The organism is Nocardioides sp. NBC_00850 (genome assembly GCF_045207335.1).
Taxonomy (GTDB): domain Bacteria; phylum Actinomycetota; class Actinomycetes; order Propionibacteriales; family Nocardioidaceae; genus Nocardioides.
Genome location: NZ_CP108845.1, coordinates 170,064 through 397,009 on the forward strand (window position 1 = coordinate 170,064; position 226,946 = coordinate 397,009).

Consider the following 226,946-nt stretch of genomic DNA (forward strand, 5'->3'; position numbering starts at 1 on the left):
TCGGCTGGAACTTCGGCGACGGCCACCTCCATGACGACCAGCTCATCGAGGCGATCCAGAAGCGGATCGGCTTCGAGCCGGGCGAGTTCGTGGTTGTCTGGGTCGAGTCGCAGCCGATCCACAAGAAGACCCAGGAGTACTACGTGATGGACGCTGCTCTGGGAGTTGTCGAGCGGGGCACCTGGAACGTCGCCGACGCGGTCGCCGAACAGCCTTGGCTGCCCAACGGCCCGATCCCGCTGAACGTCACCTCGCGAAGCTTCACCCACCCCCCTCGTCTGCAGTCCGGTCGGGAGGTGACGTCGTGACCACCGCGGTCGTGGTCGGCAGCGGACCCAACGGTCTCGCGGCCGCCGTTGAGCTCGCGGCCGCGGGTGTGGACGTCACCGTGCTCGAAGGACGTGAAGAGATCGGCGGCGGCACCCGGAGCGGTGAGGGCATCCTGCCCGGCCTGCTGCACGACCACTGCGCTGCCTTCCACCCGATGGGCCCGACGTCCACCTTCGGACGGCAGCACGACCTGGAGCGGTACGGCCTGCGCTGGCGGACCGCCGAGATCGACTGCGCGCACCCGCTCGACGGCGGTTCGGCCGGCGTGCTGCGCCGGTCGGTGGCCGAGACCGCGGAAGGTCTCGGCCCCGACGGCAAGGCCTGGAGCCGGCTGTTCGAGCGGAACTCCGAGCGCTTCGACCGACTGGCCGAGGACATCATGCAGCCGCTGGTGCGGGTGCCCCGGCACCCGCTGGGCATGGCCCGTTTCGGACTGCCCACGACGCTGCCGGCCACGGTGCTGGCCAAGGTCCTCCGCACCGAGCAGGGCCGGGCGCTGTTCGGCGGGGTCGCCGCGCACGCCTTCCAGCCGCTCGACCGGCCGCTCAGCTCGGCGATCGGGGTCGGGATCATCACGGCCGGCCATCACAACGGCTGGGTGGTCGCCGAGGGCGGGTCCCGGGCGATCACCGACGCGATGGCGGCACTCCTGACCGACCTCGGCGGCAAGATCGAGACGGGCGTACGCATCGAGACGGCCAGCCAGCTCCCCCGCACCGACATCACGATGTTCGACCTCACCCCCGAGTCGATCGCACGGATCCTCGGGGACCGGCTGCCCCCGCGGGTCGCGCGTGCGTTCAGCCGGTTCCGCCGCAGCCCCGGAGCGTTCAAGGTCGACTTCGCCGTCGAGGGCGGCGTCCCCTGGACCAGCTCGGAGGCGCGTCGTGCGGGCAGCCTGCATCTGAGCGGCACCTTCGCCGAGACGGTCGCGACCGAGAAGCAGATCGCGGCCGGACAGATGCCGGAGCGACCCTTCGTGCTGGTCGGGCAGCAGTATCTCGCCGACTCGCAGCGGTCGGTGGGCGACGTACACCCCGTCTACAGCTACGCGCACGTGCCGTACGGCTACACCGGCGATGCCACCGACGCGATCATGGCCCAGCTCGAGCGCTTTGCCCCCGGCTTCCGCGAGCGGGTGGTTGGCGTGGCGGTCCGTTCGACGACCGAGATGGCGGTCTACAACCCGAACTTCGTCGGCGGCGACATCATCACCGGCGCGAAGGACATCCGCCAGCTCGTCTTCGGGCCACGCCTCACCACCTCGCCCTACAGCCTCGGGAAGCCTGGCCTGTACCAGTGTTCAGCGGCCACGCCGCCGGGGCCGGGCGCTCACGGGATGTGCGGCTACAACGCCGCCCGGAAGGCGCTCGCCGAGCTGCGGTGAACCTAGTCCCGCGACAGGACGGCCTGCCCCAGCCAGTGGCAGGCCGTCAGCGCGAGCTCGAGTGCCTGACGGTCGTCGCCGATCGGACGGCCGAGGATCTTCTCGGCACTCGTCACCCGATACTTCACCGAGTTCTTGTGCATCACCATCGCTTCGGCCGTCGCGGTGTAGCTGCTGTCGTGCCGGAAGAAGAGCAGGAGCGTCTCCCGCAGGCGAACGTGCTGCTCGTCATCGCGGGCGAGGTCGCCCAGCGTCTCCTGAACCCACCACCGGGTCTGCTCCACGTCCTGCGCGAGGAGCGCGGCCACGTTGAGACCGGGCTCGTTGAACGCGGTCACCGGGTGGCTCGGATCCTCCCGGATCATGGCGACGCGCTGGGCCTGGACAGCCTCGAGATGGGTCTGCCGAAAGCCTGCGAGCCCGGCATGCGGCCGACCGAACGCAATCATCGGCAACGGCGGACCGGCCGCATGATCCAGCAGCGGACGTATGACGACCGGGTCCGGGCTGAATCCGTCCGGAACCGGGATCCAAGCCCATGCGCTTGCCCGATCGCGTGAGACGACCAAGGGACTGCCCGAGCCGAACTCCTCAGCAACCGCCGACACGGCCCGGTTGAACCGGGTCAGCTGGTCCTGTTGCGCGCCGGTCTCGTGCACCCACAGGACCACACCCAGATGTCGGACTCGCAGCCGATGACCGATGATCGACTCGGAAGCGTCGACGTCGTCGGTCGCGCCGCTGATCAGGTCCTGGATCCGGCCGAACCTGGCGGTGTTCCGCTCGGTCAGCCAGCGCTCGTGCTCGGTCTCGTACACAGTGACCACACGCTGAGAGATCCAGTCGATGTAGTCGAAGGTGACCGTGACGATGCGCTGATACACGGCGGCCTGCACGTCGGGCGCGGAATGCCGACGCAGGCACTCGGCGTACGCCTCCTTCAGCAGATGCTGTTGGCCCAAGCGGTACGCGCGAACCAGGGCATTGACCGGGACGCCACGTTGAGCGAGTCGCCGGGCGTACTCGAACGCTGCGGACGGCGGCTCGATCTTCTCGACCGGGATCCAGTGTCGGAGCGAGTGCAGGATGTTCTCGACGTTGCCGGCCACGCTCGACTCCAGGAGGTCGATGATCGCCGCGTCACCCTGGAGCTCGACGATCCTGCTGGCAAGCACGTCACGGATCAGGCACGTGAGCTCCCCTAAGCGGTCGTTCAACGCCGATGCGACCGTCGCCACCTGCCCGCGCAGCTCCTCGTCCTCCATATCCGTAGTCTCGCAGCACGATGTGACGCCACTCACTGTTCCCGGGGGACGAACGAGCCGTGAAGGTCTGGCGCCGTGCACCAGTGCCGCACCCCTAGGCGCGGATCTAGCGTCCCGGACATGAGCGTTTCGACCCTTCCCAGCGAGCTGACGCAAATCCCCTTTCTCCGCGCGGCGAGCGATCCCGACGGACCTTGCATCCAAGACGGCGACCGTGTCCTCGACAACGCCACCTTCGCCCAGGCGGTACGGCGCCTCGCGGATCGGTTCGCCTCGCTCGGGGTCTCCTCCGGCGACACGGTCGCGGTCCTGCTCCACAACCGGGTCGAGATCGTCACCACCATGTTCGCGGCGTGGCTCCAAGGCGCCGCGATGTCACCGGTGAACCCCGCACTGACCGACGAGGAGATCCACTACCAGGTGCAGGACTCCACGTCTGCGGTGATCGTTGGCGACGAGCACGCCGGCGACGTGGCCGACGCGGTCGGCGTCGCATGGGTGGACGTGCAGACGATCCACCAGCCGACGCAGGCTCCCGTCCCTGAACGCGCACCTGCATCAGCTGCCTCGGACTTCGCCCTGGTCATCTACACCAGCGGCACCACCGGCAAGCCGAAGGGCGTCCTGCTCGATCACGCCAACCTGGCGGCCATGAGCACCTCGATCATCGAGCACTTCTCCCTCACCGACACCGACACCAGCCTCCTCGTACTGCCTCTCTTCCACGTCAACGGACTGGTGGCCAGCGTGCTCTCCGTCCTCCGCGCCGGAGGCAACGTCGTGGTGGGACCACGGTTCTCGCCGGACACCTTCTGGGACGTGGTCGAGGCCCATCGACCGACATACTTCTCTGCCGTGCCGACGATCTACGCCATCCTCGACGCTCGCACCCACCGTGCGGTCGACACCTCGTCGCTACGGTTCGTGATCTGTGGCGCGGCACCCATGCCGGCCGAGCTCATCACCCGTTTCGAGGAGCGCTTCCAGGTCCCCGTCATCGAGGGATACGGGCTCTCCGAGGGCACCGTGGTGTCCGCCATCAACCCGGTCGACGGCCCCCGCAAACCCGGCACCGTCGGCGTCGCGCTGCCGGGCCAGGAGGTAGTGGTCGTCTCGGTCGACGGGGATCCCCAGCCCCGCGGACAGCGCGGCGAGGTGGTCATCCGCGGCGCCAACGTGATGCGCGGCTATCTCGGCCGGCCTGAGGAGACCGCGAAGGTCGTCCGCGACGGCTGGCTGCACACCGGCGATGTGGGAATCATCGACGAGGACGGCTACCTGCGCATCGTCGACCGGCTCAAGGACATGATCATCCGAGGCGGCGAGAACATCTACCCCAAGGAGATCGAGGAGTGCCTCTACGGTCATCCGGCCGTCCTCGAAGCCGCCGTGGTCGGTAAGCCCGACGACGTCTTCGGTGAGGTCCCCGTCGCGTACGTCGCGACCAAGCCCGGCCTCGCCGCCACCCCGGACGAACTGCTCGCACACTGCTCCACGGCCCTGGCCCGCTACAAGGTGCCCACCCAGATCCACGTCCGCACCGAGCTGCCGAAGAACTCCGTCGGCAAGCTCGTCAAGGGCCTCCTCCGTGATCAGACGGCGCAGTGACCGAACCGCTCCTCCGGAAGGAAACAACAATGGGTGACCTCAACGGACGGACGATGGTGATGTCCGGCGGAAGCCGCGGAATCGGACTCGAGACCGCGCTGGCCTTCGCACGGAGGGGCGGCAACGTGGCGCTCCTGGCGAAGACCGACCAGCCACATCCGCATCTTCCCGGCACGATCCACACCGCCGTCGACGCGATCCGCGAAGCCGGCGGCAACGCGATCGGAGTGCTCGGTGACGTACGTTCCGAGGAGGACGTCGCCCGTCTCGTCAAGACCGCGGTCACCGAGTTCGGCGGCATCGACATCGTCGTCAACAACGCCAGCGCGATCCACACCGCGGGCACCCTGGACACACCGACGAAGAAGTTCACCCTCATGCACGAGGTGAACATCCGCGGCACCTGGCTGCTGACCAGCACCGCCCTCCCCCGGCTGCGCGAGTCGCGAGGCTCGATCATGACCCTTTCGCCGCCTCCGAACCTCGCACCGCACTGGCTCGGCATCCACCCCGCCTACACGACGTCGAAGTACGGCATGACGCTGCTGACCCCCGGCTGGGCCGCCGAGTTCGCCACCGACGGGATCTCGTCGTACTGCCTCTGGCCCGAGACGCTCATCGACACCGCCGCGGTCCGCAACGTCGTCGGCGGCGCGGACCAGGCCCGGTCGCCGCAGATCATGGCCGACGCGGCCATGGTCGTGCTCGACCTGCCGCCCGAGCACAAGAACGGCCGTGCGTTCATCGACGCCGACATCCTCCGTAACGCCGGCGTCACCGACCTGAGCCAGTACGGCGGCGACGCACCCGCCAAGGACATCTTCGTCGACTGACGACCTAGACGTATGACAAGTGAGTCACTAGTGTGACAAGTGCCACAATCCCCCGCGCGGTGGCGACGGCCGCCGTCGTAGCTCTCGAGGAGCATGCATGCGTCACATTCGGAAGCGCGCGACCCCCGTCCTGCTCGCCCTCGGTCTGGTCGGCTCACTGACCGCGACCACACCAGCCCTCGCGGACCAGAAGACGGACCGGGTCGAGCGTGGCCCGGATGCTGCCGCGATCGCGAAGATCGTCGACCGCATCGAGGAGCCCTCGATCCCCGACCGCGACTACGAGATCACCGACTTCGGTGCCGTCGGAGACGGCAAGACGGATGCCCTTCCGGCGATCAGGGCCGCGATCGAGAAGGCGTCGGCCGACGGCGGCGGCCGCGTCGTACTCCCTGAGGGCATCTGGCTCTCCGAGGGTCCTGTGCACCTGGCGAGCAACATCGACCTCCACGTCGCCGAAGGGGCGACGCTGCTGTTCGGGACCGACACGGACGACTACCTGCCCGTGGTGCGTACGCGCTGGGAGGGCACCGAGCTGGACGGCTACTCGCCACTGATCTACGCCAACGACGTGCACGACGTCGCCATCACCGGGTCGGGCACTATCGACGGCAACGAGGACTCCGAGTTCCACGCCTGGAAGGAGCAGGAGAAGCCGGACCAGCTGCGGCTGCGCCAGATGGGCTTCGACGGCGTACCGGTCGAGGAGCGCGTCTTCGGGAAGGGTACGTTCCTGCGGCCCAGCGCCATCCAGTTCTTCAACGCCGAGCGGGTGCTGCTGGAGGACTACCGGGTCACCAACTCACCGTTCTGGATCAACCACCTCGTCTACACCGACCAGGCGACCGTGCGCGGGCTCGACGTCGACAGCCACCGGGCCAACAACGACGGCATCGACGTCGACTCCAGCACCAACGTCCTGATCGAGAAGAACCGCTTCCGGACCGGCGACGACTCCGTGGTCGTGAAGTCCGGCCGCGACCTCGACGGACGCACCATCGCCCGCCCCAGCGAGAACGTCGTGATCCGCCGCAACGACATGGGCGGCGAGGACGGCATCGCCCTGGGCAGCGAGATGTCCGGCGGCATCAAGGGCGTCTACTTCACCGACAACGTGCTGCGCGACGGCGCCTCGGCGATCCGGTTCAAGGGCAACCTCGACCGCGGCGGCACGGTCGAGCACATCCGGGTGAGCAACATGGAGATCGGCAACTTCGAGACCTTCATCTGGTTCCAGCTCGACTACCCCGGCGAGCTCGGCGGCAACTACCCGCCGGTCTACCGCGACATCGTCTTCTCCGACATCACCGTCGCCTCGGCCAAGACCGGGCTCGACATCCACGGGCCTGCCGACGCACCGCTGAGCGACGTCACGCTGCGTGATGTCACGGTCGAGGAGGTCGAGACGCCGATGGTCCTGGAGAACGTCGAGGACCTGCGCTTCGACAACGTCAGGTTCGGCGACCAGTACGTCGACGGCGAGCTCGACTGGCTCTCCTGAACCCGGTCCCCCACCTCGCCCGCATTCTCGGAAGGAAGAGCATGAACACAGTCCGACACGTCAGCGCCTTCGTGGGGCGTTGGTTCGCCCTGATCGTCCTGGTCGCCGGCGCCATCGCACTGGCCACCCCCAGCACCTTCGACGGATGGGCGGCCCAGGTTCCGCTGCTCCTCCAGATCATCATGCTCGGGATGGGCATGACCCTCAGGCCCGTCGACTTCGCGATCATCGGCCGGCGGCCGTGGGCTCTGCTGCTGGGTGTCGCCACCCAGTTCACCGTGATGCCGTTGCTCGGCTGGGGTATCGCGAACGCGCTCAGCCTCTCCGCAGTGCTCACCGCGGGCATGGTCCTGGTCGGTTGCGCGCCCGGCGGCACCGCCTCCAACGTCATGGTGTTCCTGGCCCGTGGCGACACCGCGCTGTCGGTGGCGATGACCTCCGTGTCGACACTGCTCGCGCCCGTACTGACGCCCCTGCTGGTCCTCTTGCTGATCGGCGAGGACCTGCCGGTCTCCGCGAGCGACCTGTTCGTCTCGATCGTGGAGATCGTGCTCGTTCCGGTTCTGCTCGGTCTGGTGCTCCGGCTGCTGCTGCCGCGTCTCATCGAGAAGGTGATCGATGTGCTTCCGCTGATCTCGGTCGCCGGCATCACCGGAGTCGTGCTCGCCGTCGTCGCCGGAAGTGCCGACACGCTGCTCTCGGTCGGCCTCCTGGTCGTGCTCGCCGTGGTCCTGCACAACGTCGCCGGCCTGGCCCTGGGGTACGCGGTCGGGCGAGTCTGCGGCATGCCGATCTCGAGCCGGCGAGCCATCAGCATCGAGGTGGGCATGCAGAACTCGGGGCTGGCCGCCGCGCTCGCCACCGTCCACTTCTCACCGGCCGCAGCACTGCCTGCCGCGATCTTCTCGGTCTGGCACAACGTCTCCGGCTCGATCCTGGCGAGCTACTGGTCGCGGCGCCCCATCCAAGGCGACGAGGTCATTTCGCGGCCGGAGGCCGCACCAGCCGATCGTCGGCGATGACGGCGACGCCGAGGATCTCGATCATCGCCTCCGGCTGCCACAGCCCTGTGGTCCCGATGCCCGCCATCGCCGGGTAGACCGGACCGGCCAGCTCGCGCCAGACCGCGCCGATCTCCTTGCCGTGCGCCTGGTAGTCGGGGATGTCGGTCAGGTAGATCGTGATCGACACCAGATCCTCGGCGACGCCGCCCACCTCCCGCAGCGTGGTCAGTACGTTGCCGAACGCCTGCCGGAACTGCTCGACGATGTCTCCGGGGACGATCTGCATGTTCTCGTCCAGCGCGGTCTGGCCGCCGAGATGGAGGGTGTTGCCACTGAGCGTGCCGTGCGAGTAGCCGCGCGGCGCGGGCAGAGCCGCGGGGTTCACCGGTACGGGCGTGAGGTCCGTGTTCATGATTCGACCGTAGGGCATCTATTGACATGCCTACAACGTTCGTGCAGAAAATGAAACACATCCTGAATCGAACGGACAGGACCTCACATGGACCCCACCTCCGACACCTCTGGTCTCGTCGTCCCGGTCGTAACCCGCGCCGGCTTCGAGCCCGACCTGACCGGGCAGAGCGAGGGCGCCACCCGGATCAGCGGCGTCAGCATCCAGCACACGCCCGCGACCAAGCTCTGGTTCGGCAAGGTGCACAACCTCGCCGGCTATCGCTCCGTCCCCCATCACCACGGCGAGGCCGAGACCGGCGGCTATGTGCTGTCTGGACGGGCCCGGATCTACTTCGGCGAGAAGTTCGAGGACTACCTCGACATGTCCGAGGGCGACTGGGTCTTCGTGCCCCCGTTCCTGCCGCACGTCGAGTGCAACCTCGACCGCAACCACCCGCTGACCTGGATGACCACCCGCACCCCGGACAACATCGTGGTCAACCTCCCCCAGGTCGACGACGCCGACCTCCGCGACTGGGCCGATCGGCCATGACCGCCGGCTCACAGACGTTCACGGACGCCGTCACCCTCAAGGAGTGCGAGCCGGAGGTCTTCGACCTCGCCTTCACCGCCACCACCCAGCCGTGCCCGTGGCCGAAGGCGTACGGGGGCGACATGGTGGCCCAGGCGCTCGTCGCCGCGTCCCGGAGCGTGACCGACGACAAGTCGATGCACTCGATGCACTCCTACTTCATGCGGCCCGTCGACATCGGCGCCGAGGTCCGCTACGAGGTCGAGGTGCTGCGCGACGGCCGTGGCTACAGCACCCGCCAGGTGCGCGGCTTCCAGAACGGCAAGCCCGTCTACGTGTGCATGGCGAGCTTCGCGGCCGGGGAGCCGAGCGGCAGCTTCCAAGCCACGATGCCGGCCGGCATCCCCGGTCCCGAGACGTTGCCGACGTCCGCGGCCTACCTCGCGGACCGCACCGGCGGCACCATGACCGAGACCTCCAAGGCGTACTGGTCCGGCGGGCGCAGCTTCGACATGCGACACGTGCCGGGGCCGGTCTATCTGATCGTCGAGGGCGAGCGGTCGCCGCACCAGGCCATCTGGGTCAAGCCGTACGACACCCTCCGCCCGGTCGACGGGCTGACCGACCGACAGCGCGACACTGCGGCCCTCGCCTACGTCTGCGACTACACGATCCTGGAGCCCGCTCTGCGGGTGCTCGGCCTGGCGTGGGCCGACGAGGGTCTGGTGACCGCCAGCCTCGATCACGCGATGTGGTTCCACCGGCCGGTCGCGATGGACAACTGGCTGCTCTACGCGCAGGAGGCCGTCTCCGTCGAGGACGGCCGCGGCACCGGCCTGGGCCGCTTCTTCACCACCGACGGCGTGCTGGTCGCGACCGTCGTCCAAGAAGGCATGATCCGAGCCGCGGGAGCGGCGTCATGACCGCGCTCAGCCGGTCCGGGTACGCCGACTCGTTCGCCCGCGACCACCTGCCGCCCGCCGAGCAGTGGCCGACGCTGGAGTTCACCACGGACGAGCTCCACTACCCCGAGCGGCTCAACGCCGGTTCCGAGCTCATCGACGTCCCGACCGCGCTGCACGGTCCGGACCGTCCCGCCCTCCGCACCCCCGACGGCACGGTGTGGACCTACGGCGAGCTGCTCACCCGCGCCAACCAGATCGCCCACATGCTGGTCGACGACCTCGGTCTCGTCAGCGGCAACCGGGTGCTGCTGCGCTCCCCGAACAACCCGTGGACAGTCGCGGCCTGGCTCGGCGTACTCAAGGCCGGGGGCATCGTCGTGACGACCATGGCTGCGCTCCGGGCGACCGAGCTCGGGCCGATCGTCGCGAAGACCCGGCCCGCGGTCGCCCTCGTCGACCATCGGTTCGTCGAAGACGTCCACGCGGTCCGGGACACCGTCGCGCCCGACCTGACCGTGGTCGCCTACGGCGGAGACGCCGAGGACGACCTGACCCGCCGGATCCTGGCCAAGCCCACCGACTTCGCCGCGGTCGACACCGCGGCCGACGACGTCGCACTCTTCGGGCCGACCTCGGGGACGACCGGGGTCCCGAAGATCACCACCCACTTCCACCGCGACATCCTCTCGATCGACAACACCTTCGGCCGGGCGACGCTGCGGCTGGAGCCGAGCGACGTCGTGGCGTGCACGGCGCCGTTCGCGTTCACCTTCGGCCTCGGCATGCTGGTCGTCTTCACGCTGCGGGCCGGGGCCTGTGCTCTGCTCACCGAGGCCGCCTCGCCGGCCCAGATCGCCGACCTGATCGCGACCCACGGCGTCACCGCGCTCGCGACCGCGCCGACGGCGTACAAGCAGATCCTCAAGTCCGGTGCGATCGAGCAGCTCAAGGGGTTGCGCGTCGCCGTCACCGCGGGCGAGCACATGCCCCGGGAGACCTGGGAGGAGCTCGAGCGCGAGCTGGAGCTGCGGGTCATCGACGGCATCGGCGCCACCGAGATGCTGCACATCTTCATCTCCGCGGCCGGTGACGACATCCGCCCCGGGGCGACCGGCAAGCCGGTGCCCGGCTATCGCGCCGCCATCCTGGACGCCGAGGGCAACGAGGTCGGACCGGACGTCGAGGGGCGGCTCGCGGTGATCGGCCCGGTCGGCTGTCGCTACCTGGACGACGCCCGCCAGCGCAGCTATATCGTCAACGGCTGGAACGTCACCGGTGACACCTTCGTCCGCGACGAGGACGGCTACTACTGGTACCGCTCGCGCACCGACAACATGATCGTGTCCTCGGGCTACAACATCGCCGGCCCCGAGGTCGAGGAGGCACTGGGCACCCACCCGGACGTCGTCGAGGCGGGCGTGGTCGGCGGCCCCGATCCCGACCGAGGTGCCGTCGTCTGCGCCTTCGTCGTGCTCCGCGAGGGTGTGGACAGCGACGCTGCGAAGGCCGAGGAGATCCAGCAGTACGTCAAGGGCCGGCTGGCCCCCTACAAGTACCCGCGCGACGTGCGTTTCGTCGCGTCCCTGCCTCGCAACACCAGCGGCAAGCTGCAGCACTTCAAGCTGCGTCAGATGATTGCGGCGGAGGGCGGGACATGAGGATCGCGATCGTCGGAGGGGGTCCCGGCGGGCTCTACTTCGCCACGCTGATGAAGACCCTCGACCCGAGCCACGAGATCACCGTCTGGGAGCGCAACGCCCCCGACGACACCTTCGGCTTCGGCGTCGTCTTCTCCGACGAGACCCTCGGCAGCATCGAGGGCGCCGACCAGGTCGTGCACGACCGGATGGAGGAGCTGTTCGCCCGCTGGACCGACATCGATGTCGCGATGACCGACCGGCAGGGTCAGCGCCATGCGTTCACCGTCGGAGGCCAGGGTTTCGCCGCGATGTCACGCAAGGACCTGCTGCAGATCCTGCAGGAACGCGTCGCCGAGCTGGGGGTGACCGTCCACTTCCGGACCGCGGCTCCCGACCCCGACGAGCTGCGCGCTTCGTACGACCTGGTGCTGGCCGCGGACGGCGTCAACTCGGCCGTCCGGACCAAGTACGCCGACCGGTTCGGGCCCAGCCTTGACCGCCGTCGGAACAAGTACATCTGGTTCGGCACCGACCTGGTCTTCGAGGCGTTCCAGTTCTTCGTCAAGCAGACGGAGTGGGGCACGATGCAGATCCACGGCTACCCCTTCTCCGACCGCGGCTCCACGTTCATCGTGGAGATGCACGAGGACGTGTGGCGCCGCGCCGGCCTGCACAGCACCGAGCACCAGGTCCTCGCGCCCGGTGCCTCCGACGAGCACGCCGTCGCCCGGGTCGCCGAGATCTTCGCCGACGAGCTCCGCGGGCACACGATCCTGACCAACAACTCCAGGTGGATCAGCTTCCAGACCGTCCGCAACGAGCGCTGGTACGACGGCAACGTCGTGCTCCTCGGAGACGCCGCCCACACCGCTCACTTCTCGATCGGCTCGGGCACCAAGCTGGCGATGGAGGACGCCCTCGCCCTCGCGGCCTGCCTCCACGAGCACGCCTCCCTCGACGAGGCGCTCGAGGCGTACCAGACCGAGCGGAAGCCGGTGGTGGAGTCGACCCAGCGCGCGGCCCAGGCCTCGCTGGAGTGGTTCGAGAACATCGAGATGTACGCCGACCAGGACCCCGCGCAGTTCGTCTTCAACCTGCTGACCCGCTCGCGCCGGATCACCTTCGAGAACCTGAAGGAACGCGACGCCGACTTCGCGCGTCTGATGGAGGCGGAGTTCGCGCGCCACCAAGGATCCCAGGAGGTGGCGCCGGCGATGTTCCAGCCCGTCCGGATCGGCGAGCTGGAGCTGAAGAACCGGATCATGCTCTCCCCGATGGACATGTACTCCGCGACCGACGGCGTCCCCGACGAGTTCCACCTGGTCCACCTCGGCTCCAAGGCGCTCGGCGGCGCCGGGCTGGTGATGACCGAGATGACCTGTGTCGCCCCCGAGGCCCGGATCACGCTCGGCTGCCCGGGCATCTGGACCGACGAGCAGCGCGACCGCTGGCGCCGGGTGGTCGACTTCGTGCACGACCACTCCACCGCCAAGATCGGCGTGCAGCTGGGCCATTCGGGCCGCAAGGGATCGACGAAACTGATGTGGGACGGCATGGACGAGCCTCTCGACGCCGGCAACTGGGAGGTCATCGGCCCCTCCGCGCTCCCTTACGGCGAGGGCTGCCACGTCCCGCGCGAGGCCGGCCGCGTCGACCTGGACAAGGTGGTCGCAGACTTCGTGTCGGCGGCTCAGCGCGCCGTCGACGCCGGCTTCGACCTGGTCGAGATCCACGCCGCGCACGGCTACCTGCTCAGCTCCTTCCTCTCCCCCGTCGCCAACCATCGCGACGACGAGTACGGCGGACCGCTGGCCAACCGGCTCCGCTTCCCCCTGGAGGTCTTCGACGCGGTCCGTTCCACGGTGCCGGCTCCGATCCCGGTGACCGTACGGATCTCGGCCACCGACTGGATGCCCGACGGCAACACCGACGACGACGCCGTCGAGATCGCCCGCGCGTTCGTCGAGCACGGCGCCGCCGCGATCGACGTCTCCTCCGGCCAGGTGAGCAAGGACGAGAAGCCCGCCTTCGGCCGCTCGTACCAGACCCCGTTCGCCGACAAGATCCGACACCTTGTCGCCGAGCCGGCTGGAGTGAAGGTGATCGCCGTGGGCGCCATCTCCTCGTACGACGACGTCAACTCGATCCTGCTCGCGGGCCGTGCCGACATCTGTGCGCTCGGCCGCACCCATCTGTTCGACCCGAACTGGACGCTGCACGCCGCTGCCGAGCAGGACTACGACGGGGAGGCAGCCGGTTGGCCGGTCCAGTGGGCGGCCGGGCGGCGCAAGCCACCGACTTCGCGCAGCGACAAGATCCCGCCTCGGCTGCAGCTGCTCAGGACCGGCGAGACCGACCAGGTCCACGTGCGGTGGGTACGCGGGAAGCCGACGGAGGATCCGGCAGAATGCCGCAGGTGACGAAGGCGGGGTCTGCACCGGCAACACAGGTCAACCGACGATCGCGCACCACCGTGGTGACGTTCCTCGGCGCCGTCGTGCGACCGCTCGGCGACTGGATGCCGATCGCCGGCGCGATCGACCTGCTCGCCCAGGTCGGCCTCGACGCGCCGTCCGTACGCACCGCCGTACACCGTCTCAAGCGGAACGACTGGCTCGACTCGGAGACCCGCGATGGCACCCGCGGATACGGGCTCACGTCAATTGCCCGCTCCACACTCGCCGCCGGCGACGAGGTGATCTGGCACGCGCGCAAACCCGCGGACCTGGCCGACGGCTGGTGCATCGTGCACTTCGGCGTACCCGAGTCGATGCGCGCCAAGCGCCACCAGCTGCGCGCCCACCTCTCCCACCTTGGCTTCGGCAACGTCGGCACCGCGCTGTGGATCGCGCCCGCCCGGATGCGAGACGCGGCCGAGCGGGCGGTGACCGAGCTCGGGCTCGAGTCCTATGCCGCGATCTTCGTCGGCGGCTACCACGGCCCCCAGGACCTCACCGAGCTGCTCTACAGCAGCTGGGACCTCGACGCGATCGACCAGAGCTACCGCGACTTCATCACAGCCCACAGCGCGCTCGCCGCCCGACTGGAGGACGCCACGCCATCGGGCCAGGACGCCTTCGTGACCTATCTCGACGTCGTCGGCCAGTGGCGCAAGCTCCCCTTCCGCGACCCGGGCCTGCCCCACGACGTCCTCGCTCCGAACTGGAGCGCGCCGGCCGCGGTAGCCCTGTTCGAGAAGCTGGTGGCAGAGCTGGAGAAGCGGGCGCTCGCGCACGCGAGCGCCCACTGGCCATCGGGCTGAATCACGCCGGGTCATCAGGAGCCCGGAACGTCGAAAGTCAGGGTGGCGACGGGGGTTCTCGAACTGGCTCCGTCGCATGCCGATCTGGACCTTCACGCGGCCGGCGGTCGGGATCACGACATCGGCCGTGCATGTGCCGGCGCCTGCTCTGGCGACCGGCACCGTCCCTAGGTCCAGGCCATTGGCCCGGATGCTCACGGTGTGCAGTCTGGCCAGCGGCACGGGCGCTCCGGCGGAGTCCTGGATCCGGAACCGGATCGTGTTCTTACCCCTTGCTCCGGGAGTCATCGAAGCACGCACCTCGAGCCAAGCCAGACGTCATCTACTTCGTGGACCACCCCGGCCAGTCCTACGAGGAGAAGGTCAAGGTCCTCAAGGCCAACCCGGCCTCCCGCGACCTGCCCGCGGTCAAGGAGAACAGGTTCGTGAACCCGCCCTACGCGACGTGGGTCTCCGGGCCACTCAACATCGACGCCGCCGAGTGGTACGCCGCTCGCTGGAGCACTTCGGGCTCGCGCCCGAGTCCGGTATCGATCCGACCATCCAGAGTGCCGCCGCGCTCGGAGCGCGGCGGCACTCGGCGGTGCAGTGCATCAGACGGTGTTGAAGAAGTTCTTCAGTGGTCCGACCCTGCGCAGGATGATCTGGTCGAGGACGAAGATGGCGACCAGGGAGGCTCCGAACAGCGGCAGGGCCACCCCCAACAGGACGAGGCCGACCACTGCCATGGGTCCGGTCTTGAGGTCGAGGCGTCCTCGGGGAGCGGCCACAGTGCGAGAGCCCTTGGGGCGCCGGCGCCACCACATGATCGGGCCGGCGATACACATGAAGATCACCGCGACGCAGAAGGCCCCGGAGACGATCATGTTGAGCACGCCGAACCGGCGCCCTTCGTGCAGGGCGATGCCCTGGCCCACGACCTTGGCCAGCGCGCCATAGTCCTCGTAACCGAACTCGGTGATCGGCTTCCCGGTGAACTGGTCGATGTGGAGAGCAGACTCATGCCCAGGTGAGTTGAACGCGTAGGACAGCACCGAGTACACACCCTTGTCATCGGCCGGCGGCACGACGGTCATCGGGTGTCGAAATCCGGCCTCGTCGGCGGTGGCGATAGCGGCATCCAGCCCGACCGGTTCCATGCCGGTGGACGTCGACGTGGGGACCTTCGACTTACCTTCGCCCCAGGGGACGTTGTGGCTGTGCGGCACCGATGCGTCGAGCGTGGGAGCCGAGGACTGCGCGCCGGGGTCTTCGGACCAGAACGAGGTGCCCTGTGAGGTTGCGAACTCCTGGGCCTTCGCGCCCCACCAGACCGTCCAGGGAAGCCCGGAGACCACCAGCGCCAAAAGGCCCACGCCGACGAAGAGGCCGACCGTGGCGTGCTTGTGTCGCAGCGCGGCGCCCGCCGCCCTGGCGACCTTGCGGCGCGCGCGGGCAACGCGTCCTCGCCAGTACATGTAGTAGCCGGTGATGGCCATCACGATCGCCCAGCAGGCCCCGAGCTCGATGACGTATTCGCCGGTCGTGCCCAGCATCATGTTGCCGTGGGTGGTCTTCGCCCACCCGGAGAGGGTCTTGTTCGGGTCGAGCTCGCCCAGCACCTCACCGGTGTAGGGATCCACGTACACCTCGCGGATCGTGTCGTCCTCCCAGGACGGAGTCCCGGGAGCCGCGGTGGACAGCGAGAAGTCGGTCGACCGGTTGGACGCCGAGGGTTCCAGGACTGCGGCGATCCGCCCGTCCGGATACTCCTCGAGCAGGGACGCTGCCTGCTCGTCGTACGACAGTCGCTGTGCCCCGGTCGGCACGTCGACCTTCATCAGATCGGCGTGCAGGATCGGCTCGATCTGGAAGCGGAGCAGGTAGATCAGCCCGGTGCTGGCCAGCACGAGCAGCACCGGGATCACCAGGAAGCTGGCGTAGAAGTGCCAGCGCCAGAAGGCCCGGAACAGGCCCCCGGACGGCCTGGCCGGCCCACTTCTTGGCCTTGATGGTTTGGCGGGATCGTTCTCGTCGATCGACCCGGGGTCGATCGTAAGATTGGAAGTCAAGGTTCTCCTCGAGGCATGTCGCAGTGCGCGACGACCACCACCGGGTCGCGCGTCTGAATGGCTTCTGGGTCTGAGTGCGCCCCGTCAAAGGGCGCAGAAGACCACCGGAGGACCGCGACGAACGTGGGTATCGCACAAGAAGACCTGGCAAAGCGGGGCGGCGACGAGGAAGGACGCTGCAGGCGGGTGAGAACCCGAGAGACGAACCCCGCACACGTGCGGGACTTCCAGCGACAAGACGGCCCGACGAGTCGCGTGGGCGGCCAGGCCGATCAGGTCCCACAAGGCCCGCTCGCCATGCGCAAGCCACAGGCCGGTGAGCGCCGCGGCGGCAAGGTGCGCAAGCGTCATCGGCGCATGAGCGGGCGTCAGCTCCTCGAAGAGATGCTGGAGGGTGGTCACCACGGTGCCGCTGAATGTCGAGTGCTCTGTGCCGTTGTCACCGGCATTCCCGGCAGTGACCGTCATCGCCCCGTGCAACAGGGTCTGCCCTCCGATGAGGAGCAAGAAGATCTGGCGCCTGGACGCCTCCCGGCCGAGCCACACACTGCTGCCGAGCGCGCAGAATCCGAGCAGGACCACGATCGTCCACGCGTCCGGGTGCACGCCACCGGCCGACACGTGCGCCACGACCGCGAGGCCGAGGGCAACGGCCGACAGGACCAGGGCGCGCACGGCGCGGAGCACCCATCCAGCCCTCAGATCCACGCAGCCATGAACGATCGTTCCCGCCGCACGACGCGGTGCGGGACCCGCAACGAATCCCCGGCGGGCCGAGTTCGAGTCGGTCACGTGGTTGCGCATTGTCGGCTACCTAGATCTTCGCCATCGTGTTGGTGACGGTGCACAGCGGGGTGTGCGCACCCGCCGCGGTCTCGGTCGGGGTGACGGACACGTGGGCGCCGGCCGGATCGGCGAGGGCGGGAAGGGCGATCCCGAGCGTGGCCGGGGCCGCGAAGAGCCGCGCGGCAGTACGTCGAGCAGTCATGTCAGGTCCGTGGGTTCGGTTCGGATTCAGCTAGCGCGGGCACGGGCTGCGGTCGCGAGGCCATCAGCAGTAGGCAGAACATGACGACTGCGACGGAGGCCTCGCCATGAGCGCGACCGGCACCGGAGCCTGGGCCGCAGGCGGCGCGACGACCTCTGTCGCCTGGTCCGGCTCGGGGGCTGCCGGGGCCGAGGGGGCCACCGCCACGGCGGCATCACGACGATCGACTGTTCCCGAGAAACCCACGGTGGCGTCCCTTTCGTGGTGCTGGCTGATGCGAGGGATCGCGCCGTTGCGACCGAAGGGCGGTGTCTTCTGGTTCAGGGCCCCAGAGAGCCCTGCATTGCCTCCGGTGAGTTCGGCAATGCAGGGCTCTCAGCCCGTTGCTCATCCATATTGGCGAGATTGATCGACCTGACGACCACAGCAGCGTTAACTTGCGGCGTTCCTAGGTCTCACAACCTCACAGCCAACGCGAGGCCAATCGGAGCGACGTCCGGGATAGGCCCGCGGGGAGGCAACTATACGGAAACCGGGGGTGGTATCGCCACAGCCTCGCGCCGTCATCTCACCCCAGCCGGGATGGACCGGTCATCGACATGCATGGGAATTCAGCCCACCGCGAACCGGTTGAGCCGGTACGCCTGGAAGGTCAAGGCGGCGACAGGGTTCTCGAACTGGCTCCGTCGCATGCCGACCTGGACCTCCACGCGACCGGCGGCCGGGATCACCACATCGGCCGTACAGGTGCCGGCACCTGCTCTGGTGACCGGCACCGTCCCGAGGTTCAGGTAATCGGAGCGGATGCTGACCGCGGGCAGTCGGGCAAGCGCCACCAGCACGCCGGCGGCGGCCATGGAGAACCTGGAGAACGCGCGGGTGTGGCCGGTGAGCGCGCGGGCGACGACGTGGAACTCGCCGACGAGCACTTCGATGGCACGCCCCGAACGATTCTGAAGACGTACGCGTAAAGGTCATCCATTTTCACCTTGCCGAGGGTGTAGAGGCTCCTCGACCGCCCGAGGCGCATTGGCAAAAAGTGTTCCTTCGATAAGTCGATACCCCAGCCCGTATGGGCATTCGGGCATCACAACCCACTCACCCCAACGGCGGAAAAGGCTGAAAGACAGCAAGGTGTTACGGGGGTGTTGCAGCCACCCCAATTCCCTGAACACCAGCGTTAAGAGCACTTCACTTAACGCTTTTCTTAGTTACAGGCGACATGCGCATACGTAACTGCTCCGCAACTGGTCTGAGTTCAACTATAAGTGCCAACTTTCGGAGCCAACCAATGCACATCGTCGTGCGCGTTCACGAACACAAAATGGGTAGGTGGGTATTCGCCATGCAGAAGGTTATCGCCCGCAGCATTGCCGCCATCCCCATCCCATTCGTCGTCGTCGCCACCGGAACCGCGGTGATTGAAGCCGCTCCCGCGTCGGCGCCGACACGGACGGCGGGAAGAACTCCGAGCCGGATCACGGGCACCGAGCCATAGAAGGCACGCAACACGTGGTGCTGCGCTCTCCTGCGCGGGGCCCGGTGCCGACTGAGCCATGGATCACCCCTAGTTCAATGACCCTCGAAACTCGCTTAGGTGGAAGCAATGTCGAATGCTTCAACACGCGGATCGCAGCGCCTCGCCACGGCGTTCGCAGCGACGATCTTCGCGCTCTCGTTCTTGATCCCCATACTATTCACAGCGGCGCCAGCGTCCGCGCACGCCCACTTGGTCAATAGCCTTCCGCGCGCCGGCGCCGTGCTCGCCGCCGGCCCGTCGGAGGTGGTGCTCACCTTCGACCAGCCGATCCAGGCGTTTCCCGGCGCTAACGGCATGGTGGTGACCGGACCACAGGGCAGCCACTGGGCGTGTGGTCGTGCTCGCATCAACGGGAACACCCTGACCGCCTCGATGGGTGAGGTGGGACCTCCGGGCCGCTACCAGGTCCACTACCGGGTGCTCGGAGCGGACGGTCACCCGATCACCGGGTCAGTGCCAATCAACATCCAGCGGTCGGCGTCCACCGCGTCCACCGCGTCCACCGCGTCCGCTGCCAACGCGATGACGGCGTTCGACGTAGATCGGCCGCGTGGTTTGGCAGCGATGCCCACGTGGGTGTGGATCGCACTGCTGGCCGCGATCGCAGCGTGCGTCGGAGTTGTCGGTCGCCAGACCGTACGCCGAACGGATGCGACATGAACGACCGTATCCGGCTCCTGCAGGTCTCGGTGCTTGTCGGCGCGAGCCTCGTCGTGCTTGCCTTCGGGATCCTGGTCACGCTGCCCCAGCCAGTCGTCGGCATTCCGGAGCCGTCGGTGGTGGTGCGCACCGGGATTCCGCTGCTCCGCTGGATCGCCAATGTGTGCGCGTTCGGAGCTGTGGGCTCCGTGCTGGTGCTGGTGCTTCTGGGTGAGGCTGGTCGTGACCGTGCCCCTGCCCTGGCCAGACGTACTTCAACGGCGGCGGTGTGGGCCGCAGCAGTGTGGGCGGTCGCGGCGCTGCTGGGTCTCTGGTTCAACGCGGCGGAGATCTCTCTCCGCCAGCTACGGCTGCCGGTCAGCGGCGTGCTCGGCTACGGCGGAAACGTCAGCCTAGGTGTCGCACTGCTGATCAGCGCCGGGTCGGCGGGAGCGTTGACCGCCTATTCGGCTGCCCGCCTGCGGCGGCCGTCGCTGCCACCGGACGCGGGCTTCCTGATCGCGCTGGCGGGCCTGGTGGCCGTGTCGATGAGCGGGCACGCTTCGCAGGCTGAGCCGCCGTTGCTGCTGATGACGGCCAGCGCCCTCCATGTGGCCGGAGCGGCACTCTGGGTGGGCGGACTGGCAATCACCTCTCTGATCATCAGCGCCGACCGGCAGGCGCTGGCCGTCGTTCTTCCCCGGTTCTCGCGGGTCGCCGAGGTGAGTTTCGCGCTGGTGGCGGTCAGCGGCCTGTTGTTGGCCGCGCCCCGGCTGACCGGCGACGTGACGCCGTCCCTCGGAGAGGCAGTCGACGCATTGACACAGACCGGTGCCGGCTGGCTGGTCATGGGCAAGCTCGCCTGCATGGTCGTGCTGGGCTGCTCGGGGGCGTACATCCGTACTGCCATCGTCGACCGCGTGGCACGCCAGCAGCCCACTCCAATCATCGCGTGGGCCGGGCTCGAGCTCGCCGTGATGGCGGTCGCGGTCTCGCTGGCCACGGCGCTCGGGCGTCCCCTCTGATATGTAACGGCCTCTTGCCAAGGGCAGGGTGACGCGCCGCCGAGGCTTCGGCGGCGCCTCTGGCGTCGAGGACGACGAATGCGACCTGATGCCGAGCAGACCGACCGCCAGCCAGAGAGACCCGGGACCCCGTGCCAGGACCGGTTGCGTGCTCGTCCCTTCGCGGTGAAGGACGGAACCAGCACGGTCCGCAGGGATCGGCCACGGGCGCGTTTGCTGAGCCACAGCACCAGGCCGCCAAGCACGATGAAGGGCAGCCAGCTGGCAACGAACTCGGAATAGAGCCGACCGAGGTCGCCCAGGTGCAGGTTGCCATGGAGCTCGCGCAGCCACACCTGCGCGGGTGGCCGGTTGTCCACGGTGACCAGTTCGCCGTTGACGCCACCGGTGTACGGATCGACGTACACGGTCAGCGACTCCGAGGAGAAGTGGCTCCCGGTCTGTTTCAGGCCTTCGATGCCCCCGAGCACGACCTGGGCGGTTCGGTCGGGGTCCTCCGCCGGAATGACCGAGGTGACGTCTGCCTCCGGATGGACGGCGAGTGCGGCCTCGACCTGCTCCGACAGCGGTCACGGGCTTCCTGTCTGCGCCTCGACATACAGTTTGTCGCCATACAGAACATCGTTGATCTGGGGAGTGAAGGCGCATGCCGCGCCGGCGCCGATCACCCGGACCGTCCTTCTGGAGCCGTCCTCGCAAACGTAGGTAAGACTGGGCATGACGTCTCCTTCTTTACGTTTCCCCTCCTCATACCCAATTGGTTTTGGATGTTTCAGAGGTTTGTTTTGGATGTTTCAGGTCTTCGTAGAAAAGCCATTTCGGGCCAGATAGCCAGTAGGCCGACCAGGCATGTCTGATTCGTCGCCGTAATGTAACGCGACAGTAAAATGGGCCCGCCAGTGTCCAACTCTGCCTTTTCGATGGCTTTTTCCAGGCGCCCATTAGGGGTCCCGCATAAACACCCGGGGGTATTATCGAGGCGAAACCACCCGGGGTATTATCGAGAACAACATCCGCCCGCTTGTTGCCTCATCTCGTCCCAGTTTTTAATGCCCTCGTGAGGTTGTGAGGTCCCATTAACCATTAGATTTCACCTAGGGCTCTGGGCCCTTAATGAGCGCGGGATTGAGTGGATCGCACTCCTCGGATTCCCCAAATTTTCACCTTGGAGCTCGAAATCAATGCGCGAAAAGGAAAGGCATTCTTCATGTCTGAATTAGCTCCCCAAGGCTTCTTGGGGCCCCGGAAGCGACGACGCAGACTCGGCGCAGTGGCCGTGGCGGCGGCCTCGGCGATCACAGCGGCGAGTCTGGCCACGATGCCGGCGGTAGGCCAGCAGCCGGTCGGGGTGGGCCCGCTCCCCATCACCTTCGACATCACCGACGAGAACGGAGGATGGTTCGACTCCGGTCTCAACCTATTCGGCAGCAAGTCCCTCGCGATCGCCGAGCTCCCCCGGGTCGCCGTACCTGCTGGCGGACTGCCCTCTATCGGTGGCCCGGTGCTGCCGAATGACGCGTCGTTGGTGGAGAACCTCCTCGGCGGGCTCGGCACCGCCGGCGGGGCGGGCGCCGCGACCGACCCGCTGGCACTCAACTCGACCCTGGCCACCGTGCAGGGCATCGCGAAGTCCTCGCCGGAGGCGGCTCCCAAGGCCGCCGAGGCCAAGGATCTGATCGGCGAGCTCAAGGCGACCGTCGCCGACATGCCGGCGGGCGAGCCGGTCGACCTGGCCTCGCTGCCGGTCGGCGTGGATCTGATGGGTGTCCTGGACTCCCTCCAGGAGTTCGCGGTCGAGGGGCCTCCGGTCACCGTCACGTTCAACGTGGACCCGGCCAAGTCGCAGGGAATCCGCAACCCGATCGGGCTGATCGCCCCGGAGGGGGCGGACAAGTTCCCGTACATGGACTCCAAGGGCGCCTTCTACGGCGAGAAGACGATCCAGCTCACCGAGCCGGGGTTGTACGCCTTTACCGACTCGGTCGCGCCCTACATGCTCGGCGCAGTCGTGGTCGACGACCCGCTGACGTTGGGTCTCGACTTCGGCGAGAAGCTGGTGGTCAACGGCAAGCCCGAGGCTGTTCCGTCGAACGCCGACATCATCCAGCGGCTGGTGAACACCTTCTTCACGGCCACCAACCCGAACAACTGGCAGCAGCACAGCAGCACCAAGGAGGTGTCCTGGAACCCGGTCCAGCCGCCCGCCCCGATCCTGCAATACAACGCAGACGGCAAGCCGGTGCTGATCCCGAACCTGGACGCGTACTTCGACCAGAAGTTCGGGTACCCGAGGAAGCTGCCCGCGTTGAAGGCGCCGACCACCCCTGGTGTGGGTGAGACCTGGATCGCCACTCAGATGGAGGACTACGCAGGCAAGGAGAAGCACGGCTCCATCACGAAGATCAACGTCGAGGACTGGACGATCGATCGGAAGATCGCAGCCCCCGAGATCAACATGAACAACGTCCACAACATGTGGACGGACAAGAACTACAAGTACCTCTACGGGAACGAGTGGTTCGACAGCGAGACCGACGTGTTCGACCGGGAGACCGGCAAGTTCGTACGGAGCCTCGAGGTCGGGCCCAACCCGGCGCACGTGATGACCCGTCCGGGCAACGACAACCTCACGATCGGCATCAACGCGGGGACGGACATCGTCGAGGCGGCGCCGGGCGCCACGAAGGTCATTCAGCGCATCCACGCCGACCCGGAGAGCGGCATGACCCCCCACCCGCACGCGCACTGGACCAGCCATGACGGCAAGACGGTCGTCGCGCCGAACACGATGACCGAGGAAGCCGTCATCGCCGACTTGGACTCGGGGACCGTCAGGCACGAGCCCGTCGGGGCGTTCCCGATCGCCACGTCGATGACGCCGGACTCGAAGAAGGCGTACCTGTCCAACTTCCTGGGCATGAGCGTGTCGTGCGTGTCCCTGAAGGAGGACGCGTGTGCGACCCCCGACGGCGGTGTGGCCAAGAACTCCACGATCGACCTGTGGGAGAACTACAACTCGCAGACCGGTCCCGAGGCGGGCAAGCCGTGGGGCGGACTGACCATCCAGCTCCCGGTGAGCCCCGACGGTAAGGCGTTGCTGGCGGTGAACACCCTGTCCCAGACGGTCAACGTGATCGACCCGAAGACAAACAAGATGGTCAAGGATCTGCCATGCAACCCCGGTTGCCACGGCGCCAACTTCGGCGCCAAGAAGGGCGGCGGCTACTACGCCTACGTCTCCAACAAGTTCTCCAACGCCGTGCAGGTCATCGACGTCGACCCGAACAACGACGGCGACATCTCGGATGCCGCCGTCGCCGGCCAGCTGCCGCTGGGGCCGACGCCGGACACCAAGATGGACGACGAGCTCGTCGCCCACCCCGGTGTGGGTGGACAGGGCGTCGTGGCCATCCCGCTGGTCTACAACGGCTGGTCACAGGAGATCCCGGAGGCCTGGCGAAAGGGTCTGACCTGCGAGCAGATCAACCCGATCGACGAGTCGGCCTGCTGATCACCATCTGACACCACCGACGGTCCGGGGCTGTGCAGCGCAGCACAGCCCCGGACCGTCCCCACTGGGCCCAGCGCCCCGAGTGGCTCGGCGCAGCGGAGGTCGTCACCTCCGTGCTGGCGCGTGCCCCGGGTGTAGCCGGGCCCGAAACTTCCCCCAGAGTTCCCCATCAAGAAGGAGGCTCGCCGATGACGGCGCAGGAGATTCGCCCACGGACTGTCACAACCCCACGCCGCCCCAGGTTGCGTCGGCGCGTGATCGGGCTGATTGTGTTGGTCGCAGTCTGCTGGGGAGTGTTGCTCACGGTGCTGCCGTCGCCATCCGGCGACCCGGAAATGGTCTCGTTGAGCCCGAAGGACGGCCAGACGGTCAAGTCCCCCGACGAGGTCCGGATCACATTCGACCGGCCCGTCCCGGCGGAGCTCGCGACGGTCCAGATGACTGATCCCGCAGGCGAGCGCATCGTGTCGACCCGGCCGTACAACCCGCCTGGGGCCGACGACGCGATTGCCGTGCCGATGCCGAAGACCCGCTACGAGGGGATCTACTCGGTCGTCTGGTCGGTGCCGTCCAGCACCCTCGAACCGATGGTCGGGTCGTCGACCTTCTCGGTGTTCTCCTCGGCGAGGCTCACTGCGGTCCCCGGTCTCGTCGTCGACCGCGACCCGGTCGTCGTCACTGTGTACACGGTGGCGGGAACCCTCGCGACGGCCGCCATGGTGCTCGGTGTCGGGACCGTGTTCGTGCTCGGGGTCGCGTGGCCTGGGGGCGCCCGCCGCACGGGATCGCGCCGTCTGCTCCGGTACACGTGGGCGACCATGGTGCTGGCGACGCTCGTGTCCCTGCTCTCGTTCGGCGGTTACGCCGCTCGGACCTCGCTCGGTGAGGCGTTCGACCCGGCGCTCCTCGCTGGGACGGTCAAGTCGGACATCGGGGCGGCGCTCATGGCCAGGCTGCTCATCCTGCTGCCGCTCACGCTGGGCTTCTGGCAGCTCCTCCGGAGCGCGCCCGCCCGGACCTCGGTCGAGCGCTGGACGGCCGCGGCGACTGTGCTCGGTGCCGCCTCGGCGTTGGCGGCCACCTGGGTCTTCGCCCGCCCGCACGCACCGGCCGGACCGAGGCCGCTCAGCGTGGCCGCGGACACCGCGCTCCTACTCGCGGCTGCGGTCGGCGTCGGCGCCGCGGTGATGCAGTGGACGGTCCTGCGTCGAGCCGGTGGACAGGTGGCGCCCGCCACGCGGCTGCTTGCCCGGATCATGCCGGTGGTCGGGGCGGCGCTGCTGCTCGCGGCGACCACGACCGACGGCTGGCAGCTGGCAGCGTACGGCGCGCTGGCGGTAGTGATCTTCGGCACGGGCGTGGCGCTCCTGTACCGGGAGCGGCGGCGCAGATCCGACCTCGAGGAAGGCGACGGCCGGCGGGGCAAGCCCGCTCGCCGGCGGCTGCAGGAGTTGGCCGCGGTGTCAGCCTCGGCCATCGTCGTGGCACTCGCAGGGCTACCCGGTTCGAACCTCCCCGGTTAGGACCCGCCCATGCCTACGCGCCACCGCCCTCTCGCGCGATTCAGCACCACCATCGCTGCGACGTTCACACTCGTCCTCGCGCCCGCCGCGTGCGGAGGCGTCGACGAGGACACTGCCCCACCGCCCGAGCCGACCAACGCAACGTCCTCCGTGACCCCCTCGGTTGCCACATCGCCAGCAGCTTCGGTCAGCCCCACGACCGAGTCAACCGATCTCGGTCCGCTTCTCACGGTCACGATCGACGGAGACGAGGTGTCGCCCAACGCGGAGGAGATCGACCTCGGCACCGGAGAGAAGCTTCTCGTGGAGATCGACTCCGATCGAGCCGGCGAGCTGCACGTCCACTCCGCCTCTGAGCAGTTCATCGAGTTCTCCCGGGGGACCACGAACAGCGAGATCGTCGTGAACACGCCTGGCACCGTCGAGGTCGAGGACCACGACACCAGCGCCGTCGTCGCCCTCATCGAGGTGCGCTGACTTGTTCCCCCTGATCCTGCCCATGCATGGCTTGGGCGGCGGCGCCGACCTGCCCATTCCTGCCCTCTTCGCGATCGCGGGCGGCACCGCCGCCCTCGCGCTGTCCTTCGTCGTGCTGCTCCTGGCCTGGCGTACGCCTCGGTTCTCGACCGCCGGCGGCGAGCGAGCCGTCCCCTCCGGGCTCGCCGCGTTCCTGGACAGTCCTGGCTGGACCATGAGCATCCGTGCGCTCGGGATGACGTTCTTCTGCTTCATGCTCTGGCCCGCCCTGTTCGGGCCGGACCTGCTGAACAACCCCACCTTTGGCGTGGTCTACGTCTGGCTCTGGGTCGGCATCGTCCCGGCTTCGCTGCTGTTCGGCCGCTTCTACCGTGCTGTCAGCCCGGCCCGCACCATTCACCTGATCCTCGCCAAGGTCGCTGGACGACCACCTGGCGAAGGCATACGCCGATATCCGGCCCACCTGGGGTACTGGCCCGCAGCAATCGGTCTGTTCGCCTTCGTCTGGCTCGAGCTCGTCTCACCCCAAGCGACCTACCTGGGCTCGGTTCGCGCGTGGTTCGCGTGCTACCTGGCAGCGATGTTGCTCGGCGGCTCGATCTTCGGCGAACGCTGGCTCGAGCGCGCCGACCCTTTCGAGGTCTACTCCACCCTTCTGGCCCACCTCTCACCCTGGGGACGCAACGACGAAAGCGACCTCGTCTGGATCAGTCCGCTACGCCACCTTGCCCGGGTGCCGGGCGAAGCAGGACTGGTGGCCACCGTCGCCGTCCTCCTCGCGAGCACCGCATACGACAGCTGGCGCGAGAGCGTGACCTGGATCCGGTTCGTCCAGTCCAGCGGCATCGATCCGGCCGTGTTGGGAACGGCCGGGCTCCTGACGGCGGTCACCGTCGTCGGAGTCGTCTTCATGGCGGCGTCGATGGCAACAGGGGTCGATGAGAGCGTCGATCGCTGGCAGATCCCACGTCAGCTCGCTCACTCCATCGTCCCGATCGTCGTCGGCTACATGGTGGCGCACTACCTGAGCTTCTTCGTGCAGGTCGGCTCACAGACTCTGATCCAGATCAGCGACCCCATCGGAACCGGGGCGAATCTGTTCGGGACCGGGGGCTGGGAGGTCAACTACTGGTTCTCCCAGCATGCGACCCTCCTGGCCACAACCAAGGTCGTCTCCATCGTGACCGGGCACGTCTTGGGCGTCATCGCAGCTCACGACCGTGCCCTGGAGATCCTCCCACGGCGTCACCAGGTCGCCGGTCAGCTGCCGCTACTCATCGCGATGGTGCTCTACACCTACATGGGCCTCTACCTGCTGTTCGGAGCCTGACACGGTGGCCGACAGCTCACCGTGCTGGCGAGTGTCGATCAGCCAGTCCTTGTAGTCGAGGTGCGCCTTCCGCAGCGCGGCACCTGGCCAGTCCTCGGGAAGCAGCTCGTCGGGCAGGACGGGATCCGCGAGCAGGTGACGTACGGAGGTGGCGCAGGCGGTGAACCGCAGCACGGGGTCGTCGGTGTCGGTGGCCGCCAGCAGCTCGCGCGCCCGGTCGGCCCAGCCGGCCAGGTCCCACAGTCTCCCGGCGAGTTCCGCGGGATCGGTCGTGGGCCGCATCGTCAGCCGCTCGCACAGACCGGCGAGGTCATCGGACCACTCGAGGTCGAGGTTCGCGGGGCGTACCCACACACCCTCACGCAGCTCGGCCAGACGGAGCTCCGTGAGCGTCGCCCGGAGGCTCGCCCGGTCGGCGGCGGAGCGGCCGGTAGCGGTCACCACGACCATGTCCCAGTCACCGTCCCAGGCGCCGGTCTGCACGTGGATCGCCGACTCCTGGCGGCGCTGGCGGTGGCTCAACCTCTCGGAGAGCTGGTATCTCCCGTCCGCGGTTCGGACCAGGTCGTCGGCGGCGACCATGCGGGAGAGCGCGACCCGGACCGTCGTCTCCGAGAAGCCGACCAGACGGCCTCCCGCGACGAGCTCGCGGGCGGACAACGTCGGCACCTCGGCGCTCATGAGCAGACCCAGGAGCGCCGATCGGGCGGACACAGGGCGAAGGGCGCTCGCATCGGGATGAGTCGGTGACATCCCTCCGGACCTTACATGAATCCCGCATCCGCAGACGATGTGTTACTTACATCATTGCCACAGCCGCATGAGATCTGTAACGTCCCCAGGCATGAGCCTTAATGGACGCACCATCATCATGTCGGGCGGCAGTCGCGGCATCGGCCTGGCCGTGGGCATCGCCGCGGCAAGGCTGGGAGCCAACGTCACGCTGCTGGCGAAGACGGACGAGCCCGACCCACGCCTCCCCGGCACCGTTCACACCGCCGCCGCCGAGATCGAGGAAGCGGGCGGTCAGGCGCTGGCAGTGGTGGGCGATGTCCGCGACGAGGCCTCGGTGGAGAACGCCGTCGCACAGACCGTCGAGCGGTTCGGCGGCATAGACATCGTGCTCAACAACGCCTCCGCGATCGCGCTCGACGGCACCGAAGACCTGCCGATGAAGCGCTTCGACCTGATGACCCAGATCCAGCTGCGCGGGACGTACCTGCTCACGAGCAAGTCGCTTCCCCACCTGCGCGCATCGGCCAACCCGCACATCCTGTCGCTGTCGCCGCCGATCAACCTGTCGCCGCAGTGGCTCGGCGCGCACCCGGCGTACACCCTGGCGAAGTACGGAATGAGTCTGCTGACGCTCAGCTGGGCGGCGGAGTACGCCGAGCACGGCATCGCCGCCAACTGCCTGTGGCCGGAGACCCTCATCGCCACGGCCGCGGTTCAGAACCTCCTCGGCGGAGATGCAGCGGTGGAGAGGTCGCGTACGCCCGAGATCGTCGCGGACGCCGCGGTGGAGATCCTGGGGCGCCCCTCGCGCGAGTGCACCGGCAACTCGTTCCTGGATGTCGACGTGCTTCGGGATGCCGGAGTCACGGACTTCTCGAAGTACGGCGGGACCGGCGATCTGGAGTACGACATCTTCGTGGATCGGCCATGACCAGCCTCGTGCGGGAGCGGCGCGGAGACGTCGAGGTCCTCCGGCTCAACCGTCCCGAGAAGCGGAACGCCCTCGACACCCCGACGCTCCGCCTGCTCAACGAGGCGTTGAGGGAGCTGTCCGATGACGGCGAGATCCGCGCGGTGGTGCTCTCGACGACATCTTCCGGCGCCTTCTGCGCAGGCGCGGACGTCACCGAACCCCTCGACGCGGCAGGCGGAGTCGCCCGGATGGAGGCGTTCGCGGAGCTCTATCGGCTCGTCGATCAGGTGCCCGTGCCGACGATCGCTGTCTGCGTCGGCAACTGCGTGGGCGCCGGCGCCGAGATCGTCGCCGGCTGCGACCTGCGCGTGGCCGGGGACAATCTGAAGCTCGCGTGGGCGGGCGCGCGGCTCGGCGTTCCGGTCGGCCCGGCCCGGCTGACCCAGCTCGTCGGCCTCTCGCGCGCCAAGGAGCTGATCTACACCGGGCGCCCGGTCGGGGCGGACGAGGCTGCGGCGACAGGCCTGGCCCAGCGTACGGCTCCTGCCGGCGAGGCCGAGGCGGTCGCGCTCGAGCTGGCAGGACTCATCGCGCGTCAGTCGTCCGCCGGGATTCGCAACCTGAAGGAGATGTTCAGCGAGCTCGAGGGCACTGCCCGCCGGATCGCCTACGAGAACGAACGGCTGATCGACTTCCAGAGGAACAGCGTCGGCTTGCCGCAGGGCTAGCGGTCTGGGTCGATCTGGTCGTCCTGGATCAGGAGCGGCACAGGCCAAGCGCTGCGCCATCTCGCGGAACGCCATGAGGTCCGGCACCGGCAGCTCGCCCGCCACTTCGCGAACAACTAGAAGGCGGTACGGGTCGTGAGCCCTCGGGGCCGTGCCGTTCTCGCAGGGGGCCGAGACCGGTGGCGTGGCGACGTACCGCCTCGCTGTCGGCGACGAGCACGAGCGGCACCTCGTCGCCCATGGAGCTCCACACGCGCTCGACGCGGCCGTCGTGAGGATCGAGCCGCACCTCGCGGATGTAGACCGCGAGGATCCGCCCAGGATGGCGGCGGACGGCGTCGGCGTAGATCTCCGGATCGTGCTCACCGGAGTCGCCCAAGAGGACGAACGGAAGGCTGGGATGGAGCGCGAGGACCTCGTCGATGCGCCCGCTCTTCGGCTCCCGGCCGGCGGCGCTGCCGAGCAGATCGCGCAGCAGCAGCGGCCCGCGCGGGAAGTCACGGTGACGCATGAAGGCGTCCAGGAACGCATGCAGGTTCCACGGACTGGAGGAGATGTAGAAGACCGGGTTCGCGCGGGCGGCAAGGTCGCGGTAGAGCTCGGGCGCGCCAGGGAACGGCGTACGGGTGAGCGCCGACCCGGTGAGGGTCTGACGCACCATCCGCCCGACGCGCTGCACCCCGGTCTCGAGGATCGTGTCATCGATGTCGGAGATCACGCCGAACTGCGCCTCACCGACGGGCACGCGGACCTCCACCGTGGCCCGGTAGTCGCCGGCCAGACCGCGGTACTCGCCGGCCAGCTCGACGGCGCCGCGCGTCAACGGAGTCTCCAGCGTTTCCGGGTCGGGCCGCAGCCGTGCCACGAAGTAGCCCTCGTCATCGGTGACCGCGTCCACCGCGGCATCACCCACGGTGACCCGAAGCGGCACACCCGGCAGCTCGTCGGTCACGAAGTGGCGGATCATGCGGCGTACGGCGGCCCCCGCACCCTCGCCCTCCACGGCCTCTGAGGGCGGCGGATCGTCGACGACCCGACCGCGTACCACGACCCCCTCGGCACTCCCGTGCCCGCCATAGCACTCGATCCGGAAGTCCGCCGGCACCCGCGACCCTGCCCGACGGAATCTCGCTGCATCCCACGCTCGCTCCAACCCGAGCATCCATTGACGTGCCGACATGGCCACAGCCTAGGGTCCGCCCCGTCTGGACGGCTCGGGTGGCAGCGGTGATCGCATCGTCGTGGCACCCAGCGGTCACGCCAGCGGCAGGGCCAGCAGCGCGTTCTCGACGAGTTCGGGCATCGCCGGATGGATCCAGTACTGGTCGCGTGCCATCGTCCGGGCATCGAGGCCGAACTGCATCGCCTGGATCAGCGGCTGGATCAACGTCGGCGCTTCAGGCCCCATGATGTGCGCACCCAAGAGCGTGCCCGTGTTCGGGTCGGCCAGCAGCTTCGCGAACCCCGTGGTGTCCTCCATCGCCCAGCCGTAGGCGATGCCGGCGTACTCCTGGGTCGCGGTCACGTACTCGATGCCGCTGGCTCGGGCCTCCTGCTCGGTCAGCCCGACCGACGCGATCCGCGGTTCGGTGAACACGGCGTGCGGCACGTAGCGGTGATCGGTGCGGATCAGGTCCTCTGCGTGGAGCAGGTTGTGCGCAACGGTGCGAGCCTCGCGGTTGGCCACGTGCTTGAGCTGGTACGGCGAGCTGACATCGCCCAGGGCCCACACGCCCGGAACCATCGTGGCTTGGGTCTCATCGACCACGATCCGACCATCGGCGGTGAGCTCGAGCCCTCCGACCTCGGCCGCGATCAGGTCGCTGTTGGGCACCCGGCCGGTCGCGACCAAGAGCACGTCGGCCTCGAGGCGCTCCTCACCGTGGGGACCATCGAGGAACACCCGGACCCCGTCACCGCCTCCGTCCACTCGCTGGATCGCGCGGTTCAGACGCACATCCCAACGCTCACCGGTGATCTCGGTGAACCGGCGCGCGACATCGCGGTCCTGCTGACGCAGCAGCTGTCCGGAGCGGGCCACGACAGTGACCTTCACACCGAGGGAGGCGAAGATGTGGGCCATCTCCGCGGCGATGAAGCCACCGCCCATGATCACCATGCTCGCCGGCAGCCGCTCCAGCCGCATCACCGAATCGCTGGTGTGGAACCCGCTCTCGGCCAGCCCCGGGACATCGGGAACGGCCGGGCGGCTGCCCGCGGCGATCACGATCTGGTCGGCGCTGAGCGCCGTGGCATCGCCGGTCTCGGTGTCGACGACAGTCAGCTGCTTCGGTCCAGTGAATCGCGCGGTGCCGGTCAGCAGACTCGTGTTGGGTCGGCCGGTCTGCCGGTACTTCCGGCCGCCATCGGCGATCGGATCGATCCGCCCGAAGACCCGGTCGCGGATCCGCGGCCAGTCCGCGTCGTTCAGGGAGAGGTCGACGCCGAGTCGCCGCGCTTCACCCGGGGCTCCGGCCATATCGGCGGTGTGCACCAGCATCTTGGTCGGGATGCAGCCGACGTTGAGGCAGGTGCCACCGTACGAGCCTCGGGACCCAACCCCCTTCTCGATGTACACCACCTCCCAGTCGTCGAACCGCTCATCGACGATGGCGTTGCCCGAGCCGGAACCGATGATCACCAAGTCGACGTGCCGCATGTCCCCCATCATCGCCGGACGAACGCTCGGCGCATGGGTTTCTGGGCGCGAGCCGTGGACGATCGCGACTGGCTCGCAAAGGGCGTCCCCGCCACGATGGTGCAGGCCTGGATGGGGCACGCGTCGATCGCCACGACGAACATCTACCTGCACCATCTCGGAACGGTCGCTGACGAGGCTGGATTGGCCCGTCTGAACGGCTCGGGGGGAATCCGGGGGGAATCTTCACCGGAACGGCAGCACTAGCAACAAAGAACCCCGCCTGACCTTGTGCGTTTCCGCAGTTCAGGCGGGGTTCTTTGTTGGTGGAGCTAAGGGAATTCGAACCCCTGGCATTCTCATTGCGAAGGCTTGTCGACCCTCGTTCATGCGCTGAGCAAGGGCCCCGAGCGTTGCATCCGTTGCGCATCATTGCCCCCTCGGGGGGAATCAGGGGGAACGTACCGCTGACCGGGCAGACCGCCATCGTTCAGCGCGCAAAAATGAAAAAAGCGCCCGCGCCGGCAAGCGCCCGCCCCGGCAAGCGCCCGCGCCGGCAAGTGCACGTCGGTGGGCCAAGCGGGTGCGGAGAGTCCGAGCTGCGACGGGCGCCCCAAAGGAGTGCGTCGCCCATGACGTCAGACCGCCTGTTCCGGTGGCGTGGACAGCGGGGCGGTGGCTTTGGGGGCGGTGACCCACAGCATCCAGATGCCGTGCACTACGAAGGCCGAAACCGGGAACGCGGGGGTGATCTCCCTCGCCAGGTCTATCTGGTCCAGCAGCCACTCGCCCAACTTGTAGGTGGCTGCACCGAACAACCAGGAGGTGACATTGGCCAACAGCCACCAGGCCCAGCGCGTCGTGTCGTCGCGGAGTGCTGTTGCTTGGGAGAGGCCGATCAGGGGCCCGAAGACGAGTGCCTGGATGAAGCCGTTCTTGAATATCTCAAGGATGTCTCCTCCAGCCACCACGATGTCGACGGCTCCAGGCGCCAGAACGAACAGCCATACGATCAGCGATGGAACTGTCGTAGCGACCACCCACCGGCGGCGCCGGAGGCCCGGCATCCGCCGTCTGAGGACGTTCCACTGCCATCTCCCGAGCACGAGCCCCTGCACCGTTCCACCGATCAGAGCAACGAGCAGGATTGCGAGAACGCGGCTACTTCCGGCCAGCTTCTCCGTGGTGTCCGCTGCAAACAGCTCCAGAGCAACGCCGCCGAAGAGGATCGCAACGAAGGCCGACACGTTGACCACAAGCCAGCGTCCAAGTACGGGCCAACTCCACCACGAACTCGGCGTAGCCGCTGGTACGGCAGCCGCCGAAGAAGGTGTGACCATGCTGGACCACCCTCCGTTCACTGGCATCAACCAACATCCCTCAAGACACCACGAATCGGGGGGCGTCACCTCACCCAGGGCAGATGAACCGCAAAGTCCTCGCCAGCGTGGCCCTCTGACCGGGGCTTTGACCGCCGCGCCAGGACCTCGAACGCCGCGGTCGAGACCCCGACCGGAGGCATGTCCGGTCTTGTCAGGTTTGGCGCTCTTCATCGCGCCGGGCGACACCACGCCGTGCGGCGGAGGTGACCAGTCGGATCACCAGCCCCAGCACCACCAGGTTCAGGATCATCTGAAGCGTCACCAGGAGCCTCATGCTGTTGGTCTCCGCGAAGATGTCCCCGAACCCGACGGTGGCAAAGACTGTGACTGTGAAGTACAAAGCGGTCGTGTCGTCCAGGGGTTCGGTGAAGGCCGACGGGTCTTGAAGAGAGTTCCACAAATAGACCCGAGCGAAGATGAGCAAGTACAGCGGAACCAGAACAGCCATCGCCTCGACGGCACGCAGGATGGGAAACTTCGCCTGCACGATGGCCAGTATCTGGAGGCCCACGATCGCGGCGAACGCACACAGGCAAATGACCAGCCACACCACCTCGGAGATCCCGCCCGAGGTCCTGGTCGGGATCAGGTAGTACGCCGCGAACAACGCCCCGACCGAAAGCGTCACCCTGAGCATCAAGAGCAGACCGAGCTTCCAAGTCTGCCGGCGGGAAGCGGCCATCCCCGGCCCCAACTGAGCCATAACTCTCCACTCTTCCGCGATCGCCGGTCGGGCACCACTTTGTGGAAGCCGTCCGGCTCGCATCTGTTCACATGCAGGGTCGCCCAGACGAAGGGTGGACCCTTCGGGCGCGAGTCGCTGTCTCGATTGTAAGAGTCCCCCGGACTGGTGGGGTTGACGTAGGACGGCGGAGATCCGGGGGAATCTTCACCGGAACGGCAGCACCAACCACAAAGAACCCCGCCTGACCTTGAGCGTTTCCGCAGGTCAGGCGGGGTTCTTATTGGTGGAGCTGAGGGGATTCGAACCCCTGGCCTTCTCATTGCGAACGAGACGCGCTACCAACTGCGCCACAGCCCCAAGCGATGAGAAACGTTAGCACCTCGTCGCGGGTGTTACCCAATCAGTATGGCCTCAGGAGCCCGTGGCGCGGCCGCGGGCAGCCTCGGCGGCTTCGGCCGCGGCACGCTCGGCCTCTTCGGCCTGGCGGACGAGCTCGGAGTCGGCGGCGTTGCGACCCGAGCTCCACACGCCGGTGGCGTCCAGGTCGATGGTGCGGACCGTGCGGCGCGGCGCGGCCTCCTTGGAGACGTACGTCGGCAGAGGTGTCTCCACCGGCTTCCAGGAACCCGCGGGGAGGTGCTCGCCGGTGTCGTCGTGCTCGACGACGGCGACCAGGTCGCCGGTGTCCTGGTCGATGTCGAAGGTGACCCGGGGCGGGGCGACCGGCTCGGACTCGGGGAGGTCCTCGGGGAACGGGATCCGCGCCCAGACCTCACGCTGGTGGCGCACGCTGACCCGGCACGTGACGAGCCAGGCGACGACCAGCACGCTCGGGATCGCGATCCACACCGGCCCGAAGACACCGAAGCCGACGAGCGCGCCGACCACGGCGAGACCGAGGACGAGCACACCGAGCACGATGCTGCGGCGCTTGGCCGCGGCGTGAGCCGCGCGGCGGCGTACGGCCATCGGGACGGGTCGCGGAGCACGCCCTTGATCGGGCTCCGGGATCGCCTCGGCCTCCGCCTCCGGCTTCTTCGGCGACTTCTCCGTCACCAGATCGGTGGAGTCCTTGCCGGTGGCTTCTCGCCGTGCGAGGATCCGGCGGGACTTGGAGATGGCGGCGCTGGCCCGGCTCTTGGTCCCGTCCTCGGCCGTCGCTGTCTGTTCGAGCGCTTTGGGCACCAAGTACACCGCCCACGCCACGGCGAGGGCGACGAAGATGAGTGCGCTCGGGTCCACGTTAAGAAGCGTAGGAGCCATTACCAGCCCGTAGGCGGACGTGCAGTGGTGTGTCGCGTGTGACTTGTGTGATTTCAGGAGGACACGCCGAGTCAATGCCTCATTCAGGTGACAAACCGAGCCTGGCCAGCATTCCTTGGTGACATTCTTCAACCGTTATCGCGAAGATACGGTGATCTCTCCAGGCACCGTCGATATGCAGAAATCGGGGCGCATATCCGATCTCGTTGATGCCCAGTTTCTCCACGACACGGAGCGAGTTGGAGTTCTCCGGGCGGATGCAGATCTCGATCCGATGCAGCCGCGCGGCGGTGAAACAGTGGTCGATGACCAGCGCCACCGCCAGCGGCATCACGCCGCGTCCGGCGAAGCGCTGGTCGATCCAGTAGCCGATCGAGGCGAACTGCGCGGAGCCGCGCACGATGTTGTTGACCGTGACCTGACCAGCGAAAACACCGTCGACATCGATCGCGAACGGATAGGTCACGCCACGCTTGGCCTGACGCCTAAGACGACGTACGAGGCTCGCGAACGTCGTGGGCCGCGCGCTCGATCCCGGGGGAACGGTCGCGTCCCACTGGTGCAGCCAGGCCGCCGAACGGCGGCGCGCATCGGTCCATGCCTTGGCGTCGGTGCGGTCGAGCGGGCGTAGGGTCACCGCGCCGTGAGAGAGGACGGCGGGCCAGCCGGGATCGGTCACTGATGGTCGCTTCCTACACTCTGCTCCACGGCGTGGGGCAGCACCGGACGAAGGACCTCGATCGCATCCTTCACGCCACCCCGGGACCCGGGAAGGTTCACCACCACGCACGCTCCGATCTGACCGGCCAGACCGCGGGACAGTAGCGCCGTCGGGATCCCCTTGGCCACTCCGGCCGCCCTGATGCCCTCGGCGATGCCGGGGATCTCGCGATCGAGCAGCGGGCGGGTGACCTCGGGAGTGCGATCGGTGGGGGTCAGTCCCGTGCCGCCGGTGGTCAGGACGACCCGCGCCCCCTCCTCGGCCGCGCGGGCGATCGCCTCGCCGACCGGGTCTCCGTCGCGTACGACCTCGGGAGGACCGACCACGAAACCGAGATCTTCCAGAAAGGTGACCAGGAGGGGGCCGGTGGTGTCCTCGTAGACACCGGCCGAGGCGCGGTTGGAGGCCACGACGACGGTCGCTTTGAGGCTCATCGCTGGCTCTGCCCGACTTCCCAGGTACCCGACTTTCCGCCGGTCTTCGTCTCGACCCGGATATCGGTGATGACCGCCCGCTTGTCGACGGCCTTGATCATGTCCACGACGGTGAGTCCGGCGACCGCGACCGCGGTCAGTGCCTCCATCTCGACACCGGTGCGGTCGGTGGTCTTCACGGTCGCGGTGATCTCGACGGCGTCGTCAGCGACGCCCAGTTCGACCTTGACGCCCGAGACCGCCAGCGGGTGGCACAGCGGGATCAGGTCGGGGGTCTTCTTGGCGCCCATGATCCCCGCGATGCGGGCGACGGCGAGCGCGTCGCCCTTGGGTACGCCCTCTCCGCGGAGCAGCTCGATGACCTCAGGTGCGACCAGCACCCGCCCGGATGCGGTCGCCGTACGAGCCGTGACCGCCTTCTCGGAGACGTCGACCATCCGGGCCGCGCCGGTCTCGTCGACGTGGGTGAGTCGATCAGCCATCAGAACTCCACATCCAGCTCGATCACGTCCACCTCGGCGTTCTTGTCCAGCGAGGTCGTCTCCGGCGGGATGACGATCAGGCAGTTGGCGCCGGCGAGGTCCCCGATCAGGTGGGATCCCGGCCCACCGATGGGCGACACGCCGGCACGGGATCCGTCGTACCAACCGCGGAGGTACTGCTCCTTGCCCTTCGGGGAGCGCACCGCGTGGGTCAGGGCGGCGCGGCGTACGGGTCTGGCCTCGGGGGTCATGCCCATCAGCCGACGCAGCGCCGGGAGCACGAAGAGCTCGAAGGAGACGAACGAGGAGACCGGGTTGCCGGGGAGGCAGAGGACCGGAACCCGCTCCTCGCCGATCCGGCCGAACCCCTGCGGTTTGCCCGGCTGCATGCTCACCGGGCCGAACCAGACACCCTCCGGGGTCAGCGCCTCCTTGACCACGTCGTAGTCGCCCATCGAGACGCCGCCGGAGGTCACCACCAGGTCGGCGCGGACGAGCTGGTCGGAGAGCGCGGTCATGAACGCCCGCGGCTCGTCAGGGACGATCCCGACGCGGTAGGCGATCGCGCCGGCCCGGCGAGCGGCGGCGGCCAGCAGGAAGGAGTTGCCGTCGTAGATCGAGTCGTGGCCAAGAGTCTCGCCGGGCTCGCGCAGCTCGGTGCCGGTCGAGAGCACCACGACCCGGGGGCGCGGGCGCACCGCCACCTGCGCGCGGCCGACGGAGGCGATCAGGCCCAGATGGCGCGGGCCGAGCACCGTGCCCGCGGGGATGAGCAGGTCACCCTTGGCGACGTCCTCGCCCGCGTAGCGGACGTGCTGGGCCTCCTCCGGCGTCTGCCGGATCTCGACCTCGGCGACGCCCCGGTCGGTCCACTCGTACGGCACGACCGTGTCGGCACCCGTCGGCAGCGGAGCGCCCGTCATGATCTTCGCCGCCGCACCCGGCGGGAGCGCCAGCAGCGAGGCCTGCCCGGCACCGATCTCACCGAGCACCGGCAACCGCACCGGAGCCTCTGCCGAGGCGGTAGCGACATCGGCGTAGCGGACCGCGTAGCCGTCCATCGAGGAGTTGTCGAAGCCCGGCAGCGCGACCTCGGCATGGATGTCCTCCGCCACCGCCAGCCCGAGGCAGTCCATCAAGGGCTGCGGGTAGGCCGGCATCGGCTCGAGGTCGGCCAGGATTCGCTCGCGGTACTCGGCGGGGGTCACCCCGCCAACACTAGTCGGAGAGAACTGTCGCGGGCGCGACGCGTTCGGCGTCGGCGCCGTCGAGCGAGACCGCGCCGATGACCTGGACGCCCTTGCCGAAGGTCCAGTCGCCATTGACGGTGAGCGAGGACGCCTTGCGCAGTGACGGAGCGCCCTCAGGGAAGCGCTCGTCGAAGTTCGCGACGTACTTGTAGTAGTCGCCGTCCAGGTCGATGAACGGCACCACGTCGGCGACCTGGTCGAGCACGAAGTTGTCGCCGATGTCGTAGACGTCGGAGCGGAGGACGAGGAGGTCGTTGGTCGTCTTGACCGGCACGAACCGGTCGCGACCGACCTCGATCAGCTGCGAGCCCTGGAAGACCTCGATCGCGGCGCCCATGGCGGTCTCGATCTGGACGACCTTGGGGGTCTTCGGGTCGGCGGGGTCGACGGTCTTCTCGTTGCGGATCAGCGGCAGGCCGAGGATGCCGTCGCGCTCGGAGAGGACCTTCTTGAGCGCCTTGAGGTCGAACCAGATGTTGTTGGTCGAGCAGTACTTGTGGCGGTTGAGGTCCTGCAGCGCCACCTTGTCCTCGTCCAGGGTCTGCGCGGTCTCACGCAGGATGAGGCGGCCGTCGGACTTGCGGCGCGCGAAGTGACCGCCCTTGCGGTCGCTCGGGGTGCGGCGTACGGCCTCGATGGCGAAGGGGGCACCGGACTTGGCGAACCAGCCGGCGACCTTCTCGTCGGGGACGGCGCCGAGGTTGTCGGAGTTGGAGACGAAGACCCGCTCGTAGCCCTGTTCGATGAGCAGGTCGAGGAGCCCGGTGTCGAGCAGGGCGGTGTAGATGTCGCCGTGGCCCGGCGGGCACCACTCGAGCTCGGGGTCCTTGGGCCACTCGACCGGGGTCAGGTTGTCGACGAGCAGGCGCGGCTCGCGGTTCTGCAGAAACTCCAACGGCAGACCCTCGACCGGCAGGTCCTGGTAGCGCTCGAGCGCGGCCAGGCTGTCCTCGGATGTGCGGAAGGAGTTCATCAGCAGCAGCGGGAGACGTACGTCGTACTTCTCCCGCATGTGCAGGATCTGGCGGGCGATCACGTCCAGGAAGCTCAGACCCTTGCGCACGCACAGCAGCGACTTCGCGCGGTCCATGCCCATCGAGGTGCCGAGGCCGCCGTTGAGCTTGATCACCGCGGTGGTCGAGATGGCGGCGTGCGCCTCCTCATCGGTGACCACGGCGTCGCTGATCGACGGGATGTCGACCGGCTCGATGGTCTCCTCCGGGATCATCCCGGTCTCACCGTGCTCGAGCTGGCGGTAGTAATGTGCGAATGTCTGCACCGCGACGTCATCTACGCCGGCATCGCGCATCTTCGCCATTGCCTTGGCCAAACCTGGGCTACCCATAGAGGAAAGCCTAGGCTGTCGTTGTGTCGGGTTCACACACCCCTCCGGGTTCTGATAGTCCAGCCCCCGCTGACTTCGTGGGGCGCAAGACTGCCTTACGCGACCAGTTGCTGACCAGCCGAGGGCGCATCGGGCTCCCTCGGTTGGGTTCGCTCGCGCGTTCCCTGTCGCAGGTGGTCACTGATATTCCAGACGTACGCAGCGCCGGAACGGTTGCGCTCTACGTCTCGATTGGCACCGAACCGGGCACCGGACCTCTTATCGACGAGCTGGACGCGGCCGGGAAACGCATCCTCCTGCCCTGTCTTCTGCCGGACAACGACCTGGACTGGGCCGCCTACGACGGAGAGTTGGTCCGGGCGCCTCGGGGGCTGCTGGAGCCCGGCGGGGAGCGGTTGGGCGTCTCCGCGATCGCCGGCGCTGACGTCGTTCTCGTCCCCGGCCTGGCCGTCGACTCACGTGGGCATCGAATGGGGCGTGGCGGCGGATCCTACGACCGCGTCCTGGCTCGGGTGCCGGCCGGAACCTTTACCTGCGTCCTTCTCTATCCGTGGGAGATCGGCGTCTCGGTGCCGGTCGAGGCGCACGACCGGGCGGTCGGAGCGGCCGCGAGCGCGGAGGGAATGCAGCGCTTCTCCTAGGCGTTCGCTAATATTGGCAGTCGCGCCCGTCGAGTGCCAGATTCTGTTCTAGGAGAAACGTGCCCACCTATCAGTACGCCTGCACCGAGTGCGGCCACGCCTTCGACCAGTTCCAGAGCTTCAGCGACGCCTCGCTGACCGAGTGCCCTGAGTGCGGCGGCAAGCTGCGCAAGGTCTTCAGCGCCGCCGGCGTCGTCTTCAAGGGCTCCGGCTTCTACCGCACCGACTCCCGGTCCGGGTCCTCCTCGACGACGTCCTCCACGTCCTCCACGTCCTCGACGACGTCGTCCTCGAGCACCTCCTCCCCGACGCCGGCCGCCTCCAGCTCCTCGGACTGAGACCCACCCGCGGCGGCGGGTTATCCACAGGGTCATCCACAATCTGACCTGGGCTGTGGATAGCGAGATGCGGGAATCGCGAGCGCGACTTAGCGTGCCCGCATGTTCACACGAATCACGTCCCTGTCCCGCCGCGTACGCCGCGGAGTCCTCGCCCATCGACGCCTGCTGGCGTTCCTGCTGACCGCCTCCGCGGTCGCGATCGGGTTCTCGGCCACCCGGCCGGACCCACCCGACACCTCGACGATGGCGGTCGCCTCCCGAGATCTGCCGGTCGGCACGGTCCTCACCGCTGCCGACCTCACCGCCGTCTCGACCGACCCCGCCAACGTGCCCGCTGACCTCGCCGATGCGCCGCTCGGTGAGCGCCTGGCAGCGCCCCTTCGGCGCGGCGAGCCCGTCACCGACGTACGTCTCGTGGGTCCCGAGCTGACCGAGGGACACCCCGACCTGGTGGCCGTCCCGGTCCGGCTCCCAGACGCCGAGATGGCCGGGCTGCTCCATGTCGGCGACACCGTCGACCTCTACGCCACCGACCCGGCCACCGCCGAGACCGCCCGGGTCACCACCGACACGCTGATCCTCAGCCTCCCTCAAGGCGCGGAACCGAGCCGCGATGATTCCATGGCACAAGGAAAGACCGAGGGGTTTGGCGTCACGAACACTTCGGCGGGGCGTCTGGTCATCGTCGGAGTCGCCGAGAACAGCGTCGAGGACGTCACATCAGCAGGGGTGGGTGGCTACCTCACCTTCGCGTACTGACGGCCAACGCACGCCATATCCGGGGTCTCCTTCACCTCACACAATGAGCAACAGGAGAAAGCAAGAAATGAGCGGTTTCAAGAAGTTCCTACTTCAGGGCGACCTGATCAAACTAGCGGTCGCCTTCATCATGGGCGCCGCGTTCGCTTCGGTGGTGACAGCCACCGTCACGGTGATCATGGACCTGATCGGCAAGCTCGGCGGCACGCCTGACTTCTCCGGTTGGACGCCCGGCGGGGTCCACCTCGGCGACTGGTTCACCGCGGTGATCGCCTTCGTCATCATGGCCGCGGTCGTCTACTTCATGATCGTGAAGCCCTACACCCACGCCAAGGAGCGCTTCTTCCCGGAACCCGACCCGGGCGAGACCGAGATCGACATCCTCAAGCAGATCCGCGACAGCATCGCCGTTCGCTGACGCATTCGCGCCCAGGTGCCGTCTCACCCACCGTGGTGAGGCGGCACCTGCGATTTCAGCCAACGATCCGACGCCGACTCCTCCGACTCCGCCGACGACTCCCGCTCGTCGCTGGTCGTCTCGGGAAGTACGTCACCGAAGATCCGCGCCAGCCTCTGCTTGCGCTTCCACTCCGGCTCCTCCGGTTCGTCCGGCTCTGGCGCTTCAGGTGAGGTGTCCTCAGCCATCAGCACAGTCCCGCACGCTCGCGTGCTGCCTTCGCCTCTTCGGCGATCTGGGCAAGCTCTTCCTCGGATGCGCTGGCACTGCCCGAGGCGGTGTCCGCCGACTCGCCGGAACCGGCCTCGTCAGTGGGTGACGACTCCGCCGTCTCGCCGTCGGTCGCGGTGTCGTCTGGAGCTGCGTCGCCGTCGCCCGAGCTCTTGCTCTTCTTGCCCGAGGCCTCTCCGGCGTCCAAGGCTCCAGCGGCGATCTTCTTGGTCAACGGCTTGTCGTTCGCGATCGCCCTGAAGACGTTCTTCGCCTTCTCCTCATCGAGAACGACGGTCGCTTCAGGGTTCTGAGGATCGGCGACCGTGGGGATGGTGAGGAACTTGATGTTCTCCATCCCGATGCTCTGGAACCCGGAGCCGATCTTCGCCATCGTGTCGAGGTTGTCCTTGAGGCCCTCGTCCATGGTCAAGCCCTTGGTCGCAGCGTTCAGGAAGCTGAGCACCTTCGTGGGGCTGGACAGGGTGTCGCCGGAGAGCAGCTTGGCCGCCATCGCGCCGATGAAAGCCTGCTGGCGTTTGGACCGGTCAAGGTCACCACCGTCACCGAGGCCATGCCGCAAGCGCACGTAGTTGAGCGCCTGCTTGCCGGTCAGCTTCTGCTCACCAGCGTCGAAGTGAGCGCCGGTGTACTTGTCGTCGACCTCCTTAGGAAGGCAGACGTCGACCCCATCGATGGCATCGACCATGCCCTTGAAGCTCGCGAAGTCGACCACGACGAGATGGTTGACGGTGATGTCGCACTTCTCACCGCACAATTCGCCGGCCACGGACTCCAGCTGCTCGACCGTGCAGGTCGGACCGGCCGCCGCGTACGCAGCATTCCACCGCACGTACTCAGCCGGGGCGGTCTTTCCGTCCTCGGTCTTGCACGAGGGCCGGTTCACCATCGTGTCGCGCGGGATCGAGACGCCGTAGGCAAATTTTCGGTTGGCAGACAGGTGCAGCAGGATGTTGGTGTCCGAACCACCACCGCTCGCACCGTCGACGCCACATCCCTTGCAGTCACGGCTGTCCGAACCCATCACGAGGATGTTGATCGGTTCCTTCGGGCCGACGTCAGCAGCCTTCTCGCCGAGACTGACGGTGCTGATGTTCGACCGCAGGCTGCGGTAGGTGTAGACGGTGAACAGCCCGACGAGCAGAGCCAGAACGAGCAAGGTCGAGCTGAGCACCTGCCACACACTGACCCGCGGCTTGTCACGATCCTCGCGCTCGTCCTCCGGGTAGGGGGCGTACGGCTCCTGGTAGCCACCCTCGGGCGGATAGCCGTCGTAGGACTCGTCGTCATAGCCCGAGGCGTACGCAGCACCCCGGCGGCCCGGGGCGGGATAGGCCTCGTGGCGGGCCTCGTGCAGCTCATCGCGTGAGGACGTACGCCCTCGGGGCCGGTCGGCCGGGTCAGGCCGGGGCGCGACAGTGGTCGCGCCGGGGTCGTTCCAGTCGAACTCGCGGGCGGCCGGCGGCGCGAGCTGCTGGTCAGGGACCTCGGGCGCGGGAGGAGCTGGGTGCGGATCCTGGCGATACCACTCCGGCGCAGGCGCGACCGCGGTCTCCTCAGCGGAGGGAGCAGGGGCGGGCGGCGGAGGTATTCGGCGCGCTGGGCGCGGCGTCTCACGCAGCGGAGGGGCTACGGCCGTCGCGTCCGGGGCGTTCCACTCCTGAGGGGCGGGAGGGACAGGCGCCGGCGACGGCCCGGGAGTCCCCCGGCCCAAAGCCTGATAGCGCTCCGCCCGGGTCGGCTCCCGCCGCACCGGTTCCGCACGCGGTGCTTCGACGGCGGGCGGCTCGGGCTGAGCCGGCTCCTGGCGGGCCGGACGCGCAGCCCGGCGGCCACCGCCCGATGAACCAGGCCCGGGAGGCGGCGGCGACACGAACTCGGACTGCGGACGCGCAGCTCGCCGGCCACCGCCCGGCTCCACCGACGGCTGGTCGGTCGGTACGTCGGCGACCCGAGCACCACGGCCGGAATGAGTCCCCCCAGACTCGTTGCTCTCAGGCTCGTCGGCGCCGTACATCCACTCGAATCCGGACACGCCGGAGCCTGAATCCGCACCCCCACGTCGGGGAGGCATGGAGGCGTCAGGCATAGATCACCGTCACTCGTCGCTGGTCATTGGGGGGATTCGGGTTGAGTCGACGGTGACTCAACCTACGCGAGGGCCCCAAGTTTGACCCCTCACCGCACCGAACCCCAAACCGTAGTATCACCCGTCACCATGGCAAGATATTCGCGAATGCCCCAGTAGCTCAGTGGATAGAGCAGCCGCCTCCTAAGCGAAAGGTCGCAAGTTCGACTCTTGCCTGGGGCACCAGACAAGCAGAGCAGCCGTCCGGCAGTTCCCCATTTGCACCAGCGGCCGTGGCCGAAGCCGGCCCAGCAGCGGACCCTGCTGACGACCCAGGGCTCGCGCCCTGACGCAATTGGCATCTCGCGTCTCTACCCGCACCTGCGACGCGTGGTTCGACCACAAGACACCGGGTCGACGGCTTCCTCGTGCCCACCCCCGAGTCGAAGGTCGAGGGCTGCCCCCCACCTTTCGGCTCCGTAGGCGCACGCCCAAAGCAAAGTTCTCAGCGGCCCCTTGACTCTATGAGGTCCGTCACACACCATGGATGGGAACGTTCCCGCTAACGTTCCCATCCGATTCAGACACGAGGAGCCCAGCTCATGAACCTCGACCTTCGCGGCCTCACTCCCGCGCCCGTCACACCATTCACTCGCGACCTCGAGGTCGACTACGACGCACTCGCCTCACTCACTCGGTGGTACGCCTCGATCCCCGGCATCACCGGCCTCGTCTACCTGGGCCACGCCGGAGAGGGCACCTACCTCACTCCGGAGGAGCAGGTGCGGGTGATCGAGGTCGCTGTGGAGAACGCCGGCGACGTACCCGTGATCGCCGGGATCACCGGAGAGGGCGACAAGGTCGCCGGACTCGAGGCCAAGCGAGCAGCCGAGGCCGGCGCACGTGCCGGTCTTCTCTACCCCTCGCACGGCTGGCTGCGCTTCGGCTACCAGAAAGGCGCTCCGCAGGAGCGCTACCGCATCGTGCACGAGGAATCCGGCCTCCCGCTGATCCTGTTCCAGTACCCCGACGCCACCAAGGCCAGCTACGACCTCGCGACTCAGCTCGAGATCGGGGCCCAGCCCGGCGTCTTCGCAACGAAGAACGGGGTGCGCAACATGCGCCGCTGGGACACCGAGATCCCTGTCCTTCGCCAGGAGCTCCCGGACCTGCAGATCCTGAGCTGCCACGACGAGTACCTGCTGCACACCATCTTCGATGTCGACGGTCTGCTGGTCGGATACGGAGGCATCGCGCCGGAGCTGCTCGTCGAGTTCATCGCGGTCGGCAAGGCGAAGGACTACCCCGAGGCTCGCCGCATCCACGACACCCTGCTCCCGGTCACCAAGAATGTCTATCACCGCGGGTCACACATGGAAGGAACCGTCGCACTCAAGCTGGCCCTCGTCGAGCGCGGCAAGCTCGAGCACGCCGCCGTACGCCCGCCGCTGCTGCCACTGGCGCCCGAGGCCCAGGGCGAGATCTCGCTCGCGCTCAAGCACGCCGGCATCATCTGAGCCCGACCTCAGGCACCCGAGCTGTCCCAACACGGTGCCGGCCCCGCCGCAACCCGCGTGGGCCGGCACCCACCCCGCACCACACGACCGGCGACACCCCCAGTTCGCCGCCCAGCGCTCCGCATCCCGTCATCACCGACAGAGGCTTCTCGCGGAGTAGCCATCGACGGCATCATGGCGACTGTCACGGTCGGCTGCCGTCCCGCCCGACGCCAGTTGCGTCGTGAGCGTTCTTTCGCACATCTCCGCTGGTTTCGGGGACGTGCCGAGATGAGAGGACCTTTCAATGTCCCGCCCCACTGATGTACCAGCCACCGTGTCATCCGACGCCCTCAGCGCCTCGCGCCACCCCGTCTCCTCGCCTCGCAGGCGTGGAGTCCTCCAGATGCTGAAGCTGATGGGCCCCGCCTTCATCGTCGGCGCATGGCAGTTCGGGCCGGGCAATCTCGTCTCTGCCGTCCAGGCAGGAAGTCTGTACGCCTACGACTTGATCTGGGTCATCGTGCTCTCCACCGTGCTGATGCTCGTCTTCGCGGACATGAGCATCCGCATCGGCATCTCTTCACGCGGTTCCGTCGTGGCGACCATCAAGGAGACCCTCGGTAAGCCCACCGGCGTCGCGGCCGGACTCGGAGTCTTCGGCATCACGCTGTGCTTCTCCGTCGGGAACGCCGTGGGCACCGGCCTCGGCCTCTCGCTGGTGCTCGGCGGCAACCCGGTGATCTGGACGATCGCATGCAGCGTCCTCGTCGTCGCGATTCTCTTCACGCGCAGTGCCTACAAGGTGATCGAGAAGCTGGTACTCGCCATCGTCGCTCTCATGGCGGCCGCCTTCATCGTCACGGCCATCGTCACGAAGCCGGACTGGATGGGAGTAGCCGAGGGCGCAGTCGTGCCCACCGTGCCGGACGGCGTCGGACTCCTCATCGTTGCCCTGGTGGGCACCAACTTCTCCCTCAACGCCGCCTTCTACGGCGGCTACGCCAGCCGCGAGCGTGGCCTCCGGGCCGAGGACTACCGCGACACGACGCTCGCCGACACGATCCCCGGAATCCTCGCCCCCGGCATCATGACCGCACTCGTGATCGCCGCGGCCGCGGCAACGCTCGCCGGCGAGGGCGGACCCGCAGGGGCCACGATCGAGCAGTTCTCTGCCGTCCTCGAGCCCGTGGCCGGCGAGGTCGGCCGGACGATCTTCGCCCTCGGATTCTTCGGCGCCGCCCTCTCCGCGATGATCGCGAACGCCACCGCGGGCGGAACGCTTCTTGCCGACGGTCTGGGGCTCGGGAACCAGATCGCGTCCAGCCGAGTGCGGATGGGCATCATCGGCGTACTCACCTTCGGCGCGAGCGTCACCATCCTCGCCGCGGGCACTTCGCCTGTGCAGCTGATCATTGCCGCACAGGCGATGACCGTCCTGATCGCCCCGCTACTGGGTGTCCTGCTCGTGATCCTCGCGAACAACCGGCGCCTGATGGGCGGCCTGCGCAACCACTGGTGGCAGAACGTGCTCGCGTCGGTCGGGCTCATCACCATCATCGCCATGTGCTATCAGCTCATCGACACCGTCACCACCATGCTCTCCACCTTGTGACCCGGTAGCGGACGTACGGCCCGACCGGCACCACCTGCCGGCCGGGCCGTCCTGCTCCGCAGTCTCGTGCTTCCGGAGCGGTTATGCTCACGCCGACGGGGAGGAGGCGACACATGACGGATACAGCAGGCCAGGCACGATCCGCGCGTGCAACGATCCGCGACGTCGCCCGAGAGGCCGGGGTCAGCACCTCGACCGTCTCCCGAGTGCTGGACGAACGGCTGCCGCCTTCCCGCAACGAGACCGCCGAGCGCGTACGCGAGGTCGCTGCCCGTCTGGGCTATCGCAAGGACTCCCGTGCATCCGCCCTGCGTCGCCAGCAGAGCGGGACCATCGGCGTGCTCGTGCCACGACTCACCGACACGGTGATGGCCATCCTCTTCGAGAACATCGCCGCCGCTGCCGCCGAGCGACAGCTGTTCGCGATCGTGGCCACAACAGCCGACGACCCCAACTCCGAACGGTCGGCGGTGGAGAGCCTTCTTAACCAACACGTCGACGGCCTGGTCCTCACCACCGCACGACCAGACGACGCGGTGATTCCCGACCTCCGCGAGCGCGGGGTCCCGCTGGTCCTCGCGCTACGACACGACGGAGTGACACCAGCAGTCGTCGGCGACGACGAGCTCGGCGGCTACCTCGCGACTCGCCACCTCCTGGATCTGGGTCACCGCGAGATCGCGCTGGTCGCCGGACCGGCATACGCGACGAGCGCCGCCGGACGTGTCGCTGGGTTCAGGCGGGCGATGACAGAAGCCGGCATCGACGACATCGACCGCCACATCCACCCCTCGACCTTCGGGATGGAGTCCGGCGAGGAAGTCGGCCGCCGCATCCTCTCGACGTCACCACGCCCCACCGCCGTGTTCGCCGTCAACGACAACACAGCCGTCGGCGTCCTGGCAGCCGCGCGAGCAGCCGGGCTGAGCGTTCCGGACCAGCTCTCCGTCGTGGGCTACAACGACATCCCCTTGGCCGCGCGACTGCCGGTACCTCTCACAACGGTCCACGTGCCGTTCGACCAGATCGCCGCGCGCGCCGTCGCTGCGCTCGCCCGCCTGCTCACCTCGCCCGACGAGGTTCGACCCGGCACCACCACGACGCTGATGCCCTCCCTGATCCCACGCGCCTCAACTGCGCCTCCGCGGGGCGCACGCGACCCGCGTTAGGACGCGTCGATGACCTCGAACCGGATCCCCGCAGCCTGCAGGCGGTCCAGGAGCGCATCGCCCATCGCGACCGCGGTGGTCACCGAACCGGACGTCTCGGGCAGCGTGTCGAAGGCCAGGCACAGGGCCGACTCGGCGAGCATCTTCGCCGTCTCCGTGTAGCCAGGGTCGCCCCCGGACACCTTGGTGTGGATCTTCCGGCCACCGGACTCGGCGACGAAGTCGACCGTGAACCACGACTTCTCGCGGCGGCCCTCGGAGGGCCCGGTGCCCTGCTTGACCCGCTCGCCCAGCTTGGCCCGCAGCGGCGGCACCTGCATCGCGAGGGCGAGGGCGCCGACGCCGACCACGCCACCGACGGCGTACCTCAGTGTCTTGGTCCCGGCGAAGTGCGAGTAGGTGAAGGCGGGGCCGTAGGCCTCCAGGGTCCGCCCGGAGCGGGCGACGATGAACGGGTCGATGGTCGGCAGCGGCAGCAGCCAGTAGCCCAGCTCGCTGTCACGGCCGAGCGATCGCCAAGAAAATGGGGCTAGCGCCGGTCGAGACGTACGCCCCTTCGGCCGCTCCTCGAGCGCACGGCGCTCGCGCGACGCGGCCGCCATCTCCCGAGGCCGCGACATCTGCCCCAGCGCCGAGTGGAAGGTGCCGCCGGAGAAGGTGGCGTTGGAGCGGACGACGCCCTTCATCGTCAGCGGCCCGGTGATCTCCCCGCCGGCGGCGAGCTCGCGCACCGTGAAGAAGGCCCCGAGGTCGTGCGGGATCGAGTCGAACCCGCAGGCGTGCACGATCCGGGCACCATTGGCACGGGCGGTGGCGTCGTACATCACGAACATCCGGTCGACGAACTCAGGCTCCCCGGTCAGATCGACGTAGTCGGTGCCGGCCTCTGCGCACGCCTTGACGAGCGGCTCGCCGTACTCCAGGTAGGGCCCGACGGTGGTGATCACGACGCGCGCACGAGCCGCCAGCGCGGCCAGCGACGCGGAATCGTGCACGTCGGCCTGGAGGAGCTCGACGCCAGGAGAGTCGAGCCCGTCACGCACGGCCTCGAGCCGCGACAGGGAACGGCCGGCGAGCGCCCATCGCAGTCCCTCGGGCGCGTGCTCGGCGAGATATCCAGCCACCAGACCGCCTGTGAATCCGGTCGCGCCGAACAGGACGATGTCGAGATCGCGAGGAGACGTCATAACCGCTACCTTTCCAGAAGCAACGAAATCCGAGACGGCACGGGTCTCTCAGTGATCAAATGTTGCATCAATAGGGATACTCTTGAGCGGTTTCTTTCGGTGAATCAGCATTTGAATGAACGACCAGGCACCATCCCCAACCACGAGATGAGTGAGACGAGCCTGTGGGCGACGCGGTGATCAGCGTTCTGCTGGCCGACGGTCACGACGTTGTGCGTGTCGGCGTGCGTACGGTCCTGCTGCCCGAACCAGACATCGAGGTCGTGGGTGAGGCCCGCACCGCCGCCGAGGCACGACCGCTGATCGCGACGCTCCGTCCTGACGTACTCATCCTCGACGCCCACCTGCCCGACGCCTCCGGCGTCGCGCTGTGCCGCGAGGCGCTCGCGATGAAGAGCGACATCCGCTGCATGATCCTGGCCACCGACGCCGACGACGAGGTGATGAGCCAGGCGATCATGGCCGGCGCGGCCGGTTACGTGCTCAAGCAGATCGAGGCGACGAGCCTGGTCTCCGGCGTACGCCTGGTGGCCAGCGGTCACACCCTCTTCGACCCCGAGGCGGCCGCCAAGGTAGTCCACAACGTCGAGGAGCGCCGCCGGATGCACGAGGTGGTCGCCGACCTGACTCCGCAGCAGCGCCGGATCCTGGTCCTGCTCGCCGAGGGCATCTCCAACCGGCAGATCGCCGACCGTCTGGTGCTGGCGGAGAAGACCGTGAAGAACCACATCACCGGTCTGCTCGCCAAGCTCGGCGTCAGCCACCGCACCCAGGCCGCCCTGATGGCGAGCCAGCTGCTCGAGGACGGCGTCGTGCCGCGGCCGGCTCCCCCGGCCGACGACGTGAGGCAGGCCAAGGGCGCCACGCCCAACGGCGGGCCGATGCCCCCGCATCCGCGCGGCCAGGCCCCTTCCCACACCCCCGGCCGATCGCGCTGACCGTCGCCTCGATCCAGGTACCGTGGATGGCATGTGCCGCAACATCCGCCCGCTCCACAACTTCGAGCCGCCCGCCACCAACGACGAGGTCGCCGCTGCCGCCCTGCAGTTCGTACGCAAGGTGAGCGGCACGACCAAGCCTTCTGCTGCCAACCAGGAGGCCTTCGACCAGGCCGTCGCCGAGATCGCCCACATCACCCGGCATCTCCTCGACGATCTGGTCACCAACGCTCCCAAGAAGAACCGTGAGGTCGAGGCCGCGAAGCGCAAGGCTCGCGCCGAGGGCAGGTACGCCTCGTGACCCCGGGGTCGCAAGCCGAAAGTCCGTGTCGCGAGGCGTGCGATGCGTGCGTGCATCGCAAGGCGGCATCGCGACGGTATACCGGGTGTCTTCCGAGCGGTGCCAACGCAGCGAGGTGCGTGCGCAGTGGGCGGCTCGCGGTGCGGAATTGAGGCGCGCGACCCCGGCCCCGGAGGCGAGCAACACCGACTCGTACGCAGCTGCCCTGGCCCTCCTGCAGGACCGGCGCCTCGTGGTGCTGACCGGGGCCGGCGTCTCGACCGACTCGGGCATCCCCGACTACCGCAGCCCGGGCAGCCCGTCACGGCAGCCGATGACCTTCCAGCAGTTCATCTCGGGCCCGCAGGAGCGGCAGCGCTACTGGGCGCGCAGCCACCTCGGCTGGCGACGGATGGGCAGCGCGGTGCCGAACGCCGGCCATCGCGCCCTGGCCGCGATCGATCCCGAGCTGCTGATCACCCAGAACGTCGACGGTCTGCACGAGCAGGCGGCACCCGAGCTCGCCAGCAGCGGCCGGATCGTGACGCTGCACGGCCGGGTGGCCGATGTGATCTGCCTGTCCTGCCGCACGCTGAGCCCGCGCCGCGACCTCCAGGAGCGGATGGAGGCGCTCAACGCGGGATGGGCCGAGGCGCACGCGGACGTCGAGACCCGGCCGGACGGCGATGTCGCGCTCGAGGAGACGCAGGACTTCGTCGTGCCCGACTGCAAGATCTGCGGTGGCATCCTCAAGCCGGACGTCGTCTTCTTCGGCGAGAACGTCCCCAAGGACCGGGTCGCCCGGTGCATGGCGGCGGTCGACGCGCTAGCGGAACCCGGAGGCCTCGAGATCCGCGACGAGCCGCACGAGGGGAAGGGCGTGCTGCTCGTCGCGGGCTCGAGTCTGGCGGTGATGAGTGGCTATCGGTTCGTGCGCCGGGCGGCGAAGGCCGGGATCCCGGTCGTCATCGTCAACCGCGGCGCGACCAGGGGCGATGGGGAGGCTACGTACAAGCTGGAGGTCGGGACCAGCGAGTTCCTCACCACCTTGGCACAGAACAGGTTCAGAGGCTCAGGCAGAGCGTGACTGGAATGGCAGGTCGGCCATGCGGCCGGCGGCCTCGTCGACGGAGAGTCTGGCACCGATGAAGAAGTGGTAGACCGGGCCTTCGTCGATCAGCAGCACCTTGGCGCTGTGGTAGTCACCGCCGAGGTCGGTGAGCACGATCTCCTCGCCGCGCTCGAGGTGACGGGTCAGGCCGGTGTCGGTGTGGTGGACGGCGACTGGGCGGAACGTCTCATCCAGCTCGCGACCGCGAGCGGGCAGATGAACGACCTCCATAGAGCTCTCCCCTCCGGAGACCCCCGCAAGTCTCGACATGACAACTGCTGAACGTCTCCCTCCAGCAGGCCTTGCACGTCAAACATAAGCATCTATGACGTAATCGGTCCAGAGTGATGTGCCAGATTCTGCCGACGTCGAGAGAATTTCACCCACGGTTACAAAAGTGGGCCCGAAGTAGACACAGCGTTGCCACATCGAAGACGACTCGTGGAGCCGACTAGCGACGAATCTGCGGGTCAGAGGGCCTTTACGAAGATATGGTCCGCGGCCTCGGGGATGATCTCGGCGGTCTCCCCACCGGAGCCGAGCATGACCCCGTCGGGGGTCGCCTTGATCGCGACGGTCTGGTCCGGGGTCGCGCCGACCCGGCGCAGGGCGCTCATCAGCGACTCGTCCTTCTGCATCTCCTCGGAGATGCGGCGCACCAGGACGGTGGCGCGCTCGGAGCTCGCCGCAGCCGTGAGCGACTGGACGCCGGCCATGAAGTCCTCGTCGGCGGGCTTGCCGCCGAGCTCGTCGAGACCGGGGATCGGGTTGCCGTAGGGCGACTCGGTCGGGTCGCCGAGCAGGTCGAGCAGTCGCTTCTCAACGGTGTCCGACATGACGTGCTCCCAGCGGCACGCCTCCTCGTGGACGAGCTCCCAGTCGAGGCCGATGACGTCGGTCAGCAGCCGCTCGGCGAGGCGGTGCTTGCGCATCACCCGGGTGGCCAGGCGAAGGCCCTCGTCGGTGAGCTGCAGGTGGCGGTCACCCTCGACGGTGAGCAGCCCGTCGCGCTCCATCCGGGCGACAGTCTGGGAGACCGTGGGGCCGGACTGGTGCAGGCGCTCGGCGATGCGGGCGCGCAGCGGAACGATTCCCTCTTCGACCAGCTCGTAGATCGTGCGGAGGTACATCTCGGTGGTATCGATGAGATCGCTCACAGGCTAATCCTACATCCTTGAATCAGTCAGAAAAACCGAACCCAGCAGGGTGTGTCCCGAACGACGTCGGCCTGCAGGAGAGATCATCGCGACGCGATCCCCTAGGAGCCCTGGCGTTCTAGGGCTTCGTTGTATCTGGAAAGCATAGCGCTGAGCCGGTCGATGTCGTCGGGACTCCAGTCGGCCAGCCGGTCGTTGAAACGTACGCGACGCTCCCGGGCCACCCGCTCGAGCCCCTCGCGGGCCTCGGAGGTCACCGAGACCAGGCTGGCCCGCCCGTCCTCGGGATCGGGATGGCGCTCGAGCAACCCCAGGTCGATCATGGCCTGCACCATCCGGCTGACCGCTCCCTTGTCGATCCCGAGTCCGTCGACCAGCGCGGAGGCGCGCACCGGGCCACGCTCGGCGATCCAGGTCAGCATCATGTAACCGCCGGGCGGCAGATCCGGGTGAAGCATCCGGCCGCGTGCCTTCATCGCTCGCTTGGCCCTCCACACGAGCACGCCGACCTCGGACTCGAGCCGGCTGAGCGACTCACCGCGAGGACCTTCCTCGAACTGCTCGCCCTGGGCTGCGTTGTCCATGGCTGTCATACCTGTCATCTCCGGCCCGCTCCCCCCGCCTCGAGCTCCGCGGCGACCTCAGGAGCGATCTCATCGTCAGCGAGGTCCTCGATCGTAGTCTTGAGCGGAACCTCCTTGATACCCAGGATCGCAACCAGTGCGATGACCGCGCACGGGATGGCCACCAGGAAGAGATCGGCCGTGGCGACGGCGAAGGCGTGCTCGTAGAGCGCCTGCACCGCGCTCGGCATGCTCGCCGGGTCGGCGAGCCCGCCGCCCTGCAGGCTCTGGAGCTGCTCGGGGGTGACCTTTCCGCTGGCCACCAGCTCGGGGATGCCATCGGTGATGACGTCCTCGACCCGGTGGGAGAGCACGGCGCCGAGCGCGGCGATGCCCATCGAGCCGCCCATCGACCGGAAGAACGCGACGACCGAGGAGCCAGCACCCATGTCCTTGTTGTCGAGGTTGTTCTGCACCGCGAGGACGAGGTTCTGGTTGGTGGCACCGACACCGAGACCGAGGATGGCCATGAAGGCGCCGACCAGGGCCAGGTTGGTGTGCTCGTCGATCGTGCTGAGCAGGTAGAGCCCGATCGGCAGCATGATGCCGCCGAAGATCAGGTAGCGCTTCCAGCGTCCGGTGGAGCTGATCAGGCGTCCGGTGACCATTCCGGCACCGGAGAGTCCGAGCACCATGCAGATCGACATCAGCCCGGCGTGGGTCGGCGTCATCCCGCGAGCGGTCTGGAAGTACTGCTGCAGGTAGACCGTCGCACCGAACATCCCGGCACCGACGAAGAACGAGGCGAGGGTGGAGAGGACCATCGTGCGGTCGCGGAAGAGCCGCAGCGGGATGATCGGCTCCTTGGCGAACCTGCCCTCGACCAGGATCGCGAGGGCCAGCACGACGACGCTGCCGGCGACCAGGGCGTACGACCTCAACGAGGTCCACGCGAAGGAGTCGCCGCCCAGGGTGACCCAGATCAGCAGCGTGGAGACGCCGGCGACCAGCAGGAACGCGCCGAGGTAGTCGATGCTGACCTCGCGGCGTACGTGCGGGAGGTGCAGGGTCTTCTGGAGCAGGATGAAGGCGACCACCGCGAACGGCACGCCGACGTAGAAGACGCCGGGCCAGCCCAGCGGGGAGTCGACGATCACGCCGCCGACGAGCGGCCCGATGACCGTGGCCAGGGCGAAGACCGCGCCGATGTAACCCGAGTAGCGGCCGCGCTCACGCGGGGAGACGATCGTCGCGATGATCACCTGGATCAATGCGATGATGCCGCCCATGCCGAGGCCGGCGATGACCCGGCCGGTGATGATCACCGGCATCGACGGCGCCAGACCACAGATCGCCGATCCGACGATGAAGAGGCCGAGCGCGGCCTGGACCAGGACCTTCTTGTTGTAGAGGTCGGCGAGCTTGCCCCAGATCGGCATCGTCGCGGTCATCGCCAGCATGCTCGAGACGACGATCCAGGTGTAGCCACCCTGGGTGCCGCCGAGGTCGGTGACGATCCGCGGCAGGGCGTTGGCGACCGACGTACCGGACAGCATGGCGACGAAGAGTGCCATCAGAAGGCCGGAGAGGACCTCCATGATCTGGCGGTGGGTCATCTGCGGCGCCGCGATGGCCTGCGGGGACTGCTGGGACTCTGACAAGTGTGGACTCGGCTCTCACGCGAATTGGTTGAACATTGACAACCAATGTACGTCGGATTAGTTGCTAAACGCAACTTGTCGCCGGTCTCTAAAACGGGGCGACCCGCAGGCGGGCCAAGGGGCCAACCCGGTGGATGAGTCCGGTACGCCTGCGGGTCGGGTGGCTGCTGTTGGATTGCCAGCCCCATCCCTTATCGGGGGCGCTGCTAGCGAGCAGCCACCTCACGCATCCAATCGTTCTTCATCTGATCGGATCACCTCCTTTCCCGTGTGGCTCAACGGTAGGCGCCGGGCCACATCCGGATCAAAGGGTTATTTCTCAGGCAGGCTCCTCGACGAGGGCGTGGCTGAACTGCGACTGGTAGAGCTCGGCGTACGCACCCTTCGCCTCGAGCAGCTCGGCATGGTTGCCCTGCTCGACGATCGCGCCGTCCCGCATGACCAGGATCAGGTCGGCGTCGCGGATCGTGGAGAGCCGGTGGGCGATCACGAACGACGTACGGTCCGAGCGCAGCGCCGCCATGGCGTGCTGCAGGAGCAGCTCGGTGCGGGTGTCGACCGAGGAGGTCGCCTCGTCGAGGATCAGCAGCGACGGCTCGGCGAGGAAGGCCCTCGCGATGGTGATCAGCTGCCGCTCGCCCGCCGAGAGGTTGCCGCCCTCGTCGGTGATCAGGGTGTCGTAGCCGTCCGGCAGCGAGTGCACGAACCTGTCGACGTACGTCGCCCGGGCCGCCTCGAGGAGCTCCCCCTCGGTCGCGTCCGGCCGCCCGTAGCGGATGTTGTCGCGGATCGTGCCTTCGAAGAGCCAGGTGTCCTGGAGCACCATGCCGGTGCGTTCACGCAGGTCGGAACGGGGAATCGAGGCGATGTCGACGCCGTCGAGGGTGATCTGGCCGGCGTCGAGCTCGTAGAACCTCATGATCAGGTTGACCAGGGTGGTCTTGCCGGCACCGGTGGGGCCGACGATCGCGACGGTCTGCCCGGGACGGGCGACCAGGGACAGGTCCTCGATGAGTGGCCTGTCCTTGTCGTAGGAGAAGCTCACGTGCTCGAACCGGACCTCGCCGGCACCGGCGCCGTTGCGGGGAGTGCCGACATCGGGCGTCTGCTCCTCGGCGTCGAGCAGCTCGAAGACCCGCTCGGCCGAGGCGACGCCCGACTGGAGCAGGTTCATCATCGAGGCGAGGGTGGTGATGGGCTGGGTGAACTGGCGCGAGTACTGGATGAAGGCCTGCAGCTCACCGAGACTCAGTGCGCCGCTGGCGACGCGGAGGGACCCGACCACGCAGACCACCACGAACATCAGGTTGCCGACGAACATCATCAGCGGCATCAGGATCCCGCTGATGAACTGTGCCTTGAAGGACGCGGCGAAGAGCTTGTCGTTCTCCTCGGCGAAGGTCTTCTCGACCTCCTCCTGACGCCCGAAGACCTTGACCAGGTCGTGGCCCGAGAAGGTCTCCTCGATGTGGCCGTTGAGCTTGCCCGTGTGGCGCCACTGGGCCACGAACTGGCCCTGCGACCGCTTCATCACCGCGCTGGTCACCACCAGCGAGACCGGCACCGCGAGCAGCGCGATCAGGGCCAGCACCGGGCTGATCCAGAACATCATGAACAGCACCGTGACCAGCGTGAACAGAGCGGTCAGCACCTGGCTGAAGGTCTGCTGCAGAGTCTGGCTGATGTTGTCGATGTCGTTGGTGACCCGGCTGAGCAGCTCGCCTCGCGGCTGCTTGTCGAAGTAGGACAGCGGGACGCTGTGGACCTTCTTCTCGACGTCCTCACGCAGGCCCTTCACGGTGCCCTGGACGACCGAGTTGAGGATCCAGCCCTGCACGAAGGAGAGCAAGGACGCGACGAGGTAGACGGCGAGCACCACCAGCAGCGCGCTGCGCAGCGCGTCGAAGTCGACGCCTTGGCCCGGGGTGACGTACTCCATCCCGGAGAGCATGTCGGCGAGCTTGTCGTCGCCCTGGGCACGCAGACCCTCGACCGCCTCCTCCTGGGTGACCCCCGCCGGCAGCTCCCTGGAGAAGACGCCGCCGAAGATGATGTTGGTCGCCCTGCCCAGCAGCCACGGTCCGAGCGACATCAGGGTGACGCTGATCGCCGCCAGACCGATGGTGGCGGAGGCGTGGATCTTGTAGGGCGACATCCGGCGCAGCAGCCGTTTGGCCGAGGGGACGAAGTTCATCGCCTTGTCCCCCACCGCGCCGCCCGCGCCCATCGGGCCGGGGCCGCCCTGGGGACGTACGATCCGCTCGGTCTTCTTCATCTGGCCATTTGTCTGGCCGTTCGTCTGGTCGCTCATGCTGCCGCCTCCTCTGCGCTGAGCTGGGAGGAGACGATCTCCTGGTAGGTGGCGTTGCCGGCGAGAAGCTCCTCGTGGGTGCCCTCGCCGACGATGGCGCCGTCCTCGAGGACGAGGATCTTGTCGGCGTCGCGGATGGTGGAGACCCGCTGGGCGACCACGATGACCGTGGAGTTGCGGGTCTCGGGGGCGAGCGCCGCGCGGAGCCGGGCATCGGTGGCGACGTCGAGCGCGGAGAACGAGTCGTCGAAGAGATAGATGTCGGGCCTCCTCACCAGCGCCCGGGCGATGGCCAGACGTTGCCGCTGACCACCGGAGACGTTGGTGCCGCCCTGGTCGATCTCGGCGTCGAGGCCGGTGCCGTCCTCGGGGGCCATCCGCTCCACGAAGTCACGCGCCTGGGCGACCTCGAGGGCGTGCCAGAGCTCCTCGTCGGTGGCGTCCGGCTTGCCGTGGAGCAGGTTGGAGCGGACGGTGCCGGTGAAGAGGAACGCCTTCTGCGGCACCAGCCCGAGGGAGCTGCGCAGAGTGGCCGGGTCGAGGTCGCGTACGTCGATCCCACCCACGCGGACGACACCGGCCGTCGCGTCGAAGAGCCGCGGGATGAGGCCGAGGAGGGTCGTCTTGCCGGCGCCGGTGGAGCCGATGATCGCGACGGTCTGCCCCGGGCGAGCCTCGAAGGTGAGGTCGTGGAGGACGGGGTGGTCCGCGCCGGGGTAGGTGAAGCCGGCTCCGGTCAGGTCGACGTGCCCGTGCCGGGAGATCTCGGTGACCCCCGCCGTCGGCGGGGTCACGCTGGTCTCGGTGTCGAGGACCTCGGCGATCCGGTCGGCGCAGACGGCGGCGCGCGGGACCTGCATGAGCATGAAGGTGCCCATCATGATCGACATCAGGATCTGCATCAGGTACTGCAGGAAGGCGGTCAGCGGGCCGATCTGCATCAACCCGTTGTCGACCCGGATGCCGCCGAACCAGATCACTGCGACGCTGGCGACGTTGATGACCAGCATCATCAGCGGAAACATCGTCGACATCCAGCGTCCGGCCCGCAGCGCGACGTCGGTGAGCTCGTCGTTGGCCTTCGCGAAGCGCTCGGTCTCCTGACGCTCGCGTACGAACGCGCGGATCACCCGGATGCCGGTGATCTGCTCGCGCAGGATGCGGTTGACCGCGTCGATGCGCTCCTGCACCTTGCGGAAGTTGGGGACCATGCCGCGTACGACCACGGTCATGGAGATGAGCAGCACGGGGATGACGATCGCGAGCAGCCAGGAGAGTCCGGCGTCCACGCGGATCGCCATCGCGACGCCGCCGACCATCATCATCGGCACCATCACCGCGAGCGTGCAGGTGAGCACGGCGAGCATCTGGACCTGCTGGACGTCGTTCGTGGTCCGGGTGATCAGCGACGGGGCGCCGAAGCGGCCGACCTCGCGTGCGCTGAAGGAGCCGACCTTCGCGAAGATCGCCGCCCGCAGGTCGCGGCCGAAGCTCATCGAGCTGCGTGCGGCGAAGTAGACGCTGACGATCGACGCGAGGATCTGCACCAGCGCGACGCCGAGCATGATCGCGCCGATCTCGAGGATGTAACGGGTGTCGCCCTCGGCCACGCCCTTGTCGATGATGTCGGCGTTCAGGCTGGGCAGCAGCATGAAGGCCGAGGTCGACAAGAGCTGCAGGATCGCGATGACGACCAGGAATCTCTTGTACGGGAGCAGGTAGTCCCGCAGGAGTCGGAGAAGCATTCAGGAGGTCTCTCTGGTCAGGCTGTGCTCGATAAGAATTCCACCGAGCAGCACGTCGATGACGTCCTCGCTGCTCAACGGCTGGTTCGTTCGGTTCAGACCGGGGAGCCAGGCCCCGATCGTGAGGCTGCGCAGCACCAGCGCGGCCTTTCGCGGCGGCAGCCGCAGCTCGTTCACGTGCGGCTCGAAGACGAGCGTGGTCAGGTTGTCGATGAGGGCCTTGTTGGCCTCGATGAGGAACTTCGGAGGGCCGGGCGGATGACGTACGCCCTCGGGATCGGGCTCCTCCATCACGGCCGAGCGCACGGCCATCATGACGAGGAGGCCACGCTGCGACGTGGCGGCGAGCAGATCGATGACGGCACGGAGCTTGTCCTCGATGTCGGCCTTGCCCTCCACCACCTCCGCCATCGACTGACCACCCCGGGTCGGGTCGAAGACGTTCTCGGCGACCGCCCGGTAGAGCTCCCGCTTGTCGCGGAAGTGCCGGAAGATCGTGCCTTCGGCGACTCCGGCCGCCTCAGCGATGAGCCTGGTCGTTGTCGCCGTGCCGTGCTCGATCAGCAGCGTCTCGGTCGCCGCGATGATCGCGGCGCGCCGGTCGGCCGCGGGAATCGGCTTGGCCCGCGTACGTCGTTCGTCCACGTGGACCAGGGTAAGTGAGTGAGTACTCACTCACAAACCTAATTATGGGTGGATGCTCCTCCCAAACCCTGTTCGACCCGATGCGGACTAGGGCATGCTGGGCCCACTGTCGGGCCGACAAGGGCCATGACAGCGGTGGTCCCGACAATCTCGACCACCGAATCCAGGAATGGAGACAGCATGCGTAGGTTGTTGACAGGCGCGGCCGCAGTCGCGCTGGGGGTCACCGGCACCCTCGTCATGGCGAACTCGGGCAACGCCACCTCTGACCAGGAGGTCCGCTATGTCGTGGCATATGCCGAGGGATCCTCGGCCGCCAGCGCCCGTGCCGCGGTGAAGGCCGCGGGGGGCGAGATCATCTCGGAGAACAGTGCCATCGGAGTCGCGACGGTGACCGCCGGTGAGGGATTCGCCGAGGCGGCCAACGCCTCGAAGGCCCTCGTCGGCGCGGCCCAGGACAGGATCGTGGGCGCCACGACCCCTGACGCGGCCAGCAAGGCCCGCAAGCAGGAGGTGTCGAAGGTCGAGACCGAGTTCCGCAGCGGCACCAAGGGCACCGGGCCCAAGGCGCCGAAGCCCAAGGGCAAGACCGAGCCGCTCTCCGGTCTGCAGTGGGACATGAAGCAGATCGACGCCCCGGCGGCCAACAAGACCGAGCGCGGCAAGGGTGTCCGCGTCGGAATCCTGGACACCGGTGTCGACGGGTCGCACCCCGACATCGCGCCCAACTTCGACGCGAGGCTCAGCCGCAACTTCACCACCGACATCCCGGTCGACGCCAACGGCGCCGTGGTCGACGGTCCGTGTGAGGACGAGCCCGACGCGTCCTGCAGCGACGCGGCCGACGTCGACGAGAACGGCCACGGCACCCACGTCGCCTCGACCATCGCCTCGCCGGTCAACGGCATCGGCATCTCCGGCGTCGCCCCGCAGGCCGACATCGTCAACCTGCGCGCCGGCCAGGACTCCGGCTACTTCTTCCTGCAGCCGTCGGTCGACGCGCTGACCTACGCCGGCCGCAACGGCATCGACGTGGTCAACATGAGCTACTACGTCGACCCGTGGCTGTTCAACTGCACCAACCACCCGGCCGACTCGGCCGCGGACCAGGCCGAGCAGGTCACGATCATCACCGCGATGCAGCGTGCCCTCGACTACGCCCACGCCCGTGGCGTCACCCTCGTCGCCGCCGCCGGCAACCAGGCGATCGACTACACCAAGCCGCAGACCGACGCGAGCAGCCCCGACTACGCCAGCGAGCCCGGCGAGGCCGCCTACGTCCGTGACCTGCTCGACCCGGAGTCGTGCGTCTCGATGCCCACCGAGGGCAACGGGGTCATCGCGGTCAGCTCCACCGGTCCGTCCGAGCGCAAGTCCTACTACTCCAGCTACGGCGACGGCTTCGTCGACGTCGCGGCGCCTGGTGGGGATGCGTACGACACCGCCGACGGGACGCGCGACTACGCCGCCACCATCCTGGCCGCCTACCCGTATGACCTGGGTGTGGCCGAGGGCGCGATCGACCCGGCGACCGGCGAGGTCCTGGTGCCGTGGGCGGTCTCGGACTGCTCCAGCGGTGAGTGCTCCTACTACCAGTACCTGCAGGGCACCTCGATGGCCTCCCCGCACGCTGCTGGTGTGGCCGCGCTGATCGTCGGCGAGTACGGCAGCCGGGACTTCTCCGGCAAGACCCTCTCGCCCAAGAAGGTCGAGAAGATCCTGCTCAAGTCGGCCACCGACAAGGCCTGCCCCGTCCCGGCGGACTTCACCTACGTACGCCACCTGCCCAACGGCACGACGGCGACCTCGACCCACACCTGTGAGGGTGGCGAGGCCCCGAACGGCTTCTACGGCGCTGGCATCGTGAACGCGAAGGCTGCGGTCAGCCACTGAGGTGCGCAGGGATACCCGGTTAACCGGCCCTACTAATTTCTGGGGCCCTGCACTTCTCTGGCATTGCAACACCTGAGAAGTGCAGGCTTCACCGGTTAACCGGGGATTCCTACCGCCCCGAAGGGCCCGGATGCTCAACCCGAGCATCCGGGCCCTTCGCGTCCCATAGGGTTCGGCCATGCAGAGTTGGTTGGTGGCGCACTGGGTCGAGATCGCGGGGGTCGTCACCGGGGCGGCGTGCGTGATCCTGGCGGCGCGGCGGAGCATGTGGACGTATCCGATCGGGATCGCGAACACCGCGCTCTATCTGGTCGTCTTCGCCGAGAGCGCGCTCTACGCCGACGCGGCGCTGCAGATCATGTTCATGGTGCTCTCGGTGACCGGCTGGGTCGACTGGGCCATGGCCCGGCGACGGGAGTCGGAGGCGCACCTGCGCCGTGACGAGGCGTTCGTCGGGGTCGCCTCGGCGCGCACGCTGCTGCTCCTCGCGCTGGGGTTCGTGGTGGCGCTGGCGGCGATCGCGTACGTCCTGTTCGCCTTCACCGACTCGACGACCGAGGTTCCCGACGCCACGGTGACCGCGGGCAGCGTGATCGCGCAGATCATGCTCAACCGCCGCTGGTGGCAGTGCTGGCTGGTCTGGCTGGCCGTCGACGTCGTCTCCGTCGGTCTGTACGCCTACAAGGGACTGTGGCCGACCGCCGTGCTCTACCTCGGCTTCTGCGTGATCGTCCTGGTCGCGCTGCGGGACTGGCGCCGGGTGCTGGTCGGCCAGCGCGAGCCGGAGGTCGCGGGTGTCTGAGCCGTTCCTATCTGAGAAGGCATACGGCCACGGTCTGGTCCTCGGGAAATTCTACCCGTTCCACGCCGGCCACCAGGCCCTCATCCGCGCGGCCCTGCGGGCATGTGACCGAGTCACCGTCGAGCTCCTCGGCTCGCAGGTGGAGACCATCCCGCTCGAGGTGCGCGCGGAGTGGCTGCGCGAGGAGCACCCGACCGCCCACGTGGTCGCCGCGATGGACGAGGCCCGGGTCGACTTCGACGACCCGGCTGCCTGGGACGAGCACATGGTCGTCATCTCCGAGCTGCTCCCGGCCCCGGTCGACGCGGTCTTCTCCTCCGACGCCTACGGCGAGGAGCTCGCCCGGCGCCTGGACGCGACGTGGGTCCAGGTCGATCCCGGCCGGGTGTTCAACCCCGTCTCCGGCACCGCCGTACGCCCCGACCTGACCGAGCACTGGGCCGAGCTGCCGGCTCCGGTCCGTGCCTGGCTCACCGAGCGGGTCGTGGTGCTCGGCGCGGAGTCGACCGGGACCACGACGCTGGCCGAGAGACTCGCCGCCGACCTGGGCACCCACTGCGTCCCGGAGTACGGCCGGCTCTGGTCCGAGATCCGCCCCGGCGGCCTGTTCACCCCCTGGCGCAGCGACGAGTTCGACCTCATCGTCGACCGGCAGATCGGCTGGGAGGACGCTGCCCGCAGACGGGTGCCGAAGCCGGTCCTGGTCTGCGACACCGACGTACTGGCGACGACGCTGTGGCACGAGCGCTACGTCGGCCCGACCCCCGACCACCTCCTCGAGCGCGCCGCCGCGCACCGGCCGGTCGCGTACGTCCTGACCGGGGACGAGATCCCGTTCGTGCAGGATGGGATGCGCGACGGCGAGCACGTCCGGCACGGGATGCAGGAGCGGTTCCGAGAGGTGCTGGCCGAGCAGCCGGTGCCTTGGATCGAGGTCAGCGGAAGCGTGGAGGATCGTCTCGCTGCCACCAAAGAGTTCCTCGAGCCCTTGCTCGGGCGAAGCAACCGGATCGGTCCGTCATTGGAGGAGCTGGGTAGATGAGCGAGCGTCAGCGAGCGACCAACAAGTCCTTCATCGGGCCGCGTCCGTATTCTGGCGCTTGCGCTACGGAGGTGGCCCGATGAGTGACCGCTGGCAGAAGACTTCGGCGTCGCCGACCGTGCCGCACGTCCAGCACGGAGGACCGCGCGACGGGCTCACCGCCGCCGACCTCTTCAGGTCCCCGGACGAGACCGTCGAGCTGGACGAGAAGCTGCGGCGTACGTATTTCTGGCTGGTCAACAAGGCGGTGATCTCGCCGTTCTACGACGTCGAGTTCGACGCCGCGAAGGCCAATCGCTTCCCGTTGGGCGATGCGGGCGCGGAGATCACGCTGCCGACCCAGCCGGCCTACTCCTCGAACGTGCTGCTGCCGCTGCTCACCTTCGCGGTGGGCGGGAAGTGTCTGATGATCGGCGGGCCCGGCCGCGGCAAGACGACGCTCGCGGTGCTGATGGGTGTGCTGTCCGGGGCGACCCCGGAGGACGTGCGCCGCCACCTGCAGCAGGGACAGCCGCAGCTGACCGTGTCGGACCTGGTCGGGTTGCCGCTGCCGCGCGACCTCGTCGCCGCGGGGTCGCTGGCGGAGATCACGATCGCCTGGAAGTCGTGGCTGACCCAACGCGTCAAGATCGTCGACGAGTACAACCGCATCCCCACCAAGACCCAGTCGGCGCTGCTCACGATGGTCGCCGAGGGTTATGTGGAGAGCCACGACCAGCTGCGCCGTACGGCGCCGGACGAGGGCGTCGAGAGCTGGTTCTTCACCGCCAACGACGACTCCGGCGGCGGCACCTTCCAGGTCATCCAGGCACTCAAGGACCGGCTCGACGTCACCGTGCAGGCGTTCGGCTTCAACGGCCGCTTCTTCGACGAGCTGGTCACCCGGGTCGAGGCCGGTGAGCGGCCGGAGGAGCACGTGCCGTCCTCCCTCGTCTTCTCCTCCGACGAGCAGTCGACGATGCTGGCGGCCATCCGGGCGGTGCCGCTGCCCGCGGACGTACGCCGGAAGCTGGAGTACTTCACCGGGCAGTTCGAGTTCGTGCAGCACGGCGGGCGGCGGTTCGAGTACCGCACCAAGGACGTCGTCGCGACCGCCGGCGGGGACGTGAGCGCGGTCATCGACGCCAACTCCGGCGCCGACCTGGTCGTCGACCTCGGCGCGCAGACCCTGAACGGCCTCTCCGTGCGGGCGCTGCAGACCCTGATCCTGTACGCCAAGGCGTCGGCCTGGTTCCGCGGCGCCTCGTCCGTCGGGCTCGACGACGTGCGCGCCATGGTGCCGTTCGTGCTCCGCGGGAAGCTGCTGCCCAACCCGCAGCACCCGCGCTTCGAGGCCGGCGACAAGGAGCTCGCCCACGACCCGGCCTCCTGGCTCGTCGACCTCTTCGACACCGCGATGAAGCAGTTCGTCGCACTCGGCCTCGACGCTGCCGATCCCGTCGGGGACCTGCTCGCCGAGCTCGGGGGCGGGCTGGACGGGCTCGACCGGCTGACGGTTTCGCAGCGGCTGACCCGGATCGAGTCCGAGGTCGGCCGGATCTCCAAGGTCGGCAAGATCTACGGCCGCGACTACGACGACCTGGTCGCGCTGAAGTACCTCCACCAGCGCTACTCCAACTACCTCCACTGGCTGGAGGGTTCATGATCCGGCGTCCTGGGCACTCGGTGAACGCCTCGGTGGCTCGGCAGTCGGGCGGGTTGCCTGCGGTCACCGGGCTCGACCTGGAGCTGGCCGTCGCCAACGTTGCCCGCTGGGGCGGGGACACCGGGCTCTTCGGCGCCTCCCTGGCGGCCGGGCTGGCCGCGGGTTCGCGCGTGCGCGAGACCGCAGCGGTCCAGGAGCTGGCCGCCGTCGCCGCCTGGCGCGCGGGAGTCATCGGCCTGCGCAAGGACGCCCTCAGAGCGGCGTCGTCCTGTCTCGACGCCGGGCTCGCGGACGCGGTCGGCGCGACGCTCGGGATGCCGGGTGCCGACGTGGCCGGATTCGTCGAGGGGCAGCGTACGGACCGGTTCTTCTGGCCCGCCTGGCAGCGCCTCGGCCGCGCCTATCTGATCGCGAGGATCGGCGGTTTCGCCGGGCTCGGCGGACCCTGGCTGGCGCACCCGGGCGACGTCATCGCGGCTGGTGAGGGACGGTGGCTGGTGGAGGTCGGCGAGGAGCTGTGGGAGGTGGACGCCGACCTGTTCGGCCACTCGGTCTCGCAGGCCGCCGACGACCCGGCCAGCACCGGCGACCCTGTCGGCACCGCCGGCGTCCGGGTGGTCAGCGTGCCCACGTCCTACCTGCTCGAGGTCGTGCGGGAGGCCGCGTGAGGGCACCGACCGCGGCCGAGCGCGAGGCCTGGGAGGCGGCCCTCGACCTGTGGGGCGTGGACCTCCATGACCCGGTCGTGCACGTCCGTTCCGACGAGGGCAGCTTCGCCTGGTTCGGGTTTCCACCGGAAGTCAACGTCGACCCCGGCGAGCTCGCCCGACACGGCGGAGAAGGCCATCTGACCAGCGTCTTCGCGCACGAGATCGGCCACCACGTGCTCTCCCCGAGCACCCGGGTCGACTCGCTGAAGATACGTCAGCAGATGGCGCGGGTGATCGATCTCTACGACCGGCAGCACCGCCTCGATCTGGTCGCCGCGAGCGGGTTCTGCGCCAACCTGTGGTCCGACATGCTGATCAACGACCGGGTGATGCAGCTGCAGCGCGCTCGGCTCGCCCCGGACGAGACCCCCGACATGGTGCAGCTCACCCGGGCCCTCGCCGCGCCTTCGCTGGCCAAGGGTCGGCGCGGCGCGGAGGACAACGAGCTGTGGTGGGTGGTGCAGCGGGCGTACGAGCTCCTCTGGCGGCTCCCCGAAGGCTCCCTGGCTTGGCCCGAGCCGCCGACACGGTGGAAGACGGACTACGAGCAACAGCTCCGCAACGCCCGGCGCCGCCTGCACGGCTCGAAGTCGAAGCAGCGGAACGAGGCCTACCAGGCCAAACGGGAGGTCACCGAGCTCGAGTACGACCCGCGAGCGGGCCTCGACCCGGCTCACGACGCGACGACGGTGGCCGACGTGGTGCGTACGCTCGCCGCCGACCCGGTCAGCGGGGCCGTGCCCTGGGCGATGGTGATGGCGCCCTACCTGCTGCTGGGCTTCAAGAGCAGCGGGTGCCACGAGGACTCGCCGGGTGCGCCCAGCGCGGCCGAGCTCGCCGGTGCGATCGGCGACCTACGGCTGCAGAAGCCGTTGGTGCACCCAGACGACACCGAGGTCGTCCTCGCGGACGGCGACGCCGCGGCCGCCTCCGACGGCAGCGGGCAGGCGCTCGGGCTGGCCCGGACGCTGGAGCTCATGGCCGGCGCCGACCCCAACGCGGTGATGGCTGCCTGGTACGAGGCCGAGGCCCGCCCGCACGTCGCACCCCTGGTGCAGCGCGGGCTCGCTCCCGCCGGGCCCGCGATCCCCGGTCCTCTGGAGGAGTGGGAGCTCGGCGACGATCTGGCCGAGCTGGACTGGCCGGCGACGCTGACCACGGGCGCGGTCTTCGTGCCGGGGGTGACCACGCGGCGGCGTACGTTCATCGCGGACGAGCCCGAGCCGACGTACGAGCCGGTCCTGCTCGATCTCTACCTCGACTCCTCGGGGTCGATGACGAACCCGCAGCGCGGTTCGGCCGCGATCGTCGCCGGGACGATCCTGTCGCTCTCGGTGCTGCGCGGCGGCGGGCGGGTGCGGGTCACCTCGTGGAGCTCCGCCGGGCAGGTCGCCGGCGACAGCGCCTACACGCGCGACCGGGTCGAGATCATGCGCCAGCTGACCACCTACTTCGGCGGCGGCACGACCTTCCCGCTCGATCTGCTCCGTGTCCGCTATCCCGAGAACCAACGGCCGACCGAGGGACAGCGCCACCTCGTGGTGCTCTCCGATGCCGGGCTCGACACGTTCCTGGGCCGCGGCCAGGAGGAGTACGCCGACGTGGCCCCCGCTGTGCGGCGCGTGATCGACACCGGGTCACTGATGATCATCGGACACTGGCGCGGGCAGGCCCGCGAGCAGGCCGAGCGGCTCGGCTACGACGTCGCCGAGATCCCGGACGTGATGCAGGCGCCTGCGGCATGCGCGGCGCTCGCCGCCCGGATCGCCGGCTACAACCCAGAAGGAGCAGCCCATGGCTGACGAGGAGCTGTTCGAGGCCTGGCTCGACGAGGAGCTCGATCTCGACGCCGCCTGGAACGGGCTGGCGCCGGGACCGTCGGTCGACGAGGTGATGGCCCGGATCTCGACCACGCCGTCGTGGTTCCTCGACGACGCCGTCGACATCGTGGCGCTGACCGGGGACGTGCTCGACACTTCCGACGGGCGGTTCATCGCGGCTGCCCGGAGGGTGGCCGCGACCGGGAAGGCAGTCGCGCGCCAGGGAGCCGGGGTCGTCCTGTGGCTGGTCGCCTCGCAGGAGCTGGCGGGGCCGTTCTCGGCCGAGCTGCGCGAGGACCGGTTCGACCGGGCACTGGTGACGCTGTCGCTGCGCCTGGCCGCGGTCGTCGAACCGCAACGCTGGGTCGAGGAGGCCGAGCGCCGCGAGGAGGCGGCGCGGACCTTCCTGCTCTGGAACGGGCAACTGCCGGCTCGCGAGGACGAGCGCAACGCTCGCGCGCTGTTGTCACGCCTCGACTCCGCCGCCCGCGCCGAGGCGCTAGAACGGGCCCGGCGCGACCGGGAGCACCGCTCCGAGATCCGGCGGCGCCTGGAGGACGCGCGAGCGCGTGAGGCCGCCAGCCGCTACAGCCCGGAGTGACCGTGAGCGAGACACAGGACCCGCTTGACCTGGCCGAATACACCCCGATGGCCTCGGCCGCCCTCACCGACGCCGAGCGCTGGCCGGGTCTCTCGGCTGCCGGCGAAGCTCGCCTGGCCGCGGCGGACGGCCATCCCGCGGCGCCCGTCTGGCGACACCGGGTCGGCCACCGGCTCACTCCGGCCGAGCAGGAGGCGGCCCGGTCACAGCTTCCGCTCGCGGGCTGGCTGGAGCAGCACCTGGCGGTGGCGCGGTCCCTGCCTGCGTACCGTCGGCATCGGGGGACGCTCGACACCCTCAGCGAGTTTCCGCTGATCAACCGGCAGAACCTGGTCGAGGACATCGGCGGGTTCGTGCCGCTGGACGCCGACTACGGACGGATGCTGCACGGCACCTCCTCGGGGAGCACCGGGGCCGCGCTGGTCATGCCGGACGATCCCGACGAGCTGGCCCGCGGGTTCCACTGGCTGCGCGATCTGGTCGCCGGCCTGACCGGCGGCTGGGCGCCGGACCCGGCTCGTTTCGCCGTGGTGCAGGTCGTGTGGCAGCGCCAGGCGTTCACGTACGTCTCGGTCGCTCCCGGCTTCGGCGAGAGCCTGGTCGCGCGGGTGAACCTGCACCCCGGCGAGTGGCCTCTCGAGAGCCAGCGGGCGTTCCTGCGCGACGCCGACCCGCAGGTGGTCTCCGGCCACCCCACGTCGCTTGAGCATCTCCTCGACCTCCGCGACGTCGTACGCCCGATCGCGATCATCTCCTCCGCGATGGCGTTGAGCGCGACGCTGCGCGCCGACCTGGAGCGGACCTTCGAGTGCCCCGTGATCGACGTCTACGGGCTGCACGAGACCCGGCCGGTGGCGGTCAGCACCGCCGGCGGCCCGTTCGTCGTCGCCGACCGCCGAGTGCACGTCGAGATCCTCGGTCCCGACGGCTCCGCGCTCCCCGAGGGCGAGATCGGCGAGATCGTCGTCACCGCAGGTGAGAACGCCTTTCTCCCCCTGGCCCGCTACCGCACCGGCGACACCGGCCGCCTGGTTCGCGTCGACGGCAGGCTCGCGATCGATGCCCTCGAAGGGCGCGAGGCCACCGTCTTCACCACCCCGGCCGGCACCCTCGTCCCCTGCGTCGACCTCACCCAGCATCTCCAGGACGCGGGCGCCCGTGGCTGGTCGGTGGAGCAGGCCGCCGACGGCACCGTCGTCGCAACCATCGCAGGCGGCGACGCCGCCGCGGTCGCCGCGCGCCTCGGCACCATGCTCGCCCGCGACGTCACCGTCCGCCGCGTCGACACCCTCGCCGACCTGGGCGAAGGCAAGCCCCGCCGCTACCGGTCGGCTGTCCCTCGAGGTGTCGTCACCTCTCCCTGATGACCGCCACCTGACCCGCACGGACCAGGTGCGGTCCGCCCTCGTTGCCGGAGAGCAGGTCGGTCCCACGGACGGGGACGATGACCGCTTCGTGGGTGTGGTTGATGACGAAGACGTACGTCCCCTGCTCACCGACCCGCCGGATCGCCTCGACGCCCTCGGGCAGGCCCCCGACGACCGGCTTGGTCGAGGTGAAGATCTGGGTGGCCAGGGTGTCGAGGGCGTCGGGGGTGAGCTCGGTGCCGACGTACCAGGCCGTGCCCTTGCCGACGCGTCTGCGCGTGACGGCCGGATCGCCGGCGCAGTCGCCGGTGGCGTACGCAGCCACGACATCGGCCCCGACGGCGCGGCCGCGCTCGCTCCAGATCGCACCGGAGCCGTAGGCGGTCAGCGGGATCTCGTCGCCCTCGGGAAGCGGGCAGAACTCCTCGATCCGCACGCCGAGAAGATCGGACAGCGCGCCCGGGTAGCCGCCCAGCCGGATGTGGTCGTGCTCGTCGACGATCCCGGTGAAGTAGGTGGCGACCAGGGTGCCGCCCGCCTCGATGAAGGCGCTGAGCCGGTCGACGGTCTCGTCGGCGAGCAGGTACTGGACGGGCAGCACCACCACGTCGTAGCCCTCGAGCGGGTCGGTCACCCCCACGATGTCGACGCCGAGGTTGCGTGCCCAGCAGGCCTTGTGCCAGGCCCGGGCGGTCGCCATCGGATCGACGTCGACCGACGGGTGCGAGTCGAAGGTCGCCGCCCACCACGAGTCCCAGTCGAAGACGATCGCGACGCTCGCCTGCTCCACCCGGGTGCCGGCGACCTCCGCGATCGCGGAGAGATCCGCCCCGAGGCGTACGACATCTCGCCAGAGCCGGCTCTCGGTGCCGGCGTGCGGGACCATCGCGGAGTGGAACTTCTCCGCGCCACCGCGCGAGGCACGCCACTGGAAGAACAGGGCACCGTCCGCGCCACGCGCGACGTGCTGGAAGGAGTTGCGGCGCATCTCGCCGGCGGTCTTGGCGAGGTTGCGCGGCTGCCAGTTGACCGCGGAGGTGGAGTGTTCCATCAGCAGCCACGGTTCACCGTGGGCCAGCGAGCGGGTCAGGTCGGCGGTCATGGCGAGCTGCGGGGTGCGGTCCTCGTCGGCGGCGGCGAGGTAGTGGTCGTTGGAGACGAGGTCCCCGACGTCGACCCAGCTGCGGTAGTCGAGCGACTTGCGGAAGCCCATGAAGTTGGTGGTCAGGGGCTTGTCGGAGTGCGCCTGCACCGCCGCCGCCTCGACCCGGTAGATGTCGCGGATCTCGTCGGAGCAGAACCGCCACCAGTCCAGCTGCTGCCCGGGGTTGGCGAAGTTGCCGTAGGAGACCTGTCGCGGCGGCCCGATCTGCTCCCAGCTGGTGTAGCGCTGGCTCCAGAAGGCCGTCGCCCACGCGTCGTTGAGCTTCTCGACCGACCCGTGACGCTCCTGCAGCCAGCGCCGGAAAGCCACCGCGCTGGCATCGCAGAAGCAGTGGTCGTTGTGGCAGCCGTACTCGTTGTTGACGTGCCACATCACCACCGCCGGGTGGTCGTCGTAGCGCTTGACCAGCTCGGTGATGAGGGTCGTGGCGGCGTCGCGGTAGGCGGTCGACGAGGGACAGTACGCCTGACGCGCGCCGAACGCGCGCGGGTTGCCGATCTGGTCGACGAGCGTCGCCTCCGGGTGGCGCTCGAGGAACCACGGCGGCGGGCTCGCGGTCGCGGTCGCCAGGTCAACGGCGATCCCGCCGGCATGCAGCTTGTCGAGCACCCGGTCGAGCCAGTCGAAGTCGTACGTCCCGGGCTCGGGCTCGAGCAGGGCCCAGGAGAAGATCCCCACGCTGACCAGGTTGACCCCGGCCTCCCGCATGAGGCGTACGTCCTCGTCCCAGACCTCCTCCCGCCACTGCTCCGGGTTGTAGTCGGCGCCGTAGGCGAACCGTCCGCCCAGGGCCTGGGTGACCCGCTCCATCCCGGTCGGACCCGTCACGGGGCCAGCCGCTCGGTGCGCCACTTGTCGCCATCGCGCAGGTAGACGAGCCGGTCGTGCATCCGCCCCGGCCGCCCCTGCCAGAACTCCACCCGCTCCGGCTCGACCCTGTAGCCGCCCCACTCCTCGGGCACCGGGACCGGCTGGCCCTCGAACTGCGCCTCGATCCGAACGTATGCCGCCTCCAGCTCCTCGCGCCCGGCGACGACCCGGCTCTGGTGGGAGGCGTGCGCACCGAGCTGGGAGCCGCGCGGGCGCTGGGAGAAGTAGGCCCCGACGTCTTCTGGGGAGAGCTCGTGGGCGAGCCCGTCGATGCGTACCTGCCTCTCCAGCGGGTGCCACGGGAAGAGCACCGCGCAGCGCGGGTTGTGCGCGAGGTCGGAACCTTTGCGGGAGGCGGTGTTGGTGAAGAACGTGAAGCCCTCGGTCGAGAAGCCCTTCAGCAGCACGGTCCGCGACGAGGGCGCGCCGTCCGCCGAGACGGTCGAGACCACCATCGCGTTGGGCTCGACGATGCCGGCGTCCCGAGCCTCGGCGTACCACCTCTCGAACATCAGGAACGGGTCGCTCGCGAGGTCGTCCTCGTGCAGCCCGCTGCGGGTGTAGTTCTCTCGTGCTGCCGCCAGCTCAGCCGCCAGATCCATGCCGTCGAGCCTATCTTCTGGGCGGGTGGGGCAGAATGCGGAACGACACTAGGAGAATGGGAGACGGCAGTGAGCCAGGTACAGCACGGTCTCGAGGGCGTCGTGGCCTTCGAGACCCAGATCGCGGAGCCCGACAAAGAGGGATCGGCACTTCGCTACCGCGGGGTCGACATCGAGGACATCGTCGGCCGAGTGCCGTTCGAGAACGTCTGGGGCCTGCTGATCGACGGCTCCTACGGCCCCGGCCTGCCGCCCGCGGAGGCCTACAACCTGCCGGTGCACACCGGTGACGTGCGCGTCGACGTCCAGGCCGCCATCCCCATGCTCGCGCCCGCCTTCGGGTTCGGGCAGACCTACGACATCTCCGACGAGCAGGCCCGCGAAGACCTCGCCCGCGTGGCCGTCATGGTCCTCTCGTACGCCGGCCAGTCGGCCCGCGACATCCACCTGCCGATCGTGCCGCAGCGCGAGGTCGACAAGGGCAAGACCCTCGCCGAGCGCTTCCTGATCCGCTGGCGAGGCGAGGCCGACCCCGCCCACGCCCACGCGATCGACGCCTACTGGTCCTCGGCCGCCGAGCACGGCATGAACGCCTCCACCTTCACCGCTCGGGTGATCACCTCCACCGGCGCAGACGTGGCCGCGGCCTTCTCCGGCGCGATCGGCGCGATGAGCGGGCCCCTGCACGGTGGCGCGCCCTCACGCGTGCTCGGCATGATCGAGGACGTCGAGAAGTCGGGCGACGCCTCCGGTTATGTGAAGGGGCTGCTCGACTCCGGCGAGCGGCTGATGGGCTTCGGCCACCGTGTCTACCGCGCCGAGGACCCGCGTGCGCGCGTCCTGCGCCGCACCGCCCGCGAGCTCAACGCGCCCCGCTTCGAGGTCGCCGAGGCTCTGGAGAAGGCCGCGCTCGAGGAGCTTCGCGCCCGGCGCCCCGACCGCGTCCTGGAGACCAACGTCGAGTTCTGGGCGGCCATCGTCCTCGACTTCGCCCAGATCCCGGCCAACATGTTCACCTCGATGTTCACCTGCGCCCGCACCGGTGGCTGGTCCGCCCACATCCTGGAGCAGAAGAAGACCGGGCGCCTGATTCGCCCGAGCGCCATCTACACCGGCCCCTCCCCCCGCCCCGCCGACGCGGTCGAGGGCTGGAACGCCGACTGGGCGAAGTAGACACCTCTCACTCACGGAACCGACCGGCTTCAGCCGGTCGGTTCCTGCGTTGTGGGGGTCGGCAGAGGGTCAGCCGTCGAGGCGCTTGGCCATGCAGACCACGAGGTCGTCGTCCTTGTAGAAGCCGAAGGGCTCGACGTCGACATAGCCCTTGGCAGCGTAGAGACCGATGGCCTCGTGCTGGAGGCCGCCGGTGGTGAGGACCATGGCCTCGAAGCCGGCGCTGAGGGCCGAGGCCTCGACGTGGGCGAGCATCCGCTTGGCTAGCCCTTGGCCCTGGGCCTCCGGCACGACGTACATCCGCTTGATCTCGGCGGTCACCACGGTCCCTAGGGCGGGCTCGCCGGAGCGTCGCCAGGCGCCGGAGGCGACCGGGACGTCGTCGAGGTAGCCCAGGAAGTATGCGCCCACGGGCAGCTCGAACATCTCCGGCACGGTCGGGTCGTAGTCGGGTTCGCCGTAGCGTTCGACGTAGAACTCCTGGACCCGGTCGACCAGCTTCTGAGCATCAGGGTGGTCGTACGCGACCCGGCGAATCTCAACAGACACGTCGGTATTCTGGCCGATGCCCGCAACTTGCGAGAATGGGTTTATGACGCTGCAGATCCCCGCCGACCTCCTGCCCGCCGACGGACGTTTCGGGTCCGGGCCGTCCAAGGTGCCCGCCGGCCGCCTGGAGGCGCTCGCCGCGACCGGGGTGTCGGTGATGGGGACCTCTCACCGGCAGCAGCCGGTGAAGGATCTCGTCCGCCGCGTGCAGACCGGGCTGGCCGACCTGTTCTCGCTGCCGGAGGGCTACGAGGTCGTCATCGGCAACGGTGGCTCAGTGGCGTTCTTCGACCTGGTGACGTACGCCCTGGTGCGCGAGCGCAGCCAGCACGCCGTCTTCGGAGCGTTCGGCAAGAAGTTCCTCTCCGCGGCCAAGGCGGCCCCATGGCTGGCCGACCCGTCGGTGATCTCGGCCGACCCGGGGTCGCTGGCCGCGCCGGCGTACGAGTACGACGTCGATGTCTACGCCTGGACACATAACGAGACCTCGACGGGTGTGATGGCACCGGTCGTACGTCCGGCCGGCGCGGGCCCGGACCAGCTCACCATCGTCGACGCGACCTCGGCCGCCGGCGGGCTGCCGCTCGAGGTGACCCAGAGCGACGTCTACTACTTCGCGCCGCAGAAGTCGTTCGCCTCCGACGGCGGTCTGTGGCTGACCCTGCTCTCCCCCGCCGCGATCGCGCGGGCCGAGGAGATCGCGGCGAGCGGCCGGCACATCCCGTCGTTCTTCTCGCTGACCGAGGCGATCAAACAGTCCCGCAGCGCGCAGACCGTCAACACCCCGGCCGTCGCGACGCTCTTCCTGATGGCCGAGCAGCTCGACTGGATGAACTCCTCCGGCGGGCTGGACGCGATGGTCGCCCGCACCACCGCTTCCTCCGACGCTCTCTACGCGTGGGCCGAGAAGGCGCCGTACGTCCGTCCGTTCGTCGAGGACCCCACCCACCGCTCCCTCGTGGTCGGCACCGTCGAGCTCGACGCCGGCATCGACAAGGACGAACTGCGCCGCGTGCTCGCCGAGAACGGCGTCGTCGACCTCGACGCCTACCGCGGCGTCGGCACCAACCAGCTCCGGATCGCGATGTACCCCTCCGTCGACGCCGCCGACATCGAGGCCCTCACCGCCTGCATCGACTGGGTCGTCGACCGCCTCTGATTCGCCGAGTCGGCTCGTCATGACGAGCCGACTCGGCGTCAGCTGCGCTTGCGGAAGATGAAGTACGCAGCGACGGCGAGCGCCACCAGGGCGATCGGGCCGGCGGAACCACCGTCGTCGCCACCCTTGTCTCCGCCGCCATCCTCAGCCGTCGGCTCGTCTGCGTCCGGGGTCGGGTCGGCGGTCGGGGACGGCTTGTCGCCGAGCACCTCACCGACCAGCTCGGGGTCGACCCTGATCACCTCGGCGCGGATGCCTTCGCTGGTCACGACCACCTCGCCCTGCGAGGTGACGCCGATGGCCTCACCCTGCTCCTGGTCAGGGGTCCGGAAGGAGCCCACTCGGTCCATCGAGGGCCAGGCGTAGATGGTGGCGGAGTAGTAGCCGCGTACGACCAGGTGCTTGCCGTCGGGGAAGAAGGCGCCGTCGGTGGCCATCGGGATGACCGGGGCGACCTCCTTCAATCGGTTGGGGCTGTCGGGGTCGAGCTGCTTCGGCACGGCGTAGAGCCGCCCGCCTCCCCAGTCCTTCGTGGCGACGAAGACGCGGCCGTCGGGGTGGGCCAGCAGGGACTCGGCGTTGTGCGGCCCGTCGGGGTAGACCAGCTCGTAGACGGTCGGCGAGACCGTGCGCTCGCCTCGCCCGACACGTACCTTCGCGATCCTGATCGAGTCCCAGACGCTGTTGTTGTCGCCGATGTCGCCGACCCAGACGTGGTTGTCGCCGGCAGGAGCGAGACCTTCGACGTCGACCGGGTCGGCAGCCCAGTGGGTCACCCCGATCGTGTCACCGCTCGAGTCGACGGTGAAGACGCGGCCGCTGTCCCCGGAGTCGTTGGTGGTGGCGTACAGACCCTTGCCGAGCGGCGTCAGCGCGCTGGCCTCGCTGATCGTCGGGTCGGAGAAGGCGAAGAGCACGTCGTCACCCGCGGCGCTCGCGGGCACGGCCGAGATCAGCACCAGCCCGAGTGCGCCCGCGGCGACGACCGCCTTCATCGCTCGGATCTCATCGCTCCGCGAGCAGCTCGCCGAGCTTCGGACGTACGCCCCACTCGGCCACGAGCTCGTCGTACTCCTTCTTCACCGAACCGCCCTTGACCGGCGAGCCGGTGCGGATCGCGCGGAGCATGGTGTTGCGCGGGGTGTGCTGGCTCTCCACGAACTGCACGACCTCGACGCGGTAGCCGGACAGGCGCAGCAGGCTGGCGCGCAGGGCGTCGGTCAGCGTGTCGGCGAAGCGCTCGCGGAGGATGCCGTGACGGGTGAGCATGGAGTAGGGCGCCGGAGTCGGGGCCTTGCGCAGCTGGGCGGCGATGTCGTGGTGGCAGCACGGCGCGGCCAGCACCAGCGGCGCCTCCCACTCGATCGCCCGGGCGAGGGCGTCGTCGGTGGCGGTGTCGCAGGCGTGCAGAGCGAGCACCACGTCGGGCTTCTCGTCGAGCTGTACGCCCTCGATCGTCCCGGCCACGAACTCGGCGTGCACTCCCAGTTCGTCAGCGATCTTCGAGTTGTGCTCGCGCGACTGCTCCTTGACGTCGACGCCAGTGACGACGACGGGCAGCTCGCGGACCTCGGTGAGGTAGCGCTGGGCGGCGAAGGTCAGGTAGCCGTTGCCGGCACCCAGGTCGATGATCCGCAGCGGTTCCTCGGCGGTGGGCGTGCGGACCTTGCCGGACTTCATCGCGTCGGTCAGGGCGGCGTCGAGCTGGCGCAGAAACTCCTCGACCTGGCGGTACTTCGCCTGGCGCGACGGCTTCAGCTTTCCGTCCTTGTCCGAGAGACCGAGCACTCGGAAGACCGGGTCGGACTCCGGCAGCAGTCGCTCTTTTGCCTGGTCATGACCGCGTTCGGCCTCGACCGGAGCCGTGAGCTCCGTGGTCGAGACGAGTGCCGTCGTCGGCGACTTAGCCTGGATCTGGGTCTGCTCGGTCGCGGTCGTCACGACCCAGTTCGCGAACGGTACGTCGAGCAGATCGTCCAGCGCGGTCGGGTCACCCACCGGGTGGTTCGCGGTGAACGCCTGGGTCGCGTCGTACGTCGTGATCTGCAGGTGTCGTCCGGCCTTCAGGTCGACGTAGCGGATCTCGGCGCGACGCCACTTCGGCGCGCTGCCACGCTGCTTGCCGGACGCGACCGCCTTGACCAGCTGGTCGGGATCGAGGATCACCGAACGCATCCGGTTCAGCGCCCGCAACAGCGGTTCGGACTCCCTGCTCAACTCAGCACCCCAGCAATGACGACCACCAGCAGAAGGGCGACCAGCGCGCCGGGAATGATCATTCGGCGGTAACGCGGGTTCACCGCTTCAGTCTAGGCGCGGCCCGGGCGCCAACACCCATCGCCGCAGCCGTCTCACGCGGCAAGCAGGCCGATGATCCGGGCCGCCGCAGCAAAGATCTAGCAGCGCTAGACGTAACTGGCTCCGTGATCTAGCATTGCTAGAAAATCTTGCACAGATAATCAGAGGAGCAGAGATGCTGTACACCATCGGAATGGTCCTGATCTGGATCGTCGCCCTGGGGATCATCTACGTCGGCGTGATGTACCTACTGAGGAACGAGGCCAACGCGGCCGGCTTCGGCCTGCCGGTCCTGCCCGCCGCCGAGGCCCGCGCCTGGTGGCAGCTCAAGGGCGTACGCGACATCGCCAGCGGCCTCGTCCTGATCCCGCTGATCTTCGTGGAACCCGACGCCGTGCCCTGGGTGGTCCTCGTCGAGGCCATGATCCCGGTCGGCGACATGCTCGTGATTCTCGGCAACCGAGGGAGCAAGGCGCGCGCCTTCGGGGTCCACGGACTCACCGCGGCCGTGATGCTCGTCGCCGTGGCGCTGCTCTGGCTGGGTTGATCCAGCCCGCCCTCAGACGCGTGACGCGAAGAGCTCGGCGAGGTGCATGGTCGGCACCGAGGCGAGGTCGTCGAGCTGGACGCGGCACGACATCCCGTCGGCCAGGATGACAGCGTCGGGGTGGGACCGGACAGCCGGGAGCAGGTGGGTCTCCGCGACCGCGACCGACACCTCGTAGTGCCCCTCCTCGACCCCGAAGTTGCCGGCCAAGCCGCAGCAGCCGGAGACCCGGGTGACCTTCGCCCCGGCCTGCGTCAGCAGCGCCTCGTCGTCGACCCAGCCCAGGACGGCGTGCTGGTGGCAGTGCGGCTGAGCGACGACCTCGACGCCGGTCAGGTCGGGCAGCGTCGCCCGCCCCTCGCCCACCAGCCGCTTCACCAGCTCGGCGAAGGTGAGCATCCCGTCACGTACGACCTCGGCCTCGGGCAGCGCCGAGAGCTCCACCGAGTCCGACCGCAGCGTCGCGGTGCACGACGGCTCCAGGCCGACGACGGGGACGCCGGAGGCGACATAGGGGGCGAGCGTACGCACGGTCTTCTCCATGATCTTCCGCGCGTCATCGAGCTGGCCGGTCGTGATCCAGGTGAGCCCGCAGCAGGCCTTCTCGCCGATCACGCGGACGGTCAGGCCCTGCGACTCGAGCCAGGCGATCGCGCCGTGGCCGGACTGGGCGAAGAAGTGGTCGGTGAAGGAGTCGGCCCAGATCCACACGTCCGGGGTCTCGGGGAGCTTCGCGGTCGGCGCCGACCGCTTCAGCGTCTTCGGTGCGAAGGCGGGGATCGAGCGCCGCTGGTCGATGCCGGCGGTCTTCTTGGCGATCTTGGCGAGCGGCGAGATCTTCAGCGACGCGTTGGCTATCTGAGTGAACGGCGCCGCGAGCCGTGCCCACTTCGGGAGCTGCCCGAGAAGAGCGTGCGACCGCGGCCGCCGCTCGCCGAGGACGTCGTGCTTCTGGTAGAGCGCCTCGGACTTGTACGTCGCCATGTCGATGCCCGTAGGGCAGTCGGAGGCACACCCCTTGCAGGCCAGGCACAGGTCGAGCGCCTCGCTCACCGCGGGGTCGCCGAGCCCACCGACGAGCGACCCGTCGAGCGCCTCCTGCAGCACCCGCGCACGCCCACGAGTGGCGTCCTTCTCCTCGCGGGTCGCGAGGTAGGAGGGGCACATCACTCCGGCGGTCTTCGGGGCCACGCACTTGCCGACGCCGGTGCAGCGGTGCACGGCAGCACCCAGGTCACCGGAGTCGTGGATCAGCCGCAGGCCGGTCCGAGGAAGGGTACGGGGTCGCACCGGACGCAGGTCGTCGGTGATCGACGCGGGCCGCACGATGTTGCCCGGGTTGAGCAGCTCCGAGGGGTCACAGATGCCCTTGACCTGCTCGAAGAGATCGATGGAGGTGGAGTCGTACATGATGGGCAACAGCTCCGAGCGCACCCGCCCGTCACCGTGCTCGCCCGACAGCGAGCCGCCGTAGGTCACCAGCTGCGTCGCGCACGCGGTCATGAACTCCCGGAACACCTGGGCCGACTCCGGCGCGTCCGGCGCGAACGGAAAGTCGATGCGGCAGTGGATGCAGCCGTCGCCGAAGTGGCCGTAGGGATAGCCGTGCAGCCCGAAGTCCGAAAGGATCCCCTCGAAGTCGCGCAGCCAGGCACCGAGGTGCTCCGGCGGGACCGCGGCATCCTCCCAGCCGGAGTGGGCCGGCGTGGGCAGCGAGACCCCGGCCAGCCCGGCACCGTCCTCGCGGATCCGCCACAGCGCGGCCGCCTCGAGGGGATCGACGACCACCCGCGACTCGAGCGCGCCCGACTCCGCCGCGATACGTTTCACCAGGTCAGGAGCGTCCTGTCCGGCGACCTCGACCATCAGCCAGCCGGCCCCCTTGGGCAGGTCCGGCACCGAGCGGCCCTTGGCCCGCACCAGGTCGGCGATCCGGGCGTCCATCCCCTCGCACGCGATCAGCCGCCCCGGCGCCACCTGCAGGAGCGCAGGCACCGCGTCGGCGGCCTCCGCCATCGTCGGGTAGCCGAGCACCAGCAGCAGCCGCCCGGGCGAGTCCTCGACGAGCCGCACGGTCGTCTCCAGGACGGTCGCCAGGGTGCCCTCGGTGCCGGCCAGGAACCGGTCGACCCGACCGCCCTTCTCGGGCAGCAGGTGCTCGAGCGAGTAGCCCGAGACCTGGCGCCCGAACCGGCCGAACTCGGTCCGTACGTGCCCGAGGTTGGCACCGACGAGCGCCTGGAGCCGCTCCGCGGTCTCCCCGGAAGAGACACCATCGGCGTACGTCGCCTGCTCGCCGTTGCCGAAGAGGACGGTCAGCGCCTCGATGTTGTCGACCGTGCGGCCGTAGCCCAGCGCACGGTTTCCGCATGCGTTGTTGCCGATCATCCCGCCGATGGTGCAGCGGGTGTGGGTGGACGGGTCGGGCCCGAACCGCAGCCCGTGCGGGGCCGCCGCCCGCTGCAGGTCGGCGTGCACGACGCCCGGGTCGATCCGCGCGGTGCGCGCCTCCGGGTCGATCTCGTAGATGGTCCGCAGGTCGCGCGTGTCCACGATGATCCCGGACCCGACGGCGTTGCCGGCGATCGAGGTGCCCGCACCTCGCATCGTCACCGGCGCCCCGGCCGAGCGGGACACCGCGTGCACCGCGAGCAGCTCGTCGCGGGACTGCGGCCGTACGACGACGGAGGGCACGACCCGGTAGAGGCTCGCGTCGCTGGAGTAGAGCGCCCGGGCCAGCGGCGAGTCGTCGACCCGGCTGATCCCCTGGTTGCGCAGCTCATTCGCCAGATCCGAGGCAGTCGCATTCACCCGCTCATTGTCACAGACCGTCACGTCATCACCGTCCAGCGCCCACCACCGGTGACCACAACCCGAACCCGTCTCAGTGAGCGATATTCGACTCTCATATAATGGGACGGCCCGCGAGAGCGCGGGAACTTCCAGACCTCGGAGAGAGACCATGTCCGCCACCCCCGCACCGGCCAACCCGCGCTCGCGCGTGCTCGTCGCCAGTCTCATCGGGACGACGATCGAGTTCTACGACTTCTACGCGTACGCAACCGCGGCCGTCCTCGTCTTCCCCGCCCTCTTCTTCCCGGCCGGCGACCCGACCACCGCGCTCCTGGCGAGCTTCGCGGTCTTCGGCGCCGCGATGGTCGCCCGCCCCATCGGCGCGATCTTCTTCGGCCACCTCGGCGACCGGCTCGGCCGCAAGACGACCCTGGTCATCTCGCTGCTCACCATGGGCATCGCGACCTTCCTGATCGGTGCGCTCCCGACGTACGAGACCGTCGGCTGGGTCGCGACCGCGCTGCTCGTGCTGATGCGCCTGGCCCAGGGCTTCGCGCTCGGCGGCGAGTGGAGCGGTGCCGCGCTGGTCGCGACCGAGAACGCCCCCGAGGGCAAGCGCGCGATCTTCGGTACGTTCCCGCAACTCGGCGCGCCGCTGGGCTTCATCCTCTCCAACGGTCTGTTCCTGGCGATCGCGGCGCTGCTCTCCGCCGAGGGCGCCGACCCGACCAAGCCCTCCGACGCCTTCCTGGCGTGGGGCTGGCGGGTGCCGTTCCTCTTCTCCGCGGTCATGGTCATCGTCGGTCTCTGGGTCCGGCTGCGCCTGGTCGAGAGCGACGTGTTCACCAAGAGCCAGGACGCCGGCCTGGTCCGCAAGGTCCCGCTCGCCTCGGTCGTGCGCAACCAGGGCAAGCAGCTGGTCCTCGGCACCTTCTTCATGCTGGCGACGTACGTGCTCTTCTACCTGATGACCGCGTTCTCGCTGTCGTTCGGCACCGCCGCCAAGGACCTCCCCGTGCCTGGCCTGGGCTACGGCTACACGACCTTCGTGCTGATGCTGATCTTCGGCGTGATCTTCTTCGGCATCTTCACCATGGTCTCCGGGCCGCTGGCCGAGCGCTACGGCCGCCGTCGTCTGCTGATCGCGGTCACCCTCGGGATCATCGTCTTCGGCCTGGCCTGGGTGCCGCTGGTCAACGCCGGAACCGTCGGCGTGCTCCTCTGGCTGGTCCTCGGCTTCTCCCTGATGGGCCTCACCTTCGGGCCGATGGGCGCGCTGCTGCCGGAGCTGTTCCCGACCAGCGTGCGCTACACCGGCTCCGGCATCTCCTACAACGTCGCCTCGATCCTCGGCGCCGCGGTCGCGCCGTTCATCGCGGTCGCGCTGTGGAAGCAGGCCGACGGCTCGCCGGTCCTGGTCGGCGTCTACCTCTCCGTGATGGCCGTGATCACCCTGATCTCGCTGGTCATCGGCAAGGAGACCAAGGACGTGGCGCTCGAGGAGACCTCGGAGAAGGCCACCGCCTGAGGGACTAGCGTGGCGGGGTGACCGTCAGGATCCTCTCCGCCACAGACGTACGCAGCATCTTCACACCCAGTCTCGCGCTGGAGTCCCAGCGCGAGGCGTTCACCCGGCTGGGAGCCGGGGAGGCCGTCCAGCCTCCCCGGCTCCTCGTGCCTGGACCGGACGAGTCGGTCTCGTTCTGCTACTCCTCCCGGATCGCCCCCGACGCTCCCGCGGTGAGCAAGTTCGGCAGCGTCAACCCGGCCAACGCCGCCCGTGGGCTGGGTGCCGTGCACTCGGTCATCACGGTCCTCGACGCCGAGACCGGCGCACCGCGCGCGATCATCAACGGCGACAGCGTCACCGGCCTGCGCACCTCTGCCGCGACCACCCTCGCCATGCAGCAGGTCGCTTCCGACGCCCGGAACGTGCTCGTCGTCGGCACCGGCGCCCAGGCCCGAGCCCACCTCGACGCCTTCGCCGTCACGCATCCCAACGCCGAGTTCTGGATCTTCGGCCGCAACACCGCCGCGGCCGAGGAGATCGCCCTCCATAACGGCGCTCGCGCCGCCCACGACCTTCCCCAAGCGGTACGCCGGGCCGACATCGTCGTCCTCTGCACCTCGTCCCTCACCCCGGTGATCGAGGACGCCTGGGTCACCGACGGCACCACCGTGGCTAGCGTCGGCTCCTTCGCCCCCGACCGCGTCGAGATGCCGCCGTCGCTGCTGTCACGCTCCACGGTCGTCGTCGACTACCGCCCCTCGGCGCTGACCGACTCCGGCCCCCTCGTCGAGGCGGTGGCCTCGGGTTCGGTCGACCCGGACCAGATCACCGACCTGGGCTCGCTCCTGACCGGCAACGCCGCCCTCGACCGCAGCCCGGCGGACGTCCTCACCTACCTCTCGGTAGGCGTAGGCGTCCAAGACGCAGCCGCCGCCGAGGTAATCCTGACCACAGCCGAAAAGCAGAACGTAGGCACCCGGACCGCCCTGGACTGACCCGCGAGACGTCAGTTCTTGGCATCGACAAGTCGATTTTCGACGTCGACAAGTCGATTTTCCGTACGCCACATCGGCGACGAGAACTGACCTCTCACCGTCAGAAATCGACGCCTCGGCGTCAGATTTCGACTACTCGGCGCCAGATTTCGACGCTTCGGCGGCTAGGGCTGCCTGCACCACGTCCAGGAGGGGGAGGGTCTCCAGGTCGGCGCGGGTGACCCAGCGTACGGCGTCCGTCGTGCCGTTCTGCTCGACCACCCGCGGATCCTCGCCGTCGGCGACGGTCGCGGCGAAGATCAGGTGGACGCCGTGGAACTCCTCGTGACGGCCGCTCGGGGCCGTGCCGGTGATGTTCACGTCGTGCACATCGAGCACGGCGCCGACCTCACAGGTGAGGCCGCACTCCTCGGCCACCTCGCGCACCAGCGCCTCGCGCGGCTGCTCGCCGAAGTCGACCCCACCACCAGGCAGTGTCCAGGTGCCCGAGTGGTAGCCGAGCGGCGAGATCCGGGTGAGCAGGATCGCGTCGTCGGAGGGGCGGGTGATGAACGCGTACGCGGCGAGCCGCTGCATCCGTGCCGGCTTGTGCACCTCGAGGGCATCGGTGACCAGCGGAGACGTCGGGATCTCGCCGCTCGTCACCGCGGCCAGGGGCAGCCAGGCCGCCTCCGCGGTGGACCCGTCGACCTCCATCGTCTGCGGCTCGGGAGCGTCGTGGGGCACCCAGCCGTCGTAGACGATCCGGATCGCGTGGGAGTTCACCCGCCGGCCCAGCCGCCAGGCCTTGGCCTGATGGACGGAGTAGACCCGCGCCTCGACGCCGACCTCGACCGGCACCCCGGCCTCCTCGTAGACCTCGCGCACGACCGCGTCGCGCGGGTCCTCGCCGTGGTCGATCCCGCCACCGGGCAGCGTCCACCGTTCCTCCGGTGTGACCTTCTCCGAGAGCCGGCTGAGCAGGATCTCCGGCTCGGCCGCCGCGCCCGCCCGGATGATGACGGCGTACGCCCCCACCCGCTGCACCTTCGGAAGCTTGCGTCGCCGCCCACTGCGGCCCCGATTCCGCGTCGCCATCAGCTGAACGGGGGTCGGGAGTCGAGAGCCAACGAGCGGCGACCGGCCCAGCGCCACACCTTGGCGGCCCGGTCGCGGTCGTCGTCGGTGACCAGGTTGCCCATCCACCGCAGGGCCAGCGTCATCAGCCAGTCAGACCGCATTCCCGCAGGTCCGAGGGTGGATACCAGGCGCGGACGGGTCGCGATCCCGGCCAGACGACGGGCGACGGAGAACGCCTCTCCATAGTGCTCACGCAGGGTCGCCGGCCACGCGGTGGCCAGATCCTCGCCCGCGATCAGCGCGTCGGCGACGATCCGTCCGGTCTCCAGGCCGTAGTCGATCCCTTCACCGTTGAGGGGGTTCACGCACCCGGCGGCATCGCCGATCAGCGCCCAGTTGGCGCCGGCGACACCGGAGACCGCACCACCCATCGGCAGCAGCGCGGACTTCTCCGCCCGCAGCTCGCCGGTGAGCCCGAACTGCTCGCGGCACTGCTCGGTGTAGTGCCTCATCAATGGCTTGATCGCGACGTCCGCGGGCCTCTTCGAGGTGGCCAGCGCACCCGCGCCGATGTTCACCTCGCCCGATCCGAGCGGGAAGATCCAGCCGTATCCCGGCAGCGCCTCACCGGACTCGTCACGCAGCTCGAGGTGGGAGGAGATCCATTCGTCGTCGGCCTGGTCGGAGGCGATGTAGGCCCGTCCCGCGACGCCGTAGACGGTGTCGCGGTGCCACTCCCGGCCCAGCACCTTGCCGAGCGGCGAGCGCACGCCGTCGGCGACCACGACCGACCGGCAGGCGACCTCCTGCCCGCCGTCGAAAAGCACGGCGGCGATCCGCTCGCCGTCCCATCGCACGTCCACCGCGCGGACGCCGTCGACAGCGGTCGCGCCGGACTTGATGGCCACCGTGCGCAGGTGGTCGTCGAGCTCGGTCCGCGGCACCGCCGAACCCCACGACGGCAAGGTTCCGCCCGGCCACGGCAGGTGCAGCGTCTGCCCGAAGCCGTGTGCCCGAAGGCCCTTCGAGACCGGGTGCGCACGCAGCCAGTCCTCCAGCCCGAGCCGGACCAGCTCGTGGGTCGCGCGCGGAGTCAGCCCGTCACCGCAGGTCTTGTCACGCGGGAAGACGGCCGCGTCGGTCAACAGGACATCGACCCCGGCGCGCGCCAGCCAGGCCGCCGCGGCCGAGCCCGCGGGCCCTGCCCCCACGACGAGCACGTCAGCTGACTGCGGAAGGGACGAGGTCATGCGCATATCTTCCCAGAACCGGCCAACGGCCCGCGAAAGAACCCTCACCTCTGGCCGAAGCGAGCCTCTGCTAACTTATTGCAAGTTCTTCGCATTAGTCCCGAAGCAGTCTCGGAAGGCCCCCACGTGCACGACCCTCTCGGCGTACCTCGCCGCCGTCGGCGCGCCGTCATCTGGCTCCTGGGCCTCCTCGCAGCCGCCGCCTTGACGGTCGTCGTGGCGGTCGGACTGGGTGCTGCGTACGTCACTCCGGGGACCGTCGCCCAGATCCTCGGCCACCACCTCCTCGGCCTGCCCGAGGCCGGTTGGAAGGCCACCGAGGAGGCGATCGTGTGGAAGGTACGCCTCCCCCGCGTGCTCCTCGGTGCCCTGGTCGGAGCGGGCCTGGCCGTCACCGGCATGGCGCTGCAGGCGATGGTCCGCAACATGCTCGCCGACCCCTATCTGCTCGGGATCAACTCCGGCGCCTCCAGCGGAGCCGCGGCGGCGATCCTCTTCGGCGCGGGCACCGGCCTGGGGGCGTACGCCCTGCCCGGCTCGGCCTTCCTCGGCGCCCTTGCGGCCTCGTTCCTGGTGTTCGCGCTCGCCCGCAGCGGCGGACGGGTCACCTCGCTGCGGCTGCTCCTCTCCGGCGTCGCCGTCGGCTACCTCCTCTACGGCCTGACCAGCTTCCTGATCTTCGCCTCGGGCTCGGCCGAGGGTGCGCGGTCGGTGATGTTCTGGCTGCTCGGCTCGCTCGGCCTTGCCCAGTGGAACGGCCTGATGGCCGTCGTGGCCGTCGCCGTGCTCGCCACCATCGCCCTGCTGACCCTGTCCGGTCGTGGTCTCGACGCCCTCGCGATCGGCGACGAGACCGCCCACACCCTCGGCATCTCCCCCGACCGCTTCCGCACTCTGCTGCTGGTCCTCGTGGCGCTGACCGTGGGCGTGGTCGTCTCGGCCGCCGGCAGCATCGGCTTCGTCGGCCTGGTCGTGCCGCACCTGGCGCGGCGTTCCGTCGGCTCCGCCCACTCCGTGGCGATCCCGGCCGCCGCTCTCATGGGCGCGATCCTGCTGATCTGGGCCGACGTGCTCGCCCGTGTGCTCCTCCAGCCCCAGGAGATCCCGATCGGGATCGTCACCGCTCTCCTGGGCGCCCCGTTCCTCATCGTCCTCATCCGGCGCTTCTCGGCGCGCGACGCCTGACCATCAAGGAGCCGAAATGATCCGCCCCATGCTCGCCACCGCCGCTCTCGTGCTGGCCACGACCACCGCGTGCGGCGCCGACGCCGCCAGCGACGCGCCCGCGACCGCCGGCTTCCCAGTCACCATCGAGAACTGCGGCGCCGAGGTCACCTTCGACGCTCCGCCGGAACGCGTCGTGATGCTGAAGAGCTCGGCGGTGCCCTACCTGCACGCGCTCGGCGTGATGGACCAGGTCGTGGCCAGGGCCGGCGAGTACCCCGCCGACTATTACGACACCGAGACCCAGGCCGAGCTCGACGACATCCCGCTGCTCACCGACGAGATGGACACCAGCGGCCACCTGCAGATCTCCAAGGAGATCGTGATCGCCGAGGAGCCCGACCTGGTCCTCGGCGAGGTCGACAACCTCTCGCGCGACACCCTCGACGCCGTCGACATCGACCTCCTCGAGGAGCCGGCGATGTGCCCCGAGGGCGTCGACGACCCCGGCTTCGACGACGTCTACAGCCAGCTGGAGACCTACGGGAAGGTCTTCGACCGCGAGGACGAAGCCGCCAAGGCCGTCGCTGACCTGCGCAGACGCGTGATGGAGCTGGAGAAGCAGAAGGTCGGCGAGGGACGTACCGCGGCCGTGCTCTACCCCACCGTCGGCGGCGGCGTGACCTATGCCTACGGCACCAGGTCGATGGCCCACCCGCAACTGGAGGCGGCCGGGTTCGAGGACGTCTTCGCCGACGTCGACGAGCGCGTCTTCGAGGTCTCGACCGAGGATCTCCTCGAGCGCGACCCCGACGTGATCATCCTGCTCCACAACTCCGGCGACCCGAAGCAGGTCGAGGAGTCGATCACTCAGCTCGCCGGCGCCGAGGACCTCACCGCGGTCAAGAACGGCGATGTGATGGCGCAGCTGTTCAACTTCACCGAGCCGCCCTCTGCCCTCTCCGTCGACGGCCTGGAGCGGATCATCGACAGGTTCGGCCGGTGATCGAGGCAGCAGGCCTGTCCTGGACGTACGGCACCACGACGATCCTCGAGCACGTCGATGTCGCCTCCCACGAGGGCCGGGTGCTGGGTCTGATCGGCCCGAACGGAAGCGGCAAGACGACGCTGCTCCGGCTGCTCTACGGCGCCCTCCAAGGCACGGGCACCGTCGAGATCGACGGCGACGACCTCGCCGGGCTCCCCGCCAAGCAGGTCGCCCGGCGCCTGGCCGTGGTCGTCCAGGAGTCCGGCACTGACACAACTCTGACCGCCGGCGAGATGGTCCTGCTGGGACGTACGCCGCACCTGTCCGCCTTCGCCAGGGCCGGCGAGCACGACCTGGCGATCGCGGCGGAGTGCCTGGAGCGGGTCGGCGGGACCCACCTCGGCCCGCGCTCCTTCGCCGCCCTCTCCGGGGGCGAGCGGCAGCGGGTGCTCATCGCGCGGGCGCTGGCGCAGGAGGCGACCCACCTGCTCCTCGACGAGCCGACCAACCACCTCGACATCCGCTACCAGCACGAGATCCTGTCCCTGGTGCGGAAGCTTGGGACGACGGCCATCGTCGTGCTCCACGACCTCAACCTGGCGGCCCGCTACTGCGACGACCTGGTGCTGCTCGACCAGCGCCGCGTCGCCGCTCGCGGCACCGTCGACGAGGTGCTCCGGCCCGAGACCCTGGAGCCGGTCTACGACATCGGCATCGAGCGGCTCGAGCTGCGCGAGGAGATCCACCTCCTCTTCCGCCCCACGACCTGACCCCGCCTCAGACCTCCGGGGCTGCCTCGACCCTGGTCTCGGGCACGGACTCGTCATCAGGATCGACGCCCGGAAGGTGAGCCTCCCAGAGCTCTACGTCCATCACGTAGAGCCGAAGCGATGCGTCGCCGCGCAACTGCTCGGGCTTGAACGCCCGAGCCGTCCCGACCAGCCGGTGGAACGCCACCGCGCAGCGCTTCTCGAGCTCGAAGTCGGGCACCTGGCGCGCCATTCCGGTGACGTACGCAGCGCTCGCCCCGTACCCCGGCAGCACCGAGGAGTCGAAGATGACCCCGGCCACGCGCGGGTCGCGAATGAGGTTGCGGGAGTGCTGCGCATCGGGCGCCGAGACCCAGTAGAGGTCTCGGTAGCCGTCGTGGGAGAAGTAGACCGGCGACGTACGCGGCCGGCCATCGGGATCCGAGGTCGCCAGCACCAGGTAGGCGACGCCATCGACGATCCCGCGGACGTGTCTGTCCAGATCAGCTGCCATACCCCAGAGGGTAAACGACTTTCTTAGCGGTGACCTCGGTATATGCGTGGCAGCTTGTAGCCGTGCTCGGCCAGCACCTGCCGCAGCACGTCCGGCCTGTCGGTGATCAGTCCGTCGACGCCGAGCCAGATCAGATGCTCCATCGTGGCGACGTCGTCCACCGTCCACGGCACGACCGCGATGCCGCGCGAATGCGCCGCGTCGACCAGCTCCTGGTTCGTGAACGGCACATAGCCCGGATCCAACACCGATCCGCCCTGCGGGTCGCCGTGGACCGGCGAGACCGCATCCGCCCCGAACGAGTCCGCGGCCGCGACGTACCGCTCCTGCAGCGACCCTTCGAAGTCGTCGATGTCGATCCCGCCCAACCACGGCGAGGCGCCCGGCTGTCCCTGCTGGAGGAACTGCTGCCCGTTGGTCAGCGCGACGATCGGCAGCCGCGGCTCGACCTCGCGGAACCGCTTCAGCGCACCCCAGTCGAAGCTCTGGATCGTGACCTGGTTGCGGATGTGCGCCCACCTGATCTCGGCCAGGACGACGCGGACGAACTGCTCGCGCGGCGCGGTCTGCTCCGGCGCCCCAGCCTCGACCTTCGTCTCCACGTTCAGCTGGACCTGGCCGGCGTGATAGCTGTTGACCAGGGCAAACACCTCCGAGAGCAGCGGCATCCGCTCGCCCGGCGAGAGCACCTGGTCGGGGAACTGAGGCTGCCGCAGCGACCCGCAGTCGATCGTGCGCACCTGCGCGAGCGTCAGGTCCTTGATGTAGGTCCGGTTCGGCACGTACGGGAACTCGGGGTCGCCCGGGAACGCCGGCGCGGTGTCGACGCACTTGGCCGGGTTCGGGTCCCGGTCGTGCGTCACGACCGCATGGCCGTCCTCGGTGATCTGCACATCGAGCTCGAGAGTGCTCACGCCCAGCTGGAGCGCCCGCTCGAAGGCCGGCAGCGTGTTCTCGACCGTCAGCGCGATGCCGCCGCGGTGCGCCTGGAGGTCGAAGGTACGCGGATCGTTCTCGGCGTACGCCGGGGTGATGGCGGAGCTCGCCAGGAGCGCTGCGGCCACGAGGAGGCCTGCTCGGACACGTCTCATGCCCGACAGGATCCCGCAGCCGGATGGCCGCTAGTGGAACGCGTGATGAGACAGGAGCGACACGTTCTTGTCCGCACACCCGGTGGTCTCGTGGCGAACGAACTGGGAGTCGTAGGAGTCCGGCACGTAGACCCGGAACCCGTCCACCTCGGTCGGCTTGCAGGCCGAGGCCGGGTAGTTCTCGGCCATCGACTCGGAGACCTCGCTCACGGCCACCTGACCGGGCTTCATGATCACCGTGCGCCACTTGCCCTCACGCGCCGCGGGCGCGCCGACCTGGGTGCCGTCGCCACCCCCGACGTAGGACAGTCCGCCGAAGCCGCCGAGGGCACACGCACGGTCGGAGACGTTGGTCAGCGTGATCTCGCCGAACCGCGATCCGGCGCCGGAGTCGGTCGCGCGGTAGCCGGCCTTCAGGTCGGCGTCGGTGCACTTCGGTGTCTTCCGATCCGCCGGCGCAGGGTCAGAGGGAGCAGAGGACTCAGTCCTCACCGGCGAACCCCCCGTGGCCGCCGGTGAGGACTGAGTCGGGGACGATGGTGTGCTGCTCGCTTGGGCGGGATCCGCGGTCCCGGAGGCAGATGGTGACGAGTCGACCGCCCCGTCCTTCGTCGACCCACAACCTCCCACCGCGAGCACGCCGAGGACCCCGATTCCGACCACCATCAGTCGTAGGTGCCGCATCTTCGCTCCTCGAGTAGCAGATGCCAGCCAGATAGATCCAGCCAGTTAACTCATCGTCCCAATCCTGAGACGCGCGGACCGCACGCTTCGTTGCGTCGGATCTCGAGAAAATCTCAGACCCTGCTGTCGTACGCCGTCCGAGCCGCGTCGACCTCCGGCATGTGCTCCTCGGCCCAGGCCTTGAGGTGGCCGATGACCGGCAGCAGCGTCTGCCCGAGCGGGGTGAGCTCGTAGTCGGTCCGGACCGGCACCGACGGGGTCACCGTGCGGATCAGCAGACCGTCGCGCTCCATCCTCCGCAGCGACTGGGTCAGCATCTTCTGGCTCACCCCCTCGATCTGCGAGGCCAGCTCCGAGTACCTCAGCGGGCCGCGGAGCCCCAGCGCCACGATCGCCAGGCTCACCCACTTGTCACCGATCGTGTCCAGCAGCCGCCGGCTCGGACACAGCGCCGAGAACGCGTCGAATCCGCTCGGCCGCTCGGCCGTCGTCGTCCCCATGGCAGACCTCCAGGTGCGTACGCCACTTCAAAGTGCCTTCTTCCCAAAGGAGAGTAGGGCACCGAAAGTAGTACGTGCAACCAGTCGACCACAGCAAAGGACGAACACCATGTACGCACTCATCTCCCGCGCCGGCGACCCGACGCCGCGCCTCGAGGAGCTCCCGGCCCAGGCGCTCGGCCCCGACGACATCCGGGTCGAGGTCGCTGCCGCCGCCTTCACGCTCTTCGACGCCTTCGTCGCCGGCGACCACGCGGCCATCGGCCTTCCCGACGTGATCGGCCTCGGCTTCGACTTCAGTGGCGTGGTCACCGAGGTCGGCGAGGCGGTCTCCGGATTCGCCGTCGGCGACCGCGTCGCCGGCCTCCACGGCGACCCGGCCGCAGGCGCCCGCGCCCACGCGACCGAGGTCGTGCTCCCCGCCTCCGCCGCAGCGGCCGTACCCGACGGGCTCACCCTCGAGGCCTCCGCCGCAGCTCCGCTCAACGCGCTCACCGCCCGCCAGGCGCTCGACCTGCTCGGCACCGAACGCGGCAGCCTCCTCGTCACCGGTGCCGCCGGCGGCGTCGGCCTGTGGGCACTGGCGCTGGCCAAAGGCGACGGTTGGACGGTCGACGCCCTGGTACGCCCCGGCACCGAGCACCTCGCCACCGGCGCCGACCGCGCCGTCACCGAGATCGAGCCGCACGCGCACGACGCGGTCCTCGATCTGGCGGCGCTCAACGAACCGGCCCTGGCAGGCGTACGCGACGGCGGCCGCTACGTCAGCGTCAAGCCCGGCCGGGCACCGGCGTCCGAGCGCGGCATCGAGGTCTCGACCGCGCTGAACCAGCCCGACGGGGCGGTGCTCGCCGACCTCCTCCGGTTGGCGGCAGACGGCACGGTGCCGACCCGGATCGCCGCGACCCGCCCACTGAGCAAGGCCGCCGAGGCCTACCAGGAGGCGGAGGCGGCGCCGGGATCCGACGGACGCTGGCTCCTCGTGCCCTGAAAAGGACGGAAGGCCCCGCCTCCCGAAGGAGGCGGGGCCTTCTAGACCACTCGATCAGCTCTGGTACGAACCAAAGTCGAAGTCGTCCAGCGCGACGGCCTGGCCGCCGGTGTTGCCGAACTCGTAGTCGTAGTTGTCGTAACCGGTCACGGAGTACGCCGCGGCACGAGCCTCATCGGTCGGCTCGACCTTGATGTTGCGGTAGCGCTCCAGGCCGGTGCCGGCCGGGATGAGCTTACCGATGATGACGTTCTCCTTCAGACCGCGCAGCGAGTCCGAGCGGCCGTTGATGGCAGCGTCGGTGAGGACGCGTGTGGTCTCCTGGAAGGAGGCCGCCGACAGCCAGGACTCGGTGGCCAGCGAGGCCTTGGTGATGCCCATCAGCTCCGGACGACCCGAGGCCGGCTTGCCGCCCTCGGAGACCACGCGCCGGTTCTCCGACTCGAAGTCGATGCGGTCGGCCAGGTCGGACGGAAGCAGGTTGGTGTCACCGGACTCGAGCACCGTGATCCGGCGCAGCATCTGCCGCACGATGATCTCGATGTGCTTGTCGTGGATGGACACACCCTGCGACCGGTAGACCTGCTGGACCTCGTCGACGAGGTGCTGCTGCGTCTTGCGGACACCGAGGATACGGAGGACCTCCTTGGGGTCCGGCGTACCGATGGTCAGCGGAGCGCCGACCTCGATGTGGTCGCCGTCGGCAACCCGCAGACGCGAGCGGCGCGACACGACGTACTCCTTGACCTCGGAGCCGTCGTCCGGGGTGACCAGGACCTTGCGGGCCTTGTCGGTCTCCTCGATCTCGACGCGACCGGCGACCTCGGAGATCGGCGTGACACCCTTCGGCGTACGCGCCTCGAAGAGCTCGACGACACGCGGCAGACCCTGCGTGATGTCGTCGGCCGAGGCCACACCACCGGTGTGGAACGTACGCATGGTCAGCTGGGTGCCGGGCTCACCGATGGACTGGGCGGCGATGATGCCGACCGCCTCACCGATGTCGACGAGCTTGCCGGTGGCCAGCGAGCGGCCGTAGCACTTGGCACACGTACCCGTGCGGGCCTCACAGGTGAGGACCGAACGGACCTTGACCTCGGTGATGCCGGCGCGAACCAGCTCCTCGATCTTGACGTCGCCCAGGTCCTCGCCGGCGACCGCGAGAACCTCGCCGGTCGACGGGTGCTCGATGTCGACGGCAGCCGTGCGAGCGTACGCAGCGGTCTCGGCGTTGTCGTCCTTGACGACGACGCCGCCCTGGTCGACACCGATGACCTTGGGCAGACCGCGCTCGGTGCCGCAGTCGTCCTCACGGATGATGACGTCCTGCGAGACGTCCACCAGACGACGGGTCAGGTAACCCGAGTCGGCGGTACGCAGCGCGGTGTCGGCCAGACCCTTACGAGCACCGTGGGTGGAGATGAAGTACTCCAGGACGGAGAGACCCTCGCGGAAGTTCGACTTGATCGGCCGCGGGATGATCTCGCCCTTCGGGTTGGCCACCAGGCCTCGCATGGCGCCGACCTGGCGGATCTGGTTGAAGTTACCCGAAGCACCCGAGGTGACCTGCATGAAGATCGGGTTCTTCTTGTCGAACGCCGCCTCCATGGCAGCACCGACGACCTTGGCGGCCTCGGTCCAGATCTCGACGAGCTCCTGACGGCGCTCCTCGTCGGTGACCAGACCACGCTCGAACTGCTTCTGCACCTTGGCAGCCTGCGTCTCGAACGTCTCCAGGATCTCGGCCTTGTTCGGCGGCGTGGTGACGTCGTCGATGGAGACCGTGACACCCGAACGGGTGGCCCAGTGGAAGCCGTTGTCCTTGAGCGCGTCCAGCGACGCCGCGACCTCGACCTTGGTGTAACGCTCGGCCAGGTCGTTGATGATCGCGCCGAGCTGCTTCTTACCGACCTCGTAGTTCACGAAGGGGTAGTCGGCGGGGAGGGTGTCGTTGAAGATCACCCGGCCCAGCGTGGTCTCGAGCACGAGCGGGTTGCCTTCGGTCCAGCCCTCCGGCACGTCGTAGCCGATCGGCGGGACGATGTCGTCGAGGCGGATCTTGACCTTCGACTGCAGCGTGATCTCGAGGTGGTCGAAGGCCATGATGGCCTCGGCCGGGGACGAGAAGGCACGACCCTCGCCGACCTCACCCTCGCGGTCGGAGGTGATGAAGTAGAGACCGATGATCATGTCCTGGGTCGGCATGGTGACCGGACGACCGTCGGACGGCTTGAGGATGTTGTTGGTCGAGAGCATCAGGATGCGAGCCTCGGCCTGGGCCTCCGCGGACAGCGGCAGGTGGACAGCCATCTGGTCACCGTCGAAGTCCGCGTTGAACGCGGTGCAGACGAGCGGGTGCAGCTGGATGGCCTTACCCTCGATCAGCTGCGGCTCGAAGGCCTGGATGCCGAGGCGGTGCAGGGTGGGCGCACGGTTCAGCAGAACCGGGTGCTCGGTGATGACCTCTTCGAGGACGTCCCACACGACCGGGCGAGCACGCTCGACCATCCGCTTGGCGGACTTGATGTTCTGAGCGTGGCTCAGGTCCACCAGGCGCTTCATCACGAACGGCTTGAACAGCTCCAGGGCCATCTGCTTCGGCAGACCGCACTGGTGCAGCTTGAGCTGCGGACCCGACACGATGACCGAACGGCCGGAGTAGTCGACGCGCTTACCGAGCAGGTTCTGACGGAAGCGGCCCTGCTTGCCCTTGAGCATGTCGGAGAGCGACTTCAGCGGACGGTTGCCCGGCCCGGTGACCGGGCGGCCACGACGACCGTTGTCGAACAGCGAGTCGACGGCCTCCTGCAGCATCCGCTTCTCGTTGTTCACGATGATCTCGGGGGCACCGAGGTCGAGGAGACGCTTGAGGCGGTTGTTGCGGTTGATCACACGACGGTAGAGGTCGTTGAGGTCGGAGGTCGCGAAGCGGCCACCGTCGAGCTGCACCATCGGGCGCAGGTCCGGCGGGATGACCGGGACGGCGTCGAGCACCATGCCGGTCGGCTGGTTGCCGGTCTTGCGGAAGGCGTCGACGACCTTGAGGCGCTTGAGCGCGCGGACCTTGCGCTGACCCTTGCCGGTGGCGATGGTCTCGCGCAGGTTCTCGACCTCGGCCTCGATGTCGAAGTTCTCGAGGCGCTTCTGGATCGCCGTGGCGCCCATGTGGCCCTCGAAGTACTTCCCGAACCAGGTCTTCATCTCGCGGTAGAGCAGCTCGTCGCCCATGAGGTCCTGGACCTTCAGGTTCTTGAAGGTGTCCCAGACCTCGTCGAGACGGTTGACCTCACGCTCGGTGCGGTCACGCAGCTGCTTCATCTCGCGCTCGGCGCCGTCCTTGACCTTGCGCTTGGCGTCGGACTTGGCGCCCTCGGCCTCGAGCGCGGCCAGGTCGGTCTCGAGCTTCTTGGCGCGGTCGTTGATCGCCACGTCGAGCCGGCCGGTCAGCATCTTGCGCTGCTGGTCGACCTTGGCCTCGAGCGAGGACAGGTCGCGGTGACGCGCGTCCTCGTCGACCGAGGTGATCATGTACGCAGCGAAGTAGATGACCTTCTCCAGGTCCTTCGGAGCGAGGTCGAGCAGGTAGCCCAGCCGCGACGGAACGCCCTTGAAGTACCAGATGTGGGTCACCGGGGCAGCGAGCTCGATGTGGCCCATCCGCTCGCGGCGTACCTTGGAGCGGGTGACCTCGACGCCACAGCGCTCACAGATGATGCCCTTGAAGCGCACGCGCTTGTACTTGCCGCAGTAGCACTCCCAGTCCCGGGTGGGACCGAAGATCTTCTCGCAGAAGAGGCCGTCACGCTCGGGCTTGAGCGTGCGGTAGTTGATGGTCTCAGGCTTCTTGACCTCGCCGTGGCTCCACGCGCGGATCTCGTCCGCGGTGGCCAGGCCGATCTTGAGCTGATCGAAGAAGTTGACGTCGAGCACGGTGGCTTCCAGTTCCTTCGTTAGTTCTTGGAAAATTCAAAGGGGACTGAGGGAGGGGAGGTACGCCCGGGGGCGTACCTCCCGCTCGTCAGACTTCCTCTACGGAAGAGGGCTCGCGACGGGAGAGGTCGATGCCGAGCTCCTCGGCGGCGCGGAAGACGTCTTCCTCCGCGTCACGAAGCTCGATCGCCGAACCGTCCTGGCTCAGCACCTCGACGTTCAGGCACAGCGACTGCATCTCCTTGACGAGAACCTTGAACGACTCCGGGATACCCGAGTCGGGGATGTTCTCGCCCTTGACGATCGCCTCGTACACCTTCACACGGCCGGGCACGTCGTCCGACTTGATGGTGAGGAGCTCCTGCAGGGCGTAGGCGGCGCCGTACGCCTCCATCGCCCAGACCTCCATCTCACCGAAGCGCTGGCCACCGAACTGGGCCTTACCGCCGAGCGGCTGCTGGGTGATCATCGAGTACGGACCGGTCGAACGCGCGTGGATCTTGTCGTCGACCAGGTGGTGCAGCTTCAGGATGTACATGTAGCCCACGGCCACCGGCTCCGGGAACGGCTCGCCGGAGCGACCGTCGAAGAGGCGGGCCTTGCCGTCGGTGCCGACCACACGCCGACCGTCCCGGTTGGGGAGGGTCGCGCTGAGCAGACCGGTGATCTCGTCCTCACGCGCACCGTCGAAGACCGGGGTGGCCACCTTGGTGCCCGGGTCGGCCTTGTCGGCGTGGATCTTGATGAGGCGCTGCTTCCAGGCGCTGTCCTCGGGGTCCTCGGAGAGGTTGAGGTCCCAGCCCTGCTTGGCGAGCCAGCCGAGGTGGAGCTCCAGGACCTGTCCGATGTTCATACGACGCGGAACACCGAGCGGGTTGAGCAGGACGTCGACCGGGGTGCCGTCCTCCATGAACGGCATGTCCTCGACCGGCAGGATCTTCGCGATGACGCCCTTGTTGCCGTGACGGCCGGCGAGCTTGTCACCCACGGAGATCTTGCGCTTCTGCGCCACGTAGACCCGAACCAGCTGGTTCACGCCAGGGGGCAGCTCGTCGCCCTCCTCACGGTCGAAGACGCGGACACCGATGACGGTGCCCTCCTCGCCGTGCGGAACCTTCATCGAGGTGTCGCGGACCTCGCGCGCCTTCTCACCGAAGATCGCGCGGAGCAGGCGCTCCTCCGGGGTCAGCTCGGTCTCGCCCTTCGGGGTGACCTTGCCGACCAGGATGTCACCGGTGGTGACCTCGGCGCCGATGCGGATGATGCCGCGCTCGTCGAGGTCGGCCAGCATCTCCTCGGAGACGTTCGGGATGTCCCGGGTGATCTCCTCCGGGCCCAGCTTGGTGTCGCGGGCGTCGACCTCGTGCTCCTCGATGTGGATCGAGGTGAGGTAGTCCTGCTGCACCAGACGCTGGGAGAGGATGATCGCGTCCTCGTAGTTGTGGCCCTGCCACGACTGGAAGGCGACCAGGAGGTTGGCACCCAGCGCCATCTCGGCACCCTGGGTCGCCGGACCGTCGGCCAGCGGGGAGCCGACCTCGACCCGGGCGCCCTCGTCGACCAGCGGCTGCTGGTTGACGCAGTTGCCCTGGTTGGAGCGCTCGAACTTCGCGAGCTTGTACGAGGTGTAGGTGCCGTCGTCGTTGAGGGTCTCGATCAGGTCGGAGGAGACCTCCTTGACCACACCGGCCTTCTTCGCGACGAGCACGTCACCGGCGTCGACAGCCGCGCGGTACTCGATGCCCGTGCCGACCAGCGGCGAGTCGCTGCGGACCAGCGGCACCGCCTGACGCTGCATGTTGGCGCCCATGAGCGCGCGGTTGGCGTCGTCGTGCTCGAGGAACGGGATCAGCGCGGTCGCGACCGACACCATCTGGCGCGGCGAGACGTCGATGTAGTCGACCTCGTCGGCCAGGAGCTCGGAGACCTCACCGTCGCGCTGGCGAACCAGCACGCGCTCGGTCGCGAACTTCATGTTCTCGTCGACAGCCGCGTTGGCCTGCGCGATGACGTAGCGGTCCTCGTCGTCGGCGGTCAGGTAGTCGATCTTGTCGGTGACGACACCGTTCTCGACCTTGCGGTAGGGCGTCTCGACGAAGCCGAACGGGTTGATCCGGCCGAAGGAGGCCAGCGAACCGATCAGACCGATGTTGGGACCTTCAGGGGTCTCGATCGGACACATCCGGCCGTAGTGCGACGGGTGGACGTCTCGGACCTCCATGCCGGCGCGGTCACGGGAGAGACCACCCGGGCCGAGAGCCGACAGACGCCGCTTGTGCGTCAGGCCCGCGAGCGGGTTGTTCTGGTCCATGAACTGCGACAGCTGCGAGGTGCCGAAGAACTCCTTCAGCGCAGCGACCACGGGACGGATGTTGATCAGGGACTGCGGCGTGATCGCCTCGACGTCCTGGGTCGTCATCCGCTCGCGCACCACGCGCTCCATACGAGCAAGGCCCGTACGCAGCTGGTTCTGGATCAGCTCGCCGACCGTACGCATGCGGCGGTTGCCGAAGTGGTCGATGTCGTCAGCAGCGATGTCGATCGTGCCCTGCGGCATGTCGAGCTGCGCACGCCCGTCGTGGAGCGCCACGACGTACTTGATCGTCGCGACGATGTCGTCGACGGTCAGGGTCTGCTGGTCGAAGGCCTCGGTCAGACCGAGCTTCTTGTTGACCTTGTAGCGACCGACCTTGGCGGTGTCGTAGCGCTTCGGGTTGAAGTAGTAGTTGTTCAGCAGCGTCTGCGCGGCCTCACGCGTCGGGGGCTCGCCCGGGCGCAGCTTGCGGTAGATGTCGAGCAGCGCGTCGTCCTGAGCGGTGGTGCTGTCCTTCTCGAGGGTCAGCATCATCGACTCGTACTCGCCGAACTCCTCGCGGATCTGCTCGTTGGTCCAGCCGAGGGCCTTGAGCAGCACCGTGACGTTCTGCTTGCGCTTGCGGTCGAGACGGACGCCGACCAGGTCGCGCTTGTCGATCTCGAACTCGAGCCAGGCGCCGCGGCTGGGGATCAGCTTGGCGGTGTAGATGTCCTTGTCGGACGTCTTGTCGGCGGTGCGCTCGAAGTAGACGCCCGGGGACCGGACGAGCTGCGAGACGACAACACGCTCGGTGCCGTTGATGACGAAGGTGCCCTGTTCGGTCATGAGCGGGAAGTCGCCCATGAAGACCGTCTGGCCCTTGATCTCACCGGTGTCGTTGTTGGTGAACTCCGCCGAGACATAGAGAGGCGCGGAGTAGGTGAAGTCCTTCTCCTTGCACTCCTCGACGGTGTACTTGGGGTCGTAGAAGACAGGGCTCTCGAACGAGAGGGACATCGTCTCCGAGAAGTCCTCGATCGGGGAGATCTCCTCGAAGATCTCCTGTAGACCGGACTTGTGAGACACGTCCTCCCCCGCTGCTTCGCGGGCGGCGACCTGCTCCTGCCAGCGCTCGTTACCGATCAGCCAGTCGAAGCTGTCGGTCTGGAGGGCGAGGAGCTTGGGAAGCTCGAGAGGCTCTGAGATCTTAGCGAAAGAGATGCGGCGAGGGGTGGAGTCACCCGACGAGGTGCGCGCGGCCAAGAGGAATCCTTCGACAAGGTTCGCAGGTGGATTCGCGCTGCCGACCACCGAACAGCCACCGGGCAGGCTGAGGGGCATATGAAGGCATGCGCAAAGCGCCATAGTACGGCACAAAAGCGCACTTCACAACACCGGGCCCAATTATAAGTCCGGCGTACCTTCATTCACACCTGCGGCGCTCGACCGTCGGCGTTGTCGGTGCAGTGCCATTGTCGAGCATCGCGGATGATCATGCGCCCCATCGGCACCCCGGGTCAAGCATCCGCGCCAATCGGTCCGACCCACGGAAAAGTTATTCCAATCACTTGACAGGTAGCGCAAAGGCCTGGAAGCCGGGCTTGGCCCGGGAACTAGTCCTGGCTGGGCTGGGTCTCCACCTTGTCCACGAGCCACTCGTCGCCGACCTTGGCCATCGTGAGCATCGCGTACTCCTGGTAGCCGATCGGGGTGCTCCGCTGGGCGTTGGTGACCTGACGGTCGACCAGCACGAGGATCTGCACGGTGTCCTCGGAGACCCGGATGACGCCGGCGTCGACCGGGGCGAGCGTCTTCACCACGGTCTTCGTCTCGGGGACGTTGTCGACGAGAACCGCGAAGAGCCGGTCGTAGTCCTCGCGGTAGTCCTTCGTCATCACGTCGTGAGCCTTGCTCTTCGACTCGCCCATCTTGCTGTAGTCGTAGGAGAGCAACGGGACGACGGCCTTCTTCGCCGCCTCGAGCGCCTCGCCGCCCTGCTCCTCGACGAGGAGCTTGTGGTTGCGGGTGATCTGCTTGCCCACCGCACCCTCGACGGTGCTGGTCGTGACGTTGTTGTTGGCGACGGTGCTGACCTTCTCCTGCCCGAAGAAGACCACGCCGGCAGCGACGACCGCGGCCAGGGCGAGAGCGCCGGCGGCGACCAGCCCCCACGTCGGGAGCAGCGGCAGCGTACGCCCGGTGGCCGCACTCTCCTCGGCGTCGGGCTCCTCGTCGGCCGGCTCGTCGTCGTCAGCTGCGTCGGCTGCCACCTCGGCGTCGGCGCGCTCCTCGTCGGCCTCGCGGTCCTCGTCCTCGACCGCAGCCTCCTCGAGAGCCGCCAGCTCCGCGTCGTAGGCAGCCCGCTTCTTCTCGTCCAGCAGGACCGCGGCGGCATCGTTGAGGGTGCGGAAGCGACGGTCGGTGGGGTCCAGGTCGGCGATCGCGGACTTCCACGCCGCGCGGATGTCGTCGGTGGCGGCATCGGGCTCGACGTCGAGCAGGTCGTACCAGGTCGGACTAGTCATCGTGGAACTCATGGTGTCACCCCTTCGCTGCTTTCCGAAGTAGGAGCTTCCTCGGCGGGGTACCAGTCGTCGACCAGCCACTTCCCGTTCTGCTTCACCAGCTCCACCTCCGTCCGGGCGAGCTGACGCGCCGCCTCGACGCGCTCCTCGGAGCCCTCGGACTTCGGGTAGCTGATCGCGAGCTCGGCGACGACGAGCACGGTCGCGCTGTCCTCGTCGAGGCCGGCGACGCCCGTGCTGTGCACGCTCGTGGTGCGACCGACGCCCTGCTGTACGACGGTGGCCTCGGCGAAGGCGACGTTGCCGAGGAAGCTCTTCTCGAACTTCGGGGTCAGCAGCTCACCCACCCGCTCGCGATACTTCGGCATCGTCTTCTTGTCGCTGCCGACGTCATCGGGACCGTAGGTGTTGACCCGGCCGACGAACTTGTCGGCCGCCGCCATCACCTGCTCGCGCTGGCTCACCACCGACTCGTCGGCGCCGCGGGTCAGCTGCCAGCCGACGTAGCCGACGGCAGCCAGGATCACGGCGATCAGCAGGGCCAGGACGCCCCAGCGGAGCAGTGCGCCCCGGTTCGCGGTCGCCTGTTCGGTCTCTGCGCCGGTCTCCGTGTCGGGTCCGGGGTCGGTCGTGGTGCTCAAGACGGATCACTCTCTGTGGTCAGCGGCTCCAGGAGCCATTTCCAAGCATCAACACCGTACGCCGCGGGCGAGTCGGTCGATGCGGCAGCACTTCGGGCCCCGACCCCGGTCGGCTGCGTGGTGGTCAGGGTTCCGGCTACTCGGTCTCCATCGGCTGCAGGTAGAGCCACTTCCAGGCGTCCTCGCCGTAGGAGGCGGGAGCCGCGGTCGACACCGTGGTCTCCTCGGCCTCGCCCCAGGTGAGCTCGCCGGTGTCCGGGTCGAAGCTGGCGATCGAGTCAGTGCCACCGACGGCCGCACGCGGCACCTGGCTGGAGCCACGAGGGTTCGACTTGCTCGGGTCTTCGGTGCAGGAGACCTCCGTGTTGAACGGACGGCTCTGCAGGTCCAGCGGGCTGCGCTTCTTCGTGCTCTCGTAGCCCTTCTTGCACGGCGCCTGGGTGGTCAGCGCCAACCCGAAGTGAGCCTGCGCCAGGCCGGGATGGCCGACGTCGACGACCGCGAAGCTGCCCTCGACGACGACCGGGAAGATCGAGAGCAGGTGCCTGACGCCGGGCAGGTTCTTCCGGACGACCTTGCCGGTCACCAGCACCTCGTTGAGGAGCTCGCTGATCTCCACGTCGTTCTGCTCCAGGAACTGCCGCAGCTCGATCGAGCTGGCCGATCCGCTCTCGATCAGCCTGATCAGGTCCTTGTTGGAGCCGGCCAGGGTGCCGGTGAACAGCTCCAGGTCGTTGGCGAACGACTTGATCGCCGAGCTGCTGTCCAGCTGGCCCTGGAGGACCGTGTTGCTGTCCCGGATCAGCTGGGTGGTGAGGGCGAAGTTCTGGTCGGCGGTCTCCACGAAGGCGGTGCCGGTGTCGATGATGGTCTGTAGGTCCTGACCGGTGCCGGCGAAACCCTTGCCGAGCTCGTCGATGGTCGTGGTGAGCGCCTTCTGGTCGACCGAGTTCACCGTCGTGGTGACGTCCTCGAGGAGCTTCTCGGTCGGCAGCGGCGTGGTCGTCGCGGCGCGGGCGATCTCGGAGCCGTCCTCGAGGTAGGGCCCGCCCTTCGACTGCGGCTGCAGCTCGACGTACTGCTCGCCGACGGCGGAGCGGTTGCCGACCACGGCGAGGCTGTCGGCAGGGATCTTGTCCTTCCACCCCTTGTCGATCTTCAGGGTCACGTCGACGCCGCTGCGGTTGAGCACCAGCTCACCGACCTGGCCGATCTTGACGCCTCGATAGTCGACCTCGGCGTCCTCGTAGATGCCGCCGGACTGCTCGAAGTGGGCCATCACGACGTAGTGGTCCTTGACGAACAGGGACCCCAGGCGGGCGTAGCGCGCCCCGACGAAGCTGACCCCGACGAGGGTGATCAGCAAGAAGATCATCAGCTGCATCTTCGTACGGCGGGTGATCATGAGACGCCCTCCTGATGAGTGTTGCTCGAGGTGCTCAGCGCGGGGATCATCAGCGAGGTCAGCCCCGGGTCGAGCTCCTTGCTCAGCTCGTCGTACGTCACCGCATGCGTCCCTGGGGTCGCACCGGCACGGCAGAACAGGAGCAGTACGCACCCGGAGCCGTCGTCGGTGGTGCTCCCGCCGTTGGACGAGGGAGCCCCGATGCCGAGCAGACCGTCGAGGGTCTTCCCGATCGAACCCAGCACGCCCGTCACGCACGCCTGGGGCGCCGAGGAGGACTGTCCGGTCAGCACCTCCTGGCAGGTGTCGATGGCGCTGGCGAGCCCGCCGTCCTTGCAGACGTTCGTGAGGTTGTTGAGCCAGTCGAGAGCCGTCTCCTCGTCCGGATAGGTCTTGAGCTTCCGGTTGATCTCCTCGAGACCCCAGCAGACGGTGCTGCCGACCCGAGGCGCGTTCTGGAGCAGCGTGTCGAGGTTGAGGTCGACCGTGACGTCGAGGTTGACGAAGTCACCCATGTGCAGGTTGCGCGCGGCCTGCGGCGAACCACCGACCGCCGCGTCGACGAACGGATAGGTGAGGATCGTGTTCATCGCCCGGACGAAGTCGTCGCCGGAGTCGGCCAGGTTCGACAGGACCGGCCTGAGGTCCTTGATGATGCCGATGGTGTTGTCCTTGGACGCCCGGATGACGCGTACGCCGGTGTCGCCGAGCCGCTCCAGCGCCTTGAGCATCTTCACCAGGTCGGCGCGCTGCTTGTCGATGCTGGAGATCGCCGAGGGCAGCTCGTCGAGGGCGGCGTCGATGGAGCCCATCTGCGCGTTGGTGGCCTTCGCCAGCGCATCGAGCGCCTCGATGGCCGCGACGATCTTCTCCTTGTTGTTGTCGAGGTCGCGCGCCAGCTTCTCCACCTGGTGGAGTACGGAGCGGGCGGAGTCCTCGCGGCCGGCGAGCGCCTTGTTGAGCTCGGTCGAGATCGTCTTCAGCTGGGCGACGCCGCCACCGTTGAGCAGCAGGCTCAGCGCACTGAAGACCTCTTCGATCTCCGGGTTGCGGCCGGTCTGCGACAGCGGGATGGTCGAGCCGTCGGCGAGCTTGGTCGAATCGGGCTCGGCCGGCCGCTCCAGCGAGACGAACTTCTCGCCCAGCAGGGAGGTCTGCTGGATCGACGCCCGGGCGTTGCTCGGCAGGCTGACGTCCTTCTTCAGCAGCATCTCGACGGTGGCGACGCCGTCGTCGAGCCAGATCTTGTTGATCTTGCCGACGTCGATGTCCTCGAGCTTGACGGTCGACTGGGGCACCAGGTCGAGGGTGTCCTCGAACTGCGCGGTGACCGAGATCGCGTCGTCACCGGCGTCCACGCCGCCCGGGAGCGGCAGGTCGTAGACGGAGAAGGTGCCGCAGCCGGTCAGCATCAGGGCGCCGGCGATCACGCCGACGAACGCCTGGACGGCGCGCTTCATCGTGGTCATCGTGTCACCTCCACCAGGCCGCCGAGCGACATGTCATAGGGCACTCCGTAGGACGAACCCGTGCCGAGCCCGATCGCCGCGGAGCGGTTCAGCCCAGGCATCTGCCGGATCTGCGAGCAGATCTCGGCGCTGCTGCCGTTGGTCGCCTGGTCCACGAGGCTGCACAGGAACGAGGCCGGGTTCTCGATGATCTCGTCGAGAACCATGGTGATGTTGGCGTTGGTGTCGAGCGTGGCGGTCTCCGGGTTGTAGGCCAGGCCCAGGTTGTTGAGCGCCAGCGGAGCGGTCCGGAGGCTCTCGTCGAGAGCCTTGCGCTGCTTCACGAGGACCTTGCCTATCCGGTTGAGGCTCTGGATGTCCTCGCGCAGGATCGCCTTGTTGTCCCGGACGAACTGGGTCACCTTGTTCAGCGCCACCGAGAGGTTCTTCATCGACGCGGCGAGCTCTTCGCGCTCACCCTCCAGCATCGAGGAGACCTCGGCGAGCGCCTGGGCGAAGTCGCGTACGGTCTTGTCGTTCTCGGCGAGCGTGCCGATGAAGCCTTCGAGCTGCTCGGCGGAGTCGAAGAACTGCTCGTCGCGGTTGTCGAGCACCTTGGTCAGCTTGCCGAGGTCGCCGACGGTCGAGTTGATCTTCTCGCCCTGGCCGCCGAGGTTCTTCGCGGTCTGCTGCAGCAGGTCGGTGAGGGCGCCGTTCTTGTTGGCTCCGTCGGGACCGATCGCGACCACGAGGTCGTCGACGCTGGAGTAGATCTGGTCGAGCTCGACCGGGACCGAGGTCTTGTCGGTGCTCAGCACCGCACCGTCGGCCAGCTTCTTGCCGCCGTCGTAGGCCGGCGTGACCTGGACGTAGCGGTCGCCGACGATCGACGGCGAGATGATCACGGCCTTGGCGTCCGCGGGCAGGTCGACGTCGCCCTTGTATTCCAGGGTGACCTTGACGTCGGTGCCGTTCGGCTCGACCGAGGTCACCTTGCCGACGGCGACACCGAGCACGCGCAGGTCGCTGCCCTCGTAGAGCGAGACCGTGCGCGGGAAGTGCGCCACGAGCGTCTTCTCACCGGTGTCGCGGACCAGCGCCCACGCACCGACCCCGAGGACGAGAGCACCGATGATGATCGGAACGATGAACCTGTTCACGGGGTCCTCCCAGTGAGAGCGGGGACCGGAGGCATGTTCTGGATGTAGGTGTCCCACCAGGGGCCGTTGCCCAGGGTGTTGTTGAAGACCTTGTAGAACGGAGCCATCAGCCGCAGGGACTTCTCGAGGTTCTCCTCGTTCTTCGTGAAGACGTCGAGGATCACGTCGAGGCTCTCCAGCGCCGGCTTGAGGTCGGCGCGGCTGTCGTCGACCAGCTGGGAGAGCTCCTTCGAGAGCTGTTGGGTCGAGATCAGCAGGTTGTGGACCGCCTCGCGCCGCTCGACCAACGCAGCGAAGAGCTGGTTGGCGTCGTTCATCAGCGTGATCAGGTCCTCGTCTCGCTCGTCGAGCACCTTCGTCACCCGGTCGAGCTGGGAGAGCAGCGACTCGATGCGCTCGTCCTTGGCGGCCAGGTTGCGGGAGAGGTCGGAGACGCCGGTGAGAGCGGCTTGGAACTCCTCCGGCGTCGACCGGGTCAGGTCGGCGAGCGTGGTGAGCGCCGCGGCGAGCTGGTCCTTGTCGATGTTGGCGGAGGTGTCGGCCAGGCCCTCGAAGGCCTCGACCACGTCGTAGGGAGACTCCGTGCGGTCCACCGGGATGGTGGCTCCTGCCTTCAACTGGCCCTCTCCGGCCGGCTGCAGCTCGAGGAACATGTCGCCGAGCAGCGTCTTCACGCGTACGCCGGCTCCGGAGTTCTCACCGAAGTTGACCTTCTCGCGGATCTTGAAGCCGACCTTGACCTGGTTGCCGTCCAACTCGATCGAGTCGACCTTGCCGACCCGGACGCCGGCCACCCGGACCTCGTCACCGGTCTTGAGGCCACCGGCCTCGGAGAAGTTGGCGTAGTAGGTGGTGCCACCACCGATCAGCGGCAGGCTGTCGGCCTTGAACGCCATCACCATCAGCATGGCGAGGACGGCGATCGAGACGGCGCCGATCTTGACTGGGTTACGTTCGCGGAAGGGAATCATCCGAGGTTGCACCTCGCTTGACCGGGCTCGTAGAGCGGAATCTCGAGGTCCTTGCCCTCAGGGTCTCGGATCGTGCCCCGCAGACCGCACAGGTAGAAGTTGAACCAACCGCCGTAGCTGGCCGTCGCGCCGATCTTGTCCAGCTTGATCGGCTGGAGCTCGAGGGCGTCGTCGAGCTGGCGCTTGTCCTTGGCCACCTCGTCGGAGAACCTCCGGGCCTGCCGCAGGTCCTCCAGCAGCGGGTCCTTCGCCTCGTGCACCAGGTCAGCGGTCTCCACGGAGAGCGCCGAGATCTGGTCCAGGGAGCCGAGGATCGCCTCGCGGTCGTTGTTGAGACCGCCGACGAAATCGCGGAAGGTCACGATCAGGCTGGAGAGCTCCTTCTCGCGGTCGCCCACGTGCTCGAGCACCTCGGTGAGGTTGTCGATCAGGGCGTTGATCACCTGGTCCTTCTCGGCCAGCGTCGAGGTCAGCGAAGCCGTGTGGGAGAGCAGGCTCTCCAGCGTGCCGCCCTCGCCCTGGAAGACCTGGACGATCTCGTAGGACAGGGTGTTGACGTCGTTGGGCGACAGCGCCTGGAAGAGGGGCTTGAACCCGTTGAAGAGCACGGTCAGGTCGAGCGCCGGGTGGGTCTGCCCGACCGGGATCGTCTGGCCCTCCTGCAGAGCGGAGGCGTCGCCCACCAGCTGCTTGGTCAGCGCGAGGTAGCGCTGGCCGATCAGGTTGCGGTACTTGATCGTCGCCTCGGTCGTGGTCGCGATCTGCTGCGCGCTGTCGACCGTGAAGGTGACCACCGCGCTGCGGGCATCGTCGGAGATCTCGATGTCCTTGACCGAGCCGACCTTGACCCCGGAGATGCGTACGTCGTCGCCCTTGTTCACACCGGTGACGTCGGTGAAGACCGCCTTGTACTCATCGGTCTGCCCGAAGGTCACGTTGCCGATCGTGATCGCGAGCAGGCCGGTGGCCAGCGTCGTGACGATCACGAAGATCACCAGCTTCCAGAAGTCCTGGAAGGTCTTGGCGTCGAAGAGCTTCACTGCGCTCATTCGTACGTCACCTCAGCTCCACGTGCGGCCGGGCCGAGCAGCAGCCCGCCGAGGTCCGGGACCTCGCTGGCGGTCATGCCCATGCCGGGGGCGAACAGCTCGTTGATGACTTCGGTCTCGGCCGACGTACCGACGTAGGACAGGGCCGAGTAGCCGGTCGTCCCGGTGGCGGAGCGCATGACACCCTTTCCGGTGGGCTCGTCGACGCCGTCGTTCTTGTTGGGGAACGGCGCGAACGGCTTCTTCTGGCTCCAGGACGCGTTCGGCATCTCACCGCAGTAGGGCCCGCTGTCCTCGCCGTAGCGCGGCTTGTCCTTGGTCGAGTAGGGACGCGCCTGGTGCGGCAGCGTCTCCAGCGTGATGTGGACGGTGTTGTTGCGGAACACTTCGGTGAACTCGTCGGTCAGGATGTCCATGCCACCGATGAGGCACGGGAACATCGGGGCGTAACGGGCCAGCGTCTGGGTGACCGGCCGACCGACCTCGCCGACCTGGATCAGCGTGTCGCCGTTGTCGTCGAGGAACTTGTCGGCGGTGTTGGAGAACGCGGTGACGTCGGTCAGCATCTTCTTGAGCTCCACCTCGCGGTCCTCGAGCGTGGTCGCGGTGACGATCGTGTTGCGCAGGATCTGACCGATCTCCGGAAGCACGGCCTGGTAGGTGCCGGAGACCTCGGTGGCGAGCTCGAGGTCCTCGATCAGCGCCGGAATCTCGGGGTTCAGCCGCTTCAGGTAGGAGTCGAGGGTGTCGAGCGACTCACCGAGCTTGTCGCCGCGACCCTCGAGCGCGGTGGCGAGCGCGTTGAGCGTGTTGTTGAGGTCGGCCGGCTGGATCGTCCGCAGCAACGGGTAGAGGTCACGCAGCACGGCCTGCACCTCAGTGGCCATCTTGGTCTTCTCGATGACGGCACCGGCCTTGATCGGCTCGGTGAAGTCGGTGTCGGGCGGGACCAGCGAGACGTACTTCTGGCCGAAGAGGGTCTTGGGGAGGATCGCTCCGGTCACGTCCGGGTGGACCTTGCTGATCTCATCGGGGAACAGCCCCAGGGTCAGCTCGGCACCCTCGTCGGTTGGCTTCATCTCGAGGACCTCACCCACGATCAGGCCACGGACCTTCACGTCGGCACGATCGGGGAGCTGCAGACCGATGCGGTCGGCCTTGAGGGTGATCTCCTCGTACTGTCCGAACCGGTTGGTGAACTGCGCCCAGGTCAGGACGAGCGCGGCCAGGAGCAGCGCGAGGAAGAGGATCCCGAGGATCTTGCCCTTCTGCCGGCCCCAGGCGAGCGCCACGGCGCTTCTCTTGTGCGGCGTGGGCAGGTCGTGATGGACCTCGTCACGAGCGAGTGTCTGAGTCATCCCGCCAACCTCACTGTCGTCGTGCTGCCCCAGATCGCCATCGAGAGCATCAGGTCGAGCACGGAGACGGCGACGATGCTCGTACGCACCGCCTTACCGACCGCGACACCGACACCTGCGGGGCCGCCGGAGGCGTTGTAGCCGTGGTAGCAGTGGATCAGGATCACCACGACGGCGAAGATCAGCACCTTGCCGAAGGACCACAGCACGTCGATGGGCGGCAGGAACGTGTTGAAGTAGTGGTCGTACGTGCCCGCGCTCTGGCCGTAGAAGAGGATCACCGTGAACCGGGTGGCGACGTAGGAGGAGAGCAGGCCGACCACGTAGAGCGGCACGATCGCGATCAGGCCGCCGATCATCCGGGTGGTCACCAGGAACGGCAGCGACGGGATCGCCATGACCTCAAGGGCATCCACCTCTTCAGAGATGCGCATCGCGCCCAGCTGGGCGGTGAAGCCGCAGCCGACCGTCGCCGCGAGCGCGATGCCGGCGACCAGTGGCGCGATCTCGCGGGTGTTGAAGTAGGCCGACACGAAGCCGGAGAACGCCGAGGTGCCGAGCTGGTCGAGGGCGGTGTAACCCGAGAGGCCGACCTGGGCTCCGGTGAAGAAGGTCATCGCCAAGATCACGCCGACGGTGCCGCCGATGACGGCCAGCGCCCCCGATCCGAGGGTGACCTCGGCGAGGATCCGGAGGATCTCCTTCTTGTAGCGCCTCAGTGTGCGCGGAAACCACGAGATCGCGCGCAGGTAGAAGCCGAGCTCGTCACCGAGGTGGTCGAGGCTCTTGGCGGGCTTCTCGTAGATCGCTTTGAGGTTTGCCATCCGTCTCGCCTCCTATCCGGACTTGCTCGGGATGATCTGCAGGAAGATCGCAGACATCACGAAGTTCACGATGAACAGCAGCAGGAACGTGATGACGACCGACTGGTTCACGGCGTCACCGACGCCCTTGGGGCCGCCGCCGGCGTTCATGCCCATGTACGAAGCCACGATCGCCGCGATCAGACCGAACACGAGCGCCTTCGCCAGGCCCTGCCACAGGTCGGCCATCTGCGCGAGGGCGGTGAAGCTGGCCAGGTAGGCACCCGGGGTGCCGCCCTGGATGATGACGTTGAAGACGTACCCGCCCATGACGCCGACGATCGAGACCAGGCCGTTGAGGAAGACCGCGATCATCATGCAGGCGAGAACGCGCGGGACCACCAGCCGCTGGATCGGGTCGATGCCCAGAACCATCATGGCGTCGAGCTCTTCACGGATCTTCCGAGCACCGAGGTCGGCGGCGATCGCCGAGCCACCGGCGCCCGCGACCAGCAGCGCGGTCGCGATCGGGGCAGCCTGCTGGACGACCGCGAGGACCGCGGCCGACCCGACGAACGACTGCGCACCGAACTGGGCCACGAGGCCACCGACCTGCAGCGCGATGACCGCGCCGAAGGGGATCGCGACCAGCGCGGTCGGGACGATCGTCACCGACGCGATGAACCACGCCTGCTGGATGAACTCTCGGAACTGGAAGGGGCGCCGGAACACGGCGCGTCCCACGTCCAGACCGAACGCGAAGAGCGAGCCAGCGGTCCCGATCGGTTTCAGGACCCTGGCGGCGGTCAGAGATGACATCAGTAAGGAGCCTCTGTGGGGTCTGCTGCTTTCACGCCGCCGGGGGCCATGGCCGCGTCTGCTCGGAACGATCCCGGCGGCGGGGTGACGCCGTTCTCTCGGCACCAGGCGCCCGGCGGACGCTGGTACTTGCGCGGAATGCCGTTGGACGGCTCGAGCTGCATCGGGATCGGCGGCAGCGGCGGCAGGCCCATGTCCTTCTCCGCAGCCAGCTCGTCGGCGTCCTTCTCCTCGGACATGCCGATCGGGCCGATCGTCTGGGCGTTGAGGAACTGCCGTACCACCGGCTCCTCGGAGCTCAGCAGCATCTCGCGGGGCCCGTACATGGCCAGGTGCTTGTGGTAAAGCAGGCCGATGTTGTCCGGGACCGTACGCGTCGAGTTGATGTCGTGGGTGACGATCAAGAAGGTCGCGTCGATCTGCGCGTTCAGGTCGATGAAGAGCTGGTTGATGAACGCCGTACGCACCGGGTCGAGACCCGAGTCGGGCTCGTCGATCAGCAGGATCTCGGGGTCGAGGACCAGAGCACGCGCCAGACCGGCGCGCTTGCGCATACCACCGGAGATCTCGCCGGGAAGCTTGTTCTCCGCGCCGATGAGACCGACCAGGTCCATCTTCTCCATGACGATGTTGCGGATCTCGGACTCGCTCTTCTTCGTGTGCTCACGAAGCGGGAACGCGACGTTGTCGAAGAGGTCCATGGAACCGAACATGGCGCCGTCCTGGAACAGCACGCCGAACAGCTTGCGAACCTCGTAGAGGTCTCGCTCCGAACAGCTGGCGATGTCGACACCCTCGATGACCACAGAGCCCGTGTCGGGCTTGATCAGACCGATCAGGGTCTTGAGGAGCACCGACTTGCCCGTGCCGGACGGACCCAGCATCACGCTGATCTCGCCCGCAGGCAGGGTCAGCGAGACATCTTTCCAGATGAGCTGCTTACCAAAGCTCTTGGTCAGCCCTTCGATCTTTACGTCTACACCCATCCGGGCCGGCTCCCTTCCTGTTCGCGCGGGGATCTCCCTCAAGTCCCCACTGCCCGACTAACGGCAGAGTGTGACGGGGGTTACGCACTTTCCGCGACACGCGTCACACTTTTGTAAACCATAGTGGCCTGCGAACGATGACGGTGATCACCACCCGAGACGGACTCCCCCAGCCAAAACGTCGACGGTCGGATTGCGACCCTTCACGCCCGGTGTGTGTTCAAGATAACGAAACAAACCGCGAGTGGCTACTCAGGAGTAGCAACCCGCGGTTTGAACGATCGCAGCGCTGCGCTGCAGCTTGCCCGATCTGTTGCGGAACTGTTTCCGCAATGTAGAGAAAGCCCGGGCCCGGCGGAATCCGCCGAACCCGGGCTCAAGGGCCGAAGCCCTCAGATCACTTGACGGTGACCGTGGCGCCGGCGGCCTCGAGGGCCTCCTTCGCCTTGTCAGCGGTCTCCTTGTTGGCGGCCTCGAGGACAGCCTTGGGGGCACCCTCGACGAGCTCCTTGGCCTCCTTCAGACCGAGGGAGGTCAGAGCGCGCACCTCCTTGATGACGTTGATCTTCTTGTCACCAGCGGCCTCGAGGATGACGTCGAACTCGTCCTTGGCCTCCTCAGCGGCGGCGGCCGGGGCGCCCGGGGCGCCGGCAGCGGCAACGGCGACCGGAGCGGCAGCGGTGACACCGAAGGTGTCCTCGAAGGCCTTGACGAACTCGGAGAGCTCGATGAGGGTGAGCTCCTTGAAAGCGTCGAGCAGCTCGTCGGTGGAGAGCTTCGCCATGATGGCATTTCCTTTCGTGGTGGCCCTGTGCGTTTTTCTGTGAGTACGCAGCGGGGCCGGGTTACAGGTGGTGGTTAGTTACGACCGGGGCCATCAGGCCTCGGCCGGAGCCTCCTCGGCGGCAGCCGGCTCAGCGGCACCACCTGCGAGGATCGAGGGGTCCTCCGCGGCCTTGGCCTCGAGAGCGGCAGCGAGCTGCGCGGTCTTCGAGGGCAGAGCGTTGAAGGCGTACAGAGCCTGCGACAGCGACGCGGTGAACGCGCCCGCAAGCTTGGCGAGCAGGACCTCGCGCGACTCGAGGTCGGCAAGCTTGCCAACCTCAGCAGCGTCGATGGCCTTGCCGTCGAGGTACCCGCCCTTGATGACAAGGTTGGGGTTGGCCTTGGCAAAGTCACGCAGACCCTTGGCCGCCTCGACGACGTCACCCTTGATGAAGGCGATCGCGGTCGGGCCGGTCAGCAGGTCATCGAAGCCTTCGATGCCGCTCTGAGAGGCGGCGATCTTGGCCAGCGTGTTCTTGACCACGGCGTAGTTTGCGTGCTCACCGAGCGAGCGACGAAGAGTCTTCAGCTCGCCCACGGTGAGACCGCGGTACTCGGTCAGCACGGCACCGGTCGAGGCGCTGAACTCGTCAGCGATCTCGGCAACGGCAGCCTGCTTGTCAGCCCGCGCCATGGGTCTCCTTCTTCCGGGAATCGATTCCGTCGGTGAGGGCCCATGAATGACAAACGCCCCGAGCGCAGGCTCAGGGCGTGACGTACGATCTCGTCTTGCTCTTCACCTACGCTGGCCGTCCGCATCCTGCGGAACCTTCGATCGAGTGCATGCGCACCTGACAACCGGCGGTCTCTGGTTTCAGACAACAATTATGCGTACGCCGCGGGGTGCCGCCAAATCGGCGGGCAGTACCTTGGCGGCATGGAGAGCCACACCTTCGGAAGGATCGGTCGCTCGGCGTCGGTCATCGGTCTCGGCACCTGGCAGCTCGGCGCCGACTGGGGCGAGGTCAGCGAGTCGGATGCGTTGGCGGTGCTCGAGGCCGCGGTGGGTGACGGGGTGACCTTCCTAGACACCGCCGACGTCTATGGGGACGGCCGGAGCGAGCAGGTGATCGGGCGGTTCCTCCGGTCGCACGACGGGATCTTCGTGGCCACGAAGATGGGGCGTCGGGTGGACCAGGTGCCCTCGAACTACACGCTCGCCGCGTTCCGCGAGTGGCTGGACCGCTCGCGCACCAACCTCGGGGTCGACACGATCGACCTGGTGCAGCTGCACTGCCCGCCGACGGAGACGATCGAGTCCTCGGCCACCTATGACGCGCTGGACACCTTGGTCTCGGAAGGGGTGATCGCTGCGTACGGCGTCAGCGTGGAGACCTGCGACCAGGCCCTGGCCGCGATCGCGAGGCCCAACGTGGCCTCCATCCAGATCATCCTGAACGCGTTCCGGCTCAAGCCGCTGGATCTGGTGCTTCCGGCGGCTGCGGAGGCCGGAGTCGGGATCATCGCGCGGGTGCCGCTGGCCTCCGGGTTGCTGTCCGGTCGCTACTCGGAGTCGACCACCTTCGCCGCCGACGACCACCGCACCTACAACCGCCACGGCGAGGCCTTCGACGTCGGCGAGACGTTCTCCGGTGTCGACTACGCCACCGGGGTCAAGGCCGCCCAGGAGTTCGCCGCCCTGGTCTCCGAGCACGGCCCCGAGGGCGCGACTCCCGCGCAGGTCGCCCTCGCCTGGGTCGCTCAGCAGCCCGGCGTCACCACCGTCATCCCCGGCGCCCGTAACACGTCCCAGGCCCACGCCAACTCCGCCGCCGGCTCGCTGCCTGCGCTCGCCGACGAGCTGCTCTCCGGCGTACGCCAGATCTACGACACCCACTTCCGCGAGGCCATCCACTCCCGCTGGTGACGATCCGCCGCCGAGGCGTCACTCGCGTCGGCCGAGTGGGCACCACGTTGCCGTCTCGATCGACCTAGGTGACGTCTCGACCGACCTGAGTGACGCCTCGCTCCGTCTCGGCCGGCGTACAAATAGTGAGCCTCGGTAACGAATCGGGCAGAGTAAAGGGGTGACGACGGAGACGACGACGGAGTTCCGGTTCCGAGACATCGCGCTGGTGGCGTACGCGCCCTCGATCGTCAGCTCCATGGGACATGGTGCGGTGATGCCGGTGCTGGCGCTTCGGGCCTCCGACCTGGGGGCGGACGCGTCGACGGCCGCGTTCGTGGTCGCGCTGCTCGGGATCGGGTCACTGGCCACCTCGCTGCCCGCCGGGTCGTTGGTGGCGCGGATCGGCGAGCGGCGGACGCTGATGGGCGCCGGGGCTCTCGACGCGGTCGCGATGACGGTGGCGTTCCTCAGCAGCTCGGTCGCCGTGCTCGCCATCGCCGTGTTCGTGAGCGGGATGAGCTGGACGGCGTTCCTGATCGCACGGCAGGGCTTCCTCATCGACGCGACCCCGCTCTCCCACCGGGCTCGGGCGATGTCGCTGCTGGGCGGTTCGTTCCGGCTTGGCGTCTTCGTCGGACCGCTGCTCGGCGCCGGGCTCATCCACGCCTTCGGCCTCCCCGTGGTCTTCCTGTTCGCGGCCGCGATGTCGCTGTGCTCGGCGGTGATCGGCGGCTGGATGCCCGAACTCGGCCGTACTCGCTCGCGCGAGCAGGGGCATCTGAGCGTACGCAGCGTGCTGTGGACCCACCGCCGGACCTTCGCCACGCTCGGAATGGCGGTGGTGATCATCGGGATCTCCCGTTCCGTACGCACCGGCCTGCTCCCCCTCTGGGCCGACCACATCCACCTGGAGGCGTCGGTGGTCTCGCTGCTCTTCGCCGGAGCAGCCCTGGTCGACATCGCTCTCACCCTCCCCGGCGGCTGGCTGCTCGACCACCGCGGGCGTCAGGTCGTGGCGATCCCGGTCGTGCTCGCCGTCGGCCTCGGCTGCCTGCTGCTCCCCCTCACCCACGACGCGCTCAGTCTGGGCGCGGTGATGGCGCTGATCGCCGTCGGCAACGGCCTCGGCTCGGGGATCGTGATGACGCTCGGCGCCGATGCCGCACCGGAGGACGGACGCGCCCAGTTCCTCGGCGGCTGGCGGCTGTGCGGTGACCTCGGCGGCACCGGCGGGCCGCTCCTGGTCTCCGGTCTGGCCGCGGTCTTCTCGATCGCCGCCGCTCCGGTCGCGCTCGGGCTCTTCTCGCTCGCCGGAGCGGTCTGGGTCGGCTACTGGACCGGCCACGCCGACCGTGCCCGACTACAAACCCCGGCTAGGGAACGAGCGCGCGTGAGAGTGCCTCGGCCAGGGCGGCCTCGTCACCGGTGACGGTCAGCTCGGCGGACCGCGGCGTCGTACGACCCCAGAGCAGCAGCGCCAGGTCACAAGCGGATCCGGTGACGGACACCTTCTGCACCGCGTTCGGCGCCCCGATCGCCCAGGTCTGGTCGATGTCGGTCGCGGTCAGCTCGATGCGGGTGACGACCTTCCGCGTGCGCTTCAAAGCGATCTGCCGCGGGTACATCACCGTCAGCACCTCGTCGACCGTGTCGGCCCAGAGCTCCGGGGCCGCCTCCGGTGCGTCGAGCCCGAGCGCAGAGCGGATGTCCCAGAGGTGGACCAGGGTCTCGTGCACCTGGCGCCGGAACCAGAACGAGACCGGCCCACGGCCGTCCTCGGTCAGCCCGTTGAGGATCCGGCCCGTCGCCTCCGGCCCCAGCGCCGAGAGCGTCTCGCGCAGCTCGGCCGCCTGCTCCTCATAGGCCGCGACCAGGTCCAACGGCACCGGCAGCGGCTCCTCGTCCTGGTCGCGCGCCATCGCCGCCGCCCAGTGGTGCACCCCGGCCAGGTGATCGGCCAGATCGCCGACCGACCAGTCATCGCAGGACGGAACCGGCACATCCGGGTCGGCCTGCTTCAGCGCGGCCGCGAACTCGGCCTGCAGCTCACCGAGGGTCACGAAGTAGTCGTCAGGCGTTGGCACGTCGCAGACCATACCGACCGCGAAGGTCCGTCTGAGCTGTATCTCGTCACAGCTCGGACTACTTCTGGCGGGCGCGGTGGGCGGCCGCCTTCACCCGGCTCTGGCAGCGGGTGGAGCAGAAGCGGCGGCCGGCGTTCTTGGAGGTGTCGACGAAGACGCGGTCGCACGGGTCGGCCTGGCAGACGCCGAGGCGGCCGGCCAGGTCGGAGCCGATCGCCAGCGCGAGGCCGGCGGCGATTCCCGCGCCCCAGCCGATGACGAGGCCGGGGTCGCGGCCGTGGAAGTGCAGCGCCCAGCCTCCCCCACGGGCCCGGTCTAGCTGCGGGACCGAGCCCATCTCGCGCATGAGCGCGTTGACCGCGGTGGCGGCGGTGTCGAGGTCGCCACCGGCCGCTGCCTCGAAAACGACGCGCAGGGACTCGGCGAGCGCGACCATCCCGTCGGCATCGGCTTCCTCGACCCGGGGTTCGTAGTCGGGGCGGGCCAGCAGGTCGCTGACGACCCGCGCCCGCCGGCCGGAGGGAGGCGGCTGCACCGGGTGGGTGCCGTCATGCCCCGGGGTCAAAGCGTTGACGAGCTTGCAGGCCTGCTCGGTCACCGTATGCACGTGACTGTCGAAATGTATTTGACCAGTCACGAGTTCGGGTCCTACCGTCTCAGCCATGACCGTCATTCAACCATTGACCAGTCACCGAGGTACACGGTGGCCGCGGTCCCTCGTCGTGCTGGTCACCGCCCGGGCGGTGAACCGGCTGGGTTCGTTCGCCATGGCCTTCATGGCGGTCGCCCTGGTCGAGGTGCATGGGGCCTCCCTCGCCACGGCCGGTGCGATCGTCACGGCCTTCGGTGTCGCCACCATCCCGTCGAGGCTGCTCGGCGGGTGGATGGCCGACACAGTGGGCCGCCGGCCGACCACCGTCGCCGGCCTCGTCGCCTGCGCGGTGGCCCAGCTGGTCATCGCCGCGTCCCCCGGCATCGCGGGCGCGCTGATCGGCGCGACGCTGCTCGGGCTGGCGTACGAGATCTACGAGCCCGCCTCCCAGGCACTGATCGCAGAGTCGGTGGAGGCCGAGAGACGGCCACAGGCGTACGGACTCTATGGCGCCGCGATGGCCGTCGCCGGTGTGGCGGCAGGAGCAGTGGCCGCCCTCGTGGGCGGCGTCGACCTGCGCCTGCTCTTCGTCGCCGACGCGCTCACCTGTCTGTGCGCCGCGGTTCTCGTCCTCGCACTCGTGCGGGACACCACGGCTCGCGGCGTGCGCCGGCAGCGGTCCGGGCCGAGTCCCTGGCGTGATCGCCAGCTCCTGACGATGCTCGCGCTCGGCACCGGGTTCGCCACCGCATGGATCCTGAGCACGATCGCTCTTCCCCTCACCGTCTCCGCCCGCGGGCACGACGCCGCAGCCACCGGCTGGCTGCTCGTGGTCGCCGCGCTGACCACGATCGCCGGCCAGCGCCTGCTCCGTGGCGCCGCTGCCCGGCCCTTCACGCTCATCCGCGCAGGCCTGGTCCTGATGGCCGTCGGCTTCGCCGTGATCGCGTACGCAGCACCGCTGCCGCTCCTCGCACTCGGCTCCGCGATAGTCGCGCTCGGTGAGGTGCTGCTCCTGGGTCCGCCGATCGCGCTCGTGGCCGGCCTGGCGGCCACCGACGGCTCACGGGCGGGCTATCTGGCGGCGTACGGGACCTGTTGGGGGATCGCGCAGACGATCGGGCCGATGCTTGCGACCGGTCTGTTGTCGCATGGGGTTCCGACGGTCTGGCTCGTCGGCGCGGGGCTCTGCCTCGGCCTCGCGGCCGTCACCGCGCCAGTTGCGGCCGTCTGCTCACCGAGGTAACTCGGCCAGTGCCTGCTTCTTTCGCGGAATTCCACGAAGGAAGCGCTGGCTGACCGAGGTACCTCGGTGAGCATCCGCGCCTCAGAGCACCCGGGCGAGGAAAGCTTGGGTGCGTTCGTGCTGGGGGTTGCCGAGGACGTCGGCCGGCAGGCCCTCCTCGACGATCACGCCGCCGTCCATGAAGACGACCTTGTCGGCGACCTCGCGGGCGAAGCTCATCTCGTGGGTCACCACCATCATGGTCATGCCCTCGGCAGCCAGGTCCTTCATGACCGCCAGAACGTCCCCGACGAGCTCGGGGTCCAGCGCGGAGGTCGGCTCGTCGAAGAGCATCATGTCGGGGTTCATCGACAGCGCCCGGGCGATGGCGACGCGCTGCTGCTGGCCACCGGAGAGGTGGGCCGGGTAGGCGTCGGCCTTGTCCGAGAGCCCGACCTTCTCCAGGTTGGCCCGTGCGATCTCCAGCGACTCGGCCTTACCGCGCTTGAGCACCTTCTGTTGCGAGACCGTCAGGTTGCGCAGCACGGTCATGTGCGGGAACAGGTTGAACTGCTGGAAGACCATCCCGATCCGGGCGCGCAGCCCGTCCACGTCGGCGTCCGGATCGGTGATCTCCTCGCCGTCCACCAGGATCGTGCCGCTGGTCGGCTCCTCGAGGAGGTTCACGCAGCGCAACAGTGTCGACTTCCCGGAGCCCGAGGGCCCGATCACGCAGACGACCTCTCCCCGCGCGATGTGGAAGTCGATGCCCTTGAGCACCTCGTTGTCACCGAAGTACTTGTGCAGGTTCTGTACGTCGATCACCGCCTCGCCGCGGTCGGCGGATGGCGTCGTCTCGGTCTGAGTCATCAACGGGCCTTCCCGGACTTGGCTTCCATGCGGCGTACGACGATCGAGAGCGGCACCGTGATCAGCAGGTAGCACAGCGCGATCGTGAACATCGGGGTCAGGTTGGAGAAGGCGTTCATGTTCTCCCGGCCGAAAGCGGTCAGCTCGTACTCGTCCAGCGACATCCCGAGAATGTAGACCAGCGAGGAGTCCTTGGTGAGCAGGATCAGCTCGTTGGTCAACGGCGGCAGGATGATGCGGAACGCCTGCGGGATCACAATGGTGACCATCGCCCGAGTGTGGGTCATACCCAGGGTGCGTGCCGCTTCGTACTGCCCCTTCGGCACCGCCTGGATGCCTGCCCGGATCGTCTCGGCCATGTAAGCGCCGCCGACCAGACCGAGCGCCAGCGTCACTGTGACGACGTTGCCGAGGTTCACGCCGAAGGCCAGCGGCAAGCCGAGTCCGAGCACCAAGAAGACCACTAGCGCCGGCAGCCCCCGGAAGAGCTCGATGATGCCGGTCGAGATCCACCGGTAGGGACCAACGCTCGATAGCCGCATCAGCGCCAGCACCAGACCAAGCGCCAGCCCGAAGGCGAAGCCGCAGGCGGTGTAGAAGATCGTGTTCTTGAGGGCGATCACGATGACATCGGGAACCATCTGAGCGGCGACGTCCAAGTCGAGGAACGCCCGCCTGATCTCACCCCAGTCGGCGATCAGGGCAACGACGACGACCAGCAGCACCAAGATGGCGTACTGGATGTAGCGGACGAGCGCCGCGCGCTTGCGCGGCGACATCCGCTTTTTGGGAACTACGGCCGCGCTACTCACTGCGCGGCAGCCTCCCCGAACCACTTGTTGTAGACCTTGTCATAGGCAGCCTTGTCGTTGATGCCCTTGTTGAGCACCTCGAGCAGCTTGTCGTTGCCGCCCTTCTTGACCGTGAAGCCGTACGCCTCACCGGTCTGGAACTCGCTGGTGATCTCCATGTCCGAGTTGGACTTCACGAAGTCGTAGAGCAGACCGTTGTCGTTGACGCCCGCGTCGGCCTTGCCGGACTTGACCGCCTGCATCATCAGCGCGGAGTCCTCGAGCGTGATGATCTTGGTGTCCTCGGGGGCGTTCTCCTTGACGTAGTCGGCGCCGGTGGTCGCCTCCTGGACCGCGATGGTCTTGCCGCCGAGGTCGTCGAGCGACGCGTAGCCCGCACCCTTCTTGGTCATCAGGGCCTGGGTCGCCTCGAAGTAGGGCTCGGTGAAGTCCATGACCTTCTCGCGCTCCTCGGTGATCGTCATCGCGCCAGCAGCGACGTCACACTTGCCGGAGTTGAGGGCCTCACCGGAGACGATGGTCTCCCAGCCGATGTTGACGACCTCGGTCTCGAGCTTCTCGGCGTCGGCCGCGATCTTGAGCACGTCGATGTCGAAGCCGACGACCTCGCCGCCCTCGTTGAACTCGAACGGCTTGTAGGGAAGGTGCGTGCAGATGGTCAGGGTGTCGGCCTTGACCAGCTTCGCACCCGACGGGGAGGTGCCACCCTCGTCGCCGCCACCGCAGGCGGCGAGCGCCAGGCCGAGGACGGGAACGGTCAGGGCAGCAGCGAGCTTCCGCAGATTCATGCGTGGCACTCTACGTGTCTTTGGACACCGACGGCCCGCTACCCCTTGAGGTGGCGGGCCATCGTAGTGAGATCGTGCATCAACCGAGAACGTCGGCCCAGAACCCACAGTGGCTCGTCGCGGACGTGTCCACGGGGTGAACCCCACCCTCACCAGGAGCCAACTGAAGTACGTCGGCGGAGTCCCGGAACGTCGGCCAGCGAGGCGCACCGGGTGCGACCGGGCGGCCGTGATGGGCGAACGAGGTCCAGTAGGCGACCATCGTGTCGGACAACTTCTGTTGTCCTTCGTCGAGCTCGCCGAGGAGCCCCGGGAACAGGAACGTCAGCTCGGTGGCGTGCTCCGCGCCCTCCTCGTAGCCGGGCAGGTCGATCAGCGGCGGTGCGTCCCGGTCGGCGAACTGGTAGGCGAAGACCGACACCCCGGCGGCCTCGAGCTTCGCGAACGCCTCCTGATGGGCGCAGGTGGACAGTGCACCGGCCGAGTCGGTACGGATCGCCGCCAGGGCGTGCCGCGGGTCGTCGTAGGCGCTCGCCGGGTAGAGCCCGAGGACGGCATCGGCGGCGGGGCCGTAGGTGCTGCGTACGATCTGCTCGTACTTCTCCGCCGTGATCGGCCGCGGATACTCGAGCCCGACGTAGAGCCGCATCTCGTCCAGGGTCGAGCCGTGCATCACCGGCACCCGGTTGAACCTTCCGGAGTCGATGGCATCGGGGTAGGTCCGCGGCAGCACCCGCGGGTCGCCGACGACCGGTCCGGCGTTGAGCCCGGCCGCGCCGAAGGCCTCGATCAGCGCCTTGACGGGGGTGGCCCGCAGGCAGGCGGCCACGTCAGCCGCGTCGCCGCAGCCCACCGCGGCGGCCAGCCGCTGGCCCTCGGCCTCGGAACCCGCGTCGCTGCGCGCGCCGGCCGCACAGCTCCCGCTCTGCGGGATCGCCTTGTGGAACAGTCCGGCGGCGGCCGGCGAGGCGATCTGGGCGCAGGTGTCGATCGACCCGGCCGACTCACCGAAGATCGTCACGTTGCCCCGGTTGCCACCGAAGGCGGCGATGTTGCGACGCACCCAGCGCAGCGCAGCCTGCTGGTCGAGCAGCCCGTAGTTGCCGGACTCGTACGCCCCGTCCAACCCGGAATGCGCCAGCCAGCCGATCGCGCCGAGGCGGTAGTTGACCGTCACGACCACCACGTCACCCTCGACGGCGAACTTGCTCGCGTCGTAGCCGGAGCTGGAGCCGGTGGTGTTCCCGCCGCCGTGGAACCACACCATCACCGGCAGCTTCCGCTTCGCCGGCCGGTCGGGGGCGAACACGTTGAGGAACAGACAGTCCTCCTCGTAGGTCGTCGCACCTCCGTACGCCGGGGCCTGCTGCGCACACTGGCTGCCCGGTTCGGTGGCGTCGCGCACCCCTGTCCACGAATCGGCCGGCGCCGGGGCGCGCCAGCGGAGCCGGCCGACCGGCGGGGCGGCGTACGGGATCCCCTGGAAGGTTCGGAAACCGTCATGGGCAACGCCCCGGACCGCTCCCTTGTCGGTCCGGACCACCGGTTCGGGCGGGTCGGCCGCGGCGGCGGTGACGCCCGCCGTCGCGACCAGGGCTACGGCGAGGACCGGGACGAGAGCACGAAGTCTGAGCACCGATGTTCCTTTCGTCGACCGTCCGAACCTAGGGCCCCGACGCGGTCCACGGGCAGTGACGGAAGGACCGAAACAGGCCGTACGCAGCGCCCAAATGCGACGAGCGCCGCCGCCCGAAACCGGGCAGCGGCGCTCGTGTGGTCTGTCGAGGCTCAGGCCTCGTCCTCACCCGCCACGTTCTTGACGCGGTTGGGGTCGACCTGGACACCGGGGCCCATGGTGGTCGAGAGGGTGACCTTCTTCAGGTAGCGGCCCTTGGAGGAGGACGGCTTCAGACGAAGCACCTCCTCGAGAGCAGCGGCGTAGTTCTCAGCGAGCTGGGCCTCGGAGAAGGAGGCCTTGCCGATGATGAAGTGAAGGTTGGCGTGACGGTCGACCCGGAAGTCGATCTTGCCGCCCTTGATGTCGGACACGGCCTTGCCGGGGTCCGGGGTGACGGTGCCGGTCTTCGGGTTCGGCATGAGGCCACGGGGGCCGAGCACGCGGCCGAGGCGGCCGACCTTGCCCATCATGTCGGGGGTCGCGACGACGGCGTCGAAGTCGAGCCAGCCACCGGAGACCTTCTCGATGAGGTCGTCGCCACCGACGACGTCCGCGCCGGCCTCGCGGGCGGCCTCGGCCTTGTCCGGAGCAGCGGCGAAGACGATGACGCGCATCGTCTTACCGGTGCCGTGGGGCAGGCTGACGGTGCCGCGCACCATCTGGTCGGCCTTGCGGGGGTCGACGCCGAGACGCATGACGACGTCAACGGTCTCGTCGAACTTCTTCTTGCTGGAGGACTTGGCGATCTTGATCGCGGCCAGCGGGGCGTAGAGCTCGTTCTTGTCGAACGTCTCTTCCGCCGCGCGGTAGGTCTTGCTGCGCTGCATGGTGAATTCCTTAAGGGTTAAGAGGAGATGTGGTTAGCGAGCCAGCGCGGCTCTCCCACGGTCAGTCGGTGGTGACGCCCATGGAGCGGGCGGTGCCCTCGACGATCTTCATCGCGGCGTCGATGTCCTCCGCGTTGAGGTCGGGCAGCTTGGTGGTCGCGATCTCGCGCACCTGGTCCTTGGTCAGCTTGCCGACCTTGTCCTTGTGCGGGACGGACGAGCCCTTCTTGAGACCGGCGGCCTTCTTGATCAGCTCAGCGGCCGGCGGGGTCTTGGTGATGAAGGTGAAGCTGCGGTCCTCGTAGATGGTGATCTCGACGGGGATCACGTTGCCGCGCATGGCTTCGGTCTGGGCGTTGTACGCCTTGCAGAACTCCATGATGTTGACGCCGTGCGGACCGAGCGCGGTACCGACCGGCGGGGCCGGGGTCGCGGCACCGGCCTGCAGCTGCACCTTGACGAGCGCTGCGATCTTCTTCTTCGGAGGCATTCTTGAGATCTCTTCCTTCTCGTGGTCATGACGAAGCCGCTTGTACGTTGCGGCCTCTGCCACCTGCTGTGTTGCTCTCGCAACTGGTCAATTGTCCGTGATCCGTCCGGGTTCACGAAATCAGCGGAGGCGGCCCACTGAGTGGGACCCCCCGAGTGACGGCCACCACTCCCCTTGGCATACTCCCCCGGGGATTTACAAAGGGAGCTGAATTGTTCAACCGACGTCTGTCCATGTTCGCCGCGCTCGTGCCGCTGGCCGCGCTCTCGGCGGGGTGGACCGCCGCCGCCACCGGCACCGGGTTCGATCCGATCGAACCCGTGACGCTGCCCGGAGGCGAGACCTTGGTGACGTCGGCGATCGACCAACCCGCGAGCGTCACCGAGCCCGCGCCGGCGCAAGGAGCTCGCAAGGGCGCCCGAACCGGCACGATCGCCGTCGCGATGGCGCAGGGAAGCGACATCCCGATGCCGGCACTGGCCGCGTACCAGCGTGCGGCCGCCGTCGTCACCACCGCCGACCGGGCCTGCGCTCTCGACTGGACGCTGCTCGCCGCCGTCGGGATGGTCGAGTCCGACCACGGGCGCCTGAAGAACAGCCGGCTCGACGACTCGGGCAAGGCCTCTCCTGCCATCTACGGCCCGACGCTGACCACCGGCTCCGGCAGCCCCTCGCCCGACACCGATGCCGGCGCCGTCGACAAGCTCACCAGCGGCGACCGGGCCGTCGGGCCGATGCAGTTCATCCCCTCGACCTGGCCGTTGGTGGCCGTCGACGGGGACGGCGACGGCGTACGCGACCCCCAGGACATCGACGACGCCGCCCTCGCCGCTGCCGTCTACCTCTGCTCCGGTGACGAGGACGTCTCCACCGATGCGGGGAAGCAGGCCTCGCTCACCCGCTACAACCGCAGCGAGGCGTACGTCTCCACCGTCCTGAAGATCGCCAAGGGCTACGCCGACAGCCCCTACGGCGGCGACGACATCGAGCTCGCCGCCGCGCCCGCGCACGCCGAGCCGAAACCTGGCCGCCCGGGGCAGAATGGGGCGAAGAAGGCCGACAAGAAGCCCGGGAAGAAGAAGCCCCACGCCGTCACACCGAAGCCGAGCTCAGGCGCCCGGCCCTCGAACGAACCGAGCCCGACCCCCTCGACGGCCCCGAGCCCCAGCCCCACCCCGACCGACGACGGCAGCTGGGCCTCGATCTCCGAGCGCCGCGGGATCTGTGCCGCCGAGCTCTCCTCCCGCTTCCCCGACCTCGCCGACGGCTGGGACACCAACCGCGCCGTCGACTCCTGCAGCATCCGGCTGCTCGGCAAGACCGTCACCCAGGCCAACGCCGCCGTTCCCGGAGTCGTCACCGACATCACCGGGTACGTCGAGTGGCTGATCAAGACGCTGCCATAAGGCTTCCTTCCGACCCCCGAATGCCCACTTGGCATTCGGATAGGCTCGAAGCAGGGCCACAGTCGTCCAGGTCATTCTCGACACTGGCATGGTGGCAAACCCGAGGCGGTGGCACATGGCCGCACCCGGCGCGTCTCGGTCGGCCTCGGGCAACGAGGCGTGGTGGAAGTCGGCGGTGGTCTACCAGATCTACGTCCGCAGCTTCGCCGATACCGACGGCGACGGCATCGGTGACCTTCCCGGAATCGTGGAACACCTGGACTATCTCCAGGAACTCGGGATCGATGTGATCTGGCTGTCCCCGGTCTACCGTTCGCCGCAGGAGGACAACGGCTACGACGTCAGCGACTACCGGGACGTCGATCCGCTCTTCGGCACCCTGGAGGACCTCGACCGGCTGCTCGCGGCGGTCCATCTGCGGGGCATGAGGCTGATCATGGACCTCGTCGTCAACCACACCTCGGACCAGCACCCCTGGTTCCTCGCCTCGCGCGGCTCGCGTGAGAGTGCCACCTCCGAGTGGTACTTCTGGCGGGATGCCCGGCCGGGGACGGTGCCCGGCGAGCCCGGGTCGGAGCCGAACAACTGGGGTGCGTCCTTCGGCGGATCCGCATGGGAGTGGGTGCCTGAGCGCGGCCAGTACTACCTGCACCTGTTCGCTCGGTCCCAGCCGGACCTGAACTGGGACAACCCGGAGACCCGCGAGGCGGTCTACACCATGATGAACTGGTGGCTCGACCGCGGGATCGACGGCTTCCGGATGGACGTCATCAACTTCATCTCCAAGGATCCCCGGCTCCCCGACGCGCCGCTCAACCGCGACGGGTACGGCGACGGAATGCCGTATTTCAGCCACGGTCCCCGGATCCGCGACTATCTGGCCGAGATGAAGCACCGGGTCTTCGACTCGCGGCCGGGCAGCTACCTCACCGTTGGTGAGATGCCAGGGGTCACGCCCGAGCAGGCCCGGCAGTTCACCGACCAGGTGCACGGCCAGCTGGCCATGGTGTTTCAGTACGAGCACGTCACCCTCGATGCGGACGGCGACAAGTGGACCCAGCGACGGATGAGTGTGAACGACCTGCGGGACACGCTCGCGAAGTGGCAGACCGCCCTCGGCGAGAGCGGATGGAACAGCCTCTACTGGAACAACCACGACCAGCCCAGGGTCGTCTCCCGCTACGGCAACGACACGACGTACTGGCGCGAGTCGGCGACCGCCCTGGCCACCGTGCTGCACCTGCACCGGGGCACGCCGTACGTCTTCCAGGGCGAGGAGATCGGGATGACCAACACCCGGTTCGACGACATCGACGACTTCCGGGACATCGAGTCGCTCGACCACTACGCCAGAGCGGTCGGCACGCACGGCGAGGATGCCAGCGTCGTGCTGGACACCCTGCGACGCCGGAGCCGGGACAACGCGCGTACGCCGATGCAGTGGAGCGCCGCGTCCGGCGCCGGCTTCACGACCGGCAGTCCCTGGATCGGGGTCAATCCCAACCACAGCTGGCTGAACGTCGCAGCGCAGCGCGGCGCGCCGGGCTCGGTCTATGAGTACTACCGCGCCCTGATCGCGCTGCGGCACCGGCTGCCGGTGGTGGTGGACGGGCACTTCGCCGCCATCGACACGGGCCGTGACCAGATCTACGCCTTTCGGCGCCAACTGGGTGACGTCACCCTCACCGTCCACGCGAATCTGTCCGACCTGCCGGTCTCCGTCGACCGCGACCGGAGGCCTCGCGACCTGGTGCTGGCCAACTACCCCAGGAGCAGGATCGATCCCGATCGGCTGGAGCCCTGGGAAGTCCGCGTCTACGTGACGTGAGGGCCCGGCGGCTAGGCTGGGGCCAAGACTGCAGGACACCTGCCGCTCGACGCGGACACCGCGGGGGCACACGGCAGCGGTGTCGGCAGCAACCCGCAGACAGTGGGCAGATGGCTTCGTATCTCGACAATCGTCCGAAGACAGTCGGAAACATCTACTTCGTCTGGAACCCGCACCAGCCGCTGCCGGCAGGCACCGGGGGCACCGAGAACTACACGATCGGCCACGTCCGCGAGCTCAATCGCCGCGGCATCAACGCCCACGTCGTCACCATCGGAGTCGGGATGACGGACGGACGCGACGAGTTCGCGGACATCCCCTTCCTCTCCGTGGCTGGCGTCGCGGACGTCGGCGAGCTCGACGGTGTGGTGATCTTCGTCGCCGAGTTCCCCGTCGTGATGACCAGGCGACCGGCGTACCAGATGCTGCACGTGCCACCACCGGGAGACGCCGTCGACCGGGCCCGCATCGCGGCCACCATGCAGGACCGATCGCTGATCGCGACCAGCCGGTTCTCGGCGCAACTGTGGGCCGAGTTCCTCGACGTCGACATCGACACCATCAGCATCGTCTACCCGTACGCCGAGGCGTGCTTCAGCACCGAGGTACGCCCGCCCGCCGAGGAGGCCGGGATTCGCATCCTCTACGCGGGCCGGCTGAGCCCGGAGAAGGGGATCTACACACTGCTGGCGATGCTCGACCTGGACCCGGCCGGCCAGGAGCGGGCCTTCACCTGCACGGCCACGACCGCCGGCTCCGACAAGCCGCAGGGCCGCAACATCGAGCGGGTCCTCGAAGCGCATCCCAGCGTTCGGCTCGTGCCCCGGCGGACCACCTCGCGCGCGATGGCCACGCTGATGGCCCAGCACGACATCATCGTCATGCCCTCCAACAGCCAGTACTGGCACGAGACCTTCGGCATCGTCTCGATCGAGGCCCAGCACTCCGGCTGCCGCGTCGTCGCCTCCGACGACGGAGGTCTTCCCGAGACCGACTGTGGCTCGATCACCCTGGTCGCCCCTGACGACCCCGCCGCGCTTGCACGAGGCGTCCGTGCGGCCGCCGCTCAGGGCGCGGTCGACGAGCTCGTCAGGATCAACGCTGCCGCCAGGTTCACCGTCGACAACTCGGTCGACGGCCTCATCGACGTGCTGCTGATGCCGTCACCTCTCACGCCTGCCGCCGTCGTACGGGACCTGGAGACTCTCGCCCGGTTGCCGGCCGCCGACGATCCGCAGGAGCTCTCGGCCTTGCAGACGCCTGCCTGACCTACGCTCGGTGACGAAAACGGCATCAGGCCCCTTGCTCGCGAATGCGGACAGGGGGCCTGATTGCTACGGGAAAGTGGGTCTCGACCCGCTCAGACCTTCTCGATCTGGTTGAAGCTGAGCTCGACCGGGGTCTCGCGGCCGAAGATCTCGACGAGCGCCTTGACGCGCTGGGACTCGGCGTTGAGCTCGGTGATGGTGGCGTGCAGGGTGGCGAAGGGGCCGTCGACGACGGTGACCGAGTCGCCCTCGGCGAAGTCGACGACCTCGACGGGCTTCTTGGCGGTGCCGGTGGAGCCGGAGGTGGCGGTCGCGGCCTCACCGGCGGCGGCAGCCTCGGCCTCGGCCTGGGCGACGACGGCGGGGGCGAGCATGTTCTCGACCTCGGTCATCGACAGCGGCACCGGCTGGTGGCTGTGGCCGACGAAGCCGGTGACCGACGGGGTGTGGCGTACGGCGGCCCAGGACTCGTCGGTGAGGTCCATCCGAACCAGCACGTAACCCGGGAGAACGGTGCGCTTGACCATCTTGCGCTGGCCGTTCTTGATCTCCGGGACCTCCTCGGTGGGGACCACGATCTCGTGGATGTAGTCCTCCATGTTGAGGGAGACGATGCGGTTCTCCAGGTTGGACTTCACCCGGTTCTCCATGCCGGAGTAGGTGTGGATCACGAACCAGTCGCCCGGCTTGGCCCACAGCTCGCGGCGGAACGCCTCGAGCGGGTCGTCGTCAGCGGCCTCAGGGGCCTCGCCCTCGACGATCTCGTCGAAGGAGTCCTCGGACTCGACAGCGTCACCGGACTCGTCGGCCTCGTCGAGCTCAGCCTCTGCAGGCACGTCGGAGGCGGCCTCGGCCGTCTCGAGGACCTCGGTCTCCTCGGTGTAGTCCTGCTCAGACACGTCCTGCTCCAAACCGTTGATTGTGTGTATCGGGTGTGTTCCGCGGGCCGGGGCCCACGCGATCACGCGTCGCGGCCGCCGAACACCCAGAACATCAACTTGCCGAACCCGAGGTCAAGGCCCGCGGTGATCGCCATCATGACCAGGACGAAGACCAGAACCACGATGAAGTACGTCGTGAGCTGCTGCTGCGTCGGCCAGACGACCTTGCGGAGCTCGGCCACGACCTGGCGGTAGAACGTCGGGAGACTGGTGCGCTTCTCCGTCTTCTTGTCGTTCGGAGTCGGGACTGCCTTGCTGTCCGTCACGCCGCCACCTTCTCTCGAAAACGTTTCCATCGCTGGTCCGGCTTTGCAGGGCACGAGGGACTTGAACCCCCAACCTTCGGTTTTGGAGACCGATGCTCTGCCAGTTGAGCTAGTGCCCTACGGAGGTCTGCATCAGAGGCGCGGTTGAGGGCGCAACTGACCATGTGGGAAGACCACCAACGGTGAGTCTACGCACGCGGCTCAACGCGTTCCAAACCGGGACCCCTCGACCCATAGGATTGCTGACATGACCTCAGATCCCCGTCCCCTCGCCGAGCTCTCGCGCGAGGAACTCGAAGCGTTCGCAACGGAGCAGCGCACGGCGTACGACAACTTGGTGGCCAAGGGCCTGAAGCTGGACCTGACCCGGGGCAAGCCCTCCGCGGACCAGCTCAACCTCTCCGACGGCCTGCTCCATCTCCCCAAGACGACGACCGCCCCGGACGGCACCGACACGCGCAACTACGGCGGTCTGGCGGGCGGCATCGAGATCCGCGACATCTACGCCGAGCTGCTCGGCCTGGACACCGACCAACTCATCGCCGGCGGCAACTCGAGCCTCACGATGATGCGCGACACGCTGATGTACCTGTGGCTTCACGGTGCCGTCGACAGCGAGCGCCCGTGGGGGCAGGAGGAGACGGTCAAGTTCGTCTGCCCGGTGCCGGGCTACGACCGTCACTTCACGCTCCTGGAGTGGTTCGGGATCGAGATGGTGACCGTGCCGATGCACGCCGACGGACCCGATGCCGACGCCGTCGCCGCGCTGGTCAAGGACGACCCCACGATCAAGGGCATGTGGCTGGTCCCGACCTACGCCAACCCGACCGGTGACACCACCTCGCAGGAGATCGCCGAGCGGCTCACCTCGATGCCGACCGCGGCTCCCGACTTCAAGATCTTCTGGGACAACGCCTACGCGCTGCACCACCTGACCCCGGCCGAGACCAAGACCGCCGACGTCGTCTCGCTGGCCAACGCGGCCGGCAACCCCCACCGTCCGCTGGTCTTCGCCTCGACCTCCAAGGTCACCTACGCCGGCGCCGGCGTCGGCTTCTTCGGCGGCTCGAAGGAGAACGTCGCCTGGTGGCTGGACCACCTCAGCCACGGCGCGATCGGCCCCGACAAGGTCAACCACCTGCGGCACGCGGAGTTCTTCGGCTCGGCCACCGGCGTACGCGAGCACATGGCCAAGCACCGCGAGCTCCTCGCGCCGCGGTTCGCGGCCGTCGAGGACGCCCTCACCGCCGAGCTCGGCGCGCTCGGCGTGGCGACCTGGACCAAGCCCGCCGGCGGCTACTTCGTCAGCCTCGACGTGCTCCCGGGCACCGCGACCCGGGTGATCGAGCTGGCCAAGGGTGCCGGCGTCGCGCTGACCCCGGCCGGTTCGGCGTTCCCCGGCAAGGTCGACCCGGAGGACACCAACATCCGGCTGGCGCCGTCCTTCCCGCCGTTGGAGCAGGTCAGCGGGGCCATGGAGGTCGTCACGGTGTGCGTGAAGCTGGCCGCTGCGGAGAAGCTGCTCGCGTGAGAGAGCGTCAGCGAACGAACCAAGAGATCACGCGACCGCGTCCGTATTCTGGCGCTTGCGCTACGGAGGTGGTCGCGTGACTGCGGACCGACGCGACCTACGTACGCTGCCGAAGGCGCATCTGCACCTGCACTTCACGGGTGCGATGCGCCACCAGACCCTGCTCGAGCTGGCCGAGCGCGACGGGATCCGGCTGCCCGAGCAGCTGGTCGCGGACTGGCCGCCGACGCTGAGCGCGGCCGACGAGAAGGGCTGGTTCAGGTTCCAGCGTCTCTATGACGTGGCGCGCTCGGTGCTGCGCACCGAGGCGGACATCCGGCGGCTGGTCATGGAGGTCGCCGAGGACGACGTACGCGACGGCGGCAGGTGGCTCGAGATCCAGGTCGACCCGTCGGGCTATGCGGCGAAGTTCGGCGGGATCACGGCCTTCACCGACCTGGTGCTCTCGGCCGTCGGCGACGCGGAGCGGGCGACCGGGCTCGGGATCGCGGTGATCATCGCCTCCAACCGCACCCGGCACCCGATGGACGCGCGCACGCTGGCGCGCCTGGCCGCGCAGTACGTCGACCATGGCGTGGTCGGCTTCGGGCTCTCCAACGACGAACGGCGCGGGCGGACCGAGGAGTTCGACCACGCCTTCCAGATCGCCGAGCGGGCCGGTCTGCGGCTGATGCCGCACGGCGGTGAGCTGCGCGGGCCCGAGCACATCCGCACGGTGCTGCGGTCGCTGCACGCGACCCGGCTGGGTCATGGCGTACGCGCTGCCGAGGATCCGGCGCTGCTCGACGAGATCGTGCGCGCCGGCGTCGCGTTGGAGGTCTGCCCGACATCCAACGTGTCGCTCGGCGTCTACTCCGACCTGACCTCGGTGCCGCTGCCGCAGCTGCTCGACGCGGGTGCGACGGTGGCGCTGGGGGCCGATGACCCGCTGCTGTTCGGGTCCCGGCTGGCGGCGCAGTACGCCACCATGCGGGCCGCTCACGAGCTCACCGACGAGACCCTCGCCGACCTGGCGCGGATGTCGATCACCGCCTCGACCGCGCCCGAGTCGACCAAGAAAGGTCTGCTCGCCGAGATCGACGACTGGCTCAGCGCGCCCTCGCAACCCACGGACCCGGCAAGTTAAGACAGAATGTCGGCCATGACGAACCCGTCCGACGATCAGCCCGATCCCAACAAGCCGGCCGACGCCTCCACCCCGCCTCCGCCGACCCCGTCCGAGCCGACCCAGGCCGACGAGACCCAGGTGGCGACGCCGCCTGCGTCGACGCCGCCTGCGCCGACCCAGCCGATGTACGGCCAGACCTACGGTGAGCAGCCGCCCAACCCCTATGGCGGCGCGACGTTCGACCAGAAGCCGCCGGTCCCGCCGACGGCCGGCTACGGACAGACGCCTCCGCCGCCGGCCTACGGCGGTCAGCCGAACTACGGTGGTCAGCCGGGCTACGGCCAGGCGCCCTACGGTGCTCCAGCTGCGTACGCCGGTCCGGTCGGCACCCCGGACTCGGGGGCGACCACGGCGATGGTCCTCGGCATCGTCGGGCTCGTGGGGTCGTTCCTCTGCGGTCTCCCCATCGTCCTCTCGCCGTTCGCCCTGTTCATGGGTCTCTCCGCCAAGAAGCGGATCGACGCGTCGGCCGGTGCCCTGACCGGCCGCGGCAACGCGCAGGCGGGCTTCATCCTCGGCATCATCGGGACCGTCCTGTTGGTCCTGAGCATCCTTCTGATCGCCGTCGTCATCATCATCGGCGTCAGCGGTGGGTTCGACGACCCGGGCTACGACAGCGGCTACGAGACCTACGACAGCGAGTTCTGAGATGACGGACACGCCGCCGCCGGGCTACCAGCCCGCACCAGCGCCCTACGGCTTCCCACAGCCCCCTCCGCATCCTGAGGCCAACTCGGCGATGGTCCTCGGGATCGTCGGGCTGTGCCTGTCGGTCATGTGCGGCGGGATCGGCGTCTTCGTCGCACCGTTCGGATGGGTCAAGGGCAAGCGGGTGATGGCCGAGATCGACGCCAACCCGGCTGCCTACAGCGGGCGCGGCAACGCTCAGGCCGGTTTCATCACCGGCCTCATCGGGACGATCTTCGGGGCGCTCTACATGCTCTTCTGGATCGCCTACATCATCTTCATCATCGTGATGATCGTCGTCGCCTCCAACGAGACCGACAGCACGACGTTCGACAGCATCAACGCGATGCTGAGCAGCCGAATCTGACGGATGGACTGCGGCTACTTCACCTCCGGCGCCTGCCGCTCCTGCCGCTGGCTGGAGATGGCGTACGCAGATCAGCTCGCGCAGAAACAGCGGCGGGTCGCCGAGGCTCTCGGCGACGTACGTTGGGAGGAACCGGTCTCCAGCCCGGAGGCCGGTTTCCGCAACAAGGCGAAGATGGTCGTCGCCGGCTCGGTGGAGGCGCCGACGCTGGGGATCCTGTCGCACGACGGACTCGGGGTGGACCTGCTCGCGTGCGGGCTGCACACCCCGGGCCTGCAGGCCGCGCTGCCGGTCCTGTCCCGGTTCGTCACGACCGCACGGCTGACCCCTTACTCCGTGCCGGAGCGGCGCGGCGAGCTCAAGCACGTGATCGTCACCGAGGCGCCTGGCGGGGAGCTGATGGTGCGCTGGGTGCTGCGGTCCACCGAGGCGCTGGCCCGGCTGCGCAAGCACCTTCCGGCTCTGCTGGACGAACTCCCGATCGGCGTCGCCTCGGTGAACATCCAGCCGGAGCACAAGGCCGTCATCGAGGGGCCCGAGGAGATCTTCCTGACCGCCCGCGAGGCGCTCACGATGGAGGTCAACGGGATCGGCCTGCGCCTGCGCCCCCACTCGTTCTTCCAGACCAACACCGATGTCGCGGCCGCGCTCTACCGCCATGCCCGCGACCTGGTCTCCTCGGCCGCGCCGACCTCTGTCTGGGACCTCTACTGCGGCGTCGGCGGCTTCGGGCTGCACATGGCCGCTCCCGGGCGGGAGGTGCTCGGTGTCGAGTCCAGCGAGCAGGCCATCGAAGCCGCCGCCTCGACCGCCGCGGAGCTGGGACTGCCGGGCACCAGCTGGGTGGCCGGGGATGCGGCTGCGTACGCCCTCTCGGCCGGCTCCGCGCCCGACCTGGTCATCGTCAACCCGCCGCGGCGCGGGATCGGCTCCTCGCTCGCTGGTTGGCTGGAGCAGTCGGGGGTCGAGCACGTCGTCTACTCCTCGTGCAACGTCGACACCCTCGCCCGCGACCTGCGCGACATGCCCTCGTTGCGACCGGTGTCGGCGCGGCTGCTCGACATGTTCCCGAACACCGATCACCACGAGGTCCTTCTCCTCCTCGAGCGGGGCTAGACGGCTTCACGCGCCCGCCTGAGTGCGAGAGCGCCGAGGACGAGGCCGGCGAGGCCGAGGACGATCGCCATCCCGCCGCCGACCACGCCGTTGCCGGTGCCGGGTCCGCCGTCGGCCACGATCAGGTTGACGACGCCGACGACCAGGGCGATCGTGCCGCAGCCGAGCGCGACGACGGCGCCGTTGCGGCCACGGTTGCCGACGCCGCGTACGGCACGGGCCAGCGCTACCGCGCCGGCCACTGCGCCGGCCAGGCCGACGAACGCGGCGAGCGTCGCCCACAGCCGGGCGGTGGTCAGTGTGTAGGCGCCGACGTCAGGGTCGGCGGCGCTGATGAGTACTTCGTTCAGGGACATGGAGGACTCCTTCATCGAGTTCGATCGGATGACTCGATCGTCCCGCCGGCGCACGCCGGAGTCGTCCTGCCCGCGTGGACTCTTCGGAGCCGTCGCTACTGCGTACGTGGTAGCCGGATCTCCTGCGTCAGAGGGACTCGCGGGCAGGAGGCGCGGGCATATCCTGCTCGCATGGCCAGGCAGCGGATCACGGTCGGAGACTGGGTCATCGCCGCTGGTGTGGCCGTGGCCCAGCTGGCCGCTGCGCTGAGTGGCGGTCAGCCCGACTCCGGCAACGAGCTTCTCGGCTACGCCGCGCTGGTCGCGAGCGGTCTCGTCCTGGTCTTCCGGCGCCGAGCGCCGGTCGCCGTGCTGGTCGCCAGCGGCGCCTGCGGGCTGGCCTTCCAAGCACTCGGGTTCGACGTCGCGGTGATCGCGTTCCTGGTCGCGGTCTACGCAGCCGTGCGGGAAGGGCACCGGCTGGTCACGGTGCTGGCCGCGGTGGTGATGCAGAGCGGGCTGTTCCTGGTGGCGTACGCCTCCGTGGGCGACCTCGGCGCCGCCTCCGAGCAGGCGCGCGGGGCCCTGGAGATCGCCTGGCTGATCGCGGCAGGCGCCGCCGGTGAGGCGCTCCGGCAGGCCGAGCGACGGGCCGACGAGGCCGAGCGCACCCGGGAGGCCGCGGCCCAGCGCCGGGCCGACGACGAGCGCCTGCACATCGCCCGCGAGCTGCACGACTCCCTCACCCACCAGATCTCGGTGATCAAGATCCAGTCCGAGGCCGCCGTCCACGTGGCCCAGCGGCGCGGTGAGGAGGTCCCCGAGTCGCTGCTGGCGATCCGGGAGGCCGGGCGCGAGGCTGCCCGCGAGCTGCGGGCCACGCTGACGGCGCTGCGCGACGACGATCCGAACCCGCCGCGGGGGCTCGAGGACGTACGCGACCTGGTGGGATCCGCCGGGTCCACCGGGCTGGACGTCACGCTCACCGTCGAAGGCCAGCCCGGCACGGTTCCGGTCGCGGTGGGCCGGACGGCCTACCGAATCGTCCAGGAGGCGCTGACCAACGTGACCCGCCACGCCGCGGCCACCACCGCGTCGGTCCACATCGACCACGGGCCCGACTCGCTCGGGATCCGTGTCGAGGACAACGGCACCGGCGCCCCGGCCACGACCGTGCCAGGCATCGGGCTGCTCGGGATGCGGGAGCGGGTCTCCGCCCTCGGAGGTCAGCTGCGGGCACAGCCCGGCGAGGAGGGCGGTTTCATGGTCGAGGCACGGCTGCCGGTGGAGCGTACGTCGTGATCCGGGTGCTCCTGGTCGACGACCAGCCGCTCATCCGCAGCGGTTTCCGGGCCCTCCTCGACATCGAGGACGACATCGAGGTGGTCGCCGAGGCCGCCGACGGCGTCGAGGCGGTGGCGCTCGCCCGCGAGCACCTGCCCGACGTGGCGATGGTCGACATCCAGATGCCCGTGGCCGACGGTCTCGAGGCCACCCGGCGGATCGCCGTCGACCCGACGCTGGCTGACGTGCACGTGGTGATCCTGACCAACTACGGCATGGACGAGTACGTCCTCGAGGCCCTGCGCGCCGGCGCTGCCGGGTTCCTCGTCAAGGACGTCCAGCCGGAGGACTTCGTGCACGCGGTGCGCGTCGCCGCACGTGGCGACGCCATGCTCGCGCCGTCGGTCACCCGCGCGCTGATCGACCACTACGTCAGCCAGCCCTCCCCGGCCGACGCTCCCCTCGGGCTCGCCGAGCTCACCAACCGGGAGCGCGAGGCCGTTGCCCTGGTCGCCCGCGGCATGACCAACGACCAGGTCGCCGAGGCCATGGTGATCAGCGTGCTGACCGCCAAGACCCACATCAACCGGGCGATGACCAAGCTGCACGCGCGCGACCGCGCTCAGCTCGTCGTGTTCGCCTACGAGTCCGGGCTGGTCGCTCCTAGAGCTCCACGCCGAGCATGACGGGCTCGTTGACGAGCACGATCCCGTACGCCGCCTCGACCCCGTCGCGTACCTCTCTCGCCAGGGCGAGCAGGTCCTCGGTCGTGCCCTGACCGCGGTTGGTGAGGGCGAGAGTGTGCTTCGTGGAGAGCGACACCCTCTGATTGCCGTGGCCCTTCTTGAAACCGGCGTGGTCGATGAGCCAGGCGGCGGAGGTCTTCACCGTGCCGTCGGGCTGGGGGTACGCCGGAGCGCCCTCCGGCACGTCCTCGGGGGCGACCACGGGGTTGGTGAAGAACGAGCCCGCCGACCAGGTGTCGTGGTCGGCCTCGTCGATGACCATGCCCTTGCCGCGGCGCAGGGACAACACAGCCTCGCGGATCTGCTTGGACGGCACCCGCGTGCCCTGCTCGACGCCGAGGGCGCCGGCGAGCTGGGCGTACGCGATCGGGGAGCCGGTCTCGCCGTCGGTGCCGAGCCGGAAGGTGGCCTCGAGGACCACGTATCGGCCCGGTCGCTCCTTGAACCGCGACCAGCGGTAGCCGAACGCGCACTCCCCGGCGGTGAAGCTCCGCACCTCGCGGAGCTCGCGGTCGAACACCTTGACCGAGGTGATGGTCTGGGAGACGTCCTGGCCGTACGCCCCGACGTTCTGGATCGGGGTCGCGCCCACGCTGCCGGGGATGCCGGAGAGCGCCTCGACGCCGCTCCAGCCCTTGTCGACGGCGGTCGTCACGAAGTCGTCCCAGGTCTCACCGGCAGCCACGGTGACGCGTACGCCACCCTCGACCGGCTCCGCCGCCACGCCCGTGGTCGCCAGCTTGATGACGGTGCCCGGGAAGCCGGCGTCGGCGACGACCAGGTTGCTGCCGCCGCCGAGGACGAGCACGTCCTTCCCGGCCGCGTCGGCCGCGGTCACGGCCTCGATGATCTCCGCGTCGGTGGTCGCGGTGATGAACTCCGCCGCCGGGCCGCCGAGATGGAAGGTGGTGTGGCGAGAGAGAGATTCTGTCGAAGCGGAGCCCGAGACGATCAGCTCAGACACGTACGGAGACCTTCGGCATGCCGAGGACCTTCTGGTCGCCGGAGAGGACGGTCAGGGCGATCGTCGCCAGCCCGTCCTCGACCGACTTCACGGTGCCGCTGACCGTCACCGAGGTGCCCTCGTCGTCATCGGGCACGACGACCGGGTTGGTGAACTTGGCGCCGAAGTCGACGACCTCGGCTCCGTCGGTCCACTCCGAGACAGCTCGGGCGACCAGGGCCATGGTGAACATGCCGTGGGCGATCACGCCGGGGAGACCGACGGCGGTGGCGATCCGGTCCGACCAGTGGATCGGGTTGAAGTCGCCGCTCGCACCGGCGTAGCGCACCAGCGACGCCCGGGTGATCGGGTAGGTCTTCGGGGCCAGCTCGGCGCCTGCTTCGAGTGCCATCACGCGACCTCCGCCGCTCGGTGGACCAGGGTGGCCGAGGTGGTGCAGACGACCGCCCCGGATTCGTCGGTGATCTCGGAGACCGTGCCGATGATGTCGTTGCCGCCGATCTGCCGCAGCGATGCGACGCTCAGGGTCGCGACCAGCACGTCCCCCGGCGCGATCGGCCGGGCGTACGAGAACTTCTGCTCGCCGTGCACGATCCGTGACAGCTCGACCTGGACGTCGTCCAGGAAGGCGTTCATCGCGTCGAAGGCGAGCACGATCGGGAACGTCGCCGGAACCGGGTCCCCGCTCTCCCAGCCCACACCGGTGGCGGCAGCGAACTCCCGCACCTTCTCATCGGTGACCCGATAGGGCCTGGTCGGAGGAAACGCGCGCCCTACGAGCGACCCATCAACTGCCATGCGGACAACTCTAGTGGCCAGCCGAGAAGTCACCCACGTCGGCCGAAGCGTCACCTCGGTCGGCCGAGGCGTCACCGGCCTGCCAACTCGGTCGACCGGACTGACGTCTCGGCCGACCGGGGTGACGTCTCGGGAAATGACGAACGCCCCGCCTCCCGGAACTCGGGGCGGGGCGTTCGGAGCGCCGATCAGCGTCGCGCTCTACTGAGAGGATTCAGCGGGTCTCGCGGTGCGGGGTGTGCTTGCGGCAACGCGGGCAGTACTTGTTGAGCTCGATACGGTCGGGGTCGTTCCGACGGTTCTTCTTGGAGATGTAGTTCCGCTCCTTGCACTCGGTGCAAGCGAGGGTGATCTTCGGGCGAACGTCGCTGCTCTTGCTGGCCACAGGAGTTTCCTTACGGTGCTGATCGAGGTGATGCGGTCTTTGGCGGTAGCGGGGGCGGGGATCGAACCCGCGACCTCACGATTATGAGTCGTGCGCTCTAACCGCCTGAGCTACCCCGCCTCAACAGGAATCAGGCCCGCAGTATTCCTACTGCGGGACCTCAACCCAAGAATCCTAATGGACTCAGAGCCCCTTTACGGAATCGAACCGTAGACCTTCTCCTTACCATGGAGACGCTCTGCCGACTGAGCTAAAGGGGCGTTGCGAAAGAGAACATTACGGTAGGGGCGGCGTGCTCAACAAATCGACACGGACCTTCCCTCCGCCGACCGCATCATCGCAGGTCAGCGGGGTCCTCGGCGCCTCGATCGGGCTCCCAGATGCGGGCGAAACCCATCGCCTCCTCGAGCTCGTAGGACAGCTCGAGGAGCATTCGCTCGCGCCCCGGTGCCGCCCCGAACATCATCCCCTGGGGAAGCCCGGCGAGGGTCTGCTGAACCGGCAGTGACACCGCCGGCCCACCGGTGACGTTCTGCCACGGCGTGAACGCGACCCAGTCCATCAGTCCCTTCATGACCAGATCGTAGATCTGGCTCGGCGCCAGCCGGCCGATCTCCGGTGTCTCGTGCGCGACGGTGGGCGTCAGGACGACGTCGTACGCCGCGTGGAACCCCTCCGCGATCGCCTGCGCCTTGCGCAGCCGGACGATGGCGGCGGGGACGTACTTGGCGTTCTTGATCGTGTGCTGAGCGAGGCCGACCGTGAGGTTGTCGAGTCGGCTGCGGTCCCAGGTCTTGCCGCGGAGCGGGCCGGCGTTGACCAGGGCTACCGCCAACGTCCCCCAGTAGAGGACGAAGTCGTCGGCGAAGGTCTCGGGCACCGGCGGCGGCACCGTCTCGACGGTGTGCCCGAGCTCCTCGAGCACCGCCGCGGTCTTCAGCGTCAGCTCGGCGACCTCGGGGCTGGCCTCGCGCCCGAGCGCGCCGGTGAAGACGGCACAGCGCAGCCGCTTCGACCCGGGGCCGGTGACGTCCCCGATCGGCCGCAGCGAGGTGTGGTGCGCCTTCTCGGCCTCCCGGAAGAAGGCGGCGGTGTCGCGCACCGAGCGGGTCAGCACGCCGTCGGTGACGATCTTGAGCGGCAGCAGGCCGTAGATCGGGTCCTGGGGCAGCCGGTCGCGGGTCGGCTTGAGCCCGACCAACCCGCAGGCTCCGGCCGGGATCCGGATCGAGCCACCGCCGTCGTTGCCGTGGGCGATCGGTACGGCCCCGGCGGCCACCAGCGCACCCGAACCCGCCGACGAAGCACCGGCCACGCGGCCGGTGTCCCATGGGTTGCGCACCGCGCCGAGACGCGCGTGCTCGGCCGTGCCCGAGAACCCGAACTCCGAGAGCTGGGTCTTCCCCAGCGACAGCAGCCCGAGCTTGAAGAGCAGCTTGGTCATCTCGCCGTTGCGCGAGGCCGGCGGCATGACGTACGAATCCGTGCCGTTCCTGGTGGGCACACCGGCGACGTCGGTGTTGTCCTTGATCAGGGTGGGGACGCCGGCGAAGAAGCCGGCCCGGGGAGCGCGCGCCTGGATCCGGGCCCGGTCGAAGGTGCGGTAGGCCATCGCTCCGAGCGCGGGGTCGACAGCCTCGATCCGGGCGATGGACGCCTCGACCGCCTCGAGCGTGCTGAAGTCACCGCGTCGCAGGGCCTCGGCGACCCCGACCGCGTCGAGAGTGCCGAGTACGTCGTCGGTGAAGGCGTGCACACGGGCCATGGGACCAACGTTAGGCCGCGGGGAGCCTCAGAGGAGGAAGTACGCCACCAGCGGAACCAGGAGACATGTCACAACCGCGGTGAGTCCCATCGCCAGTCCGGAGAAGGCGCCCTCGACCCGGCTCTCCTCCAGCATCCGGGCGGTGCCGATGCCGTGGGAGACCGCGCCGACGGCGATGCCGCGGGCACGCGGGTCGCGGATGCGGAGCAGGGTCAGGACCCGCGGTGCGATCATCGCGGCGAAGGTGCCGATCACGATCGCGAAGCACGCCGACAGCTCCGGGTAGCCGCCCAACCGCTCGGCCAGCGCGATCGTCACCGGAGCCGTGACGGCCTTCGTGGCCATCGTCCGCTCCAGCACGTCCCCGCCACCGAGCCAGCGGACCAGCAGGATGCCGCTGACCATCGACACGACCGCGCCGGCGGTCAGCGCGACCAGAACGGGCACCACCATCCCCTTCAGCCGCGCGACCTGGTGGTAGAGCGGGATCGCCAGCGCGACCGTCGCCGGGCCGAGCAGAAAGCTGATCAGCGTGGTGGCGTCGGCGTAGTCGTCGTAGGACGTGCCGCTGACGGCCAGCAGGGTGCCGACGATCACGATCGCCACCGCCACCGGCTGGGCCAGCGGCGAATGGGTCCGCTTGCGAAGCCACCGCCCGAACTCGTACGCCGCAACCGTCACGAACAGCCACAGGATGACGCTCACTCGATCTCCTCCCCCGGCGCGCCTTCGGTGCCGGTGACCTCGGGCACCCGGCGCAGGAACAGGGTGAGCACCCAGCCGACGACGGCCAGCCCGAGGAACCAGGAGCCGAGCAGTGCGACGACGATCGGCAGCGCCGCGTCGCGGATGACCGCGAGGTAGGCGATCACGCCGACTCCGGCCGGGATGAAGAAGAGCTGCAGGTGGGAGAGGAAGTAGTCGCCGACCTGGATGACCGGGTCGTCCTCGCCGTCACGGCGCCGCAGGACGAGGACGACGAAGAGCAGCAGCATCCCCACGACGGGACCCGGCAGCGGGATCCCGGTCAGCTCGACGATCGCGGTTCCGGCCAGCTGGCACCCGAGCAGCCAGAGCAGGCCGACGATCACTGCGGGTCGGAGAGGGACTCGATCGCCATCGCGGCGCAGCCCACCAGGCCCGAGGAGTCGCCATGGAGCTGAGCCATGAAGGTGAGCTCGCGGGTGGCGATCGGGTTGGAGCGGGCGTAGACGCTCTCGCGCACCCCGGCGGTGTAGAGGTCGAACGCACCGGCCATGTCGCCGCCGATGACGACGACCTCCGGGTTGAGCAGGTTGACGGCCGTGGCCACCACCTCGCCGAGCTGTCGTCCGCCCTCGCGCAGCAGCCCGCGCGCGACGGCGTCACCGGCGAGCGCGGCGGCCACCAGGTCGCGTACGTGGCCTGCGGGGACCCCGGAGTCGGTCAGCCGCTGGGCGAGCGCCCAGCCGGACGCAACGGTCTCCAGGCAGCCGGTCGAGCCACAGCGGCAGGGCCGGTCTCCGGCCGCGTCGATGCGGGTGTGGCCGATCTCGCCGGCCGCCCCGAGCGCGCCGGTGACCAGCTTGCCGTCGACGATGATGCCCATGCCGAGACCGGTCGAGGCCTTGACGACCAGGGCGTTGCGTACGGGATGGTCGGAGTTGAAGAGCTCCGACCGCGCCAGCGCGTGGGCGTCGTGGGCGAGGATCAGCGGCGCGTCGGTCAGCGCGGTGAAGTAGGGGGCCAGCTGGACGCCGTCCCAGCCGCCCATCGCCGGGGTGTCGATGCTCATCCCGAGATCGGGATTGACCACGCCGGGCAGGCTCATCCCTATCGCCAGCACGGGCAGGTCGATCGAGGTCACCATCTTGGTCATCCGCTCGACGACCTCGGGCATCAGCACCTCGGCGGAGATGCCGACCTCGTGGTCACGGGTGTCACCGGCCAGCTCCCGCCCGGCGAGGTCGAAGACCGCCGCCTGGCTACGGCTGCGGCCCACCGCCACGGCCAGCACGACCCCTGGGTCTGAGGATTCGTCACTCACGACTGCAGTCTAAGCACGAACTGAGCACGGGCACTGACGCGACCTAAGACCGCGAGCGGAGCCGGGCGTTGGGAAGCGGGGGTGCCGGGATCGGCCGCTGGTGGTTGCCCTCGACCACGCCGAAACGGCCCTCGGTCAGGTCCTGGGAGTCCTCGACCAGCTCGCCGCCACCGCGGGTGACCTGGCTCTGCCACTCCTCGCGGTAGCCGACGACCTCCTCGTGGGTGCGCCCGACGAAGTTCCACCACATGATGATCGACTCGCCGAACGGCGTACCGCCGAGGAGGAGCAGCCGGGTCCACGCCTCACCGGCCTGCAGGATCAGCGTCGTGGCGCCCGGAGGGGCGTAGGCGAGGGAGTCCTTCTCCACCTCGGCCGAGGCCGGGCCGGACGCGCCCAGGCCGGTCATCGACACCTCACCGGTGTCCACGAGTACGCCGTGCTCGAACCGCTCGTCGACCGGGATCTCGAGCCGGGTGCCGGGCTCGAGCAGGATCTCGGCGCCGAGGATCTCGGAGTGGGTCCGCACCGGCGAGGTGACGCCGAGAAGCGACCCCATGAAGACCCGCACGGTCGCCCCGTCACGCTCGATCGGCGTGGGCGCGTGGTTCTGGAACCCCGGCTCGACGTCGCGGAACTCGTTCGGCAGCGCGACCCACAGCTGCGCCCCGTGCAGCACGGTGGTCTCGGGCGTGGAGTTCTCCGAGTGGGAGATCCCGCGTCCGGCGGTCATCAGGTTGACCTCGCCCGGGCGCACCATCGCGACCGTGCCGACCGAGTCGCGGTGCTCGATCTCCCCGGTGAACAGCCAGGAGACCGTCGCCAGCCCGGTGTGCGGGTGGGGCGGCACCTCCATCCCTCCGGAGACGACGACGTCATCGGGACCGTAGTGGTCCAGGAAGCACCACGCGCCGATCAGCGAGCGGGCGCGGGCGGGCAGGGTGCGGCGTACGTTCATCGCTCGCGGACCGCCCAGCGGGACGTCGCGCGGGGTGATGATCTGGATCTCGACGCCTTCGTCCCCGTTTCCACCGACGCACTCGACGGGGGTGGGGTGCGCGTCCAGGTTGGTCATATCTTCAACGATATCTCGTACGTTGCTTCGCCATGCCGACGTCACATCGAGGTCGCCGAAGGGCTACCTCGATGCCACACGATGTGGCCGTGCTCATCGCTCAGCTCGCGAACTTCGTCGGCCCCACCTCCGGCGGCATGAAGACGGCTCTGGAGGCTCTCGCCCGTGGCTATCTCGAGGCGGGCCACGACCGGCTTCTGGTCGTCCCCGGCCCGTACGACTCGGTCACCTCGACCGACCTCGGCGAGGTGGTGCAGCTGAGAGCGCCGCGCGTGGGTGGCGGCTACCGGCTGATCATCGAGCCGTGGCGGGTGACCGACGTGCTGACCCGTTTCAACCCGACGAGCCTCGAGGTCAGCGACAAGTTCACGATGCTGCCGGTCTCGCGCTGGGCCCGGCGCCAGGGCATCGGGACGGTGCTCTTCTCCCACGAGCGGCTCGACGAGTACATGCCCACCTACACCGGCATGGACACCACCTCGAAGGTCTCCACCGCGCTGCTCAACCGGATGCTGGTGCGCTCCTTCGACCAGGTGCTGGTGACCTCCGACTACGCCCGGCACGAGTTCGAGCCGCTGGCCGCGACCGTCGGCTGTCCGATCGCGCAGGTGCCGCTGGGCGTCGACCTCGACTTCTTCCAGCCCTCGCTCGGGCACCGCGACGACACCCTGAGGCTCATCCACGTCGGCCGCCTCTCCCGCGAGAAGTCGCCCGACCTCGCCGTCGCCACCGCCGTCGAGCTGCATCGCCGCGGGTTCGACGTACGCATGGACGTCTACGGCGACGGGCCGCACCGTGCCGAGATCGAGGCCCTCGCCGCCGGCGCGCCGGTCGTCTTCCACGGGCACGTCTCCGACCGCCACCGGATCGCCCGGGCGCTGGCCGAGGCCGACGTGGCCCTCTCCGTCTGCCCCCGCGAGACCTTCGGACTGGCCGTCCTGGAAGCCCTCGCCAGCGGTACGCCGGTGGTGACCGCCGACCGCGGCGGCGCCCGTGAGCTCATCGACCCCCGGTGCGGAGCCTGGGCGTCCGCCCATCCGGCGGCGCTGGCCGACGCGGTCATCGACGTCGCCGATCGGCCGGTGGTGGCGACCCGGCACGCGGCACGCGCGCGGGCCGAGCAGTTCCCCTGGTCACGCACGATCGAGGACATGCTGGAGCTTCACGAGAGCCTGGCGCAGGAGACCGCGCCGACCTATCTCCTCGCGCGCTCGCGGCAGCGGCAGGCGGCCCGGCGCTCCCGGCGCTACGCGTGAACGGAGCGAAGTCTTCAGGGTGTCGGAGCGCACTTTCTGTTGGGACGCCGTTACCCTGCTGTGACCATTCGATGCCAATGACCACGTGAGGCGCACATGAGCGAGCTGACGACGAAACAGCGCACGCACTTCGCCGACTCCTTCGGCCCGGTGTGTCGCGCGTACGGAGAAGATCCGCTGACCTCCTACGACTATCGAGACGTCACCTGTGGTGAATGCCGGCATGCCGCGCCCTACATCAGCGCGCTGCCCGAGCACCTCAAGCCCAGGTCGACCAGGCGGCGCTCGTGGCCGCGATCGATGCAGGACCGCTAGGAGGGCACCCGGATCGCGGTTCGGTCGTGCTGCTCCGGAGTCCACTTCCCCGCCGACCGTGACCGGGCGAGCCCGACGATCCCGGTGATCAGCAACGCCCCTGCGCTCACCGCGACCCACAGCGTGGGGGCGGAGGCTCCGAAGGCGACCACCGCGGCGACGTACGAGACGGTGGGGTTGGTGATCGTCATCGCCGCCATCGCCCAGGGCAGCGGGCCGGCGGCGAGGGCCGCCTGGGTGAGCACGATCCCGAGGCCGCAGGTGCACAGCAGCCCGTAGAACGCCGGCAGCGTGAGCAGTCCGAGGAATCCGTCGGCGGCGGCCCGGTCGGCGGTGATCTTCAGCAGCACCGAGGTGGTCGCGAACGAGCAGCCGGCCGCGACCGCCGTGGTCGCCGCCGCGACCGGTGGCGGGAACCGATGCGCCACCAGCAGGAGTACGCAGATCACGACCGCCACACAGCCGGCGAAGAGCGCGACGCGGCCGACGTCGGCATAGGTGCCGCCGCGATGGTCGTCGGTGACCAGCAGGACCACGCCGCCACAGATCGCGGCTCCACTGACCCAGTCGGAGACCGTCGGCCAGTGGCGGGCGGCGATCGAGGCGAAGACGAGCGCGAAGAGCAGCTGCGTCGGCATCACCGACTGCACGACGGAGACCGACCCCAGGTGGAGCGCGACCGCCTGCACCCCGAAGCCGATCGCGTTGATCACCGCGCCGGCGACCCACAGCGGGTTGCGCACCAGCGCCAGCATCAGCTGCTCGACGCCGGCCATCCCGCCGCTGCGGCCGGGGGCGAGCGCACTGGCGCGCTGCTGGACCGCGGCGGAGAGCGAGAACAGGACGCATGCGCCGATGGCCAGGCTCACGGCCGCAGCATGATCCATGCTTCGACGCTAGACCTCGCGAGGAAAGCCCATCCGCCGCTCACGCGAGCATCGTGCGATCAGCGGATGAACCCTGAGGGTCAGATCTTCACCTTCGCGCCGAGGATCTCGCCGTACTCGACCCCGAGGACCGAAGGGTCGCCGTCCTTCGGCACCAGCACCGCGACCGTCACTGCGGTCCGGATCGACAGGTTCTTGCCGGCCCGGCTGCGGAACTGGTCGAAGGGCGGGTTCCACTCCCACTCGGTGCCCTGGCCGCCGACGATCGTGTCGACGGTGAACTCCAGCATCGCGAACACGCCCTCGCGCGTCTACACCATCCGCGGTCCGGTCTCATCGAATGGCTCCACGGTCGTCTTGACCGTGTCCACACCCATCTCCGCGACGTACGCGTCCATCTCGCGCCGCGGTGCCCGGAGCCGGTAGAAGCGATTAACCCCACCCGGCACCGTATTACCGGGCAGTATGGAACGTTTACGTTCACTTGGTAATCGTCATGCCGTGTCGCTAGGACAAGCAGCCGCTGAGTATCCCTAGCGTCATGAAGCGCACGCGGGCCTGTCGAAGCCGAATATGGCCGACTCGGGAACCGCGCTGCATTCAATTCGAATTGACGATGAAAGGTATGAAATGAGCAAGAAGACAGGGCTGCTCCGCCGCGCCGCGGCCATCGCCGCCTTCTCGGGTGTCGCCTTCGCGCTGACCAACGGAGTCGCTGAGGCTGCGCCGGCCACCGCCGACACCACGACTGCCGTCAGCACCTCGACGTCGGACCTCTCCCCCTCGTCACAGAAGGCCTGGGAGGACTTCATCCTCGGCGGCTCGTACATCACCGGCGGCGCCTCCCAGATGGTCAGCGGTGCCTGGGTCGGCGCCCCGGGCCTGATCCTCGCCGGCGCCACCGGCTCCCCGATCACCCCCGAGCAGGCCGCGGCCTGGGAGAACTGGGACGAGGGTGGGCACAAGATCGGTGAGGGCGCCGCCATGATGGTCGCAGGCGCCTATGTCGGTGCCCCCGGCATCATCCTCGACCAGATCGCGGGCGGGGCGACCCCGAGCGACCTGTCGCCGAGCGAGCTCGAGCAGGTCACGTTCCTCATCCCGGAGGACAGCCCGGCGCTCGACGGCGTCTCCACCGACCAGATCCCGAACCCGATGGCTCCCTTCGGGTCCCTCTGAGCGTCGATATGACGACCGCCGACCGACCGTAGCTCCCACCACGATCCGATCGGCGCCGTCCCCAGATGGCCCCGGCCGTGCCTTCGCGCACGACCGGGCCATCTGCGCATTTACGCACGTTCAGACAAGAACGTTGCAGGCTGGCGAAAATTACGTCATTACATTTCATTCGTCACTAGTTGACATGAAAACAGCCGTGTCGACTTGCTGTGATGGCCGTTGATTCTCTTAGCATCACTTCCCGGATGCGAACGTATCGATGCATCTGTTATCGATCCGGGGGTCGCGTCCGTGCGTGATGTTTCAATTCGAATTGATCGATGAAAGGTACGAAATGAACAAGAAGACAGGGCTGCTCCGCCGCGCCGCGGCCGTCGCCGCCTTCTCGGGTGTCGCCATCGCACTGACCGCCGGCACCGCCACGGCCGCCCCGATGACGGGCGACAACCACAACCGCAGCGAGGCCGAGTGCATCGCGGAGAACTCCTCCGGCGCCTCGGACCTCTCGCCCTCGAGCCAGAAGGCCTGGGCCAGCTTCATCTGTGGCGCCGGCCAGGCCACCGGCGGCGCCGCTCGCATGGTCAGCGGCGCCTGGGTCGGCGCCCCGGGCCTCATCCTGATGGGTGCCACCGGCTCCGACCTGAGCCCGGCGCAGAAGAAGGCCTGGGTGAACTGGGACGGTGGCTCGCACCAGGTCGGCAACGGTGCCGCCCTGGTCGTTTCCGGCGCCTACGTCGGTGCGCCCGGCATCGTGATGGACAAGATCATGGGCGGCGCCTTGCCGTCCGAGCTGTCCGACAGCGAGATGGACCAGGTTTCGTTCCTGCTCCCGATGGAGAACCCGGCTCTCGACGGCCTCCCCGTCGGCCAGGTCCCGAACCCGCTGGGTCCGCTCGGCACCTTCTGAGAAACATGACCATGGCCGAGTGATCAACCCCCTACCGACTGCTCGGCTACGTCACACAGGTGGCCCTGGGCGTGCACACGTGCACAGCCGGGGCCACCTGCACGTTTTCCGCCGTGTTCAGTCGCGTTCAGTCGTACACCAGTGGCTCCTCGATCACGTCCATCACCGCTCTGGCGATCCAGTAGTGCCGCCCGCCGCGGCCCGACCGGCCGGCGGCCTCGATCCACCCGCGCCGCTCGGCGTCCTGGATCAGGTTGCGGGCGCCCTGGTTGGTCAGGCCGGTCGCGTCCTGGACGCGCTTGACGGTCAGGTAAGGGTTGGCGAACAGCAGCGTGACCAGCCCGGACAAGTTGGCGCGTGAGGTGGCGGCCTCGTCGAGATAGCTCTCCCGGAGCGCGACCAGGCGCTCGGACCTGGTCGTGGCGTCCTCGGCCGAACGTCGCACCGCGGTGAGGAAGAACTGCAGCCACTCCTGCATCTCACCGCGCTCCCGGACGCTCTGCAGCCGCTGGTAGTAGGTCTGGCGGTTGGCCTCGATGTAGCCCGAGAGATAGAGCAGCGGCGTGGTCATCCGCCCCTCCTCCATCAGCATCAGGTTGATCAGCAGCCGCCCGATGCGCCCGTTGCCGTCGAGGAACGGGTGGATCGTCTCGAACTGGTAGTGCATCAGCGCGCACCGCACCAGCGTCGGGCTGAGGTCGGGGACGTTGACGTACGCCTCCCAGTCGGCGATCAGCTCGGGCAGGTCGGGCGGGAGGGGTGGGACGTACGCGGCGGTCGTGGGGTTGTCGGTCGGCGACCCGACCCAGACCGGGCTCCGCCGGAACTCGCCGGGGTGGCGCTCGTGACCCCGGACCCCGGTGAGCAGGGTCTTGTGGAGCTCGAGGACGAGCCGCTGGCTGAGCGGCCAGCTCCTGATGAGCTCGAAGCCCTGACGGGTCGCGGCGAGGTAGGCCTTGACCTCGGCGACGTCCTCGCTCCTGGTCGCCTGACCGCTGACCTCGTCCTGGAGGACCTCCTCCAGAGAGGTCTGGGTGCCCTCGATCCGGGAGGAGGCGACCGCCTCCTGGGTCAGGTAGGGCCCGATCAGCAGCTCGGGGTCCTGGATCAGCGCGCTCACTCCCTGGAGGCGCCCCAGCGCGGCGTCGGCATCCGAGAGTGCCTTCACGGTGAGCGGCTGTAACGGCAGGTCACGCGGGATGTGGGCGGGTCTGTAGTACCAGTAGGCCCACTTGTTCCCCGGCTCGCGGGTCGCCCTGCCGAACTGCGGAGCGTCGTACCTCTCCGGATCCATGACCGGTCAACTTACCACTCAGAGGTGGTTTGAGTTGGAAGTTGACGAGAACTTCCAAGTGGGGCTTGGGAGTTCCCCACCAACCTCCAAGTCAGAGCCGGTCGAGCAGGAGCTCGGTAGCTCGCCAGAGCTCGTCCTGGGCGGAGACGTCGGTTGCCGGATCCGCCGGAACGAGCTCGCGCCTGTGCTTCTCGGTCACGTACAGGCCGCTTCGCCCGGCATAGCGCGCCTCGGTGGCGAGGTCGACGATCAGGCCCGCGCCGCGAGCAGGGTCACCGATGCGCAACGCTCGGAGCACCCGCTCGAGTCCGGCGGCGAAGGGGAGGTCGCGACCCAGGCCCGTCACGTTGAACCCCGGGTCCACGCAGTTGGCGGTGACCGCGGACCCGTCGAGCCGCCGAGCGAGCGCGAGCGTGAACATGATGTCGAGGAGCTTGCTCTGTCCGTATCGCTCCGACGACCCTCGGGCGGTGAACGGGGTCGTGTCGCTCAGGACCTGCGGGATGCGGAGGTCGCCGTGTCGACGTGACGCCTCGGACGCGACATTGACCACCCGGCCCCCGGGAGATCGCTGCAGCGACGGCAGCAGCTCACGGGTCAGCACGAAGGGCGCGAGGTAGTTGACCGCGATCATCTCGGGGAGCCCGTCCGCCGTCACCCGCGGCTCGAAGGCATGTATCCCCGCGTTGTTGATGAGTACGTCGATCCGCCCGTGCCGAGACCGGATCTCCTCGCCCACCCTGCGCACCTCTCCCGGCCGGGAGAGGTCGACCACGAACACCTCCGGATCCGCGGACGGCGCGACCTCGCGTACGGACGAGATCGTGGCCTCCGCGCGCTGCGCGCTCCGCGCCGTGATGACCAGGTGCGCTCCTGCCGCGGCCAGCGAGGTCGCGGCGAGGGCACCGAGACCACCCGTCGCCCCGGTGAGGACGATCGTCGGAGCCTCGTCGTTCATGCGGCACTGCCTCTCTTCGACCGAACGGCCGATATAGTGTGGATATGCCCACTATATCGGATGGTGTGCAAATGCCCATTACTTGGAGAGCTGCATGACCCCAGCGACCACACGGCTCGGCTTCGAGCTCAACGCTCTGCTCAGCGCCTCGCGCGCACTCACCGAACGGTCCGCCGCGGCGTTCCACGAGGAGCTGCGCCCGGCCGCCTTCCACCTCGCCCGCTGGCTCTACGCGTACGGCCCAGCCAGACCGAGCGCCGTGGCCGAGGCCGTGGCGATGGACCGCAGCTCCGCCAGCGCCCTCTTCAAACGCATGACGTCCCTCGGTCTGGTCCAGAGCGATCGTGCGCCGGAGGACGGACGCTCGGTGCTCGTGTCCCTGACCGACGCGGGCCGCACGCAGGTCGAGCGGGCGCTCGCGCTGCGCCAGGACGAGCTGGAACAGCGTGTCGACGGCTGGTCCGAGGACGACCTGGATCGGCTCGTGTCGCTGCTCCATCGGTTCAACGAACTGCCGGGCGGCGGAGTGCAGCGAGACGGCAGTTGAACCTAGTGTGGGAACCGTGCAGTTCGGCCAGTACCCCTCTCCACGTCATACGATCGCCCACCTCTCCGACCCTCACCTCTACGCCGGGGACCGGCGGATCTTCGGCAAGGTCGACCCGACGCCCGGGTTCGAGCGTGCGCTGGACCGGCTGCGGGGGATGACGATCCCGCCGCAGGCGATCGTCTTCACCGGTGACCTCGCCGACCTGGGTGAGCGCGATGCCTACGTACGTCTCCGGAAGCAGGTCGAGCCGGTCGCCGCGGATCTCGGCGCCGAGATCATCTGGGTGATGGGCAACCACGACGAGCGGGAGGTCTACTCCGAGGTGCTCTTCGGGGAGGCCTCGGACGCGCCGCAGGACTGGGTCTACGACATCGACGGACTGCGGATCATCGCCCTGGACACCACCGTTCCGGGCTGGCACCACGGCGACATCACCGAGCCGCAGCTGGAATGGCTGGCCGACGTGCTTGCCGAGCCGGCGCCGCACGGCACCCTGCTCACGATGCATCACCCGCCGGTCCCGCTCCCCCTCAACGAGGCGAGCGTGATCATCGAGCTCGACGGCCAGGACCGGCTCGCTCAGGTGCTGGCGGGGACCGACGTACGCGCTGTTCTCGCAGGTCACCTGCACTACTCGACCTTCACCACCTTCGCCGGCATCCCGGTCTCGGTCGCCTCCGCGAGCTGCTACACCTCGGCACCGGCGACCCTCGACCGCTACTCCGCCTCCGTCGACGGCCACCAGGCGATCTCGCTGGTCCACCTCTACGACGAGGGCGTCGGCGGCGTCCCCGGCGCACCGGTCGTCCACACCACCGTGCCGATCGGAGAGGCCCCCGAGGTCGCCGGCTTCCCCTCCTCGGTCCTCGAGAAGCTCGGTCCGATGACCCCGGCCGAGCGCCGCGACCTCTTCTCCCGCAAGGGCAAGGCCGCTCGCGCCCTGCGGCGTCAGCTTCGAGACTGACCAAGGACTGCCTCGATCTCCGACTCGAGGCTGATGCGGGCGTACGTCCGGGCCCGGAACGATGGCTGCGAAACGTCAACGACGACAGGAGCAGCCATGTCTCGGACCCTCGTCCGCACGGGCACCGCAGCGATCGCCGCGGTGCTCCTCCCCCTGACGGCCGTGCCGGCCGCGTACGCCGAGCCTGATCCCCAGCCTGATCCCGGCCCCGCGGCGGTGGCGCCCGACCCGACCGCACTGACCCGGGAGGCGACCGCGATCGCCGAGCGGGCCGCCAGCGAGCGGCAGGGCCTCCGGGCCCGGTCGGCGACTCCCACCGCCGCCGACCTCGACCGTGCCGTCGACGCGTTCATCGCCGATGGTGCCGTGGGCGTGACCGCCCGAGTCGAGACGCCCGGCCTGGAGTGGTCGGGGGCGGGTGGCGTACGCGAGGTGGGGAAGAAGAAGCCGGTCAGGCGCGGCGACCGGTTCCACGTCGCCAGCAACACCAAGACCCTGATCGCGACCCTGGTGATGCAGGAGGTCGAGCGCGGCGGCTGGACCCTGGACACGCCCGCCAACGACCTGCTCCCGGGCACCTTCCCCGACGGCGTCACGATCAAGCACCTGCTCAACCACACCTCCGGCGCCCCACGCGGGCCCGAGGAGATCCTCTTCGACCGCGTCGAGGACCCGACCTCCTGGGACCAGCTGATCGACGCCCTCGGGCAGTACTACTCCGAGGCCGAGCACCTCGCCTTCATGCGCGGCGCAGGCTGGCTCTTCGAGCCCGGCACCGACTTCTCCTACTCCAACTACGGCTACGTCGCGCTCGGGGTCATGCTCGAGAAGGAGACCGGGGAGCGGATCGAGGATCTCGTACGCGACCGAGTGCTCGAACCCGCAGGCATGCGTCAGAGCGCCTACCCGACCGATGCCCGCAACCGCGGCCCGTTCCTCGAGGACGCCGGCCACTACGAGGGCCGCTGGCGGCCGATGACCGACCTGCACCCGAGCATCTTCCACGCCGCCGGGGCCGCGACGAGCACCACCGAGGACCTCGCCGACCTCAACGAGTCGCTCCTCACCGGGAAGCTGGTCAGCCCGGCATCGGTCGAGAAGATGCTGCCTCCGATCGCGGGCAGCAGCGACCCGGACTACGGGTTCGGGATCTACCGGGTCGCCGACCCGTGCAATCCCGGCGAGTATCTCTACGGCCATGACGGCGCCCACATGGGTGCGCAGTCGATCAGCTGGGGCTCACCGGACGGCACCCGCCAGATCACGCTCGGCTGGACCGGTCGCAACTGGGACAGCACCGACCCGATCTACGACCTCGGTCTCCTGCTCGAGCCCATGCTGCTGGCGACCTGCTGAGACGCTGGGTGCCGTCGCCGGCGTCAGGGTCGCAGAATGCGACGCTCGATCGCCGTGGCGACGGCACCGGCTCGGGTGTCGACGCCGAGCTTGGTGTAGATGTGGGAGAGGTGCGACTTGACCGTCGCCTCGCTGACCAGGAGCTCGCGGGCCATCTCCTTGTTGCCCAGCCCACGGGCGAGCAGCCGCAGGATCTCCACCTCGCGCGGGCTCACCTTCGGCGTCGGCGAAGCGGCCCGCTGCAGCAGCCGGGTCGCGACCGACGGGGCCAGCACGGTCTCTCCGCGTGCGGTGCCGCGGATGGCGCGGAACAGCTCGTCGGGCGGCGCGTCCTTCAGCAGGTAGCCCGCCGCACCGGCGTCGACTGCCTCGAGGACGTCGGCCTCGGTGTCATAGGTCGTCAGGACAAGTACGTGCGGCGGCGACGGCAGCTCGCGGACCAGCCGGGTGGTCTCCGCGCCGCCCGGTCCGTCGCCGAGGCTGAGGTCCATCAGCACCACGTCCGGCCGGGTCTCGCCGACGACCGCGACGGCCTGGGCCGAGTCGGCCGCCTCGCCGACCACGTCCAGGTCGTCCTGGGCGTCCACCAGGGCGCGTACGCCTGCCCGGACGACCGGATGGTCGTCCACCAGCACCACCCGGATGCGTTGCTCAGCCACGACGTTCCTCCCCCTGAGTGGATGCTGTCTGTCCGACCGCGAACGAGGCCGCGACCACCGTGCCCTCGCCCGGGGCGCTCTCGACGACCAAGTCTCCACCCAGCAGGCGGGCGCGGGCCCGCATCCCGGCCAGGCCGTGTCCGCGCAGCCCGTCGGACTCCTTCAGCTGCGTTGCGTCGAATCCGGCTCCGTCGTCGCGTACGTCCAGGGCGACCCCGCCCTCGTGGAAGGTGAGCGAGACGACCGCCGTGGTCGCGCCGGCGTGCTCGGCGACGTTGGCGAGCGCACCCCGCAGGGTGCGTACGACGGCGGTCGCCACCCGCCCGCCGACCTCGTGCGGGTCGCCGTGGACGTGGACCGGGACACTGAGCCCGGTGGTGGCGGCGACGTCGTCGGTGACCTGGCGTACGGCGGTGGCCAGCGCCGATCCGCCGGTCAGCTCGGTGGGGGCGAGGTCGCGTACGACCCGGCGCGCCTCGTCGAGCGAGGAGCGGGCCATGGTGGCCGCCTGGTCGACGTGGCTGCGGGCATCGGCCGGGCGCGACTCCCACTCCTGGTCGGCTGCCTGGAGCAGCAGGTTGATGCTGGTCAGGCCCTGGGCGACGCTGTCGTGGATCTCCCGGCTCAGCCGCGCGCGCTCGGCCACGACACCGGCTCTGCGCTCGGCGTCGGCGACCTCGTCCTGGGCCGCCTCGAGGTCTGCGAGGAGGGCCCGCCGAGTGACCGCGTCGCGCTCGAGGGCGCGGTAGGTGGTCACCGCGAGCACGGCGACGCAGACCGGGCCGAGCAGCACGGTCGGGTCGGCCAGGCCGGTCATCCGGCTCCACGCGACCGCGACGACCGCGACGAGGAACACCGTGACGGCCACGGCCCAGCGGAACGGCAGCACCCGCAGCGCCAGGAAGACCAGCGGCACGGCCGCCCACGAGAACGACGGCGCGATCAGCGCCAGCACCGTCCAGCAGGCGATCACCGCGGCCAGCCAGACGACCGCCGCGGTGCCGGCGAGGCGGCGGCCCGCGGCGTACGCGATCAGGAGGACGGCGGCGCCGGGCAGGACCACCTCGGCCTGGTCGCCGAGCCCGTGTCCCTGCAGATAGCGCGCGACCGAGGCGATCACGAGCACCACCAGCGAGATGTGGAGCCAGCGGTCGAGCAGCGTCTGGCCGGCCAGGATCCCACCGGTGCGCGGGCTGAGCCCCGAGGTTGGCACGGTATCGGTCGACATGGTCGTTCCAGGCTAGGCCGGTCGCGCGGCTCCGGCATCATCCGATCGGCTATCCGGGGTGTCGCCGAACGGCTATCCAGACGTCGCCGGTCACCCGATGTCTCGACCCCTCCCCGACGGCGATGGTTGATGCATCAGCTCGACCAACAGCACCGAACACCGGAGGAGCACCACCATGCGTACGTCCCGAATCGCCGCCCTCGCCGGCCTGGCCGGCATCGCCGCCTCGGCCACCCTGTCCTTCACCGCCCTCGGCATGGGCACCGCGGCCAACGCCGCCGAGGGCAACGGCCGCCCGGCGAGCTACCTGCTCGAGGGCGACCCGTCCGCCCAGGGCGGCTCGAAGTTCGAGGGCATCGGCGTGGACCAGGAGTCCGGGAGGTTCTACGTCAGCGAGGTCACCGGCGGCGAGATCCAGCGCGGCTCGGCCGACCGTGCCCAGGCCGAGGAGTGGCTGGCCGGTGACGGCACCGACGGCCGCTACACCGCTCGCGGCATCACCGTCGACGACGAGGGCCGCATCTACATCGCCGGCGGCCCGAACGGCACCGGCAACGACCGCCCCGACCTGTGGGTCTACAGTCCCGAGGGCGAGCTGCTCGCCGCCCTCCGCGTCCCCGACAACAACGCGTTCCTCAACGACGTCGCGATCGGGCCGGACGGCGCTGCGTACTTCACCAACTCCAACGACCCGACGATCATCCGCGTCGCCGAGGGTGCCGACGGCTGGCAAGCCACCGAGTGGGCCGACGGCAGCTCGCTGATCACCCCGGTCGAGGGCTTCAACCTCGGCGGCATCGTGCTGAGCCAGGACCGCTCCGCCTTCGTCGTCGCCCAGGGCACCACCGGGCAGCTGTGGCGCTTCTCCGTCGCCACCGGCGAGGTCAGCGAGATCGACACCGACGGCGCGAACCTGCGCAACGCCGACGGCCTGATCGCGAAGGGCCGCGACCTCGCCGTGATCCGCAACTTCGACAAGCAGCTCGTACACCTCGAGCTGAACCCGTCGGCGACCTCCGCCGAGCTCGTCTCGTCGCGCGCCACCGACCCCGACCGGGTCTTCACGACCGGCAAGCTGCTCGACGGCCGGCTGCTGCTCGTCGACAGCCACTTCGACGAGCAGACCGCGCAGGGGCCGTACGAGATCGTCACCGCCAGGATGCCGCGATGACGCTGTGCACATCTGCTCGGCGACACCTGCGGTGGTCGACCTCCGCCGCGGCGATGGCCGTGCTTCTGGCAGGCTGCGCCGCGGCGCCGTCGGAGACCGCCGAACCGTCTCCATCGAGCTCCGCGTCGAGCTCGGCGTCCGCCCCGCCGAAGGAGGCGAAGGGCACCCCCGACCCCGAGGAGCGACAGCGCATGAATGAGCAGCTGATCAAGGCCGCCTGGGACAACGACGTGGCCCGTGCCCGTCAGCTGGTCCGGGCCGGGGCCGACGTCAACTACGAGGACGAGACCCAGCAGAGCGCCTACCTCATCGCCGCGAGCGAGGGCTACGTGGATCTGCTCGACCTCGCTCTCCGCAACGGCGCCGAGATCAACGCCAAGGACTCCTACAACGGGACCGCGCTGATCCGCGCCGCCGAGCGCGGGCACGCCGACATCGTGGGGCGTCTGGTGCAGGCCGGGATCGACCTAGACCACGTCAACAACCTGGGCTGGACCGCCCTGCACGAGGCGGTCGTCCTGGGCGACGACGGCCCGGACGCGGCCGACACCGTACGGGTGCTCGTCGCGGCCGGCGTGGACATCTCGATCGAGGCGGGCCGGGACGGGAAGACCGCCCTGGAGCACGCCGAGGAGCGCGGTTTCGACGCGATCGTGTCGACGCTGCGTACGGCTTCGGCCGAGGTCGCCGACGGCGACCAGCAGCTCCTGCGTTCAGCTTCAGCGGGTGATGCGGACTCGGCCGCAGCGGCGCTCCGTGGCGGCGCCGATCTGGAGACCAGGGACGGCAACCGGCGTACGCCGCTGCTGCTCGCGGTCACCGACGACCACCTCGAGACGGCCCGTCTGCTCGTGCACCTGGGTGCCGACCCGGACGCCCTCGACGGCCAGCACGACACCCCCTGGCTGGTCACCGGTGTCACCGGGAGCGTCCCGATGGCCGAGCTGCTGCTCGGCGTCGATCCGGACCTGACCGTACGCAACCGCTACGGCGGCCTCTCGATCATCCCCGCCAGCGAGCGCGGCCACGCGGACTACGTGGAGCGGGTCACCCGCACCGAGATCGACATCGACCACGTCAACGACCTCGGCTGGACCGCGCTCCTCGAGGCCGTGATCCTCGGCGAGGGGTCCGACCGCTGGCAGCGGGTCGTCCGCAGCCTGCTCGAGAACGGCGCCGACCCGAGCATCGCCGACCGCGACGGCGTGACCCCGCTCGAGCACGCCCGCAACCGCGGCTTCACCGAGATCGCGCGGATCGTCGAGCAGCACGGCGGCTGATCAGCCGCCTCAGGTGACACGAAAGACCGGCCAGCCGATCTCGGTGCGCCACGCAGCGGGATCGCTTGTGTCACGAGGGCCGACGACGTAGACCTCCCGCACCGGCCCGGCCACCGACATCGCGTTCTCCACGACCCAGGTCCCGAGCTCGCCGTAGGTCACCTCGATGTCGTCGTGCTCGCCGACGTGGGTGGTGACGGCCAGCTCGACGGCCGGAAGGGTCGCGGGATGCACACGCCCGGTGCGAGGTGGCGCATCGGTCGGCAGGTAGACGAGCGCGTGACCGCGCTCCTGCTCGAAGAGGGCGTTGTCGTAGCTGCCACCCGGCGGTCCGGTCACGGCGGTGCCGACGGCCGCCTCCAGCTCGGCCATCGCGCCTGCGTACCAGGCCAGGACGTCGCGATGCCCGACGACGGCCTTCACCGCGGCGACCGTCCGCGCGGGCTCCGCACGCAGCTCGACATCGATCGGCGCGGGATCGGGCCGGAGCAGGCGGCGCAGCGACACGACCGCGGCCCGGGTGCGGTCGAGCTCGTCCTCGAGGCGTTGCAGGTGGTCCGCGACCAGGGCCGCCCGGACACCGGGGTCGGGGGTCCGCAGGATCCGCTGCACATCGCCCAGGGGGACGTCGAGCTCGCGAAGCCGGTGGATGACCTGCGCGGTCGGGATCTGGTCGACGCCGTAGTAGCGGTAACCGGTGGTCTCGTCCACCACAGCGGGATCCAGTAAGGCCGCCTCGTGATACCTACGCAGGGTCCGCACGCTCAAATGGGTCAACCGCGAAAACTCCCCGATGGTCAGCATCCCCTCATTGTGAACGCTCCCCCTGGGGGAGAGTCCACCGCTTGACCCTCCCACGCCGAGAGGCCAGATGGTGGGCTCATGACACAGCACACCGACCTTCCGTCCGACCTGCTCCCGACCACCGTGCGCGAGTTCCTCGCCGCCCACATCGTCCGCGACGCCGACACCGCCTCGTCGTTCCTCACCGAGGATGCGGTGGTCGTCGACCAGGACGAGACCTTCCGCGGCCGAGAGGAAGCCGACGCGTTCCTGCGGGACGCCGGGTCCGAGTTCGAGTACACGACCGACCAGGTCGGCGCTCGCCGCGTCGATGACGCCCACTGGGTGGTCACCGTGCGGCTCGAGGGCACCTTCCCGGGTGGCGTCGCCGAACTCGACTACCGGTTCACGCTGCGCGACGGCCTCGTCGCCGAACTCGTCATCGCCAACCACCCAGCCTGACCGAACCCGCACCACCTCGATCTTCAAAGGAGAGAAATGTCCATCTCAGATCGCGATCGTCTCGATGGTCGCCGGGCGTTGGTCACGGGCGGCTCGAAGGGCTCGGGCAAGGCCGTCGTGGAGAGACTGCGAGAGATGGGTGCCGACGTGTACGTGACGGCGCGCACCATGCCCGACGGGTACGAGCACCCTGACCGGTTCATCGAAGCAGACATCCTGACGGCAGAAGGCACCGATGCCGTGGCCGCTCGCATCGCAGAGGCCGGCGGACTCGACATCCTGGTGCACGTCGTCGGAGGGGCGTCGACGCCGTCCGGTGGATTCGCGGTCATCACCGACGACCAGTGGCTCACCGAGCTGAACCTCAACTTCCTTGGAGCGGTACGGCTGGATCGAGCTCTCCTCCCGGCGATGATCGGGGCTGGGTCGGGCGTGGTGCTGCACTTCACCTCGATCCAGCGTGAGCTGCCCCTGTACGACGCGTCCTTGGCTTATGCAGCAGCGAAGGCCGCGCTGCGCACGTACAGCAAAGGGCTCGCCAACGAGCTCGCGCCGCGCGGCGTACGGGTCAACGCGATCAGCCCCGGCGGGATCGAGACCGAAGCCTACGAACGATTCGTGGACCGGATCGCCGAGGGCAACGGACTCACACGTGAAGCAGCCAAGCAGACGATCTACGACTCCCTCGGAGGAGTACCCCTGGGACGGTTCGCGAACACCGAGGAGATCGCGGACCTGGTCGGATTCCTCGTCTCGGACCGCGCCTCGGCGATCGTGGGCGCCGAGTACGTGATCGACGGCGGCACCGTCCCGACCGTCTGAGCCGGGCAGCACGGCGGCTGATCAGCCGCGACCGGCGTACGGCATCCCGGTCGCGAGGATCGTCATCGTGGGGACGCTGACGCCGAGCGGGAGCTGGGCCATGGCGACGACCGCGTCGGCGACGTGCTGCGGGTCGAAGGTCTGTTCGGGGCGTACGGTGCCGTCGGCCTGGCGGGCGCCGACAGCGATGCCGGCGGTCATCTCGGTGGCCGCGTTGCCGATGTCGATCTGGCCGACCGCGATGTCGTGGGCACGGCCGTCGAGAGCCAGGGCACGGGTGAGACCCGTGATCGCGTGCTTGGAGGTGGTGTATGCCGCGCTGCCCGGTCGCGGTACGTGCGCGGAGATCGAGCCGTTGTTGATGATCCGCCCGCCCCGCGGGTCCTGCCGCTTCATCTGGGCGAACGCCTCGCGGGCGCACAGGAACGAGCCGGTGACGTTGACCGCGAGCTTGACCGTCGTACCCGACAGCTCGGCGATCTCGCGCGTGCTCCACGTCATGGTGCCTCGCTTCTTTCTCGGTGCTGCTGGCCGCTAACGCTCTCGGTGGTGCTAGCCCTTAACGCTTGCGCGGCGCTCACGCATCCAGACCAGTGCGGCTACGACTCGGGAACGTCAGTGAGCCGTCGTCGCACTTGTGCCGGTGGTTCGTCCGTGATTGATCGCGGCGTCCACTGCTGCGCCGATGCGCTGCAAGGCAATGAGGTCGCGCGGTTCGAGCGAGTCGATCAGGTATTCGCGGACTGCCGCGACATGTCCGGGCGCAGCCGCGACCACAACGTCGTAGCCGGCCTCGGTCAGGGTGGTGTTGGTGCGGCGACCTGCACCGGGTATCCGGGACCTGGCAAGCAGCCCTCGCTTCTCCAATCGCCCGACGACGTGCGACAACCGCGACAGCGAAGCTGATGTACGCACGGCCAGTGCGCTCATCTGCATGGTCCGGTCCGGCTCCTCGGAGAGGACCGACAACACCATGTACTCGAAGAAGGTCATCTGGGACTCGCGCTGCATCCGCGCGTCCAGGGCGGCAGGCAGGCTGATCATGATCGCGGAGTTGGCCAGCCACGCCGCCAGTTCGTCGCTGTTCAGCCAGCGCGGCTCGGCGCCCGATCCAACGGGCGAGTCACTTCCGGGCTCGGGGACCGCAGCGGATGGCGTCGTTGCGCGGGACGCCGAGCCGCCTTGCCCGGCCCTCTTGCCCTGCCGCTGAGCATCCGCTGTCTTCGCCATGCGGCCAGCCTACGGCGATCGTTATTGACGCATCAAGTTCCATGAGGTAGAACTTGACGTATCAAGTTCATCTTGATGCATCAAGTTCTTGTCGGTCGACATACCGGCAGTGGGCCTGACGAACCGATCCAGGAGAGGAACATCCGATGCAGACCACGTCGCTCGGCGGGCTTGAGGTCTCGCGCCTCGGTCTGGGAGTCATGGGCATGTCCGCGTTCTACACAGGCAAGGACGAGTCCGAGGAGGGCTCCATCCGCACCATCCGGCGCGCTCTGGACCTGGGCGTCACCCATCTGGACACCGCCGAGGTGTACGGGCGAGGCGCCAACGAAGCCCTGTTGGGCCGGGCGGTCAAGGGCCGTCGGGACGAGGTGGTGCTCGCCACCAAGTTCGGTCTGGCGTCCCACACGGGCCGGCCGGGGGCGGACAGCACACCGGCGAACGTCCGTCTCGCCGTCGAGGCGTCGTTGCGGCGCCTGGGCACCGACCACATCGACCTCTGTTATCAGCACCGGGTCGACCCCGACACCCCGATCGAGGACACCGTCGGCGCCCTGGCCGACCTGGTCACTCAGGGCAAGGTCCGCTACATCGGCTTGTCCGAGGCCGGCCCCGCCACCATCCGCCGCGCGCACGCGGTCCACCCGGTGGCCGCGGTCCAGAGCGAGTACTCGCTGTGGACGCGGGACCCCGAGGCCGAGGTGCTGCCGGTGCTGCGCGAGCTGGGGATCGGTCTGGTTCCGTACTCCCCGCTGGGTCACGGTTTCCTGACCGGGAACATCCGTTCCCTGGACGGCCTGGACGCCGACGACTGGCGTCGCACCAACCCGCGCTTCACCGGCGGCAACCTCGAACGCAACCTGCGCATCGTCGAGGAGGTCAGGTCCGTGGCGACCGAGGCCGGAGCCACCCCTGCCCAGGTCGCCCTGGCCTGGCTCCTTGCCCAGGGAGGGGACATCAACCCCATCCCTGGCACCCGACACCTCGGGCGGCTCGAGGAGAACATCGCGGCCGACGGGATCCGGCTGACCCCGGACCAGATCGGCCGGCTGAACAACCTGGCGCCCGCCTCCGGCGACCGCCATGACCGGGGCGGCATGGCCGCCATCGACCGGTGAAGGACGACTCGGCAAAGAGCCGCCCGGCACGAGATAGCAGTGCCGTAACCACAGAACACCGAGCAGCAGACCGAATGGAGCAGCAGATCATGGCAAGCAGTGTGATTCGTGTCGGGATCATCGGCGCGGATACGAGGGCGAGCTGGGCCGGGGCATCGCACATCCCCGCGCTGGCGGCCCAGCCGCGGCTCGTGCTGGCAGCGGTGGCGACCCGGCATGAGGAGAGCGCTCGAGGGGCCGCCGAGCTGTTCGGCGCCGAGCGCTGGTACGCCGACCCGTACGAGCTGATCAGCGACCCGTCGATCGACCTCGTCACGGTCGCTGTCAAGGTTCCGGCACACCGCGAGCTCGTGCTCGCGGCCCTCGCGGCCGGCAAGGCCGTCTACTCGGAGTCGCCGTTGGGTGCGAGCGTCACGGAGACCGAGGAGATGGCTGCGGCGGCCGGCGCCCTGCACACGGCGATCGGGCTGCAGGGCAGCCTCAACCCGTCGGTGCGCCGGGCGGCCGAGATCATCGCCCAGGGCCGGCTCGGGCGGTTGCTGTCAGCCCGAGCGACCGCGACGACCTTCGGGAACGGCCCGGAGTCGGTGAGCGCCTACGAGTACTTCGACAAGGCGGCCGCCGGCGCCGGCTTCATGACGATCGCGGTGGGCCATGTCCTGGACGTGATCGAGACGATCCTCGGCGACATCACCGAGATCGACGCGCGCACGGAACTGCTCTGGCCCGAGGTGAAGCTGACCGACACCGGCACGACCACCACCCGTGAGGTCCCGGACCACCTCGACGCGATCCTCAAGACCGCCTCCGGCGCCCCGGTGGGAGTGCAGGTCCTGGCGGGCGTGCCCGTGCCCGACGCCCGGTTCAGCCTCGAGGTCCGTGGCGCCGACGGCTGGCTCAGGCTGACCGGCAACCACCCCGCCGGCGTCCAGGTCGGCGACCTCACGTTGACCTCGAACGTCGACTTCGAAGCGCCCGACCGCCCTGTCGCCACGGGAACCGGTCCGGCCGCCGCCGAGATCTGGACCGGTGCCTCCATCAACGTGGGCGAGGTGTACGCGAGCCTCGCGCGCGACATCGACGAGAACACCTTTGCGACGCCGGGCTTCGCTCACGCGCTGCACAACAGTCAGCTCGTCGCGCGAGTGGAGGAAGCCGCTCGCAGCGGGCAGCGACAGTAGAACACCTCAGCAGACTCGGCGGTGACGCCTAAGGCGTCGATGAAGACGATCGCAGAGTTCGCTGTCTCAGCCGTGGGACCAGGACACCGCGTTCATCGCCACATCAGCAACCCGGCGCAGTTCCGCCTCGCTCCTGCCCGTCGCCGCCTGAACGGCGATGCCGTACGCGACCGTCGTGATGTAGGCCGCCAGCGTGCGCGGATCCTCGGTCTCCGGCAGATCACCCTCGGCCCGCGCACGCAGAAATCGGGACTCGAGGCGCGCAGCGCCATCCTGGCGCCAGTCGACGAGGACCTTCTGGGCAGTGAGCCCGTTGTCGCCGGCGGACAGCGCAGCCTGGACGCCAAGGCACCCGTGGGGTGCGTCGCGACTCGTGCTGGCAGCGGCTGCGCCGCGAAGAATGGACTCGGCCACTTCGCGTGCGGTCGGCTCGGACAGTGCACGGATTCCGTAGGAGGCTGGGCCTTCCGTGTACCGCTCGACCGCTCGGCGGAACAGCTCGTCCTTGTTCCCGAACGCCGCATACATGCTGCTGCGGGTGATGCCCATCGCCTCGGTCAGGTCCGTCAGGCTCGCCCCTTCGTATCCTTTGGCCCAGAACACTCTCATGGCTTGTTCGAGGGCGTGGTCGGGATCGAACTCGCGGGGTCGCCCCAGTGTGGTCTGCGATACGGGCATGGTAGTCATTGTGCCCCCTTACGGACCAGGCAGTCCAGATAACGCGAAGGATCAGGCGTTCAAGCCGCCGTCGATGGTGAGCACAGCTCCGGTGATGGACGCCGCCGAGGTGCCCGCGACGAAAGCGACGGGGGACGCCCCGGTTCAGGATGCGGTCATCGTGGAGTAACTGGCCGCTTCCACCCGGAGCGCCGGGTTCGGGATGCTGACCGACCGCTTCGGCGTGACCTGGAATCTTTCTGGGCGTATGAGGGCGCCGCTCGACGCCGCACAGGCTGCTCTGGCCGAGGCGATGAGCGCGCTGTACAACCCCGCGCAGCGCGATGTCATGACGCGGGCGATCGAGCTCGGGCCGGCCGAGGACGGCGCGAACACCCAGGCCTGACGCCCCGAGCCGTGCCGCCTGCCCGCACGATTGAGGGCTTGTGAATAGATCTCTGCCCGTGTACGTTACTTATGTACCGATCGGTCCTGAAGTGATGTACTGGACCTACGGGCGTGACCTCGCTACCGGGCCTCCGTGAGCGAGCAGGCCGAAGCACGCCGCAGCGGAAGTGCCGCCGGCTCGATATGAGAAGGAGAAGGATCATCATGAAAGCCGCCGTCCTCACCTCGTTCGGCGAACCCTCCGTGTTGAGGGTTGCGGAGGCTCCGCGACCGGTGCCGGGTCCGGGTCAGGTACTGGCGCGGGTTCACGCCGCCGGGGTGAACCCGGCGGAGATCCTGGCACGCGCCGGAGCGTTCCGCCTGCGTGCTCCCGCCATCATCGGATTCGAGTTCGCCGGCGTCGTCGAGGCGGTCGGCCCGGGTGTCGACGAGGGCATGGTCGGCGACCGCGTCGCCGGGTGGCCGGACTCCGCCACCCAGGGCTCCTACGCCGAATACACGGTCAGCAGCAACTTCGCGACGATCCCCGACGGCGTTTCCTTCGAGGAGGCCGCGGCCACCGTCATCGGCGCCGACAACGCCGCAAGGGCGCTCGGGCTTCTGAACCTTCGCCCGGGTGACACGCTCGTGGTCACCGGCGCGAGCGGTGCATTGGGCGGCGCCGCCGTGCAGTTCGCGCGACAGCGCGGTGTGGCGGTGATCGGCGTCGCCGGGACTGCCAACGCCGACTTCGTCAGGAGTCTCGGTGCGATCCCTGTCGCCCACGGGCCGGGCCTGGTCGACCGCATCCGTGCCGCCGCTCCCGACGGTATCGATGCCGCGCTCGACACCGCCGGCAAGGGACTCCTTCCCGCCCTCGTCGACCTCCTCGGCGGCCCGGACCGGATCGTGACGCTCGCCGACCGCGATGCCGCACGATACGGCGTCGCATTCAGCCCGGGAGGCAGCGGGAATCGCGACCGCGGCCCTGTCCAGGAAGCGCTGAATCTGATCGCCGCCGGCGCATGGACCGCACGCATCGGTCGGAGCTTCCCACTCGACGAGGCCGCGGACGCCCATCGCCTCGTCGCCACGGGCCACACCCACGGCAAAGTCATCCTTCTTCCCTGACTCGGCCGACCGGCCATTCCACCACGACAACAATCAATTGGAGAATCCGAAATGCCTGCAGTCCTCGTCCATGGTGTACCTGATAACCACCGGCTTTGGGACACCGTCCGTTCCTATCTTCGACGCGAAGATATTGTGACGATCGATCTCCCCGGGTTTGGCGTACCCGTACCAGCGGGATTCACGTCGACGAAGGAGGAGTATCTCGATTGGCTTATTAAGAAGATCGAAGAAATCGGCGAACCCGTCGACCTGGTCGGTCATGACTGGGGGTCTCTGCTGACGGGCCGTCTCGCGTCTATCCGACCAGATCTGGTGCGGACATGGACAGGCATCAGCGGGCCAATCGATCCGGAGTATCCGTGGCACTATCTCGCCAAGATCTGGCAAACGCCAGGCGAGGGCGAGCAATGGATGGCGGACCTCGACCTCGAGGCGTTCGCAGCAAGCCTCAACGAGGCGCAGATGCCGCGCGACGCGGCAAACGAATCGGTCCGGCATCTCGATGCCACTATGAGGGCAAGCATTCTCGCCCTTTACCGTTCGGCGATCGAGGTCGGGGCGGAGTGGAAGCCAGGTTTGAGCAACGTGACCGCACCAGCGCTGGTGATCTGGGGCCTGGACGATCCGTTTCTTCCTCACCGCTTCGCCGACGAGCTCGGTAATGCCACACGCGCACGTGCCGTCTTCAAGCTGCGCAGCTCGCACTGGCCGATGATAGAGCGTCCGGCCGATGTCGCGCGCGAACTCGAGGCCCACTGGGCTCACACGTAAACCTGCGCTTGGGTCACTCGGGCTCACCCCCCGGCCGCTACGCGAACGGCAATAATTGCTCGCTCGCCACGGTGAGCCCGAGTGCCCACGCATGTCCGGAAACGAATCATCGTGACGCAGCCCGGAGAGCGTTGCTGGGGCTGCACAAGGCAGGAGCATCCTGATGACGAATTCAGCAAATACCCGGATCGGCGTCGGCCTTATCGGGGCTAGCGCCGATCGGGGTTGGGGCGGAATTGCTCACGTCCCGGCGCTGCAGGCGCTCGACGCGTTCCAGATCCGCGCCGTCAGTACGACTCGCATGGAGAGCGCGAACGCGACCGCTCGTCGGCTGGGCGCCGATCTCGCCTTCGACACACATGAGGCTCTGGTCGTGCGACCGGAGGTCGACCTGGTGGTGGTTGCGGTCAAGGTGCCGGAGCACAAGCAGATTGTTTCCGACGCGCTGGCCGCGGGCAAGATGGTTTATTGCGAATGGCCGCTCGCAAGAAACCTATCGGAGGCCGAAGCACTGGAGGGGTTTGCCCGCGAGCGCCGACTGCAGACGGTTGTCGGGCTGCAGGGCGGCCTGCACCCGCCGATCCTCTTCCTTCGCGACCTCATCGCGCAAGGCGTGATCGGCAAGCCGCTCAGCACGAGCATCCGAGCGCATTTGACCGACGACATGTGGGTCGGCCGATATGACCCGGCGGTCGAGTACATGGCTCACGCAAAGCATGGCGCCACGCTTCTGAGCATCATGCTCGGCCACGGGCTCGAACCGCTTGCGCGCGTGCTCGGCACGTTCGAGAGTCTGTCCGCCGTCGTCGCCAATCAGCGCGGTGACGGCGTCCGCCTCTCCGATGGCGCGTCGCTGCCGAAGGACGCGCCGGATGAGATCGTCGTCGCCGGCGCTCTCGAAGGCGGGATCGTCACGTCGCTGCACTACAGTGCCGGGCAGTCTGCCGGCTCGGCGATGGTATGGGAGATCCAGGGCACCGAGGGCAGTGTGCGTGTGGAATCGGCCTCGGGCTACATCCATTTCACCGATTTCACCATCACGCTGCGCCGCGGCAGCGAGCCTGTCCAGGTGCTACAGGTCCCCCCCCCCCCCCCCCCCGCTTATGCGGCTCCCGACCTGCAACTCGACGCACCCGCAGCAGGGGTCGCCCGCCTCTACGCCCAGTTTGCCGCCGACCTCCGCGACGGAACCGCCGATGCGCCGGATTTCGCGGTCGCACTCGATCGCCACCGGGTACTCGAGGCGATCACACGGGCCGCTGAAACAGGTCATCGGCAGCATCTGTCCCGCCCCGACCGAATGAACTCCAATCTTTGAACCCGGGAGAGGCACTGCCGCAGGACCCGAGGAGATGGCGATCCGCGAGCTAACCCTGACTTGACCACACAGAACTGATTCGCACCGTGTCGAAGAACTCTGCCGACCGCGGGACTTCGCCCTCCATCCCTCTTCTTCAATGCGGCGCCGACTGCGTCGCTCGCCCACCGCTTCCCCCGCGCCGTGCAGCGCTCATCCGCATCGCCGAATCGTGCCCATGTGTGCCCCACGACGCGGGCTGCTCAGGTGGCATTCGACACCAGCTGGCCGCGAAGCACACCTGGCCCTCGACATCGCTCAGCCTCAGCCTCGGCTGATGTTTCACGCACCGGTGGCCATTGCGAGCAACTCTGCGACGAACGAAAATTCGTTCACGTCGGCATCGGCCGCCCGCCGGTATCCCCCGTGAACGAAAATTCATTCGCCAGGTGCGCACCGGGGTCAGCCGCGGCCGGCGTACGGCATCCGGGTCGCCATGAGGGTCATCGCGGGCACGCTGACGCCGAGCGGCAGCTGGGCCGGCGACCGGCATCAGCCGAACTGCCGCGAGAGGACCGCGTGCCGATTGACGTCCTTGTAGAGCAGGTAGCGGAACCGGCCGGGTCCACCGGCATAGCAGGCCTGCGGACAGAACGCCCGCAGCCACATGAAGTCGCCCTCCTGCACCTCCACCCAGTCCTTGTTGAGCAGGTAGACGGCCTTGCCCTCGAGGACGTAGAGCCCGTGCTCCATCACGTGCGTCTCCGGGAACGGGATCGCGCCGCCCGGCTCGAAGCTGACGATGTTGACGTGCATGTCGTGGCGTACGTCATCGGGGTCGACGAAGCGCTGGGTCTTCCAGGCGCCGTTGGTTCCCGGCATCTCGCCACCGGGCACGTCGACCTCGTTGGTGACGAACGCGTCCGGCACGTCGATGCCCTCGACCCGCTGGTACGCCTTGCGGATCCAGTGGAAACGGGCGACCTGGTCGGAGGTGTTGTGCAGCGTCCAGGTGGAGCCGGGCGGGAGGAAGGCGTAGCCGCCGGGGGTGAGATCGTGCTTCTCGCCCTCGACCGAGAGCGTCAGCGCGCCCTCGACCACGAACAGGACGCCCTCCGCGCCCGGGTCGAGCTCGGGCTTGTCGCTGCCGCCGCCGGGCGAGACCTCGATGATGTACTGCGAGAAGGTCTCGGCGAACCCCGAGAGCGGGCGGGCGATCACCCACAGCCGGGTGCCCTCCCAGAACGGCAGCTTGCTGGTGACGATGTCGCGCATGGTGCCGCGGGGGAGCACGGCGTACGCCTCGGTGAAGACGGCCCGGTCGGTGGTCAGCTCACGCTGCGACGGGTGGCCGCCGGTCGGGGCGTAGTAGCGGGGTTCGCTCATGGTCGGGCTCCTTCTCGGGTGAGCAGCCGGCCCTGGGGCGCGGCCTCGATGTCGATCTTCTCGCCACGCAGCCAGGTCTCGCGGACAACACCTGCGAGCGATCGGCCGTGGTAGGGCGTGACGGCGTTCTTGTGATGGAGCTTCGCGGCGTCGACCACGTAGGAGGCGTCGGGGGCGAGGACACAGAAGTCGGCGTCGTGGCCGACCTCGATCCGGCCCTTGCGGCTCAGCCCGGCATGACGTGCGGGAGCCTCGGACATCCAGCGGGCGACGTCGGTGAGCGTGAAGCCGCGTCTCCTTGCCTCGGTCCAGACCGCCGACAGCCCGAGCTGGAGCGAGGAGATGCCGCCCCAGGCGACCCCGAAGTCGCCGGTGTCGAGCGCCTTCAGGTCGGGCGTCGAGGGCGAGTGGTCGGTGACGACCAAGTCGATGACGCCGTTGCGCAGACCCTCCCAGAGCAGCTCGCGGTTGGCCGCCTCCCGGATCGGCGGGCAGCACTTGTACTGCGTCGCGCCGTCGGGGATCTCCTCGGCAGCGAAGGTCAGGTAGTGAGGGCAGGTCTCCGCCGTGATCGGGACCCCGTCGCGACGGGCCGAGGCCAGCATCGCGAGCACGTCGGAGCTGGAGACGTGCAGGATGTGGACGCGGCAGCCGGTCCACCGGGCCAGCTCGATCACCTGGGCGATGGCGAGGTTCTCCGCGCCGCGGGGCCGGCTGTGCAGGAAGCGCTCGTACGCCTCACCACCCGCCGCGGGTGCGTGCTCGATCGCGTGGGCGTCCTCGGCGTGCACGATCAGCAGACCGTCGAAGGAGCGGATCTCGCGCATCGCCCGCTCGAGTTGCTCGGCGTCGAGCGGCGGGAACTCGTCGACCCCCGAGTGCAGCAGGAAGCACTTGAAGCCGGAGACCCCGGCCTCGTGCAGCGTACTCAGCTCCGCGACGTTGCCGGGGATCGCACCGCCCCAGAAGCCGACGTCGACGAAGGCCTGGCTGGCCGCGGTCTTGCGCTTGAGGTCGAGCGCCGGGAGGTCGCAGGTGGGCGGGATGCTGTTGAGCGGCATGTCCACGATCGTGGTGACCCCGCCTGCGGCCGCGGCGCGGGTCGCGGAGGCGAAGCCCTCCCACTCGGTCCGGCCCGGGTCGTTGACGTGTACGTGCGCGTCGACGACGCCGGGCATCAGCACCTCGTCGTCGGCGAGCTCGACCACCCGGGCCGCGGTCAGGTCCTCCGCGATCGGCGCTACCGCGACGATCTCGCCGTCGCGAACTCCGACCGCTCCGGCTCGCTCGCCCTCGGGGGTCACCATCCGTGCCGCCCGGATGACGACATCGAGATCTCGACTCACACCCTCACCTCCGCCTCATCGACTGCCACCACCCGCGTCCGCTGGCGTCCGAGGCCGGTCACCTCGGCCTCCACCACGTGCCCCTCCCGCAGGTACGGCCGGGGCTCGGGCCGCAACGCTGCGACCCCGCCAGGTGTCCCGGTCAGCACCAGGTCGCCGGGCTCGAGTGTCATCAGCGTACTGAGGAAGGCGAGGAGCTCACCGACGCCGTAGGCCATCCGGGCCGTCGTCCCTCGCTGCCGGCGCTCGCCGTCGACCCACAGCTCCAGGCCGAGGGCCTGCGGGTCGCCCACGGCGTCGGGCGTGACCAGCCACGGACCGATGGGGGTGAAGGTGTCAGCACACTTCCCCTTCGCCCACGTCGGCCCGGCCGCGATCCGCGCCCGCTCGCTGACGTCGTCGGCCGTGAGGTAGCCGCCGACCGCGGCCAGGGCCTGCTGCGGGTTTCTGCACCGCGACAGCTGGCGCCCGATCACCACGCCCAGCTCGACCTCGTAGTCGGTCATGGACGATCCCGGCGGCAGCTCGATCGCGTCGTGGGGCCCCACGACCGTGGTCGAGGGCTTGAGGAAGACGACCGGCTCGTCCGGGATGGCGACACCCGCCTCCTCCGCATGGTCCTCGTAGTTGAGCCCGATCCCGACGACCTTGCCCGGCCGGGCCACCGGCGGTCCGATCCGGGTGCCGCCGGCGACGACGGGGAGGCGGCCCAAGGCGATCAAGTCTTGGATCAACCTGAGCCGCTCCGGGTCGCCGAGCAGGTCGCCGTCGATCGCCGGCACGATGGCCGACAGATCGCGCAGTACGTCCTGGTCGTCGAGGGCCGCGGGGCGCTCCTGGCCCGGCGGGCCCACACTCAGCAGTCTCATGCGTCCTCCTCGGATGCCGACCGAGGTACCTCGGTCTCGATGCACTCCCCTCGCGGAACTCCACGAAGGAAGCGGGCGCTCACCGAGTTACCTCGGTGAACATTCCGTCGCCCGCTCATGCGTCCTCCTTGATGAGATGGTCGGCGGCGATCCGCTCGGCGATCTGCTCGAGCAGGGCGGCGCCCTCGGTCAGGCAGCGTTGCCGGTCGGGCTCGACGTCCGTCAAGGCGTACGCAGCGCCGATCCCGGCCGCCTGCAGCCGGTCGTGGTCGAGACGGTTGACCCCGCAGACCGCCACGACCGGGACACCGGCGCGTGCGGCCGCGGCGGCGACGCCGGCCGGGGCCTTTCCGTTGAGCGTCTGCTCGTCCAGCGCGCCCTCGCCGGTGACGACGAGGTCCGCGCCGTCCAGCCCGGCGCAGAAGTCGACCAGCTCGAGCACGAGCTCGATGCCCGATCGCAGCTCCGCGCCCAGCAGGGCGAGTGCGGCGAAGCCGACACCGCCAGCCGCTCCGGCGCCGGGCTGACCACGGAGATCGGTCCCGGTGAACGACGCCACGAGAGACGCCCAGCGGCCGAGCGCGGCATCCAGTCGTCGGACCTGGTCCGCATCGGCCCCTTTCTGCGGGCCATAGACCGCGGCCGCACCGGTGGGACCGGTGAGCGGGTTGTCGACGTCGCACGCGACCGTGACCGAGACCCTGTCGAGGCGCCGCCGCAGCTCGTCGACCTCGATCCGGGCGACGTCCTCGAGCCCGGCTCCACCTGGACCCACCGGATTCCCGGCGAGGGTGAACAGCCTGGCGCCCAGCCCGCAGAGCAGACCCGCTCCCCCGTCCGTGCTGGCGCTGCCGCCGATCCCGAGCACGATCCGGCGACAGCCCGCATCGATCGCGGCCGCCATCGCCTGCCCGGCCCCGAGGCTAGAGGCCCGCATCGGATCCGGCACACCCGGCAGCCGCGCCAACCCGGAAGCGTCGGCGAGCTCGACGACCGCGACTCCGTCGCGACGGGCGTACGCCGTCCGCACCGGCTCCCCGGTCGGCCCGGCCACGGTGACCGGGACGAGGACGAACCCGGCGGACTCGGCCGCCGCCAGGGTGCCGTCGCCACCGTCGGCGACCGGGATCGCGTCGACGACCACGCCGGGACTCCCCCGGCGGATCCCGGCGCTCACCGCCGCCGCGACCTCAGCAGCGGTGAGCGATCCCTTGAACTTGTCGGAGGCGACCAGCACGCGGACCATGGGGTGATCAGTCCAGCGGGACGAGCGCGGTCGGGGCGTGCTCACCACGCTCGGCCAGCTCCTCGAACTCGACGACGCCGTCGATCTCGACGCCCATCGAGACGTTGGTGACGCGCTCGAGGATGACCTCGACCAGCACCGGCACGCGGTACTCGGCCATCAGGGCCTTGGCCTTCTCGAAGGCGGCGCCGAGGTCGGCTGGGTCGGTGACGCGTACGGCCTTGCAGCCCAGGCCCTCGGCGACCTTGAGGTGGTCGACGCCGTAGCCCTCGAGCTCTGGGCTGTTGACGTTGTCGAAGGCGAGCTCCACGCAGTAGTCCATCTCGAACCCGCGCTGGGCCTGGCGGATCAGGCCGAGGTAGGAGTTGTTCACGACCACGTGGATGTAGGGGATGTTGAACTGCGCGCCGACCGCCAGCTCCTCGATCAGGAACTGGAAGTCGTAGTCGCCCGAGAGCGCGACGACCTGGCCGTCGGGGACCGCGGTCGCGACCCCGAGGGCGGCCGGCAGGGTCCAGCCGAGCGGGCCGGCCTGGCCGGCGTTGATCCAGTGCCGCGGCTTGTAGACGTGCAGCAGCTGTGCCGCCTGGATCTGGGACAGACCGATCGTGGTGACGTAGCGGGTGCCGGACCCGAAAGCCCGGTTCATCTCCTCGTAGACCCGCTGCGGCTTGATCGGGACATTGTCGAAGTGGGTCTTGCGCTGCAGGGTCCGCTTGCGCTCGGCACACTCCTCGGCCCAGGCGGTGCGGTCCGGGTTCTTCCCGTCCGCCGCCCACTCCTTCGCGACCTCGACGAGCACCTCGAGCGCCGCGCGGGCGTCGGAGACGATCGAGTAGTCCGCCGCGAAGACCCGGCCGATCTGGGTCGGCTCGATGTCGATGTGCACGAACGTACGTCCGCGGGTGTACGTCTCGACCGAGCCGGTGTGGCGGTTGGCCCACCGGTTGCCGATGCCGAGCACGAAGTCGCTGGCCAGCATGGTCGCGTTGCCATAGCGGTGGGAGGTCTGCAGGCCGACCATGCCCGCGTTGAGCGTGTGGTCGTCCGGGATCGTGCCCCAGCCCATGAGCGTGGGGACAACGGGGACTCCGGTGACCTCGGCGAGCTCGATGAGCAGGTCGGAGGCGTCGGCGTTGATCACGCCACCGCCCGCGACGATCAGCGGGCGCTCCGCCTCGAGCATCATCGCCAGCGCCTTCTCCGCCTGGGCACGGCTGGCCGCCGGCCTGGCGATCGGCAAGGGCTCGTACGTCTCGATGTCGAAGTCGATCTCGGCCTGCTGGATGTCGAGCGGCAGGTCGATCAGGACCGGGCCGGGACGTCCCTCGCGCATCAGCCGGAAGGCCTTCTGGAAGGTGCCCGGGACCTGGGCGGGCTCCATCACGGTGACCGCCATCTTGGTGAGCGGTCCGGCGACGGAGGCGATGTCGACCGCCTGGAAGTCCTCTTTGTGGAGCTTCGCGACCGGTGCCTGGCCGGTGATGCACAGGATCGGGATGGAGTCGGCGGAGGCCGAGTAGAGCCCGGTGATCATGTCGGTGCCGGCGGGGCCGGAGGTGCCGATGCAGACGCCGATGTTGCCGGCCTTCGCCCGGGTGTAGCCCTCGGCCATGTGCGAGGCCGCCTCGACGTGGCGGGCGAGCACGTGTTGGAGCCCGCCGTGCTTGCGCATCGCGCTGTAGAACGGGTTGATCGCGGCACCCGGGAGGCCGAACAGCTGGGTCGCGCCCTCCTTCTCCAGGATCAGGACGGCGGCATCGACCGCGCGCATGCGTGCCATGTCAGTTCTCCCCCTTGGTGACAGAGCCGCTCAGGCGCTCGACGCCTCGCAGCAGCCCGGAGTGGTCCAGGCCGCCGTCACCGTTGGCCCGCGCGCTCGCCATCAGCTGGGCGACCAGCGAGCCGAGCGGGACCACGACGCCGGCCTCGCGGGCAGCGGCGGTGACGATCCCCATGTCCTTGTGGTGCAGGTCGATCCGGAAGCCGGGCTGGAAGGAGCGGGTGAGCATGTTCTCCTTCTTCTGGTTGAGCACGCTCGAGCCGGCGAGCCCGCCGCCGAGCACCTCGAGGGCGGCCTTCGTGTCCACTCCGTACGCCTCCAGGAAGACGACCGCCTCCGAGAGCGCCTGGATGTTGGCGGCGACGATGAGCTGGTTGGCCGCCTTCACCGTCTGGCCGGCGCCGCTCGGGCCGACGTGGACGACGGTCTTGCCCACGACGTCGAAGAGCGGCTTCGCGGTGGCGAAGTCGTCGGCCGCGCCGCCGACCATGATCGATAGGGCAGCGTTCTTCGCACCGGCCTCGCCACCGGAGACCGGGGCGTCGAGGATGCGGAAGCCACGCGCCGTGGCCTGCTCGGCGAGCGCCGCGCTCACGTCGGGACGGATGCTGGAGAAGTCGATGATCAGCGCGCCGGCCGGGGCGGTCTCGAAGACGCCACCCTCGGCGGTGAGGACCTCCTCGACGTGGGGCGAGTCCGGGACCATGACACAGACGACGTCGGCGTCGCGGCAGGCGTCCGCGGTCGAGGTGGCGGCGCGGCCGCCCGCGGTGGCCAGGGCCTGGGTGCGCTCGGGGTTGTGGTCGAAACCGGCGACGGTGTGATCGGCGTCGACGAGGTGGGCGGCCATCGGGCTGCCCATGATGCCGAGGCCGATGAAGGCGATGTTGGTCATGATGATCTCTCCTACGGGGGTGGTCAGCGGGTTGCGGGCGCGGCGCTGCGGCGCTCTCGCGGCAGCCAGTCGAAGCTCTCGGCCGAAGTCGTGGCGGGCTTGTACTCGAGCCCGACCCAACCGGCGTACCCGGCCGCCTCGAGCGCGACGAGCTGCCGCTCGAGCGGGAGCTCGCCGGTGCCGGGCTCGTTGCGGCCCGGGGCGTCGGCGATCTGGACGTGGGCGATGCGAGCGGCGTACGCAGCGATCACCGCGTCGATGTCGTCGCCGTTCACGGCGAGGTGGTAGAGGTCGGCGAGCAGGCCGATGTTGGCCTCGCCGGCTCGATCGATCGCCGCGATCGCGTCGGCGGCGGTGAGCAGCGGATAGCGGTCGGCACCGCTGACCGGCTCGACCAGCACGGTGCCGCCGATGCGGGCTGCCGTGCGGGCGGCCAGCGCGAGGTTCTCGGCGCCGAGCTCGTCCTGCGCCTCGGCGGCGACGCCGTCGACGCGGTTGCCGTAGAGCGCGTTGAACGCCGTGCAGCCGAGCCGCTCACCGATGCCGATCGTGACGTCGATGTTGTCGCGGAACTCCGCCGAACGAGCCGGCCACGAGACCAGGCCGCGGTCGCCGGCGGGCATGTCGCCGGCGAAGAAGTTGAGGCCGACCAGGTGCACCCCGGCGTCCTTCACGGCGGCGACGAAGGCGTCGACGTCCTTGTCGGACGGCACCGCCTCGGCGAACGGCCACCAGAACTCCACCGCGTCGAAGCCGGCGGCCTTCACCGCCGCGGGGCGCTCGAGCAGCGGGAGCTCGGTGAACAGGATCGAGCAGTTCACCTCGTACCGGAGCTGGTGGGTCATCACACCGTTCCTTCCGTATTGCGGAATTTGATTTCTGACATTCGAAATATAAGGATGTGAGCGGAGTCACGTCAACCCCGAGCAGGACTCGGCCGCAAAGTGGTGAAGAAACGACAACGGGCCTCCCGTGCACATGCGCGGGCGTTGTACGTTCCTCCAAGACGCGGCCGATATGGACCGGCGACCGGTGGAGGCACCGTGCTACTTGCAGAGCTGTTGGAGACGCCCAGCCTGGGCCTGCGACTCCTGCACGCGCCCGAGGGCTCGCTGGAGCGACCGGTCGGGCGCACGATCACGATCGACCTGCTCGAGCCGGGCCGCTACCTGAACGGCGGCGAGCTCGTGCTCACCGGCCTCGTCTGGCGCCGCGGACCGGAGGACAGCGAGACGTTCGTGTCCTCGATCGCGGAGGGCGGCGCGACCTGTCTGTTGGCCGGAGCGGCCCTGCTCGGCGCGGTTCCCGACGACCTCGTCGACGCCTGCCGCCGCCATCAGGTCGCCCTGGTGGAGGTGCCCGGCGACGTGGCGTTCGCCGACGTGACCGAGTACGTCGCGGCCGCCGGCGCCGCCGGTGCGAGCGCCCGAATGTCGGCCAGCCTGGCCCGGCAGCGCCAGCTCCTCTCCGCCATCGCATCGGGCCGCAGCCTCGACGAGCTGGCCGCGCGAGTGGCCTCCGAGATCGGCCATGCGTGCCGGGTGCTCACCGCGAGCGGGCGCCACGTCGTACCGGGACCGGGAGAGCTCGGTCCCGAGACGGTCGACGCGCTGACCCGTCGCTTCCTGACCGCCGACCTGCTGCCCGCCGTGGCCGAGGTGGGCGACCGCAGCTACTCCCTGTTCCCGATCGGATCGGGACTGGCCGACCGCCTCACCGGATGGACCGTGGCGGTCGAGGGTGACCACACCACCTGGCCGCGGGAGGACCTCGACATGGTCCACGAGTTCGGCGCCATCACCGCACTGGACCGCTCGCGACGCGACGAGGGATTCCGTGTCCGACGACCGCTCGCGGCGGCGACCCTCGCCCACCTGGAGGCCGGTGCGTCGCCTGCGGAGATCGCGACCGGCCTACGCCAGTCCGGGCTCGATCCGGAGCGTCCGCTCGTGCTCGCCGTGGCCGAGCTCGGGCCGGGTGGCCCGCCCGACGCGGTCGCCGCGGTGCTCGAGGATGTGGCCCTCGGCCTGGGGCCGTCCGTGGTCGCGAGCGCGCGGGACGGCTGCGCCGTCGCCTTCCTCCCGTCCCGACCGGACCTCACCGACCAGCTGCGCCGCTCGCTCACCCGGCTGGCGCCGGCCCTGGTCCGCGGCTCGCTGTCGGTCGGGCTGAGCGGCGAGAGCGGCGTCGACGCGCTGGCGGGCGCGCTCGAGGAGGCCCGGTTCGCGCACCGGGTCGCCCGCTCCGGCAGCGGCGCGGTGGCGCTGTCCAGCTCGGAGGAGGTCACCTCGCACGTACTGCTGCTCGCCACGGTCCCCGACGACATCCGTCGCACCTACGCGCAGCGCGTCCTCGGCCCCGTCCTCGATCACGACCAGCGCACCGGGAGCGATCTGGTGCCGACGCTCGACCGGTTCCTGACGTACGCCGGGTCGTGGACGCGTACGGCGGAGTCGCTCCACCTCCACGTCAACAGCGTGCGCTACCGGATCTCCCGGGTCGAGGAGCTGACCGGGCGTGATCTGACCACGATGGAGGACCGGGTCGACGTCTTCCTCGCCCTCAGATCGCTGTGAACCAACTCGCAACGCGCTGGGCTGCCGCCGTGTAACACGTCGTTCGTAGGACTACTCGCCCTATTGGAACGACCGGACAGTCCTACGAACAGCGTGTTACAGCCGATCCCGCAGCGGTGTTTCACCCCACAGAAACCGATCCGAAACAGGCGGTACGTCATTCTGGAGCATCACACAAAGCCCGTATCCGCGGTGACCTCATCTTCGGATGATCGGCGGGTGCCGCTCGGGGCCCCGACAGACCAGGCTGTGGGGTAAGTCACAGCTCACCTGCCCACCGAGGGCGCCCCCGAGAAAGGTGTGAGGATGAACGCGAGAGCAGCCCTGAGGTCGATACGGCCCCAGAAGAAGGACGGTGGCCGCCCCATTCACCCCGTCGACGAGGTGCTCCCGGCGGGCAAGCTCGCCGTCTACGGCCTCCAGCACGTGCTCGCGTTCTACGCCGGGGCGGTGATCGTCCCGATCCTGCTCGCCAACTCCATCGGGTTGAGTCAGCAGGAGCTGATCCACCTGATCAACGCCGACCTGTTCACCTGCGGCATCGCCTCGATCATCCAGTCGGTCGGCTTCTGGAAGGTCGGCGTACGCCTGCCGCTGCTGCAGGGCGTCACCTTCACCGCAGTCTCGCCGATGATCGCGATCGGGCTCGCGGCGGGCGGCGGCACCGACGGGCTGCTCGTCATCTACGGCGCCGTGATCGTCGCCGGCCTGGCGACCTTCTTCATCGCCCCCTACTTCAGCCGGCTGATCCGGTTCTTCCCGCCGGTCGTGACCGGCTCGGTGATCACCATCATCGGCATCGCGCTGCTCCCCGTGGCCGCCGCGGACGCGACCGGTGGCGCCGGCCCAACCTCGGACCCGACCAGCGGCCGCAACCTGGCGTACGCCCTGGGCACGCTGGCCCTGATCGTGGTCATCCAGCGGGTGTTCAAGGGCTTCATGGCCACCGTCGCCGTGCTCGTCGGCCTGGTCGTCGGCACCCTGGTCGCCTGGGCCCTCGGGGACGCCCACTTCGACGCCGTGGCCTCCTCCGACTGGGTCGGGGTGACCACCCCGTTCCACTTCGGCTGGCCACAGTTCTCCGCCGCCGCGATCGTGTCGATGATCGTCGTCATGCTGATCACCGCCGTCGAGACCACCGGTGACGTCTTCGCCACCGGCGAGATCGTCGAGAAGCGGATCGGACGCAGAGACATCGCCCGCGCCCTGCGCGCCGACGGCCTGGCCACCACCATCGGCGGCGTCTTCAACTCCTTCCCCTACACCTGCTTCGCCGAGAACGTCGGCCTCGTCCGGCTGACCCGGGTCAAGAGCCGCTGGGTCGTCGCCACGGCCGGCCTGATCATGGTGTTCATCGGGCTCCTCCCGAAGGTCGGCGCGATCGTCGCCGGCATCCCGCACCCGGTCCTCGGCGGCGCCGCCCTGGCGATGTTCGCGACAGTCGCGGTCGTCGGCTTCCAGACGCTCAGCAAGGTCGACTTCCACGACCACCGCAACGTGGTCATCGTGGCGACCAGCGTCGGCCTGGCGATGTACGTCACCGCGCAGCCCGAGGTCGCCCAGGCCGTCCCGGACTGGGCCGAGATCATCTTCGGCAGCGGCATCACCCTCGGCAGCCTCACCGCCATCCTGCTCAACATCCTGTTCCACCACGTCGGTCCGGACTACGGCCCCGCCGTCGCCGGCCAGCCGGGCGAGGGCGTCCGGCTCGACCAGGTCAACCAGATGGGACGTACGGAGTTCGTGGAGACGTTCGACGGGCTCTTCCAGGGGCCGCGGTGGATGGTGGAGCGGGCCTGGGAACAGCGTCCGTTCGCCGACACGCACGCCCTGCGTCGCGCCTTCCAGGACGCCCTCTTCAGCGGCTCCGTCGAGGAGCAGCGCGAGCTGATCGAGGCCTACCCCGAGCTCGGCTCGCGTCTGGTCTCCGACGGGATGGTCGGCGAGGAGTCGCTGCGCGACCAGTCCTCGCGCGGCCTGACCCACCTGGCCGAGCCGGACCAGGAGACACTGGCCTCGCTCACCGACGCCTACCACGAGCGGTTCGGCTTCCCGCTGGTCATCTCCGTACGCGACTCCGACTCGCTCGACCGGATCCTCGCTGAGGGCCGGTCGCGGCTCGGCAACTGCGAACGGCAGGAGCACGCCGCCGCGCTGATCGAGATCGCCAAGATCGCCGGCCACCGCTTCGACGACTTCCTGCGCGACGCCAACCCGATCCACAGCGCCCGCACCCGCAACCCGATCCGGAGCCAGCCATGACCACACCCAGCGCCCCCGGTGTCCCCTGTGTCACGGTCAACGGGGACCAGGTGCCCCTGACCGGGGTCGCCACCCACACCACCGCCCTCGACTGGCTGCGCGGCCGCGGCCTCACCGGCGCCAAGGAGGGCTGCGCCGAGGGCGAGTGCGGCGCCTGCTCGGTGCTGGTCGCCCGGCCCGGCACCGACACCGCGACCGAGTGGACCGCCGTCAACGCCTGCCTGGTCCCGGTCGCCGCGCTCGACGGCCAGGAGCTGGTCACCAGCGAGGGCCTCGGCACCAGCAGCGATCTCCACCCGGTCCAGCAGGAGCTCGCCGTACGCGGCGGGTCGCAGTGCGGCTACTGCACCCCCGGGTTCGTCTGCAGCCTGGCCGCGGAGTTCTACCGCCCCGGACGTTCCGCCGACGCCGAGGCCGAGCCCTGCGATCACGAGCACGGCCAGAACGGCGTCGACCTGCACGCCCTGAGCGGCAACCTGTGCCGCTGCACCGGCTACCGCCCGATCCGCGACGCGGCGTACGCCCTGGGAGCACCTTCCGAGGACGACGCCCTCGCGGCCCGTCGCCAGGCACCGCCGCCCGCCCCGCGCCCGACCCGGGTCGCCGTCGACGGCGCCGAGTTCGTCCGCCCCGCGACCCTCGCCGAGACCCTCACGCTGCTCAGCGAGCGGCCGGAGGCGCAGGTCGTGGCCGGTTCGACCGACTGGGGCGTGGAGGTCAACATCCGCGGCCGCCGCGCGCCGCTGGTCGTGGCGGTGGACCGGCTGCCCGAGCTCCGCTCGCTCACAGTCGGCGACGACACCATCGAGATCGGCGCCGCGCTCACCCTGACCGAGATCGAGCGTCGCCTCGACGGTCGGGTCCCGCTCCTGGCCGAGCTCTTCCCGCAGTTCGCCTCGCGCCTGATCCGCAACGGCGCGACGATCGGCGGCAACATCGGCACCGCCTCTCCCATCGGCGACGCCCCGCCGGCACTGCTCGCGCTCGACGCCGACGTCGTCCTGGCCTCGCCGCGCGGTGAACGGGTCGTACCGCTGGCCGACTACTTCACCGGCTACCGCGAGACGGTCCTGGCGGCTGACGAGCTGATCCGCAGCGTACGGCTCCCGCTGCCGCTGGCCCCGCTCGTCGGCTTCCACAAGATCGCCAAGCGCCGCTTCGACGACATCTCCAGCGTGGCCGTGGGCTACGCGCTCGAGATCGCCGACGGCACCGTGGCCCGCGCCCGGATCGGCCTGGGCGGCGTCGCGGCCACCCCGCTGCGCGCCGTCGCCACTGAGGACGCCCTGGTCGGCCGGCCCTGGACCGAGGAGACCGTACGCCGCGCCGCGGCCGTCCTCGCCGGTGAGGGCACACCGATGGACGACCACCGCGCCAGTGCGTCCTATCGCTCGGCGATGCTGGGCCAGTCCCTGCTGCGCCTGTTCCACACCCACCCCGAGACCCACACCGACCGTCAGGAGGTGCCGGCATGAGCGCCCTGTCCGAACGCCCCGAGAACCCGATCGTCGGGATCCCGCTGCCCCACGAGAGCGCCGCGCTGCATGTCACCGGCGAGGCGCTCTACACCGACGACCTGGTCGGCCGGATCGCCGGCACGCTGCACGCCTGGCCGGTCCAGGCCCCACACACGCACGCCCTGGTCACCGCGCTTCGCACCGAACCGGCCTACGCGGTCCCGGGCGTCGTTCGCGTGCTCACCGCCGACGACGTACCCGGCATCAACGACGCGGGCGTCAAGCACGACGAGCCCCTTTTCCCGACCGAGGTGATGTTCCACGGCCACGCGGTCTGCTGGGTGCTCGGCGAGACCCAGGAGACCGCCCGGCTGGGCGCGGCCGCGGTCGAGGTCGACTACGAGCCGCTGCCCTCGCTGGTCACCGTGCCGGAGGCGATCGCGGCGGAGAGCTTCCAAGGCACCCCGCGCCACCTCGAGCGCGGCGACGTCACGGCGGCTCTCGAGAACGCCGCCCATGTCTTCGAGGGCGAGTTCGAGTTCGCCGGCCAGGAGCACTTCTATCTGGAGACCCACGTCTCCCTCGCCCTGGTCGACGAGGGTGGCCAGGTGCTGGTGCACAGCAGCACCCAGCACCCCTCCGAGACGCAGGAGATCGTCGCCCACGTGCTCGGCGTCCCGAGCCACGAGGTCACCGTCCAGTGCCTGCGGATGGGCGGCGCGTTCGGCGGCAAGGAGATGCAGCCGCACGGCTACGCGGCCATCGCCGCGCTCGGCGCCACCCTGACCGGGCGTCCGGTGCGGCTGCGCCTCAACCGCACCCAGGACATCACCATGTCCGGCAAGCGCCACGGCTTCCACAGCACCTGGCGCGTCGGCTTCGATGACGAGGGCCACATCCTCGGCCTCGAGGCCACCCTCACCGCCGACGGCGGCTGGAGCCTCGACCTCTCCGAGCCGGTGCTGGCCCGCGCGCTGTGCCACATCGACAACGCCTACTGGGTGCCCGACATCCGCGTCGACGGCCGGGTCGCCCGCACCAACAAGACCTCGCAGACCGCCTTCCGCGGCTTCGGCGGACCGCAGGGCATGCTCGTCATGGAGGACCTGCTCGGCCGGTGCGCACCGCTGCTCGGCATCGACCCGCTCGAGCTGCGCCGCCGCAACTTCTACCAGCAGGACCAGACCACGCCTTACGGTCAACCGGTGAGGCAGGCCGACCGGCTGGCGGCCTGCTGGGACCAGGTCGCCTCGTCCGGCGAGGTCGCGCGGAGGCGCGCGGAGATCGCGGAGTTCAACCGCGTACATCCGCACACCAAGCGGGGCCTGGCGATGACGCCGGTGAAGTTCGGCATCTCGTTCAACCTCACCGCCTTCAACCAGGCCGGCGCCCTCGTGCACGTCTACAAGGACGGCTCGGTGCTGATCAACCACGGCGGCACCGAGATGGGCCAGGGCCTGCACACCAAGATGCTCCAGGTGTCCGCCACCGCGCTCGGCCTGCCCCTGTCCCGCGTACGCCTCGCCCCCACCCGCACCGACAAGGTGCCCAACACCTCGGCGACCGCGGCCAGCTCCGGCGCCGACCTCAACGGGGCCGCGATCAAGAACGCCTGCGAGCAGATCCGCGAGCGGCTCGCCCAGGTCGCCGGCGGCCGTCTCGGGATCAGCCCCAGCGACGTACGTTTCGACGACGGCGTCGTCCACGGTCTCTCCCCCGCCTCCGGCGAGATCGGCTGGAACGAGCTGGTCAACGTCGCCTACCACCAGCGGGTGCAGCTGTGGGCGGCCGGCTTCTACCGCACCGAGGGCCTGCACTGGGACCCCAACGTGATGCAGGGCGAGCCGTTCAAGTACTTCGCCAACGGGGTGGCCGCGTCCGAGGTCGAGGTCGACGGCTTCACCGGTGCCTACACGCTGCGGCGCGTCGACATCGTCCACGACGTCGGCGACAGCCTGAGCCCGCTGATCGACATCGGTCAGATCGAGGGCGGCTTCGTGCAGGGCGCCGGCTGGCTGACCCTGGAGGACCTGCGCTGGGACACCTCCGACGGGCCCAACCGGGGCCGGCTGGCGACGCAGGCGGCGAGCACCTACAAGCTGCCGAGCTTCTCCGAGATGCCCGAGGACTTCCGGGTGAAGCTGCTCGAGAAGGCCCACGAGGAGGGTGCCGTCTACGGTTCCAAGGCCGTCGGGGAGCCTCCGCTGATGCTCGCCTTCTCCGTACGCGAGGCGCTGCGCGAGGCGGCCGCCGCCTTCGGCCCGGCCGGCATCAGCGTCGACCTGGCCTCCCCGGCGACGCCGGAGGCGGTCTACTGGGCCCTCGACAAGGCACGTACGCCGCACGCCCCCGCACCCAGCGACGCCGGTGCCGAGCCGGCCCTGGTGAGCGGGAGGTGACGACATGGAGTGGCTGAAAGCCGTCCAGCGGCTGCGCGAGCAGCGGGTCCCCGGCGTACTCGTGACCCTGACGTCCGTGCGCGGTCATTCGCCGCGCGAGGCCGGGGCGAAGATGGTCGTCTCGGGCGACCGCACCTGGGCCACCGTCGGTGGCGGCAACCTCGAGGCGGTCGCGATCGAGCGCGCTCGGGCGATGCTGGCCGAGGACCGTGCGCTGCCGGAGACCCTGAAGGTGTCGCTCTCCGACAAGGCGCCCTACCAGCACGGCGTCCAGTGCTGTGGTGGCGAGGTCGAGCTGCTGCTCGAGCCGCTGCCCGTCGTACCGTCCGTGGCCATCTTCGGGATGGGCCACGTCGGGCTCGAGTTGGCGCGCATCCTCGCCCGCCACGATCTCGAGCTGCACCTGGTCGACTCCCGCACGGCCCAGCTCGAGCCGGACCAGCTGCGCGGGCTGGACGACGCCGTCGCCGGCATCCACGTCCACCAGGTGCCGGTGCTGCCCGAGCTCGTCATCGGCGAGCTGCCCGAGGGCACCCACGTCCTGGTCATGACCCACGACCACGCCGAGGACGCCGCGCTGTGCGACGCTGCGCTCCGCGCCGGGCATCTGGCGTCGATCGGGCTGATCGGCTCGAGCGCCAAGTGGAGCCGGTTCCGGGCCAAGCTCGCCGACGAGGGCCACGCCCCCGAGGCGATCGCCCGCATCACCACTCCCATCGGACTTCCCGATCTCGGCGGCAAGGAACCGGCCACGATCGCGGTCAGCGTCGCGGCCCGGCTGCTCCAGATCTTCGCGGGCGAACCCGCGTCAACCGAACAACAATCAAGGTGAACCCCACGATGACGCTCTTCCGAGGAACCTTCCTCGACACCCCCGACGACCCCTTCACCGGCGGTCGGCTCCGCGCCGAGCAGGACGGCGCTCTGCTCGTACGCGACGGCGTGATCCGCGCCCGCGGCAGCTACGCCGACCTGCACCGCGAGCACCCCCAGGAGGAGGTCGTCGACCTCTCCGGCGGGTTCGTGCTGCCCGGATTCGTCGACACCCACGTGCACTTCCCGCAGGTACGCGTCATCGGCGGTCTCGGCATGCCGCTGCTCGACTGGCTCGACCAGTGCGCCCTCCCCGAGGAGGCGCGCCTGGCCGACCCGGCCTACGCCGAGGGCGTGGCCAATGACTTCGTACGCGGCCTGGTCGGCGCCGGCACCACCACCGCACTGGTCTTCGGCAGCCACTTCGCGCCCGCGGTCGACACCGTCTTCGCCGAGGCCGCCCGCGTCGGCCTGCGGATCACCAGCGGCCTCGTGGTCAGCGACCGGCTCATCCGCGAGGACCTGTTCACCGACCCGGACCGGGCCCGCGAGGAGTCCCTTGCGCTCGCGGCCCGGTGGCACGGTGTCGGCCGGGCCCGCTACGCCGTGACGCCGCGATTCTCGCTGTCGTGCTCTGACCCGCTGCTGGCGGCCTGCGCCGACGTGCTCCGTGCCGTACCGGGGGCGATGCTGACCTCCCACGTCAACGAGAACACCCGCGAGATCGAGACCGTCGAGGCGCTCTTCGGCTGCGACTACGTGACCTCCTACGACCGGCACGGCCTGGTCGGCCCCGGCACCGTCCTGGCGCACAACGTGCACCCGACCGACCCCGAGCTCGCTCTGTTGGCCGCCCGCGGCGCCGCCGTCGCGCACTGCCCCTCCAGCAACGCCGCCCTCGGCAGCGGCCTCTTCCCGCTGGCCCGCCACCGCGCCCACGGCGTACGCGTCGCGATGGGCTCCGACGTAGGTGCCGGCACCGGATTCTCCCTGCTCAAGGAGGGCCTGAGTGCGTACGTCGCCCAGCAGCTCCTCGGCGAGGCCGGTCACCCATTGACCCCCGCCCACCTCCTCCACCTGGCCACCCGCGCCGGCGCCGAGGCCCTCGGCCTGGGGGCCGCGGTAGGCGACTTCTGCGTCGGCCGCCGCTTCGACGCCCAGTGGATCAAGCCGGCCGCGAGCACACCCCTCGACGTCGGCCTCACCCACGCCACAGACGCCGGTGACGCCCTGGCCAAGATGTTCGCCCTCGGCACCCCCGCCGACGTACGCAGCGTCTGGATCGAGGGCGAGCTCGTCAACGCCCCCGACCCTCACCTCGTGGGCTGACGCAAAACCCGCCGAGTCGGCTCGTCATGACGAGCCGACTCGGCGGGTTTTCAGGTGAGGACGGGCCGACTCGGGCTCACGATCGGTCGATGTCGTCGTCGAGGCGGTCACCGAAGCCCTCACGAGAATCCTGGGAGGCGGCGAAGACCGAGGCGCCGGAGCGGTTGCCGACGGTGATCTCGTTGAACAGCAGGTTGAGCACGACGGCGACCAGGGCGGTGGCGCTGATGCCGGAGTGCATGATGACCCCGAGCCACTCCGGGAAGGCGTCCCAGAAGGTCGGCGCCGCGATCGGGAGGATCCCGACGGCGATCGCCACGGAGACGATCACCATGTTGAGGTTGTCCTCGTAGTCGACGCGCGAGAGCGTACGGATCCCGCTCGCGGCGACCGAGCCGAAGAGCACGATGCCGGCACCGCCGAGCACGGGATACGGGATCGCTGCCACCACCGCTCCGACGACCGGCAGGAGCCCGAGGAGCAGCAGCACGAGTCCACCGGTCGCCACGACGTACCGGCTCCTGATGCCCGTCAAAGCCACCAGCCCGACGTTCTGCGCGAACGCACTGCACGGGAACGTGCCGAACAGCGGGGCGACCGTCGTGGCGGCCATGTCGGCGCGGAGGCCGCGGGCGACGCGCTTGGCGTCCACGTCGGTCTCCACGATCTCGCCGATCGCCAGAATGTCCGCGGTCGTCTCGGTCATGATCACCAGCACCACGATCGTCATCGAGACGATCGCCCCGACCTCGAAGGTCGGAGTCCCGAAGTGCAGCAAAGGCGGGAGCGCGACCAGATCGGCCTTGCCGACCGAGGAGAAGTCGGCCTGGCCGGCGATGGCGGCGATGACGGTCCCGACGACGAGCCCGATGAGGATCGAGAGCCGGGAGATCGCGCCCTGGAACGCCCGGCTGATCACCAGGATGATGAGCAGCGTGAGCCCGGCGTACGCGATGTTCGTCATCGACCCGTAGTCCGGCGCCTCCGCGTCGTTGCCCATCGCCCAGCGGAACGCCACCGGCATCAGCGAGAGACCGATGACCGTGACGATCGTGCCGGTGACGACCGCCGGGAAGAGCCTGACCAGCTGAGCGAAGAACGAGGAGAGCACCAGCCCGATGAGGCCGGCGACGATGATCGCGCCGAAGACCGGGCGCAGCCCGTCCTCGCTGGCGATGGTGACCATCGTCGACACGCTGGCGAACGAGATGCCCTGCACGATCGGTAGCCGGCTGCCGAACGGCCCGAGACCGAGCGTCTGCAGCAGCGTGGCGAGGCCCGACACGAAGAGCCCCGCGGTCACCAGCAGCGCCAGGTCCGTGCCCGACAGGCCCGCGGCACCCCCGACGATGAGCGGCGGCGCGATCACGCCGCCGTACATCGTCAGGATGTGCTGCGTGCCGTAGGCGAGGAGCTGGCCCGGCGGATGCCGCTCGTCCTCAGGTCGGGTCGTGATCGGCGCGGTGGCCTGCCTCCTGCGACCTAACATGGCCGGGCCTCAGCAGAATCCGGGGATGGCGTGCCAGGCGTTGCCGGCATCGGGGGCCTCGTCGCGTACGACCGAGGCTTCGATCAGGCCGTAGGGCCGGTCCGCGGCGAAGAAGACCTCGCCGGGGTTCTCCAGGCCGAAGGGCGAGAGGTCGGAGAGGAAGTGGTGCTTGTTGGGCGCGGAGAACTTGATCTCGGCGACGTCGCCGTGCTGCTCGAGCACCGAGGTGCCCATCCCGTGAAGCGTCTGCTGCAGCGCGAGACTGTGGATCTCCACGAACCGCTGCAGCAGCAGGGCCCGGATGGAGTCGTACGCCTTGTCCCAGTCGACCTCAGTGCCGTCGTACCGCCAGCGGGCGACGAGCGAGGTCGCCAGGATCCGGTCGGTGGTCTCCTGCAGGGTCGTGTATTCGTCCTTGAGGAAGCCGTGGAACTCCGAGCCGGTCGACTTGAGCACGACCAGGTCCTTGATGCCGGACACCACATGGGCGACCCGGTCCTCACCGCGGCCGTCGACGTTCACCACGGTGGTCCGTACGCCGCCACCCGAGCTGACGAACGAGTGGTCGTGCCCCGCGCCGTCGACCTGGATCCGGTCCCAGGCGTACTCGTCGATCTCGACCCGCGCCCCCTCGGCGGCCGGGCAGGCCTCGAGGTAGCGGTCGGCGAGAGCCAGCGCGAACTCCTCGATCGAGGCGACGCCGATCTCCTTCGCGTAGGCGAAGACGGTGTTCTTCTGGGTGTCGGTCGGCAGTACGTCCTGCTGGTCGCCGCTGGTGTGGGCGTCGTCGAAGCTGCCGCGCAGCGCGGTGGAGACGTTGAGGTCGCGGATCTGGTGGCGAGGCGTGTCGCGGTAGATGCGTACGACGCGGTTCTCGGCCTTGCCGTACTGGTTTGGGCCAAGACGAATGGCACCGTGGCGAATGGGCATGTCAGCTCCCTCTGTAGGTGGAGTAGGCGAACGGGCTCAGCAGAAGTGGCACGTGGTGGTGCCGCCGGTCGGTGACCGCGAAGGTGACGGAGACCTGCGGGTAGAAGCACTCCTGACCGGTCGCCGCGTAGTAGGCGGCGGTGCCGAACCGGAGCTGATAGGTGCCGGGCGGGACCTGATCGGGTCCCAGGTCGGTCACCCGGCCGTCGTCGTCGGTGACGGCGTCGGCGAGGACATGGTCTGACTCGTCGATCCGGCTGAGCCGGACCGGGACACCGGCGGCCGGGCGGCCGAGCGCGGTGTCGAGCACATGGGTGGTGATGGCGCTGGTCATGCGGAGACCTCCGCGGCCAGGACGCGCTCGAGGCGGAGCAGCGCGATCCGGCGCAGCTCGTCGGCGACCACGGCCGCCTCCTCGTCGTGCTCGTGACCGAGCCGGTCGCGGAGGGAGGCGAGGACCTGGTCGGCCGAGAGGCCCGTGGCGCAGATCAGGAAGACCCGGCCGAAGCGCTCCTCGTAGGCCCGGTTGCCCTCGGCGAGAGCTTGGGCCGTGGCCTGGTCGGTGCCGACCGCTGCCTGCTCGTGCCGCGACCAGGCAGCCTCGGCGTGCTCGCCCTCGGCGCGTTCTCCGATCCGGGGGTGGGCGGCCAGCGCCTGGTCGACGTCGGCCGCGGTGAACCGTCGGGCCGCCTCGTCCGCGACCCGGACGACGTCGGCCTCGTCGGCGTACGGGCGCCCGGCCAGGACCGCGGCGACCCAGCTAGGAGCATCGCAGCAGGCCTGCAGCAAGGGCCGTACGACGTCCGCCGGTGAGGTGTTGAAGCTCTGGAGATCCATGAACCGTTCTCTCTCGCTATGCGGAAACTAATTTCCGTACAGCAACAACGATTGCATGTGTCTCTCATCACAGTCAACAGTTTGTTGAAAAGTCTGGGGACTACTCCCGTTCGCGGTTCAGGTAGTTGTAGACCGTGAACCGGGTGACGCCGAGCGCCGCCGCCACGATCTCGGCGCTCTTGCGGTAGTCGAAGGCACCGCGCTCCTCCAGCAGTCGCACGGCGCGCTGCTTCCCCTGGCGGTCCAGAGCTGACAGGTCGCCGCCGAGGCTGTCGGCGACCTCGGCGAGCAGCGCGTCCAACCCGCTGGCCGTACGCCGCGGCGCGCTGTGTCCTTCGACCCGGACCTGGAAGGTGATCTGGTCGGCGCCGTGGTCCAGGCCCGCGGCCACCACCTCGGCCAGCGTGGCCAAGACGGCGTCCCGCTCGCCGCGCACCGACGTGCCCAGCGGCCCGAAGTCACACTCCAGACCGGCCTCGCGGGCGGCCGCGAGCGCCGCCGTCGCATGCTCGGGAGGCTCGCCCTCGCCACGGAACGGTTCGGTGGTGAACTCGGCTTCGACGCGCATGGCGGCAGGCTACCCAGCCTGCCGCCATGCGATCGGGATGCTCAGGCGGTGATCCGCCGACGAGCCAGCTCGGCCAGCTTGGCCTGGTCGATCCCAGCAAGCGTCTCGACCTCGTCGGCCGCGACGGCACCGCACTCCACGCCACGCAGCACGAACGCGGCGAGCGCGGCAGCGGTGGCGGGCTCGTCGAGATAGCTGGAGTCGCCGCCATGGACGTACGCCCGCAACCGAGCCGAGGCGACCTCGAGCCCTTCTCGGAAGAACGCGTAGGTCGCGATGTAGCGGCTGGGGAGCTGGGCCGGATGCAGGTCCCAGCCCTGGTAGATCCCGCGGGCCAGCGACCGGCTCACCAGGCGGGAGTGGAGCCGCCACGCCGCGCGCACCGCATCGGGGTCCCCGACCGGAAGCACGTTGGTCGAGCCGTCCGAGACGAAGACGCCGGTGCCGGCGGCGGCCACCTGCATCACGTCCTTGGCATGGTCGGCGACCGGGTGCTCCATGCTCTGGAAAGCGGCCGCGACCCCGAGCGAGGCGGAATAGTCGTAGGTCCCGTAGTGCAGGCCGGTGACGCGGCCGGCGCCGGCGGCGATCATCCGCGCGATCAGCGCCGTGCCGTCGGAGCCGAGGATCGCCTGCGGCGTCTCGACCTGGATCTCGAACCGAAGACTCTCGGCCGCGATGCCGTGAACCGCCTCGAGCGCGTCCAGCGCGGTGACCATCGCGGTGATCTGTTCGACCGAAGTCACCTTGGGCAGCGTGATGACGAAGCCATCGCCCAGGCCGCCCTCTCGGACGAGCTCGCCCAGGAAGAGGTCGAGCGTACGCAGCCCGCGGTGTCGGGTCAGGGCCTCGAACGACTTGATCCGGATGCCGTGGAACGGCGCCGCGGAGCCGTCACGGACGGTGGCGGCGAGCGCCCGGGCGGCCGCCACCACGGCGCCGTCCTCGTCCTCATCGGGTCGAGCGCCGTAGCCGTCCTCGAAGTCGATCCGCAGGTCCTCGATCGGCTCGGCGGCCAGCTTGGCCGTCACGCGATCGTAGATCTCGTCCGCCAGGCCTGGAGTCAGACCGAACGCCTCGGCGACCTCGGCAGCCGAACCCCCGTGCTCAGCCAGCACCCGCCCGGACTCGGCGGACCACTGAGCGACGGTCTTCTCGTCGTAGCGATCCCCCGGGACGTAGACGGTGTGCACCGGCTGCCGTACGCCACGATCCCCCGGATAGCTGGCGGCCAGTGCCGCATCGGCGCCGGCGAGCGCCCGGTCGAGCCGACCGATCAGATCCTCGAGGTGACTCATGAACCGACCACCTGCTCGTAGGCCGGCAGGGTCAGGAAGTCGACGTAGTCGTCCGCGAGCGCGACCTCCTCGAAGATGGTGCGAGCCTGCTTCAGGTGGTGCTCGATCCCGTCGGCCGCCCCGAGCAGCTTCGTCATCTCCTCGTCCAGGACCCGGCGTACGAGCTCGGCGGTCACCTGGGTCCCGTCGTCGAGCTTCGAGCCGTTGTGCACCCACTGCCAGATCTGCGAGCGGGAGATCTCGACGGTGGCGGCATCCTCCATCAGGTTGTGGATGGCGACGGCGCCGGCACCACGGATCCAGGCGTCGAGGTAGACCAGCGAGACCTCGACGTTGTCGTGCAGCCCGGCGAGGGTGATCGTGGCGCCTGCAGAGGCGACGTCGAGCAGGTCCTCGGCGCGCACCTCGACATCGTCGCGCTGCCGGTCGACCTGGTTCGGCCGGTCACCGAGCGGTCCACTCAAGACGGCGTCGAAGATCTCGCGGCAGATCGGGATCAGGTCGGGGTGGGCCACCCATGAGCCGTCGAAGCCGTCACCGGCCTCGCGCTCCTTGTCCTCACGGACCTTGGCGAAGGCGATGGCGTTGACCTCCTGGTCCCGGCGGCTCGGGATGAAGGCGGCCATGCCGCCGATCGCATGGGCGTTGCGGCGGTGGCAGGTCTTCACCAGCAGCTGGGCGTACGCACGCATGAACGGCGAGGTCATCCCGACCGTCGCCCGGTCGGGCAGCACGAACGAGGGCCCGGCGTCGCGGAAGTACTTGATCAGGCTGAACAGGTAGTCCCACCGGCCCGCGTTCAGCCCCGAGGCGTGGTCGCGCAGCTCGTAGAGGATCTCGTCCATCTCGAACGCGGCCGGGATCGTCTCGATCAGGACGGTCGCGCGCACGGTGCCGTGCGGGATCCCGAGCTCCGCCTGGGCGAACGTGAACACGTCGTTCCACAGCCGCGCCTCGAGGTGACTCTCCATCTTGGGGAGATAGAAGTACGGCCCGCTCCCACGCTCCACGAGCTCGCGGGCGTTGTGGAAGAAGTAGAGCCCGAAGTCGACCAGGGCGCCGACGACCGGCTTACCGTCGACCAGGACGTGGAGGTCGTCGAAGTGCCAGCCGCGCGGGCGCATCACGATCGTGGCCAGCCGCTGGTCCTGCTTCAGCTCGTAGAGCTTGCCCTGCGGGGACATCGCCGAGATCTGCCGCCGCACGGCGTCGTACAGGTTCACCTGGCCGCCGACCACGTTGCTCCAGTGCGGCGTGCTGGCGTCCTCCATGTCGGCCAGCCAGACCCGCGCCCCGGAGTTGAGGGCGTTGATCGTCATCTTCCGGTCCGTCGGACCGGTGATCTCGACGCGGCGGTCCTGGAGGTCCTCGGGCACCGCCGCCACGGTCCAGTCGCCGGCGCGTACGTCGGCCGTCTCGGGCAGGAAGTCGAGCCGGCCGGTGCGGGCGACCTCCTCGCGGCGCACTCGGCGGGCGGCCAGGAGCTCGTCACGGCGGGCACCGAACCGTCGCTGCAGATCCGCGACGAAGTCGAGGGCCTCAGGAGTGAGGATCTCGTCTCCTCGCTCGACGTCGCCACCGGTGATCTGAATGTTCACGAGCTCCACCCTTCCAGGGCTACAGTTTTCCTTTGACTGGATTTCTCTTTCCGCATTGCGGATATTAATCCGGCCAGACAAGGGACGCAACCAGCCGGATTTCCTCTACACGACGCTAGACTTCCGTCATCCGGAAGACAGTACCCATAGATCGGGGAGCTCAGGTGAGCGAGAACGAGAAGGCGCCGAAGGCACGCACCGGGGCCGTGCAGTCGATCGAGCGCGCCTTCGCACTGCTGGAGACGATGGCCGACGCCGGCGGGACCATGGGCCTCTCCCAGCTCGCCGCCGCCTCCGGCCTGCCGCTCCCGACCATCCACCGGCTGGTGCGCACCCTCGTCGACCTGGGCTACCTCCGCCAGGAGGCCAACCGGCAGTACGTCCTCGGCCCCAAGCTGATCCGGCTCGGCGAGAGCTCCTCGCGCATGCTCAGCACCTGGGCCCGCCCGCACCTCACCCGGCTCGTCGACGAGGTCGGCGAGTCGGCCAACCTGGCGATGCTCGACGGCGACCAGATCGTCTACGTCGCCCACACCGAGTCGCGCCAGTCGATGCGTATGTTCACCGAGGTCGGCCGCCGGGTGTCCCCGCACTGCACCGCAGTCGGCAAGGCGATCCTCGCCGACATGGCTCCCGACCAGGTCCGCGACATCCTCCGGCGCACCGACATGGTCCCCTACACCTCCACCACGATCACCTCGCGCGACGACTACCTCGACCAGCTCGAGCAGGTCCGCGAGCGCCGCTACGCCATCGACGAGGGCGAGCAGGAGGCAGGCGTACGCTGCGTCGCCGTTGCCGTCCCCGACTACGCCCCGCGCCTGGCGATGTCGATCAGCGGACCCACCGGCCGGATGAGCGACGAGCTCATCGAGCGCGCCGTCCCGCTGCTCACCGAGGCCGGCAAGCAGCTCGCCGCCGACCTCGCCTGACCTGCGTAGACGGTCAGCCGCCGTACGGCACCGTGATGATCTCGAGGTTGTGCCCGTCGGGGCTCTCCCAGTAGACGCCGCGACCGCCGTCGTTGTGGTTGATCTGGCCTTCCCGCCGGTGGAAGGGGTCGGCCCAGTAGGTGATGCCGCGCTCCTGGATCCGCCCGAAGATCTCGTCGAACTCGGCCTCGGACACCTTGAACGCGTAGTGCTGCGGCCGGAAGTCCTGGTCCTCCACCACGTCGAGGCTGACCTGGTTGGTGAGCTCGACGACCCGGAACGGGCCGAAGACCTGGGCCTCAGGAAGCCCGAGGATCTCGGTCAGATGGGTCGCCATCGTGTCCCGGTCGGAGGCGTGGACGATCGTGTGGTTCAGCTGGACGCTCATCGGATTCTCCTCTCGCGTCATTACGACTCTAGGTCGCTGACCCGACGCTGCCGACCGCAATTCGTGGTACGTATTGCGGTCCACGGGTCACATCGACCCGGTAGATCTCGGGAGATCTGACATGAAGCGCACCACCGTCGGGCTGAACCGTCGCGCACTGCTCCAGGGAGCCGCCGCCATCGCGGGGCTCACCGCTCTGTCCTCCTCAGCGGGCGCATCTGCGACCTCCGCCGGCCCACCGCACCAGAGCCCCATCCGCATCTACCGCGGCGGCACCCAGCAGGCGCACCTGCCCGCCCTGCACGTCCACTATCCCCACGACGCGACCGTCACGATGAAGTACATCCGTGAGGACGCCGACGAGCCCGACGGCTGCACCGTCCGCGGAGACGAGGAGACCGTACGCGCAGAGCTCCCGCCCGGCATCGGCTCGCTCGAGATGGACGGCGTGACGTACGGCCTGGTGCAGTTCCACTGGCACACCCCGAGCGAGCATCTGCTCTCCGCCCGGGACTACCCGATCGAGATGCACTTCGTGCACCAGGACGCCTCCGGCCACACCCTCGTCGTCGGCGTCTGGGTCCGCCCGGGCCGCACCAACCCGACCCTCGGCCGCCTCTACGACCATCTGGTCTCCGAGTGCTCGACCGCCGACCATGTCGGCCACATCGACGTCGGCGCCCTCCTGCCGCGCCGGCACACGTCCTACCGGTACGACGGCTCACTCACGACCGCGCCCTACACCGAGCACGTCCAGTGGGTCATGCTCACCGACCCCATCACGGCCTCACCCCGCCAGATCGAGCGGTTCCGCACCATGTTCCCCACCGGCAACCGCCGCGACGTCCAGGACATCAACGATCGAGTCGTCCTCACCGACCGCGGGCTCTGACAGCTGCCTACCAGCCCGACGGACGTACGTTGCCCAGCACCCGGGTCACGGTGATCTCGATGACCACGCGCTCCGGATTGGGCCGAGGCTGCCGGTAGCGCTCGGCGTACCGACGCTCGGCCTCAGCCACGGACTCCGCATCGCCCTTGACCACCGCCGTGCCCTCCAGCGTGCACCAACGACGCCCGTCCACCTGGCTGACCGCCGCCTGCGCACCGGCCCCGGCCGCGCGTACGTTCCGGACCTTCTTGCTGCCGGCACTGCTGATGACGCGCGCGACGCCGGCGTCCGGATCGAACGTGACCCCCACGGGGACGAGATGCGGGCTCCCATCCGGGCGGCTCGTCGTCAGGAAGCAGACCCGGCGTTCCCGCCAGAACTCATCGTTCTCCGCGGTCGAGGGAGTTGCGTCGACTGTCATGGGTGCTCCTTCGTGAACCAGGGCCGTGGCTGCCACGGCCCTATCGGTGGGTCAGCGGTTGTCGCCACTGCCACCGATGGCGTCGCGCTGCTGACGATCGGCGAGCTTCTTGATGTTGAGCTCGGCAACGTCCGCGAGCGGGAGCCCGAAGTGGTCAGCGAGGACCGCCAGGTACCACAGTGTGTCGCCGAGCTCCTTGGCGAGATCATCGAGGTCCCATTGGGCGAAGTCGCCGTCATGGTCACGCACGATCTTCTTCGCCTTCTCGGCGATCTCGCCCGTCTCCCCGACCAGCCCGAGCAGCAGGTGGAACACCTCGTTGGGCGTGTCCTTCGTCGCCGCAGTGCGCAGCGCTGCCTGCTGGTAGGCGTTCAGATCCATGACCGGAACATATCGCGGCCTGCTCGGCCACCCTCTCGTCCGCCGTTTCGGTCACGCCTCGCGCGTGCGACCGATGCGGGTGAGAAAGGTGCCAGCCATTCCCACGGAGGCAACCGCGAGCAGCTGGGCACGGCGACCGAGATGGCGGCGGCGGGCCGGGTCCTCGACGTACGTCACCGCATGGGTGTGTTCGACGTGGCTCAGACCTACGGAGCCGCCCATTGGGCACGTTCGCGACCAGGTACCCGAGGGCTGGGTGCTGCTCGGCATCGACCGCTGCGCCGAGCAACCCCGGCGGCTGGAAATCGGCGGCTGGAACCCCGCCAGGCCGAACTCAGCCCCGAATCTTCGTGTCGATCATGCTGGCGACGAACTCAGGGAAGACCAACGACGTATCAACGCGGACATCCGCAAGATCGAGCTTCGGCGTCTCGTGCCATGCCTCCATACGCATATGCTGGACCAGATCGGAGTCACCGCCCTCCTTCAACCTGAGTTCGGCAACATCAACAGGGCACCACAGCTCGACCACTGTCCACCTGACCTCGGGGAACGCCGTCACCACCGCATCGACAGCCTCTGGTTGCCCGAGATGAATCACGGGTATTCCGTTGTCAAGCGCCTCAGCCAGGCCCGGGCGGTCGACAGCGAAGATCGCCCCGTAGCGCCGGTTCTCCCAGATGACATCCCGCTGCAACCGAAGCTCGTTGAGCACACCTCTCGTGACCATCCGGTAGGCATCCTCATTCCCCGAACCGACCTTGATACGCGCGAAATGGACGTAGTCGGCCGACCGCTCGCGAAGCGCACGATCAGTCGAATCCTTTCCCGCGGCCGGCGGGCCGTAAAGGATCACGCCGCGCTGGGTCATGATGCCTCTCGCTCGGCGAGGGCCGCCAGCAACTGCTCCACCTGAGCCTTGAGCGGTTCGGCCGACAGCGAGTCATCGATCACGTGGTGATCTGCGCCGAGCCGGAAGTCGAGGTCCATACCGCCAATGTACTTGGCCCACCTGGCGAGCCTGTGTGCGTCACGAGCCGCACCGCGACGGCGCACGTAGGTCAGCATCGTGTACGCATCGCAGACAACCCAGACCACCGCGGCCGGACACAGCCAGACACCCAAGCGAAACACCCCGGTGGCCAGCGTTTTCGCTGGTCACCGGGGTGTTCTCCCAGGCGTGGCAGATGAAGGATTCGAACCTTCGAAGGCAAAGCCGACGGATTTACAGTCCGCTCCCATTGGCCGCTCGGGCAATCTGCCTGGGTTGCGCGCGCGCCCCGATTAAGGGGATCGCGACAGCAATAAACAATAGCGCAGGGGCTGGCGGCGTACGAAAACGGGACGAGGTTCTAGGGTGAGACACCACAGACTTGGTCAGAAGCTAGAGGAGAGAGTCATGGCGGACTCGTCGTTCGACATCGTGAGCAAGATCGACCGCCAGGAGGTCGACAACGCGCTGAGCCAGACCGCGCGAGAGGTCTCGACGCGGTTCGACTTCAAGGGGACCAACGCGAGCATCGAGTGGAGCGGCGAGCAGGGGATCGAGATCTCGGCCTCGGCCGACGACCGCGCCAGCGCGGTGCTCTCGGTCTTCCAGGACAAGCTGATCAAGCGCAAGCAGTCGCTGAAGATCCTCGACGCGAGCGAGCCGCGCCAGTCGGGGCAGCAGTCGAAGATCTCGATCACTCTCAAGGAGGGCATCTCCTCCGAGGATGCGAAGAAGATCTCCAAGCTGATCCGCGACGAGGGCCCCAAGGGCGTCAAGGCACAGATCCAGGGCGACGAGCTCCGCGTCTCCTCCAAGAAGCGCGACGACCTGCAGACCGTGATCTCGCTGGTCAAGGGCCAGGACTACGACTTCGCGGTGCAGTTCATCAACTACCGCTGAGCTCATGGCCCACGACCACCCGAGAGCCTCGATCGAGATCGACGCCCCGATCGAGGTGGTGTGGCGGGTGATGGTCGAGACCGAGTCGTACGCCGTCTGGAACCCGTTCGTCGTGTGGGCCGAGACCGCGCAGCCGGCGGCGGTGGGCAACCCGATCGTGCTGCATGTGACCTGGGCGAACGGCGGCCGCTCGCGCTCTCCGGAGCGGATCTCGGCGCTCGAACCACCGGTGGTCGGCGAGGACGGGGTCGAGGCTGCGTACTTGGCCTATGTCTATGAGGGCTGGCCGGCACGGCTCGGCCTGGTGCGGGGCGTACGTCACCAGCGGCTGACCCAGCGACCCGGCGGGCCGACGCGCTACGAGACGGTCGAGGAGTTCTCCGGCCCGCTGGTGGGGCTGGCAGGACCCGAGCGGGTCGCGGACGGGTTCCGGCGGCATGCCGCAGCTCTGAAGGTGCGAGCCGAGACGCTCGTGAATGAAAGTGGACTTGACCACTAGATTGAGCGAAATTCTGCATTCATCTGCAAGAATGTGGCCGTGCGAGTATCTGCCAAGTCCGACTACGCCCTCCGCGCCCTCATCGAGATGGCCGCGCGCGAGGACGGAAAAGCTGTCAGCGCCGAGGAGCTCGGCCGCGCCCAGGAGATCCCTCACGGGTTCCTGCAGGCGATCCTCGCCGACCTCCGCAAGGCCGGCGTCGTCATCTCACAGCGCGGCCAGTCAGGCGGTTGGCGCCTGGCCCGCAAGGCGTCGGACGTCTCCGTCGCCGACGTGATCCGCGCCGTCGACGGTCCGCTTGTCTCGGTCTACGGGCTGCGCCCCGAGGGCGTCACCTACAACGAGCGCGCCGACGTCCTCCAGCACGTGTGGATCGCCGCCCGCGATTCCCTGCGCGAGGTCTTCGAGAAGGTCTCGATCGCCGAGCTCGCCTCCCGCGAGCTGCCCGACGAGGTCACTACCCGCACCGCGCGCGACGAGGCCTGGCTGCCTCACTGAGCCGTTGGGATACCCGGTTAACCGGGTATTCCTGCACTTCTCTGGCATTGCAACACCTGAGAAGTGCCAGTTTCACCGGTTAACCGGGTATCCCGTCCCGCCGCTACGCCGCCGGCGCCGGCATCGTGTACGCCCCGGGCGACGGCGTGACGAAGACGTTGACGCCCTCCTCGAGCTGCAGAGCCCGGGCATGCGTACGCGTCAGCTCGGCGGTCACGACCTCACCGTCGTCGGTGAGAACCGTGAGGCGCACCTCGAAGCCGATCCGCAGGACGCGCGAGACGGTGCCCTCGAGCGAGTGCTCGGAGATCGGCGACGGGGTGACCTCGACGTCATGGGGCCGGATCAGGGACCCGCCCAGGGTCGTCACGTCGCCGAGGAACGACATCACGAAGTCGTTGGCGGGCTCGTCGTAGAGCTGCTCGGGGGTGCCGATCTGCTCGATGCCGCCCTGGTTGACGACCACGATCTCGTCGGCGACCTCGAGGGCCTCCTCCTGGTCGTGGGTCACGAAGACGGTGGTCACGTGCACCTCGTCGTGGAGCCGTCGCAGCCAGTCACGCAGCTCCTTGCGTACCTTCGCGTCCAGGGCGCCGAAGGGCTCGTCGAGCAGCAGTACGGACGGCTCGATGGCCAGCGCCCGGGCGAGCGCCATCCGTTGCCGCTGGCCGCCGGAGAGCTGCGAGGGCAGCCGGTTGGCGAACTGCGAGAGGTGCACGAGCTCCAGCAGCTCCTCGACCTTCTTGGCGACCTCCGCCTTGGGGCGCTTGCGGATCTCCAGCCCGAAGGCGACGTTCTTGGCCACCGAGAGGTGCTTGAACGCGGCGTAGTGCTGGAAGACGAAGCCGACGTTGCGCTTCTGGACCGGCAGCGAGGTCGCGTCCTTGCCCTCGATCACAACCGACCCGGTGTCGGGTGTCTCCAGCCCGGCGATGACCCGCAGGAGCGTGGTCTTGCCGCCGCCGGAGGGCCCCAGCAGGGCGGTCAGCTGCCCGGTCGGGATGGTCAGGTTGATGTCCTCCAGCGCCACGAAGTCGCCGTAACGCTTGTTGACACCACTTACTTCGATGCTCATGGGATGTGTCCTTTCACCGCACGCGCGCACCGCGGGCGCGCAGCACGAAGACGATGAGGATGCAGATGACCGAGACGCTGGCGAGGAGGAAGGCGACGGCGTACGCGCCCTGCTGGTCGAAGTTGAGGTACTTCTCCTCGACCGCGAGGGTGGCGGTACGGGTCTGGCCGAGCACGTTGCCGGAGACGACCTTGACCGCGCCGAACTCGCCGAGCGAGCGGGCCAGGGTGAGCACGACGCCGTAGATGACGGCCCACTTGATGCCCGGGAGCGTGATCCGCCAGAACGTCTGCCAACTGCTCGCGCCGAGCGACGCGGCGGCCTGCTCCTGCTCGGTGCCGATCTCCTCGAGCACCGGGATGACCTCGCGGATCACCAGCGGCAGCGACACGAACGCGGTCGCCATGATGATGCCGGGCGTCGAGAAGATGATCTGGATCCCGGCGGACTCGAGCGTCGGCCCGAACCAGCCGTCGCGACCGCCGTAGACCAGCACGAGCGCCAAGCCCACGACGATCGGCGAGACCGACAGCGGCAGGTCGATCATCGCGCTCAGGAGGCGCTTGCCAGGAAATTCCGTACGCACCAGCAGCAGCGAGATCGAGACGCCGAAGAGCAGGTTGATCAGCGTCGCGACCACTGCGGCCACGCAGGTCAGCTGGATCGCGTGCATCATCTGCGGGTCGTTGAAGATCGCTGTGAACGCCTCGGTCGTGAACCCGACGTCGGGCACGTAGAAGGCGTTCCAGGCGACCAGGACCACCGGCCAGGCCACCAGGAGGCCGAGGTAGGCGATGACGATGACGCGGAGGACGTACGTCAGGGGTGTGCGCGGAGCGCGACGGGTCTCAGCCACGGCGGACCATCCTCCTCTGGACCAGGTCGAGGACGACGATGACGAGGAGCGAGACGCCCAGCAGCATCGCCGCGATCGCCGCCGCGCCCTCCGGGTTGTCGTTCTCGATCGCGGACAGGATCCGCACCGAGGCGACCTCGGACTTGAACGGCAGGTTGCCCGAGAGCAGGACCAGGGAGCCGTACTCCCCCATCCCGCGCGCGAAGGAGAGCGCCGCGCCCGCCGCGATGGCCGGGGCCAGCGACGGCAGGATGATCCGCCAGAACGTGGTGAACCGGGACGCCCCCAGAGAGGCCGCGGCCTCCTCCACGTCGGTGTCGAGCTCCTCGAGGACGGGCTGCACCATGCGTACGACGAAGGGCAGCGTCACGAAGGCGAGGGCGAGGTAGACCGACGTCGACGTGTTCGCCCAGTGCAGGCCGAGGGGTGACTCGGCGCCGTAGAGGGAGAGCAGCACGAGGCCCGCGACGATCGTCGGCAGTGCGAACGGGATGTCGATGATGACCTCGAGCAGGCCCTTGCCCCAGAACTTGTCACGGACCAGGACCCAGGCGATCACGGTGCCGATGACGACGTTGATCAGGGTGACCACGATGGCCGCACGGATCGTCAGCAAGATCGCCGAGGCGGTCTGCTCATTGCTGAGCTGGCTCGCGAAGGCGGACCAGCCGCCGCTGGAGGCGGTGATGATCACCGCCACCAGCGGGATGAGGACGAGCAGGCTGAACCAGAGCATCGTGATACCGAGCCCGATGCCACTGGTCCTTGTCAGAGTGTTGCCCGGCCGGCTGCGACGGGCAGCCGGCCGGGCAGTAGGGATGGTTGTCGTCATGGCTGGACTACTGAGAGGCCTTGCCGGACTTGGCGATGGAGTCGGTCACGATGCCGAGCTCCTCGCCGTCCTCACCGGTGCCGAAGAGCTTCTCCTTGACCCCCGACCAGTCGCGGCCGCCGAAGTCGTTCTCCAGGGTGAGCAGCTGCTTCGGGGCCGGGAACGGGTCGGCCGGGTCCTTGGCGCCCTTGATGTCCTCCGGCTTGAGACCGATCGCGTCCCAGTCGACGACGCCGGGCTCGGCGGTGTTGACGGGGCGGAAGCCGGTCAGCGCGAACTGCTTCTGACCGCCCTGCGGGTCGAGGACGAAGTCGAGCCAGGCCTGAGACGGCTTGGAGGAGTCCTTGAGGATGGCGCCGGGGTTCTCGATCAGGACGGTGGAGTCCGGGATGATGTACTCGAAGCCCTCACCCTGCTGGGCCGCGAGGATCGCCTCGTTCTCGTAGGCGAGCAGCACGTCGCCGGTGCCGCCGAGGAAGGCGGTGGTGGCGTCGCGGCCGGAGTTGGTCAGGGTGACGACGTTCTTGAAGAGCTTGTCGAGGTACGCCTTGCCCTCCTCCTCGGTGCCACCGTTCTTCACCACGGAGCCCCATGCGGCCAGCGCGTTCCAGCGGGCAGCGCCGGACGAGGCCGGGTTGGCCGTGACCACGCCGACACCGGGCTTGACGAGGTCCTCCCAACCCTGGATGTTCTTCGGGTTGCCCTCACGGACACCGAGTACGACGACCGAGCTGGACACGATGCCCTTGTTGTCGCCGTCGTCCCACGACGCGTCGACGAGGCCGGCCTTCTCCAGGCGCTGTACGTCGGTGCCGACGGACAGGTGGACATAGTCGGCCTTCAGGCCTGACTCGACCGCACGGCTCTGGTCGCCCGAGGCGCCGTACGAGGTCTGGAAGGTGACGCCCTCGCCCTCAGGGGTCTTGTTGAACTCCTTGGCGATCGCCTTGTTGGCCGTCTCGGGGACGGCGAAGCCGACGATGGAGATCGACTCCGCGTCACTGCCGCCGCCGGAGCCACCGCACGCGGTCAAGGTCAGGATGCTCGCAGCGGCCAACGCCACTGCAACCTTGATCTTCTTCATCTGGTTCCTCACTTCTGCCCTGCCGAGTCAAGGTCGATCGGGTTACGAATGTCGAGGACAATACTTGAGTTAGTCGAGTGGATGTGAAAACACACGAACGGTCCGCTCCTTGGACGGCACCCAGTCGCCGAGACGTCACCTAGGTCGGCGGAGGCGGGTCTAGACGGTCGTCGTGCTCGGCGGGGTCACGAGCGTCCGCAGGACCTTGCGGCGGTGGTGGATGGCCTCGGCGCTGAAGATGACCAGGGCGATCCAGACGATCGCGAATCCGGCCCAGCGGCCGGGAGGCATCGCCTCGTGGGCGATGAAGACGCCGACGGCGAACTGCAGGATCGGCGCGAGGTACTGGAGCAGCCCGATCGTGACCATCGGCACCCGGATGGCGGCCGCGCCGAAGCAGGCCAGCGGCACGACGGTGATGATGCCGAGGCTGATCAGGAGGAGTACGTGGAGGGCACCGTGGCCGAAGAGCGTGCCGTTGCCGGTCGCCTGGAGAGCGATGATCAGTGCCAGCGCGAACGGCGCTGTCACGGCGGTCTCGACGGCCAGCGACTCGAACGGCCCGACCCCCGCGCTCTTCTTGAGCAGCCCGTAGGTGCCGAAGGAGAAGGCCAGGATCAGCGCGACCCACGGCAGCCGGCCGTAGTCGACGGTGAGCACGACGGTGGCCACGAACGCGATCCCGAGCGCCACCCACTGCAGCTTCCGCATCCGCTCACGCAGGATGATCACGCCCATCAACATCGTGACCAGCGGGTTGGTGAAGTAACCCAGGCTCGTCTCCACGATCCGCCCGTTGTTGACCCCCCAGATGTACGTCACCCAGTTGATCGAGATCACCGCCGCAGCCGCAGTCAGCAGCACGAGCTTGCGCCGGTCGCGCAGGATCGCGGCCACCTGCGCACGGCGCCCCACGATCAGCACCAGCGCTCCGGCCACGACCAGCGACCACACGATCCGGTGTCCCAGGATCTCCCAGGCCCCGGCGGGCTCCATGAGCGGGAAGTAGAGCGGGAACGCTCCCCACATGATGTAGGCAGCGGCGCCGAACATCACTCCACGCCGTTGCTCATTCACGTCGCAACGGTACTGCCAGGGCGTCGATACCCTTTACCGAATATCGCGCCTCGGCTCAGACGGAGCGGACCGCGACGATGTCTGCGAAGGCCTCGAGGGCCTTGCGGACGGGCCCCTCCGGCAGCGGGGCGAGAGCGGCCTTGGCCTCCTCGGCGCGGGACTGGACGTAGGCGCGGGCCTCCGCCAGCGCCGGGTGGGCGCGGAGGAGGCCGACGCACTCGGCCAGAGCCGCGTCGTCGGTGAGGTCGCTGTCGAGCAGCTCCAGGAGCCTTGCGTCGCCGGCGTCGGTGGACCGGCGGGCCAGCAGCACCGGGAGCGTCGGGACGCCCTCACGGAGGTCGGTGCCCGGCGTCTTGCCGGACTCGTCGGAGGCGATGTCGAGGATGTCGTCGGAGAGCTGGAAGGCGACGCCGACGATGTCGCCGTAGGCGAGCAGGGCGTCCTGGATCTCCTTGTCGGCGCCGGCGAAGAGCGCACCGTAGAGAGCCGAGGTGGCGATCAGGACGCCGGTCTTCCCGGCCAGCACCTCGAGGTGGTGGTCGACCGGGTCGACGCCCTCGGGCGGCGCAACGCCTTCGAGGATCTGACCCTCGACGAGCTTGGCGAAGGTGGCCGCCTGGATGCGTACGGCCTCCGGACCCAGCTGGGCGGTCAGCTCCGAGGAGCGGGCGAAGAGGAAGTCGCCGGTCAGGATGGCGACGTGGTTGTCGAAGCGGGCGTTGGCGGTGTCCTCACCGCGGCGCACGAGCGCCTCGTCCATGACGTCGTCGTGGTAGAGCGAGGCCTGGTGGGTGAGCTCGACGACGCAGGCGGCGGTGATGACCTCGTCGGCGAGCTTGTCCGGGCCGTACTCGGCGGCCAGCAGCACCAGCAACGGCCGGAACCGCTTGCCGCCGGCCTCCAGCAGATGGGAGGCCGCTTCCGTGACGAACGGGGAGCTGCTGCGGGCGTAACCCGCCAGCTTCTCCTCCACGATCGCCAGCCGAGCGCGGAGCCGCTGCTCGAGCTCGGGATCGGTGATCGGGAGGGCGAGTTCAGGGGCTCGGTCGGTGGGTGCGCTGGTGCTCACCCGATGAATCCTCCCGCATCCACCAACAGGCTGAGCACAGGGCCCGGAATTACACCCAACAAGACGGTGGCGACAGCGCTCAGTGCGATCACGACGGTGGTGGCGTACGACGGGGTCACTACCGCGGCCACGTCCTCGCGCGGGTCGGTGAAGAACATCAGCATCATCACGCGTACGTAGAAGAAGATCGCGATGATGCTCGAGCCGATCGCGACCGCGACGACGGGCCACTGACCGGCGCCCAGCGCGGCGGCGAAGACGCCCCACTTGCCGATGAACCCTGCGGTCAGCGGCAGGCCGGCCATGGAGAGCAGGAAGACGGCGAAGGTCGCCGCGACCCACGGGTTGGACCGGCCCAGGCCGGCCCAGCGATCCAGCGAGTTGACCTCACCGTTGGGCCCGCGGACCAGGGAGACGATCGCAAAAGCGCCGAGGGTCGCGAACCCGTAGGCGGTCAGGTAGAAGAGCACCGCCTGGGTCGAGCCGAAGGCGTCGGTCTGTACGCCGAGGAGGCCGGTCAGCAGGAAGCCGGTGTGGGCGACGGCGGAGTAGCCGAGCATCCGCTTCACATCGGTCTGGACCACCGCGAAGGAGGCGCCGAGCAGCATCGTCAGCACGGCGATGACGCCGATCGCCGGGCGCCAGATGTCGCCCTCGGCGCCGAAGGCGACGTAGAAGAGCCGGAGCATCGCGGCGAATGCGGCGATCTTGGTGGCCGCGCTCATCCACGCGGTGACCGGCGTCGGAGCGCCCTGGTAGACGTCCGGGGTCCAGGAGTGGAAGGGCACGGCGCCGGTCTTGAAGAGCAGGCCGACGGCCATCAGGCCGATGCCGAGGAGCAGGAGCGGGCTGGAGCCGTCCTCGGCCGCCACCTCACCGATCTCGGCCAGCGACATCGACCCGGCGAAGCCGTAGACCAGCGCGAGACCGTAGAGGAAGATGCCGGAGGAGAACGCGCCGAGCAGGAAGTACTTCAGCGCCGCTTCCTGGGATAGCAGCCGGCGACGGCGCGCCAGCCCGGTCAGCAGGTAGAGCGGCAGGGACAGCACCTCGAGCGCCACGAAGAGCATCAGCAGGTCGCCGGAGATGCAGAAGAGCATCATCCCGCCGACCGCGAACATCATCAGCGGGTAGACCTCGGTGTGCTCCAGCCCCCGCTGGGAGGCGGTGCGCTCGGCCGGTGTGCCCGGCAGGGCCGCGGCCTGACCGGCGAAGGCGCTCACCCCGTTGTCGAGACGTCGCTCGGCGAAGAGCGCGACGCCGCCGAGCGAGACCAGCAGCACCAGGCCCTGGGAGAAGACCCCCGGGCCGTCGACGATCAGGGCACCCTCACCGGTCGAGGCACCGAGGCTGGACCCGGCGCCGACGGCGACGGTCCCGGCGAGTGCGGCGACCAGGCCGGCCAACGCCAGCGACACCTGGGCGTTGAACCGCGCGGCACGCGGCGCGAAGGCCTCCACCACGACACCGGCGCACGCCACGGCCAGCACCAGCAGGACGGGCCAGAGGGTGGCGTACGAAATTCCGGGGGACTCGAACATCGCGTCACTCACCTGCCTGGATGACATCAACAAGAGGAGCCACGACCGGCTGGGCCGCCGAGATCAGCGGTCCGGGGACGAAGCCGAAGAAGAGAAGTGCGACCAGCAGAGGAACGACTACGCCGAGCTCCCGCCGGTCGAGGTCGGAGACCGGTTTGGACAGCTGAGCGGGTCCGGTGAAGATCCGCTGGTAGGCCCACAGCACGTAGATGGCGGCGAGCACGATCGCGGTGACCGCGATGACGCCGACAAGCCAGTGGTAGTCGAACGCGCTGATCAGGACCAGGATCTCGGAGACGAACTGACTCAGGCCCGGGAGGCCGGCGGTCGCCAGACCGGCGATCAGGAACGTGCCGGCGAGCACCGGGGTCGCCTTCTCCAGCCCCCGCATCGACGAGATCGACGCGGTGCCCTTGCGGGCGATCAGGAACCCGGCGATCAGGAACATCGCCGCGGTCGCGACACCGTGGTTGACCATGTAGAGGATCGCCCCGACCAGGCCCTCGCGGGTCGCCGCGAAGATGCCGAGGGTGATCAGCCCGAAGTGCGAGAGCGACGTCAGACCGATCAGGCGGAGCAGGTCGTCCTGCCCGATCGCCAGCACCGCGCCGTAGACGATCGAGATCAGCGCCAGCGCCACGACGACGGGCGTCGCCCAGGCGGACGCCTCCGGCACCAGGCCCAGGCAGAGCCGGATCATGCCGAAGGTGCCGATCTTGTCGAGGACGCACACCAGGAGCACCGAGGTCGGCGTGGTGGCCTGCTCGGTGGTGTCGGCCAGCCAGGTGTGCACCGGGAACAGCGGCGCCTTGACCGCGAACGCGATGAACATCGCCACGAAGATCCAACGCTCGGCGGTGGTGCCGATGTCGAGCTGGGCGAGGTCGCTGATCAGGTACGACGGCGACCCGGCCTCCGAAGAGACCACGAAGAAGCCGATCAGCGCACCGAGCAGCACCAGCCCGCCGCCGAGCTGGAACATCAGGAACTTGAGCGCGGCTCGGGCCCGGTTGGGGCCACCGTGCTGGCCGATCATGAAGTACGCCGGGATCAGCGTCGCCTCGAAGGCGATGTAGAAGAGGAAGAGATCGCCGGCGGTAAAGGTGAGCAGCGCGAAGGCCTCCAGGGCCAGCGCCCAGGCGTACCAGCGCTTGTCGTGGTCCTTGACCGCCGCGACCATCACGAGCGGGACCAGGACGACGGTCAGCATCACCATCAGCTTGCCGAAGCCGTCCATCTCGAGCGCCCAGTGGACGCCGAGCGGCTCGATCCAGACGAGATCGGTGTCGGGGGCCGTGAACATCGTGACGATGCCGGCGATCAGGGTGGCGATCGCGAAGCCGAAGGCCCACGCCTTGGGCCGCGCCGGCATCACCGCGGTGATCAGCGCACCCGCGAACGGGACGAGGACGAGGATTGTCAGCATCAGTTGACCACCAGGATCACGAGGGTCACCAGCACAGTGCCGCCGAGGACGGAGAGGGCGTAGGAACGTACGTAGCCGGTCTGCGCCTTGCGGAGCTCACCGGCGATCGCCGCGAGCGCGATCGGGCCACCGCTCATCAGGCCGTCGACGGCGTACTTGTCGGTCGCGAGGGTGCCGCGGGTGATCGCCATCCCGGGCGGCACCACGACGTCCTCGACGTGCGGGACGTGCAGGTAGGGAGTCGGCTCGGTCGTGATCGGGCGGCGCCCGAAGACGAACCCGGCGGCCGCGACCCCGATCGCGACGACCAGCACCGCGAGGACAGAGGTCGCCCAGACCGGGAGCGGACCGTGTTGCTCGACGTGGCCGATCGCGACCACCGGCTCGAGCCAGTGCTCGATCCAGCCGCCGAGCGCGAAGACGCCACCGAGGACCGACAGCGCGGCGAGGACGACGAGCGGACCGGTCATGATCCGCGGCGACTCGTGCGGATGTACGCCCTCGGGCCAGCGCTTGCGGCCGAAGAAGGCGAGCATCATCAGGCGGGTCATGTAGAACGCGGTCACACCGGCGGCCAGGAGGGCGATGATGCCGACCAGCCAACTATCAGCGAAGGCGACCTCGAGGATCTTGTCCTTGGACCAGAAGCCGGCGAACCCGGGGAAGCCGATGATGGCCAGGTAGCCCATCGAGAACGTCACGAACGTGACCGGGAGCGCCCGACTCAGCGCACCATAGTGCTTGAGGTTCACGTCGTCGTTCATGCCGTGCATCAGAGACCCGGCGCCGAGGAACATGTTGGCCTTGAAGAAGCCGTGGGTGAGCAGGTGGAAGATCGCGAACGCGTAGCCCGGCCCGCCCAGCCCGGCGGCCAGCATCATGTAGCCGATCTGGCTCATCGTCGAACCGGCCAGGACCTTCTTGATGTCGTCCTTCACGCAGCTCACCGCGGCGCCCCAGATGATCGTCACCAGGGCGACGACCACGACGGCGGTCGAGGCGGCCTCGGCGGCGTCGAAGATCACGCTCGACCTGACGATCAGATAGACGCCGGCGGTCACCATCGTGGCCGCGTGGATCAGCGCCGAGACCGGGGTCGGGCCCTCCATCGCGTCGAGCAGCCAGCCCTGCAGCGGCACCTGGGCGGACTTACCGCAGGCACCGACGAGCAGCAGGATGCCCAGCCAGTTGAGGGTGGTCGTGGTGGTGTCGCTGATGTCGATCGCCGAGAACGACGTCGAGCCGAAGGTGACGAAGCAGAGCGCGATCGCCAGCGAGAGACCCATGTCGCCGACCCGGTTCATCACGAACGCCTTCTTGGCGGCGGCTGCCGCCGACGGCTTGTGTTGCCAGAAGCCGATCAGCAGGTAGGACGCCAGGCCGACGCCCTCCCAGCCGAGGAAGAGGCCTACGTAGTTCTCCGCCAGCACCAGCATCAGCATCGCGGCGAGGAACAGGTTGAGGTAGCCGAAGAACCGAGTGCGCCGCTCGTCGTCGGCCATGTAGCCGACCGAGTAGATGTGGATCAGCGTGCCGACCCCGGTGATGAGCAGCAGGAACAGGCTGGAGAGCTGGTCGTAGAGGAGATCGAACCCGACACTCAGACCACCGGTGTCGAACCAGGTGTAGAGGTGCTGGACGACCTGCCTGCTCTCCTCGTCGCGACCGAGGTCGGCGATGAAGAGGACGAGCGACAGCACGAAGGACGCCCCGGCGAGCCCGACCGCGAGCCAGTGCCCGATCCGGTCGAAGAGTGCCGGCGCCAGCGGGCGCCCGATCAGAATCAGGGCCGCACCGGCGAGGGGCAGCGCGATGACCAGCCAGATCAGCGAGAAGACGCCGCTGGCCTCGACAGGATTCACCACTTGAGCATCCTTGGCTCGTCGACCGAAGCCGTGTTTCTGGTGCGGAAGATGGTCATGATGATCGCCAGCCCGACGACCACCTCAGCGGCCGCGACGACCATCACGAAGAACGCGGTCACCTGCCCGTCGAGGTTGCCGTGCATCCGGCTGAACGCCACCAGGGCCAGGTTGGCCGCGTTGAGCATCAGCTCGACGCACATGAAGACGACGATGGCGTTTCGCCTGGTCAGCACGCCGATCGTGCCGATCGTGAAGAGGATGGCGGACAGGATGACGTACGCCGTGGTGTTGTCTGTCATGCCGCCGCCTCCGTAGCGCAAGCGCCATCATACGAACGCGGCGGCATGTTGATCCCATGACTCGCTCGCTGACGCTCGCTCATGCGTCCTCTCCTTCGTCCGCACGACCGCCGGCGAGGATGGCCGGGACCGACTTCGTGCTCTGCGACCCGTCCGGCAGCAGCGCCGGGGTGTCGTTGCTGTTGTGGCGTGCGAAGGTGCCCGGTGGGGGCAGCGGACCGAGGTGCTTGCCGCTCTTCGCGTAGTCGGCGACCCGCTTCTGGGCCAGGTCGGTCTGGCTCTGCTTCGGGTCGATGCGCTCGCGGTGGGCCAGCACCATCGCGCCGATCGCGGCGGTGATCAGCAGCGCGCTGGTCGCCTCGAAGGCGATCACGTAGCGGGAGAAGAGGAGGTCGGCGAGGCGTTGTACGTTGCCGCCCTCGTTGGCGCTGGCCAGCCCGCGCATCGTGGCGATGCTCGCCTGGCCGATGCCCGCGATCAGCGTCGCGCCCAACCCCACTCCGAGGATGACCGCGAGCACCTTCTGCCCCGCGATCGTCTCCTTGAGCCTGTCGGAGGTGTCGACGCCGACCAGCATGATCACGAACAGGAACAGCATCAGGATCGCGCCGGTGTAGACGACGATCTGCACGGCGAACAGGAACGGCGCCTCCAGCATCGCGTAGACCATCGCCAGCCCGATCATCACGACCGCCAGCGACAGCGCGGCGTGCACCGGCTTGCGCGCGAACAAGAGGCCCAGCGCCGCGATCACCATGATCGAGGCGAGGATCACGAAGCTCATCGCGTGGGCTCCTTGGGCTCCGGGGCGTAGTAGGAGGTGTCGTCGTTGCCGAGGAACATCGGGTGCGGAGGCGCCTCCATCCCGTCCTCGAGCGGCGCGAGCAGGTCCTGCTTCTCGTAGATCAGGCTCTCGCGCGAGGTGTCGGCGAGCTCGTACTCGTTGGTCATCGTCAGCGCCCGCGTCGGGCAGGCCTCGATGCACAGGCCGCACAGGATGCAGCGCAGGTAGTTGATCTGGTAGACGCGGCCGTAGCGCTCACCGGGCGAGTAGCGCTCCTCCTCGGTGTTGGGCGCGCCCTCGACGTAGATGGCGTCGGCGGGGCAGGCCCAGGCGCACAGCTCGCACCCGATGCACTTCTCCAGGCCGTCGGCATGCCGGTTGAGCTGGTGCCGGCCGTGGAAGCGCTCCTCGGTCGGCTCCTTCTGCTGCGGATACTGCTCGGTGACCGGCTTCTTGAACTGCGTCCCGAAGGTCACCGCGAACCCGCTGACCGGGTCCCAGAAACGCTCCTTGAACGAGCGGTCGTCGTTGCTCACTTGGCCTCCTCAGGAGAGGGAAGAATGCGTACGCCGTTGGTGGTTGTCGGCACCGCCGGCGGTCCGAACACCAGCGGCTGGGCGGCCCCTCGCACGGCCCCGCCGAGCGGCAGGGCGGGTGTGGGGAAGCCGCCGGTCGGCTTGGTGACCTGGGCCTCCTTCTCCGGAAGCCGGTTGAGGAAGCCGAGCACCACGACGACCGTGACGGCCAGACCGAAGCCGAAGAGGATCCAGTCAGGGCTGAAGCCGCCCTGGATCGCGGCCATCTTGATCACCGCGACGACCACGATCCAGGCGAGGCTCGCCGGCAGCAGGACCTTCCAGCCGAGCGACATGAACTGGTCGTAGCGCAGCCGTGGCAGCGTGCCGCGCAGCCAGATGAAGACCCAGATGAAGAAGAACATCTTCAGGAAGAACCACAGCACCGGCCAGTAGCCCTCGTTGGCGCCGGCCCAGAGGGTGCCGATGCCGAGCGGGGCTCGCCAGCCGCCGAGGAACAACGTGGTGGCGAGCGCACTGACTGTGGCCATGTTGATGTATTCGGCCAGGAAGAAAAGGGCGAACTTCAGGCTGGAGTATTCGGTGTGGAACCCACCGACCAGCTCGCCCTCGGCCTCGGGGAGGTCGAACGGCGCGCGGTTGGTCTCGCCGACCATCGAGATGCAGTAGATCAGGAAGGACGGCAGCAGCAGGGCGCCGAACCACCAGTCCTCCTGGGCCGAGACGATCTGGCTGGTGGACAGGCTGCCGGCCATCAGGAAGACGGTGACGAGCGCCAGGCCCATCGAGACCTCGTAGGAGATCATCTGGGCGCTGCTTCGCAGCCCACCGAGCAGGGAGTACGTCGAGCCCGATGCCCAGCCTCCCAGCACGATCCCGTAGATGCCGATGCTGGCGATCGCCATCACGAACAGCACCGCGACCGGCATGTCGGTCAGCTGCAGCGGCGTCTGCACGCCGAAGAGGTTGACCTCCGGCCCGAACGGGATCACCGAGAACGTCACGAACGCCGGCACCGTGGCCAGGATCGGGGCCGTGATGAAGACGATCTTGTCGGCCTTCTCCGGCGTCAGGTCCTCCTTCAGCGCCAGCTTCACACCGTCGGCCAGGGATTGGAGCAGGCCGAACGGTCCGTGCCGGTTGGGCCCGATGCGGTGCTGCATCCGGGCCACGACCTTGCGCTCCCACCAGATGTTGAACAGCGTCAGCACGACGCAGACGACGAAGACCAGCAGGACCTTGATCGCGATGATCCACCAGGGGTCCTGGCCGAACTGCTCCAGCCCGTTCACTTGGCCCCCTCCACGCTCACGGTCGACCCCGGCGAGGCCAGATCGGCCCATACGCCGCGCCCGAACGAGTTGGTCGGCACCCAGATCGTGCCCTCGGCCAGCTCGGCCGGAAGCGCCGGGAGCGTCCATCTGCCCCGGTCGCCGGTGATCGTGACGACGTCACCGACCTCCTCGTGGAGCGCTGCCGGGATGCGTACGAACGCCGGTCGCGCGGTCGCGGCCAGCGCCTTGTCACCGCTCTGCAGGGTCCCGTTGTCGAGCATCAGATGCCAGGTCGCCAGTCGAAGCCCCGCCGAATCGGTAGTTGTGGCGGCCGAGTCGGTAGTTGTGGGCGACGATTCGACACTTTCGTCCGCCACTTCTGCGGACTCGGCACCCATTTGTGCGAACTCGGCGGTGATGTGGCCGAGGACCTCGGCGTCGGAGTAGGCGGCGGGCTTGTCGAAGACCTTCACGAACGGGCGGCGACGACCTTCCCAGGTGACGAAGGTGCCGGCCTTCTCGGAGGCGGTGGCGACAGGAAGTACGACGTCGGCGCGCTCGGTCACGGCAGTGACCCGCTGCTCGAGGCTGACCACGAAGCCGGCCTGGTCGAGGGCGGCCAGGAAGGCGGCCGGGTCGGCGGTGTCGTCGGGGTCGACGCCGGCGACCACGAGGGCGTCGAGGCCGGCGCGGACCATGGCCTCGGCGTCGAGGCCGCCTTCACCGGGCAGCAGGTCTGCCTCGACCGCACCCCGGTCGCCGGCACGACGCGGCACCCAGGCGAGCCTGGCGCCGGTGCGGTCGGCGAGCTCGGCGGCGGCGGAGTAGGCGCCGGGGCTGGTCGCCAGCCGCTCGCCGACCAGGATCACCGAAGCCTCGGTGACCCCGCTGACCTGGGACAACGCGTCCTTCTCGGCACCGGGGGCGGTCAGGACGACCGAGGCTCCGAGCTTGCGTGAGCCCTCCGAGGCGTACGGACTCAGGGTGGTGATCCGCAGACCGCTCTTGTTGGCCTTGCGCAGCCGGAGGAAGAGCGTCCCGGCCTCGTCCTCGGGCTCGAGGCCGGCCAGAACCACGTGGTCGGCGGCGTCGAGGTCGGCGTAGGTGAGGCTGCTCCCCGCGACGCGTGAGCGCAGGAAGCCGGCCTCCTCCTCCGAGAGCGGGCGCGCGCGGAAGTCGATGTGCGGAGTGCGGAGCGTGTCGCGGGCGAAGGCGGCGTACGCCTTCGCGTCCTCCAGCGTCAGTCGCCCACCGGGCAGCACGCCCACCGAGCCGGAACCGGCCAGGCCCTGGGCGGCGACGGCGACGGCCTCCAGCCAGGACGCCGGCCGGAGCTCGCCGTCCTCACGGATCATCGGCGAGGTGAGCCGGTCGCGGACGGCGTAGCGGAAGCCGAAGCGGTCCTTGTCGGAGATCCACTCCTCGTTGACCTCCGGGTCGTTGCCTGCGAGGCGGCGCATGACCTTGCCACGGCGGTGGTCGATGCGGATCGCGGCGCCGCAGGCGTCGTGCTCGGCGACGCTCGGGGTCGAGACGAGGTCGAAGGGCCGAGCCCGGAACCGGTAGTCGTCCGAGGTGAGCGCGCCCACCGGGCAGATCTGGATGACGTTGCCGGAGAAGTATGACGAGAACGGCTTGTCCTCCGCGATACCGATCTGCTGCTGCGCACCACGCTGGATCAGCGCGATCCCCGGGTCGCCCGGGATCTCGGCGGCGAAGCGGGTGCAGCGCTGGCAGACGATGCACCGCTCGCGGTCGAGCAGCACGTTGGGCGAGAGGTTGATCGGCTTCGGGAAGGTCCGCTTCGTCCCCTCGAAGCGAGTCTCACCCTGGCCGTGGGACATCGCCTGGTTCTGCAGCGGGCACTCGCCGCCCTTGTCGCACACCGGGCAGTCCAACGGGTGGTTGACCAGGAGAAACTCCATGATCCCTTGCTGGGCCTTCACGGCCGTGGAGTTCTGCGTCTCCACCACCATGCCCTCGGCCACCGGGATCGTGCAGGAGGCCTGCGGCTTCGGGAAGCCGCGGCCGTTGCCGGCGTCGGGGATGTCGACCAGGCACTGCCGGCAGGCGCCGACGGGCGCGAGCAGCGGGTGGTCACAGAAGCGCGGGATCTCGATCCCGGCCTCCTCGGCCGCCCGGATCACCAGCGTGCCCTCGGGCACCGTCACGTCGGCGCCGTCGATCTTGAGCGTCACATCGGTCACTGCACTGCCTCCGCCCATGCGGTCGACTTCTTGGCGTCGAAGGGACAGCCACCCTGCTCCAGATGGGCCAGGTATTCGTCCCGGAAATACTGGATCGAGCTCGTGATCGGGCTCGTCGCGCCATCACCGAGCGCGCAGAACGAGCGGCCCAGGATGTTGTCGCACTGGTCGAGCAGCAGGTCGAGGTCCTCGGGCTTGCCGTCGCCCTTCTCCAGCCGCTCCAGCACCTGCACCAGCCACCAGGTGCCCTCGCGGCACGGCGTGCACTTGCCACAGGACTCGTGCTTGTAGAACTCCGTCCACCGCAGCACCGCGCGCACCACGCAGACGGAATCGTCGAAGATCTGCAGCGCGCGGGTGCCGAGCATCGAGCCGGCCGCCTGCACCCCTTCGAAGTCCAGCGTCACGTCCAGGTGCTCCTGGGTGAACAACGGGGTCGAGGAGCCACCCGGGGTCCAGAACTTCAGCTCATGCCCCTCGCGTACGCCGCCGGCCAGCTCGATCAGCTTGCGCAGCGTGATGCCGAGCGGTGCCTCGTACTGCCCCGGCTTCTTGACGTGACCGGAGAGCGAGAAGATGCCGACGCCGGCCGATTTCTCGGTGCCCATGCCGGCGAACCAGTCGGCACCGTTCTTGACGATGGCGGGGACCGAGGCGATCGACTCGGCGTTGTTGATCACGGTCGGGCTCGCGTAGAGACCGGCGACAGCCGGGAACGGCGGCCGCAGCCGCGGCTGACCGCGGCGCCCCTCGAGCGAGTCGAGCAGCGCGGTCTCCTCACCACAGATGTAGGCCCCGGCACCGGCGTGCACCACCAGCTCGAGGTCGTAGCCGGAGCCGTGGATGTTGGTGCCGAGGTGGCCGGCGGCGTAGGCCTCACGGACCGCCGCCTGCAGCCGCCGGATCACGTGCAGCACCTCGCCGCGTACGTAGATGAAGGCACGCTCCGCGCGGATGGCGTAGGAGGAGATGATCACGCCCTCGACCAGGGTGTGGGGCGAGGCCATCATCAGCGGGATGTCCTTGCAGGTGCCCGGCTCGGACTCGTCGGCGTTGACCACCAGGTAACGCGGCTTGGGGTTCTCGGGGTCGGGCGCCGGCAGGAAGCCCCACTTCACCCCGGTCGGGAACCCGGCGCCACCGCGACCGCGGAGCCCGGAGTCCTTGACCATCGTCTGTACGTCCTCGGGCGCCATCCCGAGAGCGACATCGAGCGCGTCGTAGCCGCCCTGCTCGGCGTAGGCCGGCAGGGTCCAGGCTCGCTCGTCGCCCCAGTTGGCGGTCAGCACCGGGGTCAGAGTGTCAGTCATCGGACGCCTCCTCGGCGATCGTCTCCGACTCGGCGCGACGGGTATCGGCCACCTCGACGGCCTCGGGCAGTTCCTCCGGTACGTCGGCGGCGCCGTGGGCATCACCGGGCGCGGCCCAGCCGCGCTCGCGGGCGAGCTCCAGCCCGACGCGCGACGCCGGTCCGGCCGCAGGCCCCTCGTCGACGAGCCCGTCCTCGAAGCCGGCGAGGACCCGCTCGGCCTCGCGCCAGCTCGTGATCCGAGCGCCGCGCGAGGCCACGACCTCGCGGCCCTCACGCAGGTCGTCGACCAGCTGCGAGGCCGACTCCGGGGTCTGGTTGTCGAAGAACTCCCAGTTGACCATCACCACCGGCGCGTAGTCGCAGGCCGCGTTGCACTCGATGTGCTCGAGCGTGATCGCGCCATCGGCGGTGGTCTCGTCGTTGCCCACCTCGAGCTTCTCGCGCAGGCAGGCGAAGATCTCGTCGCCGCCCATGACCGCGCACAGGGTGTTGGTGCAGACGCCGACGTGGTGGGTGCCGACTGGATGACGCTTGTACATCGTGTAGAACGTCGCCACCCCGCTCACCTCGGCCGGGGTGAGGCCCAGGACCTCGGCGCAGGCCTGGATCCCTTCGGGCGTGACCCGACCCTCGACCGACTGCACCAGATGGAGCATCGGCAGCAGCCCGGAGCGGGCCTGGGGGTAGCGAGCGGCGATCTCGCGCAGCTCGTCGTAGGTCTCAGCAGCAAGCGTCATCGGTCGACGCCTCCCATCACCGGGTCGATGGACGCGATCGCCACGATCACGTCGGCAACCATGCCGCCCTCGGACATCACCGAGGTGGCCTGCAGGTTCGTGAACGACGGGTCCCGGAAGTGGACCCGGTAGGGCTTGGTGCCACCGTCGCTGACCACGTGGGCGCCGAGCTCTCCGCGCGGCGACTCGATCGCGACGTACGCCTGGCCTGCCGGGACCCGGAAGCCCTCGGTGACCAGCTTGAAGTGATGGATCAGCGCCTCCATCGACTCGCCCATGATGTGGCGGATGTGGTCGAGGGAGTTGCCCTGGCCGTCGGGACCGACGGAGAGCTGCGAGGGCCAGGCGATCTTCTTGTCGGCCACCATGACGGGGGCGCCGTCGAGATCGTTCAGCCTCTTGAGGGCCTGCTCCATGATCCGCAGCGACTCCCACATCTCGGCCAGCCGGATCCGGAACCGGCCGTAGGAGTCGCAGGTGTCCCAGGTGATGACCTCGAAGTCGTAGTCCTCATAGCCGCAGTAGGGCTGGGTCTTGCGCAGGTCCCACGGATAGCCCGTGCTCCGCAGGATCGGGCCGGTCAGCCCGAGCGCAAGACAGCCCTCCAGGTCGAGGTAGCCGACCTGCTCCAGGCGGCCCTTGAAGATCGGATTGGCGTTGCACAGCGCCGCGTACTCCTCCAGGCGCTTCTTCATCAGCTCGATGAACTCGCTCACCCGCGCGACGGTGCCCTCCGGCACGTCCTGGGCGATGCCGCCGGGCCGGATGTAGGCGTGGTTCATCCGCAGCCCGGTGATGAACTCGAACAGGTCCAGGCACAGCTCACGCTCGCGGAACCCGATCGTCATCACGGTCAGCGCGCCGAGCTCCATGCCGCCGGTCGCGATCGCCACCAGGTGGGAGGAGATCCGGTTGAGCTCCATCAGCAAGACCCGGATGACGTCGGCCTTCTCCGGCACCTCGGCGCCGATGCCGAGCAGCTTCTCCACCCCGAGGACGTACGCCGTCTCGTTGAAGATCGGCGACAGGTAGTCCATCCGGGTGACGAACGTGGTCCCCTGCGTCCAGGACCGGTATTCCATGTTCTTCTCGATGCCCGTGTGCAGGTAGCCGATCCCGGCACGCGCCTCGGTGACCGTCTCGCCCTCGAGCTCGAGGATCAGCCGGAGCACCCCGTGCGTCGAGGGGTGCTGCGGGCCCATGTTGACGACGATCCGCTCGTCCTTGACGTCCTTGAGGGCGTCGGTCAGCTCGTCCCAGTCCTGGCCGGTGACGGTGAACGTACGTCCCTCGTCTTCGGTGGTCGTCATGAGTAGCTCCTCCGGGTGTCCGGCGGCGGGATCGTCGCGCCCTTGTATTCCACCGGGATCCCACCCAGCGGGTAGTCCTTGCGCTGCGGGTGGCCCGGCCAGTCGTCGGGCATCAGGATCCGGGTCAGTCCGGGGTGGCCGTCGAAGACGATCCCGAACATGTCGTAGGTCTCGCGCTCGTGCCAGTCGAGCGTCGGGTAGATGCCCACCGCGCTCGGCACGTGCGGGTCCTCGTCGGGGGCCGAGGTCTCCACCCGCACCCGGCGGTTGTACGTCATCGAGAGCAGGTGATAGACCGCGTGCAGCTCTTTCCCCTGGTCAGAGAGGTAGTGCACGCCGGAGACGCCGGAGCAGAGCTCGAAGCGCAGCTCGTCGCGGAGCACCTGCAGGGCCTCGAGCAGCCGCTCGCGGCGTACGTGGAAGGTCAGCTCACCGCGGTGGATGACCGCCTCCGCCTCGGTGAAGGCGAGGGAGTCGGCGATCTCCTTGAACCAGCCGCCGTAAGGCTGCACCCCGACGTCGCTGGTGCGACTCGGCATCGCGTGCTGGCGGGTGAGACCGCCGTAGCCGCTGGTGTCGCCGGTGTCCGCCACCCCGAACATGCCACTGTTCTGGCCGCTGTTCTGGTCGCTCACCGCAGAAGTCCCGTCTGGTCGATCAGCGGCAGCTGGCGCAGCGCCGCGGTCTCGTTGGCGACCTCCTCGCGCTCGGCGTTGACGCCCAGCGAGCCGCCCTGGATCTTGTCGTGGAGCTTGAGGATCGCGTCGATCAGCATCTCGGGACGCGGCGGGCAGCCGGGGAGATACATGTCGACGGGCACGATGTGGTCGACGCCCTGGACGATCGCGTAGTTGTTGAACATGCCGCCGCTGCTGGCGCAGACGCCCATCGCGAGCACCCACTTCGGCTCAGGCATCTGGTCGTAGATCTGGCGCAGCACCGGCGCCATCTTCTGGCTCACCCGGCCGGCCACGATCATCAGATCGGCCTGCCGCGGCGAGGCCCGGAAGACCTCCATGCCGTATCTGGCCAGGTCGTACTTCGGGCCGCCCGACGTCATCATCTCGATGGCGCAGCAGGCCAGTCCGAACGTCGCCGGCCACAGGCTCGCCTTGCGGAAGTAGCCGGCCAGACCTTCGACCGTGGTCAGAAGTACGCCGGAGGGAAGCTTTTCTTCGAGACCCATGTCAGTCCCAGTCCAATCCGCCGCGGCGCCACACATAGGCGTACGCCACGAACACCGTCAGCAGGAACAGGCCCATCTCCGCGAGGCCGAACCATCCCATCGCGTCGAACCTGACGGCCCACGGGTAGAGAAAGATGATCTCGATGTCGAAGATGATGAAGAGCATCGCGGTGATGTAGTACTTCACCGGGAAGCGACCGCCCAGCGCCTGTGGCGTGGCCTCGATCCCGCACTCGTAGGGATCCGCCTTGGCCTGGTTGGCGCGGCTCGGTCCGACGACCGAGCTCATGACCACCGAACCGACCGCGAAGAGCGTCGCCAGTCCCGCCAACGCGAGCACCGGCACGTAGAGCTCCATCTCGCCTCCTACCCTGAGCGACCCACCCCTTCTTGAGACTTTGTGAATGGAATCACAATGTGGGCCAACTCACATCCTGCCACTCCTGCGGCGGATTGCAAGTGGGTTGCCGAAATGGCGCGCGGCACTTTCCCGCCATGGCGGAAATGCGTGCCGCATCCGGCGGCAAACGCCTGCAGAATCACGCCATGGCGGGGGTTGCGGCGGGTCAGACTTCGGCGCTGACGGCCGGCGCCGGCGCGTCGAGGAAGGCTCGGGGGATCACGATGATCCGCTTGTCGAGGTTGGTCGGTGTCGCCGGCCTTCCGTCGGGACCGACCTGCAGCATCTCGTACGTCACGGTGTGCTTGGTCAGCCGGCGCAGCTTCAACCATCCCGGGGGCCAGGCAACGCTTCCCCACGGTCCCTGGATCTCGAGCCACTGGCCCATCGAGCCGACGACTGGGGCGCCGACGGCGTACATCCCAGACATCCGGCCCTCCCCGGAGAGCAGCCAGATGAGGGGGTTGAGCAACACCATCACCAACCAGGGGATCGCCATCCGGTAGGAGCCACCGGCCAGTAGTAGCAGGATGTTGAGAGCGAACACAGCCGGAAGCAACCACGCCGTGATGCCGAGCTGCGCCCGCAGCCACGCCCGGACGAGCCGCCACCGCAGTGCACGATCGACGACGATCGGATCCCCAAACATCGGTGTCTCCACCGGCTCCCGCCCTGCCCTCGCTGCCAGCTCGCGTCTGATCGCCGGCCCGATGAGCTGGGCCGGAAAGTCGACCGACCGTGCCACCTCATCAGGCCCGGCCGGAAGATATGCCGGTACGGCCAGCGTCTTCGGACCGCCCTGCCGACACCGCACGAGCACCGGCCCCGCCTCGATCTGCGTCAGCCGCGACCAGGGATAGAAGGCGAGTCGCCTGAGCGTACGCATGCCCAACCCGCTCTCGGTCGCCCATGCGACGAGAGTGGCTCCAACAGGAAACTCGCGCTCCACTCGGCGAGAGACTGTCCACAGCGGCGTCGTCAGCGAGAACGCCAGAAAGACGACTCCGACAGCGACCGTCATCCCGAGTTCGACGGCCCCGCTAACGAGTCCCGGACCAAGACCCGGATCATGCATGCCGAACCAGAGGGCGCCGGTCAGCAACACGGGCAGACCCAACGCCAGGACCCAGTAGGCCCGGCTCCGAAGCCGCAGCCGCACCATGGCCGACTTGAGCCGCCGCTGATCGTCGATCGTGACGGTCCAGTGCGTCACCGACCCCGGCACCACATCCACGTCCACGAGCGGCCCCCCTCAGCGTCCCCGCAGCCCAAAGTCGCCGCAGCGTAACGGATACCGGATAGGGAATGTGGGCAAACTCGGAACGGGTTCCCAGTGAGCCGGGATTGGGCGGATCCAGCCACTCAGGAATCCGCCGAGTCGGCCCGTCCTCACCGGAAATCTCGCCGAGTCGGCTCGTTGTAACGAGCCGACTCGGCCTGATTTCGCGTCAGGATGCGCCGACTCGGCGGGATCGGGCTCAGTCGGGGTCGGGGCGGATCCAGCCCTTGGCGAGCCCCGCACGGACGATGGCGTCGGTGGCGGCACCGAGGGTGGTCGAGGCGGCGACGACGCCGGCCTCGCGGGCGCGGACGCGGGACTCAGTGGCGCCGGGCATGCTCCAGGTGCCGCCGCGGTTGAGCCAGTTGAGGAGCATCGGCTCGAGGCGGTCCATCGCCTTGCAGAAGCGCGCCTCGGGGGTCTGAGCGGCCTCGAACTCGTCCCACAGGGCGCGAATCTCACCAGCCTGATCCGACGGCAGCATCGTGAAGAGCCGCTCCGCGGCAGCGATCTCGCGCTCGACCTGGTCGACGACCGCAGCCGGGTCGAAGACCGGGCTGTCGCCGGCGTAGATCTCGATCATGTCGTGGATGATCACGAGCTTGATCGCGTGCCCGACGTCGATCGGCTCGTCGGCGTACTCCGCGAGCAGCAGCACCATCAGCGCCAGGTGCCAGGAGTGCTCGGCATCGTTCTCACGCCGGTCGGCCGCGGCCAGCGGCGAGGCCCGCAGGATCGTCTTGAGCTTGTCGGCCTCGGCGACGAACTCCAACTGAGCCCGCAGCCGGCCGCCTATCTCGTCCGGGAGCGGGTTCAGGTCGATGATCAGGTCGGCAGTCGAGTCGTCCATGGGACGACCTTCGCACGCCGCTCTGCGTCAGCGGGCGGGGAGGGCGGGAACGGCGCGCTTGGAACGGCTCACGTAGGCCGAGCCCTCCGGGCCGACGACGGCGTAGGAGTCGCCCATGCGGGAGTTGTACTCCAGGTGAGCACGGCCCCAGAACATGCCGATCCGGATGCCGCCGTACATCCCCGGCGCGGTGAACCAGGCCTCGTCGGGGCCGCCCTCCTCGGAGATGAGCCGGACGTCGAACGTACGCAACTGGTGCTCGCCACGGAACTCGGCGGTGAGCTCGGCGAGCGTCGTGTTCACGTGGAGGTTGACGTTCTCGAGGTTGTCGCCGAGCGGGGTGCCGGGGCGGAAGTAGGGGTCGAGCATGTCGAGCAGGTGGTCGTGACCGCGCCGCTTGGCGAGCTGGTAGGGCGTCTCACCGTGGGCGGTGGGCAGGGACCTGACCCCACCAAGCGAGAGCAACTCCTGGACGGTCTCCCGCGGAGCACCGAGGTAGGCGGCGTGGTGGAGCGGCGTGAACATCGACTCACCGCCGATCTTCCAGGTGTTGACGCCGACGGTGTAGTCGTTGCGCACCTGCGAGAGCGCGCGGCGCCAGTCGCCCTGTGCGGCCGCGTCGGTGAGTGAGTCCCTGGCCTTGACCGCTGCGGGCCCGTAGGCCTCGCGAGGCATCAAGATGCCGTCCCATGGCAACGTCGTGGTCATAGTTGAACTTTCGCAGAGATCAAGCGGTTGCGTGATGAAGTGCGACGATTCCACCCGAGAGGTTCGTCCAGGTCGGAGCCTGCCAACCCGCCGCGGAGAGCATGGCGGCGAGGCCTGCCTGGTCGGGCCATGCGCGGATGGACTCGGCGAGGTAGACGTAGGCGTCCGGGGAGGACGATACCGCCCGAGCGACCGGCGGCAACGCCTTCATCAGGTATTCCACGTAGACCGTCCGGAAGGGCTTCCAGGTCGGGTGCGAGAACTCGCAGACCACGATCCGGCCGCCGGGGCGGGTCACCCGGCGCAGCTCACGCAGGCCCGCCGCGGGGTCGACGATGTTGCGCAGGCCGAACGAGATCGTCACTGCGTCGAAGGTCGAGTCGCGGTAGGGCAGCTTGGTGCCGTCGCCGGCCGTGAACGGTAGGTGGGGCTTGGCCTGCTTGCCGACCTGGAGCATCCCGATCGAGAAGTCGGTCGGGACCACCTCGGCGCCCGCGTCCAGGAACGGCTGGGACGAGGTGCCGGTGCCGGCGGCGAGGTCGAGCACGAGCTCGCCCGGCTTCGGGTCGACGGCCTTGATGACCTCGCGTCGCCAGCGTCGGTCCTGGCCGAGCGAGAGCACGTCGTTGGTCACGTCGTAGCGCTTGGCCACGGCGTCGAACATCCGACGGACCTCGCCGGGCTGCTTGTCCAGATCTGCTCGGGTCACGTGCTGATTCTGTCTCGGGTCTGTGTCCGGGACCGAAATCAGGCGAGCTTCTCGAAGATCTCGTCGGCGTACTTCGCCGCGTCCTTCTTCGAGGCAGCGGTCGCCTGGACGGTCAGGTCGTTGGACGCGTGCGAGCAGGTCGCCTGGGTCTGGCCGGTCGACTGGTCGGCGCTGGAGTAGCAGACGTTGTCGCGCACCTTGGAGACCTCGCCACCGCCGTAGTAGGCGCTGCCGTCGCCGGCGAAGGCACGGACCATCACGGACTTCTTCATGTCCTTGGTGATGTAGGTGCGCGAGGCCATCGAGAACCCGAGCGCGTCGGACACGTTGCGGTCCTCCGTCTTCGAGCTGGCGGCGTTCTGCTTGATGAACAGGTCCAGCTGCTCCTCGGACGCGCCCTGCTTCTTGATCACGTCGAGGTCGTAGGAGGACTTCTCGTCCGCAGGCTTGTAGCCGCCCGACAGCGTCTCCGGGAGCGTGATCTTCACGCCCGAGTGGGATTCGGAGTCGCCAACCCACCGTGGCAGGCCAACGCCCAGCACGACGAAGAGGGCCAAGGCGATGATGCCGAGGGTGATGCCGTTCTCTGCGATGAACGACTGCTCTTTGTTGGTACTCACGCCAGCGCACGCTACAACCCACATGGTCATATGTGGCAACCCGGGGCGGATGCCATACATCACTTCGACTCGTCCTCGCCGACACCACGCCGATACCCTGGGGGTGTGAGTGAGTCTGAGCAGCAGTCCCTGGTAGCCACCACCGTGGCACTCGATGCCGGGTCGGAGACGCTCGACGACCTGCTCGCGCTGCTGCCCGCCCGCCGCCGCGTTCTGTCCTGGGTCCGCCACGGCGAGGGCCTGGTCGGCTGGGGCACCGCCGCCGAGATCCGTACGTCCGGACCGGAGCGGTTCGCGCACGCGGCCAAGTGGTTCGAGGAGCTGGCGGCCGTCTCCACGGTCTCCGATCCCGTGCGCGAGCCCGGCACCGGCCTGGTCGGCTTCGGCTCCTTCGCCTTCTCGGACCTGCCGGGATTCTCCGTGCTCAAGGTGCCCGCGGTCGTCGTCGGGAAGCGCGGCGACGTCGCCTGGGTGACCACCGTCGGCCCGGCCGCCACGCCCCCTCCTCCGCTGACTCCGGTGCCGGAGCCGGAGGCGCCGCGCGACGTCGTCTTCGCCGATGCGTACGTCGATGGCGAGCACTGGATGCGGATCGTCGCCGACGCCGTCGCCCGGCTCCAGGACGGAGACCTCGACAAGGTGGTCCTCGCCCGCGACCTGCTGGCCGCGGCGAGCGCCCCGATCGACATCCGCGCCGTGCTGCGGCGGTTGGCCGCTGCGTACCCGACCTGCTGGACGTTCCACGTCGACGACCTCTTCGGCGCGACCCCTGAGCTGCTCGTACGCCGCGAGCGCGGCCTGGTCACCTCCCGTGTGCTCGCGGGCACGATCTGGCCCACCGGCGAGGAGAACCTCGACCACGCTCTCGCCGCGTCGCTGGCCGAGTCCTCGAAGAACCTCGAGGAGCACGAGTACGCCGCCAGGTCGGTCGCCGACGCACTGGAGCCGCACTGCTCCTCGATGAACGTGCCCGATGCGCCGTTCGTGCTCAAGCTCCCCAACGTGATGCACCTGGCCACCGACATCACCGGTGTCGCCAGCGACGGGGTGAGCTCGCTGGATCTGGCCGCCGCACTGCACCCCTCGGCCGCGGTCGGCGGGACCCCGCGCGAGGACGCCGTCGCGCTCATCGCCGAGATCGAGTCGATGGAGCGCGCCCGCTACGCCGGGCCGGTCGGCTGGATGGACGCCAGCGGCGACGGCGAGTGGGGCATCGCGCTGCGCACGGCCGAGATGATCGACGACCGCACCGCCCGCCTCTTCGCCGGCTGCGGCATCGTGGCGAGCTCCGACCCGGCGACCGAGCTGGCCGAGACCCAGGCCAAGTTCGTCCCGATCCGGGATGCCTTGTCTTAACCTCCGTTCATGGAGAACTCGGACGGCCTCATCCGCACAGCCCTGCGCGAAGGAGAGGAGAACGCCGACCGGCTGGCGCGGACGCAGCTGCTCACGATCCCGTTCCTGATCGTCGCGATGATCTCGGTGCCGGCGTACCGGATCGTCCACGACGACGGTGAGGACGGCGACAGCTACGGCTTCTGGTCGGCGATAGCGTGGTTGGGCGACCGCCCCGACGACGCCCCGGGCGCCTACCGGCTGCTGGTCGTTGCCGCGGTGCTGACGATCCTCTTCGCCGTGGCGGCCGCGGCGATGGGCCTCTACTTCGCCTACTCCCGGAGCAACCATCCCGCCGTCGAGATCGGGATCGCGATCGTGTCGGGGATGCTGCCGAGCGCCATCGCCGTGATCGGTGTGGTCGCGCTGCCCGAGGACTCCGCGGTGCAGATGGGCTGGGGCGTACTCCTTCCGGTCTTCCTCGGCCTGTGGCTCGCCAACATGGTCCGCTCCGACGTCTAGAGGCCGCGCGATAGATTCGGCGGCATGAGGATCACGAAGTTCGGCCATGCCTGTGTCCGGATCGAGCACGACGGGGCGGTGGTGGTCGTCGATCCGGGCGTGTTCACCCAGCCCGAGGCGCTGGACGGCGCGACGGCGGTGCTGATCACCCACGAGCACCCCGACCACTACAACCCCGCCCTCCTCGAGGGCAGCGACGCGCCGATCTACACCATCGGCGCGGTCGCGGCGCAGATCCAGAAGGGCGCCCCCGCGGTGCACGAGCGGACCACGGTGGTGAAGCCGGGTGAGTCGTTCGACGCCGGGCTCCCCGTCACCGCGATCAACGAGAAGCACGCGGTCATCCACGCCGACATGCCCCACTTCGACAACTCGGGCTACCTGATCCAGGCCGGGGACAGCAAGATCTTCCACCCGGGCGACGCGCTCGACGGCCCCGGCCAGGCCGTGGACGTACTCTTCCTGCCGGTCTCCGCGCCGTGGGCGCGGTCGGCCGAGCTGATCGACTTCGCCCGCTCCGTCGGCGCCTCCAAGACAGTCGCGATCCACGACCGGGTCTACTCCGAGTTCGGCTCCGGGGTCTTCGACACCCAGGCGGCCAACCTGATCCC

222 protein-coding genes, 6 tRNA genes and 1 pseudogene (2 of these 229 cut by a window edge) are annotated in these 226,946 nt (G+C 68.8%); 92 read left to right on the plus strand and 137 right to left on the minus strand.

Annotated features, from left to right (window positions below):
- Together OH802_RS00810 and OH802_RS00815 are read left to right on the plus strand one after the other, a co-directional pair.
- Positions 1-308, plus strand: the 3' portion of a protein-coding gene (locus tag OH802_RS00810) for a DUF3556 domain-containing protein (protein WP_406024212.1). 1,507 nt of this gene lie to the left of the window's left edge; the window shows 308 of its 1,815 coding nt (coding positions 1,508-1,815); its start codon lies off the left edge, out of view; the stop codon is at positions 306-308.
- Positions 305-1,717, plus strand: coding sequence for a phytoene desaturase family protein (locus tag OH802_RS00815; protein ID WP_406024214.1), 1,413 nt, complete (start codon positions 305-307; stop codon positions 1,715-1,717). Before OH802_RS00810 ends, OH802_RS00815 begins: the two co-directional genes overlap by 4 nt.
- A 2-nt stretch (positions 1,718-1,719) precedes the next feature.
- On the opposite strand, the gene OH802_RS00820 is transcribed toward OH802_RS00815, so the two are convergent.
- Complete coding sequence (locus tag OH802_RS00820) at positions 1,720-2,982, minus strand: PucR family transcriptional regulator (RefSeq protein ID WP_406024216.1); 1,263 nt, start codon at positions 2,980-2,982, stop codon at positions 1,720-1,722.
- Positions 2,983-3,102: 120 nt separating this feature from the next.
- Here OH802_RS00820 and OH802_RS00825 point away from each other — a divergent pair, with 120 nt between their 5' ends.
- The 4 genes from OH802_RS00825 to OH802_RS00840 all read left to right on the plus strand — a co-directional run bounded on the left by OH802_RS00825 (position 3,103) and on the right by OH802_RS00840 (position 7,946).
- On the plus strand, positions 3,103-4,590 hold the full coding sequence (locus OH802_RS00825) for a class I adenylate-forming enzyme family protein (RefSeq protein ID WP_406024218.1): 1,488 nt from the start codon (positions 3,103-3,105) through the stop codon (positions 4,588-4,590).
- Positions 4,591-4,619: 29 nt separating this feature from the next.
- Entirely contained in the window at positions 4,620-5,423 is an 804-nt protein-coding gene (locus tag OH802_RS00830) for an SDR family oxidoreductase (RefSeq protein WP_406024220.1), read from the plus strand.
- Between the two features lie 97 nt (positions 5,424-5,520).
- Positions 5,521-6,924: a glycoside hydrolase family 28 protein gene (locus OH802_RS00835; RefSeq protein WP_406024222.1), complete on the plus strand. Its 1,404-nt coding sequence runs from the start codon at positions 5,521-5,523 to the stop codon at positions 6,922-6,924.
- 41 nt (positions 6,925-6,965) lie between these two features.
- The gene (locus tag OH802_RS00840; protein ID WP_406024224.1) at positions 6,966-7,946 is read left to right on the plus strand and encodes a bile acid:sodium symporter family protein; all 981 of its coding nucleotides are present in this window, start codon (positions 6,966-6,968) and stop codon (positions 7,944-7,946) included.
- Here the strand turns inward: OH802_RS00840 and OH802_RS00845 are convergent.
- Positions 7,903-8,340 (minus strand): RidA family protein, encoded by a 438-nt coding sequence (locus tag OH802_RS00845; RefSeq protein WP_406024226.1) that lies wholly within the window; start codon positions 8,338-8,340, stop codon positions 7,903-7,905. The two genes, OH802_RS00840 and OH802_RS00845, sit on opposite strands and share 44 nt — an antisense overlap.
- Positions 8,341-8,427: 87 nt before the next feature.
- On the opposite strand from OH802_RS00845, the gene OH802_RS00850 reads away from it, so the two are divergent.
- From OH802_RS00850 to OH802_RS00870, 5 genes are read left to right on the plus strand one after another with little or no spacing between them, the layout of a single operon-like run.
- Entirely contained in the window at positions 8,428-8,874 is a 447-nt protein-coding gene (locus OH802_RS00850) for a cupin domain-containing protein (protein ID WP_355020885.1), read from the plus strand.
- Positions 8,871-9,776: an acyl-CoA thioesterase gene (locus OH802_RS00855; protein WP_406024228.1), complete on the plus strand. Its 906-nt coding sequence runs from the start codon at positions 8,871-8,873 to the stop codon at positions 9,774-9,776. Before OH802_RS00850 ends, OH802_RS00855 begins: the two co-directional genes overlap by 4 nt.
- On the plus strand, positions 9,773-11,416 hold the full coding sequence (locus tag OH802_RS00860; protein ID WP_406024230.1) for an AMP-binding protein: 1,644 nt from the start codon (positions 9,773-9,775) through the stop codon (positions 11,414-11,416). Before OH802_RS00855 ends, OH802_RS00860 begins: the two co-directional genes overlap by 4 nt.
- A complete protein-coding gene (locus OH802_RS00865) occupies positions 11,413-13,818 on the plus strand; it encodes a bifunctional salicylyl-CoA 5-hydroxylase/oxidoreductase (protein ID WP_406024232.1) in 2,406 nt (801 codons plus the stop codon). The genes OH802_RS00860 and OH802_RS00865 overlap by 4 nt, the downstream gene beginning before the upstream one ends.
- Positions 13,806-14,660 carry a PaaX family transcriptional regulator C-terminal domain-containing protein gene (locus OH802_RS00870; RefSeq protein WP_406024234.1) on the plus strand — a complete coding sequence of 285 codons (855 nt, stop codon included), beginning with the start codon at positions 13,806-13,808 and terminating at the stop codon, positions 14,658-14,660. Before OH802_RS00865 ends, OH802_RS00870 begins: the two co-directional genes overlap by 13 nt.
- Positions 14,661-15,253: 593 nt before the next feature.
- Here OH802_RS00870 and OH802_RS00875 read toward each other — a convergent pair.
- The 4 genes from OH802_RS00875 to OH802_RS00890 form a co-directional block, all read right to left on the minus strand.
- Complete coding sequence (locus OH802_RS00875) at positions 15,254-16,711, minus strand: PepSY-associated TM helix domain-containing protein (RefSeq protein ID WP_406024236.1); 1,458 nt, start codon at positions 16,709-16,711, stop codon at positions 15,254-15,256.
- Between the two features lie 84 nt (positions 16,712-16,795).
- Positions 16,796-17,515, minus strand: coding sequence for a hypothetical protein (locus OH802_RS00880; protein ID WP_406024238.1), 720 nt, complete (start codon positions 17,513-17,515; stop codon positions 16,796-16,798).
- A 10-nt stretch (positions 17,516-17,525) separates the two neighbouring features.
- Positions 17,526-17,699, minus strand: coding sequence for a hypothetical protein (locus OH802_RS00885; protein WP_406024240.1), 174 nt, complete (start codon positions 17,697-17,699; stop codon positions 17,526-17,528).
- 611 nt (positions 17,700-18,310) lie between these two features.
- On the minus strand, positions 18,311-18,628 hold the full coding sequence (locus OH802_RS00890) for a hypothetical protein (protein ID WP_406024242.1): 318 nt from the start codon (positions 18,626-18,628) through the stop codon (positions 18,311-18,313).
- An 800-nt stretch (positions 18,629-19,428) separates the two neighbouring features.
- On the opposite strand from OH802_RS00890, the gene OH802_RS00895 reads away from it, so the two are divergent.
- Together OH802_RS00895 and OH802_RS00900 are read left to right on the plus strand one after the other, a co-directional pair.
- On the plus strand, positions 19,429-19,899 hold the full coding sequence (locus OH802_RS00895; RefSeq protein WP_406024244.1) for a copper resistance protein CopC: 471 nt from the start codon (positions 19,429-19,431) through the stop codon (positions 19,897-19,899).
- Entirely contained in the window at positions 19,896-20,903 is a 1,008-nt protein-coding gene (locus OH802_RS00900) for a copper resistance D family protein (RefSeq protein WP_406024245.1), read from the plus strand. The genes OH802_RS00895 and OH802_RS00900 overlap by 4 nt, the downstream gene beginning before the upstream one ends.
- 173 nt (positions 20,904-21,076) lie before the next feature.
- On the opposite strand, the pseudogene OH802_RS00905 reads toward OH802_RS00900, so the two are convergent.
- Together OH802_RS00905 and OH802_RS00910 are read right to left on the minus strand one after the other, a co-directional pair.
- Positions 21,077-21,373, minus strand: a pseudogene (locus OH802_RS00905) (PepSY domain-containing protein); the annotation flags it as partial.
- 99 nt (positions 21,374-21,472) lie between these two features.
- Positions 21,473-21,622 (minus strand): hypothetical protein, encoded by a 150-nt coding sequence (locus OH802_RS00910; protein WP_406024247.1) that lies wholly within the window; start codon positions 21,620-21,622, stop codon positions 21,473-21,475.
- 551 nt (positions 21,623-22,173) lie between these two features.
- Between OH802_RS00910 and OH802_RS00915 the strand changes: the two genes are divergently transcribed.
- The 4 genes from OH802_RS00915 (at position 22,174) to OH802_RS00930 (ending at position 27,744) form a co-directional block, all read left to right on the plus strand.
- Positions 22,174-24,414, plus strand: a complete 2,241-nt coding sequence (locus OH802_RS00915) for a YncE family protein (protein WP_406024249.1) — start codon at positions 22,174-22,176, stop codon at positions 24,412-24,414.
- A 254-nt stretch (positions 24,415-24,668) separates the two neighbouring features.
- Entirely contained in the window at positions 24,669-25,937 is a 1,269-nt protein-coding gene (locus OH802_RS00920) for a copper resistance protein CopC (protein WP_406024251.1), read from the plus strand.
- Positions 25,938-26,189: 252 nt separating this feature from the next.
- Positions 26,190-26,414 (plus strand): hypothetical protein, encoded by a 225-nt coding sequence (locus OH802_RS00925; RefSeq protein WP_406024253.1) that lies wholly within the window; start codon positions 26,190-26,192, stop codon positions 26,412-26,414.
- Between the two features lies 1 nt (position 26,415).
- Entirely contained in the window at positions 26,416-27,744 is a 1,329-nt protein-coding gene (locus OH802_RS00930; RefSeq protein WP_406024255.1) for a hypothetical protein, read from the plus strand.
- Here OH802_RS00930 and OH802_RS00935 read toward each other — a convergent pair.
- Positions 27,685-28,458: a PaaX family transcriptional regulator C-terminal domain-containing protein gene (locus tag OH802_RS00935; RefSeq protein ID WP_406024257.1), complete on the minus strand. Its 774-nt coding sequence runs from the start codon at positions 28,456-28,458 to the stop codon at positions 27,685-27,687. The two genes, OH802_RS00930 and OH802_RS00935, sit on opposite strands and share 60 nt — an antisense overlap.
- Positions 28,459-28,588: 130 nt before the next feature.
- On the opposite strand from OH802_RS00935, the gene OH802_RS00940 reads away from it, so the two are divergent.
- Both OH802_RS00940 and OH802_RS00945 read left to right on the plus strand, forming a co-directional pair.
- Positions 28,589-29,410, plus strand: a complete 822-nt coding sequence (locus OH802_RS00940; protein ID WP_406024259.1) for an SDR family oxidoreductase — start codon at positions 28,589-28,591, stop codon at positions 29,408-29,410.
- On the plus strand, positions 29,407-30,120 hold the full coding sequence (locus tag OH802_RS00945) for an enoyl-CoA hydratase/isomerase family protein (RefSeq protein WP_406024261.1): 714 nt from the start codon (positions 29,407-29,409) through the stop codon (positions 30,118-30,120). Before OH802_RS00940 ends, OH802_RS00945 begins: the two co-directional genes overlap by 4 nt.
- A gap of 28 nt (positions 30,121-30,148) precedes the next feature.
- Here the strand turns inward: OH802_RS00945 and OH802_RS00950 are convergent, their stop codons facing one another.
- Positions 30,149-31,300 carry a phosphatase domain-containing protein gene (locus OH802_RS00950; RefSeq protein WP_406024263.1) on the minus strand — a complete coding sequence of 384 codons (1,152 nt, stop codon included), beginning with the start codon at positions 31,298-31,300 and terminating at the stop codon, positions 30,149-30,151.
- Positions 31,301-31,375: 75 nt separating this feature from the next.
- Entirely contained in the window at positions 31,376-32,779 is a 1,404-nt protein-coding gene (locus OH802_RS00955) for a mycothione reductase (protein ID WP_406024265.1), read from the minus strand.
- 33 nt (positions 32,780-32,812) lie between these two features.
- Here OH802_RS00955 and OH802_RS00960 point away from each other — a divergent pair, with 33 nt between their 5' ends.
- Complete coding sequence (locus OH802_RS00960; protein ID WP_406024267.1) at positions 32,813-33,025, plus strand: hypothetical protein; 213 nt, start codon at positions 32,813-32,815, stop codon at positions 33,023-33,025.
- A 371-nt stretch (positions 33,026-33,396) separates the two neighbouring features.
- Here the strand turns inward: OH802_RS00960 and OH802_RS00965 are convergent, their stop codons facing one another.
- The 9 genes from OH802_RS00965 to OH802_RS01005 form a co-directional block, all read right to left on the minus strand.
- Positions 33,397-34,014 carry a hypothetical protein gene (locus OH802_RS00965; RefSeq protein ID WP_406024269.1) on the minus strand — a complete coding sequence of 206 codons (618 nt, stop codon included), beginning with the start codon at positions 34,012-34,014 and terminating at the stop codon, positions 33,397-33,399.
- Positions 34,015-34,291: 277 nt separating this feature from the next.
- The gene (locus OH802_RS00970) at positions 34,292-34,822 is read right to left on the minus strand and encodes an ion channel (protein ID WP_406024271.1); all 531 of its coding nucleotides are present in this window, start codon (positions 34,820-34,822) and stop codon (positions 34,292-34,294) included.
- Positions 34,823-35,106: 284 nt separating this feature from the next.
- A tRNA-Ala gene (locus tag OH802_RS00975) sits at positions 35,107-35,182 on the minus strand.
- 54 nt (positions 35,183-35,236) lie between these two features.
- Positions 35,237-36,067, minus strand: coding sequence for a hypothetical protein (locus tag OH802_RS00980; protein ID WP_406024273.1), 831 nt, complete (start codon positions 36,065-36,067; stop codon positions 35,237-35,239).
- Between the two features lie 100 nt (positions 36,068-36,167).
- Positions 36,168-36,767: a GNAT family N-acetyltransferase gene (locus tag OH802_RS00985; protein ID WP_406024275.1), complete on the minus strand. Its 600-nt coding sequence runs from the start codon at positions 36,765-36,767 to the stop codon at positions 36,168-36,170.
- The gene (locus OH802_RS00990) at positions 36,764-37,243 is read right to left on the minus strand and encodes a molybdenum cofactor biosynthesis protein B (protein WP_406024277.1); all 480 of its coding nucleotides are present in this window, start codon (positions 37,241-37,243) and stop codon (positions 36,764-36,766) included. The genes OH802_RS00985 and OH802_RS00990 overlap by 4 nt, the downstream gene beginning before the upstream one ends.
- Positions 37,240-37,725 (minus strand): cyclic pyranopterin monophosphate synthase MoaC, encoded by a 486-nt coding sequence (gene moaC / locus OH802_RS00995; RefSeq protein ID WP_406024279.1) that lies wholly within the window; start codon positions 37,723-37,725, stop codon positions 37,240-37,242. The genes OH802_RS00990 and moaC overlap by 4 nt, the downstream gene beginning before the upstream one ends.
- Entirely contained in the window at positions 37,725-38,933 is a 1,209-nt protein-coding gene (glp, locus tag OH802_RS01000; RefSeq protein WP_406024281.1) for a gephyrin-like molybdotransferase Glp, read from the minus strand. Before glp ends, moaC begins: the two co-directional genes overlap by 1 nt.
- 10 nt (positions 38,934-38,943) lie before the next feature.
- Positions 38,944-40,320: a UTP--glucose-1-phosphate uridylyltransferase gene (locus OH802_RS01005; RefSeq protein ID WP_406024283.1), complete on the minus strand. Its 1,377-nt coding sequence runs from the start codon at positions 40,318-40,320 to the stop codon at positions 38,944-38,946.
- A gap of 77 nt (positions 40,321-40,397) precedes the next feature.
- On the opposite strand from OH802_RS01005, the gene OH802_RS01010 reads away from it, so the two are divergent.
- From OH802_RS01010 to OH802_RS01025, 4 genes are all read left to right on the plus strand, one after another.
- A complete protein-coding gene (locus OH802_RS01010) occupies positions 40,398-40,961 on the plus strand; it encodes a 5-formyltetrahydrofolate cyclo-ligase (RefSeq protein WP_406024285.1) in 564 nt (187 codons plus the stop codon).
- 59 nt (positions 40,962-41,020) lie between these two features.
- Entirely contained in the window at positions 41,021-41,299 is a 279-nt protein-coding gene (locus OH802_RS01015) for an FmdB family zinc ribbon protein (protein ID WP_406024287.1), read from the plus strand.
- Between the two features lie 102 nt (positions 41,300-41,401).
- Complete coding sequence (locus tag OH802_RS01020; protein WP_406024289.1) at positions 41,402-42,061, plus strand: SAF domain-containing protein; 660 nt, start codon at positions 41,402-41,404, stop codon at positions 42,059-42,061.
- 67 nt (positions 42,062-42,128) lie between these two features.
- Positions 42,129-42,479 carry an MscL family protein gene (locus OH802_RS01025; protein WP_406024291.1) on the plus strand — a complete coding sequence of 117 codons (351 nt, stop codon included), beginning with the start codon at positions 42,129-42,131 and terminating at the stop codon, positions 42,477-42,479.
- A 23-nt stretch (positions 42,480-42,502) separates the two neighbouring features.
- Here OH802_RS01025 and OH802_RS01030 read toward each other — a convergent pair whose 3' ends face one another.
- Complete coding sequence (locus tag OH802_RS01030) at positions 42,503-42,706, minus strand: hypothetical protein (RefSeq protein ID WP_406024293.1); 204 nt, start codon at positions 42,704-42,706, stop codon at positions 42,503-42,505.
- Positions 42,706-44,784: an LCP family protein gene (locus tag OH802_RS01035; RefSeq protein ID WP_406024295.1), complete on the minus strand. Its 2,079-nt coding sequence runs from the start codon at positions 44,782-44,784 to the stop codon at positions 42,706-42,708. Before OH802_RS01035 ends, OH802_RS01030 begins: the two co-directional genes overlap by 1 nt.
- A gap of 203 nt (positions 44,785-44,987) precedes the next feature.
- Here OH802_RS01035 and OH802_RS01040 point away from each other — a divergent pair.
- The 4 genes from OH802_RS01040 (at position 44,988) to OH802_RS01055 (ending at position 49,097) form a co-directional block, all read left to right on the plus strand.
- Positions 44,988-45,063 (plus strand) — tRNA-Arg (locus OH802_RS01040).
- A gap of 356 nt (positions 45,064-45,419) precedes the next feature.
- A complete protein-coding gene (locus tag OH802_RS01045; protein ID WP_406024297.1) occupies positions 45,420-46,334 on the plus strand; it encodes a dihydrodipicolinate synthase family protein in 915 nt (304 codons plus the stop codon).
- A gap of 385 nt (positions 46,335-46,719) precedes the next feature.
- Positions 46,720-47,928, plus strand: coding sequence for an Nramp family divalent metal transporter (locus OH802_RS01050; protein WP_406024299.1), 1,209 nt, complete (start codon positions 46,720-46,722; stop codon positions 47,926-47,928).
- 113 nt (positions 47,929-48,041) lie between these two features.
- On the plus strand, positions 48,042-49,097 hold the full coding sequence (locus OH802_RS01055; RefSeq protein WP_406024301.1) for a LacI family DNA-binding transcriptional regulator: 1,056 nt from the start codon (positions 48,042-48,044) through the stop codon (positions 49,095-49,097).
- On the opposite strand, the gene OH802_RS01060 is transcribed toward OH802_RS01055, so the two are convergent.
- Positions 49,094-50,284, minus strand: a complete 1,191-nt coding sequence (locus OH802_RS01060; protein WP_406024303.1) for a saccharopine dehydrogenase family protein — start codon at positions 50,282-50,284, stop codon at positions 49,094-49,096. The two genes, OH802_RS01055 and OH802_RS01060, sit on opposite strands and share 4 nt — an antisense overlap.
- Before the next feature lie 176 nt (positions 50,285-50,460).
- Between OH802_RS01060 and OH802_RS01065 the strand changes: the two genes are divergently transcribed.
- The 3 genes from OH802_RS01065 (at position 50,461) to OH802_RS01075 (ending at position 52,589) form a co-directional block, all read left to right on the plus strand.
- A complete protein-coding gene (locus OH802_RS01065) occupies positions 50,461-51,222 on the plus strand; it encodes a LuxR C-terminal-related transcriptional regulator (protein WP_378817139.1) in 762 nt (253 codons plus the stop codon).
- 31 nt (positions 51,223-51,253) lie between these two features.
- Complete coding sequence (locus OH802_RS01070; RefSeq protein WP_406024305.1) at positions 51,254-51,523, plus strand: DUF2277 domain-containing protein; 270 nt, start codon at positions 51,254-51,256, stop codon at positions 51,521-51,523.
- An 85-nt stretch (positions 51,524-51,608) separates the two neighbouring features.
- Complete coding sequence (locus OH802_RS01075) at positions 51,609-52,589, plus strand: Sir2 family NAD-dependent protein deacetylase (RefSeq protein ID WP_406024307.1); 981 nt, start codon at positions 51,609-51,611, stop codon at positions 52,587-52,589.
- Here OH802_RS01075 and OH802_RS01080 read toward each other — a convergent pair.
- From OH802_RS01080 to OH802_RS01110, 7 genes are all read right to left on the minus strand, one after another.
- Positions 52,575-52,844, minus strand: coding sequence for a hypothetical protein (locus OH802_RS01080; protein ID WP_378817131.1), 270 nt, complete (start codon positions 52,842-52,844; stop codon positions 52,575-52,577). The two genes, OH802_RS01075 and OH802_RS01080, sit on opposite strands and share 15 nt — an antisense overlap.
- 239 nt (positions 52,845-53,083) lie before the next feature.
- Positions 53,084-53,770 (minus strand): metal-dependent transcriptional regulator, encoded by a 687-nt coding sequence (locus OH802_RS01085; protein ID WP_141802577.1) that lies wholly within the window; start codon positions 53,768-53,770, stop codon positions 53,084-53,086.
- Positions 53,771-53,871: 101 nt separating this feature from the next.
- Complete coding sequence (locus OH802_RS01090) at positions 53,872-54,363, minus strand: MarR family winged helix-turn-helix transcriptional regulator (protein ID WP_406024309.1); 492 nt, start codon at positions 54,361-54,363, stop codon at positions 53,872-53,874.
- Positions 54,364-54,368: 5 nt separating this feature from the next.
- Entirely contained in the window at positions 54,369-55,994 is a 1,626-nt protein-coding gene (locus tag OH802_RS01095) for an MDR family MFS transporter (protein ID WP_406024311.1), read from the minus strand.
- A 319-nt stretch (positions 55,995-56,313) separates the two neighbouring features.
- Entirely contained in the window at positions 56,314-58,305 is a 1,992-nt protein-coding gene (locus tag OH802_RS01100) for an ABC transporter ATP-binding protein (RefSeq protein ID WP_406024313.1), read from the minus strand.
- Positions 58,302-60,050 (minus strand): ABC transporter ATP-binding protein, encoded by a 1,749-nt coding sequence (locus OH802_RS01105; protein ID WP_406024315.1) that lies wholly within the window; start codon positions 60,048-60,050, stop codon positions 58,302-58,304. Before OH802_RS01105 ends, OH802_RS01100 begins: the two co-directional genes overlap by 4 nt.
- The gene (locus OH802_RS01110) at positions 60,051-60,695 is read right to left on the minus strand and encodes a TetR/AcrR family transcriptional regulator (RefSeq protein ID WP_406024317.1); all 645 of its coding nucleotides are present in this window, start codon (positions 60,693-60,695) and stop codon (positions 60,051-60,053) included.
- A 180-nt stretch (positions 60,696-60,875) separates the two neighbouring features.
- Between OH802_RS01110 and OH802_RS01115 the strand changes: the two genes are divergently transcribed.
- The 8 genes from OH802_RS01115 to OH802_RS01150 all read left to right on the plus strand — a co-directional run bounded on the left by OH802_RS01115 (position 60,876) and on the right by OH802_RS01150 (position 70,572).
- Positions 60,876-62,588, plus strand: a complete 1,713-nt coding sequence (locus OH802_RS01115) for a S8 family peptidase (protein WP_406024319.1) — start codon at positions 60,876-60,878, stop codon at positions 62,586-62,588.
- Positions 62,589-62,766: 178 nt separating this feature from the next.
- Entirely contained in the window at positions 62,767-63,390 is a 624-nt protein-coding gene (gene pnuC, locus OH802_RS01120; RefSeq protein ID WP_406024321.1) for a nicotinamide riboside transporter PnuC, read from the plus strand.
- Positions 63,383-64,432 (plus strand): AAA family ATPase, encoded by a 1,050-nt coding sequence (locus OH802_RS01125; protein ID WP_406024323.1) that lies wholly within the window; start codon positions 63,383-63,385, stop codon positions 64,430-64,432. The genes pnuC and OH802_RS01125 overlap by 8 nt, the downstream gene beginning before the upstream one ends.
- Positions 64,433-64,511: 79 nt before the next feature.
- On the plus strand, positions 64,512-66,077 hold the full coding sequence (locus OH802_RS01130) for a hypothetical protein (RefSeq protein WP_406024325.1): 1,566 nt from the start codon (positions 64,512-64,514) through the stop codon (positions 66,075-66,077).
- Complete coding sequence (locus OH802_RS01135; protein ID WP_406024327.1) at positions 66,074-66,745, plus strand: hypothetical protein; 672 nt, start codon at positions 66,074-66,076, stop codon at positions 66,743-66,745. The genes OH802_RS01130 and OH802_RS01135 overlap by 4 nt, the downstream gene beginning before the upstream one ends.
- Entirely contained in the window at positions 66,742-68,589 is a 1,848-nt protein-coding gene (locus OH802_RS01140) for a hypothetical protein (protein ID WP_406024329.1), read from the plus strand. Before OH802_RS01135 ends, OH802_RS01140 begins: the two co-directional genes overlap by 4 nt.
- Entirely contained in the window at positions 68,582-69,208 is a 627-nt protein-coding gene (locus OH802_RS01145) for a hypothetical protein (RefSeq protein WP_406024331.1), read from the plus strand. Before OH802_RS01140 ends, OH802_RS01145 begins: the two co-directional genes overlap by 8 nt.
- Before the next feature lie 2 nt (positions 69,209-69,210).
- Positions 69,211-70,572, plus strand: coding sequence for a hypothetical protein (locus OH802_RS01150; RefSeq protein WP_406024333.1), 1,362 nt, complete (start codon positions 69,211-69,213; stop codon positions 70,570-70,572).
- Here OH802_RS01150 and OH802_RS01155 read toward each other — a convergent pair.
- Positions 70,559-72,568, minus strand: a complete 2,010-nt coding sequence (locus OH802_RS01155) for a beta-galactosidase (RefSeq protein ID WP_406024335.1) — start codon at positions 72,566-72,568, stop codon at positions 70,559-70,561. The genes OH802_RS01150 and OH802_RS01155 overlap by 14 nt on opposite strands.
- Positions 72,565-73,212: a pyridoxamine 5'-phosphate oxidase gene (pdxH, locus tag OH802_RS01160; RefSeq protein WP_406024337.1), complete on the minus strand. Its 648-nt coding sequence runs from the start codon at positions 73,210-73,212 to the stop codon at positions 72,565-72,567. Before pdxH ends, OH802_RS01155 begins: the two co-directional genes overlap by 4 nt.
- A 69-nt stretch (positions 73,213-73,281) precedes the next feature.
- Here pdxH and OH802_RS01165 point away from each other — a divergent pair, with 69 nt between their 5' ends.
- On the plus strand, positions 73,282-74,385 hold the full coding sequence (locus tag OH802_RS01165) for a citrate synthase 2 (protein WP_406024338.1): 1,104 nt from the start codon (positions 73,282-73,284) through the stop codon (positions 74,383-74,385).
- A 69-nt stretch (positions 74,386-74,454) separates the two neighbouring features.
- Here OH802_RS01165 and OH802_RS01170 read toward each other — a convergent pair whose 3' ends face one another.
- Complete coding sequence (locus OH802_RS01170) at positions 74,455-74,934, minus strand: GNAT family N-acetyltransferase (RefSeq protein ID WP_406024340.1); 480 nt, start codon at positions 74,932-74,934, stop codon at positions 74,455-74,457.
- 43 nt (positions 74,935-74,977) lie between these two features.
- Between OH802_RS01170 and serC the strand changes: the two genes are divergently transcribed.
- Positions 74,978-76,093, plus strand: a complete 1,116-nt coding sequence (serC, locus tag OH802_RS01175) for a phosphoserine transaminase (RefSeq protein WP_406024342.1) — start codon at positions 74,978-74,980, stop codon at positions 76,091-76,093.
- 38 nt (positions 76,094-76,131) lie between these two features.
- Here the strand turns inward: serC and OH802_RS01180 are convergent, their stop codons facing one another.
- Positions 76,132-77,088 carry a hypothetical protein gene (locus tag OH802_RS01180; protein WP_406024344.1) on the minus strand — a complete coding sequence of 319 codons (957 nt, stop codon included), beginning with the start codon at positions 77,086-77,088 and terminating at the stop codon, positions 76,132-76,134.
- A 10-nt stretch (positions 77,089-77,098) separates the two neighbouring features.
- Positions 77,099-78,310 carry a class I SAM-dependent methyltransferase gene (locus OH802_RS01185; protein ID WP_406024346.1) on the minus strand — a complete coding sequence of 404 codons (1,212 nt, stop codon included), beginning with the start codon at positions 78,308-78,310 and terminating at the stop codon, positions 77,099-77,101.
- Between the two features lie 256 nt (positions 78,311-78,566).
- Here OH802_RS01185 and OH802_RS01190 point away from each other — a divergent pair, with 256 nt between their 5' ends.
- On the plus strand, positions 78,567-78,938 hold the full coding sequence (locus OH802_RS01190; protein ID WP_406024348.1) for a DUF4267 domain-containing protein: 372 nt from the start codon (positions 78,567-78,569) through the stop codon (positions 78,936-78,938).
- Positions 78,939-78,950: 12 nt separating this feature from the next.
- On the opposite strand, the gene OH802_RS01195 is transcribed toward OH802_RS01190, so the two are convergent.
- The gene (locus tag OH802_RS01195; RefSeq protein WP_406024350.1) at positions 78,951-81,749 is read right to left on the minus strand and encodes an FAD-binding and (Fe-S)-binding domain-containing protein; all 2,799 of its coding nucleotides are present in this window, start codon (positions 81,747-81,749) and stop codon (positions 78,951-78,953) included.
- A 151-nt stretch (positions 81,750-81,900) separates the two neighbouring features.
- Here OH802_RS01195 and OH802_RS01200 point away from each other — a divergent pair, with 151 nt between their 5' ends.
- Both OH802_RS01200 and OH802_RS01205 read left to right on the plus strand, forming a co-directional pair.
- Positions 81,901-83,259 (plus strand): MFS transporter, encoded by a 1,359-nt coding sequence (locus OH802_RS01200; RefSeq protein WP_406024352.1) that lies wholly within the window; start codon positions 81,901-81,903, stop codon positions 83,257-83,259.
- Positions 83,260-83,276: 17 nt separating this feature from the next.
- Complete coding sequence (locus tag OH802_RS01205) at positions 83,277-84,236, plus strand: ornithine cyclodeaminase family protein (protein ID WP_406024354.1); 960 nt, start codon at positions 83,277-83,279, stop codon at positions 84,234-84,236.
- Between the two features lie 132 nt (positions 84,237-84,368).
- Here OH802_RS01205 and OH802_RS01210 read toward each other — a convergent pair whose 3' ends face one another.
- Both OH802_RS01210 and OH802_RS01215 read right to left on the minus strand, forming a co-directional pair.
- A complete protein-coding gene (locus OH802_RS01210; protein WP_406024356.1) occupies positions 84,369-85,313 on the minus strand; it encodes an NUDIX domain-containing protein in 945 nt (314 codons plus the stop codon).
- The gene (locus OH802_RS01215; RefSeq protein WP_406024358.1) at positions 85,313-86,545 is read right to left on the minus strand and encodes a geranylgeranyl reductase family protein; all 1,233 of its coding nucleotides are present in this window, start codon (positions 86,543-86,545) and stop codon (positions 85,313-85,315) included. The genes OH802_RS01210 and OH802_RS01215 overlap by 1 nt, the downstream gene beginning before the upstream one ends.
- 126 nt (positions 86,546-86,671) lie before the next feature.
- Between OH802_RS01215 and OH802_RS01220 the strand changes: the two genes are divergently transcribed.
- From OH802_RS01220 to OH802_RS01230, 3 genes are read left to right on the plus strand one after another with little or no spacing between them, the layout of a single operon-like run.
- Positions 86,672-87,730, plus strand: a complete 1,059-nt coding sequence (locus tag OH802_RS01220; protein WP_406024360.1) for a FecCD family ABC transporter permease — start codon at positions 86,672-86,674, stop codon at positions 87,728-87,730.
- A 16-nt stretch (positions 87,731-87,746) separates the two neighbouring features.
- On the plus strand, positions 87,747-88,715 hold the full coding sequence (locus OH802_RS01225) for an ABC transporter substrate-binding protein (RefSeq protein ID WP_406024362.1): 969 nt from the start codon (positions 87,747-87,749) through the stop codon (positions 88,713-88,715).
- Entirely contained in the window at positions 88,712-89,467 is a 756-nt protein-coding gene (locus OH802_RS01230) for an ABC transporter ATP-binding protein (RefSeq protein ID WP_406024364.1), read from the plus strand. Before OH802_RS01225 ends, OH802_RS01230 begins: the two co-directional genes overlap by 4 nt.
- Before the next feature lie 7 nt (positions 89,468-89,474).
- Here OH802_RS01230 and OH802_RS01235 read toward each other — a convergent pair whose 3' ends face one another.
- The 4 genes from OH802_RS01235 to OH802_RS01250 form a co-directional block, all read right to left on the minus strand.
- A complete protein-coding gene (locus OH802_RS01235) occupies positions 89,475-89,960 on the minus strand; it encodes a pyridoxamine 5'-phosphate oxidase family protein (RefSeq protein WP_406024366.1) in 486 nt (161 codons plus the stop codon).
- Positions 89,961-89,983: 23 nt separating this feature from the next.
- The gene (locus OH802_RS01240; RefSeq protein WP_406024368.1) at positions 89,984-91,051 is read right to left on the minus strand and encodes a glycerophosphodiester phosphodiesterase family protein; all 1,068 of its coding nucleotides are present in this window, start codon (positions 91,049-91,051) and stop codon (positions 89,984-89,986) included.
- A gap of 30 nt (positions 91,052-91,081) precedes the next feature.
- Complete coding sequence (locus OH802_RS01245; RefSeq protein WP_406024370.1) at positions 91,082-91,543, minus strand: DUF4232 domain-containing protein; 462 nt, start codon at positions 91,541-91,543, stop codon at positions 91,082-91,084.
- A gap of 305 nt (positions 91,544-91,848) precedes the next feature.
- A complete protein-coding gene (locus tag OH802_RS01250) occupies positions 91,849-92,235 on the minus strand; it encodes a winged helix-turn-helix transcriptional regulator (RefSeq protein ID WP_406024372.1) in 387 nt (128 codons plus the stop codon).
- 109 nt (positions 92,236-92,344) lie between these two features.
- On the opposite strand from OH802_RS01250, the gene OH802_RS01255 reads away from it, so the two are divergent.
- On the plus strand, positions 92,345-93,226 hold the full coding sequence (locus tag OH802_RS01255) for an alcohol dehydrogenase catalytic domain-containing protein (protein WP_406024374.1): 882 nt from the start codon (positions 92,345-92,347) through the stop codon (positions 93,224-93,226).
- Between the two features lie 54 nt (positions 93,227-93,280).
- Here the strand turns inward: OH802_RS01255 and OH802_RS01260 are convergent, their stop codons facing one another.
- The 15 genes from OH802_RS01260 to rplJ form a co-directional block, all read right to left on the minus strand.
- On the minus strand, positions 93,281-97,156 hold the full coding sequence (locus tag OH802_RS01260) for a DNA-directed RNA polymerase subunit beta' (RefSeq protein ID WP_406024376.1): 3,876 nt from the start codon (positions 97,154-97,156) through the stop codon (positions 93,281-93,283).
- An 88-nt stretch (positions 97,157-97,244) separates the two neighbouring features.
- On the minus strand, positions 97,245-100,715 hold the full coding sequence (gene rpoB, locus OH802_RS01265) for a DNA-directed RNA polymerase subunit beta (protein ID WP_350663358.1): 3,471 nt from the start codon (positions 100,713-100,715) through the stop codon (positions 97,245-97,247).
- A 350-nt stretch (positions 100,716-101,065) separates the two neighbouring features.
- On the minus strand, positions 101,066-101,977 hold the full coding sequence (locus OH802_RS01270; RefSeq protein WP_406024379.1) for a J domain-containing protein: 912 nt from the start codon (positions 101,975-101,977) through the stop codon (positions 101,066-101,068).
- Between the two features lie 8 nt (positions 101,978-101,985).
- On the minus strand, positions 101,986-102,618 hold the full coding sequence (locus OH802_RS01275) for a hypothetical protein (protein ID WP_406024381.1): 633 nt from the start codon (positions 102,616-102,618) through the stop codon (positions 101,986-101,988).
- Positions 102,619-102,754: 136 nt separating this feature from the next.
- Positions 102,755-104,023 (minus strand): MCE family protein, encoded by a 1,269-nt coding sequence (locus OH802_RS01280; protein WP_406024383.1) that lies wholly within the window; start codon positions 104,021-104,023, stop codon positions 102,755-102,757.
- Positions 104,020-105,492: an MCE family protein gene (locus tag OH802_RS01285; protein ID WP_406024385.1), complete on the minus strand. Its 1,473-nt coding sequence runs from the start codon at positions 105,490-105,492 to the stop codon at positions 104,020-104,022. The genes OH802_RS01280 and OH802_RS01285 overlap by 4 nt, the downstream gene beginning before the upstream one ends.
- Positions 105,489-106,631, minus strand: a complete 1,143-nt coding sequence (locus OH802_RS01290) for an MCE family protein (protein ID WP_406024387.1) — start codon at positions 106,629-106,631, stop codon at positions 105,489-105,491. The genes OH802_RS01285 and OH802_RS01290 overlap by 4 nt, the downstream gene beginning before the upstream one ends.
- Positions 106,628-107,602: an MCE family protein gene (locus OH802_RS01295; protein WP_406024389.1), complete on the minus strand. Its 975-nt coding sequence runs from the start codon at positions 107,600-107,602 to the stop codon at positions 106,628-106,630. Before OH802_RS01295 ends, OH802_RS01290 begins: the two co-directional genes overlap by 4 nt.
- Positions 107,599-108,651, minus strand: a complete 1,053-nt coding sequence (locus OH802_RS01300) for an MCE family protein (RefSeq protein WP_406024391.1) — start codon at positions 108,649-108,651, stop codon at positions 107,599-107,601. The genes OH802_RS01295 and OH802_RS01300 overlap by 4 nt, the downstream gene beginning before the upstream one ends.
- Positions 108,648-110,009: an MCE family protein gene (locus OH802_RS01305; protein ID WP_406024393.1), complete on the minus strand. Its 1,362-nt coding sequence runs from the start codon at positions 110,007-110,009 to the stop codon at positions 108,648-108,650. The genes OH802_RS01300 and OH802_RS01305 overlap by 4 nt, the downstream gene beginning before the upstream one ends.
- Positions 110,006-110,833, minus strand: coding sequence for an ABC transporter permease (locus OH802_RS01310; RefSeq protein WP_355228099.1), 828 nt, complete (start codon positions 110,831-110,833; stop codon positions 110,006-110,008). Before OH802_RS01310 ends, OH802_RS01305 begins: the two co-directional genes overlap by 4 nt.
- Before the next feature lie 12 nt (positions 110,834-110,845).
- Entirely contained in the window at positions 110,846-111,631 is a 786-nt protein-coding gene (locus OH802_RS01315; RefSeq protein ID WP_160025586.1) for an ABC transporter permease, read from the minus strand.
- Positions 111,631-112,617, minus strand: coding sequence for an ABC transporter ATP-binding protein (locus OH802_RS01320; protein WP_406024396.1), 987 nt, complete (start codon positions 112,615-112,617; stop codon positions 111,631-111,633). Before OH802_RS01320 ends, OH802_RS01315 begins: the two co-directional genes overlap by 1 nt.
- 397 nt (positions 112,618-113,014) lie before the next feature.
- On the minus strand, positions 113,015-113,401 hold the full coding sequence (rplL, locus tag OH802_RS01325) for a 50S ribosomal protein L7/L12 (RefSeq protein ID WP_141802532.1): 387 nt from the start codon (positions 113,399-113,401) through the stop codon (positions 113,015-113,017).
- Positions 113,402-113,494: 93 nt separating this feature from the next.
- On the minus strand, positions 113,495-114,076 hold the full coding sequence (gene rplJ / locus OH802_RS01330; protein ID WP_141802531.1) for a 50S ribosomal protein L10: 582 nt from the start codon (positions 114,074-114,076) through the stop codon (positions 113,495-113,497).
- A gap of 243 nt (positions 114,077-114,319) precedes the next feature.
- Here rplJ and OH802_RS01335 point away from each other — a divergent pair, with 243 nt between their 5' ends.
- The gene (locus tag OH802_RS01335) at positions 114,320-115,309 is read left to right on the plus strand and encodes an aldo/keto reductase (protein WP_406024399.1); all 990 of its coding nucleotides are present in this window, start codon (positions 114,320-114,322) and stop codon (positions 115,307-115,309) included.
- 160 nt (positions 115,310-115,469) lie between these two features.
- On the plus strand, positions 115,470-116,720 hold the full coding sequence (locus tag OH802_RS01340) for an MFS transporter (protein WP_406024401.1): 1,251 nt from the start codon (positions 115,470-115,472) through the stop codon (positions 116,718-116,720).
- Here the strand turns inward: OH802_RS01340 and OH802_RS01345 are convergent.
- Positions 116,665-117,375: a maleylpyruvate isomerase family mycothiol-dependent enzyme gene (locus tag OH802_RS01345; protein WP_406024403.1), complete on the minus strand. Its 711-nt coding sequence runs from the start codon at positions 117,373-117,375 to the stop codon at positions 116,665-116,667. The two genes, OH802_RS01340 and OH802_RS01345, sit on opposite strands and share 56 nt — an antisense overlap.
- 58 nt (positions 117,376-117,433) lie before the next feature.
- Complete coding sequence (locus tag OH802_RS01350; RefSeq protein ID WP_406024405.1) at positions 117,434-117,973, minus strand: CGNR zinc finger domain-containing protein; 540 nt, start codon at positions 117,971-117,973, stop codon at positions 117,434-117,436.
- A 64-nt stretch (positions 117,974-118,037) separates the two neighbouring features.
- Here OH802_RS01350 and OH802_RS01355 point away from each other — a divergent pair, with 64 nt between their 5' ends.
- Positions 118,038-119,213 (plus strand): MFS transporter, encoded by a 1,176-nt coding sequence (locus OH802_RS01355; RefSeq protein WP_406024407.1) that lies wholly within the window; start codon positions 118,038-118,040, stop codon positions 119,211-119,213.
- Positions 119,214-119,294: 81 nt separating this feature from the next.
- Here OH802_RS01355 and OH802_RS01360 read toward each other — a convergent pair whose 3' ends face one another.
- From OH802_RS01360 to rplK, 6 genes are all read right to left on the minus strand, one after another.
- The gene (locus OH802_RS01360; RefSeq protein WP_406024409.1) at positions 119,295-120,062 is read right to left on the minus strand and encodes an amino acid ABC transporter ATP-binding protein; all 768 of its coding nucleotides are present in this window, start codon (positions 120,060-120,062) and stop codon (positions 119,295-119,297) included.
- Positions 120,062-120,841: an amino acid ABC transporter permease gene (locus OH802_RS01365; protein ID WP_406024411.1), complete on the minus strand. Its 780-nt coding sequence runs from the start codon at positions 120,839-120,841 to the stop codon at positions 120,062-120,064. Before OH802_RS01365 ends, OH802_RS01360 begins: the two co-directional genes overlap by 1 nt.
- A 29-nt stretch (positions 120,842-120,870) precedes the next feature.
- The gene (locus OH802_RS01370) at positions 120,871-121,662 is read right to left on the minus strand and encodes a transporter substrate-binding domain-containing protein (RefSeq protein ID WP_406024413.1); all 792 of its coding nucleotides are present in this window, start codon (positions 121,660-121,662) and stop codon (positions 120,871-120,873) included.
- 79 nt (positions 121,663-121,741) lie between these two features.
- Positions 121,742-123,298, minus strand: a complete 1,557-nt coding sequence (locus OH802_RS01375; RefSeq protein WP_406024415.1) for a carboxylesterase/lipase family protein — start codon at positions 123,296-123,298, stop codon at positions 121,742-121,744.
- Between the two features lie 152 nt (positions 123,299-123,450).
- Positions 123,451-124,167: a 50S ribosomal protein L1 gene (gene rplA, locus OH802_RS01380; protein WP_357355114.1), complete on the minus strand. Its 717-nt coding sequence runs from the start codon at positions 124,165-124,167 to the stop codon at positions 123,451-123,453.
- Positions 124,168-124,228: 61 nt separating this feature from the next.
- Complete coding sequence (rplK, locus tag OH802_RS01385; RefSeq protein WP_141802520.1) at positions 124,229-124,657, minus strand: 50S ribosomal protein L11; 429 nt, start codon at positions 124,655-124,657, stop codon at positions 124,229-124,231.
- Positions 124,658-124,869: 212 nt separating this feature from the next.
- Between rplK and OH802_RS01390 the strand changes: the two genes are divergently transcribed.
- The 3 genes from OH802_RS01390 to OH802_RS01400 all read left to right on the plus strand — a co-directional run bounded on the left by OH802_RS01390 (position 124,870) and on the right by OH802_RS01400 (position 129,159).
- Positions 124,870-126,063 (plus strand): lytic transglycosylase domain-containing protein, encoded by a 1,194-nt coding sequence (locus tag OH802_RS01390; RefSeq protein WP_406024418.1) that lies wholly within the window; start codon positions 124,870-124,872, stop codon positions 126,061-126,063.
- Positions 126,064-126,178: 115 nt separating this feature from the next.
- Positions 126,179-127,891 (plus strand): alpha-glucosidase, encoded by a 1,713-nt coding sequence (locus OH802_RS01395; protein ID WP_406024420.1) that lies wholly within the window; start codon positions 126,179-126,181, stop codon positions 127,889-127,891.
- 110 nt (positions 127,892-128,001) lie between these two features.
- Positions 128,002-129,159 (plus strand): glycosyltransferase family 4 protein, encoded by a 1,158-nt coding sequence (locus OH802_RS01400; protein WP_406024422.1) that lies wholly within the window; start codon positions 128,002-128,004, stop codon positions 129,157-129,159.
- Between the two features lie 92 nt (positions 129,160-129,251).
- Here the strand turns inward: OH802_RS01400 and nusG are convergent, their stop codons facing one another.
- The 3 genes from nusG to OH802_RS01415 form a co-directional block, all read right to left on the minus strand.
- The gene (gene nusG, locus OH802_RS01405; protein WP_406024424.1) at positions 129,252-130,058 is read right to left on the minus strand and encodes a transcription termination/antitermination protein NusG; all 807 of its coding nucleotides are present in this window, start codon (positions 130,056-130,058) and stop codon (positions 129,252-129,254) included.
- A gap of 62 nt (positions 130,059-130,120) precedes the next feature.
- Positions 130,121-130,396, minus strand: a complete 276-nt coding sequence (gene secE / locus OH802_RS01410; RefSeq protein WP_350663303.1) for a preprotein translocase subunit SecE — start codon at positions 130,394-130,396, stop codon at positions 130,121-130,123.
- Positions 130,397-130,412: 16 nt separating this feature from the next.
- Positions 130,413-130,485, minus strand: a tRNA-Trp gene (locus tag OH802_RS01415).
- A 128-nt stretch (positions 130,486-130,613) separates the two neighbouring features.
- Between OH802_RS01415 and OH802_RS01420 the strand changes: the two genes are divergently transcribed.
- From OH802_RS01420 to rlmC, 5 genes are all read left to right on the plus strand, one after another.
- Positions 130,614-131,897: an aminotransferase class I/II-fold pyridoxal phosphate-dependent enzyme gene (locus OH802_RS01420; protein ID WP_406024426.1), complete on the plus strand. Its 1,284-nt coding sequence runs from the start codon at positions 130,614-130,616 to the stop codon at positions 131,895-131,897.
- A 76-nt stretch (positions 131,898-131,973) separates the two neighbouring features.
- The gene (locus tag OH802_RS01425) at positions 131,974-133,023 is read left to right on the plus strand and encodes an adenosine deaminase (protein ID WP_406024428.1); all 1,050 of its coding nucleotides are present in this window, start codon (positions 131,974-131,976) and stop codon (positions 133,021-133,023) included.
- Between the two features lie 15 nt (positions 133,024-133,038).
- On the plus strand, positions 133,039-133,713 hold the full coding sequence (locus OH802_RS01430; protein ID WP_406024430.1) for a DUF4190 domain-containing protein: 675 nt from the start codon (positions 133,039-133,041) through the stop codon (positions 133,711-133,713).
- 1 nt (position 133,714) lies between these two features.
- Positions 133,715-134,119 carry a DUF4190 domain-containing protein gene (locus tag OH802_RS01435; protein ID WP_355019350.1) on the plus strand — a complete coding sequence of 135 codons (405 nt, stop codon included), beginning with the start codon at positions 133,715-133,717 and terminating at the stop codon, positions 134,117-134,119.
- A 3-nt stretch (positions 134,120-134,122) separates the two neighbouring features.
- Positions 134,123-135,235, plus strand: coding sequence for a 23S rRNA (uracil(747)-C(5))-methyltransferase RlmC (gene rlmC / locus OH802_RS01440; RefSeq protein WP_406024433.1), 1,113 nt, complete (start codon positions 134,123-134,125; stop codon positions 135,233-135,235).
- Here rlmC and OH802_RS01445 read toward each other — a convergent pair.
- Complete coding sequence (locus OH802_RS01445; RefSeq protein WP_406024435.1) at positions 135,232-135,591, minus strand: DUF6223 family protein; 360 nt, start codon at positions 135,589-135,591, stop codon at positions 135,232-135,234. The two genes, rlmC and OH802_RS01445, sit on opposite strands and share 4 nt — an antisense overlap.
- A gap of 171 nt (positions 135,592-135,762) precedes the next feature.
- On the opposite strand from OH802_RS01445, the gene OH802_RS01450 reads away from it, so the two are divergent.
- A complete protein-coding gene (locus tag OH802_RS01450) occupies positions 135,763-136,872 on the plus strand; it encodes a sensor histidine kinase (protein WP_406024437.1) in 1,110 nt (369 codons plus the stop codon).
- The gene (locus tag OH802_RS01455) at positions 136,869-137,540 is read left to right on the plus strand and encodes a response regulator (protein ID WP_406024439.1); all 672 of its coding nucleotides are present in this window, start codon (positions 136,869-136,871) and stop codon (positions 137,538-137,540) included. Before OH802_RS01450 ends, OH802_RS01455 begins: the two co-directional genes overlap by 4 nt.
- On the opposite strand, the gene OH802_RS01460 is transcribed toward OH802_RS01455, so the two are convergent.
- The 11 genes from OH802_RS01460 to OH802_RS01510 form a co-directional block, all read right to left on the minus strand.
- The gene (locus tag OH802_RS01460) at positions 137,518-138,564 is read right to left on the minus strand and encodes a UDP-N-acetylmuramate dehydrogenase (protein WP_406024441.1); all 1,047 of its coding nucleotides are present in this window, start codon (positions 138,562-138,564) and stop codon (positions 137,518-137,520) included. The two genes, OH802_RS01455 and OH802_RS01460, sit on opposite strands and share 23 nt — an antisense overlap.
- Positions 138,557-138,955, minus strand: coding sequence for a MaoC/PaaZ C-terminal domain-containing protein (locus tag OH802_RS01465; protein ID WP_406024443.1), 399 nt, complete (start codon positions 138,953-138,955; stop codon positions 138,557-138,559). The genes OH802_RS01460 and OH802_RS01465 overlap by 8 nt, the downstream gene beginning before the upstream one ends.
- Positions 138,955-139,362 (minus strand): MaoC family dehydratase N-terminal domain-containing protein, encoded by a 408-nt coding sequence (locus OH802_RS01470; RefSeq protein ID WP_355019357.1) that lies wholly within the window; start codon positions 139,360-139,362, stop codon positions 138,955-138,957. The genes OH802_RS01465 and OH802_RS01470 overlap by 1 nt, the downstream gene beginning before the upstream one ends.
- 214 nt (positions 139,363-139,576) lie before the next feature.
- On the minus strand, positions 139,577-139,747 hold the full coding sequence (gene rpmG, locus OH802_RS01475; protein ID WP_355019358.1) for a 50S ribosomal protein L33: 171 nt from the start codon (positions 139,745-139,747) through the stop codon (positions 139,577-139,579).
- A 46-nt stretch (positions 139,748-139,793) separates the two neighbouring features.
- Positions 139,794-139,867 (minus strand) — tRNA-Met (locus OH802_RS01480).
- A 67-nt stretch (positions 139,868-139,934) separates the two neighbouring features.
- Positions 139,935-140,007: transfer RNA gene (locus OH802_RS01485), tRNA-Thr, on the minus strand.
- Positions 140,008-140,081: 74 nt separating this feature from the next.
- Positions 140,082-141,512: an amidase gene (locus OH802_RS01490; protein ID WP_406024446.1), complete on the minus strand. Its 1,431-nt coding sequence runs from the start codon at positions 141,510-141,512 to the stop codon at positions 140,082-140,084.
- 27 nt (positions 141,513-141,539) lie between these two features.
- Positions 141,540-142,217 carry an LrgB family protein gene (locus OH802_RS01495; protein ID WP_406024448.1) on the minus strand — a complete coding sequence of 226 codons (678 nt, stop codon included), beginning with the start codon at positions 142,215-142,217 and terminating at the stop codon, positions 141,540-141,542.
- The gene (locus OH802_RS01500) at positions 142,214-142,603 is read right to left on the minus strand and encodes a CidA/LrgA family protein (RefSeq protein WP_406024450.1); all 390 of its coding nucleotides are present in this window, start codon (positions 142,601-142,603) and stop codon (positions 142,214-142,216) included. Before OH802_RS01500 ends, OH802_RS01495 begins: the two co-directional genes overlap by 4 nt.
- Entirely contained in the window at positions 142,600-143,538 is a 939-nt protein-coding gene (locus OH802_RS01505; protein WP_406024452.1) for an ROK family protein, read from the minus strand. Before OH802_RS01505 ends, OH802_RS01500 begins: the two co-directional genes overlap by 4 nt.
- Positions 143,539-143,581: 43 nt before the next feature.
- The gene (locus OH802_RS01510; RefSeq protein WP_406024454.1) at positions 143,582-144,613 is read right to left on the minus strand and encodes a pirin family protein; all 1,032 of its coding nucleotides are present in this window, start codon (positions 144,611-144,613) and stop codon (positions 143,582-143,584) included.
- A 71-nt stretch (positions 144,614-144,684) separates the two neighbouring features.
- Between OH802_RS01510 and OH802_RS01515 the strand changes: the two genes are divergently transcribed.
- A complete protein-coding gene (locus tag OH802_RS01515; RefSeq protein WP_406024456.1) occupies positions 144,685-145,869 on the plus strand; it encodes a glycosyltransferase in 1,185 nt (394 codons plus the stop codon).
- A gap of 96 nt (positions 145,870-145,965) precedes the next feature.
- Positions 145,966-146,184: a hypothetical protein gene (locus tag OH802_RS01520; protein WP_355228159.1), complete on the plus strand. Its 219-nt coding sequence runs from the start codon at positions 145,966-145,968 to the stop codon at positions 146,182-146,184.
- Here OH802_RS01520 and OH802_RS01525 read toward each other — a convergent pair.
- Positions 146,181-147,071: a DMT family transporter gene (locus tag OH802_RS01525; RefSeq protein WP_406024458.1), complete on the minus strand. Its 891-nt coding sequence runs from the start codon at positions 147,069-147,071 to the stop codon at positions 146,181-146,183. The two genes, OH802_RS01520 and OH802_RS01525, sit on opposite strands and share 4 nt — an antisense overlap.
- A gap of 80 nt (positions 147,072-147,151) precedes the next feature.
- Positions 147,152-147,370 carry a hypothetical protein gene (locus OH802_RS01530; RefSeq protein ID WP_406024460.1) on the minus strand — a complete coding sequence of 73 codons (219 nt, stop codon included), beginning with the start codon at positions 147,368-147,370 and terminating at the stop codon, positions 147,152-147,154.
- A 331-nt stretch (positions 147,371-147,701) separates the two neighbouring features.
- On the opposite strand from OH802_RS01530, the gene OH802_RS01535 reads away from it, so the two are divergent.
- Together OH802_RS01535 and OH802_RS01540 are read left to right on the plus strand one after the other, a co-directional pair.
- Complete coding sequence (locus OH802_RS01535; protein ID WP_406024461.1) at positions 147,702-148,250, plus strand: type III effector; 549 nt, start codon at positions 147,702-147,704, stop codon at positions 148,248-148,250.
- Between the two features lie 334 nt (positions 148,251-148,584).
- Positions 148,585-149,157, plus strand: coding sequence for a type III effector (locus OH802_RS01540; RefSeq protein WP_406024463.1), 573 nt, complete (start codon positions 148,585-148,587; stop codon positions 149,155-149,157).
- 127 nt (positions 149,158-149,284) lie between these two features.
- On the opposite strand, the gene OH802_RS01545 is transcribed toward OH802_RS01540, so the two are convergent.
- Positions 149,285-150,451 carry a Fic family protein gene (locus OH802_RS01545; protein ID WP_406024464.1) on the minus strand — a complete coding sequence of 389 codons (1,167 nt, stop codon included), beginning with the start codon at positions 150,449-150,451 and terminating at the stop codon, positions 149,285-149,287.
- A gap of 91 nt (positions 150,452-150,542) precedes the next feature.
- The gene (locus OH802_RS01550; protein WP_406024466.1) at positions 150,543-151,409 is read right to left on the minus strand and encodes an SDR family NAD(P)-dependent oxidoreductase; all 867 of its coding nucleotides are present in this window, start codon (positions 151,407-151,409) and stop codon (positions 150,543-150,545) included.
- Positions 151,410-151,503: 94 nt separating this feature from the next.
- Between OH802_RS01550 and OH802_RS01555 the strand changes: the two genes are divergently transcribed.
- From OH802_RS01555 to OH802_RS01565, 3 genes are all read left to right on the plus strand, one after another.
- On the plus strand, positions 151,504-151,956 hold the full coding sequence (locus tag OH802_RS01555; RefSeq protein ID WP_406024468.1) for a MarR family winged helix-turn-helix transcriptional regulator: 453 nt from the start codon (positions 151,504-151,506) through the stop codon (positions 151,954-151,956).
- A gap of 16 nt (positions 151,957-151,972) precedes the next feature.
- Entirely contained in the window at positions 151,973-152,923 is a 951-nt protein-coding gene (locus tag OH802_RS01560; RefSeq protein WP_406024470.1) for a metallophosphoesterase, read from the plus strand.
- A 96-nt stretch (positions 152,924-153,019) separates the two neighbouring features.
- Positions 153,020-154,279 carry a serine hydrolase gene (locus OH802_RS01565; protein ID WP_406024472.1) on the plus strand — a complete coding sequence of 420 codons (1,260 nt, stop codon included), beginning with the start codon at positions 153,020-153,022 and terminating at the stop codon, positions 154,277-154,279.
- A 23-nt stretch (positions 154,280-154,302) separates the two neighbouring features.
- Here the strand turns inward: OH802_RS01565 and OH802_RS01570 are convergent, their stop codons facing one another.
- Together OH802_RS01570 and OH802_RS01575 are read right to left on the minus strand one after the other, a co-directional pair.
- Positions 154,303-154,938: a response regulator gene (locus OH802_RS01570; protein ID WP_406024474.1), complete on the minus strand. Its 636-nt coding sequence runs from the start codon at positions 154,936-154,938 to the stop codon at positions 154,303-154,305.
- Positions 154,931-156,166: a sensor histidine kinase gene (locus tag OH802_RS01575; protein WP_406024476.1), complete on the minus strand. Its 1,236-nt coding sequence runs from the start codon at positions 156,164-156,166 to the stop codon at positions 154,931-154,933. Before OH802_RS01575 ends, OH802_RS01570 begins: the two co-directional genes overlap by 8 nt.
- A 175-nt stretch (positions 156,167-156,341) precedes the next feature.
- On the opposite strand from OH802_RS01575, the gene OH802_RS01580 reads away from it, so the two are divergent.
- Positions 156,342-157,337 carry an SMP-30/gluconolactonase/LRE family protein gene (locus tag OH802_RS01580; RefSeq protein WP_406024478.1) on the plus strand — a complete coding sequence of 332 codons (996 nt, stop codon included), beginning with the start codon at positions 156,342-156,344 and terminating at the stop codon, positions 157,335-157,337.
- Here OH802_RS01580 and OH802_RS01585 read toward each other — a convergent pair.
- Positions 157,315-157,530, minus strand: coding sequence for a hypothetical protein (locus tag OH802_RS01585; protein ID WP_406024480.1), 216 nt, complete (start codon positions 157,528-157,530; stop codon positions 157,315-157,317). The two genes, OH802_RS01580 and OH802_RS01585, sit on opposite strands and share 23 nt — an antisense overlap.
- Between OH802_RS01585 and OH802_RS01590 the strand changes: the two genes are divergently transcribed.
- Positions 157,529-158,617: an ankyrin repeat domain-containing protein gene (locus tag OH802_RS01590; RefSeq protein ID WP_406024482.1), complete on the plus strand. Its 1,089-nt coding sequence runs from the start codon at positions 157,529-157,531 to the stop codon at positions 158,615-158,617. The genes OH802_RS01585 and OH802_RS01590 overlap by 2 nt on opposite strands.
- Before the next feature lie 9 nt (positions 158,618-158,626).
- On the opposite strand, the gene OH802_RS01595 is transcribed toward OH802_RS01590, so the two are convergent.
- A complete protein-coding gene (locus OH802_RS01595; protein ID WP_406024484.1) occupies positions 158,627-159,421 on the minus strand; it encodes a MerR family transcriptional regulator in 795 nt (264 codons plus the stop codon).
- Positions 159,422-159,499: 78 nt separating this feature from the next.
- On the opposite strand from OH802_RS01595, the gene OH802_RS01600 reads away from it, so the two are divergent.
- Together OH802_RS01600 and OH802_RS01605 are read left to right on the plus strand one after the other, a co-directional pair.
- Positions 159,500-159,862: a nuclear transport factor 2 family protein gene (locus OH802_RS01600; protein ID WP_406024486.1), complete on the plus strand. Its 363-nt coding sequence runs from the start codon at positions 159,500-159,502 to the stop codon at positions 159,860-159,862.
- 36 nt (positions 159,863-159,898) lie between these two features.
- On the plus strand, positions 159,899-160,684 hold the full coding sequence (locus OH802_RS01605; RefSeq protein WP_406024488.1) for an SDR family oxidoreductase: 786 nt from the start codon (positions 159,899-159,901) through the stop codon (positions 160,682-160,684).
- Positions 160,685-160,705: 21 nt separating this feature from the next.
- On the opposite strand, the gene OH802_RS01610 is transcribed toward OH802_RS01605, so the two are convergent.
- Both OH802_RS01610 and OH802_RS01615 read right to left on the minus strand, forming a co-directional pair.
- Positions 160,706-161,185: an SDR family oxidoreductase gene (locus tag OH802_RS01610; protein ID WP_406024490.1), complete on the minus strand. Its 480-nt coding sequence runs from the start codon at positions 161,183-161,185 to the stop codon at positions 160,706-160,708.
- Positions 161,186-161,299: 114 nt separating this feature from the next.
- The gene (locus OH802_RS01615) at positions 161,300-161,914 is read right to left on the minus strand and encodes a MarR family winged helix-turn-helix transcriptional regulator (RefSeq protein ID WP_406024492.1); all 615 of its coding nucleotides are present in this window, start codon (positions 161,912-161,914) and stop codon (positions 161,300-161,302) included.
- Positions 161,915-162,060: 146 nt separating this feature from the next.
- On the opposite strand from OH802_RS01615, the gene OH802_RS01620 reads away from it, so the two are divergent.
- Positions 162,061-163,032 (plus strand): aldo/keto reductase, encoded by a 972-nt coding sequence (locus OH802_RS01620; protein ID WP_406024494.1) that lies wholly within the window; start codon positions 162,061-162,063, stop codon positions 163,030-163,032.
- Positions 163,033-163,121: 89 nt separating this feature from the next.
- Complete coding sequence (locus OH802_RS01625) at positions 163,122-164,213, plus strand: Gfo/Idh/MocA family protein (RefSeq protein WP_406024496.1); 1,092 nt, start codon at positions 163,122-163,124, stop codon at positions 164,211-164,213.
- 66 nt (positions 164,214-164,279) lie between these two features.
- Here the strand turns inward: OH802_RS01625 and OH802_RS01630 are convergent, their stop codons facing one another.
- Positions 164,280-164,891 carry a TetR/AcrR family transcriptional regulator gene (locus OH802_RS01630; protein WP_406024498.1) on the minus strand — a complete coding sequence of 204 codons (612 nt, stop codon included), beginning with the start codon at positions 164,889-164,891 and terminating at the stop codon, positions 164,280-164,282.
- Between the two features lie 202 nt (positions 164,892-165,093).
- On the opposite strand from OH802_RS01630, the gene OH802_RS01635 reads away from it, so the two are divergent.
- The 4 genes from OH802_RS01635 to OH802_RS01650 all read left to right on the plus strand — a co-directional run bounded on the left by OH802_RS01635 (position 165,094) and on the right by OH802_RS01650 (position 168,480).
- Entirely contained in the window at positions 165,094-165,276 is a 183-nt protein-coding gene (locus tag OH802_RS01635) for a hypothetical protein (protein ID WP_331908433.1), read from the plus strand.
- 206 nt (positions 165,277-165,482) lie between these two features.
- On the plus strand, positions 165,483-166,388 hold the full coding sequence (locus tag OH802_RS01640) for an NADP-dependent oxidoreductase (RefSeq protein WP_331908435.1): 906 nt from the start codon (positions 165,483-165,485) through the stop codon (positions 166,386-166,388).
- 51 nt (positions 166,389-166,439) lie between these two features.
- Positions 166,440-167,162: an alpha/beta fold hydrolase gene (locus tag OH802_RS01645; protein WP_406024501.1), complete on the plus strand. Its 723-nt coding sequence runs from the start codon at positions 166,440-166,442 to the stop codon at positions 167,160-167,162.
- Between the two features lie 163 nt (positions 167,163-167,325).
- A complete protein-coding gene (locus OH802_RS01650) occupies positions 167,326-168,480 on the plus strand; it encodes a Gfo/Idh/MocA family protein (protein ID WP_406024503.1) in 1,155 nt (384 codons plus the stop codon).
- A 531-nt stretch (positions 168,481-169,011) separates the two neighbouring features.
- Here OH802_RS01650 and OH802_RS01655 read toward each other — a convergent pair.
- The 7 genes from OH802_RS01655 to OH802_RS01685 all read right to left on the minus strand — a co-directional run bounded on the left by OH802_RS01655 (position 169,012) and on the right by OH802_RS01685 (position 176,829).
- Positions 169,012-169,845, minus strand: a complete 834-nt coding sequence (locus OH802_RS01655; protein ID WP_406024505.1) for a bifunctional allantoicase/(S)-ureidoglycine aminohydrolase — start codon at positions 169,843-169,845, stop codon at positions 169,012-169,014.
- Entirely contained in the window at positions 169,842-171,191 is a 1,350-nt protein-coding gene (gene allB, locus OH802_RS01660; RefSeq protein WP_406024507.1) for an allantoinase AllB, read from the minus strand. Before allB ends, OH802_RS01655 begins: the two co-directional genes overlap by 4 nt.
- Entirely contained in the window at positions 171,188-172,060 is an 873-nt protein-coding gene (locus tag OH802_RS01665; protein ID WP_406024509.1) for a fumarylacetoacetate hydrolase family protein, read from the minus strand. The genes allB and OH802_RS01665 overlap by 4 nt, the downstream gene beginning before the upstream one ends.
- A 115-nt stretch (positions 172,061-172,175) precedes the next feature.
- Positions 172,176-173,306 (minus strand): glycerate kinase, encoded by a 1,131-nt coding sequence (locus OH802_RS01670; protein ID WP_406024511.1) that lies wholly within the window; start codon positions 173,304-173,306, stop codon positions 172,176-172,178.
- Positions 173,307-173,313: 7 nt separating this feature from the next.
- Positions 173,314-175,089 (minus strand): glyoxylate carboligase, encoded by a 1,776-nt coding sequence (gene gcl, locus OH802_RS01675; protein ID WP_406024513.1) that lies wholly within the window; start codon positions 175,087-175,089, stop codon positions 173,314-173,316.
- A gap of 1 nt (position 175,090) precedes the next feature.
- On the minus strand, positions 175,091-175,984 hold the full coding sequence (locus tag OH802_RS01680; protein WP_406024515.1) for a 2-hydroxy-3-oxopropionate reductase: 894 nt from the start codon (positions 175,982-175,984) through the stop codon (positions 175,091-175,093).
- Between the two features lie 23 nt (positions 175,985-176,007).
- Complete coding sequence (locus OH802_RS01685) at positions 176,008-176,829, minus strand: hydroxypyruvate isomerase family protein (RefSeq protein ID WP_406024517.1); 822 nt, start codon at positions 176,827-176,829, stop codon at positions 176,008-176,010.
- A gap of 198 nt (positions 176,830-177,027) precedes the next feature.
- Between OH802_RS01685 and OH802_RS01690 the strand changes: the two genes are divergently transcribed.
- The 6 genes from OH802_RS01690 to OH802_RS01715 all read left to right on the plus strand — a co-directional run bounded on the left by OH802_RS01690 (position 177,028) and on the right by OH802_RS01715 (position 186,820).
- On the plus strand, positions 177,028-178,560 hold the full coding sequence (locus tag OH802_RS01690; protein ID WP_406024519.1) for a PucR family transcriptional regulator: 1,533 nt from the start codon (positions 177,028-177,030) through the stop codon (positions 178,558-178,560).
- Positions 178,561-178,866: 306 nt separating this feature from the next.
- Entirely contained in the window at positions 178,867-180,822 is a 1,956-nt protein-coding gene (uraD, locus tag OH802_RS01695; RefSeq protein WP_406024521.1) for a 2-oxo-4-hydroxy-4-carboxy-5-ureidoimidazoline decarboxylase, read from the plus strand.
- Entirely contained in the window at positions 180,819-182,297 is a 1,479-nt protein-coding gene (locus OH802_RS01700; protein ID WP_406024523.1) for a xanthine dehydrogenase small subunit, read from the plus strand. Before uraD (OH802_RS01695) ends, OH802_RS01700 begins: the two co-directional genes overlap by 4 nt.
- Positions 182,294-184,678: a xanthine dehydrogenase molybdopterin binding subunit gene (xdhB, locus tag OH802_RS01705; protein ID WP_406024525.1), complete on the plus strand. Its 2,385-nt coding sequence runs from the start codon at positions 182,294-182,296 to the stop codon at positions 184,676-184,678. Before OH802_RS01700 ends, xdhB begins: the two co-directional genes overlap by 4 nt.
- Before the next feature lie 4 nt (positions 184,679-184,682).
- Positions 184,683-185,510 (plus strand): xanthine dehydrogenase accessory protein XdhC, encoded by an 828-nt coding sequence (gene xdhC / locus OH802_RS01710; protein WP_406024527.1) that lies wholly within the window; start codon positions 184,683-184,685, stop codon positions 185,508-185,510.
- A gap of 8 nt (positions 185,511-185,518) precedes the next feature.
- On the plus strand, positions 185,519-186,820 hold the full coding sequence (locus OH802_RS01715; protein ID WP_406024529.1) for a guanine deaminase: 1,302 nt from the start codon (positions 185,519-185,521) through the stop codon (positions 186,818-186,820).
- 76 nt (positions 186,821-186,896) lie between these two features.
- Here the strand turns inward: OH802_RS01715 and OH802_RS01720 are convergent, their stop codons facing one another.
- From OH802_RS01720 to aceB, 7 genes are all read right to left on the minus strand, one after another.
- Positions 186,897-188,309 (minus strand): nucleobase:cation symporter-2 family protein, encoded by a 1,413-nt coding sequence (locus OH802_RS01720; protein WP_406024531.1) that lies wholly within the window; start codon positions 188,307-188,309, stop codon positions 186,897-186,899.
- 9 nt (positions 188,310-188,318) lie between these two features.
- Complete coding sequence (gene pucL, locus OH802_RS01725; RefSeq protein ID WP_406024533.1) at positions 188,319-189,239, minus strand: factor-independent urate hydroxylase; 921 nt, start codon at positions 189,237-189,239, stop codon at positions 188,319-188,321.
- 1 nt (position 189,240) lies between these two features.
- Positions 189,241-189,573 carry a hydroxyisourate hydrolase gene (gene uraH / locus OH802_RS01730; RefSeq protein ID WP_406024535.1) on the minus strand — a complete coding sequence of 111 codons (333 nt, stop codon included), beginning with the start codon at positions 189,571-189,573 and terminating at the stop codon, positions 189,241-189,243.
- Positions 189,570-190,076, minus strand: a complete 507-nt coding sequence (gene uraD, locus OH802_RS01735) for a 2-oxo-4-hydroxy-4-carboxy-5-ureidoimidazoline decarboxylase (RefSeq protein WP_406024537.1) — start codon at positions 190,074-190,076, stop codon at positions 189,570-189,572. The genes uraH and uraD (OH802_RS01735) overlap by 4 nt, the downstream gene beginning before the upstream one ends.
- A 100-nt stretch (positions 190,077-190,176) precedes the next feature.
- Positions 190,177-190,644, minus strand: a complete 468-nt coding sequence (locus OH802_RS01740; RefSeq protein ID WP_406024539.1) for a helix-turn-helix domain-containing protein — start codon at positions 190,642-190,644, stop codon at positions 190,177-190,179.
- Positions 190,645-190,685: 41 nt separating this feature from the next.
- Positions 190,686-191,942, minus strand: coding sequence for a DUF6986 family protein (locus tag OH802_RS01745; protein ID WP_406024541.1), 1,257 nt, complete (start codon positions 191,940-191,942; stop codon positions 190,686-190,688).
- A complete protein-coding gene (gene aceB / locus OH802_RS01750; protein ID WP_406024543.1) occupies positions 191,939-193,540 on the minus strand; it encodes a malate synthase A in 1,602 nt (533 codons plus the stop codon). Before aceB ends, OH802_RS01745 begins: the two co-directional genes overlap by 4 nt.
- Positions 193,541-193,704: 164 nt before the next feature.
- Here aceB and OH802_RS01755 point away from each other — a divergent pair, with 164 nt between their 5' ends.
- Complete coding sequence (locus OH802_RS01755; protein WP_160025653.1) at positions 193,705-194,472, plus strand: IclR family transcriptional regulator; 768 nt, start codon at positions 193,705-193,707, stop codon at positions 194,470-194,472.
- 13 nt (positions 194,473-194,485) lie between these two features.
- On the opposite strand, the gene OH802_RS01760 is transcribed toward OH802_RS01755, so the two are convergent.
- Positions 194,486-194,860, minus strand: a complete 375-nt coding sequence (locus OH802_RS01760) for a VOC family protein (protein ID WP_406024545.1) — start codon at positions 194,858-194,860, stop codon at positions 194,486-194,488.
- Between the two features lie 121 nt (positions 194,861-194,981).
- On the opposite strand from OH802_RS01760, the gene OH802_RS01765 reads away from it, so the two are divergent.
- Positions 194,982-195,752, plus strand: coding sequence for a carbonic anhydrase family protein (locus tag OH802_RS01765; RefSeq protein ID WP_406024547.1), 771 nt, complete (start codon positions 194,982-194,984; stop codon positions 195,750-195,752).
- A 7-nt stretch (positions 195,753-195,759) separates the two neighbouring features.
- Here OH802_RS01765 and OH802_RS01770 read toward each other — a convergent pair whose 3' ends face one another.
- The 6 genes from OH802_RS01770 to OH802_RS01795 all read right to left on the minus strand — a co-directional run bounded on the left by OH802_RS01770 (position 195,760) and on the right by OH802_RS01795 (position 197,817).
- Positions 195,760-196,173, minus strand: a complete 414-nt coding sequence (locus tag OH802_RS01770) for a TIGR03618 family F420-dependent PPOX class oxidoreductase (RefSeq protein WP_406024549.1) — start codon at positions 196,171-196,173, stop codon at positions 195,760-195,762.
- 51 nt (positions 196,174-196,224) lie between these two features.
- Positions 196,225-196,554 (minus strand): nucleoside triphosphate pyrophosphohydrolase family protein, encoded by a 330-nt coding sequence (locus tag OH802_RS01775; protein WP_406024551.1) that lies wholly within the window; start codon positions 196,552-196,554, stop codon positions 196,225-196,227.
- 51 nt (positions 196,555-196,605) lie between these two features.
- A complete protein-coding gene (locus OH802_RS01780; RefSeq protein ID WP_406024553.1) occupies positions 196,606-196,776 on the minus strand; it encodes a hypothetical protein in 171 nt (56 codons plus the stop codon).
- 112 nt (positions 196,777-196,888) lie between these two features.
- Positions 196,889-197,425, minus strand: a complete 537-nt coding sequence (locus OH802_RS01785) for a hypothetical protein (RefSeq protein ID WP_406024555.1) — start codon at positions 197,423-197,425, stop codon at positions 196,889-196,891.
- Entirely contained in the window at positions 197,422-197,544 is a 123-nt protein-coding gene (locus OH802_RS01790) for a hypothetical protein (RefSeq protein WP_406024557.1), read from the minus strand. Before OH802_RS01790 ends, OH802_RS01785 begins: the two co-directional genes overlap by 4 nt.
- Positions 197,545-197,735: 191 nt before the next feature.
- A tRNA-Tyr gene (locus OH802_RS01795) sits at positions 197,736-197,817 on the minus strand.
- A 136-nt stretch (positions 197,818-197,953) separates the two neighbouring features.
- Here OH802_RS01795 and OH802_RS01800 point away from each other — a divergent pair.
- The 3 genes from OH802_RS01800 to OH802_RS01810 are packed head-to-tail and all read left to right on the plus strand — an operon-like array spanning position 197,954 to position 199,442.
- On the plus strand, positions 197,954-198,445 hold the full coding sequence (locus OH802_RS01800) for a YajQ family cyclic di-GMP-binding protein (protein ID WP_406024559.1): 492 nt from the start codon (positions 197,954-197,956) through the stop codon (positions 198,443-198,445).
- Between the two features lie 4 nt (positions 198,446-198,449).
- Entirely contained in the window at positions 198,450-198,944 is a 495-nt protein-coding gene (locus OH802_RS01805) for an SRPBCC domain-containing protein (protein ID WP_406024561.1), read from the plus strand.
- A 39-nt stretch (positions 198,945-198,983) separates the two neighbouring features.
- Positions 198,984-199,442 (plus strand): Rrf2 family transcriptional regulator, encoded by a 459-nt coding sequence (locus OH802_RS01810; protein WP_091044275.1) that lies wholly within the window; start codon positions 198,984-198,986, stop codon positions 199,440-199,442.
- A 103-nt stretch (positions 199,443-199,545) separates the two neighbouring features.
- Here the strand turns inward: OH802_RS01810 and OH802_RS01815 are convergent, their stop codons facing one another.
- From OH802_RS01815 to OH802_RS01935, 25 genes are all read right to left on the minus strand, one after another.
- A complete protein-coding gene (locus tag OH802_RS01815) occupies positions 199,546-200,517 on the minus strand; it encodes a sulfate/molybdate ABC transporter ATP-binding protein (RefSeq protein ID WP_400459543.1) in 972 nt (323 codons plus the stop codon).
- A 13-nt stretch (positions 200,518-200,530) separates the two neighbouring features.
- Entirely contained in the window at positions 200,531-201,373 is an 843-nt protein-coding gene (locus tag OH802_RS01820) for a sulfate ABC transporter permease (protein WP_406024564.1), read from the minus strand.
- Positions 201,366-202,205 (minus strand): sulfate ABC transporter permease subunit CysT, encoded by an 840-nt coding sequence (gene cysT / locus OH802_RS01825; protein WP_406024566.1) that lies wholly within the window; start codon positions 202,203-202,205, stop codon positions 201,366-201,368. The genes OH802_RS01820 and cysT overlap by 8 nt, the downstream gene beginning before the upstream one ends.
- A 7-nt stretch (positions 202,206-202,212) precedes the next feature.
- Positions 202,213-203,289, minus strand: a complete 1,077-nt coding sequence (locus OH802_RS01830) for a sulfate ABC transporter substrate-binding protein (protein ID WP_406024568.1) — start codon at positions 203,287-203,289, stop codon at positions 202,213-202,215.
- A gap of 159 nt (positions 203,290-203,448) precedes the next feature.
- Entirely contained in the window at positions 203,449-204,366 is a 918-nt protein-coding gene (gene rarD / locus OH802_RS01835; RefSeq protein ID WP_406024570.1) for an EamA family transporter RarD, read from the minus strand.
- A gap of 55 nt (positions 204,367-204,421) precedes the next feature.
- Positions 204,422-205,435 carry a polyprenyl synthetase family protein gene (locus OH802_RS01840; protein ID WP_406024572.1) on the minus strand — a complete coding sequence of 338 codons (1,014 nt, stop codon included), beginning with the start codon at positions 205,433-205,435 and terminating at the stop codon, positions 204,422-204,424.
- A complete protein-coding gene (nuoN, locus tag OH802_RS01845; RefSeq protein WP_406024574.1) occupies positions 205,432-206,976 on the minus strand; it encodes an NADH-quinone oxidoreductase subunit NuoN in 1,545 nt (514 codons plus the stop codon). Before nuoN ends, OH802_RS01840 begins: the two co-directional genes overlap by 4 nt.
- A gap of 4 nt (positions 206,977-206,980) precedes the next feature.
- The gene (locus OH802_RS01850; RefSeq protein ID WP_406024576.1) at positions 206,981-208,402 is read right to left on the minus strand and encodes a NuoM family protein; all 1,422 of its coding nucleotides are present in this window, start codon (positions 208,400-208,402) and stop codon (positions 206,981-206,983) included.
- The gene (gene nuoL, locus OH802_RS01855) at positions 208,402-210,267 is read right to left on the minus strand and encodes an NADH-quinone oxidoreductase subunit L (protein WP_406024578.1); all 1,866 of its coding nucleotides are present in this window, start codon (positions 210,265-210,267) and stop codon (positions 208,402-208,404) included. The genes OH802_RS01850 and nuoL overlap by 1 nt, the downstream gene beginning before the upstream one ends.
- Positions 210,261-210,566: an NADH-quinone oxidoreductase subunit NuoK gene (gene nuoK / locus OH802_RS01860; protein WP_008356449.1), complete on the minus strand. Its 306-nt coding sequence runs from the start codon at positions 210,564-210,566 to the stop codon at positions 210,261-210,263. Before nuoK ends, nuoL begins: the two co-directional genes overlap by 7 nt.
- Positions 210,567-210,645: 79 nt before the next feature.
- Positions 210,646-211,350: an NADH-quinone oxidoreductase subunit J gene (locus OH802_RS01865; RefSeq protein WP_406024581.1), complete on the minus strand. Its 705-nt coding sequence runs from the start codon at positions 211,348-211,350 to the stop codon at positions 210,646-210,648.
- On the minus strand, positions 211,347-211,886 hold the full coding sequence (nuoI, locus tag OH802_RS01870; protein WP_406024583.1) for an NADH-quinone oxidoreductase subunit NuoI: 540 nt from the start codon (positions 211,884-211,886) through the stop codon (positions 211,347-211,349). Before nuoI ends, OH802_RS01865 begins: the two co-directional genes overlap by 4 nt.
- Positions 211,883-213,178 (minus strand): NADH-quinone oxidoreductase subunit NuoH, encoded by a 1,296-nt coding sequence (gene nuoH, locus OH802_RS01875; RefSeq protein WP_406024585.1) that lies wholly within the window; start codon positions 213,176-213,178, stop codon positions 211,883-211,885. The genes nuoI and nuoH overlap by 4 nt, the downstream gene beginning before the upstream one ends.
- Positions 213,175-215,385, minus strand: a complete 2,211-nt coding sequence (locus tag OH802_RS01880) for an NADH-quinone oxidoreductase subunit G (protein WP_406024587.1) — start codon at positions 215,383-215,385, stop codon at positions 213,175-213,177. The genes nuoH and OH802_RS01880 overlap by 4 nt, the downstream gene beginning before the upstream one ends.
- Complete coding sequence (nuoF, locus tag OH802_RS01885) at positions 215,364-216,677, minus strand: NADH-quinone oxidoreductase subunit NuoF (RefSeq protein ID WP_406024589.1); 1,314 nt, start codon at positions 216,675-216,677, stop codon at positions 215,364-215,366. The genes OH802_RS01880 and nuoF overlap by 22 nt, the downstream gene beginning before the upstream one ends.
- The gene (gene nuoE, locus OH802_RS01890) at positions 216,670-217,416 is read right to left on the minus strand and encodes an NADH-quinone oxidoreductase subunit NuoE (protein ID WP_406024591.1); all 747 of its coding nucleotides are present in this window, start codon (positions 217,414-217,416) and stop codon (positions 216,670-216,672) included. Before nuoE ends, nuoF begins: the two co-directional genes overlap by 8 nt.
- Positions 217,413-218,726 carry an NADH-quinone oxidoreductase subunit D gene (locus tag OH802_RS01895; RefSeq protein ID WP_406024593.1) on the minus strand — a complete coding sequence of 438 codons (1,314 nt, stop codon included), beginning with the start codon at positions 218,724-218,726 and terminating at the stop codon, positions 217,413-217,415. The genes nuoE and OH802_RS01895 overlap by 4 nt, the downstream gene beginning before the upstream one ends.
- Positions 218,723-219,361, minus strand: a complete 639-nt coding sequence (locus OH802_RS01900; RefSeq protein WP_406024595.1) for an NADH-quinone oxidoreductase subunit C — start codon at positions 219,359-219,361, stop codon at positions 218,723-218,725. Before OH802_RS01900 ends, OH802_RS01895 begins: the two co-directional genes overlap by 4 nt.
- Positions 219,358-219,912, minus strand: coding sequence for an NADH-quinone oxidoreductase subunit B family protein (locus tag OH802_RS01905; RefSeq protein ID WP_160025681.1), 555 nt, complete (start codon positions 219,910-219,912; stop codon positions 219,358-219,360). The genes OH802_RS01900 and OH802_RS01905 overlap by 4 nt, the downstream gene beginning before the upstream one ends.
- A 1-nt stretch (position 219,913) precedes the next feature.
- Positions 219,914-220,270: an NADH-quinone oxidoreductase subunit A gene (locus OH802_RS01910; protein ID WP_091043014.1), complete on the minus strand. Its 357-nt coding sequence runs from the start codon at positions 220,268-220,270 to the stop codon at positions 219,914-219,916.
- A gap of 208 nt (positions 220,271-220,478) precedes the next feature.
- Entirely contained in the window at positions 220,479-221,552 is a 1,074-nt protein-coding gene (locus OH802_RS01915) for a hypothetical protein (RefSeq protein ID WP_406024597.1), read from the minus strand.
- A 238-nt stretch (positions 221,553-221,790) separates the two neighbouring features.
- Complete coding sequence (locus OH802_RS01920; protein ID WP_406024599.1) at positions 221,791-222,441, minus strand: HD family hydrolase; 651 nt, start codon at positions 222,439-222,441, stop codon at positions 221,791-221,793.
- Between the two features lie 27 nt (positions 222,442-222,468).
- Positions 222,469-223,149 carry an ankyrin repeat domain-containing protein gene (locus OH802_RS01925; protein ID WP_355231638.1) on the minus strand — a complete coding sequence of 227 codons (681 nt, stop codon included), beginning with the start codon at positions 223,147-223,149 and terminating at the stop codon, positions 222,469-222,471.
- A gap of 19 nt (positions 223,150-223,168) precedes the next feature.
- The gene (locus tag OH802_RS01930) at positions 223,169-223,858 is read right to left on the minus strand and encodes a demethylmenaquinone methyltransferase (RefSeq protein WP_160025685.1); all 690 of its coding nucleotides are present in this window, start codon (positions 223,856-223,858) and stop codon (positions 223,169-223,171) included.
- Between the two features lie 38 nt (positions 223,859-223,896).
- Positions 223,897-224,478 (minus strand): hypothetical protein, encoded by a 582-nt coding sequence (locus OH802_RS01935; protein WP_406024602.1) that lies wholly within the window; start codon positions 224,476-224,478, stop codon positions 223,897-223,899.
- 105 nt (positions 224,479-224,583) lie between these two features.
- Between OH802_RS01935 and OH802_RS01940 the strand changes: the two genes are divergently transcribed.
- The 3 genes in view from OH802_RS01940 to OH802_RS01950 are tightly spaced (at most 24 nt apart) and all read left to right on the plus strand, a layout consistent with a single transcriptional unit that may run on beyond the window.
- Complete coding sequence (locus OH802_RS01940; protein WP_406024604.1) at positions 224,584-225,834, plus strand: isochorismate synthase MenF; 1,251 nt, start codon at positions 224,584-224,586, stop codon at positions 225,832-225,834.
- A 9-nt stretch (positions 225,835-225,843) separates the two neighbouring features.
- Positions 225,844-226,335: a hypothetical protein gene (locus OH802_RS01945; protein ID WP_406024606.1), complete on the plus strand. Its 492-nt coding sequence runs from the start codon at positions 225,844-225,846 to the stop codon at positions 226,333-226,335.
- A gap of 24 nt (positions 226,336-226,359) precedes the next feature.
- Positions 226,360-226,946: the 5' portion of an MBL fold metallo-hydrolase gene (locus tag OH802_RS01950; RefSeq protein ID WP_406024608.1), read on the plus strand. The gene runs 46 nt beyond the window's last position; only the first 587 of its 633 coding nucleotides appear in the window; its start codon is at positions 226,360-226,362; its stop codon lies off the right edge, out of view.

Coding starts and splice junctions, on each gene's coding strand:
- OH802_RS00820 (WP_406024216.1), bottom strand. CDS start 2,982: ATGGAGGACGAGGAGCTGCGCGGGCAGGTGGCGACGGTCGCATCGGCG.
- OH802_RS00825 (WP_406024218.1), top strand. CDS start 3,103: ATGAGCGTTTCGACCCTTCCCAGCGAGCTGACGCAAATCCCCTTTCTC.
- OH802_RS00830 (WP_406024220.1), top strand. CDS start 4,620: ATGGGTGACCTCAACGGACGGACGATGGTGATGTCCGGCGGAAGCCGC.
- OH802_RS00835 (WP_406024222.1), top strand. CDS start 5,521: ATGCGTCACATTCGGAAGCGCGCGACCCCCGTCCTGCTCGCCCTCGGT.
- OH802_RS00840 (WP_406024224.1), top strand. CDS start 6,966: ATGAACACAGTCCGACACGTCAGCGCCTTCGTGGGGCGTTGGTTCGCC.
- OH802_RS00845 (WP_406024226.1), bottom strand. CDS start 8,340: ATGAACACGGACCTCACGCCCGTACCGGTGAACCCCGCGGCTCTGCCC.
- OH802_RS00850 (WP_355020885.1), top strand. CDS start 8,428: ATGGACCCCACCTCCGACACCTCTGGTCTCGTCGTCCCGGTCGTAACC.
- OH802_RS00855 (WP_406024228.1), top strand. CDS start 8,871: ATGACCGCCGGCTCACAGACGTTCACGGACGCCGTCACCCTCAAGGAG.
- OH802_RS00860 (WP_406024230.1), top strand. CDS start 9,773: ATGACCGCGCTCAGCCGGTCCGGGTACGCCGACTCGTTCGCCCGCGAC.
- OH802_RS00865 (WP_406024232.1), top strand. CDS start 11,413: ATGAGGATCGCGATCGTCGGAGGGGGTCCCGGCGGGCTCTACTTCGCC.
- OH802_RS00870 (WP_406024234.1), top strand. CDS start 13,806: ATGCCGCAGGTGACGAAGGCGGGGTCTGCACCGGCAACACAGGTCAAC.
- OH802_RS00880 (WP_406024238.1), bottom strand. CDS start 17,515: ATGCGCAACCACGTGACCGACTCGAACTCGGCCCGCCGGGGATTCGTT.
- OH802_RS00885 (WP_406024240.1), bottom strand. CDS start 17,699: ATGACTGCTCGACGTACTGCCGCGCGGCTCTTCGCGGCCCCGGCCACG.
- OH802_RS00900 (WP_406024245.1), top strand. CDS start 19,896: ATGAACGACCGTATCCGGCTCCTGCAGGTCTCGGTGCTTGTCGGCGCG.
- OH802_RS00910 (WP_406024247.1), bottom strand. CDS start 21,622: ATGCCCAGTCTTACCTACGTTTGCGAGGACGGCTCCAGAAGGACGGTC.
- OH802_RS00940 (WP_406024259.1), top strand. CDS start 28,589: ATGAGCCTTAATGGACGCACCATCATCATGTCGGGCGGCAGTCGCGGC.
- OH802_RS00945 (WP_406024261.1), top strand. CDS start 29,407: ATGACCAGCCTCGTGCGGGAGCGGCGCGGAGACGTCGAGGTCCTCCGG.
- OH802_RS00950 (WP_406024263.1), bottom strand. CDS start 31,300: ATGTCGGCACGTCAATGGATGCTCGGGTTGGAGCGAGCGTGGGATGCA.
- OH802_RS00955 (WP_406024265.1), bottom strand. CDS start 32,779: ATGCGGCACGTCGACTTGGTGATCATCGGTTCCGGCTCGGGCAACGCC.
- OH802_RS00960 (WP_406024267.1), top strand. CDS start 32,813: ATGGGTTTCTGGGCGCGAGCCGTGGACGATCGCGACTGGCTCGCAAAG.
- OH802_RS00970 (WP_406024271.1), bottom strand. CDS start 34,822: ATGGCCGCTTCCCGCCGGCAGACTTGGAAGCTCGGTCTGCTCTTGATG.
- OH802_RS00990 (WP_406024277.1), bottom strand. CDS start 37,243: ATGAGCCTCAAAGCGACCGTCGTCGTGGCCTCCAACCGCGCCTCGGCC.
- moaC (WP_406024279.1), bottom strand. CDS start 37,725: ATGGCTGATCGACTCACCCACGTCGACGAGACCGGCGCGGCCCGGATG.
- OH802_RS01005 (WP_406024283.1), bottom strand. CDS start 40,320: ATGGGTAGCCCAGGTTTGGCCAAGGCAATGGCGAAGATGCGCGATGCC.
- OH802_RS01020 (WP_406024289.1), top strand. CDS start 41,402: ATGTTCACACGAATCACGTCCCTGTCCCGCCGCGTACGCCGCGGAGTC.
- OH802_RS01025 (WP_406024291.1), top strand. CDS start 42,129: ATGAGCGGTTTCAAGAAGTTCCTACTTCAGGGCGACCTGATCAAACTA.
- OH802_RS01030 (WP_406024293.1), bottom strand. CDS start 42,706: ATGGCTGAGGACACCTCACCTGAAGCGCCAGAGCCGGACGAACCGGAG.
- OH802_RS01045 (WP_406024297.1), top strand. CDS start 45,420: ATGAACCTCGACCTTCGCGGCCTCACTCCCGCGCCCGTCACACCATTC.
- OH802_RS01050 (WP_406024299.1), top strand. CDS start 46,720: ATGCTGAAGCTGATGGGCCCCGCCTTCATCGTCGGCGCATGGCAGTTC.
- OH802_RS01055 (WP_406024301.1), top strand. CDS start 48,042: ATGACGGATACAGCAGGCCAGGCACGATCCGCGCGTGCAACGATCCGC.
- OH802_RS01060 (WP_406024303.1), bottom strand. CDS start 50,284: ATGACGTCTCCTCGCGATCTCGACATCGTCCTGTTCGGCGCGACCGGA.
- OH802_RS01070 (WP_406024305.1), top strand. CDS start 51,254: ATGTGCCGCAACATCCGCCCGCTCCACAACTTCGAGCCGCCCGCCACC.
- OH802_RS01080 (WP_378817131.1), bottom strand. CDS start 52,844: ATGGAGGTCGTTCATCTGCCCGCTCGCGGTCGCGAGCTGGATGAGACG.
- OH802_RS01090 (WP_406024309.1), bottom strand. CDS start 54,363: ATGACAGCCATGGACAACGCAGCCCAGGGCGAGCAGTTCGAGGAAGGT.
- OH802_RS01100 (WP_406024313.1), bottom strand. CDS start 58,305: ATGAGCGACCAGACGAACGGCCAGACAAATGGCCAGATGAAGAAGACC.
- OH802_RS01105 (WP_406024315.1), bottom strand. CDS start 60,050: ATGCTTCTCCGACTCCTGCGGGACTACCTGCTCCCGTACAAGAGATTC.
- OH802_RS01115 (WP_406024319.1), top strand. CDS start 60,876: ATGCGTAGGTTGTTGACAGGCGCGGCCGCAGTCGCGCTGGGGGTCACC.
- pnuC (WP_406024321.1), top strand. CDS start 62,767: ATGCAGAGTTGGTTGGTGGCGCACTGGGTCGAGATCGCGGGGGTCGTC.
- OH802_RS01130 (WP_406024325.1), top strand. CDS start 64,512: ATGAGTGACCGCTGGCAGAAGACTTCGGCGTCGCCGACCGTGCCGCAC.
- OH802_RS01135 (WP_406024327.1), top strand. CDS start 66,074: ATGATCCGGCGTCCTGGGCACTCGGTGAACGCCTCGGTGGCTCGGCAG.
- OH802_RS01145 (WP_406024331.1), top strand. CDS start 68,582: ATGGCTGACGAGGAGCTGTTCGAGGCCTGGCTCGACGAGGAGCTCGAT.
- pdxH (WP_406024337.1), bottom strand. CDS start 73,212: ATGGATCTGGCGGCTGAGCTGGCGGCAGCACGAGAGAACTACACCCGC.
- serC (WP_406024342.1), top strand. CDS start 74,978: ATGACGCTGCAGATCCCCGCCGACCTCCTGCCCGCCGACGGACGTTTC.
- OH802_RS01180 (WP_406024344.1), bottom strand. CDS start 77,088: ATGAAGGCGGTCGTCGCCGCGGGCGCACTCGGGCTGGTGCTGATCTCG.
- OH802_RS01190 (WP_406024348.1), top strand. CDS start 78,567: ATGCTGTACACCATCGGAATGGTCCTGATCTGGATCGTCGCCCTGGGG.
- OH802_RS01200 (WP_406024352.1), top strand. CDS start 81,901: ATGTCCGCCACCCCCGCACCGGCCAACCCGCGCTCGCGCGTGCTCGTC.
- OH802_RS01210 (WP_406024356.1), bottom strand. CDS start 85,313: ATGGCGACGCGGAATCGGGGCCGCAGTGGGCGGCGACGCAAGCTTCCG.
- OH802_RS01215 (WP_406024358.1), bottom strand. CDS start 86,545: ATGACCTCGTCCCTTCCGCAGTCAGCTGACGTGCTCGTCGTGGGGGCA.
- OH802_RS01225 (WP_406024362.1), top strand. CDS start 87,747: ATGATCCGCCCCATGCTCGCCACCGCCGCTCTCGTGCTGGCCACGACC.
- OH802_RS01235 (WP_406024366.1), bottom strand. CDS start 89,960: ATGGCAGCTGATCTGGACAGACACGTCCGCGGGATCGTCGATGGCGTC.
- OH802_RS01240 (WP_406024368.1), bottom strand. CDS start 91,051: ATGAGACGTGTCCGAGCAGGCCTCCTCGTGGCCGCAGCGCTCCTGGCG.
- OH802_RS01250 (WP_406024372.1), bottom strand. CDS start 92,235: ATGGGGACGACGACGGCCGAGCGGCCGAGCGGATTCGACGCGTTCTCG.
- OH802_RS01255 (WP_406024374.1), top strand. CDS start 92,345: ATGTACGCACTCATCTCCCGCGCCGGCGACCCGACGCCGCGCCTCGAG.
- OH802_RS01270 (WP_406024379.1), bottom strand. CDS start 101,977: ATGACTAGTCCGACCTGGTACGACCTGCTCGACGTCGAGCCCGATGCC.
- OH802_RS01280 (WP_406024383.1), bottom strand. CDS start 104,023: ATGATCACCCGCCGTACGAAGATGCAGCTGATGATCTTCTTGCTGATC.
- OH802_RS01285 (WP_406024385.1), bottom strand. CDS start 105,492: ATGACCACGATGAAGCGCGCCGTCCAGGCGTTCGTCGGCGTGATCGCC.
- OH802_RS01295 (WP_406024389.1), bottom strand. CDS start 107,602: ATGATTCCCTTCCGCGAACGTAACCCAGTCAAGATCGGCGCCGTCTCG.
- OH802_RS01300 (WP_406024391.1), bottom strand. CDS start 108,651: ATGAGCGCAGTGAAGCTCTTCGACGCCAAGACCTTCCAGGACTTCTGG.
- OH802_RS01305 (WP_406024393.1), bottom strand. CDS start 110,009: ATGACTCAGACACTCGCTCGTGACGAGGTCCATCACGACCTGCCCACG.
- OH802_RS01310 (WP_355228099.1), bottom strand. CDS start 110,833: ATGGCAAACCTCAAAGCGATCTACGAGAAGCCCGCCAAGAGCCTCGAC.
- OH802_RS01315 (WP_160025586.1), bottom strand. CDS start 111,631: ATGTCATCTCTGACCGCCGCCAGGGTCCTGAAACCGATCGGGACCGCT.
- OH802_RS01320 (WP_406024396.1), bottom strand. CDS start 112,617: ATGGGTGTAGACGTAAAGATCGAAGGGCTGACCAAGAGCTTTGGTAAG.
- rplL (WP_141802532.1), bottom strand. CDS start 113,401: ATGGCGAAGCTCTCCACCGACGAGCTGCTCGACGCTTTCAAGGAGCTC.
- rplJ (WP_141802531.1), bottom strand. CDS start 114,076: ATGGCGCGGGCTGACAAGCAGGCTGCCGTTGCCGAGATCGCTGACGAG.
- OH802_RS01335 (WP_406024399.1), top strand. CDS start 114,320: ATGGAGAGCCACACCTTCGGAAGGATCGGTCGCTCGGCGTCGGTCATC.
- OH802_RS01355 (WP_406024407.1), top strand. CDS start 118,038: ATGACCGTCATTCAACCATTGACCAGTCACCGAGGTACACGGTGGCCG.
- OH802_RS01360 (WP_406024409.1), bottom strand. CDS start 120,062: ATGACTCAGACCGAGACGACGCCATCCGCCGACCGCGGCGAGGCGGTG.
- OH802_RS01365 (WP_406024411.1), bottom strand. CDS start 120,841: ATGTCGCCGCGCAAGCGCGCGGCGCTCGTCCGCTACATCCAGTACGCC.
- OH802_RS01370 (WP_406024413.1), bottom strand. CDS start 121,662: ATGAATCTGCGGAAGCTCGCTGCTGCCCTGACCGTTCCCGTCCTCGGC.
- rplA (WP_357355114.1), bottom strand. CDS start 124,167: ATGCAGCGCAGCAAGACCTACCGCGCGGCGGAAGAGACGTTCGACAAG.
- rplK (WP_141802520.1), bottom strand. CDS start 124,657: ATGCCTCCGAAGAAGAAGATCGCAGCGCTCGTCAAGGTGCAGCTGCAG.
- OH802_RS01395 (WP_406024420.1), top strand. CDS start 126,179: ATGGCCGCACCCGGCGCGTCTCGGTCGGCCTCGGGCAACGAGGCGTGG.
- OH802_RS01400 (WP_406024422.1), top strand. CDS start 128,002: ATGGCTTCGTATCTCGACAATCGTCCGAAGACAGTCGGAAACATCTAC.
- secE (WP_350663303.1), bottom strand. CDS start 130,396: ATGGAAACGTTTTCGAGAGAAGGTGGCGGCGTGACGGACAGCAAGGCA.
- OH802_RS01420 (WP_406024426.1), top strand. CDS start 130,614: ATGACCTCAGATCCCCGTCCCCTCGCCGAGCTCTCGCGCGAGGAACTC.
- OH802_RS01430 (WP_406024430.1), top strand. CDS start 133,039: ATGACGAACCCGTCCGACGATCAGCCCGATCCCAACAAGCCGGCCGAC.
- OH802_RS01435 (WP_355019350.1), top strand. CDS start 133,715: ATGACGGACACGCCGCCGCCGGGCTACCAGCCCGCACCAGCGCCCTAC.
- rlmC (WP_406024433.1), top strand. CDS start 134,123: ATGGACTGCGGCTACTTCACCTCCGGCGCCTGCCGCTCCTGCCGCTGG.
- OH802_RS01445 (WP_406024435.1), bottom strand. CDS start 135,591: ATGTCCCTGAACGAAGTACTCATCAGCGCCGCCGACCCTGACGTCGGC.
- OH802_RS01450 (WP_406024437.1), top strand. CDS start 135,763: ATGGCCAGGCAGCGGATCACGGTCGGAGACTGGGTCATCGCCGCTGGT.
- OH802_RS01465 (WP_406024443.1), bottom strand. CDS start 138,955: ATGGCACTCGAAGCAGGCGCCGAGCTGGCCCCGAAGACCTACCCGATC.
- OH802_RS01470 (WP_355019357.1), bottom strand. CDS start 139,362: ATGGCAGTTGATGGGTCGCTCGTAGGGCGCGCGTTTCCTCCGACCAGG.
- OH802_RS01490 (WP_406024446.1), bottom strand. CDS start 141,512: ATGGCCCGTGTGCACGCCTTCACCGACGACGTACTCGGCACTCTCGAC.
- OH802_RS01510 (WP_406024454.1), bottom strand. CDS start 144,613: ATGACCAACCTGGACGCGCACCCCACCCCCGTCGAGTGCGTCGGTGGA.
- OH802_RS01515 (WP_406024456.1), top strand. CDS start 144,685: ATGCCACACGATGTGGCCGTGCTCATCGCTCAGCTCGCGAACTTCGTC.
- OH802_RS01520 (WP_355228159.1), top strand. CDS start 145,966: ATGAGCGAGCTGACGACGAAACAGCGCACGCACTTCGCCGACTCCTTC.
- OH802_RS01525 (WP_406024458.1), bottom strand. CDS start 147,071: ATGGATCATGCTGCGGCCGTGAGCCTGGCCATCGGCGCATGCGTCCTG.
- OH802_RS01535 (WP_406024461.1), top strand. CDS start 147,702: ATGAGCAAGAAGACAGGGCTGCTCCGCCGCGCCGCGGCCATCGCCGCC.
- OH802_RS01540 (WP_406024463.1), top strand. CDS start 148,585: ATGAACAAGAAGACAGGGCTGCTCCGCCGCGCCGCGGCCGTCGCCGCC.
- OH802_RS01545 (WP_406024464.1), bottom strand. CDS start 150,451: ATGGATCCGGAGAGGTACGACGCTCCGCAGTTCGGCAGGGCGACCCGC.
- OH802_RS01550 (WP_406024466.1), bottom strand. CDS start 151,409: ATGAACGACGAGGCTCCGACGATCGTCCTCACCGGGGCGACGGGTGGT.
- OH802_RS01555 (WP_406024468.1), top strand. CDS start 151,504: ATGACCCCAGCGACCACACGGCTCGGCTTCGAGCTCAACGCTCTGCTC.
- OH802_RS01565 (WP_406024472.1), top strand. CDS start 153,020: ATGTCTCGGACCCTCGTCCGCACGGGCACCGCAGCGATCGCCGCGGTG.
- OH802_RS01575 (WP_406024476.1), bottom strand. CDS start 156,166: ATGTCGACCGATACCGTGCCAACCTCGGGGCTCAGCCCGCGCACCGGT.
- OH802_RS01580 (WP_406024478.1), top strand. CDS start 156,342: ATGCGTACGTCCCGAATCGCCGCCCTCGCCGGCCTGGCCGGCATCGCC.
- OH802_RS01590 (WP_406024482.1), top strand. CDS start 157,529: ATGAATGAGCAGCTGATCAAGGCCGCCTGGGACAACGACGTGGCCCGT.
- OH802_RS01585 (WP_406024480.1), bottom strand. CDS start 157,530: ATGCGCTGTCGCTCCTCGGGGTCGGGGGTGCCCTTCGCCTCCTTCGGC.
- OH802_RS01595 (WP_406024484.1), bottom strand. CDS start 159,421: ATGCTGACCATCGGGGAGTTTTCGCGGTTGACCCATTTGAGCGTGCGG.
- OH802_RS01600 (WP_406024486.1), top strand. CDS start 159,500: ATGACACAGCACACCGACCTTCCGTCCGACCTGCTCCCGACCACCGTG.
- OH802_RS01605 (WP_406024488.1), top strand. CDS start 159,899: ATGTCCATCTCAGATCGCGATCGTCTCGATGGTCGCCGGGCGTTGGTC.
- OH802_RS01610 (WP_406024490.1), bottom strand. CDS start 161,185: ATGACGTGGAGCACGCGCGAGATCGCCGAGCTGTCGGGTACGACGGTC.
- OH802_RS01615 (WP_406024492.1), bottom strand. CDS start 161,914: ATGGCGAAGACAGCGGATGCTCAGCGGCAGGGCAAGAGGGCCGGGCAA.
- OH802_RS01620 (WP_406024494.1), top strand. CDS start 162,061: ATGCAGACCACGTCGCTCGGCGGGCTTGAGGTCTCGCGCCTCGGTCTG.
- OH802_RS01625 (WP_406024496.1), top strand. CDS start 163,122: ATGGCAAGCAGTGTGATTCGTGTCGGGATCATCGGCGCGGATACGAGG.
- OH802_RS01630 (WP_406024498.1), bottom strand. CDS start 164,891: ATGCCCGTATCGCAGACCACACTGGGGCGACCCCGCGAGTTCGATCCC.
- OH802_RS01635 (WP_331908433.1), top strand. CDS start 165,094: ATGCTGACCGACCGCTTCGGCGTGACCTGGAATCTTTCTGGGCGTATG.
- OH802_RS01640 (WP_331908435.1), top strand. CDS start 165,483: ATGAAAGCCGCCGTCCTCACCTCGTTCGGCGAACCCTCCGTGTTGAGG.
- OH802_RS01645 (WP_406024501.1), top strand. CDS start 166,440: ATGCCTGCAGTCCTCGTCCATGGTGTACCTGATAACCACCGGCTTTGG.
- OH802_RS01650 (WP_406024503.1), top strand. CDS start 167,326: ATGACGAATTCAGCAAATACCCGGATCGGCGTCGGCCTTATCGGGGCT.
- OH802_RS01655 (WP_406024505.1), bottom strand. CDS start 169,845: ATGAGCGAACCCCGCTACTACGCCCCGACCGGCGGCCACCCGTCGCAG.
- OH802_RS01665 (WP_406024509.1), bottom strand. CDS start 172,060: ATGAGACTGCTGAGTGTGGGCCCGCCGGGCCAGGAGCGCCCCGCGGCC.
- OH802_RS01670 (WP_406024511.1), bottom strand. CDS start 173,306: ATGGTCCGCGTGCTGGTCGCCTCCGACAAGTTCAAGGGATCGCTCACC.
- gcl (WP_406024513.1), bottom strand. CDS start 175,089: ATGGCACGCATGCGCGCGGTCGATGCCGCCGTCCTGATCCTGGAGAAG.
- OH802_RS01680 (WP_406024515.1), bottom strand. CDS start 175,984: ATGACCAACATCGCCTTCATCGGCCTCGGCATCATGGGCAGCCCGATG.
- OH802_RS01685 (WP_406024517.1), bottom strand. CDS start 176,829: ATGACCCACCAGCTCCGGTACGAGGTGAACTGCTCGATCCTGTTCACC.
- uraD (WP_406024521.1), top strand. CDS start 178,867: ATGAACGCGAGAGCAGCCCTGAGGTCGATACGGCCCCAGAAGAAGGAC.
- OH802_RS01700 (WP_406024523.1), top strand. CDS start 180,819: ATGACCACACCCAGCGCCCCCGGTGTCCCCTGTGTCACGGTCAACGGG.
- xdhB (WP_406024525.1), top strand. CDS start 182,294: ATGAGCGCCCTGTCCGAACGCCCCGAGAACCCGATCGTCGGGATCCCG.
- xdhC (WP_406024527.1), top strand. CDS start 184,683: ATGGAGTGGCTGAAAGCCGTCCAGCGGCTGCGCGAGCAGCGGGTCCCC.
- OH802_RS01715 (WP_406024529.1), top strand. CDS start 185,519: ATGACGCTCTTCCGAGGAACCTTCCTCGACACCCCCGACGACCCCTTC.
- OH802_RS01720 (WP_406024531.1), bottom strand. CDS start 188,309: ATGTTAGGTCGCAGGAGGCAGGCCACCGCGCCGATCACGACCCGACCT.
- pucL (WP_406024533.1), bottom strand. CDS start 189,239: ATGCCCATTCGCCACGGTGCCATTCGTCTTGGCCCAAACCAGTACGGC.
- uraH (WP_406024535.1), bottom strand. CDS start 189,573: ATGACCAGCGCCATCACCACCCATGTGCTCGACACCGCGCTCGGCCGC.
- uraD (WP_406024537.1), bottom strand. CDS start 190,076: ATGGATCTCCAGAGCTTCAACACCTCACCGGCGGACGTCGTACGGCCC.
- OH802_RS01740 (WP_406024539.1), bottom strand. CDS start 190,644: ATGCGCGTCGAAGCCGAGTTCACCACCGAACCGTTCCGTGGCGAGGGC.
- OH802_RS01745 (WP_406024541.1), bottom strand. CDS start 191,942: ATGAGTCACCTCGAGGATCTGATCGGTCGGCTCGACCGGGCGCTCGCC.
- OH802_RS01760 (WP_406024545.1), bottom strand. CDS start 194,860: ATGAGCGTCCAGCTGAACCACACGATCGTCCACGCCTCCGACCGGGAC.
- OH802_RS01765 (WP_406024547.1), top strand. CDS start 194,982: ATGAAGCGCACCACCGTCGGGCTGAACCGTCGCGCACTGCTCCAGGGA.
- OH802_RS01770 (WP_406024549.1), bottom strand. CDS start 196,173: ATGACAGTCGACGCAACTCCCTCGACCGCGGAGAACGATGAGTTCTGG.
- OH802_RS01775 (WP_406024551.1), bottom strand. CDS start 196,554: ATGGATCTGAACGCCTACCAGCAGGCAGCGCTGCGCACTGCGGCGACG.
- OH802_RS01780 (WP_406024553.1), bottom strand. CDS start 196,776: ATGGGCGGCTCCGTAGGTCTGAGCCACGTCGAACACACCCATGCGGTG.
- OH802_RS01785 (WP_406024555.1), bottom strand. CDS start 197,425: ATGACCCAGCGCGGCGTGATCCTTTACGGCCCGCCGGCCGCGGGAAAG.
- OH802_RS01790 (WP_406024557.1), bottom strand. CDS start 197,544: ATGGACCTCGACTTCCGGCTCGGCGCAGATCACCACGTGATCGATGAC.
- OH802_RS01800 (WP_406024559.1), top strand. CDS start 197,954: ATGGCGGACTCGTCGTTCGACATCGTGAGCAAGATCGACCGCCAGGAG.
- OH802_RS01805 (WP_406024561.1), top strand. CDS start 198,450: ATGGCCCACGACCACCCGAGAGCCTCGATCGAGATCGACGCCCCGATC.
- OH802_RS01815 (WP_400459543.1), bottom strand. CDS start 200,517: ATGAGCATCGAAGTAAGTGGTGTCAACAAGCGTTACGGCGACTTCGTG.
- cysT (WP_406024566.1), bottom strand. CDS start 202,205: ATGACGACAACCATCCCTACTGCCCGGCCGGCTGCCCGTCGCAGCCGG.
- OH802_RS01830 (WP_406024568.1), bottom strand. CDS start 203,289: ATGAAGAAGATCAAGGTTGCAGTGGCGTTGGCCGCTGCGAGCATCCTG.
- nuoN (WP_406024574.1), bottom strand. CDS start 206,976: ATGTTCGAGTCCCCCGGAATTTCGTACGCCACCCTCTGGCCCGTCCTG.
- OH802_RS01850 (WP_406024576.1), bottom strand. CDS start 208,402: ATGCTGACAATCCTCGTCCTCGTCCCGTTCGCGGGTGCGCTGATCACC.
- nuoK (WP_008356449.1), bottom strand. CDS start 210,566: ATGACAGACAACACCACGGCGTACGTCATCCTGTCCGCCATCCTCTTC.
- OH802_RS01865 (WP_406024581.1), bottom strand. CDS start 211,350: ATGAGCTTCGTGATCCTCGCCTCGATCATGGTGATCGCGGCGCTGGGC.
- OH802_RS01880 (WP_406024587.1), bottom strand. CDS start 215,385: ATGGGCGGAGGCAGTGCAGTGACCGATGTGACGCTCAAGATCGACGGC.
- nuoF (WP_406024589.1), bottom strand. CDS start 216,677: ATGACTGACACTCTGACCCCGGTGCTGACCGCCAACTGGGGCGACGAG.
- nuoE (WP_406024591.1), bottom strand. CDS start 217,416: ATGACGCTTGCTGCTGAGACCTACGACGAGCTGCGCGAGATCGCCGCT.
- OH802_RS01895 (WP_406024593.1), bottom strand. CDS start 218,726: ATGACGACCACCGAAGACGAGGGACGTACGTTCACCGTCACCGGCCAG.
- OH802_RS01905 (WP_160025681.1), bottom strand. CDS start 219,912: ATGGGTCTCGAAGAAAAGCTTCCCTCCGGCGTACTTCTGACCACGGTC.
- OH802_RS01910 (WP_091043014.1), bottom strand. CDS start 220,270: ATGGAGCTCTACGTGCCGGTGCTCGCGTTGGCGGGACTGGCGACGCTC.
- OH802_RS01920 (WP_406024599.1), bottom strand. CDS start 222,441: ATGGACGACTCGACTGCCGACCTGATCATCGACCTGAACCCGCTCCCG.
- OH802_RS01925 (WP_355231638.1), bottom strand. CDS start 223,149: ATGACCACGACGTTGCCATGGGACGGCATCTTGATGCCTCGCGAGGCC.
- OH802_RS01945 (WP_406024606.1), top strand. CDS start 225,844: ATGGAGAACTCGGACGGCCTCATCCGCACAGCCCTGCGCGAAGGAGAG.